This is a genomic window from Ruegeria sp. CDSA021, assembly GCF_059612325.1.
The window spans coordinates 56,127-260,859 of record NZ_JBXWQJ010000007.1 but is presented as its reverse complement, the minus strand read 5'-3'; the positions used below and the strand labels follow the sequence as shown (position 1 = coordinate 260,859).

Genomic DNA, 204,733 nt, shown 5'->3' with positions numbered 1-204,733 from the left:
AATCACAACAACCAGTTGAGCCAGACCCTCTCTTAGATCAGGCGGCCATCTGTCCCAAAATCCCTGACGACGGACAGCAGCTATGGTTTTGCTGAGAGGCGCAAACTGCCCCTTCTTCTTGATGCTTTGAGAGAGCCCGCCGAAAGACATCTGTTCTCCAGGCAGGTTGACTTTTTCTGTGTCTCGGGCGATGAAGAAGTGCCGGACACACTATTCGACACTTCAGCAAAAGGCCTCCTAGGTTTGGCGATCAGGAGGTCTTTTCCTTTTTGAGAAAGGCTTACTACATGGTTTGCCCCTCCTCAGACGAATAACGATCAGGAAAGAGCTGTTGAGGAGTTGTGCCGAGGCGTTCAGCGATGGCTGTTTGAACTCGGTGCGATCGTCGACGCCCCTGGCAGACAACTGTTACCGTTGATTGCGAGATACCAAGACTTTTTGCGACTTCAGCCAGTGAACTGCCTACGGAGCGCAGTCTGAATTTCAAAAGCTCATGGTGCTGGAGATCGACATTCATAGCGCCTCGTCAAACTACTTTGATCGTGCTTTCATACGGAATGAATCAGCTGCGATTCTTTGCGTCAACGAACGAAGAGGATTTCGTCGAATTGTTTTCGTTTTACCCCCCGTTTTGGCGATTGAAATGATACTCCCGGTCGGATTCTCGTTTGTTTGTCGGAATGGAAAGGTACTCGCGCACGGAGTCAGGACACATTCTCAAATTGTGGTGCGTCGCGTTCCAGCTAAAGAAATTCGGTCGACGTATCTGATCGATCCCCGTCTTGGGAGTTTTGCTGCTCGGTACTGTTTGAGTCTGAAGTCTGCGAGAAATGTCCTTGAAGCCCACGGCGTGGGTTTTCTGGCCCAGTTGAGAAGAGAATTTTCTGACGATGCCAGCTTGAATCAACTGGCGACCAGGCATGGGCCAAAACCGGAGACGCTATCAAATTGGATTGCAGATGCGGGCGAACCGATAAAGCGAGGCAACCATCGGCGCGGGATTGATATTGAGAATCTTGTGCGAGTGTTCCGGGAAACATCATCAGTAAATAGAGCGGCAGAAGAGGCTGGAGTTCACTGGAGTACGGCAGCAGATAGGCTGAAATCCGTTGGTGTAATGTAAGTTGAAAAGCTCCCTTCACCCTTGCAGACAAAGCCGGCTTTCCTCCAAGTAACCGTCCGTGGGGCAGATCGTGGCGAGTGCCCGAAATGAGTCCCACTTTGACCAATGCTGCGTGATGCCCCAATGACAGCAACGCGGACAAAGCCGCCATTGTACTCAATCGATTCAACGTCCGCACTAGAAACTCCAGATTGCTTCAATAGCCGTGGACTTAGGCATGAAGTTGAGCGTAAAACCGCGCTGATCGGCGTGTTTTCAATACAGTTGGCTCAGATTTTGGCTTTCGAAATCCTCAGTGAGGCCCACGCTCATGGGCGGTGTTGTTGTCCTGCTGTGGGCTTAGCTACCTAGCGAGTTTCGGTATACCAGCGCCTGAGAAATGCTGTTGTTAGCGGCCCATCCAACCGCCATCCACAACAAGAATTTCACCATTTACGTAGTCGGACGCTGGAGAACTCAGGAACACGGCCGGACCTGCAAAGTCGTCCGGTTTACCCCACCGACCCAATGGTATCCGTTCAAGAATAGCCTGCGAACGGGTCGGGTCGTCGCGCAAGGCCTTCGTATTGTCGGTCGCGACGTAGCCGGGCGCAATCGCATTGACGCTTATGCCTTTGCCCCCCCATTCATTGGCCAGCGCTTTTGTCAGTTGGCCGATCCCGCCTTTGGAGGCCGCATATCCTGGCACTGTGATCCCCCCCTGGAAAGTCAGAAGTGAAGCCGTGAAAACGATCTTTCCGCTGCCGCGCTTCAACATCGCGGCACCTATCTCACGCGCCAGAATGAACTGAGCGGAAAGGTTCACGTCGATGACTTCGTCCCAGTACTCATCCGAGTGCTCAGCGGCGGGGGCACGTTTGATCGTTCCAGCGTTGTTGACGAGAACATCTGGGACAATGCCGTCCTGAGACAACTGGGCCGCGAATTGAAGTACGGCTTCCCTGTCTCGGAAATCGCACTGATACGCTTTGAATGCGCGCCCAAATGCACGGACCGTCTTTTCCACCTCGCTGTTTTCCAGCTCCAGAGTTGCGCTGACGCCTACAATGTCGGCACCCGCCTCTGCCAAAGCTTCTGCCATGCTCCGACCGATCCCGCGCTTGCAGCCGGTGACGAGCGCTGTTTTTCCGCTCAAGTCAAACATCGGTAAACCTCTCATTGTCCGCCTCCGACCTTGATCAGGCTTTTCATCGCAACCGGGCTGCTGTCGAGCGCCTCGAATGCAGATTGGATATCCGTCAGCGGGCTGACATCGGTTATGATTGTCTCCGCATCCACCTCGCCATTCCTGATAAGTTCTATGGCTTTCTCGTAATCCTGGGGCTCGTAAACTCGGGCTCCAATCAACTTGAGTTCGCGCCAGAAAAACTGAAACATGTCCACCTTGGGAGGTGCCGCATGGATTGCCACCATCACGATACGCCCGCGGGTCGCGGCGACGGTCGTCATGGCATCTACGCCGGGCTGAGACCCGGATACTTCAAACACGACCTCCGCCCCTTTGCCACCCGTCTTTTCGTTGATCGCTGCGACCAGATCGCTTTTCAAAGGATTGACGGTATCGAAACCAAGCTGGTCCGCGATTCTCAGGCGGTTTTCGTTGACCTCTGAGATTGTGACGTTGCCTCCTGCTTCTCTGGCGACCATAGCGACCAGTACACCAATGGGTCCGCCACCGATGACTACAGCGTTTTCGCCGGGTGTTAACTGCGATAACCGCACGTCGTGACAGGCGACCGCCACCGGCTCGATCAGCGCGGCATGGTCCAGGCGTATATCTTCTGGTAGAACATGCAGGGTCTCGGCCGGAACGGACCAGTATTCCTGCATGGCCCCATCCGTGTCCAAGCCCAGAAATTGCAGGTTGTGACAAATGTGCGAATATCCTTCCGCGCAGGCCGGACAATTGCCGCAGGCTGCCAGGGGACGCACGACGACTTTCTGGCCCATGTCAAACTCGGACACACCTTCGCCAACCTCCGCCACAGTAGCCGACATTTCATGACCGACGATGCGGTTCAGCCCGACGCGTGCGTCCATATTTCCGTGGTAGACATGCATGTCGGTGCCGCAAATGCCGCAGTAGGCGATCTTTAAAAGAACTTCACCCGGTTTTGGTTGTGGCACTTCGGTTGTCTCGACGATGAATGTCTTGTCACCACGGTAGTAGGCCGCGGTTATCTTGTCTGGAGTCATGAGTGCATTTCCTCGTGCGCTTGGCGAAGCTTGTTCCAATCGAAGGTGACGCCGATCCCAGGATCGTCAGGAGCAACGGCCAAATGGTTTTCGACGTGAAGCGGGCGGGTGGTGTATTGGTCAATCGGGAAGGAATGTACTTCGATCCAGCCGGCGTTTTCCTGCGCGCTGACAAGGCTGACATGCAATTCCTGCATTCCATGCGAACAAATCGGCAGATTGTGGTCCCGGCTGAGTTTCGCGACTTGCAGCCAACCCGTTACACCGCCGCAATTGGACGCGTCCGGCTGTAGGTAACCCAGCGACGCATCTGCCACTGCGTATTCAAATTCGTGGATCGTGTGTAGGTTTTCACCCATGGCCAATGGAATGTTCGAGTTGGTCGCGATGCGCCCAAAGCCCTTGTAGTCGTCGGGGATAGTCGGCTCCTCGAACCAGGTCAGATTGTAAGGCTCAAAAGCACGCGCGGCGGTAATTGCCTGTTCCACACTCATGGAATAGTTGGCGTCAACCATGAACGTGATGTCCGGTCCAATCAGGTTCCGTACCGCTTCGACCCGAGCGACATCTTCCTCCAGTGTGGGCTGCCCGATTTTGATTTTTACGCCGTTGAAGCCTTGGTCCAAGTATTCCTGAATGGAGGCGAGCAATTTCGGAAGCGGGAAATTCAGGTCAATACCACCCGCATAGGCTCGGCATCTGTTGCTGTGACCGCCTGCAATCTGCCAGAGAGGTTTGCCCAGAGATTTGCACCGTAAATCCCACAACGCGATATCGACGGCGGAAATTGCAAAGGATGCTATGCCGCCTCGGGCAACGTAGTGAACATGCCACTGCATCGCATCGTACAACGATTCTACATTGTCGGCCTCTTCCCCGGTCAGGAAGGATGCCAGATCATGTTCGATCATTGCGGCGATGGATCGCCCGCCCTTGCCACCGGTATAGGTATAGCCGGTGCCTTCGCTGCCATCTTCAAGCCGGACTGTCGCAGTGACCAATTCGAAATGCGTATGATCTCCGTGTTTCGCATCCGTCAGTACCTCCGCAAGGGGGACATCAAACAGGTTCACGGAAACGCTTGCGATTTTTCCCATGTCAAACCGTTCCTTCCTTGGATGATGACGCCACGCGGCTTTGGAAGACAATCACGACAAACAGGAAGGCGCCGCGGATCACCATCTGCCAGTATGCGCTCAGGCTGATGACACCTCGGCCGTTCTCGAAGTTCAGGATGTTGAAAACCAGACCCAGCAACAGTGCACCTGCGACGGTTGCCGGGACAGATCCCAGGCCACCGGTCAGCAATGTGCCGCCAACAACAACAGATGCGATCGCAGACAATTCCCACCCGACACCTTCTAGAGGCTGACCTGCGCCAAATCCGGAGGCCAGAAAGACACCAGCCAGACCCGCGCAACCGCCGCTCAGCGTGTAGACAAAGATCTTCGCTTTTGTGACGCTCAAGCCCATCATGATGCTGGCATCCTCACCGCCACCGACGGCAAGAACTGTGCGCCCCAGTGACGTCTTCTCCAGAACAATCCACAGCGCGACGACCAGTACAAAGGTGATCACAATGGTCCAGGGCAGAACACCGAACGCCTTTTCGAGGCCCATTTTGGTAAAGTTCGATTCCCAGTCGATCGAAATCGTCTGTGCACCCGAGATCACCAAAGCGCCGCCTTTGGCACCCAGCATCGTGGCGAGCGTGGCGATAAAAGGTGGAATGCGCATTGCGACAACGAAAAACGCGTTCAGCCCCCCAATTGCCAGACCAGCGGCCACCGCGCCGGGCAAAGCGATCTGGATTCCGTAGGGTGATAAATAAGCTGCAACAACCGAGGTGAACGCCGCAACAGAGCCTACCGACAGATCGATGCCACCCGTCAGGATCACAAAGCACATCCCGACAGAGATCACGATGAACATCGCATTATAGTTTAAGAAGGAGGAGATATTGTAGGCTCCACCAAAGTTTTCGTAGCGCAGCAATCCGAACAGGATCAGGATGACAAGCGCGATCCAAACGCCGATGCTGTGTGTACTGCCTTGCAGATAGCGGCGCAGGTCAAATGCAGATGTATCAAGCATCGGTTTACTCCTTGCGCGCTTGCTGAAGGTATACTGCTGTCACGATGATCCCGGCTTTGGCGATCAACGCGACTTCATCCGCGACCCCGTTGGCCAATAGCGTGTATTTGACGAGCTGTATGATCACGGCACCCAGTATGGCGCCGAATATGGGCGCTTTACCGCCCTGCAACAAAGCACCACCCACAACGGCTGCTGCGATTGCGTCCAGTTCCATCAGGTTGCCAATCCGTGCCGCGTCCGAAGCGGAGTTTATTGCGACAACGATCAGGCCTGCCATGCCGGAAAGTCCGGCGCAGATCACGTAGGCCCCGATCTTGACCCGTTTGACAGGAACGCCGGACAATCGCGCGGCCTTCTCGTTTCCGCCCACTGCCAAGAGCTGACGGCCAAATACCGTCTGGTTCACGACCCACCACACCACGACTGCGATCAAAAGGACCAGATAACCCTGAAACGGAAACCCAAGGATCTTGCCTGTACCCAGATAACTGAATTCCGGGTTAGTGAATGTCTGGAGATTTCCGTTGGTAAGAACCAATGCGATTCCACGACCGGAGATAAAGAAAATCAACGTCGCGACAATGGGTTGTACATTGAGGTAACTCACCATGAACCCGTTGAATGCACCACAAAGCAATGCCACCAACACAGGCACAACAATAGACAGAACCAGCCCTATTTGGGGGTTCGCTTCGGCAAACGGTGACGTGAAGATCAGGGGTGCCATCGCCCCTGCCAACGCCATGACCGCACCAACGCTCAGGTCAATGCCGCCAGTGGCAATCACCAGTGTCATCCCGACAGCCACAATCGCAATTGTTGCTACCTGACTGATATTCACGAACAGGGTTTGAGGGTTCAGGAAGTTTGGTGTCACTATAACGTTGAAAGCCAGGATCACGATCAGTGCGATCACTCCCCCGTTGTTGCTGACCCAGCTCCAGTCGAACTGAAGTCGCGTTCCTGAGGTTCCGCTGGTGTTCAAGGTTTGTTTGTTCTCTGGGGTCATGCTGCACCCCTTTCATAATGGTGGGCGATGGCAGCGATCAGCCTTTCCTCGGTTACCCCGGGGTTTTCCAGTTCCGTGACGGAATGGCCGTCCTGCAGCACGACGATCCGGTCCGCCCCTTCCACCAGTTCCTCGAATTCTGAGCTGATCAGAAGAACGCCAAGACCTTTTTCAACATAGTCTCGGATGATCGACTGGATTTCGAATTTGGCGCCGACATCGACCCCGCGGGTCGGTTCATCGAGAATCAGCAGTCTTGGATCGAGCGCCAGCCATCGCGCAAGCAAGACCTTTTGCTGATTGCCGCCCGACAATTCACGGATCGGCTGTTCCATGCTTGCGGTTTTGATACCCAGGGAACATATGAAAGACCCCACCAGCTCCTGCTCTCGCTTGCGATCCACCCCGCCGAATTTCCGAAGCCGGGGCAGCAGGGCGAGAGTCATGTTTTCGCGCACAGACATATGCGGAATGATCCCTTCGCGTTTGCGATCCTCGGTTAAAAAGCCGATACCGGCTTCGATCGCATGTGCCGGATTGCTGATGCGATCCGGGCCGTCGCGATGGGTGATTTTACCTTTTCTTAAGGCATCCAGCCCGAACAGTGCCCGTGCAACTTCAGTTCGGCCAGCTCCAAGCAGGCCGCCCAAACCGACGATCTCGCCTTTGCGCACCGATACCGTGACGTCTTTCAATCCGTGGCCGGTGGATATCTCGTCAGCCTCCAGCAAAACCTCACCAGGCTGATTTCGCTTTTCACCGCCCAGACCGGTCATACCTGCCGCTTCGATTTCTTCCGGGTCGCGACCCAGCATTTCCGAAATCAACCCTAATTTGGTTGTCTCGGAGACCACATGCTGACCAACTGTCTGACCGTCCCGCATGATCGTCACCCGATCACAGATCTGGTAGAGCTCATCCAGAAAATGCGAGATGTACAGGATTGCAACGCCTTGCTTTTTCAGTTCACGCACGACCCCGAAAAGGATATCTATTTCCTGATCGTCCAGGGACGATGTGGCTTCGTCCATGATCACAACCTGCGCTTTCATCGAAGCGGCACGGGCAATCGCAACAAGCTGCTGTATCGCGGTGGAATAGGTTCCAAGTTGCGCGCGAACATCGATGTCCACGCCGAACCGTTTCAAAGTCTTTTCGGCCTGCAGGTGCGCGCGTTGCCAATCGATTAGCCCGAGTTTCGTGCGTGGCTCGTACCCCATCATCACGTTTTCCGTCACGCTGCGCAGGGGTACGAGGCTCAGCTCCTGATAAATCGTTGCAATCCCTGCATCCTGTGCTTCACGGGGAGTGCTGATTCCGGTTTCAGAGCCGTTGATTTTAACACTTCCGGAATCCTTGCGGTAAACACCTGTGAGTATCTTGATAAGGGTGGATTTTCCGGCGCCGTTCTGGCCAATAACCGCATGAACTTCACCGGGCTTCAAATGAAGCTGGGCATCCTGCAAGGCTACCACACCGGCGAACGCCTTACAGATACCGCTCATTTCGATCAAATCGGTCATTTGCGTGATCTCTTGCGATGAGAGGCATCAAAGGGGACGGCATACCGCCCCCTCCGACACAGGGAGTGGTTAATAGGCTTCGTCGATATGATCGGCGGCGTTGTCCTTGGTGAAGATCCGATCTTCGACCTTGATCCAGCCGGGAATTTCTTCCCCGGCCGCGTACCGTTTCATAACGTCACAAGCGAGCGGACCGAAGAAAGGTGAGCTTTCAACAGTGACACCCATCTTGCCGTCAATAATGGCCTGCAGGGCATCGCGTGTGCCGTCGATCGACACGATGATTACATCTTCCCCCGGTTTACGACCCGCAAGCTCCAGTGCTTGAATAGCGCCAATCGCCATTTCATCGTTATGGGCGTAGACAACATTCACGTCCGGATGCGCCTGTAGCAGTGTTTCCATCACCTGACGCCCCAGATCGCGGGCAAAGTCGCCGGTTTGGGAAGCGACGATTTCAAACCGGTCATCCGTCGCGATCTGATCGTCAAAACCTTTTTTCCGGTCATTTGCCGGTGAAGATCCGGTCGTCCCTTCAAGCTCGACAATAACGCCTTTTTCACCGCTAAAATTTGCTATCAGCCAGTCTGCGGCGCGTTGGCCCTGCTCAATAAAATCAGACCCAAGGAATGATACGTAGTGGTCGCCCGCCTGCGCAACGCTTGGATCAACCGAGCGGTCTACCAGAAAGGTCGGAATTCCGGCGGCTTTTGCCTTCATGACGGCAGGGATGAGTGGTTTTTCTTCGCGTGGGGGAAGGAACAAAACGTCGATACCCTGCGCGATCATTGAATCCACATCCGCAACCTGTTTGGCGGCAGACCCGGCGGCGTCGGTCGCTATCAAATCCCAGCCGCAGGTTTCGGCTGTATCGTGGAAGGATTTGGTTTGCGCGATGCGCCATGGATTGTTGGACTCCATTTGTGGGAAGCCCACACGATACGTGTCTTTGGCCTCCAGCGGCGGTGTCTCGGCGATGGCCAGTCCGGCCCCCAGGCCGACGCTGAGAGCAATTGCTGATCCAAGCATGTTACGACGTTTCATTACATCTCCTCCAAGTTTAACGCGGCCGCATCCTCCAAGCCGCTGAATTACCGGGATCACCCCCAGTTTAGATAAAGGCTCTGCTTTCGCAGGTACCCGTCGAAACCGTATTTCCCATCTTCTCCGCCCAAGCCGGACTGACCCCAACCGTTGTGGAACGCGTGCACCTGTTCACCATTGGCCCGATTGACGTAAATCTCGCCAAACTTCAGCGCTTTAGGGGTTTGCATGATGCGGCGATGATTTGCTGTGAAGACATAGGCGGACAATCCGAATGCGGTGTCATTTGCCATCGCCAATGCCTGATCAAAACCGTCCACTCGAATGGCAGGCACCACTGGCCCGAATACTTCGTTTTTAACCACGGCTGTGTTGTTGTCTTTGACTTCCAAAACCGTTGGGGCCATCCAATGACCTTTCGAGTGGGGGCCTTGGTTCAGTGGGCCGCCTTCCAGAAGCACTTCGGCACCAGCCTCGATCGACGCCCGGACCAGTGAAGCCACCTTGTCGACCTCTGGTCCACTGACCTTTGGGCCCATGTCCGGGTTGTCCATAGGGTCGCCGATCGTCATGGCTGCGGCTTTTGAAACAAATTTCTCGAGGAACTCATCGGCGATTGAACGATGCAGGTACATCCGCTCATTGCAAGTACAGATCTGACCGCAATTCGTGAATCGCGAAACCATCGCCGCTTCAACGGCCCGGTCTATGTCGGCGTCTTCCAGTACGATGAAGGGCGCTTTTCCCCCGAGCTCCAGGCGCAAGACTTTCATCCCGTCGGCGCCGGCCCGAAATATCTCGCGTCCAGCCCGGTTGCTGCCGGTCATAGTCACCATAGACGTGAGTGGGTGCTGCACAAGGGCTTGACCCGCCACAGGGCCTCGGCCCGTAATCACATTGAACAGTCCGGTCGGCACCCCCGCTTGCTGCGCAAGTGCAGCGATAAACAAACCGGAAAGCGGTGTGATCTCGTGCGAAAGCAGAACAAAACCGTTCCCGGCGACCAGGGCGGGGCCAAGCTTGCGGGTGACAAGAGCAGACGGGTAATTCCAGGCGGTCAACCCGACGACCACGCCGTAGGGGTGGCGTCGAATGAAAATCTCTTCATCGGGGTTGTCCGAGACAAGAATATCCCCCTCGATGCGCCGCGCATTATCGGCAGCGTTAAACAAGAACTCAGCCGAGGCGGTGACTTCACCCAGCGCCTGATTGAAGGGTTTGCCCTGTTCCATCGTGATGATCCGAGCCAGATCATCGGTCCGTTTCAAAACGAGTTCGCCAAGCCGCCGAACAATTCGCCCGCGCTGCACAGCCGGGACCATTTCCCAGTCAGATTGCGCTTTATGCGCCGCTTCCAACGCTCGCGCCACATCATCTTCCGATCCAAGCGGTACCGTGGCGAAAACTTGCTCGTTCGCTGGATTTTCCACTTCGACCCGATCACCGGCCGCGTCGTCGACCCACGCGCCATCGATGAGCATATGCGCTTTGAGGATCTTTCCGGACTGGATATCAAAATCTAACACGATTCACCTTTGGTCGTACCAAACATATTTCTAACTCACCTAGATTCGCGCTTAGGTCAAGAGAAAACGTGAAAAATGTGCCATATTTGATATTTTGGGCTCTCCCTTGAAAGTTTTGGTACGATCATATATGCCTGAGGTGCCGCTGCTCCGAAAGCCTTCCAACGAGAATGGTTTTTAGGCTGCCGGAGGCGCATGTCCTGCATGCATCACTAAACAGGCGTTGTTCTATGGGAGGAGCAGTATGGCCGTCGAATACGACTATATCGTTGCGGGAGGAGGGGCCGCCGGCTGCGTGGTCGCCGCTCGGTTGGCCAAGGACGGGAAAAACCGGGTTCTTCTTCTTGAGGCGGGGCATTCCAACAAACACCCGCTTTTGGACATGCCGCCGGGTATTTTCAAAATGATTAACGGCACGAAATTCATGCGCTATCACAAGACTGTAGAACAGGAGCATCTGGGAGGGCGCGTCCACGACATCCCCCAAGGGCATGTGCTTGGTGGAGGTTCGTCTGTGAATGCGCAGGTTTACATGCGCGGGCGCCCATCAGATTACGACGCGTGGCAGGACATTTTGCACGGCAGCAATGACGGCGTCGACTGGAGTTGGAATGCGGTTCTACCGCATTTTCGCGGCATGGAAGACAACAATCGTCTGTACAATGATCTCCACGGCACAGGTGGACCGCTGTTGGTGTCCGACCCGGGTCATATCGATGATCTGTCCCGGCTGTTCGTGCAGGCCGTTCAGGGCCTGGGCGAACCGATTTCACCGGATTTCAACGGGGAGCGGCAGCGCGGTGTGGGATTCTATCAATTCATGAACCGAAACGGTCGACGGTCATCATCAGCGTATGCATTTATTGAGCCTCTGAAGAATGACCCAAACCTGACCGTGCGTTTGCAGTCCGAAGTTCTGAGCGTCGTTATTGAGAACGGCAAAGCCGTCGGTGTTCGGTTTGCTGATCGGAGGGGCAATGTTTACACGGCAAGGTGCAGCGGAGAAGTGATACTTTCTGCAGGCTCCCTGGTAACGCCGAAAATCCTGATGCTGTCGGGGATAGGCCCGGCCGAACATCTTCGGGAATTCGATGTCCCATGCGCGGTGGATTTGCCCGGTGTCGGTGAAAATCTGGTGGATCACCCTGAAGTTCCCATCACTGCACGCGTCAAGGGGAAAGGCGGGTACTACCGACAGGGTGAAGGCTGGCGCATGATCCGGAATGGCCTTCAGTTCAAGCTCTTTGGAAGTGGTCCGATCACAAGCGCTGGTGTTGAAGCAGGTGCTTTCGTCAATCCTCAGGACCCGGAGGCAGAGCCAACGATTCAGGCCTTTTGCGTTCCGATCGTCTATGTCGACCGCGATACCCGTCATTTGGTCGAGGATGGCTATGGGCTGACGGTCACAACAGTTGTAATCAAACCCAGGTCCCGAGGGACCGTCAAGCTGTCGTCGTCCGATCCCAAGGCCATGCCCAGCGTGTCGCCGAACCTTTTGAAGGACGAGGAGGATATGGACCAGATGGTTAAGGGCCAACGGTTCTTTCTCGAGGCATTCAACGCGCCACCTCTTGCCGACCGGATCGACAAAGTCATGTTGCCACAGCCTGAGGTGCGCTCAGACCAAGACCTGCGCGCGTATTGCCGACGTTTTGTCAAAACAAACTACCATCCGGCAGGTACCGCGAAAATGGGTGCTGACAACGACCCACTGGCGGTTCTTGATCCGCGAATGCGCGTGAGAGGCGTTGAAAATCTTCGGGTTTGCGACCTGTCTGCGATGCCGGATATCAATGCCGGAAACACTCAGGCGCCTGCCATGATGATGGGGGATCGTTGTGCTGACCTGATCCTTGGGCGCTTGTAATACTTAATCTGCATGAGGCAACGGTCTGTGTGGTCCCTGCTACCGAAAGGAAATCTTTGTGCGAAACCAAGCTGAAAATGGAAGGGCCGCGGACAATGTCGTCGCAATCCTTGCTCAGAGAATCCAGACCGGTGAGCTTGGAGATGGCCAGCCACTACCACCCGAGCGCGACATGATGGAGGAATTCGGGATCAGTCGAACAGTCGTTCGCGAAGCAGTTGTCGCATTGTCGAACAAAGGATTGATTGAAGCGCGCCCGAGGCACCGCCCGCTGGTTCGAAAACCGGGATACGACAGTGCTTTCAGCGCGATCGAAAGCATCGTCACGCATCTGTTGCACCAGCCCGGAGGCGTTAGAAATCTGTTTGACACACGCATCTTGCTTGAGGCAGCGCTGGTTCGGGAAGCCGCCAAAACAGCGGACAAACATGATATATCCGCATTGAAACAGGCGCTGGAAGCAAACGAGGCGTCTATAGATAACAGCGAAATGTTTTACGAAACCGATATTGGGTTTCACCGGATCCTGTATGAAATTCCTCGGAATCCGGTGCTGCCAGCGGTCAACCGGGCCTACACAACGTGGCTAGCGCCCCATTGGATGCAAATGCCACGACTCCCGGACCGAAACCAAAAGAACTTTAAGGCCCATAAGGAAATATTTGACGCAGTTCTTATGCGCGACCCAGACGCAGCTGAGGATGCGCTCAAGCGCCACCTCGAAAATGCCTGGGATCAGGTGCGACAAACATTCGGAGAGATTTAGGTGGCAAGAAATAAGCGCCCGATTCAGAAGATCTGCTGCATCGGCGAAGTGATGATCGAGATTGTGTCGGATGATGGTGTCAACGCAAAGCTGGGCGTTGCCGGTGACACATTCAATACCGCCGTTTACCTGAGCCGGATTTTAGCCGACACCGATGTGTCTGTTGCGTACTGTACGGCGTTGGGTTCGGATCCCTATTCGCAGATCATTATGAAATCGATTTCCGCACACGGAATTGGCACATCCAGCATTGAAATTCGCGACGACAAAAATCCAGGTCTCTATGCCATAGATACGGACGAAAACGGCGAGCGCAGCTTTACTTACTGGCGTTCCGACTCCGCTGCTCGCACGCTTTTTCAAGCCCCGTGCTCAGTTCCATTGGAAGAATTGACCGGCTACGATTTACTGTATTTGTCCGGTATTTCATTAGCAATTCTCACGCCTGAGGTGAGAAGAAACCTGCTTCATTTTGTAAGCGGCTTCTGCAAAGGAGGGGGTACTGTTGCCTTCGATAGTAATTACCGGCCACGTCTGTGGGAGAGCACAAAAGCGGCTAGGGAATTAAATCGTGAAATGTGGCGGCTGACCGATATCGCGCTGCCTTCACTGGACGATGAGATTGAGCTTTTTGGCGATCGAAACGAAACAGATGTTTTGCGCCGTTTAGGCAGTCTTGGTGTGGAATTTGGCGCACTGAAACGGGGAGCTCTTGGTCCAATCAATCTCACTACTTGTCAGAAAGCCCAAGGTTTGCCCACCGTAGCAGAAGTCGTTGATAGCACAGCCGCAGGGGACAGTTTCAATGCTGGTTTCCTCGCAGCACATGTCAAGAGTAAGGACGTTCGCGAATGTCTGAAAGCTGGTCACAACCTGGCAGCAGAAGTGATCAAATGGAATGGGGCAATCACTCCAATACAGTGCATTTGAAAAAATGTAGGCGCCTTCTGGCGCAAACCAAAGCCCCCGAGAAACTAGGAACTGGAGTGCTGTTCGAGGCTTCGGATGCTGACCTGAGGCTGGTACTAGATCGGCAAATAGCGTGCCAAAGTGGTTTGCATAGCGAATCGTGGTCAGTAGGATCGAACAGCACGTCTGCGTGGACATAACTGGGAACTTACTGTGCCGCCGCAGATCGGAAGTTTTTTCAGAATAATCCTACGGACGAACAAAACGGACCTTGGAGCGTTGCGCAGCATTAGTCATTTTGGGCTCATTTCGGAGCTCGGTGCTGTTGCAGCAGAAGCCCTTGCCCCGCTGCCAGCTGATCACGCAGACGGCCCATAAGAGACATTCGGTACTCTGCTTGCATTCTGCGGTCGCAGCCCGCATTCCGGTCATTCGCTGCGCGTGCAAGATTTGGCGCTGAACGAATTCACCATTCGCGGACAAAACTGCCATTAGCTTTATTTACCTGAATGACCCCTTAAAGCCCCGCCGCAGACATTCATATTTCTGTAGATCGTGCGGAAAGTGAATCCTCAGGCTGTTTTGGCGGCTTTAACGCTAGCCGCGCGCACTAACAGCGTCGCGCTTGCCACGTTGATGGCCAGCGCAGTGTTATACAGCGTGGCCAGTCGTAGCAGCGACTTCACATCGACATCGTGAGGCAGCGCGGAAAGCGGGTCGATGAAAAAGATCAGCGCATCAAGGCGCCCTTCAGCGATCATCGCGCCGATTTGCGCATCACCTCCGAGAGGGCCACTTTTCAGACAGGTGATCTGTAACCCGACTTCAGTGGCGATACGCCCCCCGGTCGTGCCGGTGCCGAACAATTCCATCTCTGCCAGTTCGGACTTATGCGCATTCGCCCATTCGATCATCTGATCTTTCATCTTGTCATGCGCAACCAGCGCCATCGAGTGGATCATGGGCGCAGATCTAACGTCTTGCGGCATCGCTCAATCGGCCTCCGTCGGATTGTCCGCAGCCCAGCTCCAAGCCAGCGGTGATTTGCGTTTCAGGGCACCGCTTAAATGTTGGCGCATCCGGTAAGAGGCATCTGCAACGTTGCCGCGCTCTAAAAGAGACAAGATCTCGAGATGTTCAGAGCATTGCTCGATAAGGCGTTCGCGGTTGACTTCAGCCCGGTACTCCATCAAGCGGCGCATCCGGTTGGCTCTCTGTAGTGACATCAGGAAAAATGGGTTGCCCGAGAGTTTGATCAGTTCTTCATGAAACAGCGAACCGTTCTTGAGCAAGGACTCGTCCGGAGCTGATTTCACGTCCATGTTCAACATGCCTTCCTGAATACGCCGCTGTTCATCCAAGACTTTGTGATCAAGCTCGAAAGTGGGTTCGAGCATGGCGGCGGGTTCGATCGCCATTCGAAATCTATAGATCTGATCGAAAGCCTCTGGGGTCTTGGCAACCGGCAAAAAACGCCAACCGTATCCCTCTTTGCGTTCTGCCCATCCTTCTCGGGATGCCCTGGCCAATAGGTCGTGAGCCTTGGTTTTAGTCCAGCCATATCGCTGACGCAAAAACTGTTCAGTAACGTCCTCGGGGATCTGGTTGGTCAGCCAGTCGTTGGCGAGGGTTTGATAGTCCTCATTTCCCTCGGGCATCGCTTTTGCCAGGGTAGAATTTATCTTTGATGGGATTTTGTCTGCAACAAAATATCCGCGGTTTGGTTGCCGGACGAGTACCTTCTGGTTTTCAAGGCTAACCAAAGCTTCGCGTACCGGAGTACGCGAAACGCCGTATCTGTCGGCAACCTGCTGGGCGCTGACATGCTCTCCGGCACTTAGGGAGCCGGACACTATGTCATGTAGTAGCCGGTTGGAGATCTTCCTCGAAAGCTCGCTTGTTCTTCCCGACATCCTAATCACCGATGGGTTGATTTGGGGGCATCCCAGATTGCATTTGCCTTTCCAGAACGCCCCAGTTTTCTGGCTTTATGAGTTATAAAAACCAAAAAATTGGATTTAGGTCTACACCTTTCTGCAACTGTCACGTGCCCATGATTGGTTTTTTGCCAGTCCGGTAGAACAAAAGCCAAGCTCCGGTGACGCCGGGTAGAAAAATAAGTTGTTATTAATCAATGCTTTTGCAGCGATGCGGCAACAGTACGGCTAATATGCAGCAATGTGACTTTGGATTTTTGACCGCGTAAAAGCAAATTTAAATTGGCTTTTTGCAATCAAATATGCAATTCCTGTTACTGGCGCGAGATTCGCGCTACCGAACATCAAAAAATGGGAGGACCACCTCGTGTTCATGAAACTTACTCGTGCAAGCGCCTTCGCTACCGTTGCCCTGCTGGCCGGTGTGGGTACTGCATCCGCTGAATTCAAAGCTGAAAGCCCGCAGTGCATCGCCCCGTCCAACCCGGGTGGTGGCTGGGACTTCATCTGCCGTACAACCGCCAAACACCTTTTTGATCTGGGTGTCATCGAAGATTCGATGCAAGTCACCAACATGTCGGGCGGCGGCGGCGGTGTTGCCTTTGCCCACGTCACCAAAGAGCGTAACGAAGACAACAACCTGATCGTTGCAGCGTCTATGTCGACCAGCGCGCGTATAGCGCAGGGCATCTATGAGGACGCGACGCAGGATGACGTACACTTCCTGGCGACCTTCGGTGCGGAATATGGCGCCATCGCTGTTCGCGCAGACTCGCCCTTCCAGACGCTAAAAGACATGATGGACGCGATCTTGGAAGATCCGCGTTCGGTCGGTATCGCTGGTGGCTCGTCGGTTGGCAGCTTCGACCACATCAAGCCCATGCTGGTGGCACGCGAAGCAGGAATGGAAGACGTCACGCAGCTGAAATACGTCTCGTTTGACGGTGGCGGCGAAGCGATGACAGGTCTGCTTTCGGGTGCGACCGAAGCGCTGTCAGGTGACTTCTCGGAAATGCTGGGTTTCTTGGAGTCGGGTGACATCCGCATCATCGGCATCATGGCGCCCGAGCGTCTGGCCAACTACCCGGACATCCCCACCGCAAAAGAGCTGGGCTATGACGTGGTTGGTGCGAACTGGCGCGGTCTTTACATGCCCGCTGGTGCCTCGGACGAAGCGAAAGAGTTTTGGTCGAACGCCATTAAGACCATGGTTGCCGACCCGGGCTTCCAGGCAACCCTTGAAGAAGCTGCAATCGCACCCTTCAACAACTTCGGCGACGATATGCACAACTTCGTGGCGGGCAGCATCTCTGATGTGACCAAGCTGTCGAAAGAGATTGGCATTATCCAATAACGCGACTTCGGGCTGGCCGCATGAACCGGCCAGCCCACTGCACATCAAATGAAAGGGAGGAGAAAATGAGTGACCGCATCTTTGGCGGCTTTGGGTTGGCGCTCGCCATCTTCTATATTTGGGCCGCGTCAACGATCAAAGACAGCTTCATGGTCGATGTGGTTGGTCCACGTGCATTCCCCTACATCGTAGGCTCCATCGTCGCGCTTTGTTCGCTCTACTTCATCTTGCGCCCCGACGACGAACCGGAATGGCCGCATATGCGCGAATTTGCCGAAATCGTCTTCGCGGCAGCTGTCATGTTTGCATACAGCTGGGCGCTTCCCGAAATCGGCTTCCTGATTTCGACTGTATTCGCAACGGCCTACTTGACGTGGCGCCTGGGGACACAACCCCTTTGGTCCCTCGTAACGGGGGTCTGTACCTCGGTTGGTATCTACGTCGTTTTCCACCTGATCCTCGGCCTTGCTTTGGCCAAAGGTCCACTTGGTTTCTGAGGAGCGATACCTATGGAAATTCTGTCTCTTCTTGCAGATGGCTTTGCCATCGCACTCACCCCGCAGAACCTGTTGCTGGCGGTCATCGGCTGCTTTCTGGGAACGTTGATGGGTGCACTTCCGGGTCTTGGCCCAGCCAATGGTGTAGCGATCCTGATCCCCATTGCCTTCTCGTTGGGTCTGGGCCCGACCGCATCTCTGATCCTGCTGGTCAGTGTCTATTACGGTGCCATGTATGGGGGACGGATCAGCTCGATCCTACTGAATATTCCCGGCGACGAACCGGCGATGATGACTTGTCTGGACGGCTATCCGATGGCCCAGCAGGGCAAGGCAGGCGAGGCCCTGTCGCTGTCTGGGGTTGCCTCGTTCGTAGGTGCCTTCGTGGCCACCTGTGGTCTGGTCGTTCTGGCCCCGCAGTTGGTGAAAATAGCCCTTCTATTTGGACCGGCCGAGTATTTCGTACTGTTCACGGTGGCCTTTGCAACCCTTGGCGGCATCTCGTCCACTAACCAGGCAAAATCGGCATTTGCGGCAGCGCTGGGACTGGGCATTGCCATGATTGGCAGCGACAGCCAGACGGGCTCGCAGCGTTTCACCTTCGACCACGTACACCTTTATGACGGCATCGACTTCCTGATTGCGATCGTCGGCTTGTTCGCACTGAGCGAGGTGTTCATCTTCCTCGAGCATCACCGCGGTGGCGCAGTCGGCTCAGCCGGGGCAACCAAAATTGGCCGGATCATGCCCGACTTCAAGATGATCAAGCGCTGCCTTCCCTCGATGGCGCGCGGCACGGGTCTTGGCTTCTTCTCGGGCGTTCTGCCCGGTGCGGGCGCGTCGCTGGGCTCGTTCCTGGCTTACTCGCTGGAAAAGCAAGCGGTTGACCGTGATGGCAAGACCTTCGGCAAAGGTGACCCGCGCGGCGTCGCGGCACCGGAAGCGGGCAACAACGCGGCCTCGGGTGGCGCACTGGTGCCGATGCTGGCGCTGGGTGTTCCCGGTTCGGGGACAACGGCGGTTCTGTTGGCAGTGCTGCTGCAGCTGAACATCACGCCTGGTCCGCTGCTGTTTTCGAAAAGCCCGGACATCGTGTGGGGCCTGATCGCCTCGCTGTTCCTTGCGAACTTCATCCTACTGGCCATGAACATCCCGCTGGTAGGCATCTTCACCCGTGTGCTTATGGTCCCGACCCGGATCCTGATGCCGATCGTCGCGATGATTTCCTTCGTAGGCATCTATTCGATCACCGGCTCGACCTTTGACGTGATGCTGATGGTGGGCTTTGGGATTGCTGGCTGGGTTCTGCGCAAACTCGACGTGTCTCTGGTGCCCGTGATCCTTGGCATTCTCCTAGGCAACCAGATGGAAGTGAACCTGCGCCGCGCCATGACGATCTCGGATGGCGACTGGTTCATCCTCGTCGGCAGTCCCCTGGCCATCATCCTGTGGCTTGTCGCAATCGCCGGCTTCGTGCTGCCCATGCTGATGGGGCGTCGCATGAAGAAGCGGATGGAAGCCGCACGCGATCAAGAAGAATTCGTCGGCGACTGAGCCGACACCCTCAACGAACTTGGCCAAATGGCCGATCATAGGAGACTAGTATGCGTATCATGACACTGCCCTGCGATGGTATCGGGCCGGAAATCATGGCGGCGACCCTGGAAGTTGTCGAAGCTGCGAACAAACGCTTTGATCTGGGACTGACCTTCCATGAAGAAGAGAGCGGTTTCACCAGCTTAAAGAACCACGGCATCACCCTGCGGGAAGAGGTTCTGGATCGCGCCCGCACCGAATTTGACGGTGTGATCCTAGGCACTCAGTCACACATGGATTATCCCCCGGTTGTCGAAGGTGGACGCAACGTGTCGGCTGGCTTCCGCATCGGGCTGGACCTCTATGCAAACGTACGTCCCGCACGTACCCGCAGCTTCATCCCGAACAAAGCGCCAGGCATGGATTTGGTGATCATGCGTGAAGCCACCGAGGGCTTCTACCCTGACAGAAACATGTACAAGGGCGTGGGCGAGATGATGCCCGACCCCGACATGGCGCTGTCGGTACGCAAGATCACCCGCCACGGCTCGATGCGGATTTGTCGCGAAGCCTTCAAGTTGGCAATGCAACGCAACAAGAAGGTTGCGGCGATCCACAAGGCAAACTCGTTCCTGATGACCGACGGACTGTTCCTGGAATGCTTCCGCGAAGTGGCCAAGGACTTCCCCGAAGTTGAAACCGAAGAGCTGATCGTCGATGCTTTCGCCGCACTTCTTGTGCGCAAACCCGAAGCTTACGACGTGGTGGTAGCTACCAACTTTTACGGGGACATCCTGTCGGATCTAGCGTCGGAATTGTCTGGGTCATTGGGTCTGGCAGGGTCGATCAACGCCAACGCTGAAACCGGTCTGTGCTGCGCTCAGGCGCAACATGGATCGGCGCCGGATATTCAGGGGCAGAACGTCGCCAACCCGACCTCGTTGATCCTATCAGCGGCCATGATGCTGACCTGGCTGGGCGAACAGCGTGGCATCCAGAAGTTGATGGATGCCGGTCAAGCCATTGCCGACGCCGTGGACGCAGTGATCGACGTCTCGGAAAACCGCACCCGTGACTTGGGTGGATCCGTGAACTGTGACGCCTTTGGCTCCCTCGTCGCAGAAGCCGTAGCGCGCGAAAGCGTTGCAGCTTGAGGATACTCCTTGCGGGCAACTCTTGCCCGCAGCTTTTCGGCGGCACTGCCTCTCTCCCTGTGGTGTCGCCGAATATTTCAGGACGCAAAAAAGATGAAAGACCGACCGCGCATAGCGCTTATTCATGCAACCAAAGTGGCGATTGATCCGATCGAGGATGCTGCAGAGAAGCTTTGGCCGGAAGCCGAGATGATCTCGATATTGGAAGAGGGTCTTTCGGTGGATCGTGCGAAATCGGCGGAACTTTCCGCTGACCTTCTGCGCCGGATAATCGACCTTTCCCGCTATGCCGAGGCTGCAGAGGCCGATGGGGTTTTATTCACCTGTTCCGCCTTCGGGGCGGCCATCGAACGTGCCAATTTCGAGGCGGGCATTCCAGTAATGAAGCCTAACGAAGCTATGTTCGAAGCGGCATTCTCCCACGGAGACCGAGTTGTCATGCTGTACACTTTCCAACCTGCCGCCGGTGGGATGGAGGATGAGTTCCTTGAGGCTGCTCGCGAGAAAGGCAGCATCGCGCAAATCACCTCGGTCTTTTGCGAGGGCGCGCTGGACGCCAAAAAGGCTGGCGACGACGAAACTCACGACCGATTGATTGCCAATACCGCCGCCATGATCACTGATGCGGATGTCATCCTGCTGGCGCAGTTTTCCATGGCCAGCGCTGCGAATGCGGTGCGCGAATGCACTGACGTTCCTGTTCTGACCAGCCCTGAGGCCGCGATTGAAGAAATCCGCCGCCGGATCGAACACAATAACGAGGTTCAGCAATGCTAATTGGCGTTATCGCAGATGATTTCACTGGCGGCAGCGATGTCGCCAACACTCTGGCCAAAGGCATTGACGGCGAAGGAGGTCTGAGAACCGCCCAGTATCCCGGCGTGCCTACTGGCCCTGCCGAACCGGACATCGACGCCGGCGTTGTTAGTCTGAAGTCGCGTTCGAACCCGGTTGAAGATGCGGTGCGCGAAAGCCTCGAGGCGCTGAAATGGCTTCTGGATCAGGGCTGCAAGCAGATCGTATTCAAGTATTGCTCGACCTTTGATTCAACGCCTGAAGGCAATATCGGCCCGGTGGCCGATGCTCTGGCCGCCAAGCTGGGCGCGCGCGGCGTGGTGGTCTGTCCGGCCTTTCCGACGACCGGGCGCACGGTCTACCAGGGCCATCTGTTCGTGCATGACATGCTGCTAAGCGAAAGTGGGATGCAGAACCATCCGTTGACGCCGATGACGGATCCCGACCTGCGCCGCTTCCTGCGCTTGCAGACCGAGCATGCGGTGGGTCATTTGCCGCTGTCGACCGTGTTGGCCGGGTCCGAACAGGTGCGGGCTGCGCTGCAAGGTGCGGAAGAACACTATGCTGTGACCGATGCCGTATCTGACGAAGACTTGCTGACGCTGGGCGAGGCACTTGAAGGCGCTGCGCTGGTTACGGGCGGTTCGGGCATAACGCTGGGCTTGCCGCGCAACTTCATTCGCAGCGGTCAGGCCAAGGCCAATTTGCCCTCTGCAGAAGGCATTCAAGGCCCCGAGGCCATTCTGGCGGGGTCGTGCTCTGGTGCGACGCGCGGTCAGCTGGCCGAGCATCAAAAATCGCATCCGACCTATGCCATCGACGTACCCGGCGTCATGAATGGGAGGGTCACAATGGATGACCTGCTGGAATTCATCGCTGAGAACACCGGCAATGCGCCCCTGGTCCATTCTTCTGGCACCCCCGACGAGGTGAAAGCGATTCAAGGCAAGTTCGGTCGCGAGGCCGTGGCCGAGAAGCTGGACGCTCTGTTTGCCGACACCGCCCGCGCACTGGTGCAACGCGGCTATCGCCGGATCGTTGTGGCGGGCGGCGAAACTTCGGGCGCGGTGGCGCAGGCAGTGGCGGGCGAACTTGGCTCGCCTGCGATGCGTATCGGCGCGGAAATCGACCCTGGCGTTCCAGTCCTGACACTGGGCGAGGATCAACCGATCTCGCTTGCGCTGAAATCAGGAAATTTCGGCGCGCCGGACTTCTTTACTAAAGCTCTGCGCATCATGGAGGGGAGGACATGAGCACCGAAGCAGATCTGCGCCAAGAGATGTCGAACCTCTGTGCGTCCCTGTTCAACCGGGGCTTTTCGGTCGGGACGGCGGGCAATGTCTCAGCCCGACTGCCCGATGGCATCCTCATGACACCGACCAATTCTACTTTGGGCGCGATTGATCCCGACCGGATTAGCAAAATCGATCTGGATGGCAATCACGTGGCGGGCGACCGTCCGACCAAGGAAGTGTTCCTGCATCAGGCCTTCTATGAAACCCGTCCGCAGGCGGGGGCCGTGGTGCACCTGCATTCGACCTGGGCGACCGCTCTTTCCTGTCTACAAGACACCAACCCCGATGACTGCATTCCACCACTGACACCCTATGTGGTGATGCGCGTGGGCACGGTGAAACTGGTGCCTTACGTCAAACCGGGCGACCCGAAATCGGGCGAACTGATCCGTGACCTGAAGGGCGCGTACAGCGCAGTTCTGCTGGCCAATCACGGCCCCGTGGTGTCGGGCAAGGATCTGTTCTCGGCCGTGTGCGCGGCAGAAGAGCTGGAAGAAACTGCCAAACTTCTTGTAGCACTGCGCGGGCAAAAGACGCGCCTCCTGAGCGAGGCCGACGTGGCCGACCTGAAAGCAACCTACGCAAATATGTGAGACCGAAATGAAAACTGCTGACCTAATTGATGACCACGCCGACAAACTGTCGCTTGTTCACTTGCCGTTTCGTCGCTTCGGCACGGCACCGCATTTCGCCGCCCCAGTGCAGACCGTGAAGTGTTTCGAAGACAACATGGTCATGCGCGCGCAGTTGGAAAGGCCCGGCGAGGGCCGCGTGTTGGTCGTAGATGGCGGCGGTTCCACCCGCATTGCCATTCTAGGGGATATGATCGCGAAAATGGCGATCAATAACGGATGGGTGGGGCTGGTTCTCAACGCCTCCATTCGCGACAGCGCTGAGATCGAGCAGATGGCGACGCAGGTCTTCGCACTGGCAACCTCGCCGGTGAAAAGCGCGAAAATGGGCTGGGGCAAAGCTGGCTGCGATATTCACATCGGCGGTGTGACCATTGCGCCGGGCGACTGGATCTATGGCGACGCCGATGGAGTATTGCATAGCAAGGTTAAACTCGTGTGACTGCGGCCACTATCCATTTGGACTCCAGCGAGGATAAGGTGATCCCCGATCTGGAAATTGATGCAGGGACGCGCCGTTTAAGGGCCACGGACCTTCCACGTGTTTTGGGCGACCGACTGGATCGGTTGCCTTTTATCCTGCGTCTTCTAGCCGAAAACCACCTACGCGCCACCGGCCAGTCGGACGCGCTTGTAGCGGCGCTGGATGCCTGGCTTGAGGGGCGAAACGATGGGTTTGAGCTCACCTTCATGCCCAACCGCATCCTAATGCACGACACCACCTGCACGCCCGCACTGGCGGACATTGCCGGGATGCGCGACGCGGTGGCCGAGGCTGATGGCGACCCGGGCGTTCTCTCCCCGAACCTGCCGGTCAACGTCTCAGTTGATCACTCATTGGCGGTGGATCGCTATGCCACGCTGGCGGCGTTCTCAGCCAATGCTCGCAACGAAATCGCCCGCAACGGCGAGCGGTATAGCTTCATGAAATGGGCATCACAGAATATGGATGGGGTTACGGTGCATCCGCCGGGCACCGGGATCATGCACACGATCAACCTTGAACAACTGGCAACAGTGCTTGAGATCGGCTCCGATGGACGGGCCCACCCTGACATGCTGTTGGGCACTGACAGCCACACGCCGATGATCAATGGCATTGGCGTGCTGGGCTGGGGGATTGGCGGGCTCGAGGCGGAGAGCGTCATGTTCGGCCAAGCCACGACCCTGAGCATGCCCGAAGTGGTGGGCGTGCGCCTGACTGGTCAGCTGCCCGAGGGCACCATGCCGACCGATCTGGCGCTTGAAGTGACGCACCGGTTGCGGGTGCTTGATGTCTCCAGCAGTTTTGTCGAGTTCTGCGGCCCCGGCCTGTCTACGCTCAGCGCCGATGCCCGCGCGGTGATTGCCAATATGGCGCCGGAATACGGTGCCTCGACAGGGTTTTTCCCGGTGGATGGCGAAACCGTTGCCTATCTGAAACGCACCGCACGGCCCTGCAGTTTGACGGGCAGTATCGAACCTGTTTTTCGTGCCACGGGTCTGTGGTTCGATCCCGCGACCACTCCGCGCTTTGATCGGGCGGTCGAGATTGATCTGACCTCGATCACCCCGACTATTTCTGGCCCGCGCCGCCCACAGGACACCTGCACCCCGGCACAGGCCGCAGCGCGGGTCGAGACGGCGCTGGACCGTCTGCTGTCCCGTGCGCCGCGCATCGAAGGCGTGGTGCCCGATGGCGCGGTGGGGATTGCCGCGATCACTAGCTGCACCAATACCTCGGATCCCTACATGATGATCGCGGCCGGGTTGTTGGCGCGCAAGGCGCGGGCGCTAGGGCTGACGACGCCGTTCTGGGTTAAAACCTCGATGGCGCCGGGCTCGCCGTCGGCGCGGGATTATCTGCAGCGCGCGGGCCTTATCCCCGATTTATCGGCACTGGGGTTTGATCTGGTTGGCCATGGCTGCACCACCTGCATCGGCAATTCCGGCCCCTTGCCCGAGGTGATCGAGACCGCGCTGGAGGACGGCAAGGCGATCAGCGCCGTGCTGTCGGGCAATCGCAACTTTCCGGGGAGGGTGCATCCGAAGCTGGATCTGGGCTATCTGGCCTCGCCACCCTTGGTCGTGGCCTATGCGTTGAAGGGCGATATTTTTGGCGATATCTTGAATGACCCGATCGGCAAGGGCGCAGAGGGTCAGCCGATCTATCTGCGCGACATCTGGCCCGATATCTCTGAAATAAAGGCACTTCTAAAGGCGGGCTATCGTCAGGCGGACGTTCCCGCCGCCTTTGCTGCGGCCACCCATAATGCCGCGTGGAACCAGATTAAGGTCCATGACAGCACGCGCTTCCCGTGGGAGCCAACCTCGCGCTATCTGCGGCGGCCGAAATTCACCGCCGAGCCTCAGCAATCGCGGTTAGGCGACTATACCGCCACGCCTCTGATGGTGCTTGGGGATGATATGACGACCGACCATATTTCGCCGGCGGGGTGGGTGGATCCAACCAGTTTGGCGGGCAAATGGCTGTGCGCTCGCGGCGGTGATCCCAAGGACATGAATGTCTATGCCGCCTATCGCGGCAATTGGGAGGTCATGCTACGTGGCCTCTTCACAAACAGGCTGGCGGTGAACTTCCTGCAAGAGGGGCTGGCCCCTGCTGAGACAACGCTCGAGGATGGGCGCATCCTGCCCTTGCACGAAGCAGCCCAAATCCTGGCGGATCAAGGGCAGCCCACTATCATTCTGGCCGGTGACCGCTATGGCATGGGCTCTAGCCGCGACTGGGCGGCCAAAGGCGTGGCACTACTGAGCATCCGCGCAGTGCTCGCCAAAAGTTTCGAGCGCATCCACCGCACCAACCTGATCGGTATGGGCGTGGTACCGGTGCAGATAATTGACGGGTTCGATCCCAAGACGGCGGGCATTCGCGCCGGGGATCGCTTCGCTGTGAACCTGCCACCCGAGACGCTGATGCCTGGTCTGGAAACTACTTTGCAGTGGCAGCGCGGCACCGAATTGCTGGGCGATATCCGTTGCAAAGTGGCGGTGGAAACATTCCAAGAGGTCGACTTGCTGCGACACGGCGGCGTCCTGTCAAAGATCATGGGTCTCAGCCTTGAAGGCCGCGAATAGAACGACCTGCTTTGAACGAATAGGGCAGAGCTGGCTGATGCGGTTGTAACTGGAAATGCTAGGCAAATGCACTGTTTGCATTGCTTTCAATCACACCAACGTCCAGTTTTGCAAATTCGAAGTCATTGGCAGATTTTGCAGCATTTTGTACTTTTGGGCTCGCTTTGGACCTTAGCCGCAAGGTGCTCCGACGGTCCGATGGGCGGGCCAAAACTATCTGGCAGGGATCGTTTTTTTAGTGCAAATGACTAAAATGACGACAACGCAATTGCGTCTAGGATATGATAGTAGGTTCCGAAGTGGAGGTTCCAATGACGAATTTGACTGTCAAAAACTTATTGGTCGAAGTTTATGGACGTCTGCGAATTATCGCAGCGGAACGAGGTGTAAGCATCGAGGAAGCCGCGCGGCAAATTCTCGACGAAGTGTCACGACCGTCAGAGAAAGTTGGTGATGTAATTGTGGAATACGTACAGAGCCTGAACGCGTTTCTTCCTGAAATCAAGCGGAGCGACGAAGCCCCAGAACCGACAGACTTCAGCTGACTTTTTAAGGTGCGATCATCTTTGTTTCAGTAAATGGTCGCAGATCAAAGCCTGGTTTCCATCCGCCGAGTGGTAAAGCGAACAGAAATCCCCACAACCCAAGCCCTCTACTTCAGCTTCTTTTCGCGATAGGACTTCCGTTTCGATGTGGGTCATAGAAGGTGCCGTGCACTGCAGCTACTCAACCAAGGATCGCTTCACATAAAACCCCTACTGCGTCGTTCGTGGTTTGTTACCGAGGCGTCAAACATCCATGGGTTGCGAAATTTCGGACGCTGTGACAGACCGGCAGCGCCCGGGCTGGCGTCAAATTTCTAACCGTCGTCATCCTCACTCTCGGCGAGTGACCTGTTCAAAGCCTCGAAAAGGAGACGCTCCTCGCGGAGTGGCATTTCGTAAATACTCCAGGCCCGTCGCGGGTCTGGCCAAAGCTCGTCGAACAGTTCCTCGGTCATGACGACGTGGGTCACCCGCCCTGCGTGGCGCAGGAAGGTCGGACCCTCATCCGCCTGTTTCATCAGGCTGATGGTATTGTATTGAAGCGTTTCGATGTCGAAGCGTTTGCCTTGAATCGGGGGGAGATCTGGAAGTTTCATGTGTTTTCCTTTCATACGCGCATTTCAATGGTCACGGAAACGTCCGTGTTGAATGCGGATGGATGGAAAACGTTCAGATCATGGCGTCAGCTAACACATCGACATGTCGCTGTCACCATCGTTGCGGAAATCTGGAAACATGCCGTTCGATGCCGGTTGATGAGATCATCGCTAAGCAGGAGAAAATTAGCTTTCGCAGCGCTCGCACCAATGACCGTTTTATTTGGTATTCATGGCCTAGTTTCTTTGCAAAACCCACGTCCAAAATGGTCTATTTTGCTGGCACAAAAAGATGTGTATCTGGTCGAGTTAGTACCGAATTCAAGGTGCAAATAGAGAGCTAAGCTGAAGCTAGCAAAATATTTAAAACTCATCAAATTCCGGGACGTTGCCAAGCCTAATGAGGAAACTTGGCGACCCGACTTCGCCACTGTTCGGATCTTCACTGACCATGTAGGCATCGGCGCCAGCGCAATCGTCGGATTGCGCTTCTCTTTCTGCTCTGTTTTGTGCTTCCGCTGCCGTAGAGTACTCAAATTGCTTGCCTATTTTCAGGCTTCCTTGCCCTCCGCGTCCTGGCTTCTGTTCGACATATGTCTGGCAGATATAGTGAACTTTTTCTGATCTCTCATCTGAGTTTGTCATGGCAATATCCTTGAAACGAGTACGGGCGCTACTGATGCATGAGATATACAGTGCTCGCTAGACACTTTGTTTGTGTTTCGCTCAATCAAGTCGCGCGGAGAGGAGGGCCAACGATCCTGTCACCGCTTTTTTACGGGCTTCGGCGGACTGGCTTCAGATGGTGTCTTCGCATCCCTTTCGAGCCGAGTTTTGCGAAGCCGAGCGTTCTTGATCTGTCTTTGCTCTGCTTCTTCGTTGACCATTTCCCTAACGACCCGCGTTGTTTTTTCCATCGGCGTTTCCGCCTTGGGAACGTGTGCATTGAAGACAGTTGTTTTTGTCAGCTTTGCCAATGGTTATTCTCCTATCCGTTTCCAACGGCGCAATTATCAGGTGAGTATTTCAAATTGATGCCAGGTGATTGCCTGGTCCTTGAGAGACACGCGCGTGTCGTGAAGGACTGCCACGGAGCAGCTTTGTCTGAACGTCAGGAGCGGACATAGCTTTCATCAACGCACTATAATTCATTTGGAACCTCATTTCCGATCCTACGCTCAGTGTCGAATGGGATGTGCCGATGACAAGGTGATCGCTTGTTGCACCGATGAGTCTGTTTCCAGGAGGCATCGAAAGCCCGAAAACGTCCGTATCTTGCTGACCAATGGCGAGAACTAGTTGTGTGCTCTGTCCACTTTTGGGGACAAGATAAAGTCTTTTGAATACCGGGTCGCAGATGCTCTGAGGGTGAGTTGCAGGTTTGGACCCTGTTTCTATGACCTCGGCGACAAGCGTAAAGGCATCCGTATACATCCCGCCTATCTGATCTCCGGAAACCGGATCAACGCCCAGAAGTATTGCTTCCCCCAGCCTTAAATCGTTGATGCGCCCAACTGGGTGTCCACCGAATGCCCAAGGAAGGTTGGCCGAGTTACCGCCAGATATCGTCTGAAGGAAGGGACCAAACTGTCCCTCTGTGTCATTCGCCAGGACAGACAAGGCGTCCATGTCTGCGGCATTCGGGGCAATTCCACTCAGACATGCGAAGTTCGCTCCGATGCCCTTCAGCGCGACACCGGGCATGTCCACCACTTGTTTTGCAATTGAGCCGAGGTCTTTTGGCATGATCCCTTCGCGCAGATCGCCCATCTCAACCATCAGGATAATGCCGTGAATGCAGTCCTTCCGGATCGCGGCGGCGGCCAGAGCGGTAATCACGAGGATCTCTGTGTTGTAGCTTGCCTCACAGTACTGGACGACCTGATCGACCTGGCTCAGCGTTGGTGTACGGATCAAGGTGATCGGGCATGTCATGCCCGCATTGCGTAACTTCCGCACGTTGCTAAGACGCGCTTCTGCAAGTCCCACAGCGCCACCGTCCAGCATGGCCCGAGCGATGGCTGGATGCCCGCACACTGCTTTGGTCACACCTGTGACGCTGATGCCGCGAGTCCTGAGGCGTCCAATCACAGTCTTTGCATTGTGGCGTATCTTGCTCAGATGCACCTCAATGCGTGGTGTACTCATATCGCAGCCACAGGCGTGGATTGGTGCAACCCAGGATAGGCGGCGACAACCATTGCAAGCAGATGCGAAGCTGGGCGGCTGAGTACATCCGTTACGGGTAACCCAAGTTTTTGTGACAGGGCGGAGATAATGTCGGTAATTTCGGCCTCAGACATCCCCTCGTGATTGAGAGTGACACCGATGACTTTTGTGTCTGCAAACGCTTCGATAAGGGCAATCTCACTTGCAGGTTTGGGCATTGGCATATTGGGAAAATCACAGCGATGTGCACGCTTTGGAGCGTGCTGAAGGATCACGGCGTCCGGCTGGCTGCCCCGCAGGATAAAGGCGGATGTGCAGAACGCCGGATGACTCAACGCTCCTTGACCTTCGATCAATATGACATCGGGTTGTTCAGCCTCGGAAGCGTCAACAATCGCACCTTCAAGCTCGCCGCAACAGAACTGCGGCGGTACGGCGTCCATTGCCACTCCATATTTTGCGCCCTGCATCAAACCTGTCTGGCCCGTACCAACAAGAACAGTCTTGATGCCCCTTGCGTTCAAGGCGCGGGCCAATACGGTCGCTGTTGTCCGTTTTCCAATGGCGCAATCGGTTCCAAGAACCGCTATGCGCAGTGCCTTTACACCTGCAATACTTCCATCGAACAGGCGCATATCCTTGCTGGGTTTAGGTTTTCGAATGTCTCGGATGGTGACTTTGCGTTCGGCCGCAAAAGACGCAATTTCCGGATCATCGCTCAGATATTCATGCAATCCACTGACGATGTTCATACCTAGTGATATCGCGTCGAGAACAACGTCGCGATCTGTCGATGAGAGTCTCCCCGTAGATGGTGCCATCCCGTAAATGAGGGTATCTGGGATGATGGCTTCATGGGCGACAGCAGCGTCCAAACTTCTGAAGACCGGAATGTGGTTTACTGCATCGTCAAGAACCTGCCCGCTGTCTTCGCCGTCGTGGTTGCTATCGATGACAGACAGGATCCTGTAGGCCTCTGAATGACGAACAAGGCCATTTGCAGTTTTTCCATCGATGTTGGCGAAGTTACCTTGGCAATAGACAATCGCAGTTGGCGGCAAGACGATCTGAGTGGCAGAGGTTGATCTTGTGTGTCCTTCGCTGGTCAATGGCGGCGCTTGTGCACCACTGACGGGACGACGGATGGTGTTTGCCACGTTAAAGTCGGTTTTCATGTTGTTTCCCTTGTGAGGTCGACACCGAAGGCAACGCTATCGTCACCATCTGATATTGAAGTCGAAATAGTCGTGCCGCACGCTCAGTTATCGAGAACGCACAGGCCTTTAGATAACTTGAAATTCTTGTTGCAGTCCCAACGGTTTCCGGACCTGTCGAGATGGGCATTCGCAGGAAGGTCTATTACTTCACAGCTCTCACCTGAGGCAGCGTATCCCCGCTCGCACTTCCATCCCGTGCCGTAGGTTGCATCGTCAAAGTAGGCATGTTCAGGGATCACAACGACCGCGCACGAGCCATCCTGCTCATAGAATCCACGTTCGCATGTCCAGGGCCGGCCGTATCCTGATGAATTCAGATAAGCGTTGGTCGGGACCACAATGGCAACGCAAAGGTCGTCCAATACTTCAAACCCACGTTTGCATTCCCACGCGGGTCCATAAGTCGTAGCTACTAGATAAGCGTTTGCGGGCACGACAATTTCTAGGCACGCGTCGTCAACTTTGTGAAAACCCCGCGAGCAATGCCAGCGCTCACCTGATGGATCAAGAAACCCGCCATCAGGTACAATCACCGCAACACAGGCCTTATCATCGTTCTTGCGAAAACCATGAAGACATTCCCAACCAGAACCATAGGTGCGGTTGGTCGGATACGCATTTGCTGGCACTATGACAACGGTGCAGACATCGCCACTCAGCCTGTACCCAGCGTTACATTTCCAGCCGTCACCGTAGCTCTTTGCAGTGGCATTTTCAGGCACAGGTTGCGATGTGGATTGAGCATATGCAGGCGTTGAAGACAGAAGCAGAGCACAGATTGGGAGCACAATCAGCGCCGCAATGATCTGAATGCCTGGTGACAGATGCGCTCTCCAGATCGCCCGACAGAGTTGCGGCATTGCCTTTGAGTTATGATCCATCCAGCTCAAGCCCCGCGATACAGGCATCTGCAAGGTCGCGGCTTGGCGTTTCCGACCCCGGCAGCGTGGCCCAACCCGTATCCATCATAGCCTTACGGCGACTGAAGCCAGAGGCATCTTGGAGGGTTAAGATTATTTCTTCGCGCCTCGGGTCAGCGGCTGACCTGTTCAGGCAAACCGGCACCATCGCGAGCGTCACTTCTTCGCTTGCATGATCCTTAGCCAATTCTTGAGCGCTGCCGCTGGTCGTCCAACCGCCCCAGGTAAAGCCAAGGATTGAGACCGCAATCGCACCACACAAAGCACCGTAGATGCCTGGTTTCGTCCATTCTGGAAATGTCATTTTAGATCCTCTGGCGGAGAAAGCGCCGCCACGCTGTTTTGTGTCTTTTTGCGCATTCTAATTCTCGCGCTAGGGCCATTCCCAAGCCGCGATGACCGATAGGCGCAGTTCGGGCCTACCGGAAGCTCGTTTGATCAATGATTGCGTTGTGGTTCTTTGGCAAACCAACGGTGCGTCTGATCACCAAAACGGATCAACAAACGTCACACGCGATGTGGTTGTGCGCGAAAACATCGGCAACCTTCCCAAACATCAGATCCAAGTAGAGGACGTGACAGCTGAATTTTCATGATGGAAGAACTTAGTTTACTCTAGCTGGCGATACGCCTAGGCCGCAGAAAACAAGAACTTTAGTGGACTTAACATAACCACTTGGCGACGGTATTACAACGTTCATGAGCCTAACGCTATTACCAAGGCCCCGATACTGAAGAAAGAATTGGTTTCAACCTGGCATTCGCCGTATGTGTTAGCAAAGCCGTTACTACTTATGTAGCCTCTTTAGCATGCCACTCTGAAGCCGACATCCGCTGCATCACAAAGAACAGGTAATGAGGGCTCTGACCGATCTCCACCGTCTAAAGGCCGTTCGAGCACTTAATGAGGATACAATCGAAGCATACCTCGTGCGCGCCAGAGTACATTGAAAGTTATGCAGTTTTGGCGTGCGATAACGCCTCAGAAAATGTCAGCAGGCGTTGACGGCTTTCGTCCCAAAGGTGCAGCCGCGCACAGTGCAGGCTTTCATAGAGCGTAATGCGCTGACAATCGGCGAGTTCACCGTGATCGCGCAGCACTTCATCAAGTCTGTAAAAAGGTATCCGGCTGGCCATGTGATGAACATGGTGCACACCTATATTCGCAGTGAACCAGCGTAGAGGACCAGGTAGGGCATAGTGAGAGCTGCCATAGAATGCTGCATGCTGTAGTTTCCACTGCTCTTCGTGTTCCCAGGTTGTGTGCTCGAATTGATGCTGGATGTAGAAAAGCCAGACACCGATTGAAGCAGCTAAAATCATAGTCGGGAGAAACACAAACAACAGTGCATCCACACCTCCGACCCAATAGACTCCACCCAAAACAGTAGCTATCACAACGTTTGTCGCCATTGCGCTTAGCCAATACTGCCAGCCAGCATGCATTAATCCGACGGGCAGCCGATATAGGATAAAAAACGTATAGATTGGGACGACGCCAAACATGAACAATGGGTGTCGAACCAAGCGATACAAGGCGCGTCCGATCCACTTACGGTTCACATATTCGTCGACAGTCAAGGTCGGTAAGTCTCCGATACCGCGCCGATCCAGATTACCGGTTGAAGAATGGTGAATTGCATGGGTTTGGCGCCAGACATCATATGGTGTGAGCGCCAGAACACCCAGAAACCGGCCTGTCCAATTGCAAAGTACACGGCTTTTGAAAAACGCCCCATGACCGCAATCGTGCATGATTATGAACAAGCGGACCAGGAAGGCGGCATTCAATATTGCCAGCGAAGTGGAGATCCAGACGCTAATGGACAATGCATGCCAGGCAGCGACCCATAACACAACAAAAGGTATAACAGTGATTGTCAATTCGAAGACACTGCGTCCGGTGTTCGATGCGCGGTATTGCGCGAGAACTCTAGTCCAATCCTGAGGTTGCAACCTGGTGGCCCTCCGATCTCTCATCGGACTTAAATGTCCAAACGGGCACCCATAAGGGTGCCCAAAAACGTTTAGGCCAGCGCCAAGTTAGCGGCGTTATCGCGCCCGTCACGACCAGATTCCAATTCAAAAGTGACCTTCTGGCCATCTTGAAGTTCACTGATGCCGGACCGCTCAAGCGCCGAAATATGTACGAATACGTCGTTCTTGCCATTTTCCGGTTCAATGAAGCCGAAACCTTTGGTTGAGTTGAACCATTTCACGGTGCCATTTGCCATGGTGTAAGTCTCCTAATAACAGCCGCCCGCACTATTGCGACGGCTCGGCGTGGTCGGTCTGAATCGAAAGACTGAACGCCGATTTTGGGAGACAGCAGGTCGAAAAAGAAAAACGTTAGCCCAGTATAGATGGGCTGCTGGGGAGCATCAAACAAGCCTTGATCCCCCGATGAGTTGCACGATCTTGAAAAGATTAAGCTAACCGATGGGCTGGTACGGAAAATCAGGGTGAAGAAGTCTTATACACCAATAATATCGCATGAAATATGATCAAGCTTGGGCGGTTGCACTGTTGTCAGAAATTAACGACGCCGAGCTAACCCAGGTCTAACCGACACACCGTTTCGCCACGCGTTCAGTCCTTTGCAGCGCCGACAAATCCGCTCCCCAAACCCTTCGCTCCAAAATGGAGTTCTGCAACGAAGACACGGTCGTTCTTGCGGCACGTCATTTAGGGCGCGTTCCAAGATCGCTTCTGTATCGTTGTCGGGTTCTTTCATCAGTTTATAACCTTGGTTTCAGTTTGGGTCACTCAGTTACCCCTTAAGAAAGAGTTGAGAAAAAGCTCTCCCGTTGCTTGGAGATTGTGCCGGAAATGCCAGGTTCAAACGAACGAGAGGGGCCGCCTGCAATTCGAGGAGCGATTAGCGGTAAGGACAGGCTTTTCTTCATTCTCAGCTATTTGGATTGCGAGGGCGTCTTGGAAGTCGCCTCCGCATTTTGAGCGTTTGGCTCCTTAATCCGGTGATCCGCCGGGCGACTCTGAAATATCCGATCTCGAGTAAAGGTGTCGAAGTCGAGTCTCGGACACACCATCAGCTTCCATGATCAGTTGCACCATCGGATCGGCCAGAAGTTGATCAAGTAAAAACTTCGACAACTCTTTCTTGGTTAATTTGTCCTGTACACGTGCACTGTCGAGATCAGCCAGAGAAACGGTCAAGGTTCGCGCCAACCCGGGATGGGTTTCACGGGGGTGCAGGTAAACCAATACCGAGGCTTTCCAGGCTTCTGGATCCAAATAGTCGGGCGGTGCAGAAAGCTCAGTTTCTATTTCGTACTCACCAGCCGGGAGCATTTCGTCAAAGCCCGGGAATGTGAACGGTCGGGAGAAGATTGCGGTGGTCTTACTGGTAATCTGGTCCATTTGCGTACGTCTCCTTAGCTGATACCGCTCGTTCGGAGACGTATTCAAGGACAAGTCACCCACTCCCGGCAGGGTCTTATGAACTTTGACGCTTGGGCTTTGGTTCTTCGGGGCCGACGTCAGGTTCCTCGGGAGCCAGTTCTTTTTTCGGCTTGTCCGCATGATTGGCATTCAGCGCGGCATCCGCTCTGGTCGTCAGGTCTTTGAAAGACATGCTTTCGATCCATTGATTGTCCGCAACACTTTCATGCCCAGGATGAGCGCGAAAACCAATTGCAGCTAAAACTAATATAGTGATTGGGGGCTCAAATTACTACGTAGTGCCGCAGATTAAGACCTTTACTGAGGCCCGGACCAATTACGTTATAGCCCGACAGCGTACATTCATTTCGGGGATGGGCGATCATTGTTTGCAGCGATGTATTCCGGCAGAGCTTTCTCCCTACGCACTACCTTTGCAACATCGGGCGCAGCCATACTGCGCGCGAATGCGCTGTACCTCAGTCGAGACGCGGATTCACTTGCGGCGCTGCGGCGCATCTTCCCCGACTATCATGCCTCAGAACCCCGTCGCAAAATTCGCGATAAGCCCAAGAGAACGACGCCCAGAAGCCAGAGCGCCAGAACATCGGCACCGAACACGGTCCAAAGCGCCCATACCCACAGGCCTTGCCAAATTGTTTTGGCTTGGTTCAACCCGGTCTGACCGAGACGAGAATTCAAAATGAAAAACATATTAATCAGCCCAATGGCAGCGCCGATTGCAGTTCCAATCCAAAAGAAATCGCCCATAGTAGCCCCCAAGGCGGTATAAGGATATCACGAAACCACAGTTTTAGATAGCAAAGCGGCCGTCAGCGCTTTGAAAATCACTGACGGCATCGAGGTTGTTGCGGCCGTCATACCCCTGAGCACTTATCCAAGTTCTTAGCTTGCCCACTCGAACCAAGATTGTCGCTACCGACTGTTTCAACGAGTTATTGGAGGAAGTCGCCAAACATTGCAAAGTCTGCTTCCAGCGCATTGCTGTCATCGGAGCGAAACGCAGCGTCCGGTAGAATGGGCTCTTTCGACACCTTCGTCGCAAGTTCGATGAAGGGCCGTTTTTCGTATTGGGTCAGAAATGCTTGACGTTTGGGTCAGAATTGAAAGACGCGATTCACTGATTTATTGAGGTTTTGGCTGTCGATTGAGTCAAAGGTCAGTGACGTTCCACAGCACTGGCCTGGGAGTGGACCAAGCTGATGGACGTGCCCGAGTTTACCGATGAACTGGTTGATCTGATTGCCGGTCAATCCGATGCTCAATCCGGGCATATGTCGATCCGTGAACTGGAAAAACTGCGTGACGACAACCTTGTCGGTATGATGCGCGCACTCAAGAAATCCGGCAGTGGTGCGGGTGGCACGATCAATGACCATGAGGCCACGTTGCCAGATCCTGAACCCGTGGACCTGCCCATAACTGTCAGCCGTCAAGTACCGCAAAGCTGGACTGATTATAACGGTCACATGAACGAGGCAAACTATCTGGAAGCCTCAGCTCAGGCAACCGATCGTTTCATGGAGATGATTGGCTGCGACGCGGCCTACATCGCCGCAGGTGGCAGCTATTTCACCGTGGAAAACCACGTGCGGTTCCTTGATGAAGTGCATGAGGGGGATGTTCTGACCATCACCACTCAGGTTTTGAAGGGCGAAGGCAAAAAGATGCACCTGTTCCACCGGCTTTGGGGGGCTGGACGAAACTGGCAGCTACTGTCGAAACCCTGCTTTTGCATATGGACCTGAATGCGCGCGGCACATCGCTGCCTTCGGATGAGGTGGCAGCGAAGCTGGCGGGCTACGCCGGAACACATGCGGCGCTTTCTATGCCCGAAGGAGCTGGTCGTCATGTCGGCCAAAAATAATTAGACGGGATCGGGGTTGCAGGTGCATCTCTTTACCTTCCTATCCCTGGGGAGGCGTTATTCGGAAGAAGAGTTTTTCGAATAACAGGTCGGCAACTTCGGGTGGGTCGGGTTTGGTTTGAGCCCGGCCTACCTTGTTGTCACCCCTTGGTACCTGAAACTTGGGTGATGGGCTTGTTGATTTCTGATTTGAACCAACCCACCAAACGTGTGAGTGCAACCCTTTCTTCCTGGATTTCCCGATGTTGAAGATAATATGACGTCTCGCGGTTCGACACACTTGGCCCCGCGCGAACGATCTTGCCACTTTCCAGCAGGCTGTCCACTAAACCACGCCAACCTAAGGCGATGCCTTCGCTATTCAGTACAGCACGCATCAAAAACGGATAGGCGTCATAGTGGGTGGGTTGACCGAACTCCGGAATTTTCAGACCCGCCATGGTAAACCAGCTATGCCAGGTCTGAAAACCGGAACTACCGACGGCAAAGTGCAGAAAATCATCCGGGACTAAATGCATAAAATCGACCTCCAGCGCAGTGTTTGCCTCACCTCTCCCAAACTTTTCGCGGTACCGCGCTAAAAACTGTGGGCTGCACACCGGAAAAGTTTCGTCTTTGATGAGCGGAATAGATGGCCTGTCCGGGGTTTGGCCCAGATCCCAGACAACAGCGGCATCCACGCGCCCAAAATCAATATCTTCCAGCCTGTCAGACGTCACAACGCGAACCTGCGCGCCGCCCATGACGGACCTCAGATCTGAAAACCGCGGCATCAGCCACTGATCGGCAAAGCCATAGCTACAGGCAAGGACGACATCTCGGCCATCTGTCTGCGCCGTGATTTCATGCCAGACAGACGCAACATGGCTGAACCCCAGAGCAACGGAATCTGCCAGTTTCTGACCGGCCTCGGTTGGGGTGATTTTGTTGTGATCGCGTATGAACAGCGCCTGTCCCAAACGTCCTTCCAGAGTGGCAATGTGGCGCGACACCGCGGGCTGGCTCAGGTTTAGCTCTTTGGCAGCCATGGAAAAGCCCCTTTGACGCACCGCTGCTTCTAAAACCAGCAGTGCATTTAGCGACCCTGAGAGAATTTCTTTCTGCTTCCCCATATCAAAATGTGATCCAGTGGATAGATTCATGGCCAGTGTGACACAATCAATTCAATTGGTACACATAACTTTAAATGTAGCCGAATTACATAAAATTATGTCTCGATAGAAAAGGTACACACATGAACCGACCTCTTTCTCACATTCGCGTTCTGGACTTTGGACAGTACCTTGCCGGACCGCTTGTTGGCATGATGCTCGCGGATATGGGGGCTGAAGTGATCCGTATCGAGCACCCTGATGGACCGGCTTTTGACGATCCTGCCTTTGATATGCTTTCGCGCGGCAAAAGTGTGCTGAAGCTCGATCTGAAATCCGAAGAGGATCGCAACACAGCGATCGAACTGGCAAAACGTTCCGATGTCGTGATTGAAAACTTCCGACCAGGCGTGATGGATCGCCTTGGGCTTGGCCCGGATACACTGCGTGCCGTCAACAACCGGCTGGTTTATCTTTCCCTGCCAGGTTTTGCATCAACTGATCCGGAGCTCGCTGGTCTGCCCGCCTGGGAAGCTGTGATCGCCGCATACACTGGCCAATTCACCGATATGGGACTGAACCGTCGCCTGATGGGGATCAACCCTTCCTTTACACCGCTCACGCTTGCTTCGGCCTATGGATCCAGCTTTGGGGCAATGGCTGTTCTCTTTGCCCTTAATGCACGAGATCAAAATGGCGGTGACTATATCGAGGTCCCCCTTGCTTCGGCGCTGTTGGAGGGGTTGGTTTATAACTGCGAACAGATCCAGGACTATCCCGAGCGCTACAAATCCCCGCGCGAAGTTGAACTGGACCGACGCGCCGCCGACGGTTTGCCGATGGACCTGAAGTTCAGCGAACTGTCCGAATTCCTGGACCCTTTTTATCGCACCTATACCTGCGCCGATGGGCGTGGGTTCTACGTGGTCAGTGGATCGGTTGCCACCCATCCGCGCCGGGTGCTGGAAACACTTGGGCTAAAAGACCTGGCAGACGCGCTGCCGGATTTCTCGGCATACCTGGACACCAAAGACTGGCCGGCAGAATGGTCGATGCGCAACTACCCGGTGGGCGCATCTGACCGCGCACGCGTTTCTTCGGCAATGAAGACAGCCTTTCTGACCAAGCCATCCCATGAATGGGAAGAGCTGTTTGGTGCGGCCAAAGCCCCCGCTACGGCGCAGCGTTTCACCAAAGAATGGCTTGCCGATCCTCATGCATTGGCCTCGGGACTTGTGCTGCAAGTCGAAGATGCGCGCCATGGCACCATGCGTCAGATGGGCAACGTGGCCTGGCTGTCGGATGACGCAGGTGCCGCCAATAAAGCCGGATCAACGGCGGCGGACATTTCGAATATTCTGGCCGAACCCACACGCAGTGGGGGCGTTGATGCAAGCGGTGCCGCGACGGGGTGGTTGGATGGCCTTAAGGTTTTGGATCTGACCAATGTGATTGCCGGGCCGATGATTGGTTCAACCCTGGCGCGTTACGGCGCAGATATTACGCTGGTCCAGCCGGTCGAGCCTTCGGTAGATCCTTGGAATACGGTTGTGTTTGGCATCCACGCACAGCGCGGCAAAGACAGCATCCTGTTAAACCTGCGCACATCGGAAGGTCAGGAAGCCCTGTCGAAACTGATCGCCGAGGCCGACGTGGTCACTGTGAACGGGACTGATCAGCAACGGGACAGGCTGGGGCTCTCTCCGGAACGGCTGGAGGCGATCAACCCACGGCTTATTTTGGTGCAGCTGGATGCGTTCGGAGGGCCATTGCGCGGCCCTAAATCCGATCATCTGGGCTATGATGACCTCGCGCAAGCGGCTACAGGGGTGATGGTGCGGTTCGGTGGCGGGATGGAAACCCCCGAAGAGCACGCACATTTCGGAACCATCGACGTGCTGACCGGGTTTTGCGCCTGTGTCGCATTGGGGGGCGCTTTGCTGCGTCTGAAAGAGACCGGAAAAGGTGGCATTGCACGCGCCTCGCTGGCGGCGGCGGGCAATCTCATTCAGGCTCAGTTCATGCATGATTTTGAGGGGCGGGTGCCCTTTGATGAACCTTCGGGCCGCGAGGTCCTTGGGTGGGGACCTTATTATCACTGCTATGAAGCCTTGGATCACTGGCTGTTCTTCGCGGCCCCGACTGAACGTGACGCAGCACTCGCGCGGGTTGGCGAACTCGCCGATCTGGCGAACCTGCCGGATGATGAGCTGCACAGCGCTCTGGCGGAACGATTCAGGAAGCGGCCACTGGAGCATTGGCGCAATGTCTTTTCTCAAGGTGCCAGCACGATTGTCCCGCTTGCGTCCCTGCACGAAACCCGCGACACATCACTTCAGCTGGAGAGCGAGGGGGCAATTGACATCTGCCAATCCACGTTCCGCGTTATTCGCCACGACCAACACCCAATGGGGCGATGGTGTGACCTGGTCGCCCCCAACGCTGTACGCACACAAACCGGAAAAATTACGATTCCGGGTCCGATGCCAAAATACGGGCAGCACACCCGCGCGATTCTGATGCGCTTGGGATATTCCACCGCTCAAATCAGCACAATGATCGCAAGTGGCGCTACCGGAGAAAGTTGGTCTGACAAATACCTGCCCGAATAGACGGCATTAACCGGCGCACTCTGATTCGCGCCTCAACAATTATCGTAAGAGGGAGGATCCTTATGACTGATAGTAACCCCAACGCCCATCTGGTGGCAAAATCCGGTTTTTTTACCGGTCTGCATCCGGGGATGGCAATTGCCTCAAAGTTGATGATCGCATCGATTGTTATCTTCACGGTGCTAAATGTCGAACTTGCGGGCGGAGTATACAAATCGCTCCGCAGTTGGATCGAAAGCGGACTGAGCTGGTACTATATTTCGGTACTTTCCGGCACCATGTTATTCTGTTTCTTCCTGATGTTCTCAAAATTTGGCGGTCTGCGACTGGGCGACAATGACTCCCGCCCCGAATTCAGTAACTTCAGCTGGTTTGCAATGCTGTTTTCGGCAGGTATCGGGATTGGAATTCTGTTCTTCGGTGTCGCCGAGCCGATCTTTTATTTCGATAACTCAGGCGCTTTCGGCTATCCGAACAACCCACACGCAGAGCTGTCAGGTCATGCTGACATGAACATGCAACGTGCCATTGATGCGATGCGCGTGACTTATTTCCATTGGGGTTTCCATGGTTGGGCGCTCTACGTCATCGTCGGATTGAGCTTGGCGTATTTCGGGTTCCGCAAGAAGCTGCCTTTGACTATGCGCTCAGCGCTCTATCCGTTGATCGGGGACAAGATCTATGGCCCTTGGGGACATTGTGTTGATCTGCTGGCTGTCTTTGGTGCTGTGTTTGGTATCGCAACATCGCTTGGCCTTGGGTCTAGCCAGATCGCCACAGGTCTGAACGTCTTGTTTGGTATCGAAGCCACGCTGACAACCAAAATCGTCCTGATCATTATCGTCACAATTATTGCGACGGCCTCAACCGTTTCAGGTGTGGGTAAAGGCATCCGGATCATTTCTGAATGGAATATCTGGTTGTCAATGCTGCTGCTTGCTGCATTCGTGATTATTGGCCCGATAAAGTGGTTGTTTGGCTTTTATGTCACCACAATCGGTGACTACATCTGGAACTTCATCCCTATGGGCTTCTGGACCGCAAGTACTGACGAAAACGTCGCCTGGCAGGGTGGCTGGACCATCTTCTACTGGGGTTGGTGGATCGCTTGGGCACCTCTTGTTGGTATGTTCATCGCACGCATCTCGCGTGGCAGGACCATTCGTGAGTTCATGGTTGGCGTTCTGTTTGTGCCGACGGCAATCGCCTTCTTCTGGCTGTGCATGTTTGGCGGGAACGCCATTTGGCAGGAGCTGAACATGGCGGGTGGCCCAGGTGTCGAAGGCGGCGCAGGTGTCATCAATCTGGTGCGCAACTGGGATCTTCCCGCGGCCCTGTACGGGACAATCGGCAATCTGGGCGCGACATCCTGGATCGGCGATCTAAGCTGGACTGCCTGGCCATTGTCGGCGCTGGCAACCTTGCTGCTGTTCTCCTGGTTCGTGACATCGGCGGATTCGGGTACTCTGGTCATCACCACAATGCTGTCTATGGGTGACGATCATCCTCCGAAGAAGTTCCGTATCATCTGGGGTGCAGGCATCGGAGCGACAGCGATCGCATTGTTGATGGCTGGTGGATTGGGGGCCTTGCAAACCGCGTCTATCGCCGCCGCCTTCCCGATCTCGTTTGTGATTATCCTGATAACATGGGGCTTGTATAAATCCCTGAAGGACGATCCATCAGCTGGGCCAATCAGTCGAATCGAAACGGCTCCAGATGGGACGCGTTTGTCACAGGATCTGCACGCCTGACAAATTGTGTAAGCATCAACCCTTCCAAACATTTCAGCACCCCGCAAAAGATCGCGGGGTGCTTTTTTATCTGTCTGTATCGGATTAGCTGCGCCGGACATGAAGGAAAACACTTCCCGCTGCATTGCGAGGAACGAAGAACGGTGTGAATGCCAATCGGGAACTGTCCACATTGATTGATCGCAGAAAATAGTAGCGCCGCAAAGCGCCGACTGCGGTCATTTGTGCGGCTGCAACGAATTCACATTTTGTCCCGCAGCCCTGCCATCTGTGAAGCGCCTGGGAACGTCCGGAATGCGCGGATTGCGACGTGCTGCACAGGCGAAAGGCGAAAGCTTGGCCGACGGCAGCAATGGGCTCTGAGTTCCGCTTCGGCCCCAAAGGAAAATCCTGCTGCCAAAAAGGAAGAACTATGCGTGGCGGATCAATTGTTAAGTTTTGGTGGAGCCTAGGGGAGTCGAACCCCTGACCTCTTGCATGCCATGCAAGCGCTCTCCCAACTGAGCTAAGGCCCCATCAAGGTACCGTCGATACGATGAGCGGACGTTTAGGAGACAGTGGCGTCGAGTGCAAGTCCAAAAATGGAGTTGAACGTGAATTTTCGTCCGACCTGCAGGTCAAATGAAAAAGGCGACCCTAAGGGCCGCCTTTTGCTTGATCAGTTGTCGTCTTCCGAAGGCATTTCGGTAATGTCGTCCAGAGACACTTCATCACTGCTGTCGTCATCGTCGTCCAGCAGATCGTCATCCAGTTCGACTTCGACATTGTCGTCATCGTCCAGAACCAGTTCTTCTTCCGAGGCTTTTTCACGCGCCTTGACCGAAGCTGCATCCTCTGCATCCGCTGCGATCATGCGGCTTTTGGATGTTTCAAGCTCCACGATCTCGCCAGTGTAGGGGCTGATGATCGGGTCCTTGTTCAGGTCGTAAAACCGCTTACCGGTTGTCGGGCAAACGCGCTTTAAGCCCCATTCTTCCTTGGGCATGTCAATTCCCCTTGATATCAGGTGAGTCGTCTAAATGATTCAGTCCACGTGCCACAGCTGGCGGGTACTGTCAAAGTCTTTGCGCAGGAGATGTCGCGATATGGGAGAGCACGCATTGCCAGGGACGCCGCCGGTGCCACTGAGGTTGCGCAAATCGGCCCGGGCGCGGCGTATCAGTTTACGAATTTCCCAGCTGGATGGCCGGGTTACGTTGACTTACCCGATTGGAGTGCCGGAAACCGAAGCCCTGAACTTTGCGCGCACCAAAGAAGAGTGGATCCGGCAGCATCTGCAGGATCGGCCGGACATGGCCCAAGTGCAGTTCGACCAACTGATCCCGATTGAAGGCGTTGCCCGGCGAATCGTGCCTGCAAACGGTCGGCGGGTCTTGCTTCAGGCAGATGAAATTGCGGTTCCCGAAGGGGCAGAAGCGCGGCGGTTGGCCCGGTTCCTCAAGGAACTGGCACGGGACCGGTTGACTGGTGCGTGTGACGACTATGCGGCTATGCTGGGGCGGTCATATTCGACGCTCAGTCTGCGCGATACGCGGTCCCGCTGGGGCTCGTGCAGTTCGCACGGAGGGTTGATGTTTTCATGGCGCCTCATTCTGGCGCCGCCCGAGGTGTTGCACTATGTGGCGGCGCATGAGGTGGCGCATCTTGCCGAGATGAATCACTCGCCCGCGTTCTGGGCCCAGGTCGAGAAGATCTTTGGCCCGTATCAGCAACCCCGCCGCTGGTTGCGCGACAACGGGGCAGAGCTGCATCGCTACAGGTTTGACGCAGAGCCGAGTTGACCTTGCGCGATTTTGTGACCACAAAAACGTATGATGAACGCGCGCCCCTCTGAAACCCAAACTGCCACGCATGACCGGGTGTACCGGGCTCTGCGATCTCGAATCATGCATGGAGAGATGGCGCCGGGTCAGGCGCTAACCCTGCGCGGCATCGGTAAGGAATTCGGTGTCTCGATGACACCGGCGCGTGAGGCGGTGCGCCGTCTGGCTGCTGAAGGGGCGTTGTTCCTGTCAAGCTCGGGGCGGGTCTCGACCCCTGAGCTGACCAATGACCGGATCGAGGAGTTGGCGGCGCTGCGTGCGTTGCTGGAGGTTGAGCTGGCAAGCCGGGCTTTGCCACGCGCGCATATTGCTCTGATCGACCGTCTACAGAGCATCAATATGACCGTTGCCGAGATGGTGACCAAACGAGACGCGGTTGGCTATATTCGGTCGAATCTGGAGTTTCACCGCACCTTGTATCTGCGTGCTCAGGCGCCTGCGATGCTGGCCATCGCCGAAACTGTTTGGTTGCAGTTGGGGCCAACGATGCGAGCGCTTTATGGACGTTTGCGGCGCACCGAGCCGCCACATTATCACAAGCTGATCATTGCTGCGCTCAAAGCCGGGGACGAGCCCGGCTTGCGTTTGGCGGTACGCTCGGATGTCACGCAAGGGTTGCGTTTGCTGGTGAGCTGAGCGGCTTCCCGCCGACATCGCATTGATGCTTTTCCCGGGCGTCACTCTACTGGCCTGCAAGGTTCTGCTGGGGTACGCTTTAGCCAAATCACAAACAAGAGCAGACCCCAACCATGATTACACGCCGTGCCTTTTCTTTTTGCCTTGGATCAACGTTATTGGCCGCCTGTACAGGCGGCAGTGCTCCGTCAAGCGCCCCTGCATCCCGAATGCGGGCAGTTCCTAACTCGGGCTGGGATAACTGGGTTGCCGGGTTCAAGACCCGCGCCGCATCGCAAGGGATTTCCCAGACCACCCTTGATCAGGCCTTTCGCGGGGCAGGGTACTTGCCCGATGTGATTGAACGCGACCGCAACCAGGTCGAGTTCAAGCGCTCGCTCGAGGATTATCTTGCCATCGCCGCCTCGGACGAGCGGATTGAAACCGGTCAGAAGATGCTACGGCAATATAACGGCACCCTGTCGCAGATCGAGGCACAGTACGGCGTGGACAAGGAAATTGTCGTGGCCATCTGGGGGCTGGAAAGCCGCTATGGCGCGCGGCGCGGGGATGTACCCGTGGTCTCAGCCACATCGACGCTAGCATATGACGGGCGGCGCGGCGCGTTTTTCGAAAAGCAATTGGTTGCGGCCCTGCGTATCTTGCAAGAAGGCGACACTACACCTGCCAACATGACCGGCAGCTGGGCCGGGGCGATGGGGCATACGCAGTTCATCCCGACCTCGTACCTCGCCTATGCTGTGGATTTCACCGGCGACGGGCGGCGCGATATCTGGTCCGAGGATCCGACGGACTCGCTGGCCTCTACGGCGTCGTATCTCGCACGTGCGGGATGGGTGCGGGGCCAGCCATGGGGCGGAGAGGCTGGAACCGTCTCGGGCTCACCGGTCGCCGTTTTGCAGCCTCAGACACCAGGGCCGCGTATTGCCGTATTCCGAAACTTTCAGGTGATCAAGCGCTACAACAACTCGGACAGCTACGCGATTGGCGTGGGTCACCTGGCCGACAGGATTGCGGGTGGCGCACCGTTTCAGGCGTCGTTCGGGCCGGACGCAAATGGTCTGACGCTGGAGGATCGGAAAGAGTTGCAGCGCCGTCTGACGTCAGCGGGTTATGACACCAAAGGCGCGGATGGGGTGATCGGTAAGAACACCACCTCTGCCATCAGCGCTTATCAAAGCGCCAACGGCCTGTCTGTTACCGGTGAGCCTTCGGTTGGTTTGCTGCGCCGATTGGGTGGCTGACGGTTACGCCGCCAGCCCTTTCGAGCCTATATCCAGGAATTTCTGGCGGCGGTCCTGAATCAGGGCCGCTGCATCCTTACCGTCCAGCTCTTTCAGCATGTCCGTAATGGCCGCACGCACGGCTTCCACGGCCGCAGGTCTGTCGCGATGTGCGCCGCCCTTGGGCTCGGAGATGATCCGGTCGCACACACCCAGCTTGTGCAGGTCTTGAGCGGTCAGGCGCAGCGCCTCGGCCGCCTCACGCATCTTTTCGGCATCTTTCCAAAGGATCGACGCGCAGCCTTCCGGCGAGATCACCGAATAGACCGAATGTTCCAGCATCGCGACACGGTTTGCAGTGGCAAACGCCACAGCGCCACCGGACCCACCTTCACCGATTATGACCGAGACCAAAGGCACGCCGATCTTCAGGCACATCTCGGTCGACCGCGCGATGGCTTCCGACTGGCCACGTTCCTCGGCCCCTTTGCCGGGGTAGGCCCCAGCTGTATCGATCAGGGTGATGACGGGCAGACCGAAACGCCCGGCCATCTCCATCAGGCGGACGGCCTTGCGATATCCTTCGGGGCGGGCCATGCCAAAGTTGCGCTCGATCCGCGATTTCGTATCGGAGCCTTTTTCGTGCCCAATCACCATTACCGGCTGATCGTTGAATCGCGCAAGTCCACCGATTACGGCCAGATCGTCGGCAAAGTTCCGATCACCGGCCAGCGGCGTGAACTCGGTGAACAGAGCATCCACGTAATTGTTGCAATGCGGACGTTCCGGATGACGCGCCACCTGGCATTTCCGCCAGGGAGTCAGATCGGCATAAAGCTCTTCCAGCAGCTTGGAGGCTTTGGCATCCAACGCGGCGGCTTCTTCGGCCACATCCATCTCTTCGTTGGTGCGGGCCAGCGCACGCAGCTCTTCAGCTTTGCCTTCAATCTCGGCCAGCGGTTTTTCGAAATCCAGATACTGGGTCATGACGCCTCTCAACGCGGAAGTTCCCTGCTATATGGCCTGAGGTTGCCCGGGATGCAACTCAGCAAGATTTGTGTGCTGTGGATGTGCGACCACGATTGAGCAAAGAGAAGGAAGGACACCAATGGCCACCAGCTACGAAGACCGCGTGCTGCGCGTTTTGGCATACATCCACGACAACCCGGCCAGGGACCTGTCACTGGATGCTTTGGCTGACGTGGCCGCCATGTCCCGGTTTCACTGGCACCGGGTGTTTCGCGCCCTGACCGGTGAAACCTGTGCCCAGGCGGTTCGGCGCATACGTCTGCACCAGGCGGCCACATGGCTGGTACGGTCAGACAAGGCGATCTCTGATATCGCCCTGTCTGTCGGTTATCCCAATCCAAGTTCTTTTGCGCGCGCCTTTTCCGAGGCTTATGGCAGCACCCCCGCTGCCTTTTGCAAGGCGGGTCAATTTCGACCCGCTCATCCAGATTTCAAAACCGGAGGATACCCAATGCATCCCGTTACAATCCGTAAAGAACCCGCCCGCCGCGTTGCCGCGCTACCCCACAAGGGGGCGTATTCCGAGATTGGCAAAAGCTTTGAAGCGTTTGGTGCCCTGTGCGAATCCCGCCGGCTTTGGCCGCAGGTTGGGCCTGTTCTGGCGTTGTACCTCGACAGCCCTGATGACGTGCCCGAGGATCAACTGCGCAGCTATGCCGGGGCAGAGTTTCGAGGCGATACGACCCCTGAAGACATGGACGAACTGTCGATCCCGGGCGGGAAAACGGCTGTGTTGACGTATAAGGGGTCGTATTCCGGGATCGCGGCTGCCTATCACAGCCTGTTCGGCAACTGGCTTCCTGAGTCGGATGAAGAGCCCGCAGATGAGCCTTGTTACGAAATTTACCTCAATGACCCGCGCGAAACAGCGCCCGAGGATCTGCTGACCGAGATTTGCTTGCCTTTGAAGTGATCCCAAACCAACCGGGCAGGGCGCGTCCGGGTCCTGCCCCTAGCTCTCGTGAGCACCTTCGGACCAATCGATCTGAAACAGCGCACCTTGTTGCGAGGGCAGGCAGCGTATCTGGGCTTGGGCCTGTTCCAGCACGGCGGCAACGATGGCTAGACCCATTCCGGTGCCGCCGGCATCGCGCCGTGTTGTAAAGAACGGCTGTGTAATTCTTTCACTGTTTCGGCTGGATACACCGCTGCCATCGTCCTGGATGCGCAGTGCGATGGGGTTTTCCTCGAACGTGATATCCACTCGCGTGGCCCCATGCTGCTGCGCATTTTGCAGCAGATGATGCAGCATGATCAGCCCCTGATCTTGTGACAAGGGCAGGTCGATGTCTTCAGGTGCTTTCAGGTCGACGTTCAGCCTCGGAAACTCGTGTGCGGCCTCAGTTATCAGGTCGACCAGCGAAGTATGTGATCCATCTGCCTGAATCGAGGCGCGGGCCAAATCCCGCAGGCGGTCTAGCAAAGTGGTCATACGCAGGCTTTCCGCCTGAATGTTTGACACCAATTTGCGTTGCCGATCAGCGGGAGCGTTGGGCGGGGTGTCCGCCAAAAGCTCTGCCGCGCCGAGGATCGCCGTGACCGGAGACTTCAGCTCATGCGTGACGTGGTTTGTATAGGTTTCGATCGCAGTGGATCGGTCCGAGAGAGTCGAGGCCATCGAAACGACGCTGTTGCCCAACTCGGCAAGCTCGCGCACACCATAATGCGGAACCGGGTCGGGCACGGGCTTGAGGCCACTTGCAACATCCCGACTTTGCGTACTGAGGTCGCGGATTGGTTTGGAAATCAACCGCCACATCAGGCCACCGACCAGCGCGGCGGACAGCACCATGAACGCCGTCACATAGCCTAGCGTATAACGCTCCTGAAACAGGAACTTGCCCAAGTCCATCGGGGTTCTGGACAGGTAAACCGCTCCGATCACCCGATCCGCAACCACCACCGGATGCGCCACAAACACCCGATATGAGGTGTCGCGGCTGATCGAGTTCAGCAGATGCCGGTTCGACTGATCCGCACGATAGCGCAGCAGGGTAACCGTTTCCCCCTGCAAGGCACGCGCAACTTCGGGCACATGGGCCAGCGAGCCAGCACCTTCGCCGCTGCTGGCTACGATCAGTCCTGCGTGATCCAGCAACAGATAGCCGGTCAACGTGGTCTTCTTGGTCAAAGTTGCCAGGTCGGACAAAGACTGCGCGATCTTTTCGTAGGGCGCGCCGATGCCCGTATCTACGACAACCGGATCGGGTCTGGGATCCGAGACCTGGCCACGAAACAAGTCCAGCCGGGGTGGAATGGGGTGATAGACCTGACTGCGATGCGCGATCTGTTCGTCGGACAGGGGGTAGCCCAGGGTGGGCTCGGTCTGCTGCTCGGCAAAAGCTGCGGCGTACACTTCAGCCAATAGGGCTGCCTGCGCCAACAGGCTACGTTCCGTATCCCGAACAAACTGGTTGCTCGACAATCGCGCGCCCAATACGCCGACGATCGGCAGGGTCACAAGCGCCAGGCAAACAAGACCAATGACCAGCGCCAAAGAGGGCCGCCATTTCTGCCGGACCTTCAGCACCGGCATTTGCCGAGTTTCACACCGACCCCATGCACTGTCTGGATAAGGTCGGGGTATCCTAACGCGCGCGCCTTTTGGCGGATATTGCGAATATGACTGTCGACCGTGCGCCCGGACAGATAGGTGTTTTGCCCATAGACCAGCTTGATCAAGTGCGACCGCGAATAGACCCGATCGGGTGATTTCACCAAGACGGACAGCACGGAAAACTCGATCCCGGTCAGTTGCACTTCAACCTCTGCCAATGTGCAGCGATGGGCGTTTTCGTCCAACGCGACATCTTGAAACCGGATCGATGTCGGGGCCTGCACTGATGCGGCAGATCGGGCGAGGATCGCCTTGATGCGCAGAACCAGCTCTCGCGGGCTGAAAGGCTTGGTGACATAATCATCCCCGCCAAGCTGAAATCCGAGGATACGGTCAATCTCGTCATCGCGGGCGGTCAGAAAAAGAACCGGGACATCCGATGTGCGTCGCAGTTCCTTGCAGGTCTCCAACCCGTCCATATCCGGCATCCCGATATCCAGAACCACCAGATCGGCCTTGCTGCCCTGCAACCGGTTCAGCGCTTCCAGCCCGGTCGCGGCTTCGGCGGTTGTAAAGCCTGAATCCTCCAGCGCAAACCGCACCACGTCGCGGATACGGGCGTCGTCATCTGCAATCAGGATATGATGGGTCATGGTGGTTTGTCGCGGGCTTTGCAAAGGGTTCCAGTTCACAGATCACACTGTCCTCGGGATGGTCAAGTAAGGCGTTGGTTCGGTTGCAGCCCTGCGGCCTGTACCATCTGATTTCATCGTCCAGCCACCAGCAATCCGTCCTCAGCTTATAGGGTAGAGCGCTCAAATCGACACCTTCCGACTGCGCGACAGGCGCAGCACGCCCAGAGCCAGCAGGATCACCATTCCGAACAGGGTTTGCGGTTCTGGGGTTGAAGATCCGCTGAAGCTCGTTTGCGGATAAGCGTGCGCGGTTACACCCGCCACCTGCGGCAGGGCAACAGAGATCGGCCTGGCCTGCATCCCGCTATCATTTACAATGGTCTTGGAGACGGCCACAAACGAAGTGTACCGGGTTTGCAGGCTGAACCTCAGGCCCAGATCCGTGATCCGCTCTTCCATGTCTGTTGAATCTCCGTCCTGTACGGCCATCGCTCTGTCCAGATCGGCAATTTTGGTGCGGGCCCAGGTCAGCGGAATCGCGGCGCTGCCGTTGCCCGTTGTGTCGTTTTCACTCGGCAGCGTAACAGCCAATGGCATACTGGCTTTGCACCCCTGTACCCGCCCGTCAACCAAGACTTCCGCAGGCCCGCCGCCGGTATACCGCGCCATCACCCGAACCGAACCACCGTCAAACAGGTCGGGAATGCGCTGAGGCACAACATCCGAAACTTCCAGATCACCCCAATCGACCGAAATATCGGTCAGCACCGGAGATTTCAGATCCCGCGCCAGTGTCTCTGCGACATCTGATGCTTCTTCGGTCGGATCAACATAGCGCGCATAGCCGCGCCCTTCCTCGGCCATGGCATCCAGCAGATATCGGTTCACCGCCGTGCCGACGCCAAAGGCATAGATGCGCGCCTCTCCGATCTGGCTGCGAATCCTATGCAGCACGCGTGCTTCATTGCCGATGTAGCCATCGCTCAGAAATACCACGATGCGCAGGGTATTGTTCGGTTGGCTCGCGGCGAAGGCGTGACGTATTGCGTTGTCGATTTCGGTGCCGCCCCCTGCCTTCAGATTGCGAACGTAGCGCTGCCCAGCCGCAATATTGCGCTGCGTTGCGGGCACGGCATCCGCAGCGAAGTCAGACGGGGCCGAGGCAAACCGAATGACCCTGAAATAGTCCTGCGGGCGCAAACCCTTTAGCGCGGCCTTCATGAACCGTTTGCTCGCGTTCAGCGGTTCACCACTCATCGACCCCGACGTGTCGAGCACAAAGATCAACTCGCGGGCTGCAATCTGGTCCGGTTCGGGCATAGACGGGGGTTCGATCAGCAGCGAGACAAACCCGCCCCTTGCATCGTGATGCGACAGCACACCGGCGGTCGTGTCCGCGCCGCCCAGAACATAGCGCAGAACCACATCGCGATTGTCGATCACACGCCCTTTGGCAAACCGTGCCGTCCAAGTTGCGCTATTCTGCGCGATGGTCAGATCATGTGTTGCGCTTTGCAGGTCCGAGACAGGCACAGCGGCCTTCAACGTCAGATCCAGAGAGACGCGCGCCGGGTCGATGGTATCCGGGATTGTCAGGCCAAACACCGGCGGATAATCGGGCAACTCTGCGACGGTCCAACCATCAACCTGTGTGGTGGTCCGGGTGCTGGGCATCTCAGGCTCCGCGTCCGCCATGGCGGCATTCAGCATAGCCTCATCTCCTTGAGGTACTCCTTGATAGCGAGGGCCGACAATCAGAGGCAGCACCAGTTCATACGCTCCGTCGATCTTGGGCACAGGTTGTACATAGCTCAGCGTCACCGTGATGGGCTGGCCAGGCATCAGATTGGCGATGTTCTGGGTGAACATGTTGGGGCGGTGCTGGGTCAGCAGGGCTGCGGCCTTGCCTTCCTGCTTGGCTGCTTCGAAGGTAGCCTCGGCATCGTCCTTCTGTTTGATCTGCGCCTCGACCACTTCCTCACCCACTTGCATCTGCATGGCGTAAACAGCGGCGTTCTGGTTGAGCGGGAACAGGTATTCAGCCGACATGGGCAAATCCGTAGGGTTGGCAAAGACCTGCCGGACATGAACCGTTGCCACGTCGCCCTGAATGTCGACATCCATGTCCGATTTCAGCAACGGCAGATCAACCTCACCGGACTCGGTTGCACCGATAACGCGTCCTGCGAAGTCCTCAGGCGTCTGTGCATAAAGTGCGGTTCCCCAAAGGCCGGGCAGGATCAATAGTACCGTACAGAATGTCAGTCGTTTCATATGTCTGTTCCCTCATTTTTTTGAATGTCCATGGCGACCAGCGCCGCTGCGTTCAGTTCGGCGGTAAGGCCGGGATCCAGCGTCCAGGGGGTAATGCGTTGCACGCTGCTCCAGGTGCCGCCTGTTCCGATCAGCCAGCGCCAGATGGCCTCGCCAACGCTGGGCGTGACTTGCCCGGATTGCGAAACATAGCTGACAGCCACTCGCCATATGTCCCCGTCCGGCCCGATCGCTTGGTAATAAGCGCTGGGCGTGCCCTCATGCCGGGTGCCCAGAAATCGCACTTTGTATCCCAGCCCCCGCAGGCAGATTTCAGGCGCGTGAAGGTGGCGCAGTGGTGCCCGTGTGCTGACCACGTTGACCCCCAGTGGACCGAACCGGGCTTTTTTTGCTGCGCCGCCATAGGTTTCGAAATAAGCGACCTCCAGCGGTTCCAACGGTACTTCGCGGGCCAGAAACCCGTGAATCTGAGAAGGCAGAGCCGGGCTTTCGACCGTTCCTGACACATCAACGGGATCAGGGCTGAGCGAAACAATGGCAAGGCTCGCACCCAGGCAGGCGAAGCCGACCGGCCAACTGGCATGTTTGGGCACTATGCCACTATTGATTGGCGCCCTTTGCACATTCCGGCTGCGCGGGCGGTAGAAAAGGGCAAAGGGCAGGATCGTGAGGCACAGGGTCGTCAGGCCGATCAGCGAATGCAGGGGCTCGGCCATCACATTCAGATCATTGACCAGACCTATAGCCAGCAATGAGATGCGCAGGCTGTTTCCCAGCGCTGCAAATCCGGCCACGGCCAGCAGGGCCAGACAAGCCGTCTGCCATCGTGGGCGCATGATCGCGTTCTGCGTCACCACAAAGGCCAGTGCCAGCAACAACCCTGACGCACCGGAACAGGGCAAATCCACCAGAATGTCTCGTTGATCCAGAGTGATGTGAACGCCTTCGCACAGCACGTCCGGGAACACACCCTTCAGCATCATGCAGGACAGGCTCGCCGAGATCATCTGCAGTGGAAATCCCAAGGTGCGTTGCAGAACCACCTCAGTGGGCAGGGCAAATAGAAACAGCGCGGCCATCCAGACCGGCGACAGGGCAAAAGGTCTGAGGTTCAGTCGCAACAATAAAGTCAGGGCAAACACGTCAACGGCCAGAGCAAGGGCGCTGAGAATATTGACGGCCATCATCTGACCCAGAAGTCGGATCAATGCCGCAAGAAACAACAAGGCTAGAACCGGGGTTCTGCCAGTCCCCACCGTCGGTCTACCACTGCGCAAGCTGGTCCAGGCAAGGCCCATGATCAACAGGACATAGAGATAACCATACGACCTGTAGGCTGGGCTGATCCAGCTTTGAACCAGCCACATCACAGGATGCGCTGCGAGAATGACCGAGGACCCAGCCAGTGCGAGCCACGATAGTGGGATGGAAGAAATCTTGTTCATGCCGCCAGACTGACGCGCCTATGCGCAGTTCACCTGTCGCATTTGTGCAGAATTTGATGAGACACCTGATCAGCGCGTAAAGTCATCTCACCGGGAAGGTCGGCCCGAAACAGGCTGGTGTCGCGGGGGGCAACCCAAGCGTAGATCACTTGGAAAATTGTGATGACTCACATCAGGGCAGTCTGCACTGACCGCGGTGCCAATGAGTGCCAGTTGTATTTTTGATGGATTTTTGAGTTCCAAAAGCAAAGGACGCGATTGGACCGAAGTCTCTGGTGTTTCCGGGAAACTTCAGGATTCATTCACGGGTTTGTGATTCAGATGTGCAACATTCTCGTGAATGCTTCATTTCCGTCTCTTTTCCGTCGAAATTTGTGCTGATAAGCGTGGGATAAAGTGTTGGGGTGGTAAATAGTGCGAGTGGGCAGATGAGAGCCGGAGCAAACGGTCATATAGCCATTACATGGTGTCAAACGGAGATTGACGGGCTTGAGGATGCACCTTTGGCCTGTTTGGCTGTTGGGGCCGCATGGTCATGGCGCGGTCAGGCTATTGTCCTGAATGCAGCAGTCGAACAAAGTGTTGGGCAGATGGGCGGCGGTCGCAGTGTCGTTAGCCGGGTCGATAGTCATTTCCCGGTGGTGCGTGAAATATCAGGTCCTGTGACCGGTGCTATGACCCTGACCAACGGAGCGCAAACGTTTTCCGCCAGTTTGATCCTCGACGGGGACGATAGAACGCCCACCCTTGTGTTCGAGTCGACATGCCCGCCGCGAGATGAAGATTTCTGGATCGTCGAAGTGACCGATCTGGTCTCTACCCTTAATCCGGTTGTTGAAAACAGCGCTACTGTTATCTCTTTCCCGGTTTGAGCCTGGCGTTTTGCCCGAACTGGCAATTTCCCGATCAAAACTGAAAGCCCTGTGGAATGCTGTGTTGACTCTGCCAGTTCTGCGGATATAAGCGCGGCTTCATTGGTGTTGGTGGCCCTCGCAAGGGGATGCCTGTCATGGGGGAAACCTCAAGAGGACAACGCCCTTCATAGTGGCCCTTTAGGCCTCGACCTAAACGAAGGAGATCAGCCGTGACCAAACGCACGTCTGCCAAGCACAAAATCGACCGCCGTATGGGCGAAAACATCTGGGGTCGTCCGAAATCCCCGGTCAACCGCCGCGAATATGGCCCCGGCCAGCATGGCCAGCGCCGCAAGGGCAAACTGTCCGATTTCGGTATCCAGTTGCGCGCCAAGCAGAAGCTGAAAGGCTACTATGGCGACCTGACCGAAAAGCAGTTTCGCCGCATCTATTCCGAAGCCGAACGTGTCTCTGGTGACACTGGTGAAAACCTGGTTGGTCTGCTGGAGCGCCGTCTGGACGCTGTTGTTTACCGCGCCAAGTTCGTTGCAACCGTATTTGCCGCGCGTCAGTTCGTTAACCACGGCCACGTCAAAGTGAACGGCAAGCGGGTTAACATCCCCAGCTACCGCGTCAAAGAAGGCGACGTGATCGAAGTACGCGACAAGTCCAAGCAACTGGCCGTTGTTCTGGAAGCCGCTGCTCTGGCCGAGCGCGATGTTCCTGACTACATCGACGCCGACCACTCGAAAATGACCGCCACTTTCGTGCGCGCCCCGGGCCTGAGCGATGTGCCTTACCCGGTCGTCATGGAACCGAACCTGGTCGTCGAATTCTACGCGAAGAACTAATCTTCGCCGACATACAGATTTACGAGGCCGCGCAATTTGCGCGGCCTTTTCTTGTTCAGGCTACACTTTTTGTTCCGATATCCTGTCGCGGAGATACGCCAAATTTGCGTGAATACTCGCGGCTGAACTGGGTCGGGCTTTCATATCCCACGTCAAAGGCCGCTTGCGACACACTGAGCGAGCCGTGAGACAGCAGTCGGCGCGCCTCCAGCAATCTGAGTTCTTTTTGATATTGTAGTGGTGACTTGGCGGTCACCTCTTTGAAATGCGTGTGAAAGGCGGAAAGGCTCATGCCCGCAGTTTGCGCAAGCTTGGATACGGGCAACGAGGTTCTAAAACCCGTCTGGATAACGTCAATGACCCGTGCGATCCGGCTGGCTGCACTGTCGCGCCATAACATTTGCCGCAGCATCCCGCCGTGATCGGCCTGTAGCAATCTATAATGGATCTCGCGGCTGATCATCGGGGCCAAGACCTTTGCGTCGGTCGGGTTCTGGCAGACGCGAAACAGGCGGGTCATAGCATCGATCAGATCGGGTGAGGCTTGGGATGCGGCCAGGCTATGCGCCGTTTCGATTTGGCCAGAGGCGGATTCAACCTCATCATAAAGGCTGCGCAACGTGGGCAAATTGAGTGAAAGGACGAGACTGACATAGGGTTTTTGACGGCTCGCTTCGGTGACGGCTGCCATAACGGGGACTGAATGGCTGACGATCAGCGAGTCTCCGGCCCCGAAATGGACCAGCCGGTTGCCGATACGTGTTTCTTTCTTTCCTTGTAGAACCAGGCAGACAATAGGTTCATAAACCTGTGCATCTATGGACTTGGTTTTGACATCATGCAGAAGCGCAAAACCTTCGAGCGCAGTCGGATAAAATGGTGCTTCTTCCGCTTTCCCTTCCACAAGTCCGCAGATATCCGTGATTAGCTCGGATTGGTTCAGGTTGGTCGCTCTCATGTGTTTAGCATATTGAACGGAATACTTGGCGAATAGCGGAATCCCTGATGTTCGGAGAATTAGGCAAGATTTGAGGAGAAATCGGCAGGCGTGGAATAGAAGGACAACTTATCTCACGGGCAGGCTAATCATTTCGGAGAAAGACCATGGCACAGACCATCCTCATCACCGGCGCGTCGTCCGGCATCGGAAAAGTCACGGCTCAGCTGTTTCAGAAGCAGGGCTGGAATGTCATTGCTACCATGCGCAGCCCCGAGAAAGAAGCAGAGCTTGCACCGTTAAAAAATGTCCTGGTGACCCGTCTGGACGTCACCGACGAAGAGTCCATCGGCTCAGCCGTAGCGGAAGGGATCGCGCGATTCGGCCAGATCGATGTCCTGCTGAACAATGCAGGCTACGGGGCCTATGGACCTTTGGAAGCCTTCCCTATGGAGCGCATTCGCCGTCAATTCGACACCAATGTCGTCGGCTTGCTGGCGGTAACCAAAGCCGTTCTGCCACATATGCGAGCCAATGGCTCGGGGTGCATCGTCAACATTTCATCCATCGGCGGGCAGATCACCTTCCCGCTTGGGGCGCTGTATCACGGCACAAAATTCGCGGTCGAAGGTCTGTCAGAGTCGCTGCACTACGAACTCGCTGCGGCTGGCATCAAGGTCAAGATTGTCGAGCCTGGAATGATCGCCACAGACTTCGGTGGCCGCTCGTTCGATTTCGTTAATGACGAAAACATGACCGAATATCAGCCTGTGGTTCAGGCCCTGTTCGGCGCCTGGGGCTCTGAAGAAATGGCGTCGCGCGCTTCGCCGCCCAGCGTTGTAGCCGAGGTGATCTGGGGGGCAGTGACGGATGGCACCGACACATTGCGGTATCGTGCGGGCGCGGATGCGGTTGAGTATCTCGACAACCGCAAAGCCTTGGACGACGCCACCTTTATCGGCGGTATGAAATCGATGCTCGGGCTGGACTAAGGTCTAAATCGGCAGCGGTCGCCCTTCGGCGATCGCTTCCATCGCGAAATACGAGGTCACGCTGTCCAGTTCGACCTTTTCGATCAGGCGTTGGTAGACTTTGTCATAGGAGGCCATGTCCTCGGTGACGACTTTCAACTGATAATCGTAATCACCGCCGATCCGGTGAAAATCCACGACTTCGGGGATTGTCAGAACATGGCTTCGGAACGCCTGAAGCCATTCGGCCGAATGATGCCGCGTGCGCAACATGACAAAGACCACAAGGCTCAACCCCAGTTTTTCACGTGCGATACGGGCAGTGGATCCAATCAGGACGCCATTTTCGTTCAAGGCCTTCAAGCGCCGCCAGCAGGCATTTTGTGACAGGCCAACACGATCCGCCAATTCACGCTGAGACAAGGTGGCATCCTTTTGAAGCTCTTTTAGAATGCTTGTGTCAATTTGATCTAGTTTTGATGTCATATCTGATCATATGACACAAAAATTTTGAAATCCAAGCAAAGATAGAGGAAGTTTCCGCATGGCTAATAAATCACATTGATAGGGCAGTTAGGAGCCAATGACATGACCCTGTCCAATTTTCGTGCGGAACTCCGTTCCACCACTCTCAATTCAAACCTGCGCGATGGGCTGATCGGAGAGAATGTTCTGATCCCGGGTCTGCATGGGGACGTACCGCTTGTTTATGCGGATTACGTCGCCTCGGGCCGTGCGCTGCGGCAGGTCGAAGACTTTGTCGCGCAACAGGTGTTGCCGTTTTACGCCAACAGCCACACCGAGGCCTCCTATTGCGGATCTTACATGACACGTCTGCGCCGTGAAGCGCGCGAAGAGATAACCCGCCTTGTTGGCGCGAGGGGAGAAGACGCGGTGATCTTCACCGGGTCCGGTGCCACGGCGGGGCTCAACCGGTTGGTCAGTCTGCTAGGGGTGGCAGAGGCTGACCAGCCGGTTGTTTTGATCGGTCCGTACGAGCATCATTCAAACATTCTGCCATGGCGTGAGAGCAAGGCGCAGGTGATCGAAATCCCCGAAGCCGAGGGTGGAGGTGTCGATCTGCAAGCGCTGAAAGGCGCGTTGGAAACGCATGCAGATGCTGATCTGCTGATCGGGTCCTTTTCAGCGGCATCCAACGTGACTGGCATTATCACCGATCCTGATCCGGTGACACGAATGCTCAAGGCGTATGGTGCGCTGGCCGTTTGGGATTATGCCGGGGGCGGGCCGTACCTGCCGATGGATATGGGGACTGCGGATGCGCGCAAGGATGCCATCGTGGTTTCCCCACATAAATTCCCCGGTGGTCCGGGCGCGTCGGGCGTTTTGATAGTGAACCAGTCTGCCGTACAGCGGGACTGCCCCAGCTGGCCTGGTGGCGGCACCGTCAGTTTCGTATCGCCCTGGCGCCACGACTACAGCGCCGATCTGTCAACTCGGGAAGAGGCGGGAACGCCCAACGTGATCGGAGACATTCGCGCGGCGCTGGCTTTCATCGTGAAGGATGTCGTCGGAACGGAGGAAATTGCCCGGCGCGAGGCGCAATTCAATCAGATGGCTCTGGAGGGGTGGAAAGACAACCCGAACCTGACCTTGCTTGGGGTCGATAACCCGCATCGATTGCCGATCTTCTCTTTCCTTGTCCGCGACAATTCCGGCCAACCCGTGCATCAGCAACTGTTCACTCGGATGCTCAGCGACATCTACGGCATTCAGGCGCGGGGTGGTTGCGCCTGCGCGGGGCCCTACGCGCATCGCTTGCTGGGCATTGATCGGGCGACGTCAGAAGAACTGCACGCGGCCTTGTCTACCGGGGAAGAGATGAAAAAGCCCGGCTGGGTGCGGCTGAACTTCTCGTATCTGATGAGCGAGGAAACGGTTCAGTTCATCATCGACAGCGTTAATGACTTGTCCCGCAGAACCGAAGAGTTCGTGCCCTATTACTATGCCGACCCGGCGACTGCGCGCTTCAAAGCCGCATGATGGAATTGCTGCTTTTCTCAACCCGTTGAGACAGGTATGAGAGGCCCATTCAACGGAGCCTCTCATGACCAAGATCACCCCACAACCCGGCATTATGGACATCGCGCTCTATCAGGGCGGGCAGTCGCATGTGGCCGGTGTGGAGCATGTGATCAAGCTGAGTTCGAACGAAAACCCGTTCGGGCCAAGCCCTAAGGCAATTGAGGCGGTGCGCAACAGCGCGGCCACTTTGCATCGTTATCCCAGCACGGATCACGCAAGCCTGCGCGTGGCCATCGGCGCACGTCACGGGCTGGACCCAGCGCGGATTATCTGTGGTGTCGGCAGTGATGAAGTGCTGCAATTCATCGCGCAGGCCTATGCGGGGCCGGGGGATGAGGTGATCTATACCGAGCATGGGTTTTCGATGTACCCGATCATTGCCCGCATGGCTGGCGCGACGCCGGTCATGGTGTCCGAGCGTGACCGCAAGGTGGATGTGGATGCCATTCTGGCCGCTGTAACGGGGCAGACGCGGATCGTGTTTGTCACAAATCCCGGCAATCCGACCTCGACCATGATCTCGAATGATGAGCTGGAGCGTCTAGCGCAGGTCCTGCCCGAAACCTGCCTGATGGTTCTGGATGGCGCTTATGCCGAATTTGTTGACGGGTTCGATGGTGGGGCATCGCTGGTTGACGCCCATGAGAATGTAATCATGACGCGCACCTTCTCGAAAGTGTATGGGCTGGGCGGCATGCGGGTTGGCTGGGGCTATGCGCATCAACCGATCATTGACGTTCTGAACCGGGTGCGCCAACCCTTCAACCTGTCACTGACCGCTCTGGCCGCGGCGGAGGCTGCGGTGAACGATGTGGAGTTTCTGTCTTTTTGCCAATCTGAAAACGCACGGCTGCGTGTGTGGCTGTCGGACGAATTGGCCAAGATCGGTGTGCCCTCGGACCCGTCCTGCACCAACTTCATCCTCGCACGTTTCGCAGACAGGGCCGAGGCCGAAGCCTGCGATGACTACCTCAAATCACAGGGTTTGATTGTACGCCGGGTTGCAGGCTACAACCTGCCCAACGCCTTGCGGATCACCGTGGGTGACGAAGAAGCCTGCCGCCGTGTGGTTGCGGCGATCACTGCATTTAAGAAGGGCGCAGCATGAGCCAGATTTACGACCGTGTTGCGCTGATCGGGCTGGGCCTGATTGCTTCGTCCATGTTCTGGGCGATCAAACGAGCAGGTCTGGCCGGGGAAGTGACAGGCTATGCCCGGTCTGAGGCCACTCGGGACACCGCGCGTAGGATTGGGCTGTGCGACCGCGTTTGCGATACCGCGCAAGAGGCCGTTGAAGGGGCCGATCTGGTTGTCCTCTGTGTCCCCGTCGGGGCCATGGGTGCCGTGGCAAAAGACATTGCGCCCGTTTTGAAACCCGGTGCGACCGTGTCGGATGTTGGCTCGGTCAAACGTCATGTCATTCAGGCGGTTCAGCCGCATATCCCAGCCGGCGTGCACTTTATTCCCGCGCACCCACTGGCAGGGACCGAGCATTCCGGCCCGGAATCGGGTTTCGCCGAGCTGTTCGACAACCGCTGGTGCCTGCTGGTCCCGGTCGAGAACTCGGACCCAGAGGCGATTGCCCGCCTACGCGCTTTGTGGGAAGGCATGGGGTCAAATGTCGATGAGATGGACGCAGATCACCATGATTTGGTGCTGGCGGTGACCTCTCATGCACCGCACCTGATTGCCTACACGATGGTTGGCGTGGCAGATGACCTGCGACGCGTAACCGACAGTGAGGTCATAAAATATTCGGCGGCCGGTTTTCGGGATTTCACCCGCATCGCAGCATCCGACCCGACCATGTGGCGTGATGTGTTCCTGTCCAACAAAGACGCGACGCTGGAAATTTTGGGCCGCTTCACCGAAGAGCTGTTCGCTTTGCAACGGGCTATCCGGACCGGCGACGGAGAGCATTTGTTTGACTACTTCACCCGGACCCGTGCTATTCGTCGCGGCATCATTGATGCGGGGCAGGATACGGATGCTCCGGATTTCGGACGCGGGAAGGCAGGTTCATGAAGCTGCGCTGGGGGCATGTTCTGATCGGGGTTTTGGCCATTGGAGCCATGACGTCACAGGCCGCGCCTCTGGACCGGTCCTTGCTGCCCCTGACGCGTCCGGCGCTGGATCAGGTCACCAAACCTGCCGCTGCTCTACCCCCGTTGCGCCCCGTAACACGCCCAGTTTTGCCGCAGGTCACAGCTGCGGCGGTGCGCCCGTCAGCTGTGCCGCTCAGACCTTTGATGCGGCCTGAATGGCTGGAGCAAGAGGTGCTGTTCAAGAAACGTAAGCTGCGCAAAAGCTCGGTCTGCGGTGACATCGCCATTCAAGGTAAACCAGTGGGCCGGGTCGGCAGCAAGAATTCAGCCTGCGGTGTCAAGGAAGCGGTGCAGGTCACCTCGGTCTCGGGTGTAGCGCTCAGCCGTCCGTCGACTATGGATTGCGGCACGGCGATCGCGTTGAACAATTGGGTCGACAAGACGGTCAAACCCACCTTCAAACGCCGCGGCCCCGTGGTTGAGTTGAACGTGGCGGCCCATTACGCCTGTCGGACCCGCAACAACCGCAAGGGAGCGCGGATATCCGAGCACGGCAAAGGGCGGGCAATTGATATCTCGGGCTTCAAGATGGCCGATGGTGAGATGGTGACGGTACTGAAAGGCTGGCGTAAGAACCCTTCGCAAAAGCAACTCAAGAAGATCTGGCGTGGGGCGTGCGGGCCTTTTGGCACTGTATTGGGGCCGAATTCAGACCGCTATCACAAGGATCATTTCCATCTGGACACGGCCCGCTATCGCAGCGGCGCTTACTGCCGCTAGCGCAAGATCAAGCGCGGGGCAGGGCCTAATGGCAAAGGTCCAAGGGCCACAAATCCATCCCGGAAGTTCAGCTGCAGGTCCAGCGCGTTGGGGTTTCCACCCAGTCCTGCCAGAAAATTCAGTGCTCGGGTCACAGGATCTACCGCCTGATCGGGCAGGGCGCCTGCCGCGTTGGCCATGGCGATCATGTCCCGCCAGTTTTCCGCTTTGACCGCGATTTCACCCGTTGGAATACCCTGCGCATCCACATCCAAACTGCCGGTCGCGAATAACCTGAGCTCTCCCCACTTGGCCTCGGCAAGGACAAGGTCGATCCTGACTGGCTGAGGTCGACCCTGTTCCAGCGCGGACCGGTCCCAGGGTTTATCGAAGGTCGCGACCATGTCCAGTTCCAGCGTGTCAAACGCCTGCGGCAGTGAGGTGGCGGATTTCATCAGGTTTCGCAGGTCATCGCCGGGGGTAAAACCATCCACACGAACAGCCATGTTATAAGCTTCGGGTGTGGCGGTTTGTTCCATCAACAGCTCTAACGTTCCGCCCGCGGCCAGTGCCTGCGAGTTCTCGGTGATGGACCAGGGGCCTGCGGTCAGCGCCATTTTTTCCAGAACCAGCGCCACGCCCGGCCGCAATTGCAAGTGCGCCTGCAATGCGTCTGCTTCGATCGTTGCAGTCTGGTCGAAATAAGACAGGCGCTGCGGTGTATCGGCAAAGCGCAAGATCTGACGCCCCGGCCAGATCGCGGGGCTTTCGAATTCGATCCAGTCCGCGCTCCAGGCTGTTCCGGTTGCCGGGTCTGCAAGGGCCGGATTGATCAACCGCGTCATGTGGTGGGTCGGATAGCCTGCCGTGGCAACGTCCGAGAAGTCCGCTTGCCAGCCCAGGTCTTGCTGCTGGTCGAACCAGCCGGTGATGGCATTGCGCAGTCCATATCCGGCAATGAACCAATAGGCGCTCCACAGAGCGGTGATAACGATGAACACTCGTAATAGACGGCGCATGAGCTTTGGCCCTTTTTCCTGCCTCGGAATTGATGTTTATAGGCCGAAACAGGCAAGGACCAGTGCAATGACGATGTGGGTATTCGGATATGGATCGCTGTTGTGGAATCCGGGCTTTCCGGTGGCGCGCAGCGAACGCGCAACGTTGCACGGGTTTGCCCGATCCTTCTGCATGAGCTCGATCCACCACCGCGGAACCGAGGAAAAACCGGGCCTGGTGCTGGCGCTGGATAAACAACTGAACGCGCATTGCACCGGTCTGGCGCTGGCGGTCGAGACAGGTCATGAAGACCGCACCCTGCACGAGCTGCGCGAACGCGAGTTGATTTCCTCGGCGTATGTCGAACGCATGCTGGATGTGCATCTGGAAAACGGCGACATCGTAAATGCCGTGACTTATGTGATCGACGTAGACCACGTCCAGTATTGCGGTGGGATGCCGTTGGAGGACCAGGCCCAGATCATCGCCCTCGCGGTCGGCGGGCGCGGTCCGAATGACGAATACCTTTATAACACCGCCGAACATCTGGCCGAGATCGGCCTGCGCGACCCCGATCTTGAGTGGTTGGCGCAACGGGTCCGCAGTATCACCGCATAAACTCTTGGCGTCACGAGCAGAATTTCGCTAGTTTCGACGCAGAGCAGGCAAATACCGGGAACCACGCGCATGGCGCAGGCACATCAGGGCGCGAGACCCCATTTCTCGCATCCAACTCGACAGATATTGTTGATGTTGATGGCGATCGGCCTGTCCGGGCTGGGGGTGTTTCTGGCGCTGCCATACGTCATGCCAGTTTTCTTCGCTAATCCGTACTTGAACGGGTTCATCCTGATGGTGTTCGTGATCGGCGTCTTGGCCTGTTTCTATCAGGTGACGCAACTGATCGGTTCTGTACGCTGGATCGAAGCTTTTGTCGGCGGCGTTGTTCGCGAAGATGCCCGTACACCTCAATTGTTGGCGCCTTTGGCTTCACTGCTGCGCGAACGGGGCGCTCGGTCGCAAATCAGTTCCTCGTCTACCCGTTCCATTCTGGATTCCGTAGCCGAGCGGGTCGAGGAAGAGCGGGAAATCACCCGCTATATCACCAATGTGCTGATCTATCTGGGTCTTTTGGGCACATTCTTCGGTCTGGCGACAACCGTTCCGGCCATTGTCGACACTATCCGTAGTCTGAACCCGCAGGAAGGTGAAGAAGGTCTGGCCGTCTTCAACCGGTTGATGACCGGGCTTGAGGCGCAGTTGCAGGGGATGGGCGTTGCATTCGGATCATCTCTGCTGGGTTTGGCCGGATCGCTTATTGTTGGTCTGCTGGAAGTATTTGCGGGTCACGGGCAAAACCGCTTCTATCGCGAGCTCGAAGAATGGCTGTCCTCAATCACGCGCGTGGGATTTGCCGGTGGCGAAGAGGGGGGCGCTGAAATCGCAGTGCTTACTCCTGTTCTGGACGCCATGTCCGAACAGATGGATGCCCTGCAGAATCTGTTTTCAGCTCAGGAAAGCGAGCGGGCAGAGGTTTCGGCCAAACTTGGGCAACTGGTCGATGTGATTGGTGAGATGAACAATCGCCAGGCCAATTCCGAAAGTGTCACCTCGGCGTTGGAACGCGTGGCTCTTGGGCAGGACGCGCTGTTGGATCACATGCGCGAACACGGCGCGGGAGAGGGTATCGACGCCGAAAGTCGGATGCGCCTGCGTTCTATGGACGTGCAACTGCTGCGCATTCTCGAAGAGATTTCGGCGGGTCGACAAGAAAGCATGAACGAATTCCGCAAGGATATCGAACTGCTGGTCAAGGCCCTGACCCTACCGCGCGACGCAGTGCGCACCACGCCGGAAGGAGAGTAACCCATGGCGCTGTCCCGCCGCACCGGTCAACGGTTCCAGGGCTCGGTCTGGCCCGGATTCGTGGATGCGATGACGGGGCTTTTGATGGTGCTGACCTTTGTCCTGACCATCTTCATGGTGATCCAGTTTGTGCTGCGTGAAACCATCTCGGGGCAGGAAGACGAACTGACCACATTGGCGGACGAAGTTGCAGCGCTTGCTGGTGCGCTGGGATTGGAAGAGCGTGAAAACAGCCGGTTGCAGGCCCGCCTTGGGGCATTGAACACGACCCTGTCGCAGGCCGAAGACGATCTGGCTCAGGCGCAATCGTTGATCGCTTCGCTGTCCACCGAGCGCGACCGTCAGGCCGCCGCGCTGGATCAGGCGCAGACGCAGATCACAAACTTCGAGGCGCAGGTTGCCGCCTTGTTGGCCGAACAGGAACGGGCGCTGGGCGATATCGCGGCGTTGGAGACGCAGCGCGAACAACTGCTGACCGAGCAAGAAGCGCTAAATCTCGCTCTGGCCCAAAGCCGTGACGAAATCGATGCGCAGACCGAAGCTGCCCGACTGGCTGCCGCGCGCCGTGAAGCTCTGGAAGCACTGGTCGCAGATCTGGAGCAAAGTGGTGAGGACCGGGCTGCGGAAATCACGGCCCTTAAACAGCAATTAAGCGATGAGGAAGCCGCCCGTCTGGCCGAAGCTGCTGCTGCTGAGGCATTGCGAAACCGCCTTCAGGATGCAGATGCCGAGCTGACGGCCATGACATTGGCATTGGAAGCGCAACGCAAAGAGGCCGAAGACACGCTGACCCTTCTGGCCGCCGCACAAGCCGCGCAGGCCGAGCTGGAACGCCGGTTCGGTGACGTGAATCCGGGTGAATTGAAGACTCAGCTAGAAGCCGCATTGCAGGCACAGACGCAAGCGCAGGCGGATGCTGCGGAACAGCGTACTTTGGCTGATCAGCGCCAGGCCCTTCTGGCCCTGGCTGAGTCGACGCTGTCGAATGAGAAAGAAATTTCGGCCGAGGCGCAGCGTGAGGCGGCCTTGTTGAACCAACAAATCGCCGCCCTGCGCGGGCAGTTGGGGTCGTTGCAGGCATTGCTTGATGATTTTGAAGAACGCAACGCTGTCGCCGAAGTGCAGATCCAAACATTGGGGCAGGATCTGAACGCGGCGCTGGCCCGTGCCGCATCTGAAGAGCGCAGGCGCCGCTTGCTGGAAGAAGCTGAACGTCTGCGCCTTGAGGCCGAGGCTGAAGAGTTGGCCGGTCAGAATGAGGAACTGGCGGCGCAGGCGGAAGACCTGCAACGTTATCGCTCGGAGTTCTTTGGTCGTTTGCGGGATGTTCTTGGCGATCAGGAAGGCGTGCGGATTGAAGGCGACCGGTTCGTGTTTTCGTCCGAAGTTCTGTTCCCAACGGGGTCAGCGGTGTTATCTGCAGAAGGACGCCAGGAAGTTGCCAAGGTTGCCAACATCCTGCGTAGCGTTGCGGCTGAGATACCGACCGGCCTCAATTGGGTGATCCGGGTCGACGGTCACACCGACAACGTTCCGCTGGCAGGAAATGGCCGGTATCGCGACAACTGGGAACTCAGCCAGGGCCGAGCGCTGTCGGTTGTGCGCTATATGGTTGATGCGCTGGATATCCCGCCCAACCGTCTGGCGGCCAACGGGTTTGGTGAGTTCCAGCCGGTCAATCCGGCTGACACGCCCGAGGCCCGTGCGCAAAACCGACGGATCGAGTTGAAACTGACCGAACGGTGATCCCGCCGACCCGTGACCTAAACTGTTTATTTTAAAAGATTTTAATTTTGGGCCAGATGAATTGCGGCAGCCGCACCCTATATCATAACCATAGGTTGATTGGGGCTGTGCGTGAAAGACAGGACAACAGATTTACACATAGCAGTCGATATCGCTCTGCAAGGCCCCCACCAGCGTGTGACATTGTGCCAGGCCAGGCGAGGGGTCAGGTTTTGGCTTAAACGGGTCGAACGCTTCGCACCTCATCTCTGGCTGGTTAAGGGAAAGCCTGAACAAGCATTCGAACGTGACCGATCATCCCACCAATTCTTGTGGAAATACGGCGCACCGGTTCCCAGAATTTTAGCTGAAGGCAAAGGGTATATTGCCATCGAACACGCCGGAGCCAGCCTGACCAGATTGTCCAAAGACAAGTCCGTCACCATGGCGGGAAAACTCATGGCGTGTCGCGCTGCTGGCCAGGCTTAGTTACGGCTTCATGGGATGGGTCTGGCTCATGGACGCCCGGCGTTTCGGGATATGTGCTGGGATGGGCGTCAGATAAGGTTCATCGACTTTGAGTATTTTGTGGCCACAAAGGCCGGGCGGCTTCGTAAAGCCCGCGATCTGAGCATTGCGATCCTGTCCGCCCTGTCTCAGGGCAGCACCGGACCTCGCTTTGCCTATAATGTTCTGTCCGCCTACTATGCGGCGTGGGACAGGAATCCAAAGGCCCTGCCGGTGCCATGCCCGGTGCAGGTGCGGAATGGCCAACCTCGTTTCTAACACCAAAAAAGAACTCGTTACGCACCCCCGGCAATCGCGTCCATTGTCCAATCAGCTTAGCGCCTGCCAAATCGAAAACTCTGGTCCGAAGTACCCGTGAAACATCGGGGCACCACGGGGTAATCTTCGGTCAGGAAATAGGCATAAGTCCCGTTGGGGTACTCTGTTGAAACGGTGAATGCGCCGTTGCATTGGTCTAGATTGCCGTGCCCCTGAACATAGACATAATCCTCATTAAATGTGCCATCATACCGCCCGTTCGGCGCGTTGCCACCCGGGCGTGTCCCGGATTTCAGACGATAAGAGGGCGTCATCTCAATGACTTTGCCGTCTACTACACCTGTCCTCGCGTAAATCGGAAAGCCATCTGCGGCGTACCCGATCAACGGTGAATGCGCAGCAGGGGACCATCCCAGAAGCTCGATCAACCCTGTAGGAACACCGTGATAGTGGTATTTTCCGTTCGGCTGCACATGGGCATAATTCGCATCCAACCCCAGAGCAATCGCTCCGCCCAACGCATTGTAGGACCAGCCGGATCTTGGGTTGCCATGCCAGAACTCGGCCGCAAGCGGGTCAAAAACAACCCCGTTGAGAGAAACCCCAAAGTTCCAGCCCATGCGCAGCGGTGTGAATGTGCCCTTGGTTTCGGGGGCTGTTGGCACCTTAAGGTTGACTTTCTGCCGTTCGATTTGGTGTGGATTGCCCCGGTTTGGAAACTGGCCAACCAGATGATCAGGAATCCCGTTGCCCTTCACTCTGATTGTGGTGTCATTTTCTTTCACTGAGGCCCTGTTTTTCCCGGGATCTATGGTGGCGGGCACCAATCTGAGAGGTTCTTTCGTCGTTTCGTCGTTTCGTCGTTTCGTCGTGATAGCGAAACCTGTGCTGTGCCGTTGCAACAGCTGCGATGGCCGAAAGGGCAAAAGCTGCGCCCCAAGTGATAGAAGTCTTGCTCACGTTCCAGTCCCTGTCCTGCGTAAATCATTGAAGATTACACGCGGCAGAGACCGGGTTCCGTCGCAATTACCCGTATTGGAACTAAGAAAAAAACCCGACGACAGGGATCGCCGGGCTTCTAAAAAGTGGTCTGTTTCCAATCAGTCCGCTGTTAACAGCGGAGGCTTGTCGCCTGGAATGCGCCGCTGATCCGGACCCATTATTTCAAGATCCAGCTCGCCCTTCTTGATCGAGACACGAACCACACCGCCTTTGGCTAGCTTGCCGAACAGCAGCTCCTCGGCCAGAGGTTTCTTAATGTGTTCCTGAATCACACGACCCAGAGGACGCGCACCCATTTTGTCATCATACCCTTTGTCGGCCAGCCACTCAGCAGCTTTGGGTGTCAGATCGATGGTTACACTGCGATCCAGCAGTTGCGCTTCAAGCTGCAAGACGAATTTCTCAACCACTTGCAGGATGACCTCTTTTGGTAGCGGTGCGAACGAAATCACAGCATCCAGACGGTTGCGGAATTCCGGCGTGAACATGCGCTCAATCGCAGCGGTGTCTTCGCCTTCGCGACGGTCGCGACCGAAGCCGATGGCTGCTTTGGCCTGTTCCTGCGCGCCCGCGTTTGAGGTCATGATCAGAACCACATTGCGGAAGTTCACGGTACGGCCGTTGTGATCCGTCAGCTCACCATGGTCCATCACCTGCAACAGGATGTTGAACACGTCCGGATGCGCTTTCTCGATTTCGTCCAACAACAGCACGCAATGCGGATGCTGGTCGACACCGTCGGTGAGCAAACCACCCTGATCAAACCCAACATAGCCCGGAGGTGCGCCGATCAGACGGCTGACCGCGTGTTTCTCCATGTATTCGGACATGTCAAAGCGCAGCAGCTCGACACCCAGCGTATCCGCCAGCTGTTTCGCCACCTCGGTCTTACCCACACCGGTTGGACCAGCGAACAGGTAGTTGCCGATGGGCTTTTCAGGCTCACGCAGACCAGCACGGGCCAGTTTGATCGCGCTGGATAGCGCCTCGATGGCCAGATCTTGACCAAACACCACGCGTTTCAGCGAAGCTTCGAGATCTTTCAGCACCTCGGCATCGTCCTTGGTGACGTTCTTGGGCGGGATGCGGGCGATCTTGGCGACGACTGCCTCAATCTCCTTTACCCCAATGGTCTTGCGACGCTTGCTTTCAGCGACCAGATGTTGCGCCGCGCCGGCCTCATCGATTACGTCGATGGCCTTGTCGGGCAGTTTGCGGTCGTTGATATAGCGGGCCGACAGCTCCACCGCAGTCTTGATCGCATCGGCGGTGTATTTGATGTCGTGATGCTCTTCAAAATAGGGTTTCAGACCGCGCAGGATTTTCACGCTGTCTTCGACCGAAGGTTCATTCACATCGATCTTCTGGAACCGGCGGCTCAGCGCACGGTCTTTTTCGAAATGCTGACGGAACTCTTTGTAAGTGGTCGAACCCATGGTACGCAGCTTGCCGCCCTGAAGCGCAGGCTTCAGCAGGTTCGAAGCATCCATCGCCCCGCCCGAGGTTGCACCGGCACCGATCACGGTATGGATTTCGTCAATGAACAGAACCGCGTCGGGGTGGTCTTCCAACTCTGTGACGACCGCCTTCAGACGTTCTTCAAAGTCACCGCGATAGCGGGTTCCGGCCAGCAGCGCGCCCATGTCCAAAGAATAGATCGTGGTGTTGGCCAGCACATCGGGGGCCTGTCCGCCGATGATCTTATGCGCCAGACCTTCGGCGATGGCGGTTTTACCCACGCCGGGATCCCCTACCAGCAGCGGATTGTTCTTGCGGCGACGGCACAGCACCTGGATGCAGCGTTCCACCTCGTCCGAGCGTCCGATCAACGGATCAACATCACCCGCCCGTGATTTCGCGTTCAGATCGACGCAGTATTTCCCCAGCGCGCTTTCTTTTTGTTCGGTTTCGCCAGATGTGGTCTGAGCGTCTTCTTCAACCTGATCCGCACCGGATACCGAGCGGCTTTCGCCATAAGCGGGATCTTTGGCCACGCCATGGGCGATGAAATTGACCGCGTCGTAACGGGTCATGTCCTGCTCTTGCAGGAAATAGGCGGCATTGCTTTCGCGCTCGGCGAAAACGGCAACCAGTACGTTGGCGCCGGTCACTTCGGTCCGGCCCGAGCTTTGTACGTGGATCGCGGCGCGCTGAATGACGCGCTGGAAGGCTGCCGTTGGAACGGCTTCGGACCCGTCGATATCCGTGACCAGATTCGACAGATCTTCGTCGATGAATTCCACCAGAGTGCTGCGCAGCTCGTCCAGATCGACGCTGCACGCCTTCATGACGCGCACCGCATCGGGTTCTTCCAGAAGCGCCAGCAGCAGATGCTCTAGCGTTGCAAATTCATGACGCCGTTCATTCGCGGCCGCCAAGGCCGCGTGGATGGCTTGTTCCAATGTGCTCGAGAATGAAGGCACGCGGGTGCTCCTCTGTATTGGGTCAGAAGGGGGCGAGCTTTCGGCCGGAACCCCATCCCAACCATGTCCTCATACTATTAGAGTTTGGTTGATCGTGCCCCGGCTTCAAGGGTTTTCTTGCTCTTGACAGTCACATTTGTTGTGACCGTGGCCGTGAAGAGGGGCAAATAGGCATCAAAATCGGTCTTTTCTACCCCGGATGTCCGCAAAAACGACCTCAGGGTTTGCGCCAACCATGCCCAAGTGTGCCTGAATCGCTGGGTCGGTGGCCCTCAGGAAAGGATTTGTGGCCTTTTCCATCGCCAGAATCGACGGAACGGTCGCCTTCCCGACGGCACGTGCTTGGTCAATCTCGGCGATGCGCGCCTTGAGGTCGGCGTTGTCTGGATCGATCGTAATGGCAAATTTGGCGTTGGACTGTGTGTATTCATGCCCCGAACAGACCAGAGTGCTGTCTGGTAGGGCGGCCAGTTTGCTAAGTGAGTCCCACATCTGTTCTGGTGTGCCCTCGAACAGACGTCCGCAGCCAAGCGCCATAAGGCTGTCGGCAGTGAACACGGCAGCACTTTGCGGCATATAAAAAGCGATATGCCCGACTGTGTGGCCGGATACATCAAGAACCTGAACCGGCTCACCTCCGATGTCAAAGCTATCGCCCTCGGCCACTTGCTGGTCCAGCGGTGGCAGGCGATGGGCATCCGCTGCAGCCCCGATGACCTGTGCCGGGTGTTTTTCCAGAATCCCAGCCAGCCCATCGACGTGATCCCAGTGGTGATGGGTCAGAAGCACGTGGGATAACGTCCATCCGCGTTCTTCCAGCACTTTCAGGATCGGTCCGGCCTCGGGCGCGTCGATCAACGCGGTCTGGCCATTGATGCCGTCATGGGCCAGATAGGCGTAGTTGTCGCTGAGGCATGGGATTGTAACGATTTCAAGAGGCATGGCCTTTTGCCCTTTCATTGCTAGACTGCGCCCAGCTAAGCCGATTGACCGGATGTCCGCAATGCATCTTGATGTGCAGGATCTGAGGAACTTCTACTACCGCAGTACGCTGGGGCGTGCGGCGCAAGCGGCCATTCGCGGACGCCTGAGCGAGCTTTGGCCCGAAGCAAAAGGCCAGACGGTGGCCGGATTTGGCTTTGCCGTGCCGTTGCTGCGCCCATACCTGGCGGATGCACGCCGGGTTATCGGTCTGATGCCCGGCCCGCAGGGTGTGATGCCCTGGCCTGCCGGGATGCCAAATGTTTCCGTTCTGACCGAAGAAACGCTCTGGCCGATTGAAACCGGTCACGTGGACAAGCTTGTCGTGATGCATGGGCTGGAAACGTCAGAGAGGCCGAACCAGCTGCTGGACGAATGTTGGCGTGTTCTGGGCCCCGGCGGTCGAGCTGTGTTCATTGTCCCGAACCGGGGGGGACTCTGGTCGCGGACAGACAAAACGCCGTTTGGCTACGGGCGCCCCTATACCGCCACTCAGCTGGAAAACCAGCTCAAGGCGCATCACTTCCTGCCCGAGGCGCATTGTTCGGCCCTGTACAGGCCTCCTTCCTTCCGCCGCTTCTGGTTGAAATCCGGCAGTTTGATCGAAAAAACCGGGCAACGGATTCCTACTGTCATGGCTGGGGGCGTGCTGATGGTCGAGGTCAGCAAGCACATTCGTCCGCCCAGCGGCAGCGTGACAAAAGACGCAGTCAAAAAACCGATCAAGGCGCTGGACGGTTTGTTGAAACCTGCGTGACAATCGCTGACATTCCGAAGCGACAAAATTGCGGGAAAAAAGTCACAGGAATCGCAAAAACCTGCATATTCGTAACATTTTTCAACTGGGCCAATGTGTTCAAACCGTCGCACTTGGCGTAAGTGCATGAAAATTAACAATTTGTGGATAATTCTGTTACCGCTATAGCGTATTGCTTGGTTGGAACACCTCTGCTACATCCCCGGTGATTTTGATCCCCGCCCTTTAAGGACGGGGTTTCTTCACGCCCCCGGGGTAGCTGCCGCACGCGAATTCGGGGCCCAAAGTATCGGAAGGGTGGACGTGTCCGAACCAGCTTCGATTTCCACTGGCATTGCCGAGCGCTATGCCACCGCGATCTTTGAGATCGCCAAAGAGAACAATGACCTTGCAGGTCTGGAATCCGGCATCAATGATCTGGCAGCAGCACTGGGCGACAGCGCCGAGTTGCGCGACCTGATCGCCTCGCCGCTGATTTCCCGCGTTGAACAGGAAGGCGCGATCACCGCAATCGCTGACAAGATGGCCCTGAACGCCATCCTGCGCAACACGCTGGGTCTGATGGCGCAGAAGCGCCGTCTGTTCGTCGTGCCGCAACTGGTGCAGGTTCTGCGCGACATGCTGGCGGACGAGCGTGGCGAAGTGACCGCGGATGTTGCCTCGGCCAAGGCGCTGACCAAGACGCAACTGGAAAAACTGTCCAAGACGCTGTCCGAGCGTGTGGGCAAGACCGTGACAATCAATGCGACCGTTGATGAAAGCCTCATCGGCGGTCTTGTCGTTAAAGTGGGCTCGAAGATGATCGATAGCTCGATCCGCTCGAAGCTCAACTCCCTACAGAATGCAATGAAAGAGGTCGGATAAATGGGAATCCAAGCTGCAGAGATTTCTGCAATCCTGAAGGACCAGATCAAGAATTTTGGTCAGGAAGCCGAAGTGGCCGAAATCGGTCGCGTGCTGAGCGTCGGTGACGGGATTGCCCGTGTATACGGCCTGGACAACGTGCAAGCCGGTGAGATGGTCGAATTCCCCGGCGGCATCATGGGCATGGCGCTGAACCTGGAAAGTGACAACGTTGGTGTTGTTATCTTCGGTTCCGACCGTGACATCAAAGAAGGTGACACTGTCAAGCGCACCAATTCGATCGTGGACGTTCCGATCGGTGACGAGCTGCTGGGCCGTGTTGTTGACGGTCTGGGCAACCCGCTGGACGGCAAAGGTCCGATCAACGCTTCCAAGCGTGGTGTTGCAGACGTAAAAGCGCCGGGCATCATCCCGCGTAAATCGGTTCACGAGCCGATGGCAACCGGCCTGAAATCGGTTGACGCGATGATCCCGATTGGCCGTGGCCAGCGGGAACTGATCATTGGTGACCGTCAGACCGGTAAAACTGCCGTTGCTCTGGACGCGATCCTGAACCAGAAAACTTACAACGAAGCAGCTGGCGACGACGAGTCGAAGAAGCTGTACTGCGTTTACGTCGCGATCGGCCAGAAGCGTTCGACCGTTGCACAGCTGGTGAAGAAGCTGGAAGAATCCGGCGCGATTGACTACTCGATCGTTGTGGCCGCCACCGCGTCCGACCCGGCGCCGATGCAGTTCCTGGCACCTTACGCCGCAACCGCGATGGCCGAATACTTCCGCGACAACGGCCGCCACGCGCTGATCATCTATGATGACCTGTCGAAACAGGCTGTGTCTTATCGTCAGATGTCGCTGCTGCTGCGTCGTCCGCCCGGCCGTGAAGCCTATCCTGGTGACGTTTTCTACCTCCACTCCCGCCTGCTGGAGCGTTCGGCGAAGCTGAACGAAGACTTCGGTGCGGGCTCGCTGACCGCACTGCCGGTTATTGAAACTCAGGGTGGTGACGTTTCGGCGTTTATTCCGACCAACGTGATTTCGATCACCGACGGCCAGATCTTCCTCGAAACCGAGCTGTTCTACCAGGGCATCCGTCCTGCTGTGAACACCGGTCTGTCGGTTTCGCGTGTGGGCTCTTCGGCTCAGACCAACTCGATGAAGTCGGTTGCCGGTCCGGTTAAGTTGGAACTGGCTCAGTACCGCGAAATGGCTGCGTTTGCGCAGTTCGGTTCCGACCTTGACGCCGCGACCCAGCAGCTGCTGAACCGTGGTGCCCGTCTGACCGAGCTGATGAAACAGCCTCAGTACTCACCGCTGACCAACGCTGAAATCGTCTGCGTCATCTTCGCTGGCACCAATGGCTACCTGGACAAGATCGATGTATCCGAAGTTGGCCGCTACGAAGCTGGCCTGCTGGCGCATCTGCGCGGCAAGCACGCCGACCTGCTTCAGTGGATCACCGACGAAGATCCCAAGATCAAGGGCGACGCTTCCGACAAGATCAAGGCTGCGATTGACGAATACGCCGCAACCTTCGCTTAAGGGAGAGGCGGGCACATGCCAAATCTTAAGGATCTTAAAAACAGGATCGAGTCGGTCAAATCGACCCGCAAGATCACCAAGGCCATGCAGATGGTCGCGGCTGCAAAACTTCGCCGCGCCCAGGAATCTGCCGAAGCCTCTCGCCCCTACACCGCACGGTTCAATGCCGTGATGGCGGGGCTGGCGGCATCGGTCGGGGGCAGCGACAGCGCCCCCAAACTGCTCCGTGGTACGGGCAGTGATGATGTCCATCTGCTGGTTGTCATGACAGCAGAACGTGGCCTGTGTGGCGGCTTCAACTCGAACATCGCCAAGCTGGCCCGTGCCAAAGCTTACGAACTGAAGGCCAAGGGCAAGACGGTTAAGATTTTGACCGTTGGCAAGAAAGGCCGCGATGCGATCAAGCGTGACTATGGCGATCTGTTCGTCGGTCATGTCGATCTGAGCGAGGTCAAGCGTCTGGGATATTCCAACGCGCAGGACATCGCCAAAGACGTCCTGTCCCGTTTCGACGCGGGTGAGTTCGACGTAGCCACGATCTTCTACTCGAAGTTCGTCAACGTCGTGAGCCAGATACCAACGGCGCAACAGATCATCCCTGCCTCGTTCGAGGATATCGAAGGGGACGACAGCGGCGCGGTCTTCGATTACGAGCCCAGCGAAGAGGCCATCTTGGCCGATCTGCTGCCTAAAGGGGTTGCGACTGCAATCTTCTCGGGTCTGCTTGAAAACGGGGCCTCGGAACAGGGTGCACGGATGTCTGCGATGGACAACGCGACACGCAACGCGGGTGAAATGATCGACAAACTGACGATCCAGTTCAACCGCTCGCGTCAGGCCGTGATCACCAACGAGCTGATTGAAATCATTTCCGGCGCCGAAGCGCTGTAGAGACAAACCGGAGACGAAACATGGCGAATGCAAAAGGCAAAGTCACTCAGATTATCGGGGCCGTCGTCGACGTGCACTTTGATGATGAGCTGCCTGAAATTCTGAACGCGCTGGATACCACCAACAACGGCAAGAAGCTGGTTTTGGAAGTAGCACAGCACCTGGGCGAAAACACTGTCCGCACCATTGCAATGGACGCAACCGAAGGTCTGGTTCGTGGCGAAGAAGTCACCGACACCGGCGCACCGATCGCGGTTCCGGTCGGCAACGCGACTTTGGGCCGTATCCTGAACGTTGTGGGTGAGCCCATCGACGAAAAGGGTCCCGTCGAAACAACTGAAACCCGCGCCATCCACCAGGAAGCACCGGATTTCGCGGATCAGGCAACTGAATCCGAAGTTCTGGTCACCGGCATCAAGGTTGTTGACCTGCTGGCCCCTTACGCCAAAGGCGGTAAGATCGGCCTGTTCGGCGGCGCCGGTGTTGGCAAAACCGTTCTGATCATGGAACTGATTAACAACATCGCCAAAGTGCACTCGGGCGTGTCCGTGTTCGCGGGTGTTGGTGAGCGGACCCGTGAAGGCAACGACCTGTATCACGAGATGATCGAATCCGGCGTTATCGTTCCTGACAAGCTGGAAGATTCGAAAATCGCCCTGGTCTATGGTCAGATGAACGAGCCTCCGGGTGCGCGTATGCGGATCGCTCTGTCGGGTCTGACCCTGGCGGAACAGTTCCGTGACGCAACCGGCGCCGACGTTCTGTTCTTTGTCGACAACATCTTCCGCTTCACGCAGGCGGGTTCCGAGGTTTCGGCTCTGCTGGGTCGTATTCCTTCCGCTGTGGGCTACCAGCCGACGCTGGCGACCGACATGGGCGCGATGCAGGAACGCATCACTTCGACCAAATCGGGCTCGATCACGTCCGTGCAGGCCGTTTATGTTCCTGCGGATGACTTGACCGACCCTGCGCCGGCCACGTCGTTTGCGCACTTGGACGCGACCACCGTTTTGAACCGTGCGATCTCGGAAAAGGGTATCTACCCGGCCGTTGACCCGCTCGACTCGACTTCGCGTCTGCTCGACCCGGCTATCGTTGGTGAAGAGCACTATACCGTTGCGACTGACGTTCAGCAGATCCTCCAACGCTACAAGTCGCTGCAGGACATCATTGCCATCCTTGGCATGGATGAACTGTCGGAAGAGGACAAACTGACCGTGGCCCGCGCCCGTAAGATCGAACGCTTCCTGTCACAGCCGTTCGATGTGGCCGAGGTTTTCACCGGTTCGCCCGGTGTTCAGGTTCCTCTGGATGTCACCATCGCGTCGTTCAAGGCCGTTGTGGCCGGCAAATACGATCACCTTCCCGAGGCGGCCTTCCTGATGGTTGGCGGCATCGACGAAGTGATCGCCAAAGCGGAGAAGATGGCCGCAGAAGCCGCCTAAGGAGCACACCTGATGGCAAACACGATGCAATTCGACCTCGTCAGCCCCGAGCGGAGCTTAGCTTCGCTCAGCGCGACCGCGGTCCAGATTCCCGGCGCGGACGGGGACATGACGGCGATGCCCGATCATGCGCCCACCATCACCACGCTGCGCCCCGGTCTGCTGAAGGTTGAGGCACCCGAAGGGTCCAGCGAATACCTGGTCACTGGCGGGTTTGCCCAGATCAACGGCGACAGCTTGTCGGTTCTGGCCGAAAAGGCCATTCCGATAGCGGAAGTGACCCGGGCGCATCTGGACGAGTTGATCGAAGACGCCCGCGCCTCGCACGAGGCCGCCAAGGGTGGCGATGATCAGACCATTGTCGACGACGCGGCAAAACTGCTGGCCGACATGGAAGCGCTTGGAACACATATGAGCCTTTAAAAGGCTTATCCGTAAAAAATTTGAGCGGCCTCGCAATTGCGGGGCCGTTTTTTTGTCGTGCTTTTGCCGAAGTGCCGGGGTAAGTTGCGGGAATTCAAGAATAATGATGACATAATGAAAAAGTTCCTAACCCATCCCATTGGAATTGATCAGGGTGAAGACGTCCTGTTTTCGGAATTTGCCGAAGGCGGCGAAATGTGGACGGGGCAGGGGCCTCGTGAACGCCGCACACCCATTCAGTTCAAAGAAGCCTTTCGCACTCCGCCCGTGGTACAGATCGGAATCTCGCTTTGGGATGTCGACACGTCCTCGGCTCTACGCGCCGAGGTTCAGGCCGAAAACATCACCACCCAGGGCTTTGACGCAGTATTTCGAACTTGGTCCGACACTCGGATTGCCCGCATCCGCGCGAGCTGGACTGCAATAGGCGAGGTCGCGCACCCGGATGACTGGAACATTTCCTGACCCGGGTTAGCCGTGTTTTCAAGCGTTCTAACTGCAGCTTGTAACTTAGTCTTCTTGCGTTTCGATCATATCCACTCGCGTTGCGTGGCGACCGCCTTCGAACTCGGCGCCTAGGAATGCGTCCACGATTTCCAGCGCTTGACCTTCGCCGACAACGCGCGCGCCGATCGACAGCATGTTGGCGTCGTTGTGCTGGCGGATCATACGGGCCGAGAATGCGTCTGAACACACACCGCAGCGAATGCCCGGTACTTTGTTTGCGGCCATCATGATGCCCTGACCGGTACCGCACAGGATGATGCCCAAACTGCAATCGCCCGATACGACAGCTTCAGCTGCCGCTTTGCCGTGCTTGGGGTAATGTGTGCTTTCGGGCGTCGTCGGGCCGATATCGACCACGTCCCAGCCTTGTTGGGCGATGTGTTTTGCCACGGCCTGACGCAGATCGATCGCGGCGTGGTCACTGGACAGGACAATGCGTTTGCTTGCGGTCATCGGAGGTTTTTCCCCTCTTTCGCGGATCCACGCACATGCCGGTGAGCAGCGGGCAGGGCGGATCAGATTTCGAAAAGCAAAAGGGCGGCTTGTCTGGCCGCCCCTCAGAACTCAATCCATCTGGTACATGGATTCGTAGATCGGCGTCAGCGTTTTGTCTTCGAACAGCGAAGACACGCTGGTGCCGTTCCAGATGTTCAGGATCGCCTGAGTAAAGATCGGCGCGGTAGGCACGATGCGGATGTTCTTGGCCTTGGCAATCTCTTTGGTCGGCTGGATCGTGTCAGTCAGAACCAGCGATTTCATCACCGAGTTGGTGACACGCTCGACCGCAGGGCCGCTCATGACGCCATGCGTGATGTAGGAGTGAACCTCTTTCGCGCCGTTATCCAGCAGAACTTGTGCCGCCTTGCACAGCGTTCCGGCGGTGTCACACATGTCGTCCACGATCAGGCAGATCTTGTCCTTCACGTCGCCGATCACTGTCATCTCTGCCACTTCGCCTGCTTTCTCGCGGCGTTTGTCCACGATCGACAGGGGCGCGTTAATCCGCTTGGCCAGCTCGCGCGCACGCGCCACGCCGCCGACGTCGGGTGAAACCACCATGATCTCATCCAGGCTGTCCTTGAACTGGTTCTTTACGTCCAAAGCAAAGATCGGCGAGGCATAGAGGTTGTCGACGGGCATATCGAAAAAGCCCTGAATCTGCGCTGCGTGCAGGTCCATGGTCAGAATCCGTTCGATCCCTGCACCGGTCAGCATGTTGGCCACCAGCTTAGCACTGATTGGCGTCCGGGCTTTGGTGCGGCGGTCCTGACGGGCGTAACCGAAATAGGGGATCACAGCCGTAATCCGCTGGGCTGATGACCGGCGCAGCGCATCGGCGATGATCAGCAGCTCCATCAGGTTGTCATTGGCCGGGTTCGAGGTCGGCTGGATAATGAACATATCTTCGCCGCGTACGTTCTCGAATACCTCGACGAAGATCTCGCCGTCATTGAAGCGTTCGACGCGCGCATCGACCAGACCCTGGTCAACGCCGCGATACAGGCTCATGCGGCGTGCGATGGTTTTAGCAAGAGGAAGGTTGGCGTTCCCAGCGATGAGCTTGGGTTCGTGAAGTGTCGGCATCGGCTGAAGGTCCCCGGGCAGCAATGGCAATGTGACAGATTCGTGATGTTGACACCGCTTAGCATGGCCTTAACGTCCCGCAAAGGTAACGCAGCGGAGAAAGTGAACATGACCCGGATTGACTACTATTTTGCGACAATTTCACCCTACACTTATCTGGCCGGAAACCGACTGGAAGAGATCACGGCGAAACATGGCGCGACCATCAATTACAAACCGCTGGACATCATGGCCCTGTTCTCGCGCACCGGAGGTACGCCACCGAAAGACCGTCATATCTCGCGCATCGAATACCGCGCACAGGACTTGTTGCGCCAAGCCAAACGTCTGGGTTTAGATTTCAACCTGAAACCCATGCATTGGCCGACCAATATGGCGCCGTCCTCATATGCGGTGATCGCTGCGACAAAGGACGGGTCTGGGGATGTGGGCAAGCTGTGCCAATTGATCCTGCGCGCTTGCTGGGCCGAAGAGAAAGACGTGGCACAGGACGACGTGATCCGCGATTGTTTGGCAAATTCCGGCTTTGATCCAGATCTGGCTAACAGCGGATTGCTGGTCGGTGCCGAAACCTATGCCGCCAATCTGGAAGAGGCCGTGGATCAAGGCGCGTTCGGTGCGCCATTCTATATCACGCCAGACGGTCAGCGGTTCTGGGGTCAGGACAGTCTGGATGATTTGGATCGGCATCTGACCGAGATGAAGGAATGACAGCCGCGGCCGCGGCGCGATCGGTATTTGTCCGAAGGCTGGGGAAGGGGGAGCGGAAACTGCTTGCCCTCCACTGCACGATTGCGCATTCCGGTGCGTGGTCGGGCTTGGCCAACATGCTGAGCGGTGACGCGACCTTGATTGCCCCGGACATGCTTTCGCATGGAAAAAGCCCGGATTGGGACGGACAGAGTGACTTCTTTGACCAAGTGACCAATCCGGCCGCGGCCCAGTTGTCCGAACGAATGGAATTGATCGGTCATTCCTTTGGGGCGATGATTGCGTTGAGGCTGGCGATAGAGTACCCGGAAAGGGTACGCAGCTTGATCCTGATCGAACCCGTGTTCTTTGCTGTCGCGAAGCAAGATGCGCCACTTCTGTTCGAGCAGCACGAAGAAGACTTCAAGCCCATAAGCGCGGCCTTCAAAGCAGGTGACAAGGTTCTGGCCGCGCGACTGTTCAACAGGATGTGGAGCACCCAGATCAGCCCCAAATGGCCTGATTTGCCCGAACGGACAAAGGCTAACATGGTGCGCGGGATAGGTGCCGTTCCAGCAGTGCACTCTGCGATCTATGACGATCAGGCGGGGTTGCTTTCGCCTGGAAAGCTCGATCGTTTGTCGATGCCGGTCCTGTTGCTGAGCGGGTCGGAAACGCATCCCGTGATGCAAGCGATATGCGAAAGCTTGCAGCAACGGCTGCCAGGCGCGCGTCATGAGGTGGTAAGAGGGGCGGGGCATATGCTGCCCATCTCACACCCAAATGAGACCAGCGCGCTGCTGCAGGAGTTCTGGCTATCTAACGCCTTATCTTCGGTTAAAGCAGATTAAGAAACTGATCGATCTCAGCCGACCCGATGGACCAGTCGCAGACCAATCGGCAGGCGAGACTTTCGTCGTCATTCTCGCCTTCCAGCTCATCCCCCCAGAGGTGATAGATCGCGCCCGCCTCATGCAGCTGTTTGTGTTTCGCGCGTGGGAAAGCGGCAAAGATCATGTTGGCCTGCGGCTCGTGCAAAAATTCAGCACCCTTAGCACGCAAACCATCGGCCAGCCGGGCACAGTTTGCATTGGCCTGACGCGCCGATTGCAGCCACAGGTCATCCTCAAGATAAGCCGCCATCTGAGCGGACAGATAGCGATGTTTGGAAAACAGATGCGCCCCGCGTTTGCGCCGCAGCTCAAACTCCCAGGCTTTGCTTTCGTCGAAGAACACCACCGCTTCAACACCCATCAAACCGTTCTTGGTGCCGCCAAAGCTGACCGCATCAACGCCCGCTTTCCACGTCATGTCAGCCGAGGAACAATTCAGGGCGACAAGCGCATTGGTGAACCGTGCACCATCCATATGGACGGGCAAGCCATATTCCTTTGCGATCCCACACAGCGCCTGCAGTTCTTCCAGCGAATAGACCGATCCACGCTCGGTCACCTGTGTGATCGACACAGGCCCGCGCTGCGGTCCGTGCACTCCGCGCGTTTCTTCGCCCAGGATCGACCCGCGCAACGCATCGGGGGTCATCTTGTCGCCGCCGGGGACAAGGGTCAGCTTGGCGCCAGTGTAAAACTCGGGGGCGTTGCATTCGTCTTCATGGATATGAGCGACCGGAGAGCAGAAGATCGTTTCCCAGGGATTGGACAGGGTCGCCAGAGCCAGCGAATTTGCCGCCGTTCCTGTCGCTACCAGATAAACGGCAGCGCCGGGGGCCTCAAAGATGCTGCGGATGCGATCGCGCACCTCATTCATCATCGTATCGGCGCCATAGGCCATCTGATAGCCCTGATTGGCCTCGGCCAGTTTGGCCATGACCTGAGGGTGAACCGGGCCGGAATTGTCAGACGCGAAATACATCAGTTTGGCTCCTCGATTATGTAATCTTCCCACTCTTCCATGGGGGTTTCAAACTCCGACACCGTGCGTCCCTGAACCGAGACACCTGCCGCGTGCACGCTGTCCTGTGTACCCGATACCAAAGGGTGCCAGTCGTAAAGCGGCTTGCCTTCCCACAACAGCCGATACGCGCAGGTTTGCGGCAACCAATAGGCGTGTTCGTCGATATTGTCGGGCGTCATGACGATGCATTCAGGCACGAATTGGTGCCGGATGTCGTATTGAGTGCAGCGGCAGCTTTCATCGTCCAGCAGACGGCAGGCAACGCAGGTCAGGGCAACTTCGCCCGAGTCCTCATCCTCCAGCTTGTTCAGGCAGCATTTACCGCAGCCGTCGCACAGGGCCTCCCACTCGCGCTGGTTCATCTTGCGCAGCGGTTTGCGTTCCCAAAACCGGGCAGGCAGGCCCGCGCGTTCAATCGGATCAGCGCTCATAGGGCGGCCAAAATGCCTTGGGCTTTTTCGCAATCGGCATTCATCTGCGCGATCAAGTCATCCAGCCCGTCAAAGGTCATTTCAGGGCGCAGAAAATCGATCAGGCCAACCGACAGCGTTGCTCCGTACAGATCACCGGAAAAGTCGAAAAGGAAAGTTTCGATATTGGGCACTTCGCCGTGAAACATCGGGCGCACCCCGACCGAGGCCGCACCGTGATAGCTGCCCTGATGCGGGCCATCCAGCACGTCGACCAATACGGCGTAGACTCCGAATTTGGGCGGGTGCAGCCCTTCGATGGACATGTTTGCGGTGGGAAAGCCCAGCTCCCGCCCGCGCTGCTCACCACCAATTACTTCGCCCTCGATCCTGTGCCAATGGCCCAACATCGCGGCAGCGTCCCTTGGGCGGCCCTCGCTCAGCGCGGTTCGGATGGCGGTTGACGAAACGACATTCTTGGACCGTTCCATCAAGGGGGCAATTGTCACGCCGAATCCCATCTCTTGCCCGAACCGCACCAGATCATCGGCGGTACCGCTGCGGCCTTTACCAAAGCAGAAATCGGACCCCACAACGACATGAGACAGGCCCAGCCCGTCACAGATCACATTGCGCGCAAACTCTTCCGGGGAAAGCCCTGCCAGTGCCGCGTTGAACGGCAATTCATACAGTTTCTGTACGCCCAGTTTTTTCAGCCGGTGCGCCCGCGCATTTCCCCTCATCAACCGGAACGGAGGAGAGGCAGGCGCAAAAAATTCACGCGGATGCGGCTCGAAAGTCATCACACCCAGTGGCGCGTCGGGGGCCGATTTACGGGCCAGTTCTATGACCGATTGGTGCCCCATATGGACGCCATCAAAATTCCCGATCGCCACGCTGGCACCGCGGTCTGTTGGCTCTACAAACTGAAAGTCTCGGATGATCTGCATGCGAAGTGGGTACTGTTCATACAACCTATGTTCAAGCACCTCATCCACGTGCTGAACAAATTCCTGTGTGAGTTGATGCACGTCTCTCTCTCATCAGGCATACACAATGGGGTCCTAGATCGATTTCAACCTTGATCGAACGTACTTTGCCGCGGATCGGAAATGGCTGGGCCCGGCAGCTTCGGCCCATCGACCTACTGTCCAGTTGTTGTGCGCGCCTTTCATTGGATCGCCGTAAAGCTCAGTATCGGAACAGGATTGAATTAAAGCGTTCAACTTCTCCTCCGCTTGGTCCAAAGCCGTCACCGCCTCGCCCCAGGACAAACGCGCCTGTTTCTGACGGAGTTCTGCATTGTAGCGCCGAAGCTCGTTCCATTTGTAACCTTCGGCCGGGAAGTGGACCTGTTTTCCGGCCAGACCGTCAGCATACCAACCCAGAAAGAGGTCAATCCAATGCGCACGGTGCCCGATCACATCTTTGATCGAAGTGTCTTCGTCATCTTTGCGCCGGGCATCTTTTACCGAAACGGCGGAAATCAGTGCTTTCAGTTTGGAATATTCTTTTTGGGTGATGCTCAGCAGTTCTGCTTTGCTTGTCGCGGCCATGGATCAACTCCAACGCAGACTCTCAATGAATGCGTTAGAGTCTATCGGTTTCCGACCATTTTCAAATGACGCAGATCAACTGTGCCCCGCAGTCCCATGACTTGGTGAAACTTTGAAAAACGTTGGTCAGTCGAACTTGCGCGACGGGGCAAGCACCATCGCTTCACCGATCAGAACCTTCTTACCCTCAACCGAGCAGTGGCAGTCCAGCTTGACGCGGCGCTTGGAAAAGTCGATGTCGACCACTTTCACCTCGGCATAAACCATGTCTCCCGGGCGCACAGGGGCCAGGAACTTCAAGGACTGACCCATGTAAACCGTGCCATGGCCGGGCAGTTGTTCACCGATCACGGCCGAGATCAGGCCTGCCGTCAGCATCCCGTGGGCAATACGGCCTTCAAAGATCGTATCGCGGGCATAGTCGTCATCCAGATGCACCGGGTTCCGGTCGGTGGAAACCTGAGCGAACATCTCGATGTCCTCATCCGTCACCACTTTGCGCAGGTGGCGGGACATGCCCATTTCGATGTCTTCGATACAGATCGTTCCGCGTGGAAGATTATCCAACATGTTGCCCTCACTCGAAATCGGCCGTGAAAGAAAAAACCATCATATGGCCGAGGTTGGCAACTTTATTACTTCGCAACTGCAGAAAATCAAGTCTTTTCTGACTAACGTAAGCGACCGATTGTATAGGTCGGATTAATCTTTTCCTTTTCAATATAAGCAGTTAGGGATTCATGGTGCGGATGATGCGACGTTTTTGTCTCGGCCGCGGCCAGTCCGCCTGAGATGAACAGAGAATCAATACCCTCTCCCATGCCGCCCAGAATGTCCGTATGGGGGCCGTCTCCGATCACAAGAATGTCGCCATCGGGAATATCGTTACCCAATTCCTGCAGCCTCCGGCGGGCCAGGTCATAGATCGGCGGATGCGGTTTTCCGAAATACAAGCTCTCGCCGCCCATTTCGGTATATAGTCTGGCCAAAGCACCAGCGCACCATTCCCGCACTTCGCCCCGGTCAACCACGATATCAGGATTGGCACAGAGCAGTTTCATGCCCATCTGCTTGGCGTACAGGAAATCGGGCCGGTTCACATCAGGGTCGGCCATCGTGTCGAATGGACCACAGCAGACAATGCCTTCGGCTTCTTTCAGCGGTACACGCTCAATGTGGATGGGGTGATGCAACAGCTTGAGCGGTTCGAAGAAGCCCGCATCGCGTTCCCATTCACCCATGAAATAAACCTTGTGTCCGACAGCGCCCCGGAACATCGCGGACCGCGCGGAATCCCCGCTTGTGGCGATGGTGTCATAGGCGTCCGCAGGGACGTTGAACTGCCCCAATTGCTCTGCCACGCCTGCGCGGGGTTTCGGAGAGTTTGTGACCAGCACAACAACCCCTCCCTTCGCGCGATAGGCCTGCAAAGCCGCAACAGCTTCGGGGTAGGCCGTGATGCCGTTGTGAACACAGCCCCAAAGGTCGACAAACAACGCCTTATAGCGGTCTGAGATCTCGGCAAGCGAGGAAACGATCTGGGTCATGGGGGCCTCTGGGTCTGATATCGCGGTCGCGACAGCTATGGCAAAGCTTGGGCCTGAACACCATCCCGCATTCCTTTTTGCACAAAGGAATTGATGAATCTGCTACTCTTCTTCAGTAACGTCTGTCACATCCGGCGCCTGTTGGACGTTGTCCGTTCCCAGGATAACTTGCGCAGCAATCCTGCTTTGATACCGCACAATAGCAAGGTAACCGGGCCCAAGCTCATCTTGCAGCACATTCACCAACGGTGTTTCCCGCAGTTGTTCTGGGATCTGCGAAGCAACTGACGAAACTTTGTATGCAGCTTCTGCGGGAAGATCGACAATCAACCAAACATCCACCTTCTTTCGCCGCGCATTGACGTCGATACGAATGATTTCGACCGAAACCGGGTCAGCCCACTCTCGAATGGCTTCGACCAGCTGGGCCTCGGTCCGTGTTTCCAGATAGCGATTATAAGTGGACTTTCCGAGTTGCAGAACGACAACCACCAGGAACGCAAGCGCAACAAAAACGCTGGCCGTAAAGTTGAGCTTGCGTTTGCCCTTGCTGAAAACGACCGACCGCGCGGCATAGATCAGGTAAACCGTACAGGCGGAAAGGATGATCGCGCCAAGGTTGGTGGCAAACAGCAACCCTGCCTCATAGGCTTCGGCGGGTTCGCCAAAATATAACAGAACGCCCGAAGCAGAGAGCGGTGGAACCAGGGAAACGCCAATTGCGGCTCCGGGCAAAAGGCTGAGTTCGGATTTGTTGATCTGAACATAGGCCCCGGCCACACCGGCGGCGAGCGCAACGATCAGGTCTTCGGTACCGGGATCGGTGCGTGCAAGCACCTGATCCGGGATTACAATGCCGCGAGGAACATCAGCGACATAAACCATAAACCACGCCATCAGCACACAGGCCACGGCGGCCAGACAAACCGTAAGGGCCAGAACCGCTGCACGTTGCAGCCAGCCCATAACCATGGCTGCCGCCACGCCAAGAATTGGGGTCATAAGTGGCGCCACCAGCATAGCTGCGATCACGACGGCTCCGGAGTTGCGCAGCATACCCATGGTGGCGATCACGACCGACAAAGTCAGCAACATCGCAAACCGACGCCAGTAAGCAAACTTGTCTGGTCCTTCGAAGCGAAGAATACCCTTGGTTATACTGAGACTACGAACGACCATTTTGCTTGTCTGACCCGGTTTAAGCTTTGCGTCCAATACCAACCTAACAATCGATGCCGTTCTGGCAAATGCCTTGCGCGAAAGAAAAAAGGCGCCCAAAACGGGCGCCTTTCGTACTGGATGATCAAACGATCAGACTTTCAGGTTCGGAATGATCTGCTTTTTGCGGCTCATGACGCCTGGCAGGACGACGGCATCACCATCAACGGTTGCGTCAAAGCTTTTCTCGGCGACGGTTTTGACAAGATCGTTGGGAACCAGCAGCGTGGCTTCTTCGTTCAGGATATCGACCACGAACAGCAGAACTTGATCGACACCGTCCTCTGACGCCACGTCCACCATCGATGCTGCCAGGCTGGCCTTGCGGTCCAGCACGACGTCAGGCGCGGTCGTTTCCAGAACCGAGACGCGGAATTTGGTGCCGTCGACTTGGTATTCCTTGCTATCCATGCGGATCAGCTCGGCGTCCGAAAAGGACGACACGTCAGATTTCGCCGCGAACATGTCGGCTGCATAGGCCGAGATATCCAGCTCAAGTTCAGCCGCCAGCCGTTCTGCCACCGCGCGGTCATGAGCGGTTGTTGTAGGCGAGCGGAATTCCAGCGTGTCCGACAGAATGCAGGTCAGAGCCGCGCCTTTGATGGCGTCGGGCATTTTGGCCGCATCTTCACCCATCAAGTCGACCATGATGGTTGCGGTGCAGGCCAGCGGGCGCACGGTGATGTCGATCGGACCTTTGGTTTCCAGACCGCCGACCAGTTTGTGGTGGTCGATGATAGCGCGAATATCCGCATTGTTGATGCTGGCGGGCAATTCAGCAGGGTTATTGGTGTCGACGATGATCACTGGGGTATCTGCGGCCAGATCTTCGATGATGCGCGGTTTGGGCAGGTCCCAGTTATCCAGCATAAAGGCTGCTTCGGTGTTGGGCTCGCCCAGCAGCACGGGCTCGGTCTGCTCATCCTTGATCTCGTTCAAATACCACGACCACAGGATCGGCGAGCCTGTAGAGTCGGTGTCAGGGGATTTGTGGCCAAATACTAGCGTTGTCATGTCAGCGTCCTGCGGATTGGAAATTTGCGCGCGTTATAGTGTGGGTAAACGCGGTTGTCACGTCGCGGCCACCGGTCTGCGACGCTTAGTCTGCTATATGCCCGCCAATTCAGAATGCAGCCCGTTTCAGCATGAATCCTTCCTGCTCTAACAGGTTCAGCAGGCCATGGTCACCGCTAAAGTGGCCAGCCCCCACCGCAATGACGGCTGTCTGATCCTTGATCCGCAATATATGTTCCATCCAGTTGGCATTTCGTTCAACCAGCAACTGCTGTTCAAACGCCGCCCACTCGGCTTCAAACTCGGCATCGCTCAAACCGGAAAGCTCTTGCCCCAGAATACGTCCAAGCACAAAGACCTCGGCGTGTTTTTCCTCGAAATACGAGTTCGCCATGGTTTCCATCTGATCTTCGACATTCTGGAAGGTCCCGGCCATCCGCGCGAGTGATTGCGCCTGTTCTTCTATCGAATAGGCGTCGAACATGGTCATCAGGTCCTCGACACTTTCCAATGAATATTGCGGGATGCTGTGTTCTTCGGCCAGCTGCGCCAGACGTGCGTCCAACCCATTGGTTTTGTCGGGGTCCTGTATGATGCAGGCCGGCAAAGCCAGCGTCATGCTCAAAAACCAAGGGCGCATCTTGGCCCCCATCCAGCTTGGAATGCCGCGATCAGCCAATGCCGCGGAAAGGGTGGCCCATTCTTTTTCGGGAATCAGGTCGATAAGTGTGGGGCCCGAGGTGATCAGGACCGGGCTCGGGTCCGCTGCCAGTTCCCGTTCCCAGGCTTTCATTTCATCCTGGCGAATTTCAAAGTAGAACGCATCGGCCCGTGTAAGTGTTGGCGTCAAGCGTTCGACGATGCCGTCCATCTGCGGGTAATTCAGGTGCATTGTGCCGACCAGATGCAACACAGTCGTGTCCTTGGTCGCAATCCAATGATTGCCCTCGGGATATAGAGTATCTGTCAGAGCGTCCTGCACTTCGGCTTGGACTTCGGGCGACAGATCCCCTCTCAGGTCGCGTCCCTCACAGTCAGCCTGTGCTACTGCGGGCAACAAAAGGCTTATGATGAATGGCAGCAGACGCATCGGTGAATTCCCTTTGAAACCAGAGTTGCGGGGACAGTGTACCGGCGGGCGGGTTGTTTCAAGTTCGATTGCACCGGCTGAGGTATGGGCTGGCATTCCACCACAGTTTGCGTAGCATAACGCCATGACCCGTGAACAGGACCTCTACCCCCCGATCAAAGCGCTGCTGGAGCGACAGGGGTATACGGTCAAGGGCGAAGTCGGGGCAGCTGATATTGTTGCGGTGCGCGCGGGTGAGGAACCCGTGATCGTCGAGCTGAAGTTGAAGTTTACGCTGTCGCTGTTCCACCAGGCCATCACACGACTGAAACTGACCGATCAGGTCTATATCGCTGTCATCAAGCCCACGGGCCGAACCGCCCGACGGGCACTGAAGGACAATCTGGCACTGTGTCGACGGTTGGGTCTGGGCCTGATCACCGTGCGCGCTGACGGTACGGTCGAAGTGCAATGTGATCCAGGCCCCTATGCGCCGCGCAAAAACAAAGCCAAGGTTGCGCGTCTGCTGCGCGAATTCGACCGGCTGGAAGGGGACCCGAACGCGGGGGGTGCCACACGGCATGGGATTGTAACAGCCTATCGACAGGACGCGCTGAAATGCGCGGCGTTTCTGGCGGAGAATGGTCCAACAAAGGGGGCCGAGGTTGCCAAATCGGTTGGTGTCCCTGCCGCCACCCGGCTTATGCGAGAAAACCACTATGGGTGGTTTGAGAAGGTTGAAAAGGGCATCTACGGACTTACGTCTTTCGGGGCCGAAGGATTAAAGCACTGGGCCTACAGCTGGGAACAGGCTGACTGATCTGACTTGCGAAAAAAATCCCTGACAACTTATTGACTCGGAGATTTAGACTCCCTAGCTATGCGTCGTTATCACTCACATACTCCGAGTGCTAACGCCTCGTCGGAAGGCGAGGGGAGGATAAACTAACTTTGAGCCCAAGGAGCTGCAAAGATGGCATTGAAACCGCTTCATGACCGCGTGCTGGTTCGCCGTACCGAAAGCGACGAAAAAACCGCTGGTGGTCTGATCATTCCCGATAGCGCAAAAGAAAAGCCCAGCGAAGGTGAGGTTGTATCGACCGGTGAAGGCGCGCGCAAGGACAGCGGCGAGCTGATCGCAATGGCTGTAAAAGCTGGCGACAAGATCCTGTTCGGCAAATGGTCGGGCACCGAGGTCAACGTCGAAGGCGAAGAGCTGCTGATGATGAAAGAAAGCGACATTATGGGGATCATCGAGTAAGCCCCGCGCTTTCTCTGATTTCTATACGCTTTATCTCAAACAAATCTCTCAAGGAGAAACGACATGGCTGCTAAGGACGTCAAGTTTGACACCGATGCCCGTAACCGCATGCTGGCAGGTGTGAACATCCTGGCCGATGCTGTCAAAGTGACCCTGGGCCCCAAAGGCCGCAACGTGGTTCTGGACAAATCCTTTGGCGCGCCGCGCATCACCAAAGACGGTGTTTCGGTTGCCAAGGAAATCGAACTGGAAGACAAGTTCGAAAACATGGGCGCGCAGATGGTGAAAGAAGTCGCCAGCCGCACCAATGACGAAGCCGGCGACGGCACCACCACCGCAACTGTTCTGGCTCAGGCGATCGTCAAAGAAGGTCTGAAGCAGGTTGCAGCGGGCCTGAACCCGATGGACCTGAAGCGCGGCATCGACCTGGCAACCGCCAAGGTTGTTGAAGGCATCAAAAACGCCTCGCGTGAAGTGAAAGACTCGGCAGAAGTTGCTCAGGTTGGCACCATCTCGGCCAACGGCGAAGCCGAAATCGGCCAGCAGATCGCTGATGCGATGCAGAAGGTTGGCAACGAAGGCGTTATCACCGTCGAAGAAAACAAAGGTCTGGAAACCGAGACCGATGTTGTCGAAGGTATGCAGTTCGACCGTGGCTACCTGTCGCCTTACTTCGTCACCAACGCAGACAAGATGATTGCAGAGCTTGATGACTGCATGATCCTGCTGCACGAAAAGAAACTGTCCTCGCTGCAGCCGATGGTTCCGCTGCTCGAGCAGGTGATCCAGTCGCAAAAGCCGCTACTGATCATTGCAGAAGATGTTGAAGGCGAAGCGCTGGCAACTCTGGTTGTCAACAAACTGCGCGGCGGCCTGAAAATTGCTGCTGTCAAAGCACCTGGCTTCGGCGATCGCCGCAAAGCCATGCTGCAGGACATCGCAATCCTGACCGGCGGTCAGGTCATCAGCGAAGATCTGGGCATGAAGCTCGAGTCCGTCACCATGGACATGCTGGGCACCGCCAAGAAAATCGAAATCACCAAAGACGAAACCACCATCGTCGACGGTGCTGGCGAAAAAGCCGAGATCGAAGCACGTGTTGCTCAGATCCGCACTCAGATCGAAGAAACCTCGTCGGACTACGACCGTGAGAAGCTGCAAGAGCGCGTTGCCAAACTGGCAGGCGGTGTTGCTGTTATCCGCGTCGGCGGCATGACCGAAGTTGAAGTGAAAGAGCGTAAGGACCGTGTTGACGATGCTCTGAACGCAACGCGTGCTGCTGTTCAGGAAGGCGTTGTTGTGGGCGGTGGTGTTTCGCTGGTTCAGGCCGGCAAAGCTCTGGACTCTCTGAAAGGCGCAAACGCTGATCAGGACGCAGGCATCAATATTGTTCGCAAGGCAATCGAAGCGCCGCTGCGCCAGATTGCTGAGAACGCAGGCGTCGACGGCGCGGTTGTTGCTGGCAAGGTTCGCGAATCTTCGGAAGCAGCCTTTGGCTTCAACGCACAGACCGAAGAATATGGCGACATGTTCTCGTTCGGCGTGATTGACCCGGCCAAAGTTGTCCGTACCGCTCTGGAAGACGCGGCATCGGTTGCTGGCCTGCTGGTCACCACCGAAGCAATGGTTGCCGACAAGCCTGCCAAAGAAGGCGCGGCACCTGGCGGTGGCATGCCCGACATGGGCGGCATGGGCGGCATGATGTAAGTACGTCGAATTTGCTTCGGCAAATTCTGACGGCCCGACAGGTGCTTGGCGGTAACGCCAGGCTGCCGACAGGGGAAGTCATAGTGCTAAAAGACGGGGTCGCCTTCGGGTGGCCCCGTTTCGTTGTTGATAGCCGCTTTGCGGCTATGCCTCCGGCGGGAGTATTTTGGAAAAGATGAAAAGCGGTAAGCATGTACATGGATTGTGAGTGTCCATATCGCTGGCAACCGGATATGCGGGTTCCATGCGACTGTTTTTTCTGACCGCCCTGACCATGTGCGCTTTTGCGGCGAATTCCATCCTTAACAGGATGGCAATCGACAGTGGCGCCAGTGATCCGGCCGGGTTTGCGATTGTGCGGGTACTCGCGGGCGCGCTGGTCTTGACTGCATTGGTGCTGGCGCGCCGCAGGCATGTACCCTTGCGCAACCGTCGGCGGGTCATTGGGGCGGGGTCGCTCTCTGTTTATATGATAGGGTTCTCCATCGCCTACATGACGCTGGATGCGGGGTTGGGGGCGCTGGTGCTGTTTGCCGTTGTGCAGATCACAATGTTCGGTATTACCGCTGTGTCAGGCACTCTGCCCACCCGACAGCAACTGGCAGGGGCGGCCATCGCTTTGGGAGGGCTGGCCTTTGTGCTGTGGCCCTCGGGCACGGTGCGGGTTGACCCGGTGGGTACCGCTTTGATGGTCGCTGCCGGTGTCGGTTGGGCCGTTTATTCTTTGGCCGGCCGATCCGAGCCTGACGCCCTGCAGGGCACGGCTGCGAATTTCATCATTGCTTTGCCTGTCACAGCTTTGGCCCTACTGGCCACTGGAGCAGAGTGGCACATGACCGGGTTTGGATATCTGCTGGCGGCTGTGTCGGGGGGCATCACTTCGGGATTGGGATATGCCCTGTGGTATCGCGTGCTGCCGAACCTTGCGCCAACAGTTGCGGCTGTGGTCCAACTCAGCGTGCCTGTCATCGCGATCCTGGGGGGTGTCGCGCTGCTGGGCGAAAGCGCGAGTGTCCGGCTGATCATCGGAGCGTCGCTGGTTCTGGGCGGTATCGCGCTGGCCGTGCTGCGACGTCAACAGAGCTAGGTCTTTCATCAGCGGCTCATAGGCTTTATCTGGCGGTTATGAGACTTCTGACCGCCTTGCTTTTGTGCCTTTTCCCGTTTGCCGCCAGCGCGAAATGCGTGGTGCTGCTGCATGGGCTTGCCCGGACCGAGGCTTCGTTTGCGGTGATGGAGGAGTTGTTCGAGGCACATGGCTACACCGTTGTGCGCCCCGGGTACCCCTCGACCGAAATTGGCATACCGGAATTGGCTGAACAGACCCTTCCGGACGCCTTTGCCGCGTGCGGAGAAGATAGGGTCAATGTTGTGGCACATTCCATGGGCGGCATCCTGCTGCGGTATTGGCTCAAGGATCATCACCCTTCCAACATGAGCCGCGCCGTCATGCTCGGCCCACCTAATCAAGGAAGTCAGCTGGTCGACGAACTCAGCGCGTGGGAGGTGTTCGGATATCTGAACGGTCCAGCAGGCCTGCAACTGAGTACAGGCCCAGAAGGTATCCCCAGAAGGCTACCTCCGGTGGATTTCGAACTGGGGGTCATTGCAGGGGACGAATCCCTGAACCTCGTGTTTTCCTCGCTGATCGACGGGCCTGATGATGGCAAGGTTTCGGTCGAAAGCACCAAGGTTAAGGGCATGGCCGATCATCTTGTCTTGCCCGTGACCCATACCTTCATGATGAACAACCCGCGCGTAATGGCTCAGGTGCTGCATTTCATTGAATTTGGCCAGTTCGATCCGCAGATCACCTGGCTGGACGGTGTGATGGAAATAATAGACGAGATTTGTATAGGGCAGGATTGCTCGGAGCCGGATTCGGAGCCCACAAGATGACCGCATTAGAGCTGACTGTGACCGGCGCAGATGTACTGTTGCCGGGCGAGGGCTTGTCCTGCGCTGATCTGACCATTGCCGACGGCGCAATACAGGCAGAGTCAGCGGGGCGCAGGATCGATCTGTCTGGATATCTTGTCCTGCCCGGCATCATCGACCTGCATGGGGATGGGTTCGAACGCCATATCGCACCGCGCCGGGGTGCGATGAAGCAGATGAATGAAGGTATTCTGTCGGTCGAAACCGAGCTTGCTGCAAACGGCATTACCACCGCGGTGCTCGCCCAATTCTACAGCTGGGAAGGCGGTGTGCGGGGTCCGGAATTTGCCGCGCAGGTGTTTCAGGCCATTGCTGCCGTTAAGGACAGCACGGTCACCGATCTGATCCCGCAATTGCGGTTCGAGACCAATATGCTCGAGGACTACGACGGTCTGGCCCGCCGCATCGCCGATTGGCAGGTGCCGTACGTGGTTTTCAATGATCACCTGCCACATGATCGTTTGGCACAGGGCAAAAAACCGCCGCGCCTGACCGGGCAGGCGTTGAAGGCCGGGCGCAATCCGGATGCGCATTTTGAGATGTTGCTCAACTTGCACGCCCGCAGGCACGAAGTGCCCGCAGCGGTCGAAGTGCTGTGTTCTGACCTTAAAGAGATGGATATACGTCTTGGCAGCCATGATGACGCAACCGTTGAAACAAGGGCCTGGTGGCGCGATCTTGGCGTCTACATTTCCGAGTTCCCGGAAACGCTTGAGGCTGCTGAGGCCGCGCGTTCCGCCGGGGATCACATCATCCTCGGTTCCCCCAATGTGGTGCGGGGTGGATCGCATAAAGGCAACGCAAGTGCAGTCGAGCTGATTGCCATGGGACTCTGCGATGCGTTGGCCTCGGATTACCATTATCCCAGCCCGCGCCGTGCGGCGCTGATGCTGACCAAAACCGGCTTGCTGGATCTGGCCAGTGCATGGGCGCTGATCTCATCCGGTCCCGCACGGGTGCTGGACTTGCAAGACCGGGGCACGCTGGCCGTGGGCAATCGCGCAGATCTGGTCATACTGGATGCGGAAACCCATCGGGTCGCGGCAACCATGTCCGGTGGGCGCGTCAGCTATATGTCAGGTGACATCGCCGCACGGTTTGTGGGCTAGGCACAAAAAGTCTTCATCTTTTCCCAAATACTCTCGCCGAAAGCGTCGCGCATTTGCGCGATACTCTCAGCGTTTGATACGGTTGAAATGCCCCATCTTGCGCCCGGCTTTGATCTCGGCCTTGCCGTAAAGATGCAGCGCCACGTCTCGCTCGCGGGCCAGTTCGGGCACGCGGTCCATGTCGTTGCCGATCAGGTTTTCCATCACTACATCCGAATGACGTTGTCCGTCCCCCAGGGGCCAGCCCGCAACCGCACGGATGTGCTGTTCGAATTGATCCACGGCACAGCCATTCTGCGTCCAGTGGCCCGAATTATGCACACGCGGTGCGATCTCGTTCACGATCAGACCGCCGGGTGTCACGAACAGTTCAACCCCCATGACACCGACATACTCCAATGCGTTCAGGATGTTGGCCGCCAGAAGGATTGCGTCGGTGCGCTGGGCAGGGGACAGGCGGGCGGGGATGGTGGTGGTGTGCAGGATACCGTCTCGGTGCACGTTCTCGCCCGGATCGAAACAGGCCACCTGACCATCCAGCCCGCGTGCTGCGATGATCGACACCTCGTGCGAGAAATCCACGAACCCTTCCAGAATTGCAGGCGCACCGGCCATGTCGGCCAGAGCAGCCCCTGCACCTTCAGGGTTACGCAGCCGGGCTTGGCCCTTACCGTCATAGCCAAAGCGGCGGGTCTTGAGGATGGCAGGCGTCCCGATTTGTTCGATCGCAACGTTTAGGCTGTTCAGGTCGGCAATATCGGCAAACGGAGCCGTTTTCAGACCCAGGTTTTGCAGAAAATTCTTCTCTGTCAAACGATCCTGGCTGACCCGCAGTGCCTCGCGCCCGGGGCGGATCGGGCGGTGGGCTTCCAGAATGTCCAGAGCTTCTGTCGGGATGTTTTCGAACTCATAGGTGATGACATCCACCGCATCGGCAAAGGCTTTCAAGGCGTTGACATCGTCATAAGACGCCGTTGTGACCCGATCCGCAACCTGCCCAGCGGGTGGGTTTGCGCCTGGCTCATATATATGGCTAACAAAGCCCAGTCTGGAGGCCGCCACCGAGAGCATCCGACCCAGCTGACCGCCCCCCAAGATCCCGATTACCGCGCCGGTTTGCAGTGCTTCAGTCATTGACAGGCTCCTCGGGGATCGAAGCCGATAGAGCCTCGCGCCAGGCATCCAACCGATTGGCCAATGCCGGATCCTGCAGCGCCAGAATTCCCGCCGCCATCAGACCGGCATTGGCACCCCCGGCGGACCCGATCGCCATGGTTGCCACAGGAAAACCCTTGGGCATCTGCACAATGGAATAAAGCGAGTCCACGCCCGACAGGGCGCGCGTCTGCACCGGCACACCAATAACCGGCACCCGCGTTTTCGATGCCATCATGCCCGGCAGATGCGCGGCGCCACCAGCGCCCGCGATTATCACGTGCAAACCGCGCGATACGGCGGTCTTGCCATAGTCCCACAGCCGATCTGGCGTGCGGTGGGCCGACACGATACGTTTTGCATAAGCGACGCCCAATTCATCCAGAATATCTGCCGCTTCTTTCATCGTGGGCCAGTCCGATTGGCTGCCCATGATGATCCCCACTTTCACATCGCTCATCCGCTTTTGTCCCTGCGCTCAGAAAGAGCGCGCACTATAGCCAAATCCGGTTCTCTGGCAATGCGCTGCAGGGTGTTCAGGCGATGATATCGGGGGTCAGGCGATCTTCGATGATGCGGATGATGTCTTTCAGGCGCAGTTTCTCTTTTTTCAGCCGCCGTAACGTCAGCTGATCAGCAGTGCCCCGGTCATGTAGCGCTTCAATCGCTTCATCCAGATCGCGGTGCTGGCGTCGGAAAACCTCCAGCTCGACCCGCAGAACTTCATCTGTTTTCATCGAAAGATCGGTGGGCGCGTTCATTGGTGACTCGGGTTTGTTGTGGTGCTTACCCAACAGGATAGTGTGTAAGACGTTATCGCGCCAGACCTTGTGGACATCCTGGTTTCTTCCCATATTCTATTATAGGCGGCTGCCAGAACGGGGCCGCACACCACGTCGCTTTGACAATAAAGGACGAAAATACGTGTCGAAACTTACCTTGGGCTCATACCCGCATCTTTTGGGGTTCGAGCAGTTGGAACGCCTTCTGGAACGGTCTGCAAAGGCTGGCAACGAAGGGTATCCGCCCTATAACATCGAACAGACTTCGGACTTTTCCTACCGCATCACCCTTGCGGTGGCGGGGTTCGCCGAAGAGGACATGTCGATCACCATCGAGGATCGCCAACTGGTGATCCGGGGCCGTCAACGCGACGACAGCGAGGGGCGCATATTCCTGCATCGCGGCATTGCGGCGCGCCAATTTCAGCGCATGTTCGTGCTGGCTGACGGTGTCGAAGTGGGCGAGGCGATCATGGAAAACGGTCTGCTGCATGTGGATCTGACCCGCGCCGTGCCGGAAACCGTTGTGCAGACCATCAACATACGGAAGGGGTAAGAGCAATGAACACACCGATTGAAATCAACACCGAAGGCGACCGTATTGTTTATGTAAAAACGGTCGAGGTTGCCGATCTGCCGCGTGATCTGCGCGATCAGGCGGGGGATCTGGATCAGCTTTATGCAGTACATGATTCCGATGGGCAGCAACTGGCGCTTGTGGCCGACCGCAAGCTGGCCTTTGTGCTGGCGCGTCAGCATGACCTGTCCCCGGTGGCCGTTCACTGAACGGCCCACTAGTGCCTTTTGGGGCGTGACATTCCCAGCGACACGCGCGACACATGGACATCGGCGAAATCTGCCGGGATGTTCAGTCAGGATTTTATAGCATGAGCTGGTTCGAATTCGATTGGGTAGACGCCTTTAGTGACCGCGCCTTTGGCGGCAACGGATGCGCCGTGGTTCATAACGGCGCGCATCTGTCCGAACAGGTCTGCATGGCCTATGTGCGCGAAACCTCCCTGGTCGAATGCACCTTTACCGGACCATCCGACATTGCTGATATCCGTGTGCGATATTTTCTGGCCAGCCGGGAAATTCCCTTTGCTGGGCATCCAACAATTGCCACCGTGGCTGCCATGCGGTCTCGCGGGTTGATTGAGGGCGAGAGCCTGACGCTGGAAACCGGTGCGGGGATAGTGTCGATTCGACTGAAAGGCGCGCAGATTGAAATGACCCAGGTTGCCCCGCAATTCGGCCCGCATGTGCCTGCCGATCTGGTGGCCGCAGCCGTAAACCTGCCGCCTGACGCCATTATCTTACAGCCGCAGCTTGTATCGACCGGATTACCGTTCTGCATCACCGTCCTGCGCGACCATGCCGCTTTGCGCGCGGCTCAACTGGTTGAAGGTCCTTTGAGAAAAGTGGCGGAGGCTGCGGGCTTTTCAGGTTCGGATATGGCCGAACCGTTTCTCGTGACGTTACAAGGGGCCACCGACGCAGGTGATACGTTCTCGCGCCTGCTTCTGGCCCCACCCAGCCCGCCCGAAGACCCGTTCACCGGATCCGCCACCGGGGCCATGGCAGCGTATCTCTGGAAATATGACCTGATGGCCAAAGACAATTTTATCGCGGAACAGGGGCACGACATGGGCCGCCCCGGACAAGCCACTGTTACCCGCGTTGGCCCGGCGGACGCCATGACCGGAATCAGGGTCGCTGGTGAGGGACATATCCTGATGCGCGGGCAAGTCGATCTACCAGAGGATGTGCGTTGAGGGACCGGGCATGGCGATCGTAGGCCGGGAATCGAAATAGTATCCTGCCCCTAGACCCGTGGAGCGGGCCGCATCCAATCCAGTGGTTTGATCGGAGCGGCTCGAGGGTCAATCCCGTGTCTGGTACAAAGCGTGTCCAAATAAGATCCCGGAACCGGTAAACCAGCCAGTTGGATAGCCAGCAGTTTTTTCTGGTGGCCATAGACATGGACCGAATGCGTAGCCTCTCCTTCGATCTCGTCCGGCGCCACGTTCGGATCATGCAGTTTCCAAAGCTCGGCTGGTGCCAACGGATAGAGGGTTTTGGCCGCCATCGCGTGACTGTCTTCACCAGTCTGGCGCAGGAAGTGTCCAAAGGCTTTGGGCCCCGAACTGCCCCAGGGCAGAGATTCGATGCCCCAGCTTTCGCCCTTTGCAATCCGCTCGCGATTGTGCCTCCTCACTTGCCGACCGCGCCAAGGCTGGGTTGGGTTAGCCGACATCACGAAATCCAACATCAGCGCAAGCGTCTGTGAGTTCTGAGGCAGGCGCAGAACACCTGTCGGGAAATCATTGGTTTTGGAGTGCGCAAACGCCCAGTCCGAAAATGAGCGAAAAGCCCGTACGCAATAGGCATCAAGATCGACCCAAATGGTATCGCTCTGACGCATCAGATGCAGTCGGAAAATATCAGAGAACACAGCCACACCCTGCCGGTCGCCCGGTTGTAGAGTATAGGGTGGGGGCCAGAAAATTTCGCTTGCCGGGCGTGTGTGAACACCCGCGGGGATGCCCTGAACCTCGTGAGAAAGATACAGATCGAACGCATGCCCCTGATCCAGAAAAGACTGAATACACAGCTGCTCCAGCCAGCTCAGATCGGATCCGAACCAGAAACTGGCAATGGTGGGCAATCTGTGTGTCACGGCAAAATTTCACCCTGTTTCTTGTCGCACAGCACCAATCCAGGCAGCGCTTGTCAATCAGGACAAACAAAAACGGCCCCCGGAAACCGGAGGCCGAAAAGTCTTGGTTCGCTGACGTCAGCTTGCAGCGATCAGGCCCATGCTTTCCAGTTTCAGCAGAACCTGGTGGGCGCAGTTGTCGACCTCGACATTCTCGGTCTCGACGCGCAGCTCCGGGTTTTGCGGCACGTCATATGGATCCGAGATGCCGGTGAACTCCTTGATCTTGCCCTCGCGTGCCAGCTTGTACAGGCCCTTGCGGTCGCGGCGTTCGCATTCCTCGATGGTGGTCGCGACGTGGATCTCGCAGAAGGCACCGAACTGTTCGATCTCTTCGCGAACCGCCCGGCGGGTGGTGGCGTAGGGCGCGATGGGCGCACAGATTGCAATGCCGCCGTTTTTGGTGATTTCCGAGGCCACATAGCCGATCCGACGGATGTTCAGATCGCGGTGCTCTTTCGAGAAGCCCAGTTCCGACGAGAGGTTCTTGCGCACGATATCGCCATCCAACAACGTCACGGGGCGGCCGCCCATCTCCATCAGCTTGACCATCAACGCGTTGGCAATGGTCGACTTGCCCGAACCCGAGAAACCAGTGAAGAACACGGTGAAGCCCTGCTGGCTGCGCGGTGGCTTGGTCTTGCGCAGTTCGGTCACAACCTCAGGGAAGCTGAACCATTCGGGGATTTCCAGACCTTCGGCCAGACGACGGCGCAGTTCGGTGCCCGAAATGTTCAGGATCGTGACATCATCCTTGTCGAGAATCTCGTCATTCGGCTCGTACTGCGCGCGTTCCTGCACATAGACCATGTGCTTGAAATCAACCATCTCGACGCCGATTTCATCCTGATACTGGCGGAACAACTCCTGCGCATCATAGGGGCCATAGAAGTCTTCACCCGCCGAGTTCTTGCCGGGGCCTGCATGGTCACGGCCAACGATAAAGTGCGTGCAACCGTGATTGGCGCGGATCAGTCCGTGCCAGACCGCCTCGCGCGGGCCAGCCATACGCATCGCCAGATTCAGTAGCGACATCGACGTGGTCGAGGCCGGATATTTGTCCAGCACCGCCTCATAACAACGCACACGGGTGAAGTGATCAACGTCGCCCGGCTTGGTCATGCCGACAACCGGGTGGATCAGCAGGTTGGCCTGCGCTTCCTTTGCGGCGCGGAAGGTCAGTTCCTGATGCGCGCGGTGCAAGGGGTTGCGGGTTTGGAACGCAACGATCCGACGCCAGCCCAGCTTGCGGAAGTAAGCGCGCAGCTCGTTTGGCGTATCGCGGCGGCCGCGGAAGTCATAGTGAATAGGCTGTTGGATTCCAACGACCGGACCACCCAGATAGACCTTACCTGCAACGTTGTGCAGGTAGTTTACGGCGGGGTGCGCATCGTCATCGGCGCCGAACACTTTGTCGGCTTCGCGCGCCTTGTCAGGAGTCCAACAGTCAGTGACGGTCATGGTGCCCAGGATCACGCCTTCCTGATCGCGCAGGGCTATGTCCTGACCCAGCTCGATGCCTTGGGCAAAATCTTCGCTGACATCCAGTGTGATCGGCATCGGCCACAGCGTTCCATCGGCCAAACGCATATTCTCGACCACGTTGTCGTAGTCGACTTCGCTCAGGAACCCTTTCAGCGGGTTGAATCCGCCATTCATCAGAAGTTCAAGGTCGCAGATTTGGCGCGGGCTCAGGTCCCAGCTGGTCAGATCTGTCGCTTCGACCTTGAGCTTTTGCGCCGAGTCATACGACACGAAGAGTTCAGGAATTGGGGCCAGATTGCTTAACATCGTCATTTGAATACTCTTATCGCAGTGTTGAATTGCCAGTGGATATTGGGCGTTGTCAGGGCATTTGCACCGACTGATGGACGAAGTCCACTGGCGTCAATGAAACAAAGGAGGATATGCGCTGATTTTTTCAGAATTGGAAGAAATTTCTATCGCGGCGACTCCACAGATGATCCGGTTCCTCGAAATGGAACGAATTTGGTCATGCAGAGTATGACTGTTCCTTTCTTTGACGCTGAATTCCAATCTGTGAGGCCCGGGCTATCGGAAGCGCGGGAATCGGCTGGGAAACTCCGCGCAGTTCGAATGGCCGGATCTCAGCGTGCGGTACATCCACACCCGCTGCGCGCAATAATTCTTCCGAAACCAAAAGTTCCACCCCCAGCGCCTTGGTTTCGCTCTCCAGTCGGCTGGCCACATTGACCGCGTCACCAATGATCGTCTTTGCGGCATGGCCCTGCGCGCCGATTTCACCCACGACCAGATCCCCCAGGTGCAGGCCCATGCCGATGCGAATGCCGGGGCTGCCTTCAGCTTCGAGCTGTTCGTTGAACATGTCCAACGCATGGCTGATATCCACCGCTGCGTTCAGTCCGGCGCGGGCTGATGCCGCAGCACCAGGTTTTTCAAACACCGCCAGCAGCCCGTCACCCATATACTTGTCCACGATGCCTCCTTCATCGGTAATGGCGGGCACCACCGCATCAAAGAACCGGTTCAGCAAAAAAACGATATCATAGGGCAGTTGTCCCGTGGTTCGTGCGGTAAAGCCGCGCATGTCCAGAAACAGAACAGCCAGTTGGCGCTCCTGTCCCTGGCTAGCGTGCCCGCGAAATCGCCCGCCATCCGGTCGGAAAACGCGAAATACGGTGGTCGGCTCGGACGGACGTATCTGGCAGGCCAGCCGCGTCTGAGGAGACGCGCCGACAGCAGCCAGACTGCGTGCCTCTACGTCGTTGGGCGGGGGCAGGGCATCGCCTCCGTTCTCGACAATGACGCGGCATGTGGTGCAGCGCCCTTTGCCGCCGCACAAAGCCGCATGAGGCACGCCGTTTGCTTGCGAGATCTCAAGTAAAGTCATGCCCTTTTCCGCGACCACATCGGGCCCTCTGGCATAGGTGACGCGCACGGAATGCCTGCGTCGCCAAAATTTGCGCCCGATGAACACCAGACCCGTTGCGCCCAGTGCCAACCAAAAGGCCGTCAGGGCGTTGTCCTTGACGCTGAACAGTGTCTGAAAGGCTTCGGGAGAGGGCCAGTTGTAATGGTCGATGTACTGTTCGCGCAAAAACTCGTCGGCAAAATCGGCCCAGATGCGGCGGCCTTCGGTCAACAGGCCAGCCAGTGCGAACAGAGGCACAAAGACAGCCATGCCGATCAGATAAGGTACGGCATTCGACCACCATTTGGTCAGCCGCAGCCACATGTGCAGACCGATGCAGCCATGCACCCAGACAATCAGCAGCAGTGCGCTTTGCATCCAGACTGCAATGCTCGGCCACATCAGGATAATGATGTATCCCATCTCGTCGTTGACGTCATAAACCTCATGCGCGACCCGCGTATGAACAATATGCGAGATCAGTTGCAAGGGGATCAGTAGCCCCAACACCACCTGAAGACCTGTGCTGAAAGGCATACGCAGGGTTCGGCGTTGCGCGATAGACACGAGGGCCAGACCGGCATGTACGAACAGCGCCGTGTAGAGAAGCACGCTCATCGCATTGTGGCGCGTCACCTCTTTGCGACCGTCCTGCATCCCGTGCAGGTAATCGGTGTGAAACAGGCCCAAGCCTATGTTAATGAAATGAAAAAATGCGAAGACAAACAGGACAAGACCACTGCCGATCCTTAGTCGGGTTGACCACCCGCCGCGCCAAAGAGCGTTGTTCAAATGCTCACCCATCTTTCGCTGTGCTCAGGATAATCCTGATACGCTGCCGCCTGAGGGTCAAGGGAATGGCAGTTGCTGCTGAATGTCCTTCATGATCGCATTGCAGTTAATTTAAGACAGCGCCCCCTGAAACCTCGGGGCGCTATCGTTGAGTTTCCGGGTTCGCTCTATTCGTTTTCTGCGAGGAACCGCTCGGCATCCAGTGCCGCCATGCAGCCCATTCCGGCGCTTGTGACAGCCTGACGATAAACGTGGTCCGTCAGATCACCAGCCGCAAATACGCCCGGAACGGAAGTTTCGGTTGTTCCCGGCTTGGTGATGACATAGCCGCCCATATGCGTTTCCAGCGTGTCCTTGACCAGCTCGTTCGCGGGGGCATGGCCGATGGCGACAAAGACGCCCTTGCACGGGATTTCAGTGATCTCGCCGGTTTTGACATGCTTGACTCGAACGCCCTCCACGCCCAAAGGCGCGTCGGTGCCGATCACTTCTTCCAACTGGTGGAACCACAGGGGTTCGATCTTTTCGTTCTTCATCAACCGATCCTGCAGGATCTTTTCTGCCCGCAACTCATCCCGGCGGTGGATCAGAGTCACCTTGCTGGCGAAGTTGGTCAGGAACAGGGCCTCTTCCACAGCGGTATTGCCGCCACCGATGACCACGATTTCCTGGCCGCGATAGAAGAACCCGTCGCAGGTGGCACAGGCAGAAACGCCAAAGCCTTTGAATTTCTCTTCCGACGGCAGGCCCAGCCATTTCGCGCGCGCGCCGGTCGCCAGAATGACCGCATCCGCTGTATAGGTGGTGCCGCTGTCGCCTTTGGCCGTAAAGGGCCGCTGACTGAGGTCCAGATCGCTGATGATGTCGCCGATCACTTCACAACCCATGGCTTTGGCATGATCCTGCATCCGCACCATCAGGTCCGGGCCCTGTACCTCGGTGTCGCCGGGCCAGTTCTCGACCTCGGTCGTTGTCGTCAGCTGGCCACCGGGCTCAATACCCTGCACCAGAATGGGCTCCAGCATGGCGCGGCTTGCGTAAACGCCCGCGGTGTATCCCGCGGGCCCTGACCCGATGATCAGAACCTTGGTATGTCGTGTGTCGGCCATGCTATCCCCGCTCGAATTGCCTGAAGTGGGCCTTTGGCCCGTCGCCCCGATATAGCGACCGACCGGCCCGGCTTAAACCCCCATCCTGATTGTGACCCCGGCACTGCATCGGAAGGAATTGAGCGATTTGAAAATAAAGAAAATTGCGCATGTGCGAAACATTATTGCGCGCGCCTAGGGGGCTGATATAAGAACCGCAAAAATCAGGAGCATTTTATGGTCACGACTCGGCTGGATGAAATTGATCGCAAGATTCTGGCGGAATTGCAGGCAGACGGTCGCATGACCAATGTTGAACTGGCCAAACGAGTGGGTATCTCAGCTCCGCCTTGCTTGCGCCGGGTGCGCACGCTTGAGGACTCCGGCTACATCACCGGCTACCACGCCGAGGTCAATTCGCGTGAGTTGGGCTTTGAAGTGCAGGTATTTGCCATGGTCGGGCTGGACAGTCAGGCCGAAACCGAACTGCGCGCGTTCGAGGACCGCTGCCGCGAATGGCCGCTGGTCCGGGAATGCCACATGCTGAATGGCGAGGTCGACTTTATCCTGAAATGCGTCGCACCCGATCTTAGCAGCTTTCAGCAGTTTTTGACCAGTGAACTGCTGACCACGCCCAACGTGGCCAGCGTCAAGACATCGCTTGTTATCCGCGGCGCAAAAGACGAGCCAGGCGTGCCGTTCGACGTTCTGGAAGAACGTATGAACCGGATGGCGTAACGCCTACACTTTTCGGCTGTGCGGTGTTTGGTGGCAGCATCGCAGCCACCGCAAGGGATAGAACCCAACTTAGTACCAGCTGCATGATGCCCCCCATAATGCAGTAAACATAATCACACTCAGGCTGACATCGCGTCGATCTCTCCATCTCCGGTACGCGGCATCAGCAACGGGCCAAAATCGTTGAGCGACTCGATATGCGCAAACAGGTTCAAATAGATCGACCGCAACGAATGGCTGATCATGCGAACCGCGTTCACACCTGGGTGATATGTTTCGAACTGTAAACCATCTACACGAATAACGGAATGCCGTTTCAGGCAAATGTGAAACAGTTCAACCGGCGTGGGCGGCATTGTTTCAATCACACCCATTCCATCCTGAAACTCAGAGACCCGTGTGAGAATCGGTTCCCCACCATGAAGGTGCCGTAAATGCGCCGGAGCGCCGACGATTCGCGCTGCAGGCCCGGCGATTACACCTGACATCGGTTTCTGCATTCCGAATGTATCCGGCATGATCCGCGTCAGTGGGCGTGTCCGCCCGCGAGAATCCTCGCGGCCCGGAATCAGAGTGACCGACCCCTTCCAAAGAACAGTTTGCGAGTTGCCGTCCTGCGTCAGAACCGTATCCCCTGGCATCAGGTCCTCGATTGCAACTGGCCCGTGTTCCGTTTCAACCAGCGACCCGCGTGAAAAAGCACAAAAGGCATCTTCGAACATCGGCAGAGCGGGCGCAATGTGACGGGTCTGAGACACGTCGCCGTTTGGCAGCAGGCTGCTGACTTCGTAACGGCGCAATTGCGCCTTGGGTTTTGTGACCGGCCGCGGTGCTTCCCGCAGCATGGCCGACGTTTCGATGGCATTTCTGGCCGCTCGGGCCAATGAATTAGGAATAGTCATAAATATTCCGTCCCCTCAAATGTCCGAACAGGCCTGGCGTACCCCCGTACAGGCCCACCTGACGAACAGGTTCTTTGTCTTGAAACAAATGGAAGACCCTTGGACGGTGGCTGCTATGCCCCGTATGGCGACGAAATCTCGCTTTCCAATGGTCAACACATTGACCCCCCAGACAAACTCGTACTTCACGGGCGAAAATTGCCCGCACACACAACTCCTGATCAGGTCACGAACCTCTCGCTCGCGCCCCATTACACATCAAGCCGGAGTATGCCTGATGCGTTATCGCCCTTTTTAGACCGGCAGCTTGGTCTCGGGGCGTTTCTGTCTCAGCGTCGAGCCGCGATACGGCTTGCGACCCTGACAGAATGGCTTGAAACCCGTTTCCATGGCATTTCCAGCTTCTGATCCCGCGTGGCGGCGACCATGGCTTTGAGAAAGCGAGATTTGGGTTTCATGTTTTTTGTCCTGCCTTGTTCGGGAAGGTCATTCCCGCATCCTGTTTGAACCTTTTGTGACGCCCATTTGCGGCGCGGATAAGGCTTATCCGGGATGAATTGCAGACAAAAAATAGAAGCTTCACACTCCTTTCACTCAACACGCCAGCGTTCGAAACACGAACGTCAGATACACATCTGATGACTGGCAAAACTCGTTACGATTCTTGATTCCGGTAAACACAACAAATGTGGCGGAAAAGTGGCGAGGGGTCTAAATCTGGGCCAAAATCACAATCTTATGACTGAGATCAGCCTGCCGTAATCGGCTTGTTTCGCGTGTGTTGAACGGCGATAGGAATAGAACCGATCCGGGTCGGAATAGGTGCAATGCCGGGTCCATTCCGCCTGTCCTACACCGGCCTGCCGCAGCCTGTGCAGGCCAAAAGAGGGCAAGTCGAATTGCAGCCGGTCATCCTGACCATTTGCAAAGAATTGGGTGTTGTCCGGTGTATCCGCCATGAAAGCGTCTAGAAACTCGGGTCCCACCTCATAAGCGCGTTGGGAAATGCTGGGACCGATCACGGCACTGATGTTGTTGCGATTGGCCCCTAACGCCTCCATGCAGTCCAACGTAGCCTCAAGTACGCCGTCCAGCGCCCCGCGCCAGCCCGCATGGGCCGCGCCGATCACCTGCGCGTCAGGATCGGCAAACAGGACTGGCTGACAATCCGCTGCCAGAATAGTCAGGGCCAGACCGGGGGTCGCGGTGACGATGGCATCCGCCTTGGGCCTTTTGCCTTCAACTGGGCCTTCAACGGTCAGAACTGTCGGCGAATGGACTTGGTGCACGCCGATCATCGCTTCGGGCGCAACGTCCATCGCATCGGCCACCCGCTTGCGGTTCAGCGCCACAACTTCGGTCTGATCGGAGGAGCCATAGCCACAATTCAGCCCATCAAATATTCCCGACGAGGCACCTCCGCGACGGGTGAAGAACCCATGGCGCAACGGCGACAGCAAGTCTGAGGTCAGAATTTCCAATGTCATGGCTCTAATCCTGGCGGTGGGGCGGCATAGGCCGGGAAAAGGCCCATCACTTTGAACAGATTTCCCATTTCGTCGGGATGCGTCAACCGGCGATGTGCGGCGATCAGCGAGTCCAGCTCGGATCCGCTCAACGCCTTTGCCAGTGTTTGCGCGCGTGCGGTAATACCTAACCGTTCCAGAAACACGCCCTGTGGGGTCAGGCGCGTGTGGCGGCATCCGCAGGCACGGGTTGCAACGGCTAAAGGTTCAAAGTCCACATGTGCGGTCAGATCGGCCTGACCGGGTGCGGCCAGAGGATCGGCGTGTTCATGGTTTTGCAGGGCCTGTAACGTGTCACCCAGCGAATGCCAGTCGCCATAGTCCACGATCAACGCCGCGCCGCCATGGCTGGCGATCCGGCTGGCCATCACGGTCAGAATGGGAATCGCTGCCGCACACAGTTCGACTAGATCTCCGTCCTTGGTATCCGTGAGCCTGTCATTTAGCGCCACCTGCGGCCCGTTTGGACCCCGCCCGAACAGAAGCGAGCCACCCCGTTCGCCCACCAAACGTTCGCACCAGCCGTCGCCTTCGCGCAGGAACTGACGAATGGGCAGGGCATCAAAGAATTCGTTCGCCACCAGCAGCAGCGGCTGGTCCGGCAGGGCTGCGACGCTGTCGATCCAGGTTGGCGCGTAATCCTTCAGCGTCTCGGCCTGCACCTGTTTCAATACAGGCGATGCCTCGATCAGCTCGACCTGAGCGGACTCGTAAAACCCCGGGACAGCCCGAGTTGCGCGCAGAATATCGGTCATCAGTGTACCGCGCCCCGGTCCCAGTTCGCACAGGGTGAAAGGCGCAGGCCGCCCCTGATCCATCCAGCTTTGCGCCAGAGACAGGCCGATCAGTTCCCCGAACATCTGACTGATTTCCGGCGCGGTGGTGAAATCCCCTTTGGTCCCGAGTGGATCGCGCGTAGTGTAATAGCCTTGCATGGGATGTAGTAGGCATTCGGCCATGTAATCTGCCACGCTCATTGGCCCATCCTGCCGGATGCGGGCGACCAGATGATCGGTCAGGCTCATGCCGCCCGCCGTGCGCGCAGGGCAAACCAAAGGCCAATCGCGATCATTGGCAATGACAGTATTTGCCCCATGGTCAGGCCATAGCCACCCACATGCCAAGCCAGCCCCAGCGGGTTGCCGGGTGACACAAACTGGGCATCCGGTTGGCGGAAAAACTCAACAATAAAGCGAGACGCGCCATACCCCGCCAGAAACAGGCCCATGATCAGGCCGGGCTTCTGAAAGGCCCCCCTGCGATATACCAGCCACAGCAGCAACGCGCCCAGCAACACACCTTCTAGCGCGGCTTCATACAGCTGCGACGGGTGTCTCGCACACATGCCCGCAACAACGCCGGGGCAGTCCTGCGCGGCAAAGCCGGGAAAAATGACGGCCCAGGGCAGCTCGCTTGGGCGGCCCCACAGTTCGGCATTCACGAAATTGGCCAACCGCCCCAGCAGCAGACCGGGCGGAACGGTGTAGGCGACCAGATCACCCAGCAACAGGGCAGGGATCTTATGGCGACGGGCAAATAGGTGGGACGCGAGGATTACACCAAGCAGACCGCCATGAAACGCCATGCCGCCTTGCCAGACCATCAGAATCTCCAACGGGTGCGAAAGGTAATAGGCAGGTTGATAAAACAGCACAAAGCCAAGTCGCCCGCCCAGTATCACACCAAGAATGATCCAGGTGACCAGATCCTCCAGCTGTTCTGGCTTCATCGGCGGGCCGCCTGTGGGCCACAGGACCGGGCGGCGCAGCGCCACAACAGCCAGCCGCCAGGCGATCAGGATGCCCGCGATATAGGCCAGCGCATACCATCTTAAAGCGAACTCCATCCCGAACAGCGAGATCGAGAACAATTCGGGCGACAGATCGGGGAAATTCAGAACAGCCTGCATGTGCGTCTCATTGCCCGTGGTTTGTAGGGCAAGTCAACCTTGAGCCTGCGCCATTCTTTCCCCATATAAGGAACAACCGCGATACCGGAGTAAAGATATGCAAACCCGCAACAAGATCCTGGACGACGTGTCCCAACTGATGACCAACGCCATGGGCGTGGCGCAGGGTGCGCGTGAAGAGGCCGAAAATGCAATGAAGTCGATGATCGACCGCTGGTTGGCCGACCGCGATTTCGTCACCCGCGAAGAATTTGATGCCGTCCGCGCCATGGCCCAGAAAGCGCGTGAAGAAAATGTGGCACTCGAAGCCCGCATCGCCGCGCTTGAGGCGAAGCTGGACAAATAACGCCCCGGGCGTTTTGTCATTTTCAAAGATTTGGACGAGCCCCGCAATCGCGCAATCCAACCCGGATTGTGCGGTGACGTGTATTCTGACGTGTCACAGAATTTAATCAAGACAAAGCTGACCCAAGCGCCAATATTTTGATCGCCGTTGCCTTCTGTCCACAACTTATTGCTGTTATCCCCAAGAATTAGGGTTGCCAGAACTCACGGTACATCGCACCATATTTAGTACAGGCCTACGGGGGAAGCCCGGCTTGTAGAGAAGGCAACTAGCGCTGGGGCGCTGCCAGTCCCGAAATGCTAGAGATTAGTGAGGTGGCATTATGGCCCTTTCCGAGCAGTATCTCGAAGAAGACATTCATCCGATCGACATTGTTGAAAACCTGGCCGAACATCACGATTGGGATTTTGACCGTATAGGCGACGATCAGATCGCCATGGCCGTCGAAGGACAATGGCGGACTTACTCGATCACTCTGGCCTGGTCCAACTATGACGAAACGCTGCGCATGGTGTGCTCGTTTGAGATGGAGCCGCCGGCCGAGCGCGAAATGCAGCTCTATGAGTTGCTCAACAAGATGAATGATCAATGCTGGGCGGGCGCCTTTACCTATTGGGCAAACCAGAAGCTGATGGTTTACCGCTATGGGCTGGTCCTTGCAGGGGGACAAACAGCCAGCGCGGATCAGATCAACACAATGATCACTGCCGCAGTCATGAGCGCCGAGCGGTACTACCCCGCGATCCAACTGGTGACCTGGGGCAATCGAGGCCCAGAAGAAGCCATGCAAGTGGCCATTGCAGAGGCCTACGGCCGGGCGTAAAGCTTTGCCCCAAACCGACATGTAACGCGGGAGGGGCAAATGGACATGACGCGTGTGGCCGAACAGGGGCTTGTGCTTCTGGGATGCGGTAAGATGGGGTCCGCAATGCTGGCGGGATGGCTGGAACACGGCCTCCCGCCAGCGTCCGTTTGGGTGATCGACCCATATCCGTCCGACTGGCTGAAGGCGCAGGGCGTCAACATCAACACTCCATTGCCCGAAGCGCCCGCCGTGGTGCTGGTTGCGGTCAAGCCGCAGATGATGGGTGAGGCTCTGCCCGCTATTCAGGCACTGGGCGGTGGTGACAGCCTGTTTGTCTCGGTCGCGGCGGGCACCTCGATCGCCTCGTTCGAAACCGTATTGAGCAGCGATACCCCAATCATTCGCGCCATGCCCAACACACCCGCGGCCATTCGTCAGGGCATCACGGCGCTGATTGGCAACAGCCATGCCTCGGACTATGATCTGACCTTGGCCGAAAGCTTGCTGTCGGCAGTGGGCGAGACCGTGCGTCTGGACAATGAGGCGCAGATGGACGCCGTAACCGGTCTCAGCGGATCCGGCCCGGCCTATGTCTTCCACCTGATTGAAACTCTGGCTGCCGCTGGCGAGGCACAGGGTTTGCCTGCGGAACTTGCCATGAAACTGGCGATATCCACAGTTGCAGGCGCTGGTGCGTTGGCCATGGCGGCCGAGGACGACCCGGCGCAGCTGCGCATCAATGTGACTTCTCCGAATGGCACCACGCAGGCCGCGCTTGAGGTGCTGATGCATGATGAACAGGGGTTCCGCGATCTACTGCACCGTGCCGTCAAAGCCGCAACCGACCGATCCAAGGAGCTGTCACGTGAGTGAGATTTCATTCGACGACTTTCTCAAAGTCGATATCCGGGTGGGCGAGGTGATCCGCGCCGAACCCTATCCCGAGGCCCGCAAACCTGCGATCAAGATGTGGATCGACTTCGGGGAAGAGATCGGTGAACGCAAGACCTCGGCCCAGATCACTGCGCATTACGATCCGTCGACTCTGGTTGGCAAACAGGTCATGGCTGTGGTCAATTTCCCTCCGCGCCAGATCGGCAGGTTCATGTCCGAGGTTCTGGTGCTGGGTCTGCCCGATGAAAATGGCGAGATCGTTCTGATCGGCCCCGATGGCAAAGTTCCAACCGGCGGACGGATGCACTGATGAAACTACTGATTGCACGACCAATGACCTCGGCGGTCGAGGCTCGCGCCCGTGCCGAGTTTGACGTGGAGATACGTGAGAACACCATGCCCATGTCACAGCAGGAGATGCTGTCCGCTTTGGCAGAATTCGATGTTGTTGTACCGACACTGGGCGACCAGTTTTCTGCTCAGGTTTTTGGGGATGCAGACAAGCCTCGTTGCAAGCTGTTGGCCAATTTCGGCGTTGGTTATAACCACATCGATGTGGATGCCGCACGCTCAGCAGGTGTGGAGGTGACCAACACGCCCGGTGCGGTCACCGATGCGACGGCGGATATCGCCATGACCTTGCTGCTGACAACAGCCCGACGCGCGGGCGAGGGCGAGCGGCTGGTCCGCTCGGGTCAATGGCAAGGCTGGCACCCAACGCAGATGCTGGGGCATCACGTCAGCGGCAAACGCGTCGGTATCGTTGGTATGGGCCGCATCGGGCAGGCTATCGCCCGTCGGTGCCATTTCGGCTTTGGAATGCAGGTGGCCTATCAATCCCGCAGTGCAAAGGATCTGGACTTCCCGGCAGAGTTCATGCCCCAATTGCAGAGCTTGGCCGCCTCGGTCGACTTCCTTGTGCTCGCGGTGCCCGGTGGCGCGGAAACCCGCCATCTGATTGATGCGCATATCCTTGAGGCGATGAGCCCTTCGGCAATTCTGATAAATATCGCTCGGGGCGAAGTCGTGGACGAAGTCGCCCTGATCTCGGCACTGCAATCCGGTCAGATTGCAGGGGCTGGGCTGGACGTCTACGAGTTCGAGCCCAGTGTACCACAGGTCCTCTGTGATATGGAAAATGTCACCCTGCTGCCCCATCTGGGCACGGCCACCGAAGAGGTGCGAAGCAGCATGGGCCATATGGCGCTGGACAACGTCGCGGCCTTTGTGGCGGGCAGGGCGTTGCCTAATCCGGTTTAGTCGCCCATCGCATCGCGCCAGTGCTTGCGGCAAAGCGAGGCATAGGTTTCGTTGCCGCCGATCTGCACCTGGGCACCTTCGGTTATGGCTTTGCCGTATTCGTCCTGACGAATCACCATCGTTGCCTTGCGGCCGCATTTGCAGATGGTGCGCACCTCGCGCATTTCGTCGGCAAGGGCCAGCAGGGCGGCTGATCCGGGGAACAGTTTGCCCTGAAAATCCACGCGCAACCCATAGGCCAACACCGGAACTTTCAGATCATCGACCGCACGCGCCAGCTGCCAGACCTGTACTTCAGACAGGAACTGGGCCTCGTCGATGAACACGCACGCCACCGCGCCTTCGTTCAGGCGTTTCTGAATCATGGCGAAGACATCGTCGTCAGGTGTGAATGTGTCGGCCTGTTCCGAGATACCGATACGCGATGCAATCCGCCCGGATCCTGCTCGTCCATCGATGGCGGCAGTCATCAGATAAGTCTGCATCCCACGCTCACGATAGTTGTGCGAGGCCTGCAGTAACACGGTCGATTTACCCGCGTTCATTGTCGAATAGTTGAAATACAGCTTTGCCATGGCGCGGGTCTAAATTGCCTGATGCAAAGGAACAAGATATCAATCGTTTTGACAGAGCGACGTCGCCGTTGTTTTTGCAGAGGCCGAGCTACGCTCTAGGGGATGGAACCCCGACATCCACAACAGCGACGCCGTCGGCCAACATGTGGCCAAAACGGAGCGAAGCCAAACAATACCGCCTCGCAATCACTCGTTACCGGCTTGAACTGCCGCCACTCACTCACAAAATCCCCCGCATATCTGAGGGATAGTCAATGTATGACATTTCAATTATGAATCGGTTATGGGAAATTTCCCGACGCTTTCCCCCAATTGGACATCGGGCAGGCGTTTGCAGGTAACAAAGGTAATAAAATGGCAGATATCGGGGCCTATCTGAAAAAGCATACAGAAGCATTGGTCAAAGACGTCGGAATCGAAGCCGCATGTGAAATTACCGGGAAATCCAAGGCCACTCTGGGCCGGTATTATTCCGACAACGCCGAACATGCGGACAGATTCATGCCTGTGGATGCGGTGGCCCGTCTTGAAAACGCGGCAACTTACCCGCATGTCACGTCGGCTTTGGCGGATCTGAAGAACATCACCTTGTCTTATACCGACCGCAATTCGACTGAGCCGCGTACAGGCGGCGTGAACTCGGATGTCATCGCGCTCAGCCAGCGGTTTGCAATGCTAATGACCGAGTATCAGGCAGCCATCGAAGACGGCATCATAACAGTGAACGAGGCCAAGCGGCTGTTGAGGGAAACCAGCCTGCTGCAACAGGTTCTGATCGAGATGAAGTTGCATCTGGAAGAAGAAAGCGTCAGCTAGTCCCGTTTTTCCTATGCGGGCGCCTGTATCCAGCTGAAATCCGGCCGTCGGATCGCAAGGATCAGAAGCCTAGAAATTGCGGTCAGAAAATGTCCAGGGCCATAACACGCGCCTCAATTCAGTCACGCCCGTGCAATAGGTATATAGTGCAGAAAACACCTTCAAGGGCACATGATCATGCAAACATCGCAGCAGATCTACAGCAGCCGTACGGATCCGGTGGTCTTGTTGGCCTTTGTCTGCGCCTTTGTAGTGCTTGTGGTCTTGATGACGCTGAGCGGCCACAGCGAAGGCTCCGACGATGTGATGCGCTGGGTCGGTGTGCGCGACCTGCTGGAAGGGCAAGGCTGGTTTGATGCCTATCAGCAGCGATTGGGTCCCAACGATGGAACCCTGATGCACTGGTCCCGCTTGGTCGATGCCCCGATTGCCGGGCTTTACTTTGCACTCCAGCCGGTTTTTGGCCCCGACATCGCCTTTCAGATCACGGCCTTTTTCTGGCCAGCGCTACTGGCAGCACTGACCTTATGGGCCTTTGCGATGACCGGAGGTGTTCTGGGCCGGCGTGAGGGCGCAATCTCGGCTCTCGTCATCGGCGTGCTTACTCTCGAACACTCGCGGAAGTTCGACTATTTCTCTTTCGATCATCACAATCTTCAAATCCTGCTCTTTGCAGCGGCGATTGCATTTTTTGTGCTGCGCAAGGACAGGCGCTATGCCGGTTGGATGCTGGGGCTTTGCCTGGCGCTGTCGGTGTCGGTGGGCACCGAAGCCATATTGCAGATCGCACTCATCGCGGTGTTTTGTGCCATCGACTGGATGATCAACGGCACACCTGCGCGCCACCGCACTGTGACCTTCGGCGTTGGACTGGCCCTGACCCTTGCGCTGACCAGTCTCGCGACGACTGGGCGGGATAGTTTCTTTTACCCAAGTTGTGATGCACTGACCATCAGCGTGGCATTGCCCGCAAGTGTGGCGGCGCTTGGTCTTGCTGCTGTGGCCTGGATCGGTTCCGGCTGGTCTCGTCCTGGCCGGATTGTTGCCTGCCTCGGTGCCGGGGCCGTGACACTGGCCTGCTCCTATGTCTTTGCGCCGTATTGCCTCAGCAATCCTATCGACGCGCTGCCGCAAGAGATGCGGGTATTCTGGCTTGGACAGATAGCCGAAGCGCAAGGTATCAGCGTTGTGCTTGAACGGCATTGGGGTGAGGTCATTGCCCTGAAGGCGATGTCCCTGCTGACGACGGGAGCGGCGCTGGCTTTCGCGCTCAGGTCCCGCGCTGGTTTGGATTACACCCTGTTTCTTGCGCTGATCGCTGTTGGCTTTGTCGTTTTCCTTTACCAGTCCCGGATGATGACCTTTTTCAGCGTCTCGTTGGTGGCGGTTCAGGCGCAGATCCTGCGTGTGCTGTACAACGCTTACGCGCGGGATCGCCATGTGGCCGCCGGGCTGGCGATGGTGGCGTTTGTCATTTGCGTTTCACCCAAGATCGGCATCAGTTTGGAAAAACAGTTTGGGGCTTTGTTCAACCCGTCTTTTGCCGCTTCATCGTCAGCCGCCGGGCAAGACCCTTCAGAGGCCGGTGCCTCTTGCCGCACGCCGCAGGCTTATGCGGCGCTGCGCGATCTACCCCGTGGTATGGTTCTGATTGACTTCGATTTTGCGGCAAACGTGTTGCGTTACACCGACCACGCGGTACTGGCTGGCAATTACCACCGCAATCAGGCCGGAATTCTGGCGCAGATCGACTTGTTTCGATCCGACGCCACACGTATCGCGCCGCGCTTGAGGGCGCTGAACATAGATTACGTGCTTCTCTGCACCTCGGCACCACGGGCCGATTTCTGGAGCTCGGCGTCAGGCGGGCGTGGTTTGCAGACGCGATTGGTGGAGGGCGAGGTGCCGGACTACCTCACCCGCATTCCAGGTTCGGGCGAAGACGCTTTCCAAATGTTTAGAGTCACTGCGGCGCAATAAGCGCTTTTAGGCGTGGCGCTTTACGATCACCGACCCAACCGAATACCCGGCCCCGAAAGAACAGATCAGCCCAAGATCACCGTCTTGCAGGTCGTTGGAATACTTCGAAAACGCGATGATCGACCCGGCGGATGACGTGTTTGCATAATCCTGAAGGATATTTGGCTGCTCGCCCGCTTCGGGCTCACGGCCCAGAACCTTTTTGCCGATGAAATCGTTCATGGTTTTGTTGGCCTGATGCAGCCAAAGGCGTTTGAGGTCGGTATTGCTGACCCCTTCGGCATCCATGTGGTCGCTGATATGCTTGCTGACCATCGGCAGCACTTCCTTGAACACTTTCCGCCCGTTCTGCATGAACTGCATGTCGCGCCGGTCGGTCATCCCATCCGGGCGCGAACGGCGCAAAAAGCCGTTGTTGTTGCGGATATTGTTGGAAAACGCGGTGGCGCAGCGGGTCGATAGGATTTCGAAATGCGGGCCTTGCGCGTCTTCGATCCGTTCGATCAGGGTTGCCGTCGCGACATCACCAAAGATGAAGTGACAATCGCGGTCGCACCATTCCAGATGGCCCGAGCATATTTCCGGGTTCACCACCAGCGCCGCGCGCACCGATCCTGACCGCACCATGTCCGCCGCCGCCTGTATGCCGAACGTGGCCGAGGAACAGGCGACGTTCATGTCAAAGCCGAACCCGTCGATACCCAGTTCCTGCTGTATTTCAATCGCAACCGCCGGATAGGCGCGTTCGTGGTTCGAGGCCGCACAGATTACCAGATCGACATCTGCCGCGTTGCGCCCCGCCTGAGCAAGCGCCTTCCTGCAGGCATCCACTGCCATCTCGGTCATGATCCCGGGCTCATCGTCGCTGCGCTGCCGCAGCGACGGGTGCATCACGTCCGGGTCCAGCACACCAGACTTGTCCATCACATAGCGGTTCTCGATTCCCGACGCCTTCACGATGAACTCTTCCGAGGAATGTTGCATTGGCTCCATCTGCCCTGCGGCAATAGCCTCGGCATTCTTCGCGTTCTGTTTGTCGGCATAAGCGTTGAACGCCTCAACAAGTTCTGCATTGGTGATGACGTTTTGAGGCGTGAAGACACCGGAACCGGTGATGGCGGGGGTATACATGGCGGGCCCTGAATGTTTCGGATTTGCTCAAAATGCAGTCATGGTGTGATTTGATCAAGGTATGTTGACCCAAGGGAATGTTTCCGGAGGCGCAATTTCATATCTTGAATAGTTCAGAAATCGAAGTATATCGCCCCCAACGCGCGCGGAGAACCTCAATGCCAAACGATATCGGCACCAGGCTTGGCCGCCTAAGCCCCGAGATTCAGGCGATCATGGGGGTGTATGCCCTGTACTGGAAGCTGGAAGAGACATTTGACTGTATCGAAACGGACCTGAGCCACCCCGAATGCCACATGCTGATCAAGCTAGATCAGCCAAAGCGCATGGGGGTGCTGGCTGCCGATATGCTAAGCGTGCCTTCAACAATCACGGCCACTGCCGATTCCCTTGAAAAAGCAGGCTACTTGACGCGCGAGCGTGACCCCGAAGACCGCCGTGCCTGGTTGCTGGTGCTGACCGGCCAAGGCGAGGAGGCCCGCAACATGCTGGTGGCCGAGGCCGGAGACCTGTTTCACAGGGCTTCGGGCCTGAACAAAGAAGAAACCGCCGAGTTCGCGCGACTTGCGTGCAAAATCCGTGACAACGTTTTGAAAACGGGAATTCCCGAGGGATTGAAGAAATGAAACTCCTGACCTCTATCGGCCTTGCTCTGGCCGTTCTGGCAAGCCCCATTGCCGCTCAAGGCACCCCCAAACCTGTAAAGCTCATGCAGGTGCGCGAGGCAGCACCTGGCTTCACCCGCCAATTCTTTGGCCGCGTCGCTGCGCGTCAGACTGTTGATCTGGCCTTTCAGGTGGCTGGTCAGATCGTCGAGATGCCCGTCAACGAAGGGTTCGTGATCCCCAAAGATGGCCTGATTGCACGTCTGGATCAGGAGCCGTTCGATCTGCGTCTGGATCGTGCGCGTCTTCAAAAGGATCAAGCGGACCGCACAGTTGCCCGCTTGTCCCGCCTGCGGGGCACAACGGCCAGTCAGGTGGCGGTCGATGACGCGGAGACCGAGGCGCAACTGGCCGCGATTGCCCTGCGCGACGCGGAATACGAGTTGGAACATGCAACCCTGACTGCGCCGTTCGATGCGCTTGTCTCCAGCCGCGCGGTCGAGGCCTTCACCACCGTATCGGCAGGCGCGCCCATTGTCCGCATCCACGACATGTCCGAACTGCGCATCGAGGTGGACGTGCCCGAGATCCTGTTCCAACGTTCAGGTCAAAACGATGAAAGAACGATCACCGCCAAATTCCCCGTCAGCGACGAGGTCTTCCCACTGGAAATCCGGGAATTCGACGCTGAAACCTCCAGCGTGGGCCAGACATTCCGTATCCAGTTTGGCCTGACTCCGCCCGAGGGATTGCAAATCCTTCCGGGATCTTCAGTCACAGTGAACGTTCAGGTCAGGGATGGACGCACAGGTATCGTCGTACCAGCGACGGCCATTGTCGCGGACGCCACCGGTGAACTCAGTGTCATGGTGTTCTCTCCGGTCGGAGCGGATGAAGGCACCGTCCGCCGGGTTCCGGTGACCATTGAACCCACGCAGACCGGCGATGTGCGGGTGCTGACGGGCTTGTCCGATGGTGACGAAGTTGTTGTTGCCGGTGGCGCGGTACTGACAGACGGTCAGCCCGTGCGTCGGTTCACCGGCTTCGCGAACTGAGGTGCTGACAGATGAACATCGCTCGTGCCTCGATTGATCGGCCGCTTTACACATGGCTGATCATCCTCATTGCCCTGTTTGGGGGCATCTGGGGGTTCATGTCGCTTGGCCGGTTGGAAGACCCGGCCTTCACGATCAAAAACGCGGTTATCGCCACGCAATACCCTGGTGCCACAGCGGAACAGGTGGCGCTGGAAGTATCTGAGCCGCTGGAATCCGCGATCCAGCAGATGGGTGAGGTGGACGTTATCACCTCGGTCAACCAGCCGGGGCAATCTCTGATCGAGGTCGAGATCAAGTCGACCTACGACGGCACCGAACTGCCTGCCATCTGGACCCGCCTGCGGGCCAAAGTGCGCGACGCAGCACGCGGCTTGCCGTCGGGCGTCAGCCAACCTTACGTGAATGACGGTTTTGGCGATGTGTTTGGTCTGTTCTATGCCGTAACCGCCGAAGGGTTCTCGGATGCCGAAAAGCACGAATTGGCCACCTTCCTGCGACGGGAGTTGCTGACCGTTGATGGTGTGGCGGATGTCGAGGCTCAGGGCCTGCCGAATGAAGCAATCTTTGTGGAGCCTGATCTGGCGATTTCGGTGAACCAGAATGTACCGCTGCAGGCGATCAACGAAGCCATCGCCAACGCGGATTCGGTGAATTCCTCGGGATCTTTGCGCTCGGAAAACGAACGCACCACCATCTTGACCGCCGAAGGGTCTGACAGTGTGTCGGCCATTGCGGGTCTGTCCGTTGGCTCGCAAGGGCAGGTGATCAACCTGTTCGACATGTCCAACGTCTATCGCGCCCGTCAGAACGATCCGGATATCATGATCCGCTACAACGGGACCGAGGCGTTCACCCTTGGCATCGCGGGCCTGGCCACGGAAAACATCGTCGAAGTCGGCAAACGGGCCGACGCCAAATTCGTGGAACTGGACGCGAATATCCCCTTCGGTGTGGAAATTCTGCCGATCTACCAGCAACATGTGGTGGTCGAGCAGGCCTCGAACGATTTCCTTGTGAACCTCGCTATGTCAGTGGCCATCGTGGTCGCCGTGTTGGGTATCTTCATGGGCTGGCGTGCGGCTATTGTTGTGGGTTCGACCTTGCTGTTGACCGTGGTCGGCACGCTCTTGTTCATGTCGCTGTTCTCGATCGAGATGGAGCGGATATCGCTGGGCGCCCTGATCATTGCCATGGGGATGCTTGTAGACAACGCTATCGTGGTGGCCGAAGGGATGCAGATCTCCATGTTGCGCGGCAAGTCCTCGCGCGATGCAGCTGAAGATGTGGCATCGAAAACCCAGATCCCGCTGTTGGGGGCCACTGTAATCGGAATCATGGCATTTGCCGGCATTGGCCTCAGCCCCGATGCGACGGGTGAGTTTCTGTTCTCACTGTTTGCGGTGATCGGTATCTCGCTGTTGCTCAGCTGGATACTGGCCATAACTGCTACGCCGCTGTTGGGGCACTACTTCTTCAAGCAGGGCAAAGAAGGTGAGATCGACGCTTACGGAGGCATCCTGTTCCGTATCTATGGTGCAATTCTGCATTTTGCGCTCCGCTTCCGCTGGTTGGTTGTTATCGGCCTCGTTGGTGTAACAGTGGTGTGTTACGCCGGGTTCGGGCTGATGAAACAGCAGTTCTTCCCGAACTCGAACACGCCGCTGTTCTTCGTGCATTACAAGCTGCCTCAGGGCACACCGATTGCGCGTACGGCGCAGGATATGGCGGTGTTCGAGAACTGGCTGGCCGACCGCGATGACGTGGTTTCGGTCACAACCTTCGTGGGGCAGGGCGCGACCCGATTCATGCTGACCTACTCGGCAGAAAAACCGAACCCGAGCTATGGGCATATGATCATCCGCACAGAAAGCCTGGATGACATTCCGGCCTTGCAGGCGGATCTGGAAGCGTTTGGATCTGTCCAGTTTCCGGAAGGTGAGTTTGGCACCAAGCGTCTGGTCTTTGGACCCGGTGGCGGTGACCCGATCCAGGCTCGGTTCTCGGGCAGTGATCCGGTGGTGCTGCGTCAGCTTGCCGACGAGGCCGTGCAGTGCATGGCTGCGGCATCGCCTAACGCGCTGCTCGTCCACCACGACTGGCGCGAGCAGGAGCTGGCGGTGCAGCCGGTCTATGCCACCGAACGGGCGCAGACCGCAGGTGTCACGCGCGAGGATATTGCCGCCACGCTGCAATTCTCGACCGACGGCATCACGGGGGGGGTGTTCCGGGAACGTGATCGTCTGATCCCGATCATCCTGCGCCGACCGGTGGACGGAGATTATTCAATCGTCGATCAGGTGGTGTATTCGGACCAGTCAGAGAAATTTGTACCAATCGAACAGATGGTCGACGGGTTCGAGTACAAGTCGCTCAATACGCTGGTGCACCGTCGTGACCGTGTTTTGACCATCACCGTCGGTGCGGACATTCCGCCTGACCTGACGGCAGCACAGGTTCATGCCGAAGTGCGGAACGCCATCGAGGCCATCGAGCTGCCCCCCGGGTACAAGATGGAGTGGGGCGGTGAGTTCGAAAACTCACGCGATGCGCAGGAAAGCCTGGGCAAGCAATTGCCGCTGAGCCTGCTGATCATGGTTCTGATCTCGGTCCTGCTGTTCAACGCAATCCGTCAGCCGATCATCATCTGGCTACTGGTGCCGATGTCGGTCAACGGCGTGGTCATTGGCTTGCTGGGAACTGGTCTGCCGTTCACCTTCACCGCGCTTCTGGGTCTGCTCAGCCTGTCCGGCATGTTGATCAAAAACGGCATCGTTCTGGTGGAGGAGATCGACCTTGTTCGCGCCACAGGAAAACCCCTGCGTGAGTCTATCGTCGAAGCCTCAGTCTCCCGTTTGCGCCCTGTGATGCTGGCGGCCATCACGACCATTCTGGGTATGGCACCGCTGTTGACGGACGCGTTCTTTGTCTCGATGGCGGTGACGATCATGGGCGGTCTGGCGTTTGCAACCGTCCTGACTATGGTCGCCGCGCCAGTGTTCTACCTGCTTTTCTTCAAGCGGGACGAAAGACGCGAGGCGCTGACCACCTGAAAACAAGCTTAGGCCGGGTCTGTTTGAAAGGCCGGACCCGGTTAGGTCAAATCAATGGAACAAACGGCACATCACATGCAGCTAGAACGGTGAAAATTGTGAGAACCAGAAATACCCGCATTGTTTCATTCTCCTTGTGCCTGAAAAAAATGCGCGCCCGTTGATGGTAGGTCAACGGGCGCGCATCTGTTTGTTCGTCAATGAGCCAATTGTGGCTCAGGCGGGTTACCCCTGCAGCGACTTCACCTCGACATCCTCTTCGGCCTGCGCCTTGATCGCCAGCGCAGCAGCGTGGCTTGCAGCGGCGGTGGTGTAGTACGGGATCTTGTCATAAAGCGCGATGGACCGGATGGCCTTGCTGTCCTCAACCGCCTGCGCGCCCTCGGTGGTGTTCATCAGCAGTTGGACCTGCCCGTCTTTCAGCATGTCGACCACGTCAGGGCGACCCTCATAGACCTTGTTGACCACGTCGCAGGGCACACCCTGTTCCGCCAGCCAGCTTTGCGTGCCGCGGGTGGCGACCAGCGTGAAGCCCTGCTCGACCAGAACTTGTGCAGCCTCAAGCATCGCTGCGCCTTTGTCGGCATCCTTGATCGAGATAAAGGCACGGCCCGAGGACGGCAGGACCATACCCGCGCCCATCTGTGCCTTGAGGAAGGCGCGCGGGAAGTCGCGGTCCCAACCCATGACCTCACCGGTCGAGCGCATTTCCGGGCCAAGGATCGTGTCAACGCCGGGGAAGCGCGCGAAGGGCAGAACGGCCTCTTTCACCGAGAACCACGGCATATCGGGATCGGCCAGCGTCATCTGATCAGCGATCTTGGTATCGTCCACGGTTTTGTAGGGGGGGCGTTGCGGGAAGTTCGCCAGCTTTTCGCCTGCCATGACGCGCGCGGCGATAGACGCAATCGCACTGTCGGTCGCCTTGGCCACGAATGGCACGGTGCGCGAGGCGCGCGGGTTCACTTCGATCAGATAAATCTCATCGTCCTTGATCGCGAACTGGACGTTCATCAAACCGACAACGTTCAATGCCTTTGCTAGTTTGAACGTCTGATCCTTGATCTGCGCGAGGATCTCTTTCGACAAGGAATAGGGTGGCAGCGAACACGCCGAGTCACCCGAGTGCACGCCGGCCTCTTCGATATGTTGCATGATGCCTGCGACATGAACGTCGGTGCCATCGCACAGCGCATCAACGTCCAGCTCAACCGCGCCAGCCAGATAGCTGTCCAGCAGAACAGGGCTGTCGCCCGAGACCACAACGGCCTCGTTGATGTAGCGTCTCAGCTGATCCATATCGCGAACGATTTCCATCGCGCGGCCACCCAGAACGTAAGAGGGGCGGATCACCAGCGGGAAGCCGATGTCTTCGGCGATTTCAAGTGCTTGCTCGTCGGTGGAGGCGATGCCGTTATTGGGCTGCTTCAAGCCCAAATCGTTGACCAGCGCCTGAAACCGCTCACGGTCTTCAGCCAGGTCGATGGCGTCCGGGGTGGTGCCCAGGATCGGGATACCTTCGGTTTCCAGCGCATTGGCCAGTTTCAGCGGGGTCTGGCCGCCGAACTGAACAATCACCCCGTGCAGCGTGCCGTTTTCCTGCTCTTTCGTCAGGATTTCCATCACGTGTTCGAAAGTCAAAGGCTCGAAATACAGACGATCCGAGGTGTCATAGTCGGTCGACACGGTCTCGGGGTTGCAGTTGATCATGATGGTCTCATAGCCCGCTTCGGTCAGTGCGAAACAGGCGTGACAACAGCAATAGTCGAACTCGATCCCCTGACCGATCCGGTTGGGACCACCGCCCAGAATGACGACCTTTTTCCGGTCGCTCGGACGTGCTTCGCATTCGACCTCGCCCATCATCGGGGCTTCGTAGGTCGAGTACATATAGGGCGTCTGCGCCTCAAATTCGGCGGCGCAAGTGTCGATGCGTTTGAAGACGGCGGTGACGCCCAGATTACGGCGGGCCCGGCGGACATTGTCCTCATCCCGGCCCGTCAGATTGCCCAGACGCGCATCGGTGAAGCCCAGCATTTTCAGCCTGCGGATACCGTGCTCGGTGACGGGCAGCCCGTCTTTGCGAACCTGACGCTCGGCTTCAATGATCTCGCGGATACGGGCCAGGAACCAGGGGTCGAATTTGGTGACGCCGAAGATTTCGTCATCGGTCAGACCATGACGCATAGCTTGCGCAATGGTCCGCAGACGGTCCGGCGTTTGCTGGCTGATCGCCTTGATGACGGCAGCTTTATCGTCGGCCTCATCCCAGAGACCCACGTTCAAGCCTGGGATTTCGATCTCATCAAAGCCGGTCAGGCCCGATTCCATCGAAGCCAGCGCCTTTTGCATCGATTCGTGGATCGTGCGGCCGATGGACATGGCTTCACCCACAGACTTCATCGCGGTGGTCAGGTAGGGTTCCGAGCCGGGGAATTTCTCGAATGCGAATTTCGGGATTTTGGTTACAACATAGTCGATGGTCGGTTCAAACGACGCAGGTGTGACTTTGGTGATGTCGTTGTCCAGCTCATCCAGCGTGTAGCCCACGGCCAGTTTTGCGGCGATCTTGGCAATCGGGAAACCTGTTGCCTTGGAGGCCAGCGCCGAAGAGCGTGACACGCGCGGGTTCATCTCGATCACGACCATGCGGCCATCGTCGGGGTTGATCGCCCATTGTACGTTCGAGCCACCGGTTTCAACGCCGATCTCGCGCAAAACAGCAATCGAACCGTTGCGCATGATCTGGTATTCCTTGTCGGTCAGCGTCAGGGCAGGGGCCACGGTGATCGAGTCACCCGTGTGAACGCCCATCGGATCGATGTTTTCAATCGAACAAACGATGATGGCGTTGTCCGCAGTGTCGCGCACCACCTCCATCTCGTATTCCTTCCAGCCCAGCAAGCTTTCATCGACGAGGATCTGGTTCACCGGCGATGCATCCATACCCGAACGGCAGAAGTGGATATAGTCTTCACGGTTATAAGCCACGCCGCCGCCGGTACCGCCAAGGGTAAAGGCAGGGCGGATGATGGCCGGCAAGCCGATCTCTTCCAGCTCATCCAAAGCGATCTGTACTCCCGCGTCCAAATCCGCGCTGCCGTTTGGTTTGCGCGGTGCAGTCACGATGGTGGCCTTGGGATTTTCCAGCCCCAGACGATCCATCGCCTCGCGGAACAGTTTGCGGTCTTCGGCCATCTCGATGGCGTCGCGCTTGGCACCGATCATCTCGACACCGAACTTGTCCAGCACACCCATTTCTTCCAGTGCGAGCGACGTGTTCAGGCCGGTCTGACCACCCATGGTGGGCAGTAGGGCGTCAGGGCGTTCTTTCTCGATGATCTTGGCGACGACTTCGGGCGTGATCGGCTCGATATAAGTGGCATCCGCCAGACCGGGATCGGTCATGATCGTCGCCGGATTCGAATTCACCAGAATGACCCGGTAGCCTTCCTCGCGCAGCGCCTTGCAGGCCTGAGCGCCGGAATAGTCGAATTCGCAGGCCTGACCGATAACAATGGGGCCCGCCCCGATGATCATGATCGACTGGATGTCGGTTCTTCTCGGCATGGCCTGGTTCCTTTGATTGTCAGCGAGTCAGGGCACCGCCCAAGCGCCCAAATTGTCCTGCGTTATAGGGACCGCGCGAAAAGGTGCAAGAGGGATCGGAAACAGGGGCGAAATTGCCGCTTTCCCCTCTTTCACTTGGTGGAGTATTCTCTATACGGCCCCTCACGGCAATTGAGGATGCAAGTGCGTATTCGTTTCGATCAGGGACCGGCCGGGCGTGGAACCCGGTTCCAGCGTCCGTCCCAGATTATCCGCGCGGATGTCGCGGAAGAGGTTCCCCAGGCTCTGGCGGCGCTGGATGAGGCGCGCGCGGATGGTGCCTGGCTGGCAGGGTACGCCAGTTACGAGCTTGGTTATGCGCTGGAGCCCCGGCTGCTGAACCTGTTGCCCAACGATCGTCGCCTGCCTTTGCTGTGCTTTGGTGCTTACGACGCGCCGGATCGTGTTACCCTGCCGACCGCCGCCGGTGAAGTTAGCGAATTTCAACCTCGTTGGGATGAAGAGTGCTATACACAGGCGTTTCAGGCTGTGCACGACGCCATCGGCGCGGGCGACATCTATCAGGCCAACTTAACCTTCCCGATTGACCTGACGGTTTCGGGCGACAGCGAAACACTCTATGCCGCGTTGGCTGCGGGGCAACCAGTGGGCCATGGTGCATTGGTGCAGCAAGATGGGATACCGGATCTGCTTAGCCGCTCACCCGAGCTGTTTTTCCGCACGGATGAGAGCGGAAAGATCGAAACACGCCCGATGAAGGGCACCCAGCCACGCAGCGACGACCCGGAAGAGGACGATTGGCGTCGGGCTTTCCTGTCCACGGACGAAAAGAACCGGGCAGAGAACCTGATGATCGTTGACCTGCTGCGCAATGATATCAGCCGCGTCGCGTTGCCTGGGTCGGTTCATGTTCCCGAGCTGTTTCGGGTCGAAACCTATGCCACTGTGCATCAGATGGTCTCGCTGGTCCGGGCGCAATTGCATAAATGCGTCGGGCTGGGTGAGATTCTGACGGCGCTGTTCCCCTGTGGGTCGATCACCGGTGCGCCTAAGATTCGTGCAATTGAGATTCTGGCCGAGCTGGAGCCGTGGGCGCGTGACATCTATTGCGGCACCATTGGCTGGGCTGCGCCTGACGGTCGGTCCGAATTCAATGTGGCCATCCGCACCTTGATGCTTGAAGACGATCACGCCACTCTGAACGTAGGCGGTGGAGTCGTCTGGGACAGCACCGCCCCGTCAGAATATGAGGAGGCGCTATGGAAAGCCCGCTTCGCCCGCCAGCTGAGCCTGATTTCCGTCTGATCGAAACGCTGGCTTTCCGGACTGAGCGGGGGTTCATTCGGCAGGACCGTCATCTGGCGCGTATGGCCCGCACGGCAGGGGTCGTTGATATTCCGTTTAACCCGGATCAAGCGACCGCTGTGCTGAATGAAGCTGTCGGCGATACCCCGTTACGTTGCCGCCTGACACTGGACGCATCTGGTGTGTTTGATCTGACGACTGGTGTTCTGGCTGCCAATCCATCAATCTGGCGCGTCGCTTTGTCCGATCAGCGTCTGGCTTCGAATGACCTGTGGTTGCGTCACAAGACAACCCAACGATCACTCTATGACTCTGCGCGCGCAGGGTTGCCCGAAGGTGTCGATGAGCTGTTGTTCCTGAATGAGCTTGGCGAATTGTGCGAAGGCACCATATCAAACGTGTTTTTGGAAATGTCCGATGGTCGAGTTCTGACACCCGCCCTGTCCAGCGGGCTGTTGCCGGGGATACTGCGTGAAGAACTGCTGGATAAAGAAACAGTTACAGAAGCCGTACTGACCTTGACCGATCTCAAAAACGCGCAAATTGTACATATGGGCAATTCATTGCGCGGGCTGATCCGGGTGGAGCTGATAGACACGTGACCAAAGACAGCACGATGATCGGACCGCTGGTTGCACTGCCACGGCTGAGGCTGGAATTTGGCCTTTTCTATGTTGGCCTGCCTTTGCTGATCGCCGTTCTTTTCCCACCCAACTGGATGTTCCCGGCGCTGTTTGCCTTGACTGGGCTGGGTATAGTGTTGTTGCACCGGACACCAGGCTTTCAGTGGGCTGAACTGCGTTATGACTGGGCCAACTGGTCGCTGCGTGAGGTGGCACTTTTTGCCGCCATCATGACCGTCTTCTGCGTGGGGTTGATACACGTTACGCGTCCGGATGCCGCGTTTTTCTTGGTAATACACCGCCCCGAGATGCTGGCGTTCATCTGGGTCGGCTATCCATTGCTGTCTGCCCTGCCGCAAGAGCTGCTGTTCCGCCCTCTGTTCTTCCGCCGCTATCACGCGATCCTTCCTAACGGACGCGCGGCCTATCTGTTAAATGCCGCAGTATTTTCGTTCGCCCACCTGATGTACTGGAGCTGGATCGTCGCACTGATGACCTTCGCGGGCGGGCTATTGTTCACGTGGGCGTATCGACAGCGCGGCTCGTTCTTCTATGCGGTGCTGTTGCACGCAATTGCGGGCAATATCATCTTTGCGGTGGGGCTGGGTGTCTATTTCTACTCAGGCAATGTGCAAAGGCCGTTTTGACGGCGCGACCTGCCTTGACTTTCCGGGCCTGACGGGGTGTATCGGCGCGACGAATTCTGCGCCCGAAGGGATATGATCCATGCACGCCTACCGCAGCCACACCTGCGCCGCTCTGACCGCCGCCAATGTTGGTGAAACCGTCCGCCTGTCCGGTTGGGTGCATCGGGTTCGCGATCACGGTGGCGTGCTGTTCATCGACCTGCGCGACCATTTTGGTGTGACGCAGGTTCTGTGCGACGGCGACAGCGCGGCTTTTGCCGAGTTGGAAAAAGTCCGGTCCGAATGGTGCATTCGCATCGACGGCACCGTCAAAGCGCGTGACCCGGAACTGGTGAACGCAAAGCTGCCCACCGGCGAGATCGAAGTTTACGTGCGTGAACTGGAAGTGCTGGGTGCTGCCGACGAACTGCCGCTGATGGTGTTCGGCGATCAGGAATACCCTGAAGAAACCCGCCTGCGCTATCGCTATCTGGACCTGCGCCGCGAAGCGATGCAGCAGAACATGACCCTGCGCTCGGACGTTGTGTCCTCGATGCGCAAACGTATGTGGGATCAGGACTTCCGCGAATATCAAACGCCGATCATCACTGCGTCCTCGCCCGAAGGTGCACGCGATTTCCTGGTGCCCTCGCGCCTGCATCCGGGCAAGTTCTACGCGCTGCCTCAGGCCCCTCAGCAGTTCAAACAGCTGATCATGGTGTCGGGCTTCGACAAGTATTTCCAGATTGCGCCATGCTTTCGTGACGAAGACCCGCGTGCCGACCGTTCGCCCACCGATTTCTACCAGCTTGATCTCGAGATGTCCTTTGTCGAGCAGCAGGACGTGTTCGACACGATCCAGCCTGTTCTGACCGGCGTGTTCGAAGAGTTCGGTGGAGGCCGCAAGGTTGATCAGGACTGGCCGCAAATTTCCTACAAGGACGCGGCCCTGTGGTATGGCAGCGACAAGCCCGACCTGCGGAACCCTATCAAAATGCAAGTGGTCTCTGACCACTTCCGCGGGTCTGGCTTTGCGATTTTCGCAAAGCTGCTTGAACAGGAAGGCACCGAAATCCGCGCCATTCCCGCGCCGACCGGTGGCAGCCGCAAGTTCTGTGACCGCATGAACGCCTTTGCCCAGAAAGAAGGTCTGCCTGGAATGGGCTATATCTTCTGGCGTGATCAGGGCGAAGGGATGGAGGCCGCTGGCCCGTTGGCCAAGAACATCGGTCCCGAGCGCACCGAAGCGATCCGTCAGCAACTGGGTCTGGGTGTCGGCGATGCGGCGTTCTTCCTGGGTGGTAAGCCGAAAGCCTTTGAAAAGGTTGCAGGTAAAGCGCGCGACGTAATCGGTGAAGAACTGAACCTGACCGAGAAAGACCGCTTTGCCTTTGCCTGGATCGTGGACTTCCCGATCTACGAGCAGGACGAAGAAACCGGCGCGATCGATTTTGAGCACAACCCGTTCTCGATGCCGCAGGGCGGTATGGAAGCGCTGCAAGGTAACCCGCTGGACGTGCGCGGATACCAGTACGATTTGGCCTGTAACGGGTACGAGTTGGTTTCTGGCGCGATCCGGAACCACAAGCCGGAAATCATGCTGAAAGCCTTTGAACTGGCAGGCTATGGCGAGGATGAAGTCAAATCCCGCTTTGGCGCTCTGTTCAACGCCTTCCACTATGGCGCTCCCCCGCACGGTGGGTGTGCGGCGGGCATTGACCGGATCGTGATGTTGCTGGCGGATGAGGCCAATATTCGCGAAGTGATGATGTTCCCGATGAACCAGCGCGCCGAAGATCTGATGATGGATGCACCCTCTGATCCGACCTCGGATCAGTTGATGGAGCTTGGTCTGCGCATCATTCCTCAGGACTAATGTAAAACCGCCCGTAAATGCGGGCGGTTCTCATATGGCGATAGGAAACGTTCCGCGTATCAGTCCAGTGGGTTTTCCAGTTGATCTCGATTGACCCGAATGCTGCGCGCTGTTTGTCGCGTCTGGCGATAAGCCCAAAGGCACAGAAGCGTTGAGGTAATGAAATAGGCCGTGACCATTTTCAGATAGCCTCCCGCTGTTCCAGACGAGTCTGAACCATCCCGGCGACTTGCGCCGCCTGCATCGTAAAGGGCGCACCGTTTGCACGGGACCAAGCGAGCTTGCGCGCAGCTTCCGCAAGGGAGTTATCTCCTGCCTCGCGTGCAACGCCCTGCAGGAACTGAGCGGCATAATCCAGTGTACGATGATCGTTGGGTCCGGTCAGAACGTCGGCTATATGGGCCATGTCGTCCTGATAGGCCATCGGATCAGGCTCGATGACCTCATCCCGGATCCCATATAGCCCGCTTGGTCGGCGATCTTCGGGCAGACGTTCCAGAATGGATTTCTGAAAATAGGACATTGATTTTAGCGGTTTGGCCAAAAATCCATCCGCTCCGGCAGCTAGTGCCTGACTTTCGTTGGCATCATCGCCTGACAGGCCCATGATGACGCTGACACGGGGCGTTGTTTCAGCCAGTTCGGCGACCAGGTCGGCCCCGGACCCATCCGGCAGGCCCATATCGATCAGTATGACAGAGGGGCGATAGATCTGCAGGTGCCGTCGGGCCGATTTAAGACAATCCGCGCGGCGAATACGTGCGCCGCTGTGCAGGCACATCAGGCGGATCGCGTCGCAAGCGTAACGGCTGTCTTCGACAACCAGAATGGTCTGACCCAACAAGGGCCGCGTCGCGGTGGGCGTGACGGTGGTGGTGGCAAGTAGACCCGAATCGTCCATGGCAGCTCTCCTATCCAGCAGATGCCTCACGCTAGGAACTTCTGGCTAACACGACGTTAACGCGCGATTTGGCGCACTTGTCCTTTGACGGATCAGCCCCCATAACCCATGCAACGCAGGACAGCAGGAGAGAGACATGATTGGACGTCTGAACCACGTCGCCATTGCCGTGCCGGATCTTGAAGCCGCCTCAGCGCAATATCGCAATGCGCTGGGCGCCAAGGTCGGCGCACCGCAGGATGAGCCGGATCACGGCGTCACGGTTGTGTTCATCGAATTGCCCAATACCAAGATCGAGCTTCTGTTTCCGCTGGGTGATGACAGCCCGATCAACGGATTCTTGGAAAAGAACCCCTCGGGCGGCATTCATCATGTGTGTTACGAGGTCGAGGACATCATCGCTGCTCGGGATCATCTGAAGGAAACCGGTGCCCGCGTTCTGGGCTCGGGCGAGCCCAAGATCGGGGCGCATGGAAAGCCGGTTTTGTTCCTGCATCCCAAAGACTTCAACGGCTGCCTGGTCGAGCTGGAGCAGGTGTAATTCCCCAACCCCGGAGGGGCTGAAATGACCATTACTGCCGCACTGGTATTGTTTGCCGTCATCTGGTTCATGACGCTGCTTGTGGTGCTGCCCATCCGCATCAAGACCCAGGGTGACCTGGGTGAGATCGTTCCGGGCACGCATGCGGGCGCGCCGGAAGTGCATCACATGAAAAAAAAGATGTGGATCACCACCGGCATTTCCGTGGTTCTGTGGGCGATCATTGCCGGGATCATTCTTTCGGGCGTGATCTCGGTGCGGGACTTCGACTGGCTGAACCAGTTGGAGCAAAGGTAAACCTTTTCAGGCGTTTTGATCTGACAGGGCGTGATAGATATGGGTGAACGTGGCGGCCCCGATGATTGGGATCACCAGGTTCACCAGCGGTACTGAAAGTGGAATGGCCATCAATGTGCCCGCCACCCAGATCGTTGTCGAATGTTTGGAGCGTAATTTACGAGCCCCGTCGCGCCCGATCCTACGCATCGCTGCAAGGGTGAAGTATTCCCGCCCCAGCAAGAATCCGTTCATCGCCCAGAAGATGAAAGGCGCAAGCGGGGTGAAAATCGCATAGAGGATCAGCGCCAGCAGGTTTGCGACAATCAGAACGCCAAGAAAGCTGAGGCCGTCCATTAGCGCCTCTGAGACCGGGATACGCCGTGCGGGCGGCAAAGCTGAAAAATGCTTGTCCTCAACCGCCTGTGCAACCTCGTCCAGAAAGATCGAGGTGATGGCCGATGCGACCGGCACCATCAGAAAAACGGGCAGGATCAGGACCAGTACGATCCCGGAATAGTTCAGAACGTCGTTCAGCCAGGGTACGGCACCGATGAAGGGCAGAGATATCTCACTGCCCGACAACCAGTTGATCAGCCAGATCGCCCCCGCACAGGCAACAATCAAAAGTAGGATCGTCAATCCCACACCGCGCAGCAAAACGGCGCGAAACTTAGGGTCTCCGGTCTGGCCAAGTGCGCTGAAAAAGGCGTTCAGGATGATCATTCCGTGACCCATTCCGTCAAGGCCGCCACGTCGGGTCGCGGGCGTTCCGGCGGGGCTGCTCCTTCGGTTGCGATGTGAATCAACCCAGCCACACGTTCGTTTTCTGCAAGTCCAAATGCGTCGACGCAAAAGTCGCGATCATGTGTTTGCCAGCCCGACAGCCAATTCGCGCCCCAGCCCGCTGCCAGCGCCGCGTTCAGGAGAGCCAGGCAGACCGCGCCTGCGGAATAGGTTTGTTCAATGGCAGGAATTTTTTCGGACGGTTTTTGCACTTCGATGACTGCAACCGCCAGATGCCCCAAATCGAATTGGCTTCGCGCTTTGGCGATGTCTTCCGGGCTTTTTCCCAGCTTGTGACCACATGCTTCGGTCAAAGTCGCCAAACGTGGCATGGAACCTTTTTCCAGAACGATAAAGCGCCAAGGCTCAAGTTTACCGTGATCGGGGCTGCGCGCGGCAGCGGTGAGCAAGGGCAGCAATTCGTCCCGTGTCGGGGCCGGTGCGATCAGTGTCTTGGCGGGCCGGGACCGGCGCGACTGCAAAAACTCCAGAGCGGCGGGGCTTTTCAGGGACATATGTTAACTTCCTTTACATCACGACTCTGTATCTTGGTCGGCAACTTGCCTGTTTCAAGGGTGTGCCGATGCATTGCGTGGATCATTTTCATTCCGACGCCTGTCATGCAAGACTTTGAAGAAAAAGGGGTGACAATGGTGAAATCCAAACTGCGCGACTTGCCCGACCTCAGCGCTCTGGCACAGGCCGGGGCTACACTGAACGTAAAGGTGACGCCCAAGGCGGCACGGGATCGGGTGAGCTTTGAAGAAGATCAGATCAGGGTGTTCGTGACCGCCCCGCCCGAGAACGGCAAGGCCAATCAGGCGGTTCTGGTGTTGCTCGCCAAGTGCCTTGGTATTGCCCCCTCGACGCTAACTCTGAAACAGGGGCAGACCGCGCGGAACAAGGTCTTTGTCTATGACCCCTGAGGCCCGGTTTCGCGTATCTGATAAACGCCCTCGGGCAGGTCCAGCGCGGCGGCCAGATCGCGCACCTGTTCCGGTGACAGGGTGATCTTCTGAACCTGTTCAGTGCGCGGGTCCAATTGCTCAAGGGTAACGCATTCAGCGAAATTGTTGATCACAACGTCTTCCTGCAAAGGCTTTTCGCCTTCGTCCACAAGTGTAATGACCGTCGAGTCGAATTCATGCTCAATCGAAAACATAGGGCCACAGTGCAAGCCACGGTGACGCAATGCAAGCCGTTCCTTGCCAGGTGTGATGTGGTCTCTCCGGATGGGGCGTACTATGTTGAAATGGCGGATCGATTGGCCCAAAGGATGCGACATGCGCAGATGCTTTATTTTACTGTTGTCCCTGTTGCTGGCGGCCTGTGCGCAGGATACGCTGCGGGTGCAAACATCCGAAGATTGGGTTAGGGATGAGCCAGGTTCTGGTCCTGAGATTCAGACCTTTCAGCAGGTTAGTCAGGCCATCGGAGCCGAGGCACGCAAGCAATGTCTGAAACAACCTGGACGCAAGAGTTGTGAGTTCAGGGTTCTTGTCGATCTGAATCCGCGCGCCCAGGCCAACGCGTTTCAAACACTGGATGAGAACGGGCAGCCGGTGATCATTTTCACGCGGTCGATGATCCGATCTGCTCAGAACGCCGATGAGCTTGCCTTTGTCATGGGGCATGAAGCGGCGCATCACGTTTTGGGGCATATCGCCCGGCAAAGCGAGAACGCCAGCGCCAGCGCAGCAGAGTTTGGTAGACGAGAGCAGTTGCGCGGCGGTGATGCGGCCGCCATAGAACAGGCGCAAAAGCTGGGGGCCAAGGTTGGTGTTCAAGCTTACCTGAAGGATTTTGAGCTGGAGGCAGACCAGTTGGGAACGATCATAACATACAATGCGGGATACAATCCTCTGGTTGGAGCGAAGTTCTTTGAACGGATCCCGGACCCCGGCGACAAGTTTCTGGGAACTCACCCGCCAAATGCGCAGCGCGTTCAGATAGTGATCAAAACGGCGGCACAGCTGGGCCTGACACAATGACCGGTCTAGTGCGTTTGGGGGTGATCCTGACGGATCGAGGCTCGAAATATGCGGTGTCCGGGGCCACCGTAGCGTCACGAACCGAGATTGATGCCGTGCTGGATGACCTGAAATCGGACAAAAGCTATGCCAAAGCGACCCACAACACCTGGGCCGCAAATTTGCCGACCGGCGCGTTGAAGGCCGATGACGGGGAAAGTGGGGCAGGCATGGTGATCCTGCGCATGATCGAAAGGGCGGGGTTGCAGAACCACGTGATCATTGTCACCCGCTGGTATGGCGGCAAAAAACTGGGTGGGGACCGGTTTCGCAGGGTTCAGGACGCCACCCGCGCTTATCTCGATCACATCGGTGTCGCATCTTGACCTGTGTCAATGTTTGAAGATGCAGATTCGCTACCCTTTTGACAAAGCGCGAAAGGAAAGGAACCGACATGCCGACTCGAGAGACCCTGCGGCTCCACGCCGGTTTGGTGGACGACATGGCCAGAAAGCTGGACATCGATCTTGAAGAAGCTGCCATTGGCGGCTCGGTTTCCGTGGACCAGATATCCGAGGCGGTTTTGCGATGCACGGATTGTCCGAACCCCGGGCATTGTCAGGCGCTGCTGAGTCAAACAAACGCCGTACAGGGGACGCCGGAATATTGCCGGAACCAGGAATTACTCCATAAACTTATGCCATGAATTGAAAGTATGCCATGCCACAACTGGGCAATATCATGACCCATCTGCGTCTGGTGCTGCGCATGGGTCAGGCCACCGGAACCGATTTGGCGGTGGCATATCGCAAGGGGCATCTGAACCACGAAGAATGGGCCGAGATCGTGCAGCAATGTCGCGGTTGTGCGTGGGCTCATGACTGTCCGGAATGGCTGGAACAGCGTGATCAGATCGAACAGGCACCAAGTACCTGCCCGAACACAGAGCGATTCGCTGCTCTCAAGGCCCAACAATTGGAGCAAGCGTGATGGCACGGATCGCATTGGGCGAGATTGAACAGCATTTCTGGCTGACACGCTCTGTCTCGCGTTGCATGGGTATTTCCCTGACCGAGGCGATGGCAGAGGGCCGCCTGTCACCGGAAGGTTACGCCGAATTGGTCACGCGTTGTCGCGCCTCGAACTGCGAAGGGCAGTGTGCCTTGTGGCTGGCAGATCAGAAGACGTTGGCCGACAAAGCCCCGGAATTCTGCGCAAATGCCGAGACCTTGAATGGGTTGAGAACCTGATCACAGCTTGTTGTGACTGCCGTCGCATAAAGGCTGCTTGGCGCTGTGTTTGCATCCACAAAAAAAGACCTTTTTGCTGGTGTCAGCGGTGTATTTCAACGGCTCAAACCCGCTGCCTTTGTGGGATCCGTCACAAAACGGTTGCCGCGAAGATTTTCCACATGAGCACCAAAAATAGGTTTTCCCTTCGATAACCTCGACCGGAATCGGTGATTTCTGGGCAATGTTTGGCGTGTCTGACATATGGCTTCTCCGTCTTTGGCTGATGTCGAGACAACAGTTTAGATCAAAGCCGCCAAAAGAGTAGCTTTGAGGCTGCAAAGGTCAGCCTTTCCTGCCCGAACTGGCATGGATTCGCCCTGAGTCACGAATACGTGACCGATTCAGTTGCCAGATCGAAGTTCAGCCCGTATTCTGGATATGGCCCCGAAAAGCTGGGCAATATCAGAAAAGTAATAGAGGATTGACGGACATGAAACTGAAACTCGCTGCCGTTGGCGCATTTGCTCTGATCCTGACTGCTTGCGCGCAGCAGGAAGAACCGACACCTGTTTATGTACAGCCCAGCTATGACAAAGCCGGCACACCCAGTTGCCCAGGCGGATATCAACTTGCCACAACCGAGGCTGGCCAGACGGTCTGTGACCCGATTACTCAATAAGCCTTTAGCAGGCGGTCCATGACCGGACCGCCTGCACATTGTTCGATGGACAGCCGCCTTTGAGGCGGCTTTCTGTTTGTACCAAATGCACATCGTTCGGCGGTTCAGTATTTTTTGAAGCCGTATTTGTGCTTGAACCTGAACGATTTGAACTTGTGCCGTTTGATCTGCCTATAAGGCACATGTCCGATCACGCGCCGTTTCGGTGCATGAAAGCGATGTGTTTTGGGATGCTTTTTGTGGTGCAACTGCCGGCGTTCGACATGTGCCTTGGATTTTGGCGCAAGATAATATCGCTTGATCTTGAGGTGGCCGGTACTCTGGAGGCTGAAATTTTTGCCGCTGACCGCGATCCAGCCGGTGGGGCCGCCCGGTGTAGTTTGCGCGGAAGAGGGCGTTGCAAGACATACCGCGGCGATCAGGAACACCACGCCGTTCAGGACAAGTTTGACGTATCGAGACATGAAACCCTCCGTAGGTGGCTTTCAGTCTAAGATCGGGTCTTTTTGTGTGTTCGACCAATAAACTTGCTTCACGCTTTGCCCATCTGCGGTGAAACGGGTGGGCGGAATAGCCTTAAGCGAGCTTGCCCCAAAGATCGTATTCTCCGGCTTCATCCACCTCAACCGTGACGATATCTCCGGGATTAAGGGCTTCGAAACCTTCATCAATGAACAGGTTGCCGTCAATCTCGGGCGCGTCTGCCTTGGTGCGGCAGGTGGCGGCCTCGTCATCGACCTCATCCACGATCACCTGCAGGGTCTGGCCGACCTTGGCCGCCAGTTTGGCCTCGGAAATCGCCTGCGCCTTTTCCATGAAACGTTCCCAGCGCTCTTGCTTGACCTCAGCCGGGACGTGATCGGGCAGGTCGTTCGACCGCGCGCCGTCCACATTTTCGTACTGAAAGCAGCCGACGCGATCGAGCCGTGCTTCGTCCATCCAGTCCAGCAAGGTCTGGAATTCAGCTTCGGTCTCGCCGGGATAGCCGACGATAAAGGTCGATCGCAGGGTGATGTCCGGGCAGATGTCGCGCCAGGCCTGGATTTCATCCAGCGTTTTGGCCGCAGCAGCCGGGCGGGCCATACGTTTCAGAACGTCCGGGTGGGCGTGTTGGAAGGGGATATCCAGGTAAGGCAGCACATTGCACCCGGCATCGGCCATCAGCGGGATCAACTCGCGCACATGCGGGTAAGGGTAGACGTAGTGTAGGCGTATCCAGGCCTCTAGCTGCCCCAGTTCTCGTGCCAGATCGGTGATATGGCTCCGCACGTCGCGGTCTTTCCACGGGTTCACATCATATTTCCGGTCCAGCCCATAGGCCGAGGTGTCCTGCGAGATCACCAGCAGTTCACGCACGCCGTTGTCGACCAGCTTTTCCGCCTCGCGCAGAACGGCGTGGGCCGGGCGGCTGGCTAGTTTACCACGCATATCGGGGATGATGCAGAACTTACATTTATGATTACAGCCTTCCGAGATCTTCAGATAGCTATAGTGGCGCGGGGTCAACTGCACGCTGCTGGCTGGCAGCAGATCGACAAACGGATCGGGCGCGGGGGGGACCGCGACATGCACCGCATCCAATACTTGCTCGTATTGATGCGGTCCGGTGACGGCCATGATGCGGGGATGATGTTCCCGGATGTAATCCGGTTCCGCTCCCAGGCATCCTGTGACGATGACCTTGCCATTTTCAACCAGCGCCTCTCCGATCGCGTCCAGCGATTCCGCCTTGGCGCTGTCGAGGAACCCGCAGGTGTTCACAATGACGGCATCAGCCCCGGCATAATCGGGTGAAATGCCGTATCCTTCGGCGCGAAGTCGGGTCAGGATGCGTTCGCTGTCAACCAACGCCTTTGGGCAACCCAGCGACACCATGCCGATGGTCGGCTGGTTGGAATGGGGCGTCTCGGTGATCCGGGCGGCAGGCGCCAGGTCGGGGCGGAGGTTTGGCGGGTTCGTCGTCATGCGCGGCATATAGTGGGGAACGCTTCCCCTTGCAAATGTGATGTGTGATTTGAATGATCATGGCAAAGATAAGCCAAAAGGCGGAGAGCAGATCATGAAGTGGGTGATGCGCATCCTGTTTGTTGTTGTGGCGGTGGTCGGGCTGGTCATCGGCACGCTGCTGCTGATGCCCGGGGACAAACTGGGCGCGATCCTGGCAGAGCAAGTAAAGGCGCAAACCGGGCGTGATCTGACGTTGAGCGGTGGCGTGCGCCTGTCCTTCTGGCCTGTGCTGGGTATGGAAACTGGTCCGGTGCGGTTCGGAAACGCCAGCTGGGCTGGACCCGAGCCGATGCTGAGCGCCGACAGCCTTGCCGTAGGCGTAGACGCCGCCGCGTTGTGGAACGGCGATCTGAGGATCAAACGCGTATTTGCAGACAACCCTGTCCTGCGGTTAGAGCAATCAGAGGGTCGCATTAATTGGGAACTTGGCGCACCGGCGACTACACCGGTTGCTGGCACGGCTGGGGGCGTTGCGCCTGCAGAGCCAGCAGGTGAGGTCACCCTGGACCAACTGGAGTTGACCGACGCGCGGCTGATTTACGTAGAGAACGGTGTGACACAGATGGATTTCTCTGGTGTGACAGTGTCTGCAAGTTGGCCCCAGGTCGCAGCCCCCATGATCATGCAGGCCACCATGGCGGTGCCCGGAGGGGCCGTCGAAGTGGATCTGAAAATTCCGAACCTTCCCGCCTTTTCCAATGGGGATGTGACCGCCTTGGAACTGGCTTTGACTGCGCCGGGGGGCGAGATTGGTTTTGACGGTCGAGTTAATCTGGCCGGTGAAATGGACGGAACCACCAAGGTTGTGGCGCGGAATAGTGAGAAGATGTTCGGCGCTCTTGGTCAGACCGGTGTGCACATCCCGCCGGGGCTGGGTGCTGAGGCCAATATCGCTGCGCATATGACCTATACCAAGGATGGCCAGATTTCCTTGCGGGATATGACCGCGCAACTAGATGACAATCGATTCGTGGGAGAGGCGGATATCACTATCTCGGATCCGCCACAGATCGTGGCGCGACTGGATGCGGGTGATCTGGACCTTTCGCGGATTTCTGAAACAGAGCCTACCCCGGGCGATGCGTCGCCGCCAAGTGCACCGGCAGCGGACGGGTGGTCGCAAGAACCAATTGATGCATCCGCTTTGGCACTGGCGAACGGCAAAATCCGTTTGACGGCAAACTCGATCGCCGTTCAGGGCATGACATTTGGCAAAAGTGATCTGACACTGTCGCTGGATCGATCACGCGCGGTGCTGGAAATGCACCCGGCCACGTTGTTTGCGGGTCAGCTGAGCGGGCAGGTGATTGCCAACAATCGCAACGGTCTGTCCGTGGGCGGCAACATCAAAGCTAATGGGATGGATCTGAAACAGGCGCTGACCACACTGGCCGGGGTTGAACGTCTGTCGGGCACGGCTGCGGGAAGTTTGGAGTTTCTGGGCGTTGGCCAGTCTGAGGATCAGATCATGCGCTCCCTCAGCGGCAAGGGAAATCTGGATGTCGGGACAGGTGTAATATCAGGTTTTGATCTGGACCGCCTGATGGGGCAGGGGGCCGGATCGGGCGGAACAACCGTTTTCAACAGCCTGACAGGAAGCTTCACCATGGATCAGGGTGTCTTGACAAACAACGATCTGCTCATGTCGCTGAAGAACTACCGCGCTGATGGGGCGGGCAAGGTTGGGCTGGGCGCACGGGATATTGACTACATTTTCACACCCGTGGCGCTTCGGGCCAATTCCGGACAGGGCATTTCGGTGCCGGTACGCATCGTTGGTCCGTGGAGCAACCCGTCGATCAAGCCAGACCTGACCAAGGTCATCGAGGCGGCGGCGGATGTGAAGGTCAAGGAGCTGGAAGACGACGCCAAGCAGAAGGTCTTTGAGAAGGTCGGGAATGAATTGGATACGACCATCACCGACAGCGATCAGATCGAAGATGCGCTGAAGAACAAGCTTGAAGAAGAGGCAAAGAAAGGTCTGCTCAAGCTGTTTGGCGGCGATTGAGCAAAGGATGGGCTTGGGGCGTGGAGATGCCCCAAGCCATTATCTTCAGATGGTCTGGTCGTAGTCGCCAACGCCGGGCTCGGTCCGGATGACGGCGTCGATATCGGCAAAGATCGCGCGCATCTCAGCCTCGCTTTCGCTGCTTTCACAGACAACCACCAGATTGGGGGTGTTGGACGAGGCCCGTACCAGCCCCCAACTGCCATTGTCCAGAATGACGCGTGCGCCGTTCACGGTGACAACCTCTTTGATCGAACGGCCTGCGAGGGACTCGCCCGCCTCACCTTTGGCAACCAGCTTGTCGACCAGACGCTTGAGGATATCGTATTTCTCGGTATCCGCGGCATAGGGTGACATGGTGGGGGTCGACCAGGTCTTGGGCAGCGCCTTGCGCAGGTCCGACATGCTCTGACCCGCGTTGCGGTCCATCAGTTTGCAGATCTCGACCGCCACGCGCATACCGCAGTCATATCCGCGCCCGACCGGCTCGGCCAAGAAATAGTGGCCTGACTTTTCGAACCCGGCCAGCGCGTCGATTTCCTTGACCCGCCGTTTCATGTGGCTGTGGCCAGTTTTCCAGTAATCCACCTTGACGCCCAAAGCCTGCAATTCTGGGTCGCTGGCAAACAAACCGGTGGATTTCACATCCGCGACAAAGGTCGATCCGGGGTACAGCTTGGCCAGATCGCGGGCCATGATCACGCCCACCTTGTCGGCGAAAATCTCTTCACCTTCGTCATCGACAACGCCGCAGCGGTCGCCGTCCCCGTCAAACCCCAGCGCCAAATCGGCGCCGCTGGATTTCACCGTGGCGGCCATGTCGTGCAACATCTCCAACGCTTCGGGGTTCGGGTTGTAATTGGGGAAGGTATAGTCCAGCCGATTGTGGCTGGGCACGACTTCGACCCCGATCCGCTCGAAAATCTCGGGCGCAAAGGCCGAGGCAGTACCATTGCCAGTGGCACAAACCACTTTCAGCGGGCGGGACATTTTGAAGTCGCCCACCAGGTCGTCGATATAGGCTTCCTTCACGCCTTCAACGAACTCATACGAGCCGCCCTCATGGGGCTGCCCTTCGCCGTTCAAAACGATGTCACGCAGTTCCGACATTTCGTCCGGGCCATGAGTCAAAGGACGGTCAAAGCCCATTTTTACACCGGTCCAGCCGTTGGGGTTGTGGCTGGCAGTGACCATGGCCACGGCGGGCACGTCCAGATGAAACTGCGCGAAATAGGCCATGGGGCTCAGCGCGGGGCCAATATCTTTCACGCGGATACCGGCCTGCATCAGACCAAGGATCAGCGCGTTTTTGATTGCCAGCGAGTAATCGCGATAGTCATTGCCAACGGCGATCACGGGCTCGATCCCTCGCCTGCGCATCTGGGTGCCCAGCCCCAGGCCCAGTGCGGTCATTCCGGGCAAGTTGATCTCTTCAGGGTACTTCCAGCGAGCGTCATATTCGCGAAACCCGGTGGGTTTGATCATCGCGTCGCGCAGAAAGCTCCAGGTGTTTGGGGTCACCTCGGGGAGGGGTTTGGTCATAACGGGTCTCAATCTTTAGATCTGAATAGGATTCGCTTTGGCCAGCGCATCAAAGCGCATCAATGTGTTAACGAGTTGGGGCATCTGGTCCAACGGGATCATGTTGGGACCGTCCGAAGGCGCGGTGTCAGGGTCCTGATGCGTTTCAATGAAAACAGCGCCAATACCCAGCGAAACGGCCGCTCGGGCCATAACAGGCGCAAACTCACGTTGTCCACCGGACGAGCCACCTTTGCCACCGGGTTGCTGTACCGAATGTGTTGCATCCATGACCACAGGATAGCCGGTCTTTGCCATCTGGGGCAGGCCACGCATGTCAGCCACCAAGGTGTTATACCCAAACGAGGTGCCGCGTTCGGTCAGCAGGATGTTCTGGTTTCCGGTGCTTTCGACCTTGTCGACAATATTCGTCATCTCCCAAGGAGCAAGAAACTGGCCTTTCTTGACGTTAACGGCCTTACCGCTTTCCCCCGCAGCCAGCAACATGTCGGTCTGACGGCACAGAAACGCTGGGATCTGCAGTACATCCACAGCCTCGGCCGCGATGGCGCATTGTGCCTCGGTGTGAACATCAGTGAGAACAGGGATGCCCATCGTCTTGCGGATATCATCCAGTACCTGCAACCCCGCGTCGATTCCCATGCCGCGCTTGCCAGACAGCGAGGTCCGGTTGGCCTTGTCATAAGACGCCTTGAACACATACTGCGCACCAGCCGCATCGCAGGCTTCTTTCATTTTTCCCGCAATCATTTGCGCATGGTCTGCCGTTTCCAGCTGACAAGGGCCGGCAATGATGGTCAGCGGAAGGTCGTTGCCGACTGTAAGGTCGGAGATTTTTACATGTTTCATGGTCTTATGAGGATACCTGTTCACGAAGGACCGACGCGGTAAGCGAGATCATGAGGTAGATACCAGCAAACAACAGGAATGCCAAAATCGTATTTTCGAACTTGCGCGGATAGCTGGGTTCCTGACTGGGAATAGGGTTCACCGAGACGGTCAGATATCGCACCTGCCGGTTCGCTTCAGATCGGGTGGCTTCCATTTGCTGCATTGCGGTTTGCAGCATCATGTCACGCGTCGTCAGATCAGCCTGAGCAATCTGTATTCGCACGCTCAAGCGGGCCAGCGAGTTTTCGCCGTCTGAGGCATCCTGCATTTCGGCATTCAGCTCCTCCAGCACTTTTTCCAGCCGGGCGATGTCGGCCTGAACACCATCAACTTTGGCTTTGTTCGGACGCAGATTGTCCAGCAGGGCCGCAAGCTCAAGCTCCTTGTCCTGAGCCAGCACCTCGATCTCGTTGATTCGGCTTCGCAAACTGGCGATCACGTTTTCCGGGTCCAGCACTGCGCCCTGAAGCTGAAGAGCAATCAGTTCTTCCTGCGCCTCTTTGCGTGCTTCCTGCGCGGCCTCAAAACTTTCCAATGCATCGCGCATCTGATCTTCGCGCTTCTTGCCGGACAGGGCATTCACCCGGTTCTCGGAGTAAGAGATCAAACGTTCCGAGAACTCGGTCGCGGTTTGCGCATCTGGGGCGGCGACCTCCATCCGGATGACCCCTTCTGTTGGATCATAGCCGATGGTGATCATACGTTTGAACAGCTTATAGGCGTCTTCCAGTGTTGCATCAGGTGCCAGTCTCTGGATCGGGTCGATCCAGTCCTGTTTGAAGACCTCTGAAAACCCGGCATCGCGGTCCAGCAGCAACAACGCTTCTTTCGATTCCAGGAAAGACTGAACCGAAATGGAATCCTGAGTGGTCGCAAATTGCGTCCCGGCCAGCAAGCCACCGACACTGCCCGGCCCGCCATCTGCCTGCAGGATCAAAAACTCAGAATCGCTGGCATACATCGGGGTGGCGATGCGGTAGAAATAGAACCCCACGACAAAGGTCGGCAGAAAGACAAAAACGGCCAGACGGGCAAACAAGGCAAACAGTTTGCGTTGGCGTCTGCGCGCAATGTCTTTCTGGATTTCCCCAATCTCTAGGTTGCGCCGTTCAGCGGGGCTGAGTTCGGGGCCCGGCAGATTGGTTTTCTTAGCACCCACGGCCTGCGGTAGTTTGATGCTGACCTTGTCGTTGGGGCCCTTGTCGTCGCTTTGAGGCGAGGGCTTGGCCGCAGCGATGTCCAGAAGATTTGTGCGCTGGAACGGGTCGATGCCTTTCTTGCGCAGCAGCCGTACGGCATCATAATCCGAGGTCGCAGCCAGCCCATGTTTCTGCGCCAGCCGTCGCGCGATGCGCAATTGCCGTCCTGTCAGGCCCTCGCGTTTGATGTCGTCCAGCTGCTTGCCGGGCTGCGCCTCATCCACGGGGGCTTGTCCCTGCGTTGCGTAGCGAATGCGCGAGATTGCATCGGCCCGCGCCTCGGCCGAACCCTCGGCCCGGTTGTTGCGGCGCCAGCTGTACTTTCTAACCTTGGGTTTCGTAGTCATATAGCTGCTTAGCCTCTTCCAAGGAGTCAAACATGTACAATTGCCCGTCCAGCAAAACGGCGGCTTGCTGAGCGAATTTCTCCAACACAGTCGGGCTGTGCGATACGATGACCAGCGTTGTGGTCCGCAATCTTTCTTTCAGGATTGATCCGGCCTTTTCGTTGAACTCGACATCCGTTGTCGCCGGCATCCCTTCGTCGATCAGATACATGTCGAAATCCAGCGCCAGCATCAAAGAAAATGTGAACCGCGATCGCATCCCCGAGGAATAGGTCGCAAGCGGCTGATCAAAATACTCGCCCAACCCGCAGAGCCATTTGCAATAGGCTTCGATATAATCCGGGTCCATTCCGTAGATCTTGGCGATGTAGCGCGCGTTCTCAAGCGCTGACAGTTTTCCCGACACGCCGCCGGTGAACCCCATCGGAAAAGACACACGACACTCGCGGCGGATCACGCCTTCGTCGGCTTTTTCCAGGCCGGCCATCATGTTGATAAGTGTGGTTTTTCCGGTGCCGTTGGGGGCCAGAACCCCCAGCGATGTACCCAGCTCGACCCGGAACGAGACCTGATCCAGAATCACCTTGCGGCGCGTTCCGGTCCAGAAGGACTTGCTGACATTGTCGAACTCTAACATTCGGGGCCTGCTGCTCGTGTTCCGTGGTGTTGCCGTTCTTTCAGACGGCCTGAAAGAGTTATTTTTACCGATCCATGTTGGCTACATTATGTCGAATTATGAAACAAATGATCAATGCGTTGCGGTAAAACCTGTGACAACCTGATTGGCGGTGTGACCGTTGGACCTTATGTTCCCCATTGTGACACTTGGGCCATAAGAGGTTTTGAAATCCGGTGAACAGTCTTGCCGACGAAATTCGCACCTGTCGCCTCTGTGCTGACAGGTTCGCGCAAACCGAAACGGCGCATGAACCACGCCCGGTCGTCTGGTTTCGTGCTGGCACGCCCATTTTGATCGCAGGGCAGGCTCCAGGCGCGCGGGTGCACGAGTCGGGGCGGCCCTTTACCGACCCGTCAGGCGACAGGCTTCGGCACTGGTTGGGGATTGATGACACGATCTTTTATGATCGCGACTGCGTGTCGATTGTACCCATGGCGTTCTGCTTTCCCGGATATGATGCCCGCAACGCTGACCATCCGCCGCCCGCCTTGTGCCGCAAGACCTGGCATGATCGCGTGATGCAGGATTTGGGTCAGGTGCCACTGACCGTGCTGGTCGGAGGTCACGCGCATAAATACCACCTTGGCGCGCGCGGTTCTGTAACGAACACCGTGCAAAGCTGGCAGGACCATGCGCCGCGGGTCTTTGCCTTGCCTCATCCGTCCTGGCGCAATACGGCATGGTTGAAGAAAAACCCGTGGTTCGAAGCTGAACTGCTGCCGGTTTTGCGTGCGCGGGTCCAAGAGGTGCTGAATGACTGAAACCACGGCGTTGGACACAGCGCATGCCGCGATGCAGGCGGATTCGCAGAGTGATGCTGCCCGGTTGCGTTTCTTCGAACGGCTTGCCGACAGCGAACTGTTTCTGATGCTGACCGAAGAAGCGCGGGGCGAGAATATCTCGCCCGAGCTGTTCGACGTGGCCGACGGGCGCTTTGTGCTGGTCTTCGACCGAGAGGAGCGACTGGCGCAGTTCGCAGGTCGGCCCGTGCCTTACGTCGCGCTTTCGGGGCGGGTTCTTTCAGGGATGCTGGCTGGGCAGGGGATCGGGCTGGGCCTGAACCTGGAAACGGCGCCATCTTCGATGCTGGTGCCAGCAGAGGCTTTGGGTTGGTTGGCCGAAACGCTGCAACACAGCCCGCAAGAGGTCGAGGAAAAGCTGGCTGAATTCATGCCACCCTCCGGCTTGCCCGATAGCTTGCTGACCGCTTTGGATGCCAAACTGGCAACTGCAGGCGGTTTGGCCCGCGCAGCCTATTTGGTTGCTACCAAGTCAGAGGCTGGCGCGCAGGGGCATTTGTTGGGATTTGTTGATGTGATTGACGGGGCCGAGGCCGCTCTGGCCAAGGCCGCGTCCGAGGCGCTTACCTTTTCCGGGATTGAAGCGGGCGCGATGGATGTTGGTTTCTTCACCGCCAATGAGACCGCCGCCGCGCTGCTGGCCAAGGTGGGTCTTCGGTTTGACCTGCCCAAGCCGCAAGCGGCTGAGCCGGTACGGGAAGTCCCCGGCAGCAACCCGGACAATCCGCCAATTCTGAAGTAACCGACAAAACGCAAACACGCGGCACAAGCTGCACCGCGTGTTGTTCGGCGAGGGCTGTGATTATTCTGCAGCCGCTTCCAATTTGTCCTGCGTGCGGGTTTCGAAATCGCTGGCGTCATGGCGCTCGTGAAGCTGCGTGTGCGGTTCGCCAAACGCGCGGTTGACCATACGACCACGCTGAACCGCTGGACGGGCGTCGATCTCCTTGGCCCAACGCATGACGTTCTTGTACGAATCAACGTCCAGGAACTCGGCAGCGCTGTAGAGGCGACCCAGAACCAACTGGCCATACCACGGCCAGATCGCCATATCGGCAATCGTATACTCGTCGCCTGCGATGAAGGTTTTATCCGCCAGTTCCTGATCCAGAACGTCCAGCTGTCTCTTGGCCTCCATCGCGAAGCGGTTGATCGGGTATTCCCATTTCTCGGGTGCATAGGCGTAGAAATGGCCGAACCCGCCGCCCAGGTAGGGCGCGCTGCCCATCTGCCAGAACACCCAGTTCATCACTTCGGTTCGCTCCGGACCGGATTCGGGCAGGAACGCGCCGAACTTTTCGGCCAGATGGAACAGGATCGAGGCGCTTTCAAAGACACGAACTGGTTCTTCACCCGACCGATCCAAAAGAGCGGGGATTTTTGAATTCGGGTTGGCACCAACAAAGCCCGAGCCAAACTGATCGCCCTCACCGATGTTGATCAGCCAGGCGTTGTATTCCGCTTCTTCATGGCCCAGCGCCAACAGCTCTTCCAGCATCACGGTGACTTTTACACCGTTGGGTGTTGCCAACGAATACAGCTGAAAGGGATGACGCCCGGTTGGCAGGTCCTTGTCATGGGTGGCCCCTGCAATTGGACGATTGATGTTGGCGAATTGTCCGCCACTTTCACTGTCCCAGGTCCAGACCGTTGGAGGGGTGTACGGGGATTGGTCGCTCATCTCTTGCCTTTCTTCCCTAATTTGCGGGGCCGTGCCCACGGCTGCCTTACAGCTAATGTTGCAGTCTGCAGAGTCCAACCCAGTCTATCCGGCTAATTTTGTAATAATCCACGAGCAATCTCTCACGTTTTCTCGTGCGGGGTCACAGCGCCGTTAGGTGGACTACGAACTGGGCGGGAATCGCATATTGTCGTCTCAGACCAGCCAATACGGCGTCACCGAGACAGTTGACACGAAAAGGATAGATCACATGAAACGCTTCGCAATGACCTTCGCCGCGGCCATGTTCTTGGCCATTCCGGCCTTTGCCGGCCCACAATATGTTGACGGCACTGGCTTTGCCGTCTCGGGCTATGACGTTGTCGCCTATCGCAATCTGGAACAGGTGCCTGTTGGCCAGTCGCAGCCGGAAGGCGTGCGGGGCAAAGCCGACATCACCGCGGAATACAACGGTTCAACCTGGGCTTTCGCGACCGAGGAAAACCGCGACAAATTCCTGGAAAACCCGGCCTATTACGCACCGCAATATGATGGGCACTGCGCTTATGGTGTGTCGCGCGGTGGTAAAGTTCCGGCAAACCCAAACCTGTGGCGGATTGTAGACGACAAGCTGTACCTGAACATCACCGATGTGGTTGTCGGTTTCTTCGAAGAAGACATCCCGGGCAACATCAATCTCGCTGAAGGCAACTGGCCGGGTATCGAGCCCACGGATGCCTCGACCAGCGTGATCCCGAAATTTACTTCGGATGGTCCGGTTTCCAACTGATCCGGTACTGAAAGATCTAAGCCCGGCTTGTTAAAGCCGGGCTTTTGCGGCTAGCCAGCAAGCCAGAACTGATCCCGAATATCCTGATCGGCGTCAAATCTGATCCGTACACTCTTGGCCCCGGGAAACTTGCGTTCACGGATGGTATCGGGAATAACCACTTCTCCGGCGCCGGTATCCTTGGACTTAAAGCTCAGAATCTCCGCCTCGGTATGCCGCGTACCGCTCAGGACCGTAGTGGGCAGGGCCACGCGATTTGCCCCGTGGTGGACCGGCGTGGTGACAAAATAGGTCAAATGCCGCCCGTAACAGCCCACTGCATCGGGAACATGATCCGAGACACGCTCTTCAGGTATGTCGCACGCATCTGCTGCGCTATGCATATGCGATAGTACCTGATCGGGACTTAGCATTGCCTTGCAGGCGGCGATATCTTCTTGCGGCAGCTCAATGATCCGCTTTTTCAAACGCGGGCGGCGTGGCTGGGGCGGACCAGCGTTGCAGCCGCCTTTTTTTACCGATCCCTCCTTGCGCAGGAAATCATAAGCGGCCTTTGCGCGGGAAAACCCTGAACTGTCACCATCCCTGTGATCGGGATGCGAATGAAAGGCAATCTGCCGCCAGGCCTCTCTGATTTCGCTGGAACTGGCAGACGGGGATAATCCCAAATCTGCAAGGGCATCGCTGCGTGCCCGCACTTTATCAACAGGTTCCATACTCAATACACTCGTTACAAACTACACGTCCTCAGTGTCGCCAAGGTCATAGTTTTGTCAAATTCCCCAGCCGGTTTGCGTGGGTGCTGACAACAATCGCAACGAGGAGATTCAATTGTCCCGTAAAGCTGTGAATTCGCGAATGCGAGTGTGAAACAGTTCACACAATATGGGGCGAAAATTGCCCCAGGTTGAACGTAACCTAAAAGAATCGTTTGGATTTTTTTGCGTCAGGCGACGTTTTCCAATTCAACACTCGGAGTGACGCCAAGCGCGAAACACACATCGCGTGTCAGTTCCGGGCGGTTCAAAGTGTAGAAATGCAGCTTGTCCACGCCGCCTTCGATCAGGTCTGAACACAGCTCCGTGCAGATCGCGGTTGCCAGCAGATCCTCGCGCTCGTCGCGCACTGCCTTTTCGAATGCCTGCTCGACCCACACAGGAATATGGGTACCGCAGCGCTTGGCGAAATTGCGAGCCCCCGCCCAGTTTTCGATCGGCAGGATGCCGGGCACAATTGGCTTGTCGATACCAGCCTTGGCACAGGCGTCACGGAAACGGAAGAAGGTGTCGGCTTCGAAGAAAAACTGCGTCAGAGCTTCATCCGCGCCCGCATCAAGCTTGGCTTTCAGCCAGTCGACATCAGCAGCCATATCTGCGGCTTCAGGATGCGTGTCGGGATAAGCGCCTACACGGATGCTGAACATCTCGGTTTCGGCCAAGGCTTCGATCAGCTCAACCGAATTGGCAAACCCGTCGGGGTGGGGCGCGAATGTGTCCTGACCCTTTGGCGGGTCACCGCGCAAGGCGACGATGTCCTGTACACCGGCGCGTGCGAATGTATCCGCTATCTCAAGCGTTTCCTGTCGCGAAGCATCGACACAAGTCAGATGTGCAGCCACGTTCAACCCCGACGACTTATGCAGGGTCGCAACTGCGTCGCGTGTCAGTTCGCGCGTTGTACCGCCAGCGCCATAGGTGACCGAGACAAAGCGAGGGTCCAGCGGGGCCAAGGTCTGAACCGTGTCCCAAAGACGGAATGAGGCTTCCAGGGTTTTGGGTGGAAAGAACTCGAATGAAATTTCAGGTTTGGACATTGCAGCCTCGCTGGATCATCTGAGCCACTTGTGCCATGTCAGGCAATGTGAGACAAACTCATATTATTCAACAACAACATGAATGGTGTTCCAAATGCACATTGAATTCCGGCATCTGCGCACCATCAAGGCGATCCATGAATGCGGTGGACTGGCGCGTGCTGCGGACCAGTTGAATATCACCCAGTCCGCATTAAGCCATCAGATCAAGGGTTTGGAGGATCAGGCCGGGGTCGAGCTGTTTCTGCGCCGTTCCAAACCCATGAAACTGTCAGCCGCAGGGTTTCGATTGCTTCGATTGGCGGAACAGATCCTGCCGCAGGTCGAGGCCGCTCAACACGAATTTTCATCGCTGCGGGACGGGCGCACGGGGCGGATGCATATTGCGATCGAATGCCACGCCTGTTTCGAATGGTTGTTTCCCGTGCTCGAGTCCTTCAGAAAATCCTGGGGTGACGTCGATGTGGATATCCGCCCCGGCCTGGCCTTCGACGCCCTACCGGCCTTGCAAAAGGAAGAGGTTGATCTGGTGGTCTCGTCCGACCCCGAAGACCTGCCGGGTGTCGAATTTGTTGAGCTGTTCGACTATAACGCTGTCTTTGTGGCGGCCTCGACCCATCCGCTGGCCAAGAATGACTTTATCGAGGCCGAGGATTTTCGGGGTCAAACCCTGATCACCTATCCGGTAGAGCGCACGCGTCTGGATGTGTTCAGCCAGTTGCTGATCCCCGCACGGGTTGAGCCTGCCACGATCCGGCAAGTGGAACTGACCGCAGTAATATTGCTGCTGGTGGCGTCAAACCGTGGTATCTCGGTCTTGCCGGATTGGGTCGTGCGCGAGGTCAAATACAACTCGGACTACGTCACCCGACCCCTGACGAAAGAGGGCATCACACGGCGCCTGTACGCTGCAGTCCGGTCTGAGGATCTGGAGAAACCCTATGTGCAGGAACTGGTGAAACTGGCTCGGGACGAAGCGCGCACACTGCAATCCCAGTAACGGCGTTTGCGGCGGGTCCGTTATGCGTATCATTCCTCTTGGCAAGGACGCATTGCGGCAGTATACGCGCGGTTTGACCGGACAGGAGCCCTTTGACAATGGTTGGCAGTGCAAATCTCAACATCATGATCAAGGCCGCGCGCAAAGCGGGGCGTTCATTGGTCAAGGATTTCCGTGAAGTCGAGAATTTGCAGGTGTCGATGAAAGGCGCGGGCGACTTTGTCTCGAAAGCCGATATCGCCGCCGAAGCCATTCTGAAGGAAGAACTGCTGGGCGCGCGCCCGACCTATGGCTGGCTGGCCGAAGAAGGCGGCACGATTGACGGCGAAGACCCGACCCGCCGCTGGATTGTCGACCCGCTGGATGGTACCACCAATTTTCTGCATGGCCTGCCGCACTGGGCAATCTCCATCGCGCTGGAACATAAGGGCAAGATCGTTGCCGGTGTGATCTATGACGCTGCCAAGGACGAGATGTTCTTTGCCGAAAAAGGCGAAGGCGCATGGATGAACGATATGCGTATTCGCGTGTCAGGCCGTCACCGTATGATTGAATCGATCTTTGCGACTGGTCTGCCTTTTGGTGGGCGTTCGGACCTGCCCGCAACTCTGCAGGATCTGGCGCGTTTGATGCCTGCCTGCGCCGGTGTGCGCCGTTGGGGTGCTGCAGCGCTGGACATGGCGTATGTCGCCGCAGGCCGTTACGAAGGCTTCTGGGAACGTCGCCTCAACGCATGGGATCTGGCGGCCGGTATTATCATCGTCAAAGAAGCAGGCGGATTCGTGCAGGCACTGAACCCTGAAGGCAGTGTGCTGGAGGACGGTGAAGTGATCTGTTCGAACGAACCGATCTTTGATCAGTTCGCCAGGGTGATCCGGGCCTGACCCCCTTTTAACTTATCGACGCGGAACACGCGGTATGCGTGACTGTGACAGCTTGTACTTTGCTTCGGGGTGGGGCGGATGCCCATGGTTGCGGTCCCAGAACTGCACCCCTCCGCGCCGCAGCCATAGCGGTATGCACAGGATCAAGCCCATGGCAAACCCTCCGGTATGGGCCCAATAGGCGATGCCGCCTTCGTCCGGGTTGCTGGTGACGCTGCCAAAGAACTGTATTGCCAGCCAGACCCCCAGCATGATGAAAGCCGGAATGGTGAAGACCCTGAAATAGACGATCAGGATCAGCAGAATATCCACCCGTGCTTTTGGGAACAGCAGCAGATAGCCGCCCATCACGCCCGCAATCGCGCCCGAGGCCCCAACGGTCGGGACCTGAGAGGCCGGCCCGGTGATGATGTGAATGAGGCCCGCACCGATCCCGGCTGCCAGATAGAACAGCAGGAAGGGCAGGTGGCCCATCTCGTCTTCCAGATTGTCGCCGAAGATCCATAGAAACAGCATATTCCCGGCCAGATGCATCCAGCCGCCGTGCAGGAACATGGACGTCACCAAGGTTTCCAGTCCAAACCCGTCGCTGACCCGCGCCGGGATGATGGCGTAGTCGAAAAACAGCCTGCTGATCCTTGGCCCATCGTCCATGATACCAACATAGCTGAGGAAGATCAGGATGTTGGCGGCCAGCAGCGCGTAGACAACATAAGGCGTGCGCCCCGAAGGGTTATGGTCTCGGATCGGAAACATGGTGTGACGCTGGGCTTTTGCGCGCCCGGCGTCAAGGCAAGCTTATGCCGCACCTCCCAACAATGCAGCGTTTCCGCCCGCAGCGGTCGTGTCGACACAGACATGACGTTCGCCCAGAACGCGGGCGCGGTCGGGTTTGCCCGGGATCAGGGGCAGAATCGGGCCGTCGCGGCGCGCCAGATGCTGCTCGATCTGCCGGGCAGTTTGGTCGTCTCCCCACCACAAAACGCCTGAGATACCGGTCAGGTTTTCCAACCGGTGCAGGTCAAGCATACCGGTCGCCTGAATGGCGATGCCACCCAGCGCCTGAACGGCTTCAGCCTGCGCCTGTGCTGCGATCTCTCCGGGCCCCATACACAGAAGTGGCGGGCGGGGGTATTCGCTCAAGCGGTTCGATTCTCCTGTCGGACCGGGCAATGACTGGGTTTTGACCGGCGCTGGTTGCCCTTGTGGTGCGGGCAGGTCAGCCACAGCGCCCCAAGTATCCGCCGTACTTTGACGGTCCGGCGCGCAGAACCGGGCCATGTAGTTCGGCCCACCCGCTTTGGGGCCGGTGCCCGACAACCCTTCACCACCAAAGGGTTGAGAGCCGACGATAGCGCCGATCTGGTTGCGGTTTACATAGATGTTGCCCGCATGGATCGCCTCGGTCACTTGCTGCACCCGATCGTCGATGCGTGTGTGCAGGCCGAAGGTCAGACCGTATCCAGTGGCGTTGATATCAGCGATGACCTTGTCGATCTCCTGCGCCTTGAACCGGGCCACGTGCAGTACGGGGCCGAAGATCTCGCGCTCCAGTGCGGCAATGCCAGAAACCTCGATCAGAGTGGGCGCTACAAAGATCCCTTCGGGCGGCAGCGGCAGCTCTTTCAGAACCCGTCCTTCGCCGCGCGCCTTGGCCACATGGTTTGCGATGCCTTGGCGGGCCTGCTCGTCGATCACCGGGCCGCAATCGGTTGAGATCAGCCAGGGGTCTCCGATGCTCAGCGCGTCCATCGCCCCTTTGAGCATGGTCAGAACATCGTCGGCGATATCCTCCTGCAGGTACAGGCACCGCAGGGCTGAGCATCGCTGGCCCGCCGATTGGAAGGCACTTTCAATGACCGACTGTACCGCCTGTTCAGGCAAGGCCGTGCTGTCGACGATCATGGCGTTCAGACCTCCGGTTTCTGCGATCAGAGGTGTTCCGGGACGCATAGACCCAGCCATCGCCGAACGGATCTTGAGCGCAGTGGCTGTCGACCCAGTAAAAGCCACACCCGAGACGCGCTCATCCGACGTCAGAGCTGCGCCCACGGCAGGCCCACCCGGCAGCAGTTGCAGCGCATCGCGCGGTACACCTGCCTCATGCATCAGCTGAATTGCGCGATGCGCAATCAAAGGCGTCTGAGGCGCAGGCTTGGCCAGAACCGCGTTTCCAGTGGCCAGTGCGGCCGAAATTTGCCCCGAGAAAATCGCCAGAGGGAAGTTCCAAGGGCTGATACAGGTGAAAATTCCGGCAGATTTGGCCGCAGGAATGTTGGCCGCGTAATAGCGCAGGAAATCTACTGCTTCGCGCAGTTCGGAAACCGCATCCGGCAGCGTTTTCCCGGCCTCGCGTGCCAGAAGGGCAAACAGCTCGCCATAATGCGCTTCATATAGATCGGCGGCGGCGTTCAGAACGCGCGCACGCTCAGCAGCGGGTGCGTCCCAGGGGTTGGCCGAGGCCAGGGCAAGCTCTGCATCTGCCGCGCTGGCCGACGCAACGGCACCGGGCCTGTCCTGCGGGTTGGCCGGATTTGCGACAGGTTCTTCGGCTTCGGGTTTGGCCTTGTCAGCCAATAGGGGTTGAGCAAACCAATGCTGCGCTCGGAACCCATCCCGCGCCGCCTCGATCTGATCCAGAGTGGGCGTGTGGTGCAGATCGAACCCTTTGGAATTGGTACGTTCGGGTTGAAATAGCTCGGGCCCTGTCGGCAGCCCGGGTGGAGGTGTTTGCACAGTGACAAACGGATCGGCTGCAACCTCTTCCGGGGGCACGTTTTCATCGACGATCTGGTTGACGAAGGACGAATTCGCCCCGTTTTCCAGAAGGCGTCGCACCAGATAGGCCAGTAGATCGCGATGCGCCCCAACCGGTGCGTAGATTCGGCAGCGGGTATTTTGTTTGTCCATCACGATCTGATGCAAGGTCTCGCCCATGCCATGCAGACGCTGGAACTCGTAGGGCTGATCCTCGGCCATATGCAGGATGGCACTGACCGTGTGGGCGTTATGGGTGGCAAATTGCGGATATATCCGGTCCGTCATGTTCAGCAACTTGCGTGCATTGGCGATGTACGAGACATCGGTCGCTGCTTTGTGGGTGAAGACCGGAAACCCATCCACCCCCTCGACTTGCGCGCGTTTGATCTCGGTGTCCCAATAGGCACCCTTGACCAGTCGCACCATCAGCTTGCGATCGTGACGTTCGGCCATGCCATACAGCGTATCCAGAACCAGCCCGGCGCGCGGGCCGTAAGCCTGAACCACGATACCGAATCCGTGCCATCCGGCGAGGGCCGGATCAGACATCACCGCCTCGATCACCTGTAGCGACAGCGACAGGCGATCTGCTTCTTCGGCGTCGACATTCAGGCCCATTCCGGCGGCCTTGGCCAGCAACGCCAACGCACGCAGCCGTGGAACCAATTCGTCCATGACCCGCTGTTCCTGGGCCAGTTCATAGCGAGGATGCAGGGCCGACAGTTTTACCGAGATACCGGGATTGGCGCGGATATCGTCATGGGTGCTGGCCTCGGCAATGGCCGAAATGGCGCGCGAATAGGACAGGTGGTAACGCGCGGCATCTGCGTCTGTCCGGGCCGCTTCGCCCAGCATGTCGTAGGAATAGGTATAGCCCTTTTCCTCCATCCCGCGGGCACGCTCCATAGCGGAGTGAATGGTTTCACCCAGAACGAATTGCCGCCCCATCTCTTTCATCGCGCGGGCTACGGCGGTGCGGATCACCGGCTCGCCCAGCCGTTTGATGGCCCCGCGCAACGCTCCGACCGGAGACGCCTTGCCCTCGTCCAGTACTTTACCGGTCAGCATCAGCGCCCAAGTGGACGCGTTCACAAGGGATGACGAAGATTGCCTCAAGTGCTTGCCCCAGTCTGAAGGTGCGATCTTATCTTCGATCAACGCGTCGATTGTGTCGGCATCCGGCACCCGCAGCAGCGCTTCGGCCAGACACATCAGGGCGATGCCTTCGTCGGTGGACAGGCCGTATTCGGCCAGAAACACCTCCATCAACCCTGGTGAGGTGCTGGAACGGATGTCGCGCACCAGCTGCGCTGCCGCAGAGCTGATGGCGCTGCGATCTGCATCCGTCAGGTTCGCCTGAGTGATCAGGGTGTCAAGGACAGCCGATTGATCGGCATAAGTTGGGGTATCGATGAGTGTGCGCAGGCTGTGTGACATGGGTCCTCCGGTCTTTGTGGTAATATAGGGGCGAAAAATCGGGACAACGGACCAAGTTTTGTATAATGGAAGGTCATTGTTCTCAAATTTCCGTATGGAGCGACGCAAATGAACTTTCCTGATCTGGATCGGTTCGATCGGTCGATTCTGAGGATTCTGGCCGAAGATGGCCGTATCTCGGTCGCAGATCTTGCCCGCGAGATTGGTTTGTCGAAATCTCCGACGCAAGCACGGCTGAAGCGTTTAGAGGCAAATGGTGTGATCAAAGGCTATCGGGCGATGCTGGACCCGATCCGTTTGGGTTTGGACCATGTGGCTTTTGTCGAGGTCCGTCTGACCGACACCCGTGAAAAAGCCTTGGCCGAGTTCAATGCCGCCGTGTGCAAGATCGCTGAGGTGGAACAGGCACATATGATCGCTTCGAACTTTGACTATCTTCTGAAGGTGCGCACCGCCACCATGTCGGAATATCGCCGCGTTCTGGCTGAAAAGGTCTCTGCGATGCCGCATGTGGCCAGCACGTCCACCTTTGTGGCGATGGAGGCGGTGAAAGAAACGGGGATGGTCGGGACCATAACTGAAGCCGGGTGAGGGGTTTGAACCTGACTTGAAGATGTCAGGGTGTGGCTGCCCAACTGGCAAAATTAGCGCGCAATTGATAACCGACCAGTAACGGCATTGGACGGTACAGTTCTGCCTTTTTGTCTTTTACCGAGACAAAATCCGACGCTTTTCGGCCATGGCTTCGCGGCGGCGTTGCTCGATCCCGAGTCTGAATGATTCCTCGACAAAATCGATATGGTCGGTGGCTGCTTTTTCGGCGCGCGCTTCGTCGCCGTCGATCACGGCGCGACCCAATTCAAGATGCTGTTGCAACAGCTTTTCCCCGGTACCGTCAATCGTGCGCAAAAAATCGCGATTGTAGAACACTCCCTTGCGGGTCAATTCGTAGATCGACGCCATCATATGTATCAGTGTTGCGTTCTGGCTGGCATCGACGATCGCAGAATGCAGCGCAAAGTCTGCCTCTTGCGAGGCCCTGGCGTCTTGCTCCTGCCACGCACGCTCGTTTTCGTCGAGGATTTCCGAGATTCTCTCTTTATCGGCCTTGGTGGCGCGATGCGCGGCAAGGCGGGCTGCAAACCCTTCCTGTTCGCGGCGATATTCCAGGTAATCGAAAAAAGCAGGCTCGTGGCGTTCATATAGCGCAAGAAGCGCTGGCATCATGGCCTGTCCGGTCAGGGCCGCGACGAATGTGCCTTCGCCATGTTGTGTTGTGACCAGACCGCGTTCTTCCAGAACCTGAAGGGCTTCACGCAGCTTTGGGCGCGATACGCGCAACATCTCGGCCAGGTCGCGTTCTGAGGGCAGTTTCCGACCCTGTTTCAGGATGCCTGAAGCGATCAGGTCTTCAACTTGCGCAACCACCGCTTCGGACAGCGATTCGTGTCCAACAGGTTCAAATATCGCCGTGGTGCTCATGATCTGATGCCCTGTGTGATGCTCGAAGCTCAATTTAACTGGTAAACAAACATAACCATTTTGGTCGTAAATTCAAGCTTCGGAACATGCGCTCGCAGAACTCCTCAGGTATCTGGTTGTGAACAAAAATTATGCGACACGCTGCCTAAATATCCGGATTTTGTCGATCGCAGTTCCTTCAAACAAGCTCCCTACTTTCATCCGTGGCTGTCTCCAGTGGTAAAGAAAGTTGTTGACTGGAAATTAATGGTAAAGTTAATTTACCACCGGAGCGGCGCTGGAAGATCCTGCGCCAATGATCGGGGCAAAGTCCCGACCTACCCTGGAGGAGATTTCATGAAGAAGACCCTGACGAGCTTGGCCGTGGCCGCCAGCTTTCTGGCTGCACCTGCGGTTGCCGCTGACAAACTGCTGCTGAAAACACCGATTGCCTTTTCGACCGAACTGCCGGGCCTGGGTTCGCCGATCCCACGCGTGGCTGATCAGTTGGAACTGATGTCGGGCGGTACACTCAAGATGAAAGTGTACGAGCCGGGCAAACTGGTTCCGCCGTTCGAGATATTGGACGCAGTGTCCACCGGCAAGATCAACTCAGGCTACACCACCGCAGGCTATTGGGCGGGTAAAATCCCGGCTGCACCTCTGTTTTCGGCCGTGCCCTTTGGCCCCGAGGCGGGTGAATACATGGCGTGGCTCTACTATGGCAACGGCATGACCCTGTATCAGGAAATGTATGATCAGGCCGGTTTCAACGTCAAAGTTCTGCCTTGCGCCATCATCGCACCGGAAACCTCGGGCTGGTTCGCGTCCGAGATCAACTCGCCCGAAGACCTGAACGGCCTGAAAATGCGCTTCTTCGGTCTGGGCGGTAAAGTGATGCAGAAACTGGGCGTGGCGACTTCTCTGCTGCCGGGTGGCGAGATTTTCCCTGCGCTGGAAAAAGGCGCGATCGACGCGACCGAATTCTCGATGCCCGCTATCGACGCGCGTCTGGGCTTCCACAAGCTGGTCAAGTTCAACTACTTCCCTGGCTGGCACCAGCAGGCGACCGTTTTCGAGCTGCTGATCAACAAGGATGTCTGGAACGAAACCAGCGATCAGCACAAAGCGATCATCGAAACTGCCTGTAAGGCATCGATGGCAGACAGCTTTGCCGAAGGTGAAGCGATTCAGCACGCGGCCTTGATCGACAATGTTGAAAACAACGGTGTCACCATCAAACAGTGGTCGCCCGAAATGCTGGATACTTTCCGCGCGACCTGGGACGAGGTCGCTGCTGAAGAAGCCGCAAACGATGCCTTCTTTGCGCAAGTTCTGGCAGATATGAACGAGTTCCGTGACGGTTACAGTCTCTGGAAGACCAACGCCTTCCTCCCTCGTCAGTAAGCTCTTTCTCACTGACGATACCGGGGCGGCCCAATCCGCCGCTCCGGTTCTTATTTCTGAACTTCGGACTTTCTAACCTTTCACTGCCCGCGCTCCGGGCTGCTGAGCGAGGAATGACCATGGCCACCCAAAACAACCTCAACGATCCGGTCGAAGCCTATGAGGGCATCCTGGAACACCCGGAAACCGACCGCCAGAAAATCGCCGTTGCAATCGACACCGGGGTCAAGACGGTAGGTCATGTGGTCATGTGGGCGAACATCCTGCTGATGGCTGCGATCTTCAGCCAGGTTTCGCTACGCTACCTGTTCAGCCAGAACTATCCCAAGCTGGACGAGATTCAGTGGCATTTCTACGGCATCGTCACGATGATCGGCATTTCCTATGCCTTGATCACTGACAGCCATGTCCGCGTGGACGTCCTGCATATGCAGTTGTCGCGCCGCGCGCAGCGGATCATCGAGGTGATCGGCATTCTGACCCTGCTGACCCCATTCATCTATCTGATGATCGATCAAGGCTACGACTATTTTTACGAAAGTTTCCGCGTCAACGAACGTTCTGATAGCCCCACCGGCCTGCCTGCGCGCTGGGCCTTCAAGGCGGTCATTCCGATCAGTTTCATTCTTCTGGCGCTGGCCGCGCTGGCGCGGTTGATCCACGACGGCCATGCTCTGCTCTACGGACCGGCCTCGGAACGTGAAGGCGCACCGCTGCGCCGTGTCCTGCTGGTGTTGGCCGTGTTTGCTGCGGTTTGTGTTGGCCTGACCTTCCTTGTCGAAACGACCGAGGAAAAGCTGGTCATCGCAATGTTCCTGACCTTCATCGCGCTGCTCTTCACCGGATACCCGGTGGCCTGGGTGCTGGCCGGTGTCGGTGTCGCGTATTGCGGTCTTGCCTATCTGTTCGACAATGATCTGATGCTTTGGACGGGGCTTGAAAGCACCTTTACCGGGCTTGATTACCTGACGCTGGGCGCGGTTGTGAACCGGGTCTATGCGACCATGTCGAACGCGGTTCTTGTGGCCTTGCCAATGTTCATCTTCATGGGGCTGATGCTGGACGAATCCGGTGTGGCCGAGCGTTTGATGTCCTCGATGCAGCGCCTGTTCGGTACGGTGCGCGGTGGTCTGGCGATCACGGTGACTCTGATCGGTATCATTCTGGCGGCCTCTACAGGCATCATCGGTGCATCCGTCGTGCTGTTGGGTGTGCTGTCACTGCCCACGATGATGCAGCAGAAGTATCAGCCGACGCTGGCTGCGGGTGTGGTTTCTGCCTCGGGGACGCTGGGCATCCTGATCCCGCCCTCAATCATGCTGGTGATCATGGCTGACCAGATGGCCCTGTCGGTGGGCGACCTGTTCATGGCCGCTGTCTTCCCCGGTGTCATCATCGGTGGCCTGTACCTGACCTATATCTTCATTCTCGCGCTAGTGAAACGTGACGCGGCCCCGGTTCCTGAAGGTGCGAAAGCTCCCGACTGGGCTGCAGTAAAGGACGTTTTGATTGCCGTTATTCCGACGCTGATGCTGATCCTTGCCGTGCTGGGGTCGATCTTCGCCGGTCTGACCACACCGACCGAAGCCTCAGGCATTGGTGCGCTGGGGGCGACGCTGCTGGCGCTAGGATACCGTAAGCTGACCTTTGCAAAGCTGTGGAACGTGCTGGTGTCGACCTTCAACACCACCGCCTACATCTTTGCGATCTTCCTTGGCGCAACCGTCTTTTCTTACGTCCTGCGCGAACTTGGCGGAGACGAACTGATCGAGCATGTGGTGCAATCCACCGGGTTCGGGGCCAACGGCACGATCCTGTTCATCCTGTTCATCGTCTTCCTGCTGGGCTTTGTGCTGGATTGGATCGAGATCACGCTGATCGTTCTGCCCCTGATGCGCCCGATCGTAAACGGGCTGGGCATCGACATCCCCGGATTTGGCGTTCTGGATGAGCCAGCACTGGTGTGGTTCGTGATCCTGGTTGCTGTGACGCTGCAAACCAGCTTCCTGACGCCGCCTGTGGGCTTTGCATTGTTCTATCTCAAAGGTGTCTGCCCGCCAGAGATTAAACTGACGCATATCTACAAGGGCATTATCCCCTTTGTCCTGCTGCAATTGACCGGCCTGGCGCTGGTTTTCCTGTGGCCGACCCTCGCCACCTGGCTTCCGTCGGTCGCCTACTAAGGAGTTCATCCGATGCGTCTGAGCCAATGTCATAACTTCCACGACTTCCGGCGGCTGGCCAAGCAGCGGCTGCCGGGGCCAATCTTTAACTACATCGACGGTGGCGCGGATGATGAGGTGACGTATCGGGAAAACACCATCGCATTTGACCGCTGTGACCTGCTTCCGTCAGTTCTGCGTGGGGTTTCGGACGTGGACATGTCCGTCACGGTCATGGGGCAAAAGCTGGATATGCCCGTCTATTGCTCACCCACCGCCTTGCAACGTCTGTTCCACCATCAGGGAGAGCGCGCGGTTGCGGCAGCGGCGGAGAAATACGGGACGATGTTCGGTGTCTCTTCTTTGGGCACTGTATCGCTGGAGGAGTTGCGGCAGAAACACAAGAACCCGCAAGTCTACCAGTTCTACTTCCACAAGGATCGCGGGTTGAACACCGCCATGATGCAGCGCGCCAAAGAGGCGGGGGTCGAAGTCATGATGCTGACTGTCGACAGTATTACCGGTGGTAACCGCGAGCGTGATCTGCGTACCGGGTTTTCGATCCCGTTTCGGCTGACGCTGGGCGGCATGATCCAGTTTGCAATCAAGCCGATGTGGGGGATCAATTATGTTACCCACGAAAAGTTCCGCCTGCCACAGCTGGAAGAACATGTGGATATGGGCGGTGGGGCAAGCTCGATTGGTGGGTATTTCACCGACATGCTTGATCCATCGATGAACTGGGATGATGTGGCGCAGATGGTACGCGACTGGGACGGTCAGTTTTGCCTGAAGGGGATAATGACCGTCGAAGATGCCAAACACGCCACCGAGATCGGTTGCACTGGTATCATCCTGTCGAACCACGGTGGCCGTCAGCTTGACGGGTCGCGCACACCGTTTGATCAACTGACCGAGATCGTAGATGCCGTTGGTGATAAGCTGGACGTGATGATGGACAGTGGCATCCAGCGCGGAACTCATGTGCTGAAGGCGCTGTCAGTTGGGGCCAAAGCCGTGGGCGTCGGGCGGCACTACCTGTATCCGCTGGCTGCGGCAGGGCAGGCGGGGGTCGAACGTTCCCTTGGTCTGATGCGCGCCGAGATCGAACGCGACATGAAATTGATGGGCGTCACCAGCGTCGGCCAACTGAGCCGGGACAATATCCGTTTTCGCAACGCCTGAACCCGAATTGGGGGCCGAGATGACCAATGACGAATTGATCAAGCACTTCCGCTCCATCGTCGGTTTGCACCACGTCCTGACCGGTGAGCGCGCGACCGAGCGGTTTCGGCGTGGGTTCCGTTCGGGCGAGGGCGAGGCGCTTTGTGTCATTCAGCCGGGTTCTCTGTTGGAGCAGTGGAAAGTGCTGCAAGCCTGCGTGGCCGCAGACAAGATCGTCATCATGCAAGCTGCCAATACCGGCCTGACCGAAGGGTCGACCCCGTCGGGCAGCTATGACCGCGATGTGGTACTGATCAATACTCGGCGGATGGACACACTGATCCCTCTGAACGATGGTGAGCAAATCGTCAGCTTTCCGGGTGCAACCTTGTTTGCGCTGGAAAAACTGCTGGCCCCAATGGGCCGCGAGCCGCATTCGGTGATCGGATCATCCTGCATCGGTGCGTCGATTGTGGGCGGGGTTTGCAATAACTCGGGCGGGTCGCTGGTGGAACGTGGCCCGGTCTATACTGAACTGTCCGTTCACGCCCGGATCTCTGAGCAGGGCGAGCTGGAACTGGTCAACCATCTGGGCATTGATCTGGGCGACACGCCCGAGGAAATCCTGGCAAGCCTCGACGCCGGGACCTTCGACCGCAACCCTGGGGCCACGAACAAACGCGCCTCGGCCAGCGATTACGCGCAGATCGTGCGCGAAGTGGATGCGGAAACACCGGCCCGCTTCAACGCGGACAAGGCCAAGCTGTTCGAATCTGCGGGTTCGGCGGGCAAGCTGGCGGTCTTTGCTGTGCGCCTTGATACCTTTCGAAAAAACGAGGCCGAAAGGGTGTTCTATATCGGGACAAACGACCCGGACGATCTGGCGGCTTTGCGCCGCCACATCCTGTCCAGGTTCAAATCACTGCCCGTCTCAGCTGAATACCTGCAGCGCGAAGTGTTCGACATCACCGCGAAATACGGCAAGGACACGGTTGTGATGATCGACAAACTCGGTACGGATCGTTTGCCGTTTTTCTTCGCGATGAAAGGCGCGGTTGATGCGCGGCTTCGACGCATCCCGTTTCTCGGCAATTTTACTGACCGGTTCATGCAGATGGCCGTGGCGCTTTGGCCGCGTGTTCTGCCCAGGCGGATGGTCGAGTTCCGCAACAAGTATGAACACCATCTGATCCTGAAAATGAAAGATGACGGTATAGCAGAGGCTGCCGCTTGGTTGCCTGACTTCCTGAAAGACCGTGACGCGGGTTTCTTTGAATGCGATGCCCGCGAGGCCAAGATTGCTGGCCTGCACCGATTCGCTGCCGCTGGGGCTGCCGTGCGTTACATGGCGCTGCATAACTCGGACGTAGAAGACATTATTGCGTTGGATGTCGCGCTGCGCCGTAATGATCACGACTGGTTGGAAAAGCTTCCGCCCGAGATCGAGAACCAGCTGGTGCACAAACTCTATTACGGCCACTTCATGTGCCACGTCATGCATCAGGACTATGTCGTCAAAAAGGGTGCTGATCCCAAGGCGTTGAAGGCGGCGATGCTGAAGCTGTTTGACGAACGGGGGGCGGAATACCCGGCTGAACATAATGTGGGTCATCTGTACAAGGCCAAGCCTGATCTGGCGGCGCATTACAAGTGCTGTGACCCGACCAATTCGTTCAACCCTGGCATTGGGAAAATGTCGAAGACGAAGTACTACCAGTGAGCGATCTTCACGCGGTACGCTGACGTTTGTGAAAAGCACCCAACAAGCTGTTCCCGTTGTCGAAAAACGCCCCTTCACCAACCAGATCGGTTACGCCGTATCGATCCAGCTCGGTCTTAACGTTTGGCTCTATAAGTGTGAAAACCAGACGAATGTCGTTTTCCTTCAAGAACCCGGCCATGCTGCGCAGGGCGTATCCGGCGGTAAAATCGATCTCATCGATGGCCGACGCATCAATGCAAAACCATTCAGGTTTGCTGTCCGAGCCTTGCACAACAGCCGTGACCTCATCCGTGAAACGCTGCACATTTGCGTAATACATGCCGTGTGAGAACCGATAGATCACAAGGCCGGGTTCAAATTGATTTGGCTCGGCCAAGTCTTTCGAATGCCAACCTCCGGTTTCGGTTTTAACTATCACTGCGTTCTTCGGGCGATACCCCCGGCGGGTGTGGTCGATCAAAGAGAAGACAACGGCAAAGATTATGCCCTGTTCAACGCCCACCAGAACAACCACGGCTGCTGTTGCGGTGGCCACCCAGAACTCGGACCGGGCTTGTTTGTAGATCGTGGCCAGACCACGCAGATCGATCAGTTTCAAGCCGATCAGGAAGACGATGGCCGAAAGGGCGGCTGTGGGCAGATAGGCAAGAGGTTTGGTAAGAAACAGGATCACCACGAGGACAATGGCCACCGTGGTCAGTTGTGCCACCTGACTGCGGCCACCGGCGCTGGCGACCATTTCGGTTTTGGTAGGGCTGCCATTGACCACAAATGTGCCGGTGAATGCCGCACCGAAATTGGCAAGGCCCAGCCCGATCAGGTCTGTGTTCTCGCTGAACTTCTCGTCATATCGGGCTGCGTAAGCCCGCGAGGTCGCGGCGCTCTGTGCCAGAATGACCACGAATATGGACAGCGCCGTGGGCAGGAGTTGCTTGAACAGGTTCCAACTCCAATTCACGTCCGGGAGCGAGAGTGCAGGCAGGCCACTGGGAACTGCCCCTAACAGGGCAATGCCGACCGTTTCGAAAGAAAAGGCCCAGCTGCACAGGATCACCCCTACAATTGCGAACAGGGGACCGGGGATTTTTCGCGACAGCATTGTGCAGGCGACAACAACGCCGAGCACGGCGGCGGAGACAAACACAGTCGGCCAGCTGATATGAGCCATGTTCAGATATACGTCGTTCAATCGCGCAAGCGTTCCGTGACCGCTGGACTCGATCCCCATCAAGCCGGGTATTTCGCCTGTGGCGACCTGTATGCCAACGCCGGTCAGGAATCCAACCAGTACAGTTCGCGACAGGAAGTCGGCCAGAAATCCAAGCCCGATGATCCGCGCACCGATCAAAAGCACGGCCGCCATCAGCGCCAGCAGGGACGCCAAAGCCAGATATTCCGACGAGCCCGAGACCGCCATGCCAGCCAGTGCCGAGGCCGTGATGGCCGCGGTTGCCGAATCGGCCCCGACCACCAGATGCCGGGACGAACCGAACAGGGCGAACAGGGCCATGGGAATCAGGATCGTATAGAGCCCCGTAATGACCGGCGTGCCCGCGATTTTGGTGTAGCCCATGACCTCGGGTATCGCGAGGCAGGCAAATGTCAGCCCGGCAAGCATCTCGGTTGGAAGACGCGACCGGTCAAAAGGCAGCACGCCCTGCAGCACCGGCAATGGCGATGATTGGGGATTTCTGCCCGGGTTTTCCATGGGTTATCTTTTGCCCGATTTGTTATGCGTTGCGGTCTTGCTTATCAAAAGAGCGTCGGGGCAAAAATTAAGCAAGGCATGACGGGCAAATCGCGAGGTTTTTGCGGTCGTTTTCGAAAGTTTTTCCGGGAAATTTACGCGACTACGGGAAACCCCCAATTTCGCGCGGGGCCTATCAGGGGTAAACATGACTTACCGTACTTACCACACAAACACACGGTAATTACTTTCCCCGATGAGGGGCTGGTCATACCCCCTCGACCGGCCCCTCTTAACTTTTTGGGTTGAGAGAATCTGCACATCGAAACCGCGCCAAAATGCGAAAAGGTCTTTCTGTTCGCCGTTAATCTTTGACCAATTCAGCCACAAGGGTCGGCAGATTTTGTGATGCGTCATAGGCCACGGTGTGTGGGATTTCTCCGATAGATGTCTTTCGGTACCCTTCCGTGAACAACAGAAACGGGATGTGTGCACGCTGGGCGGTTTCAGCGTCAACTTCGCTGTCACCGACAAACAGGCGTGGCCCAGAAAACGGGAGCGCATCGAAGCTTGCAAACAGATGCCTGGGGTCCGGCTTCCGGGTCGGCAGGCTGTCGCCTCCAAGCACCGCATCGAAATGCCGGGACAAGTTCAACGCCTCAAGCACGTGCCGCGCTGGCGCTTCGGGCTTGTTGGTACAGACGCCCAGAACACACCCCATTTGTCGTAGAGCATCCAGCGCTTCGGGGATGCCGGGGTAGGGAATGGTCGTTTCACTGGCGGCGGCATTGTAATGCTTCAGCGTCAACTGTGTCAGTTCCGAATGGCGATCCAGCGGTAGTTCGCAATGGTGGATCATGCGCTCGACCAGTTTGGGTAGGCCATTGCCAACGAATCCCTTAATGACGTCATGCGGCAGTGGATCGCGCCCAACGTCGTCCAGCGTGCGGTTGGCCGCTGCGGCGAGATCGCCCAAGCTGTCCACCAGCGTTCCGTCCAGATCAAAAACAACTGCTGCGGTCATATTTTGCACGCCTTTCAATGTTCAGCCCAAGACCTAACGTGCCTTGTTTTGGGGCGCAATCTCTTGTGTTGAAACGACACTTGACAAATCTTACTAAAATAATCAGATTAAGCGTCAGGAACAGAAAGCCAGCCCTTTCGGGGTCAGCCAGATCACATGAAACGCGATAGATATGGCGCCACGCCGAAACGCTCTGGAGATGTCCCGATGAACGTACAGAACCCGACTCCAACCCAAGGTTATGCTGTCTCGATGCTTCCCGCGCATAAGGCCGAGGAGCTGACCAAGGGTGGCAACCTGGCCCATATCGAACTGGGCGACCAGCTATATACCCTGCGCATCACTCGCGCAGGAAAACTGATCCTGACGAAATGAGCGCGCCTTCCATGCGGGGCGGCGCAGCGGTTGGCCGCCTTGCCGACCTCGACCCTATCGAAGCGGGCGCGGTGATGTACCTGCGGATGTGGAGCGAGGGTGAGGGCGGTCGGACCGATGCAGCCAGTGATTTCCAGATCGCTTTGGGTGCAGATAGCGGAGAGGCCGCGATGTTGACGCTGGACCGATTGTGTTCCCTATGCGCAGCCTATGGTCGTCGCCCCCTGATCCGCCATGGGCTGAAATGCGCGTGCCTGGGTGCGGATGAGAATTGCTTTGCCCAGATGATCGCCGCCGCGTCCGAAGGTGCGCGTGAAGACGCGATGATGATGGCATCTCTGATCGTACGCCCGGATTTTGCGCCTGCGCTTGCCTCATTATCAGAAGAGTTGGGCCTTGCTCTCAGGCGCATGACTGTTGCGTTCAGGATCCCGACAACCGGTCACCATACCCCCTCGGCCGTTCTCCACTGATCCCCGGTTCTGAACGGCTTAACCCCGGCATCGCGCCGGGGTTTATTTGTTTAGCAACATCCGCATCCTGCATGGTGATGATCATGATCGCAAACCGGGGCAGGGGTGTAGTCGCCCACCTCTGACAACACGTCCCGCAAGGCCCACAGGATCATGTCCACATCCTCGGCCTCGATGGTTAGCGGCGGGCGGATTTTCAGGATGTTGTCCTTCGGTCCTTCACTGCCGATCAGAATGCGATGATCGCGCATCCGGTTTTTGACATAGCTGCATATCTCGGTGCCTTCAGTCCCATCAGGGTTGATCAGTTCCACACCAAGGAACAGCCCCATACCCCGCACATCGCCGACGCAATCGAAATCGGCTTCGATCTGGCGCAGCCCGGTCATCAGGCGCTCACCCATTCGGGCGGCATTGTCCTGCAACCCTTCGTCGTCGACGATATCCAGCACCTCTTTGCCAATCCGGCAGGACAGGGTTGATCCGCCAAAGGTCGAAAAGAACTCGATCCCGTTGTTGAAGCTGTCGGCAATTTTCTTGGTTGTCACCAGCACGCCCAAGGGGTGCCCATTGCCGATGGGTTTACCCATGACCACGATATCAGGCAGCGCGCCCTGGTGTTCAAAGCCAAAATAGTTCTCGCCCAAACGCCCCAGACCTGTCTGCACCTCGTCGGCAATGCACACACCACCGGCAGCGCGGACCTTTTCGTAAACCGCAGGTAGATAGCCCTTTGGCGGAATGATCTGGCCACCGACCGACGGGAAAGTTTCCGCAATGAAACCCGCCACGCCGTGCCCCTTGTCCTGCAGGGCGGCGATAGCCGGGTCCACAAGATCGGCAAACTTCTGCGCCCGGTCCGCATCGTCGCGCTTGAACAACCCGCGGTAGTCATCCGCAACCTCGACCAGCTCAACCCAGTCGGCTTTGCCGATGCCACCGGGTTTGTTGAACTTGTAGGCCGAAATGGCCACCGCCGCGTTGGTATTGCCGTGATAACCATGATCCGGCGTCACGATCCCTTTTGCACCGGTATGGGCGCGGGCCAATCGCAGAGCCAGTTCATTGGCCTCAGTGCCTGAGTTGACAAAGAAGCAAACCTCGAAGTGATCCGGCAGTTTGGACAGGATCTTTTCGGCAAATTCCGTCTGAGCCGGGTGCAGATAACGGGTGTTCGAGTTCATCCGCCTCAGCTGATCCGCCGCCACGGCCTGAATGCGCGGATGCGCATGGCCGACATGGGGGACGTTGTTATAGGCGTCCAGATAGGGGCGGCCCCATTCGTCGAACAGATGATGCTTCCACCCACGTACCAGCATGACCGGATCGTCATAGGTCAGCGACAGGTTGCCGCCAAAGTGATCGCGGCGCCCCTGCAGGATCACCTGCTTGTCGGTGGGTTGATAGAACACCTTGCCATCCGGCAAGTTCAGCAATGCCGCCGGGTTCGGGCAGACCGCGTTCCACAGCTCCATTTCGTCGGGATCGCCGACACCGGGCCAGTCCGCCTCCATGCCATCGGTGGTCAAAGCCAGTTGGAAATGCACATGCGGCGCCCATCCGCCATTCTGGCTGGCATCGCCTAGCCGGGCAAACGCTGCCCCTTGCGCAACCGGGTCGCCGGGATTCAGCCGCTCACAGAATTCCGGGTCCAGATGGCCATAGAGTGTATAGAACGGATCGCCTTCGGGCGTTTCGTGGTGCAGGATGATCACACCACCGTAGTCGAGGTGGTTGTCCCGGTTCTCGACCACTTCAACCCGCCCGCTCATCGGCGCGTGCAGCACCGTTCCGGCGGGCGCAAACACATCCACCGCCAAATGCACCGTTCGCCGGTCCGAGGCTTTCCACGGCCCCTTGCGGAACCCCGGCTCGGCATAGATCAGGCGGGGCTCGTTATAGTAACCCAGCCACAGACCCTCGCCGTATTCCTCGCCCACCCGTGCAGCCTCGGCCAAAGGCATGTGGAACGGATTCTGAGGCCAGACGCAGTTTTCAACGGACAGCGATCCCATGGGCACATCGCTCAGATCCTGACTAAACATGTCGGCAAAATGGCCCCGGTGATCCTGCAGATAGGTGTGGATGCGTTCAGCCCCATCGACGACAGGCAAGCCACAGGCCGCCCGCAACCGCGCCGACATCAGCCCGCCATTGACCGAGGCGTTTTCAAGGAAACGCCACGCCGGAGCCTGAGAAATGGTCACGTAAGGATCATCCGGGTTCTCGGCCGCCATCAGGGTCGAGTTGACGACCGATACCGCAAGTCGCATCCTCAGCAACGGCCAGATCAGGTCAACTTCACTCGTGCTTAGCCGGTTGGCCGCGTGAAAGCCCTTTACCAGCGCGGCCAGCGCCAGTTCCGGTTTGGGATGGTCCAACACGATGTAAGCCCCGGCAATTGCCAGATCGCAGACGCGCGGCGCCGCGCACATGTCGCCCAAATCAATCAGGCCCGAGATCCGCCGACGCTCGCCCAATTCCCCTTCGACCAGAATGTTATAGTCATTGGCGTCGTTGTGGATGGCCTGTTTCGTCAGATCCCCCAGCATCCCCGAGATCGCTGAGAACCCTGCGAAAATCTCGTTCAACAAAGCCCGCCGGGTAGGGTCTGAAATGATATCCAGCTTGTCCGCAATCCAACCGGCCTGCGTCAGATCCCACTTGAAACCGTTTCGGTGCAATCCTTCGTGCTCGAACCCTTCCAAGGCCCGATCGGTTGCCCCGAGAACGCGACCCAGCTTCAGGATCAGCTCTTCGGACTTCGGCGCAGACTTCGCGTAACACTGCCCCGGCAAGCATTCCAACAGCCACACCAGTCGGGACTGCCCTTCAGAATCCGTAATATCCGGCAGCATAGTGCCGTTCAAATCGGGGAACACCTTGGGAAATGGCAAACCCGGCGCTTCTGACGCGACATGGGCAAGCGCCAGTATCTGCAAATCCACCAGATCCGCCTCGCAGCCCGCCCGCATGACTTTCAGCACATAGTCCTGACCATTGGTGGCCTGTACCAGAAAGTTCAGGTCATATTCACCATCCAGCCGCGTCAACCGTGCGTCCAGCCCCCAGTGCTGACGCAGCGCATCCGCCCAGAACTTCACCAATTCGCTCATGTCGTTCTCCGTCCCGCTACACCCGGGATTCTTTAGTCCAATGCGCGCAGCCGTTTGAACAGCGACGACGTATCCCACCGCCCACCGCCAAGTTTCTGCACATCTTTGTAAAACTGATCGACCAGCGCGGTCACGGGCAGTGAGGCACCATTGACGTTGGCCGCATCCATGCAAATACCCAGATCCTTGCGCATCCAATCCACGGCAAACCCATAGTCAAAATGATCGTCCAGCATCGTCTCGTGGCGGTTCACCATCTGCCAGCTTCCGGCCGCGCCCTGGCTGATCACCTCAACAACTGCACGTCCGTCCAATCCCGCTTTCTCGGCAAAATGCAATGCCTCGCTGAGGGCCTGAACCAAACCGGCTATGGCGATCTGGTTACACATCTTGGTCAACTGGCCCGCGCCGCTGTCACCAATGCGGCGACAAATCTTCGAATAGACCTCCATCAACGGCTCAGCCGCATCATAGGCGGCCTGATCTCCGCCGCACATTATGGACAGAACCCCGTTTTCAGCCCCAGCCTGACCGCCCGAGATCGGGGCGTCGACAAAGGCGATCCCCTGCGCGGCTCCGGCTTCGTAAAGCTCTCGCGTGACGTCTGCCGAGACTGTTGTGTGATCGACGAAGATGGCCCCGTCGGACATGCCCTGAAACGCACCGTCCTCGGCTGAGCAGATCATGCGCAGATCGTCGTCATTTCCCACGCAGGCCATTACGAATTCCGCGCCTTTGACCGCATCTTTCGGAGTCGCCCCCATGGCACCACCATGCTGCGCCACCCAGGCTTCGGCCTTGGCGGTTGTGCGGTTGTAGACGGTGACGTCATGACCTGCGGCCTGCAGATGTCCGGCCATGGGATAGCCCATGACACCAAGGCCAAGGAACGCGACTTTTGCCATTTTGTGATCCTCTCCGCTGTTCGGTCGGCACGTGTGACCGAATTGTCTGGCGAAGACAAAGCAAAGCTGAACGCAAAGGGCAACCCCGTGTCAGCTTTTCCCGCCCAGATCCTGCAGGATCGGGCAATCGGGCCGGTCGTCTCCGGCGCAGGCGTCGACCAGGTGGCTTAGCGTATCACGCATGGCTTTCAGGTCGGCGATCTTGGCCTCGATCTGCGCCAGATGATCCCGCGCCACCCGTTTCACATCAGCGCTGGCGCGGGTTTCATCCTCGTAAAGGGCCATTAGGGTCCGGCAGTCCTCGATGGTAAAGCCAAGCGCACGGGCACGGCCCAGAAAGTTCAGCTTGTGCACGTCCTGATCGCGAAACCGGCGATAGCCGTTGTCATCGCGCATCGGTTTGATCAGGTTAATGTCCTCATAATACCGGATCGTCTTGGCGGGCAGGCCGGTGCGGGCAGAGACATCTCCGATATTCATGCGTGCACCTCCTTGGTGGCTGTGGCTGCGGTTTCCGGCACGCTGGCGCGAACGCGACGCAAACGCAGCGCGTTCGAGACCACAAACACGCTGGACAACGCCATCGCGCCCGCCGCCAGCGCCGGGGACAGAAGATGACCGCCGAACGGGTAGAGGGCACCAGCAGCGACCGGGATCAAGAGAACGTTATAGCCAAAGGCCCATCCCAGGTTTTGCCGGATGTTCCGCATTGTCCGACGGCTGATTTCGGTTGCATTGGCAACGCCGCGCAGATCACCGGACATCAGCACAACGTCGGCCGTTTCGATAGCCACATCCGTACCCGTACCGATTGCGATGCCGATATCTGCAGATGCCAGCGCCGGAGCATCGTTGATACCGTCACCGACAAAAGCCAGTGTTCCGAATTGATCCCGCAAGGTCGTGATCGCATCTACCTTACCATCGGGCATTACTTCGGCGGTGACGTGATCTATCCCCAGCCGGTCGGCCAAAGCCTGCGCCGTGCGCGCGTTGTCTCCGGTGACCATGGCTACGGTCAGCCCCATCTGGTGAAGCCGTTCCAGCGCCTCTTCGGTGCCGGGCTTGATCGGATCTGACACAGATAACGCAGCTGCGGCCCGCCCATCGAGGGCGACGAACAACGGCGTTGCCCCTTCGGCGGCGCGGGCCTCTGCCTCTTCCACTAAGGATCCAAGTTCGATCCCCCGTTGCTGCATCAGCCGACGCGACCCGATCAACACATCCCGTCCTTCAACCTGTCCTTGCACGCCAAGGCCGGTAAGCGACCGCACATCCGAAGCCTCTGGCAGAGTCGCGAGACCGGCTCGGGTGATGGCCGATGCAATCGGGTGCTCCGATCGTGCCTCAAGCGCGGCGGCGAGTCGCACAACTTCATCCCGGTCAAAGCCATTCACTGTGGTTACGCTGTCCAGTTCGGGACGGCCGAGGGTCAGAGTTCCGGTTTTATCCATCGCGATGACACGCGCCTGCTGAAGCTGTTGCAGAGCATCGCCTTTGCGGAACAGAACCCCCAACTCCGCTGCGCGCCCGGTGCCCACCATGATCGACGTGGGCGTGGCCAGTCCCATCGCGCAGGGGCAAGCGATGATCAGCACCGAAACACCTGCGACCAGTGCCAGCGGTAGGGCAGGGCTTGGGCCGAAGATCAGCCAGATTGCGACAGTGATCACAGCAACGAGGATCACCGCAGGGACAAAGCGATAGGTGATCCGATCCGCCAGACCCTGAATAGGCAGCTTGGCCCCCTGTGCCTGCTGCACCATGCGGATAACCTGCGCCAGCACCGTGTCGCCACCCACGCGCGTGGCACGTACCCGCAAGGCACCAGTGCCGTTCACAGTGCCCCCAACAACAGGCGCACCCGGAGATTTTCCGACAGGCACCGGTTCACCCGTAATCATGCTCTCATCGACGTAAGAGGTTCCTTCGATCACGTCGGCATCCACCGGCACACGTTCGCCGGGACGGATGTGCAAGATATCTTCGACAGTGATTTCGGCAATCGGGCGGTCCTGTATCTGACCGTCCACTTCGACCCGTGCGGATTTGGGCTGCAAACCTACCAGCTTCCGGATCGCCGCCCCGGTTTTGCCTTTGGCGCGTGCCTCCATCAACCGGCCCAACAAGATCAGGACCACGATCACGGCAGCGGCCTCGAAATAAACATTGGCTGTACCCTGCGGCAACAAGCCGGGAGCGAATGTGGCCACTACGGAATAGAGGTAGGCCGCCCCGGTCCCAAGCGCGACCAGCGCGTTCATATCTGGCGTGCCTTGCAGCAGGGATGGGATACCCTTGCGGTAAAATACTCGGCCAGGCCCGATCAGCAGGGCTGAGGTCAGGACAAATTGTATAAGCTGGCTGGATTGCGCGCCGATGGTTGTGTGCACCCAGTGATGGAAGGCGGGGATCATATGCCCGCCCATCTCAAGAATGAAGACCGGCAGGGCGAGAACGGCCGCCAGTATCGTGGTACGGGTCAGTCTTTGAATTTCGTCCTCTTCACGGTTTTCAGGTTCTGAAACGTCTTGAATCCGCGCGGGATAACCAACTTCGGTTATCACCTGAGCCAGTGACTCTGGCGTTGTTGCACCCGTTGCATAGGTCACCGTGGCAGTCCGGGTTGCCAGATTGACCCGTGCGTCGATGACACCGGAACTGAAGGTCAGCGCACGTTCGATCTTGGCCACGCAGGACGCACAGGTCATACCGTCGATGCTCAGATCGGCCTGACTGGTCTCAGCCGGATAACCTGCGGCATCCAGCGCCTCGGCCACAGCTGACACTGGTCCGTCAAATACCACTTGCGCGGTTTTGGTTGCAAAATTGACTGAGGCATCTTCAACCCCCGGAACGTCCCGAAGGGCCGCTTCGACACGACCGACACAGGACGCGCAGCCCATGCCGGTAACTTTAAGTTCTGTCAGTGACTCTTGCGCCATGCGACTCATCCCGCAGGTTTCTTTGCCCTCCAAATGGGGGTTCCAGTGACGGGAAGGTCAAGGGTCTATGGCAATTTTCTATTTGTCGGACCCGCGCATGTTTCGCTCCATCATTCGCTGATAGAGGCGCGGCGACAAGCGATTCAGCCACCATGACATACGCGCCACACGGCCAACCGGTATCATGGGCTGCGATTTGTCCAACCCGCGCAGGATCGTTTCAGCGGCTGCATCAGGGCTCATCTCATCCAATCCGTCCTTTGCCGATCCGGGTCGCGCAGTGCCATCCGCCTGTTCTTGCGCGTTGCCGGGGTTGGTGGCCACAAAAGACGGCGCTGCAATCTGAACCTGAACGCCATGAGGTGCCTCTTCGGAGCGGAGCGACTTGAAAAACCCTTCGAGCGCGTGTTTCGAGGCAGCATATGCCGTCCGGTGATAAAGCGGTGCGAACCCGGCCACGGACGAGATCGCCAAGTGTATCCCTTTTGATGCGCGGACCGGTTGCAATAACGCGCGGGCCATTTCAACGGCTGCAAAATAGTTGATGTCGAACACCATTCGGTGACTGGCGGCGTCAGACTGATCAAACCCTCGAATTTGCGTAACCCCGGCGTTGTAGATGACCAGATCTATGCTGTCGCTGGATCTGACGGCCTTTTGCATTGCATTGGCAAACTGTTCGGGATCCGTCAGATCGCAGGCGATTGGCAGCTGGGTCGGCCCGGTGTCCAGGCCTGAAACATCAAGGTCCAGCAACACCACGCGCCAACCGCGAGCTTGCAGAGCGCGGCTCAGGGCTTGCCCCAAACCACCCGCCCCGCCTGATATGACAGCGGTTTTCATAGTCCGGCCTGCTTTTGCCAAAGCGCGAACACCTCGGCGCTGGTTTTTTCGGGTGTGTAGCCGAATTCTGATTTGAGGGCTGAGTTGTCCAGAACCGGCCGATATTGCAGGAACCGCACTTGTTCCGGCCCATAGCGTGACAGGCCCAGCGGACGCGCGGCGGCCAAAGCCGCTTTTAGTGCCCAGGCGGGCAGACGCAGAACCGGCTTCCCCATGGCGCGGGCCAGATCGGTGACACCCATCGCGCCGTCTCCGGCGACGTTGAAGATACCCGGTGGCCCGTCCGTGGCAGCGCGCCGCAGTATACGTGCCAAGTCGTGCGTCCAGACAAACACAAAAGGACTTTCGCTGCCGGTCACCGCCAGCAGTCGAGGTTTGTGAAACAGGGCGGTGATCTGGTTTTCGGTTCCAGCCCCCAGAACCGTTCCTACGCGCAGAACGACCTGTTCAAGATCAGGGGCAGCTCTACGGGCTTCGTCCAGCGTTTCCTCGACCTGTCGTTTGTGATCTGAATAGGGGAATTCGGGATTGCCCCGCAGCGGGTCACTCTCGCGCAGCGGAACACGGTTGTCCGCGTGATACCCATAAGCAGCGCCGGACGATGTGACCACCAACCGGCGCACCCCGTTGGCGATGGCTGCGTTCACCACCTTGCGGGTCCCTTCGACGTCAACAGCGTATGCTGCCGCGCGTCCCATCTTGGGCGGGGGCGTCACGATAGAAGCCAGATGCACGATGACATCCGGCTTCACCTTGGTAATCACGCGAGCAGGCGCGTCACTTGTAACGTCCATGGGTAGAAAGGCGATGTGTTCCGGCAGTGTCTCCGGGCGTTTGAGGTCTGTGGCAAAGACCTCATGTCCCTCAAGTTCGGGCAGCAGTGCTTGCCCGACCATACCGGCGGCGCCTGTGATCAGAATACGGGTCATCGCGCGGCCTCGGTTTGGGCCATGACCGACGCCAGGGCAATGCCCGAGATCGCGTGCCAGATGCCCCAGAACGCGGCAACAACGGCCATGCCGCCCAGCCCATGGAAGAAGGCGAAAATCAAGACCAACCCAAGCCCTGAGTTCTGAATGCCAGTCTCGATGGTGATCGCGCGACGGTCGAAGGGGGACAGCCGGGTCAGAGTGGCCACGACCCAACCGCCCCCCAGCGCCAAGGCGTTGTGAAGGACCACAAGCCCGGCAACAGCCCCGGCAAAACTGAGGAAGAACCCCCAGTTGGCGGCCAGGGCAAGCAGGATGAAGGCGGCAAAGATACCCATCGACAGGTATTGCAGCGGCCCGCGCAGGCGGGCGGTCAGGGCGGGTAGACGCTGATTCAGTGTGATGCCCAGAACCAGCGGCAGGATCAGCATCAGGCCAACGAGAATGGCGATTTGCACAGGATCGATCTGTATCTGCTGCAGGATCGCGCGGGTCGGCGGATACAGCCCACCCCAAAGCGCGATATTGAAGGGCGTCATGAAAATCGCTCCGATGGTGGCGAATGCGGTCATCGATACGGACAGCGCCGTATTGCCGCCGGCCCGATGCGTGATGAAATTCGAGATATTTCCGCCCGGACAAGCCGCCACGAGGATCAGCCCCAGCGCAATAGACGCACGCGGTTCCGTGACCCATACCAGCGCAAAGGTCAGCGCAGGCAGAACGATGAATTGAGACAGCAGCCCGACAATCACCGGTTTCGGCGCGCGTCTCAGACGATCAAAATCCCGTGGCGTCAAATCGATCGCGATTGAAAACATCACAATCGCCAGGATCGCGTTTAACAGGGTCAGCGACGCTGGGCTAAAATTCAGCGTGATCTCGTCGATACCACTCATGCGGCGGCTTTCCGCAGCCGTTCAATCCAGCCAGTGACAGCCTTTCTGTAGGTGGCCTTGTCGACGTAATAGGCCATGCGGGGCAGGTCGATATAGTTCATGCCTCCGGTGGCGCGCTTGTAGTCTTTTTGTTTTTCGGCTTTCAGATCGGCCGCCGCCGGGCAACCGTTTTGAAGACCCTTGATATAGCGCGCCACCATCTCGGCCTGTTCGTGCCTCCCTTGCCAGCCCAGACCCGTGGCCTCGACCATGCCCAACACAAACAGATCGTCTCGTTCGGGGTGTATGGTGTTCAGGTAAAGATGCGGGGCATCGCCCTGCCAGTTCAGGAGATCCTTGCCGATGAACGGATAGTGCAGCTTGTATCCGGTTGCGGCGAGGATCATGTCATAGTCTTCGCTGGTGCCGTCCTTGAAGTGAACGGTGTGACCCTCCAGCCGTTCGATATCGGGGCGAATGCGCAGATCACCATGGCCCGCGTGATACAGCACCAGTGAATTCACCACCGGATGGCTTTCGTAAAGCTGATAGTCCGGTTTGGGAAAGCCGTATTTCTGCGGGTCACCGACAAACCAGCTGAGGATCAGGCTGTCTACTTTGCGTTTTAACCACATGGGCAGGCGGATCTTGCCGCCCATCGTGTCAGCGGGTTTTCCAAAAACGTATTTCGGGACGAAATAGTATCCGCGGCGCATCGACAGGTCGCAGCGTTTTGCGTGATGGATGGCGTCTACCGCGATGTCGCAGCCGGAATTGCCCGCACCCACGACCAACACGCGTTTGCCGTCGAATTGGCTGGGGTACCGATACTGCGAGGCATGGATCAACTCGCCCTCGAACGATCCGGGAAAGCTGGGCATGTTCGGTTCCGACAGGGTGCCGTTTGCTATCATGACCCCTGCGAAGTCAGCCTGGTGGTCGCCGTCTGCATCGCGCCAGTTGATACGCCAGCCTTCTCCCGGATTGCCCAGTGGTGTGATCCGTGTGACTTCCGCGTTGAACCTGTAGTTCTTGCGCAATCCGAAATGATCCGCAAATGCACGAAAATAGTCGCGCATCGCCCTGTGAGAGGGGTACTCGGCCACCGCCTTATCCATCGGGAAATCATCGAACTCGGTCATACGCTTGGACGAGATCAGATGCGCCGTCTCATACATGGTTGATCTGGGGGCATCGATGTCCCACAGACCGCCCACGTCCGAATGCAGCTCGAACCCCTGAAATGCGATGCCCTGTTCCTTCAGCACCTTGGCCGCGGCCAATCCCATCGGTCCCGCCCCGATCAAGGCGAATGCGTCGCGCGTTTCTGTCATGAACCCTCCCAAAGCTCGCGAGGCTTAACTTGAACGATCGACCAAAATAAGGCAAGATGAAATTCATGAGTCTGAAAAACATCGAAAAACCAAGGCAAAGGGCGCCCTCCAAGCGGTCTTTGGTGACGCGCGCGCGGATCATGGATGCTGCGGAATTGGTCTTTGCTGAACGGGGATTCGAAGGTGCCTCGATCCGCGATATCGCCGCTTTGGCCGGGGTGCAGATCGGCCTTGTGCACCATCACGGCGGTGGAAAAGAGGAACTTTTCTATCGAACCGTCGCCCGCCGCGCGGATGAATTGGCGCAGCTACGAGTCGATGCGCTGAACAAAGCCAGGGCCGACGGACCGCTGACATTGCGCAGCATTCTGGACAGCTTCATCCGCCCTTATGTAGAACTGGCTGAATCTGGTGGACCGGGATGGATGGCCTATGGTCGACTAGTCGCCCATGTGTCCGTCGATCCACGGTGGAGCGACATTGCAGCAGAGTGTTTCGATCCGACGGCCCAGCGTTTCATTGCCGAGATTGCGACTCTTTATCCCGATGTCGATCCTGCCGTGTTGGCTAGCGGTCAGGTGTATTCTGTCTCGGCCATGCTGGCGCATCTCAACAGCGGCTGGCGGGTCGAGGCGCTGTCGCAGGGTGGCGATCAGCCTGACCTAGAGCCATTGGTCGCGTTCTGCGCCGCCGGAATCGCGGCGATGGTCCAAACCAGTCGGGGCTGACTGCGCTTCACTCCTGCTGCAAGTGATCAAACAGCATCGTACTGAACACGGAAGGAGACGTGCGCACAGCGCTGGGTGAGGCAAAAAATCCAAGCATCACGATCAGCAGTATCAAGGCTGCCGCCGCAATACAGGCTGCTGAGAGTTGAACGACTGAACGTACCATCGCGTAAATTCCTTTCCTTTTTGCCGAAATTCCGGCATCGCCAGCCGCGTCAGCCGAACTTGGCCAGCTCTTGCTTCAGCCGCTCATTCTCTGCCTGCAACTGAGCCAGCTGCTGTCCAAGCGTGTTCAGATGGGGGCGCAGCTCGGCTTCGGTGAAGCGCGGGGTGATGTGGCGCGGGCAGTTCCAATCCAGCGCCTCGACCCGGATTATGACAGCCCGTTCCGCCGGGGCCTCGGCCTCATCGGGATACAAACTGGCGGCGGCGGCTTCGCCTTCGGTAAACTCGACACGTCCCAGGATTTTCAGGCGGCGCTGGTTGGCGTAATCCATTAGGATCATCGCGATCCGATCATTGCCATCCAGATTCCCGCGCGAGATATACTGCTTGTTGCCTGAAAAATCCGCATAGCCGATGGTCTGCGGCCCCAGCACTTTCAAAAATCCTACGGGCCCACCGCGATACTGCACATAGGGCCAGCCGGTTTCGGATACTGTGGATTGGTAAAACCCGTCCCGTGCCTGAATGAACTCTTTCTCAGGTTCACCGATCAGATGGCCCTGCTGTGGCCCATCTTCGATGAACTTGGCATAGGTTTTTGCCGAGCCCATCCGCTCTTGATGGGCGCGGACGGCTGGGGTGAAGGCGCGTTCGGAAAATGCACGGGGCATGGTATGTCCTTTCAAAGACCCAAATCTGACAATCCGGGATGATCCTCGGGGCGTTCGCCCTGCGGCCAGTGAAACAGGCGGTCATCCTCGGTGATCGGCAGATCATTTAGTGAAGCGTGGCGGTGTGACATGCGCCCGTCTTCCGCAAATTCCCAGTTCTCGTTGCCATAGGAGCGGAACCATTGGCCGCTGTCGTCTCGCCATTCATAAGCATAGCGCACGGAAATGCGGTTTTCCGCAAAAGCCCAGAGTTCCTTGATCAGGCGATAGTCCAGTTCCTTCCGCCATTTGCGCGTCAAAAAGGCGTGGATGTCGGTGTGACCGGACAGAAACTCGACCCGGTTTCGCCATTGACTGTCATCGGTGTAGGCCGACGTCACCCGATCAGGGTCACGACTGTTCCAGGCGTTTTCAGCCATACGTACTTTCTGAGTGGCGGTTTCAAACGTGAAAGGGGGCAGAGGCGGACGAGGCATTGGGCAGAGATCTTTCAGGTGAGTGAGGCGGCCAGAAGGGCCATGGTCAGAAGGAACGGAACGTACTGAGGTGGGAAAATACTAGCGCGACGTTTCATCGGTCAGGTCCTTTGGTGTACAGATCGGTTAACTTCTGAGCTCAAAGTGTACCGATCTGTTAACTTTTGCAAGGGCAAGTTTAAAAAAATATCAGTGTGAGATTTTTGAATCTAATTAAGCTTAATAAAATCAAAGGCTTGATCTGTTGTTATTGTACTTCGTGTTTCGGGCTAATATGTACTGAACGGTACACTAAGGAGCCGAATCATGCGCCCAAACAAACGGGACGAACTGGTGAGCAAGGCCCTAAAGGTCTTTTACCGCGATGGGTTTCACGCGACTGGCATGGATAAGCTGGTGGTGGAAACGGGTGTGTCCAAAACGTCGATGTACAAGCATTTCCGCACCAAGGAGGAATTGATCCTCGCAGCACTGCGTCTGCGGGACGAAAACTTCCGTGAATGGTTCTTCAAACGTATCAATGAGATGGCGGAGACACCGGCCGAGCAAATCCTGGTCAGTTTTGATGCACTGAAAGAATGGTTCGAAGAAGATGAATTCCGGGGCTGCATGTTCATCAAAGCAGGCGCTGAATTCCAAGACCGGGATCACCCTATCCATGTGCAGGCAGCCGAGCATAAGCAACTGCTTCTGGACCATTTCACGGCAGTCGCAGAGCAGGCAGGTGCGCGTGATCCTCAGAAATTGGCCTGTCAGATCGTGCTTTTGCAGGAGGGGGCAATTGTCTCTGCCGTTCTGCTTCAAAACTGCGATCCGGCGCAAGACGCCAAGGATGCGGCGAAAAATCTGCTGGCCACGGCGTTGGGCTAAACCTGCTTAAGCAAACAGGTTCTTATTATATCCGCAGGTAAGGAACGTTGCGTTGTTTCATTGCAGGACGCGGCGTCACATGCATTGGCGTGAATCGGACGGAGCGCTAGGCTTTGCGTAAAGACTGACTGGAGAGCGTTCGATGCCACTTTTCACTTCCACCGCCGCGTGGGTCACCGACGAACACCGCATGTTTGCCGACATGGCGGGCCGGTTCATGGATGACGAACTGTCGCCCAATATCGAAACCTGGGTCGAAAACGGCGTCGTGGATCGCGACTTCTGGCGCAAAGCGGGTGAAACCGGTCTGATGGCAGGGGCAATCCCTGAAGAATACGGAGGTGTCGGTGGCGGTATGGGGTTCGATGCGATCACCGCCTATGAACAGGGCGCGCGCGGTGATGCTGGTTGGGGATATGGCATTCAGTCGATTGTGACGCATTACCTCACCGCCTATGGCAGCGAGGACCAAAAGCAGAAATGGCTGCCCAAACTTGCCTCGGGCGAGATGGTCGCTGCGCTGGCGATGACGGAACCCAGCACCGGATCAGACGTACAGGCTGTGCGGACGACGGCCGAGAAAGACGGCAATTCCTACCGGCTGAACGGTTCGAAAATCTTCATCACAAATGGACAGACCGCGGACCTGATCATCGTGGCGGCCAAGACCGACAAGTCCGAAGGCGCGCGTGGTGTGTCCTTGATCGTGGTTGAAACCGAAGGGGCCGACGGCTTCCGGCGGGGACGAAACCTCAAAAAACTGGGTATGAAGGGCAACGACACGGCCGAGCTGTTCTTTGAAGACGTCAAAGTGCCGATGACGAACCTGTTGGGGGCCGAAGAAGGGCAGGGCTTCTACCAGCTTATGAAGCAACTGCCGTGGGAACGGCTGAACATCGCGATCATGGCGCTGGGCGCGATTGATTTCGCCATCGCTGAAACAGTCAAATACGTGCAGGAACGCAAAGCTTTCGGACAGCGGGTGATGGACTTCCAGAACACCCGGTTCAAACTGGCGGAATGCAAGACCAAGGCCGAGGTTCTGCGCAGCTTCATCAACGATTGTATCGGCAGGCTGGAAGCAGGAGAGCTGGACGCGGCCACCGCCTCGATGGCGAAATACTGGGGATCAGAGGTGCAGAACGAGATCATGCATGAATGCCTGCAACTGTTCGGCGGTTATGGCTTCATGATGGAGTATCCGATTGCACGTCTTTATGCGGATGCGCGGGTGCAGATGATCTATGGCGGCACCAATGAGGTCATGAAAGAACTGATCGCACGCTCGCTCGACGTCTGAAGCTATCCGGGACCTCCCGCCTGTCGTCATCATTCCTGACGGAATGCCTTCTCCGGTTGGGCCCGGCAAGCCCGGGCAATGCCCGCGCCTGCGAGGTCTTTTTCGTCGCAGATGCGCCTTGATGTGCCCGCTTGCAAAGGGCGGGAAACGGCATGATGATCCGGGCAAAAGATTCAGAGGCCCGATGTGAACGATCCCGAAAATGCTCTGTGGCGCAGCACTTGCACCGAGACGGTCTCAGCACCGCCATTGACCGCTGATACTGCTGTTGATCTGGTGGTCATTGGCGGAGGATACACCGGCTGCTCCGCCGCTTTGACAGCCGCCCAGGCTGGTGCGTCGGTCTGTCTGCTGGAAGCGCAAGGGATCGGTTACGGCGGATCAGGCCGTAATGTCGGTTTGGCCAATGCGGGTCTTTGGTTGCCACCGGACGAAATCCGCGCGCATGTCGGACAGGCGGCTGGGGATCGACTGATCGACCTGCTGGCGCAGGCCCCGTCAGATGTGTTCGCATTGATTGAAAATCACGGCATCGATTGTGAACCTGTGCGCAACGGAACCCTGCATTGCGCGCATTCAGAAGCCGGATTGAAGAACCTGCAAACGCGCTATGCACAGCAGAGCACATCAGGCGCGCCGGTGGAACTGTTGTCGGCGGATCAGGCCCGCGAAAGAACCGGCAGCGATGCGTTCCATGGGGCGTTGTTCGACACCCGCGCAGGAACCATTCAGCCTTTGGCTTATGTGGTGGGATTGGCTCGAGCGGCTATGCAGGCCGGGGCGCAAATACACGAGCAAAGCCCGGTACAGTCCATGCGCAACGAAAACGACCAATGGGTGCTGACCACACCGGGAGGGGTGGTTCGAGCCAAGTCTGTCATTCAGGCGACCAACGCCTATCACCTGGGCTTGCCAGACACCGCGCCCGCCTACGTACCGGTCTATTACTTCCAGTACGCAACCACTCCGTTGTCGCACAATCTGCGGGCCAGCATTCTGCCGAAAGAAGAGGGGTGCTGGGATACCGGTTTGATCATGACGTCGTTCCGGTTGGATAAGGCGGGGCGGATGATTATTGGTGGTATGGGCGATCTGGGAAATGCGGGCCAAGGTGCCCATTCCGGCTGGGTTCGACGCAAGCTGGCCGAGCTCTATCCTCAACTGGCCGACCAGCCGTTTGAACAGGGGTGGCACGGGCGCATCGCGATGACTTCGGACCATATTCCGAAGATCACGCAGATCGGTCCCAACGCTTTGGCTGCGCACGGGTATTCAGGACGCGGCATCGGACCGGGCACGGTGTTCGGTCGCATGATGGCCGAAAGCCTTCTGGCGGATGACCTCTCTCTCTTGCCGGTTCCTGCCGTGTCCGAGCATCACGAAAGCTGGACACGCGTGCGCCGCGCCTTTTTCGAAACCGGCGCGGCACTGACACATCTGGTAAAGGCGCGGTTCTGAGGTCAGACAGACCGGGTGATACCTCCATCCACCCGGATGTTCTGCCCGGTGATGTAGCCGCCCCCTTCAGAGGCCAGCAGGGCCACGACCGAGGCGATCTCGTCATAGCTGCGCCCATAGCGCCCCATCGGGATGCGACTGCGGAACTCCTCTTTCTCGGGCAGGCTGTCGATGAAGCCAGGCAGGACGTTGTTCATGCGGACATTCTCGGCGGCATATTTGTCCGAGAACAGCTTGGTGAAGGCGGCCAGACCGGCCCGGAACACGCCCGAAGTTGGAAATACAGGATCAGGTTCGAACGCCGCAAAGGTTGATATATTGATGATCGACCCGCCACCCTGCGCCTGCATGATCGGGGTCACCAGCCGCGTCGGGCGGACCACGTTCAGGAAATAGACATCCATGCCGGTGTGCCAATCCTCATCGGTTAACTCAAGGATCGAGGCGCGGGGGCCGTGACCGGCGGAATTGACCAGTACGTCAATGCGTCCCCAATGGGCCATTGCTGCATCGACAAGCTTCTGCAAGTCCTCGGTGGACTGGTTCGAGCCGGTAACACCGACGCCACCCAGCTCGTGTGCCAAAGCTTCGCCTTTGCCCGAGGCGGACAGAATGCCAACCTTGTATCCGTCCGCCGCCAGCCTCCGAGCGGAATCTGCGCCCATGCCGCTGCCGCCTGCCGTAATAAGTGCTACTTTTTCCATCTGATCTCTCCGTTTTCATTTGTTCCCAAGATGGCGATCTGAACTCGGTTTGACCAATCAGTTCTGCTGGTTCTATGCTGTAGAAAATTTACAGGATAAAACTATGGCCGCCCTTCCACCTCTGAACGCCTTGCGGGCTTTCGAAGCGTCTGCGCGTCATTTGAACTTTCGGCTGGCCGCCGAAGAACTTGGCGTGACACAAGGCGCTGTCGCGCAGCAGGTGAGGGGGCTTGAGGCTAGGTTGGACGAAGCTCTATTCGACCGTCTACCGCGTGGTTTGCGGCTGACAGAAGCCGGGCGCAGGTTTCATGCGCCTTTGCGCAGGGCCTTTCGGTTGATCGAAAAAGCTGTAGAAGAGTTATCTCCGGATCGTCGGATCATTTTATCGGTCACGCCCAGTTTTGCCTCAAAATGGCTGGTACCGAGACTGTCGAATTTCATCGACTTACATCCGGATATCTCGGTTCAGGTGGACGCACGCGAACGCCTGGCCGATTTCAAATCGGATGGCGTGGATTTGGCAGTCAGGCAAGGCAGGGCGCCCTTTGGTTCTGAATTGGATGCGGTACCATTGTTCTCAGCCGAGTTCATTCCCGTGTGTTGCCCTGTCATCGCTGAACAAGTCAGCAATCCCTCTGACCTGCTAGGGCAAGTCCTATTGAATGACACCCACGGGCTGTGGCCCATGTTTCTGGAAAGGGTGGGCGTAAACGGAAAGCCTCGGATGATGAACTTCAGCCAGACCAGCCTGGCGATTGATGCCGCCCTTTCGGGTCAGGGGATTGCCTTGGCCGATGCGCCGCTGGTGGCGGGCGGGATTGCCACGGGCCACCTTGTTCAACCACTTGACGACGTCCTGATTGAAGACCTGGGGTTTTACGTGGTTGCGCCTCGCAAGCCGCGTCAGCCGCAACTGGTTGAAGTCATGCGCAACTGGCTGCTGTCTCAGGTCTGAAGGGTGGCCGCGATGGCCTCGATCCGGGCACGCAACCAGCGATGGGCAGGATCATTTGCAGATCGCTGATGCCAGACCATGTAGATGGAAACGGGCGCGCATTCGAAAGGCAGCGGTGCGCAATCCAACGCGGCCAGCGGACCTTGCTTCATCAGCGCCGTGTCGGTTGAGATCAGGTCACTGCCCTGCACGAAAGCCGGGATTGCGTTGAAATGCGGCAGGGTCACAACCGCTGGCCTGATCTGGCTTTGATCAACGCCACGCATGACAGCGCGGGCGTTGCGGCCATCGGCAAAGCGCACCTCGACATGCTCGCTGTTGCAATAGGCCTGCCAGCTGTCCGGCGGTTTACGTTGCGCGGCGTCGTAGAAAACCATCAAGGGGCTGATCATCAGGCGTTTCTGAAAGATATCCGGCCCGTCCGGAGGTAACGGGGTCAGCATCAGCTGACACCGGTCGCTGCGCAGCAGATCGGGGTCGGGCACGCCTGACGGGATGAATTCCAATTGCAGACGCGCGCCTTCGGCGCGAAATTCGCGCAGCAAACGTGGAAAGATCAACTCGCGCGGCATGTCATTGGTGGCGATGCGTATGTCGATCTGTTCGGATAAGGGGTTGAACGGTCGACCCTGGGTCAGTGCGCGCATCCCGTCCAATACGCTTTGCACCGGGTCTTTCAGGGACAAGGCGCGTTCGGTCGGGATCAGGCCCTGACCGGAACGGACAAACAGCGGGTCGCCCAGCACCTGCCGTAGCTTGGCCAACGTATGACTGATCGCCGATTGCGTGACACCCAGTCGGTCCGCGGCTTTCGAAACCGAGCTTTCCTCGAGTATGGTCAGAAATGTGCGCAGGACCTTGCCGTCGAGATCAGTGAAATCAATTTTTTTCATATCGTTTATGATTAAGCATGAATGGTTTTGCTGTCCATGGCGGGTTAGAGGTTGAGCAGCAGCAGGAGGCATAGGATGGGAATCCGCTTTTTCTCGGATAAAAACAGGCCCGTTCACATGGGCCGTTACCCGCTGGAGCGGCTGGCCAGGATGGGCGACATCCCGGACCTGTTGCTCGTGCCTTCGATGGCTGACCTGAGTTTTCGCCGACCAGAGCAACCCGACAGCATCGTTAACGCGATGGGAGAGTTTCAGGCGATGATGGACGCGATCCGCGATGGGTTGGTGAACCCGGTTGCGTCAGATATCCCATCAGACCCGCTTGAACGGGCCAACCATCTGAAAGCATTTGGGTATTTCAACGACGCGTCAATGATGGGTTGCGGACCGTTGCAGTCAGACGCATTGCTGGCGGAACCGCGCCGCAACCCGGATATCGACCGGCTCGCCCATGCGTTGCGCACCCGGCAGACCAAGACGCTGGCTTCGGGCATCGATGTCATCATGGCCGATCTGAAAGACAGTATGGAGGCTGCGCCCAAGCCGATCAACAGCCACCGTCACAGCATCGTGTTCCTCTACGAACACAACCGTGACCCAGACCCGTCTGAACCCGGAGCGGACTGGGTTGCAAACGCGCAGGATCATCGCGCCTGTCTGCTGGCGACGGAGAACGCGGTGGTCATCGCCAACTATATCCGCCTGCTGGGCTATGACGCGCGGGCGCACAGCATGATGTCCTCTGAGGTTGATCTGGGTAAGCTGGCAGTTGCCGCTGGTTTGGCCTCGGTCGAAAACGGCAAGATCGTCGTGCCTTGGCTGGGCACGCGATTTGGTTTGGCCGCTGTGACGACCGAGATGCCGATAGCCCATGATCGACCGCTTGAACCTATGGCGCAACAGCCGTGGTTTCGGACGCAAGGACCTGCCTGGTGGTTGGGAAAGGGTTTTGCCAAGAATGCGCTGAACCGTGATCCGTATTCAAAACGGCGCTACGTTGATGGCGCACACCCCTTCGAGAAACTCAAGCGGGTCGAGACCCCAACCACTTATATAGACGAAGAAAATGTCGCCCGTGTGCCCAAACGCGCCGACATGTTTGCCCGTGCGCAATTCGGGGATATGGGCAAATCGCTGCAGGATGCGGCAAAGGGCGGCTATTACGTCCGCAAGGCCGCGCCCAGCTTTGCTCAACGCCGTGCCTTAGGTGCGTTCGTGCTGTTGCAGGATGGCGAAAGCACGGATGTGCCCAAGCCAACTGATGCCCAGCGGAATGCAGCGAATATCAAGGCGGCGACCTATTTTCTGGGGGTCGATGCGGTGGGCCTTAGCCGTTGCCCGGACTGGGCCTGGTATTCCCACGATGCGACCGGCGAAGAAATCGTGCCGCCCCATAATCAGGCCATCAGTATGATCATCGATCAGGGCTATGAGACGATGGAGGGGGCCAGCGGTGACGACTGGATCAGCGTCGCCCAATCCATGCGCGCCTATCTGCGGTTTTCGCTTCTGGGCGGAGTGATTGCACAACAGATCCGCAACCTCGGCTACAAGGCCAAGGCGCATACGGTGATGGATGGTGAGGTTCTGCAACCTCCGCTGCTGTTGCTGTCTGGTCTGGGTGAGGTGAGCCGGATCGGAGAAGTCATACTGAATCCCTACCTCGGCCCACGCCTGAAATCCGGTGCGGTGACCACAGATATGCCGATGGACCACGACAAACCCATTGATTTCGGCCTGCAAACCTTCTGCGAAAGCTGCAACAAATGCGCACGCGAGTGCCCATCTGGCGCAATAACTGCCGGGCCGAAGCTGATGTTCAACGGCTATGAAATCTGGAAGTCCGACAGCCAGAAATGCGCCACATACCGGGTCACGACACCGGGTGGCGCGATGTGCGGGCGGTGCATGAAAACCTGCCCGTGGAACCTCGAAGGTATCTTCAAGGAACGCCCTTTTCGATGGGCTGCGATGAACATCCCCTCTGCGGCGCCTGCATTGGCCAAACTGGACGATGCGGTCGGCAATGGCGGCTTGAACGACATCAAGAAATGGTGGTGGGATATCGAGCTTCAACCCGACGGAGCGTATCGTCCCACAACCCATCCGCTGAACCTGCGCGATCTGCAAAAGGATCTGGACCTGAAGTACGAGGATCAGACCCTGGCCGTTTATCCGGCCTATCTGGCCCCGCACCCTTGGCCCTATCCGTTTGCCATGGATCGTGAGGCCGGAATTGCGGCCTACGAGGCCATGGTGACAGCCGATGAATACAAGGTCCGCAGGGCCAGCGGGGATATGTCGGTTATCCACCGCTATCAGGTTGCAGGTGATGCACCGGTGATGCGGGTTGCCGTGACCAAGGTCGATAGGATGACCTCAGACGTTACGAAGTATGAATTCTCACCTCTGGACGGTGCGCCCCTGCCGGGATGGACAGCGGGCGCACATCTGGACGTGCTCGTCGCGCCGGAATTCCTGCGGCAATATTCGATGTCCGGCGACCCATCGGATCAGGGAACCTATCAGATCGGCGTGCTGCGCGAGGATGAGGGGCGTGGCGGTTCGGCCCTGCTGCACCGCATCTTTTCCGAGGGGCGCAAGGTCTTCATCTCAAAACCGATCAATCATTTTGAACTGGATGAAACGGCAACCAAAACCTTCCTTATGGGCGGCGGCATCGGCATCACTCCGATGATTGCCTTTGCTCATCGCCTGCACGCTTTGGGTCGGGAGTTCGAGCTGCACTATTCAGCCAGCACGCGGGACGGGGCAGGGTATCTTGAGGATCTGGCCGCGATGCCTTGGGCAGATCGCGTGCATTATCATTTCTCAGATGAAGGTACTCGCGCCGATCTGGATGTAATCTTGTCCGGCTATCAGGACGGCTGGCATGTCTACACCTGCGGGCCGGATCGTTACATGGACGGGGTGATACAAGCGGCAGAGCGGCAGGGTTTCCCCGAAGAGTCCCGGCATCTGGAATACTTCTCGGTTCCCGAACAGCCCGAATATGAGAACCATCCGTTTGAACTCAAGCTGGCCCGTTCTGGGAAAACGCTGACCGTGCCTGCAGACAAGGATGTAGCACAGGTTCTGAACGAGGCAGGCTTTCACGTGGATGTGAAATGCGCCGACGGCATCTGCGGCGTGTGTAAGTGCGGCGTGATTACGGGTGAGATCGAACACCGGGATTTCGTTTTGTCCAAGAAACAGCGTGAAGGGGCAATGATCCTGTGCCAAAGCCGCGCGGCGGAACCGGATGGGGTGATCGAGCTTGATCTCTGACCCCGGCCTAAAAGCGACATCTAGAATTTGAATTTTGGTCGTTCGGCCCATGGACGCCGGACAAGGGGTGAATTAACGTCGCCGCGAACCCAGATAACCCTGACCAACAGGTATGAGGTAGCTTCATGGATTATCACAGCCCCGCCAGCTTTGCCGAAGCTTCGGCTTTGGCCGCAAATGCGACGGGCATCACACGTTTTCTGGCAGGCGGCACCGATGTATTGGTGCAGCTGCGCTCGGAACTGGTGAAGCCTGATACGCTGATCGACATCAAGAAAATCAACGGTGTACACGACATCACCCGCAATGCTGATGGCAGCTGGACGCTGGGCGTCGCCACAACCGGTGCAGAGATGAGCGAGCACCCCGAGTTGGGCCAAGACTGGCCCGGCGTGGTTGAGGCGATGGACCTGATCGGCTCAACCCAGGTGCAGGGACGCGCAACGCTGACCGGAAACTTGTGCAACGGCTCACCGGCGGCTGATTCCGTGCCTGCCATGGTTGCAGCTGGCGTGACTGTCACGGTCACCGGACCGGATGGCACGCGTGAGGTCGCGGTCGAAGATATCCCGTCCGGCCCCGGCAAGACTTCATTGACGAAGGGTGAGGTGGTCTCGGCCGTCAACATCCCCGCCCGTGGCGAGAATGCAGGCGATGCCTATTTGCGCTTCATCCCGCGCACCGAAATGGACATCGCTGTGGTTGGCGTAGGCGTAGACCTGCGACTGGACGGCGATACCATCATCGAGGCCCGCGTTTCGCTGGGCGCGGTCGCTCCGACCGTTCTACTGGTGGAAGACTGCGCCAAGGCCATCCTTGGCAGCACTTTGGACGATGCGGCCCTGGATGCACTGGCCGCCGCCGCGTCTGCTGCCTGCAACCCGATTGACGACAAGCGCGGCACCATCGCGTTCCGCACCGAGGTCGTTGGCGTTCTGGCCAAACGCGCCGCGAAAATCGCCTATGCCCGCGCGAAGGGAGAAAACGCATGAGCAAGCTCCACGTATCCACCACCGTGAACGGAGACGCGGTCGAATACCTCTGTGACCCGCGCGAAACCCTGCTGGACTGTCTGCGCGACAAACTGAACCTGACCGGCGCGAAAGAAGGCTGTGGTACCGGCGATTGCGGTGCCTGTTCTGTTACCGTTGATGGCCGTCTGGTCTGTTCCTGCCTGATGCTGGGGGTCGAGGCCGAGGGCAAGCAGATCGAAACCGTTGAAGGCATTGCAGACGGCGACGTTCTGCATCCGCTGCAACAGAAGATGATCGAATACGCGGCTTTGCAGTGTGGTATCTGCACCCCGGGCATTCTGGTGGCGGCCAAGTCGCTGCTGGAGAAAAACCCAAACCCGACCGAAGAGGAAACGCGGTATTGGCTGGCAGGCAACCTTTGCCGCTGCACCGGCTATGACAAGATCATTCGCGCCGTGATGGATACAGCGGCTGAACTGCGGGAGGCGTCGTAATGGCTCTGGACGATCGTAAATCAGACTTCACTTTTGTGGGCACCCGCCCCAACCGTCCTGACGGTCTGGACAAGGTGACAGGTCGCGCCAAGTTCGGTGCGGATATCTCCGCCCCCGGTATGCTGCATGGTGCTGTTCTGCGGTCCCCTCATGCTCATGCGCGGATCGTGAAGATCGACGCGTCAAAGGCCGAGGCGCACAAAGACGTCAAAGCCATTGTAACGCGTGCTGACTTTGCCGATGTACCCTTCAAGCCGGGGCTCGAGGGCGAGTTTTATAACGTTCTCGAAAACGTCATGGCTGGCGAAAAAGCGCTCTATGACGGTCACGCGGTGGCTGCGGTTGCGGCGACATCCGCTCTGGCCGCACGGGATGCGCTTAAGCTGATCGAGGTTGAATACGAGGTGCTGCCTCACGTCACCGATGTGGACAAGGCGATGGCCCCCGATGCACCGGTGATCCGGGAAGGGGCCGCAGATTATTCTGTGCCCGAAGGGATGCATCCAAATGTTGTTCGTTATCACGAAAGTGGCCACGGTGATGTCGAGGCTGGCTTTGCCGACGCTGATCTGGTCATTGAAGACAGCTTTGTGACCGAGGCGACCCACCAGGGTTATATTGAACCGCACGCCTGTCTGGGGATGCTGGGCAATGACGGCAAGGGTGAGCTGTGGTGCACCACCCAAGGTCACTGGATCGCACAAAAGACCTGTGCGGCCCTGCTGGGGATCGAAACCTCGCAACTGCGTGTCACCGCATCCGAGATCGGTGGCGGTTTCGGCGGTAAGACGACGGTGTTTATCGAACCTGTCGCGCTGGCGCTCAGCCGTAAGGCCAACCGTCCGGTCAAGGTCGTCATGACGCGGTCGGAAGTGTTCCGTGCCACTGGACCAACTTCTTCCGCATCAATGGATGTGAAGATCGGCATGAAGAAGGACGGCACGATTTCGGCAGCACAAGGAGTGTTCCGTTTGCAAGGCGGGGCCTTCCCGGGTGCTCCGGGCGATATGACCGCCATGTGTGCCTTTGCCCCTTACAACCTGAACAATGTCAAGCAGATCGGTTACGACGTGATGTCGAACCGTCCGAAACAGGCCGCCTACCGCGCGCCCGGCGCGCCTATGGGTGCCTTCGCCGTAGAGTCGGTCATTGATGAGCTGTGCAACAAGCTGGGCCTCGATCCGGTCGACGTGCGCCTGAAAAACGCCGCGCATGAGGGCACCAAGGCCAGCTATGGCCCGACCTACGAGCGTATCGGTCTGGTTGAAACACTCGAAGCTGCCAAGGCGCATCCGCACTATGCGGCCCCCCTGAAACCGGGGCAGGGGCGCGGGATTTCCTGTGGCTTCTGGTTCAACCATGGTGGTGAGACTTCGGTGTCTTTGGCGTTGTCCGAGGACGGCTCGGCACAGTTGATGGTCGGGACACCTGACATTGGCGGGTCGCGGGCATCCATGGCGCTGATGGCCGCCGAGGTTCTGGGCATCGCCTATGAGAACATCCGTGTGACCGTCGCCGATACAGCGACACTTGGTTACAACGACGTGAGCCACGGTTCGCGTGTGACCTACGCGTCAGGCCTGGCCACGATCAAGGCCGCAAAACACGCGGTCGAGAAACTGTGCGAACGCGCGGCGGCCAAATGGGGTATCCCGGTGGATGCGGTGAAATGGGAGAACGGCTGCGCCGTGCCCTCGGGTCCCAATGCGGGCGATTTCGATCCGATGCCACTGGCTGATATCACCGCTGATATGGGGTCTACCGGTGGTCCGATCTCAGGCCATTTCGAGGCGACCCCTGAAGGTGCTGGCGTGTCCTTTGGCACCCATATCGTCGATGCCGAGGTCGATCCAGAAACCGGTAAGACCAGCGTCACCCGCTATACGGTCATTCAGGATGCCGGTAAGGCGATCCACCCGACCTATGTCGAGGGTCAGTTCCAAGGCGGTGCGGCACAGGGTATAGGCTGGGCGCTGAACGAGGAATATGTCTATGGCGAGGATGGCCGGTTGCAGAACTCGATCTTCCTCGACTATCGCATCCCCGTTGCCAGCGACCTGCCGATGATCGACACTGTGATTGTCGAAGTGCCCAACCCCGGCCACCCGTTTGGTGTGCGCGGTGTTGGCGAGACAGGCATCGTGCCGCCTTTGGCCGCAATCGCCAACGCGGTGTCCAATGCGGCGGGTGTTCGGATGAAGCAACTGCCGATGTCCCCCCCGCGCATTCTGGCTGCGCTCAAGGACAATGGTTGAGGTCCATCTCTGGTCCGGCCTCCGGTCATTGACCGGGGGCCATCATGTGGTCGAGGTCGAGGCCAAAACCACCGGAGAGCTTCTGGTGGCGTTGGTCCAGGCGCATCCGCAATTACAGGCACCAATTGATGCGGGCGTCTCCATCGCAATCAACGGGCGCGTTATTGCCACCGGGCTGACGGAACCAATCCCCGAGGGCAGCGAAGTCTATCTGATGCAACGCCTCAGGGGCGGTTAAGCATCAGGCGACCATGGCTCGCGCCCGACCATCCGGTCGGCTTCGGCTGTGATGTCGTTCATGTGCTGCTCAAGGCTCAGGCGCAGGGCTTCAAGTTCTTGTTCGCTGGCCTTGCGAGGCACCGTATCGGTCCATTCACGGCACAAGAACACCCCTTCATTACGCCAGGGGCGTGGCATCAGTAGGCGATCCCATGTACCGGCCTCGCGCCCATGTTTCGCAGAAAAGGTGATGCCGAATACCCGTTTGCCCGAGGTGCGCGCCCAAACCAGGGGCACAGTCGACAGCACCCGTTCTGGTCCGCGTGGTCCATCGGCAGCAATACCGATGGAAATACCTTGCTTCATCTTTCCAAGCACTTCGCGCGACAGGGCCACGTGCCGCTTGTGGCTGGACATGGCGATTGTGTCCATGCCGAACTGCTCCTGCACCCGACCGACCATGCTGCCGGCGCGGGCAGCGGACGTGATCGAACAGATCCTGCCTTTGTCCAGTGGGAAGAAATACGGGGACTGCGCCAGTCGCTGGTGCCACAGCACAACGATAACCGGCTCACCCTGTTCGGCCAATTGGTCCAACTCTTCATACCCGATACGCTGCCAGCGCGTGTTTCGCTTAACCAATCGAATATAGCTGGCAATCCGACGTGCCACCCAGTTCAGCACAACTTCGCTGTCAGCGATCTTCTTGCGGAGGTTCACGCGGGCTTCCTTTTACTGGCCGGACCTTGTCTTATCGCACTGCACGTTTTGCGCAACTTGTTTGTCGGATCAGATAGTGGTGCGGAATCTAAAAAAGCCTCTTGAGTCCGCCGCGCGGCTGGCATATCTGGGGCTCACAACAGGGGTATAGCTCAGTTGGTAGAGCGACGGTCTCCAAAACCGTAGGTCGCGGGTTCGAACCCTGCTGCCCCTGCCATTTTCCTTTCTTTGTAGTGAGTGGTCGTTGATCTGAGGATTGCGTGTATCGAAACCTCCCAGAATTGATCCTGACATGGGTGTCTGGGTCTCAACCACGACAAACAGTATTAATAAAAGTACACCCGTAAGTCGTCGAGAGTTCGGTCTGCACCGCAGGAAAGCAATGCCTGACGATCAGCGTGAGAAATATACCAATCTTCTTCACGAAGCTGGCAAGGGATGGAAGTGCCGAGACCTCCTCACTTCGGAGATGGTCGGCGAGATCTGGCACTTTGATTCCAAAGCCGAATATTACACTGCCCATTTGTTTCCGGAGGCGGATTGCCGATGATCTCAGAAACGGCCAGACGGGATCTGGAGACGTTTGACCTTGGCAATACGGTTCTGCATCCGATCACGCTCATGAACTCGGAAGAAACCGAGCGCACCACATCTGAGCCCTATTACCTGCTGAATGTCGGCAACACGCGCGCGATGGGGAATTACGAAGCCTTGGGGACGGAAGGCGACAACAGGGCACCACTTGGCAATATCGGCGGCGGAGTACTTCACCGGCCTCGTAGTGGTCAGGAGTCAGAACTTGTTATTGTTTCCGACGCCTTGGGTGGACCTGATATCTGGCTTGCCCCAAAGGGTCCGGAAATACTGTTCCTGTCCGATGCGTTGGCACAAGGCCTCAAGTCTGCGGGGTCGATGATGGCTGGCGTTTGGTGCGCTGTGCGGTGGGTTACCTCTGATCCCCTTCAACTGGAATTCCGCGCATTGCGGTTCCTTCTTCCACACGAATGCCCTAGTGTCCGCTGCAAATGAACACACGCACGAGGGCCCATGTCGCGTTTTGATGGATATTTCCTGCGGCAATTGCTGATTCTGTTTGGCTTTTTCACCCTTGTGCTGGTCGGCGTGTTCTGGATCACCCGGTCTGTCAGCTTGTTTGACCGCGTGATCAGTGGCGGTCAATCGGCACTGGTGTTTCTTGAATTCACCGCCCTGACCCTGCCAACCCTGATCCGCACGGTCATGCCCATGGCGGTGTTCGCTGCGGCCGTCTACGCCACCAACCGCCTCAGCCGCGAAAGTGAGCTGACGGTGATGTTGGCCACAGGCTCAAGCCCCCGCAGGCTGGCCCGCGCCGTTGTTCTTTTTGGGGCGATTACCGGGCTGATGATGGCGTCCATCAGTGTTTTCCTGCGCCCTGCATCGGTCGAGCAGCTGGAAATCCGGCAAGCTGAGGTTGCAGGGGATGTGACCGCCCAACTGCTGAACGAAGGCGAGTTTCTGCACCCCGCAGAAGGTGTCACCGTATATATCGGCAGGATCGATCTGGATGGGACGCTGCATGAGGTGTTCGTCTCGGATCGGCGCGACCCTGAAAACGCCGTCAGCTATTCCAGCGCGACCGCATATCTGGTTAACAACGACACCGGCATTCACCTTGTCATGGTCGACGGCGTAGCGCTGCGCTTGACCAAAGAGGGCAGGCGGTTGTCCTCGACCCTGTTTCAGGATGCGTCGTACGACATTTCGGAGTTGACCAGCACAAGCCCTATGGCCCAACGCAGCCTGGAGGCCATCCCAACCATCGAGCTGGTCCAAAACCGGGATGAGATTTTTGCCACCGAAGGGTATAGTGAGGGCAAACTGGTCGAAGAACTGCACCAGCGGTTTTCTTGGGTCGCTATCTGTATCGCAGTTGCTCTGGCCGGGTATTCAACACTGATGCTGGGCAGCTTTTCCCGGTTTGGACTCTGGCCTCAAATCCTGGGGGCCTTCACCATTCTGGTGCTGCTCGAAGGTGTGCGCGGGTTTGTTTCCCCTGTTGTGATTGATGACCCTAAGCTTTGGATCCTGCTCTATTTGCCCGCCATCATGGGTGTGCTGATTTCGGGCGTCTTCCTGCTGATCGCGGGCCGCCCGATCCTGCGCAAACGGGCGCGACCGGACAAGGTGGCGCCCGCACCTGCCTAGATGCGCAGATCGACCAAACAGCTGCGAAGGTCATCGAATTCCGGCTGATCGCTGCGGGCGACCAGAAACATAGGCAAGGGCAGGGCGATGCTGTCTGCAACCCGTTCCAGATCACCTGAGATCAGATGGTCCGAAATGACGTAATCGGGAAAGTAGCCGCATCCGCCCCTATTTAGAACATAGCGCAATGCCATCATGCAGTTGCCCAGAAACAGGGTTTGACCGGACGCTCGCCGCGCAGCGGATCTGACATGGTCCTGATAGATTTCGCCCAACTCCAGATTGACGAAAACCAAGTCATCGTCAGTGATTTCCTCCTGTGGTGTCTGCACCAATGACAAAACTTCGGGGTCCAACTCGCACCATGTGACGCGTCGGTCCGTGGGCTTTTCATGGGTAATCGCTGCATCCAGAACATGGGTCGCCACTGCCTCGACCATGTTCAGATCGTGATCGTAGTTCAGCGTCAGCAGCAGCTTGTCAAAGCGTTGTTCAAAGCGCACGGCGAGATCCACCAACAATGGGTCCCATATGCTGAGTTGACCGCCCAGGCGCAGAGCCGGGCGGTTTTGGGTCTGCTCAGGCAAATCGCGCGAGGCAAATGTCCAGAGGGATAGCATCTGTTCGGCATAGGGTTTGAATTGCCGCCCGAAATCGGTCAGCGTCGTGCCCCCGGCGCCGCGTGTAAACAGGGGCCTGCCGGTTTCCTCTTCGATCAGGCGAATACGTGCGCTGACGGCTGTCTGGGTCACGTTCAGCTTTCGGGCCGCCGCGTGGAAACCACCCGTTTCGGCAACACACAGAAAGGTTTCAAGGGCTTTGGTTTGCATATCGACAGTATTTTTTGATCGATCTGATAAAATCAATTCATTTTTTTGAGCAACAGAGTTGCGGTATCCTACAGATCAGGAAACACGCCAAAGGATCAGTCATGCTAGACAAAAGCCACAAACCCACCTGGACCAGTTTTGAAGAGGCGACCAAGGCCGACTGGGACGCCGTTTTGGAGTATGAGGAAGCGTATAATGCTGCCCTGCCCGACCGTATCCTCGACGCTATTCGGTCATTGGATGAAGAGTGGACACCCTACCCGGTGAACCGCTACCAGCATAGCCTGCAGGCTGCGACCCGTGCTTATGAGGACGGTGCGGACGAAGAACTGGTTGTCGCTGCCCTGATCCATGACACTGGGGATATCCTGTCGCCTTACAACCACGGCGAGCTGTCAGCGGCAATGATGAAGCCCTATGTCAGCGAGAAAACCTATTGGATTCTCAAGCATCACTGCGTGTTTCAGGGGTACTACTACAACCACCACCTTGGCGGTGACCGCAACGCTCGCGACAAGTACCGCGACAGCCCTTATTGGGAGGACTGCCGCTATTTCTGCCACGAATACGATCAGAAAGCGTTCGACCCGGACTATCCGACCAAACCGCTGGAGTTCTTCGAGCCCATGCTGCGCCGTGTATTGAACAAAGGCGAGGGCCACATGGAACTGAACGAAACCTCTGACGCTTAACAGGCAGCCATCAGGCGATAGACGATCTGCGCGGCGGTGAAGTCCCAGGCGGCATTGCCGTCCGGGGCCAGCTCGACCACGTCGAAGCCCACACATTTGCGGCCTTTCAGGGCATGTTCGACCAGACGCAGGGCCTGATAGTAGCCCAGCCCGCCGGGGACGGGTGTACCGGTGGCAGGCATTAGTGACGGGTCCAGGCCGTCGACGTCAAAACTGACATAGACCAGCTCGGGGAAATCTTCGGGCAGGTCGACCGCGTGGGTATTGCCGGTGACGAGCTCCTCGGCATCCACGTGAAAGACATGGTTTTTCAAACGGCTTTTGGCTTCTTCCGTTGAAAAGGCTCTGACGCCGAACTGAGCCAGACGGATGCCTTCCTCGGACAGCAAGTGCATGACCGAGGCGTGAGAGTGTTTCTCGCCCTGATAGGCGTTGCGCAGGTCGGCATGGGCGTCGATCTGGACGATACCGATGGGTTGGTTCAGGGCCCGTGATACGCCCAATACCGCGCCATAGCTGAGCGAGTGCTCTCCGCCCAAGATCACGGGCACTTTGCCTTCACGGGCGGCAGCTTCGGTGCGTTGGGCGAGGCGTTCCATGATGTCAGACAGGGCGGCGTCGCAATCCAGGGCCTCTTCGGTGAAAATGCCTTCCACGCAGGGCTCCGCGTGGCCGGTGATGCGTTCCAGCTCATTGCTGGCCTCAATAATCGCCTCCGGGCCCTTTGCAGTGCCTGATCCGTATGAAACGGTGCGCTCCAGCGGGACGGGGATGACGCGGAACCGGGCATCCTCAGTGCGTTCGGATGCGGTCAGTTCACTGTCGAGGAAAATGCTCATGAGAGTCTGTCCTTAAAGTCGTCATAGCCGAACTGTTTGATGATCTTCAAATCGTCCGTTTCGCTGTTCCAAAGCGCGATTGTTGGCAGGGGAACACCGTTGAACGTGTTGGTTTTGACCATCGAATAATGCGCCTGATCGAGGAACGCAAAACGCTGGCCTATTCCCAGTGGTTTTTCCCATGTGTAATCGCCGATCACGTCACCGGCCAGACAGGACGGGCCGCCAAGACGGTAGGTGTGTCCGGCCACGGCCTCATCCACCAGGGCGGGGCGATAAGGGGCCTCGATCACGTCAGGCATGTGGCATGTGGCCGAAATGTCAGTAATTGCGAGGTTCATGCCATTGGTCGGCAGGTCGAGGATTTCTCCGACCAGAATGCCCGCATCCAGTGCGACGGCCTCACCGGGTTCGAGGTAGACGTCTATGTCATAGGTCTCGCGGATGTTTTTGATGAAAGTCACCAGCCCGTCGCGGTCATAGTCGTCGCGGGTGATGTGATGCCCGCCTCCGAAGTTCAGCCATTTGAGCTGGCCGAGGAATGGTTTGAGTTTCGGCTCTACGGCGTCCCAAGTGCGTTGCAAAGGCTCGAACCCCTGTTCGCAGAGCGTATGCATGTGCAGGCCGTCAACACCGACTAAGGCATCGTCGGTCAGATGGCTTACCGGCGTCCCGAGACGTGAACACGGTGCGCAGGGATCGTATTTTGGAATCTCGCCCTCGGAATGTTCCGGGTTGATGCGCAGTCCGACTTGCACGTCCTCATCCTGAGCCTTCGCAAGAAACCGGTCCTTTTGCACCGGAGAGTTGAAGATGATGTGGTCCGACAGGGACAGGATTTCATCGATATCAGCGTCTTTGTATCCGGCGCAAAAGGTTGCGACCTCGCCACCGTATTCCTCACGGCCCAGGCGTGCTTCGTAGATACCGGACGCGCAGGTGCCGCCTAGGTGCTGGCGCACCAGCGGGGCGAGTGAGAACATCGAGAACGCTTTCAGAGCACTCAGAACATTCGCACCCGAGCGCGTACCAACATCCGCGAGGATGCGCAGATTGCGTTCAACAGCTTTTTCGTCGACCACGAAGCAAGGGGTGGGAACGCGATTGAGGTCGAAGTTGCGGAAAGCTCCGGCGTCACCGGCCTGCGTGGTCATCATGTCGGACATACCGGCGTCTCCGTTTTTGGAGAGGCCGGAGGGCGTTGCCCCCCGGACCCCCGAGGTATTTTAAATCAGATGAAGCTAAATCGGATCAGAATTCGACAGGGCCGTCGAGTTCATGGACCTGCCAAGGAAGGCCGTGATTGTTCAGCATGTCCATGAAGTCGTCCGGGTCGAGCTGTTCCATGTTCCACACGCCGGGCTCGCGCCAGTTGCCCTTCAGCAGCTGTGCTGCACCGATCATGGCGGGGACGCCGGTGGTGTAGCTGACCGCCTGCGATCCGACCTCGGCATAGCATTCCTCGTGGTCGCAGATGTTATAGATGTAATAGGTCTTCTCGCCCGAACCGTCTTTGGCCTGGCCTGTGGCGATGTCACCGATGCAGGCTTTGCCCTTGGTCTCTGCGCCCAGATCGCCGGGATCGGGCAGCAGGGTTTTCAGGAACTGGATCGGGATGATCTCCTTGCCGTCATGCATCACCGGGTCGATGCGGGTCATACCCACATTCTCCAGCACCTTGGCATGGGTGATGTAGGCGTCGCCGAAGGTCATCCAGAAGCGAGCGCGCTCGATCTCGGGGAAATGGGTCGAAAGTGACTCCAGTTCCTCGTGATACATCAGGTACATGTTCTTGGGGCCGATGGCGGGGAAGTCGTATTCGACTTTATGGGTCATGGCGGGCGAGTGTTTCCATTCGCCGTTTTCCCAGTAACGCACTTCGGCCAGCACTTCGCGCAGGTTGATCTCAGGGTTGAAGTTGGTGGCAAACTCCTGATCGTTGGACCCGCCATTGGCGTCCAGAACGTCGATCTGACGGATGGTATCCAGCTTGTGTTTCTTCAACCACTTGGCAAAGACGCTGGTCACACCCGGATCGAAGCCCGAGCCGAGGATGGCGGTCAGGCCCGCCTCTTTGAACCGCTCCTGATAGGCCCATTGCCAGTGATACTCGAACTTGGCCTCATCCTCGGGCTCATAGTTCGCGGTGTCGAGATAGTGTATACCGGCCTCGAGGCAGGCGTCCATCAGCACCAGATCCTGATAGGGCAGGGCGAGGTTTACAAGGATTTCAGCACCGGTTTCCTTGATCAGCTTAACCGTGTCTTCGACCTTGTAGGCGTCCAGCTCTGCGGTCGCGATATCAACGCCTACACGCTCTTTCACCGCTTTGGCGATGGCGTCGCATTTCGACTTGGTACGGCTGGCCAGGGTGATCTCGGTAAAGATGTCCGAATTCATCGCCATCTTGTGCACAGCGGCGTGCGATACGCCACCTGCGCCGACAACCAGTGTTTTGCCCATGGGGTGATCTCCTCTCACAGGGGGTTATTCGTAATAGGTGTAGCCGTTGATCGAGTCGCGATAAGCGCTCATCAGGGTTTTGCGGTCCTTGGCTTTAAGAGTACCGGTCGAGATCGCCTCGTCCACCATTTTGCGGAACGCGGCGACGCAATCATGCGGATCGAACTCGACATAAGACAGGACCTGGCTGATCGTGTCGCCTTCCTGTTCGTGTAGCAGGTCGAACCCGCCGTCGGGGCGCAGGTCGATGGTGACCACGTTGGTATCGCCGAACAGGTTGTGCAGATCGCCCAATGTTTCCTGATAGGCGCCGACAAAGAAGACGCCCATATAGTATTCGTCGTGTTCGGGCAGCGAATGCACCGGCAGACTGGGCGAAACGCCATCAGCCAGAATGAACCGGTCGATCTTGCCGTCGCTGTCACAAGTGATGTCGGACAGGACTGCGCGGCGGTCGGGTGCCTGGTTCAATCCTTGTAGCGGAACGATTGGGTGCAGCTGGTCGATGGCCCAGACATCGGGCAAGGATTGGAACAATGAAAAGTTGCAGTGGTAGATATCGGCCACTTTCTCAAGCTGGTCGTCCACGTCTGTGTCCAGATCATCACTGGCAGCAAGGGCTTTGACCCTAGCCATAAGAGACAGATAGATCCGTTCCGCCCGCGCCATCTGGCGCAGATCGACATAGCCGCGACGGAACAGCGCGCGCAGTTCGTTGCGGTAAAAGTTTGCGTCGTTCCAGCATTCTTGCAAACGTTCGGTGCTGAGATACCCGTTGATCGCGGCAAGGTCCGAGACCAGATGGTGATCGTCCGCTTCGACCTCGGGGCCATTCGGCGCGTCATACAATGTGCTTTCCAGCACGTTGAACACCAGCATCGACGATGTCGCCACCACGGCGCGCCCGCTTTCCGTCACCAGCGTCGGGTGGTCCACCTCGGCCTCGTCCATCGCATAGGCCACGGTTTCGACCACGTTTGCGCAATATTCCTCGACCGTGTAGTTGATCGAGTTCTCAGCGGCCTTCTTTTCACCGGTATAATCCACGCCCATACCGCCGCCGAGATCCAGATGGGTCAGCGGCACACCTTCGCGGGTCAGTTCGGTGTAATACCGGCAGGCCTCACCCACAGCACGGCGCACGTCGTTGACGTCCTGTACCTGAGAGCCCAGATGCGAATGCTGCAGCTTAAGGCAATGCAGCAGACCGGCCACTTTCAACTTGTCCACCGTGGCCACCAATTGATCGGTGTTCATGCCAAAGGCGGATCGGTCCCCCGAGCTTTCTTCCCACTTGCCGCTAATCTGGTTGGTCAACTTCACGCGCACGCCGATCAAGGGCTCGATACCCAGTTCGTTATACACCTCGATCACCGTGTCCGCCTCTTTCGGGCTTTCCAGAACGATGACAGTGTTGAACCCGATCTTGCGACTGAGGATCGCCAGCTGGATGAACTCGGCATCTTTTACACCGTTGCACACGATCAGTGCCTCGGGGGCCAGACGATGGGCTAATGCCAACACCAGTTCGGGTTTTGATCCGGCCTCAAGCCCATAGTTGTATTTTTTCCCGAATTCGACGATTCGGTCGACCACCTGCGCCTGCTGGTTCACCTTGATCGGGAAGACACCGCGATATGGACCCTTGTACCCCACACGCGCGATAGCCTCGCGGAAGCTTTCGTTCAGATGCGCGATCTCGTGTTCCAGATAAGAGGCAACACGCAAAACCATGGGGGCCTTGATGCCCCGGTCATCCAGATCGCTGAGAATACCCGGCAGGCTGATCGCCGCCGCCTCGGGCGCCATAGGGTTGCGCAGACCGATCTCGCCCTGATCCGTCACCTCGATGAGGCCTTTGCCCCATTTTTCAACTCCGTAGATGGAATGCGGTGCGTCGGGCGTCTGTTTCAATCAAGTCGGTCCTTAACTTAGGGTGCCAGTTTTGCGCCCGCCAATACGGCAGCAGTTTGATTCTTCCAAGTGTAAACTATGTGACGACGAAAACCGAGTTTTACGCAGGGCGGCGGACCGGGATCAGATGGTTGTCCCACTGGC

General features: G+C 57.4%; 199 protein-coding genes, 2 tRNA genes and 2 pseudogenes (1 of these 203 running past the window's edge). 101 read left to right on the top strand and 102 right to left on the bottom strand.

The features are described 5' to 3' along the window. Positions 1-283: 283 nt before the first annotated feature. Entirely contained in the window at positions 284-517 is a 234-nt protein-coding gene (locus tag AC2FLD_RS12120; protein WP_496669321.1) for a helix-turn-helix domain-containing protein, read from the bottom strand. Between AC2FLD_RS12120 and AC2FLD_RS12115 the strand changes: the two genes are divergently transcribed. Beyond that, positions 497-1,123: a hypothetical protein gene (locus AC2FLD_RS12115; RefSeq protein ID WP_496669670.1), complete on the top strand. Its 627-nt coding sequence runs from the start codon at positions 497-499 to the stop codon at positions 1,121-1,123. The genes AC2FLD_RS12120 and AC2FLD_RS12115 overlap by 21 nt on opposite strands. Before the next feature lie 388 nt (positions 1,124-1,511). Here the strand turns inward: AC2FLD_RS12115 and AC2FLD_RS12110 are convergent, their stop codons facing one another. The 8 genes from AC2FLD_RS12110 to AC2FLD_RS12075 form a co-directional block, all read right to left on the bottom strand. Continuing rightward, positions 1,512-2,267: an SDR family oxidoreductase gene (locus tag AC2FLD_RS12110; RefSeq protein ID WP_234995213.1), complete on the bottom strand. Its 756-nt coding sequence runs from the start codon at positions 2,265-2,267 to the stop codon at positions 1,512-1,514. 11 nt (positions 2,268-2,278) lie between these two features. Next, positions 2,279-3,319, bottom strand: coding sequence for a zinc-dependent alcohol dehydrogenase (locus tag AC2FLD_RS12105; protein WP_496669323.1), 1,041 nt, complete (start codon positions 3,317-3,319; stop codon positions 2,279-2,281). Continuing rightward, positions 3,316-4,416 (bottom strand): mandelate racemase/muconate lactonizing enzyme family protein, encoded by a 1,101-nt coding sequence (locus tag AC2FLD_RS12100; RefSeq protein ID WP_085823076.1) that lies wholly within the window; start codon positions 4,414-4,416, stop codon positions 3,316-3,318. Before AC2FLD_RS12100 ends, AC2FLD_RS12105 begins: the two co-directional genes overlap by 4 nt. 1 nt (position 4,417) lies before the next feature. Beyond that, positions 4,418-5,413, bottom strand: coding sequence for an ABC transporter permease (locus AC2FLD_RS12095; RefSeq protein ID WP_085823075.1), 996 nt, complete (start codon positions 5,411-5,413; stop codon positions 4,418-4,420). 4 nt (positions 5,414-5,417) lie between these two features. Next, a complete protein-coding gene (locus AC2FLD_RS12090; protein ID WP_085823074.1) occupies positions 5,418-6,425 on the bottom strand; it encodes an ABC transporter permease in 1,008 nt (335 codons plus the stop codon). Further along, positions 6,422-7,948, bottom strand: a complete 1,527-nt coding sequence (locus AC2FLD_RS12085; RefSeq protein WP_496669325.1) for a sugar ABC transporter ATP-binding protein — start codon at positions 7,946-7,948, stop codon at positions 6,422-6,424. Before AC2FLD_RS12085 ends, AC2FLD_RS12090 begins: the two co-directional genes overlap by 4 nt. Positions 7,949-8,017: 69 nt before the next feature. After that, a complete protein-coding gene (locus AC2FLD_RS12080) occupies positions 8,018-8,992 on the bottom strand; it encodes an ABC transporter substrate-binding protein (RefSeq protein ID WP_085823073.1) in 975 nt (324 codons plus the stop codon). Positions 8,993-9,048: 56 nt separating this feature from the next. Further along, entirely contained in the window at positions 9,049-10,518 is a 1,470-nt protein-coding gene (locus AC2FLD_RS12075) for an aldehyde dehydrogenase family protein (protein ID WP_496669326.1), read from the bottom strand. Between the two features lie 244 nt (positions 10,519-10,762). Here AC2FLD_RS12075 and AC2FLD_RS12070 point away from each other — a divergent pair, with 244 nt between their 5' ends. The 3 genes from AC2FLD_RS12070 to AC2FLD_RS12060 are packed head-to-tail and all read left to right on the top strand — an operon-like array spanning position 10,763 to position 14,081. After that, entirely contained in the window at positions 10,763-12,385 is a 1,623-nt protein-coding gene (locus AC2FLD_RS12070; protein ID WP_496669328.1) for a GMC family oxidoreductase, read from the top strand. A gap of 58 nt (positions 12,386-12,443) precedes the next feature. Beyond that, positions 12,444-13,151 (top strand): FCD domain-containing protein, encoded by a 708-nt coding sequence (locus AC2FLD_RS12065; protein ID WP_200818573.1) that lies wholly within the window; start codon positions 12,444-12,446, stop codon positions 13,149-13,151. After that, on the top strand, positions 13,152-14,081 hold the full coding sequence (locus tag AC2FLD_RS12060) for a sugar kinase (protein ID WP_496669329.1): 930 nt from the start codon (positions 13,152-13,154) through the stop codon (positions 14,079-14,081). It begins immediately after the preceding gene. 551 nt (positions 14,082-14,632) lie between these two features. Here AC2FLD_RS12060 and AC2FLD_RS12055 read toward each other — a convergent pair. Beyond that, on the bottom strand, positions 14,633-15,049 hold the full coding sequence (locus tag AC2FLD_RS12055; RefSeq protein ID WP_496669331.1) for a methylglyoxal synthase: 417 nt from the start codon (positions 15,047-15,049) through the stop codon (positions 14,633-14,635). A 3-nt stretch (positions 15,050-15,052) separates the two neighbouring features. Next, positions 15,053-15,973, bottom strand: a complete 921-nt coding sequence (locus tag AC2FLD_RS12050; protein ID WP_282027315.1) for a GntR family transcriptional regulator — start codon at positions 15,971-15,973, stop codon at positions 15,053-15,055. 397 nt (positions 15,974-16,370) lie between these two features. Here AC2FLD_RS12050 and AC2FLD_RS12045 point away from each other — a divergent pair, with 397 nt between their 5' ends. From AC2FLD_RS12045 to AC2FLD_RS12000, 10 genes are all read left to right on the top strand, one after another. Further along, positions 16,371-17,351: a Bug family tripartite tricarboxylate transporter substrate binding protein gene (locus AC2FLD_RS12045; protein ID WP_282027314.1), complete on the top strand. Its 981-nt coding sequence runs from the start codon at positions 16,371-16,373 to the stop codon at positions 17,349-17,351. Positions 17,352-17,416: 65 nt separating this feature from the next. Next, positions 17,417-17,848, top strand: coding sequence for a tripartite tricarboxylate transporter TctB family protein (locus tag AC2FLD_RS12040; RefSeq protein ID WP_496669332.1), 432 nt, complete (start codon positions 17,417-17,419; stop codon positions 17,846-17,848). 12 nt (positions 17,849-17,860) lie between these two features. Beyond that, complete coding sequence (locus AC2FLD_RS12035) at positions 17,861-19,402, top strand: tripartite tricarboxylate transporter permease (RefSeq protein ID WP_299637589.1); 1,542 nt, start codon at positions 17,861-17,863, stop codon at positions 19,400-19,402. A gap of 50 nt (positions 19,403-19,452) precedes the next feature. After that, on the top strand, positions 19,453-20,538 hold the full coding sequence (locus AC2FLD_RS12030) for an isocitrate/isopropylmalate dehydrogenase family protein (RefSeq protein WP_282027311.1): 1,086 nt from the start codon (positions 19,453-19,455) through the stop codon (positions 20,536-20,538). A 93-nt stretch (positions 20,539-20,631) separates the two neighbouring features. Continuing rightward, positions 20,632-21,315 (top strand): aspartate/glutamate racemase family protein, encoded by a 684-nt coding sequence (locus AC2FLD_RS12025; RefSeq protein WP_480855722.1) that lies wholly within the window; start codon positions 20,632-20,634, stop codon positions 21,313-21,315. Next, positions 21,309-22,586 carry a 3-oxo-tetronate kinase gene (otnK, locus tag AC2FLD_RS12020; RefSeq protein WP_496669334.1) on the top strand — a complete coding sequence of 426 codons (1,278 nt, stop codon included), beginning with the start codon at positions 21,309-21,311 and terminating at the stop codon, positions 22,584-22,586. The genes AC2FLD_RS12025 and otnK overlap by 7 nt, the downstream gene beginning before the upstream one ends. Continuing rightward, on the top strand, positions 22,583-23,221 hold the full coding sequence (gene otnC / locus AC2FLD_RS12015) for a 3-oxo-tetronate 4-phosphate decarboxylase (protein ID WP_480738570.1): 639 nt from the start codon (positions 22,583-22,585) through the stop codon (positions 23,219-23,221). Before otnK ends, otnC begins: the two co-directional genes overlap by 4 nt. Positions 23,222-23,228: 7 nt before the next feature. Further along, the gene (gene rraA, locus AC2FLD_RS12010; RefSeq protein ID WP_480738572.1) at positions 23,229-23,702 is read left to right on the top strand and encodes a ribonuclease E activity regulator RraA; all 474 of its coding nucleotides are present in this window, start codon (positions 23,229-23,231) and stop codon (positions 23,700-23,702) included. After that, positions 23,699-26,338 carry an aconitate hydratase AcnA gene (gene acnA / locus AC2FLD_RS12005; RefSeq protein WP_496669335.1) on the top strand — a complete coding sequence of 880 codons (2,640 nt, stop codon included), beginning with the start codon at positions 23,699-23,701 and terminating at the stop codon, positions 26,336-26,338. The genes rraA and acnA overlap by 4 nt, the downstream gene beginning before the upstream one ends. 311 nt (positions 26,339-26,649) lie before the next feature. Next, a complete protein-coding gene (locus tag AC2FLD_RS12000) occupies positions 26,650-26,883 on the top strand; it encodes a FitA-like ribbon-helix-helix domain-containing protein (protein ID WP_496669337.1) in 234 nt (77 codons plus the stop codon). A gap of 314 nt (positions 26,884-27,197) precedes the next feature. On the opposite strand, the gene AC2FLD_RS11995 is transcribed toward AC2FLD_RS12000, so the two are convergent. From AC2FLD_RS11995 to AC2FLD_RS11940, 12 genes are all read right to left on the bottom strand, one after another. Further along, on the bottom strand, positions 27,198-27,479 hold the full coding sequence (locus tag AC2FLD_RS11995; protein ID WP_496669339.1) for a hypothetical protein: 282 nt from the start codon (positions 27,477-27,479) through the stop codon (positions 27,198-27,200). A gap of 363 nt (positions 27,480-27,842) precedes the next feature. After that, entirely contained in the window at positions 27,843-28,124 is a 282-nt protein-coding gene (locus AC2FLD_RS11990) for a hypothetical protein (protein ID WP_496669341.1), read from the bottom strand. A 119-nt stretch (positions 28,125-28,243) separates the two neighbouring features. Next, a complete protein-coding gene (locus AC2FLD_RS11985) occupies positions 28,244-28,456 on the bottom strand; it encodes a hypothetical protein (RefSeq protein ID WP_496669343.1) in 213 nt (70 codons plus the stop codon). Positions 28,457-28,505: 49 nt separating this feature from the next. Continuing rightward, positions 28,506-29,627: an alanine/ornithine racemase family PLP-dependent enzyme gene (locus AC2FLD_RS11980; protein WP_496669345.1), complete on the bottom strand. Its 1,122-nt coding sequence runs from the start codon at positions 29,625-29,627 to the stop codon at positions 28,506-28,508. Beyond that, complete coding sequence (locus AC2FLD_RS11975) at positions 29,624-30,823, bottom strand: N-acetyltransferase DgcN family protein (protein WP_496669347.1); 1,200 nt, start codon at positions 30,821-30,823, stop codon at positions 29,624-29,626. Before AC2FLD_RS11975 ends, AC2FLD_RS11980 begins: the two co-directional genes overlap by 4 nt. Before the next feature lie 83 nt (positions 30,824-30,906). Beyond that, on the bottom strand, positions 30,907-31,746 hold the full coding sequence (locus tag AC2FLD_RS11970) for a hypothetical protein (RefSeq protein WP_496669349.1): 840 nt from the start codon (positions 31,744-31,746) through the stop codon (positions 30,907-30,909). After that, positions 31,736-32,089: a hypothetical protein gene (locus tag AC2FLD_RS11965; RefSeq protein WP_496669350.1), complete on the bottom strand. Its 354-nt coding sequence runs from the start codon at positions 32,087-32,089 to the stop codon at positions 31,736-31,738. The genes AC2FLD_RS11970 and AC2FLD_RS11965 overlap by 11 nt, the downstream gene beginning before the upstream one ends. A 650-nt stretch (positions 32,090-32,739) precedes the next feature. After that, positions 32,740-33,669, bottom strand: coding sequence for a fatty acid desaturase (locus tag AC2FLD_RS11960; RefSeq protein ID WP_496777361.1), 930 nt, complete (start codon positions 33,667-33,669; stop codon positions 32,740-32,742). A 143-nt stretch (positions 33,670-33,812) separates the two neighbouring features. Beyond that, positions 33,813-34,019 carry a cold-shock protein gene (locus tag AC2FLD_RS11955; RefSeq protein WP_496669354.1) on the bottom strand — a complete coding sequence of 69 codons (207 nt, stop codon included), beginning with the start codon at positions 34,017-34,019 and terminating at the stop codon, positions 33,813-33,815. Between the two features lie 736 nt (positions 34,020-34,755). Then, positions 34,756-35,166 carry a hypothetical protein gene (locus AC2FLD_RS11950; RefSeq protein ID WP_496669356.1) on the bottom strand — a complete coding sequence of 137 codons (411 nt, stop codon included), beginning with the start codon at positions 35,164-35,166 and terminating at the stop codon, positions 34,756-34,758. 76 nt (positions 35,167-35,242) lie between these two features. Further along, complete coding sequence (locus AC2FLD_RS11945; RefSeq protein WP_496669357.1) at positions 35,243-35,380, bottom strand: hypothetical protein; 138 nt, start codon at positions 35,378-35,380, stop codon at positions 35,243-35,245. 338 nt (positions 35,381-35,718) lie between these two features. Beyond that, the gene (locus AC2FLD_RS11940; RefSeq protein ID WP_496669359.1) at positions 35,719-35,958 is read right to left on the bottom strand and encodes a hypothetical protein; all 240 of its coding nucleotides are present in this window, start codon (positions 35,956-35,958) and stop codon (positions 35,719-35,721) included. Between the two features lie 425 nt (positions 35,959-36,383). Here AC2FLD_RS11940 and AC2FLD_RS11935 point away from each other — a divergent pair. Further along, positions 36,384-37,075 (top strand): annotated as a pseudogene (locus AC2FLD_RS11935) (thioesterase family protein); the annotation flags it as partial. 140 nt (positions 37,076-37,215) lie between these two features. Here the strand turns inward: AC2FLD_RS11935 and AC2FLD_RS11930 are convergent. Next, entirely contained in the window at positions 37,216-38,187 is a 972-nt protein-coding gene (locus AC2FLD_RS11930; protein WP_496726490.1) for a LysR family transcriptional regulator, read from the bottom strand. A 122-nt stretch (positions 38,188-38,309) separates the two neighbouring features. Between AC2FLD_RS11930 and AC2FLD_RS11925 the strand changes: the two genes are divergently transcribed. Both AC2FLD_RS11925 and AC2FLD_RS11920 read left to right on the top strand, forming a co-directional pair. Continuing rightward, positions 38,310-40,778: a CoA transferase gene (locus AC2FLD_RS11925; RefSeq protein WP_496669362.1), complete on the top strand. Its 2,469-nt coding sequence runs from the start codon at positions 38,310-38,312 to the stop codon at positions 40,776-40,778. Positions 40,779-40,840: 62 nt separating this feature from the next. Then, positions 40,841-42,532, top strand: coding sequence for a BCCT family transporter (locus AC2FLD_RS11920; protein WP_496669363.1), 1,692 nt, complete (start codon positions 40,841-40,843; stop codon positions 42,530-42,532). Positions 42,533-42,971: 439 nt separating this feature from the next. Here AC2FLD_RS11920 and AC2FLD_RS11915 read toward each other — a convergent pair. Beyond that, positions 42,972-43,047: transfer RNA gene (locus AC2FLD_RS11915), tRNA-Ala, on the bottom strand. A 143-nt stretch (positions 43,048-43,190) separates the two neighbouring features. Further along, positions 43,191-43,517 carry a TIGR02300 family protein gene (locus tag AC2FLD_RS11910; RefSeq protein WP_050604858.1) on the bottom strand — a complete coding sequence of 109 codons (327 nt, stop codon included), beginning with the start codon at positions 43,515-43,517 and terminating at the stop codon, positions 43,191-43,193. A gap of 100 nt (positions 43,518-43,617) precedes the next feature. On the opposite strand from AC2FLD_RS11910, the gene AC2FLD_RS11905 reads away from it, so the two are divergent. The 3 genes from AC2FLD_RS11905 to AC2FLD_RS11895 all read left to right on the top strand — a co-directional run bounded on the left by AC2FLD_RS11905 (position 43,618) and on the right by AC2FLD_RS11895 (position 46,235). Further along, positions 43,618-44,313 (top strand): M48 family metallopeptidase, encoded by a 696-nt coding sequence (locus tag AC2FLD_RS11905; RefSeq protein WP_050604857.1) that lies wholly within the window; start codon positions 43,618-43,620, stop codon positions 44,311-44,313. A 30-nt stretch (positions 44,314-44,343) separates the two neighbouring features. After that, positions 44,344-44,991: a GntR family transcriptional regulator gene (locus AC2FLD_RS11900; protein WP_050604856.1), complete on the top strand. Its 648-nt coding sequence runs from the start codon at positions 44,344-44,346 to the stop codon at positions 44,989-44,991. Positions 44,992-45,104: 113 nt separating this feature from the next. Further along, positions 45,105-46,235, top strand: coding sequence for a lytic murein transglycosylase (locus AC2FLD_RS11895; RefSeq protein WP_496669364.1), 1,131 nt, complete (start codon positions 45,105-45,107; stop codon positions 46,233-46,235). 3 nt (positions 46,236-46,238) lie between these two features. Here the strand turns inward: AC2FLD_RS11895 and AC2FLD_RS11890 are convergent, their stop codons facing one another. Beyond that, positions 46,239-47,201 (bottom strand): acetyl-CoA carboxylase carboxyltransferase subunit alpha, encoded by a 963-nt coding sequence (locus AC2FLD_RS11890; RefSeq protein WP_050604854.1) that lies wholly within the window; start codon positions 47,199-47,201, stop codon positions 46,239-46,241. Between the two features lie 121 nt (positions 47,202-47,322). On the opposite strand from AC2FLD_RS11890, the gene AC2FLD_RS11885 reads away from it, so the two are divergent. After that, positions 47,323-48,156, top strand: coding sequence for an AraC family transcriptional regulator (locus tag AC2FLD_RS11885; RefSeq protein ID WP_496669366.1), 834 nt, complete (start codon positions 47,323-47,325; stop codon positions 48,154-48,156). Between the two features lie 39 nt (positions 48,157-48,195). Here the strand turns inward: AC2FLD_RS11885 and AC2FLD_RS11880 are convergent, their stop codons facing one another. The 4 genes from AC2FLD_RS11880 to xrtT all read right to left on the bottom strand — a co-directional run bounded on the left by AC2FLD_RS11880 (position 48,196) and on the right by xrtT (position 54,154). Beyond that, positions 48,196-49,779 carry an ATP-binding protein gene (locus tag AC2FLD_RS11880; RefSeq protein WP_496669367.1) on the bottom strand — a complete coding sequence of 528 codons (1,584 nt, stop codon included), beginning with the start codon at positions 49,777-49,779 and terminating at the stop codon, positions 48,196-48,198. Next, positions 49,767-50,492 (bottom strand): response regulator transcription factor, encoded by a 726-nt coding sequence (locus tag AC2FLD_RS11875; RefSeq protein WP_496669369.1) that lies wholly within the window; start codon positions 50,490-50,492, stop codon positions 49,767-49,769. Before AC2FLD_RS11875 ends, AC2FLD_RS11880 begins: the two co-directional genes overlap by 13 nt. Positions 50,493-50,615: 123 nt before the next feature. Next, positions 50,616-52,709 (bottom strand): VIT and vWA domain-containing protein, encoded by a 2,094-nt coding sequence (locus AC2FLD_RS11870; RefSeq protein WP_496669371.1) that lies wholly within the window; start codon positions 52,707-52,709, stop codon positions 50,616-50,618. Then, positions 52,706-54,154 (bottom strand): exosortase T, encoded by a 1,449-nt coding sequence (gene xrtT / locus AC2FLD_RS11865; protein ID WP_496669373.1) that lies wholly within the window; start codon positions 54,152-54,154, stop codon positions 52,706-52,708. Before xrtT ends, AC2FLD_RS11870 begins: the two co-directional genes overlap by 4 nt. 428 nt (positions 54,155-54,582) lie before the next feature. Between xrtT and AC2FLD_RS11860 the strand changes: the two genes are divergently transcribed. Both AC2FLD_RS11860 and rpsD read left to right on the top strand, forming a co-directional pair. Then, the gene (locus AC2FLD_RS11860) at positions 54,583-55,026 is read left to right on the top strand and encodes a hypothetical protein (protein WP_496669375.1); all 444 of its coding nucleotides are present in this window, start codon (positions 54,583-54,585) and stop codon (positions 55,024-55,026) included. 212 nt (positions 55,027-55,238) lie between these two features. Next, positions 55,239-55,859: a 30S ribosomal protein S4 gene (rpsD, locus tag AC2FLD_RS11855; protein WP_050604847.1), complete on the top strand. Its 621-nt coding sequence runs from the start codon at positions 55,239-55,241 to the stop codon at positions 55,857-55,859. Between the two features lie 55 nt (positions 55,860-55,914). On the opposite strand, the gene AC2FLD_RS11850 is transcribed toward rpsD, so the two are convergent. Further along, complete coding sequence (locus AC2FLD_RS11850; RefSeq protein ID WP_496669377.1) at positions 55,915-56,817, bottom strand: AraC family transcriptional regulator; 903 nt, start codon at positions 56,815-56,817, stop codon at positions 55,915-55,917. A 146-nt stretch (positions 56,818-56,963) separates the two neighbouring features. Between AC2FLD_RS11850 and AC2FLD_RS11845 the strand changes: the two genes are divergently transcribed. Beyond that, entirely contained in the window at positions 56,964-57,788 is an 825-nt protein-coding gene (locus AC2FLD_RS11845; protein ID WP_496669378.1) for an SDR family oxidoreductase, read from the top strand. 3 nt (positions 57,789-57,791) lie between these two features. Here AC2FLD_RS11845 and AC2FLD_RS11840 read toward each other — a convergent pair whose 3' ends face one another. After that, a complete protein-coding gene (locus AC2FLD_RS11840; RefSeq protein ID WP_050604844.1) occupies positions 57,792-58,253 on the bottom strand; it encodes an Lrp/AsnC family transcriptional regulator in 462 nt (153 codons plus the stop codon). Between the two features lie 102 nt (positions 58,254-58,355). Between AC2FLD_RS11840 and AC2FLD_RS11835 the strand changes: the two genes are divergently transcribed. The 4 genes from AC2FLD_RS11835 (at position 58,356) to AC2FLD_RS11820 (ending at position 62,638) form a co-directional block, all read left to right on the top strand. Continuing rightward, entirely contained in the window at positions 58,356-59,771 is a 1,416-nt protein-coding gene (locus AC2FLD_RS11835) for an aminotransferase class V-fold PLP-dependent enzyme (RefSeq protein ID WP_496669380.1), read from the top strand. A gap of 64 nt (positions 59,772-59,835) precedes the next feature. Next, positions 59,836-60,921 carry a histidinol-phosphate transaminase gene (hisC, locus tag AC2FLD_RS11830; RefSeq protein ID WP_496669382.1) on the top strand — a complete coding sequence of 362 codons (1,086 nt, stop codon included), beginning with the start codon at positions 59,836-59,838 and terminating at the stop codon, positions 60,919-60,921. Next, complete coding sequence (locus AC2FLD_RS11825; protein ID WP_496669384.1) at positions 60,918-61,838, top strand: prephenate/arogenate dehydrogenase family protein; 921 nt, start codon at positions 60,918-60,920, stop codon at positions 61,836-61,838. The genes hisC and AC2FLD_RS11825 overlap by 4 nt, the downstream gene beginning before the upstream one ends. Next, positions 61,835-62,638: an extensin-like domain-containing protein gene (locus tag AC2FLD_RS11820; protein WP_496669386.1), complete on the top strand. Its 804-nt coding sequence runs from the start codon at positions 61,835-61,837 to the stop codon at positions 62,636-62,638. Before AC2FLD_RS11825 ends, AC2FLD_RS11820 begins: the two co-directional genes overlap by 4 nt. Here AC2FLD_RS11820 and AC2FLD_RS11815 read toward each other — a convergent pair. Further along, positions 62,635-63,636 carry a DUF2125 domain-containing protein gene (locus tag AC2FLD_RS11815; RefSeq protein WP_496669388.1) on the bottom strand — a complete coding sequence of 334 codons (1,002 nt, stop codon included), beginning with the start codon at positions 63,634-63,636 and terminating at the stop codon, positions 62,635-62,637. The two genes, AC2FLD_RS11820 and AC2FLD_RS11815, sit on opposite strands and share 4 nt — an antisense overlap. Before the next feature lie 67 nt (positions 63,637-63,703). Between AC2FLD_RS11815 and AC2FLD_RS11810 the strand changes: the two genes are divergently transcribed. The 4 genes from AC2FLD_RS11810 (at position 63,704) to AC2FLD_RS11795 (ending at position 67,993) form a co-directional block, all read left to right on the top strand. Beyond that, positions 63,704-64,234 carry a gamma-glutamylcyclotransferase gene (locus tag AC2FLD_RS11810; RefSeq protein ID WP_496669390.1) on the top strand — a complete coding sequence of 177 codons (531 nt, stop codon included), beginning with the start codon at positions 63,704-63,706 and terminating at the stop codon, positions 64,232-64,234. Positions 64,235-64,303: 69 nt separating this feature from the next. Beyond that, positions 64,304-65,482: a biopolymer transporter ExbB gene (locus AC2FLD_RS11805; RefSeq protein ID WP_496669392.1), complete on the top strand. Its 1,179-nt coding sequence runs from the start codon at positions 64,304-64,306 to the stop codon at positions 65,480-65,482. Positions 65,483-65,485: 3 nt separating this feature from the next. Next, entirely contained in the window at positions 65,486-67,228 is a 1,743-nt protein-coding gene (locus AC2FLD_RS11800; protein ID WP_496669394.1) for a peptidoglycan -binding protein, read from the top strand. Between the two features lie 483 nt (positions 67,229-67,711). Continuing rightward, a complete protein-coding gene (locus AC2FLD_RS11795) occupies positions 67,712-67,993 on the top strand; it encodes a BUD32 family EKC/KEOPS complex subunit (RefSeq protein WP_496669395.1) in 282 nt (93 codons plus the stop codon). 56 nt (positions 67,994-68,049) lie between these two features. Here the strand turns inward: AC2FLD_RS11795 and AC2FLD_RS11790 are convergent, their stop codons facing one another. The 3 genes from AC2FLD_RS11790 to gloB all read right to left on the bottom strand — a co-directional run bounded on the left by AC2FLD_RS11790 (position 68,050) and on the right by gloB (position 72,360). Beyond that, positions 68,050-68,778: a YHYH protein gene (locus tag AC2FLD_RS11790; protein WP_496669396.1), complete on the bottom strand. Its 729-nt coding sequence runs from the start codon at positions 68,776-68,778 to the stop codon at positions 68,050-68,052. A gap of 315 nt (positions 68,779-69,093) precedes the next feature. Then, positions 69,094-71,418, bottom strand: a complete 2,325-nt coding sequence (gene clpA, locus AC2FLD_RS11785) for an ATP-dependent Clp protease ATP-binding subunit ClpA (protein WP_050604833.1) — start codon at positions 71,416-71,418, stop codon at positions 69,094-69,096. A 174-nt stretch (positions 71,419-71,592) separates the two neighbouring features. Next, the gene (gene gloB / locus AC2FLD_RS11780) at positions 71,593-72,360 is read right to left on the bottom strand and encodes a hydroxyacylglutathione hydrolase (RefSeq protein WP_496669397.1); all 768 of its coding nucleotides are present in this window, start codon (positions 72,358-72,360) and stop codon (positions 71,593-71,595) included. A 61-nt stretch (positions 72,361-72,421) separates the two neighbouring features. On the opposite strand from gloB, the gene AC2FLD_RS11775 reads away from it, so the two are divergent. The 7 genes from AC2FLD_RS11775 (at position 72,422) to AC2FLD_RS11745 (ending at position 78,783) form a co-directional block, all read left to right on the top strand. Beyond that, positions 72,422-73,156 (top strand): class I SAM-dependent methyltransferase, encoded by a 735-nt coding sequence (locus AC2FLD_RS11775; protein ID WP_050604884.1) that lies wholly within the window; start codon positions 72,422-72,424, stop codon positions 73,154-73,156. Between the two features lie 303 nt (positions 73,157-73,459). Then, entirely contained in the window at positions 73,460-74,020 is a 561-nt protein-coding gene (locus AC2FLD_RS11770; RefSeq protein WP_496669398.1) for a F0F1 ATP synthase subunit delta, read from the top strand. Continuing rightward, the gene (gene atpA / locus AC2FLD_RS11765) at positions 74,021-75,559 is read left to right on the top strand and encodes a F0F1 ATP synthase subunit alpha (protein ID WP_050604830.1); all 1,539 of its coding nucleotides are present in this window, start codon (positions 74,021-74,023) and stop codon (positions 75,557-75,559) included. It begins immediately after the preceding gene. Between the two features lie 15 nt (positions 75,560-75,574). Next, positions 75,575-76,450 (top strand): F0F1 ATP synthase subunit gamma, encoded by an 876-nt coding sequence (locus AC2FLD_RS11760; RefSeq protein WP_050604829.1) that lies wholly within the window; start codon positions 75,575-75,577, stop codon positions 76,448-76,450. Between the two features lie 20 nt (positions 76,451-76,470). After that, positions 76,471-77,895, top strand: coding sequence for a F0F1 ATP synthase subunit beta (gene atpD / locus AC2FLD_RS11755; RefSeq protein ID WP_496669400.1), 1,425 nt, complete (start codon positions 76,471-76,473; stop codon positions 77,893-77,895). A gap of 12 nt (positions 77,896-77,907) precedes the next feature. Further along, entirely contained in the window at positions 77,908-78,318 is a 411-nt protein-coding gene (locus AC2FLD_RS11750; RefSeq protein WP_496669402.1) for a F0F1 ATP synthase subunit epsilon, read from the top strand. A 114-nt stretch (positions 78,319-78,432) separates the two neighbouring features. Further along, on the top strand, positions 78,433-78,783 hold the full coding sequence (locus AC2FLD_RS11745; RefSeq protein ID WP_496669404.1) for an H-type lectin domain-containing protein: 351 nt from the start codon (positions 78,433-78,435) through the stop codon (positions 78,781-78,783). Positions 78,784-78,828: 45 nt separating this feature from the next. On the opposite strand, the gene rpiB is transcribed toward AC2FLD_RS11745, so the two are convergent. Both rpiB and AC2FLD_RS11735 read right to left on the bottom strand, forming a co-directional pair. Next, positions 78,829-79,278 carry a ribose 5-phosphate isomerase B gene (gene rpiB, locus AC2FLD_RS11740; protein WP_496669406.1) on the bottom strand — a complete coding sequence of 150 codons (450 nt, stop codon included), beginning with the start codon at positions 79,276-79,278 and terminating at the stop codon, positions 78,829-78,831. A gap of 111 nt (positions 79,279-79,389) precedes the next feature. Continuing rightward, positions 79,390-80,409, bottom strand: a complete 1,020-nt coding sequence (locus tag AC2FLD_RS11735) for a ribose-phosphate pyrophosphokinase (protein WP_298852541.1) — start codon at positions 80,407-80,409, stop codon at positions 79,390-79,392. Positions 80,410-80,517: 108 nt separating this feature from the next. Here AC2FLD_RS11735 and AC2FLD_RS11730 point away from each other — a divergent pair, with 108 nt between their 5' ends. After that, the gene (locus AC2FLD_RS11730) at positions 80,518-81,120 is read left to right on the top strand and encodes a 2-hydroxychromene-2-carboxylate isomerase (RefSeq protein WP_496669408.1); all 603 of its coding nucleotides are present in this window, start codon (positions 80,518-80,520) and stop codon (positions 81,118-81,120) included. Then, entirely contained in the window at positions 81,117-81,950 is an 834-nt protein-coding gene (locus tag AC2FLD_RS11725) for an alpha/beta fold hydrolase (RefSeq protein ID WP_496669410.1), read from the top strand. The genes AC2FLD_RS11730 and AC2FLD_RS11725 overlap by 4 nt, the downstream gene beginning before the upstream one ends. On the opposite strand, the gene AC2FLD_RS11720 is transcribed toward AC2FLD_RS11725, so the two are convergent. The 9 genes from AC2FLD_RS11720 to AC2FLD_RS11680 form a co-directional block, all read right to left on the bottom strand. Beyond that, positions 81,937-82,971, bottom strand: a complete 1,035-nt coding sequence (locus AC2FLD_RS11720) for a threonine aldolase family protein (protein WP_496669412.1) — start codon at positions 82,969-82,971, stop codon at positions 81,937-81,939. The genes AC2FLD_RS11725 and AC2FLD_RS11720 overlap by 14 nt on opposite strands. Beyond that, the gene (locus tag AC2FLD_RS11715) at positions 82,971-83,444 is read right to left on the bottom strand and encodes a YcgN family cysteine cluster protein (protein WP_496669414.1); all 474 of its coding nucleotides are present in this window, start codon (positions 83,442-83,444) and stop codon (positions 82,971-82,973) included. The genes AC2FLD_RS11720 and AC2FLD_RS11715 overlap by 1 nt, the downstream gene beginning before the upstream one ends. After that, on the bottom strand, positions 83,441-84,373 hold the full coding sequence (locus AC2FLD_RS11710) for a bifunctional riboflavin kinase/FAD synthetase (protein WP_496669663.1): 933 nt from the start codon (positions 84,371-84,373) through the stop codon (positions 83,441-83,443). Before AC2FLD_RS11710 ends, AC2FLD_RS11715 begins: the two co-directional genes overlap by 4 nt. A gap of 114 nt (positions 84,374-84,487) precedes the next feature. Continuing rightward, positions 84,488-84,979 (bottom strand): ClbS/DfsB family four-helix bundle protein, encoded by a 492-nt coding sequence (locus tag AC2FLD_RS11705; protein ID WP_496669416.1) that lies wholly within the window; start codon positions 84,977-84,979, stop codon positions 84,488-84,490. A 126-nt stretch (positions 84,980-85,105) separates the two neighbouring features. Further along, positions 85,106-85,549, bottom strand: coding sequence for a MaoC family dehydratase (locus AC2FLD_RS11700; protein ID WP_496669418.1), 444 nt, complete (start codon positions 85,547-85,549; stop codon positions 85,106-85,108). 101 nt (positions 85,550-85,650) lie between these two features. Next, positions 85,651-86,526 (bottom strand): TIGR01459 family HAD-type hydrolase, encoded by an 876-nt coding sequence (locus tag AC2FLD_RS11695; RefSeq protein WP_496669420.1) that lies wholly within the window; start codon positions 86,524-86,526, stop codon positions 85,651-85,653. A 102-nt stretch (positions 86,527-86,628) separates the two neighbouring features. Continuing rightward, positions 86,629-87,705 carry a DUF389 domain-containing protein gene (locus AC2FLD_RS11690; protein WP_496669422.1) on the bottom strand — a complete coding sequence of 359 codons (1,077 nt, stop codon included), beginning with the start codon at positions 87,703-87,705 and terminating at the stop codon, positions 86,629-86,631. Between the two features lie 132 nt (positions 87,706-87,837). Further along, positions 87,838-88,758, bottom strand: a complete 921-nt coding sequence (locus AC2FLD_RS11685; protein ID WP_496669424.1) for a manganese-dependent inorganic pyrophosphatase — start codon at positions 88,756-88,758, stop codon at positions 87,838-87,840. Between the two features lie 109 nt (positions 88,759-88,867). Further along, positions 88,868-89,848, bottom strand: a complete 981-nt coding sequence (locus AC2FLD_RS11680) for a TraB/GumN family protein (protein WP_050604882.1) — start codon at positions 89,846-89,848, stop codon at positions 88,868-88,870. Positions 89,849-89,972: 124 nt separating this feature from the next. Here AC2FLD_RS11680 and AC2FLD_RS11675 point away from each other — a divergent pair, with 124 nt between their 5' ends. The 6 genes from AC2FLD_RS11675 (at position 89,973) to AC2FLD_RS11650 (ending at position 95,842) form a co-directional block, all read left to right on the top strand. Further along, positions 89,973-90,647, top strand: coding sequence for a DUF2161 domain-containing phosphodiesterase (locus AC2FLD_RS11675; protein ID WP_496669426.1), 675 nt, complete (start codon positions 89,973-89,975; stop codon positions 90,645-90,647). A gap of 153 nt (positions 90,648-90,800) precedes the next feature. Continuing rightward, positions 90,801-91,088, top strand: a complete 288-nt coding sequence (locus AC2FLD_RS11670; RefSeq protein WP_050604813.1) for a co-chaperone GroES — start codon at positions 90,801-90,803, stop codon at positions 91,086-91,088. A 63-nt stretch (positions 91,089-91,151) separates the two neighbouring features. After that, a complete protein-coding gene (groL, locus tag AC2FLD_RS11665; protein ID WP_050604812.1) occupies positions 91,152-92,795 on the top strand; it encodes a chaperonin GroEL in 1,644 nt (547 codons plus the stop codon). Positions 92,796-93,039: 244 nt separating this feature from the next. After that, positions 93,040-93,882 (top strand): DMT family transporter, encoded by an 843-nt coding sequence (locus tag AC2FLD_RS11660; RefSeq protein WP_496669428.1) that lies wholly within the window; start codon positions 93,040-93,042, stop codon positions 93,880-93,882. A 38-nt stretch (positions 93,883-93,920) separates the two neighbouring features. Next, positions 93,921-94,694, top strand: coding sequence for an alpha/beta fold hydrolase (locus tag AC2FLD_RS11655; RefSeq protein ID WP_496669430.1), 774 nt, complete (start codon positions 93,921-93,923; stop codon positions 94,692-94,694). Beyond that, complete coding sequence (locus AC2FLD_RS11650; RefSeq protein WP_496669431.1) at positions 94,691-95,842, top strand: alpha-D-ribose 1-methylphosphonate 5-triphosphate diphosphatase; 1,152 nt, start codon at positions 94,691-94,693, stop codon at positions 95,840-95,842. Before AC2FLD_RS11655 ends, AC2FLD_RS11650 begins: the two co-directional genes overlap by 4 nt. 66 nt (positions 95,843-95,908) lie before the next feature. Here the strand turns inward: AC2FLD_RS11650 and AC2FLD_RS11645 are convergent, their stop codons facing one another. From AC2FLD_RS11645 to AC2FLD_RS11635, 3 genes are all read right to left on the bottom strand, one after another. After that, positions 95,909-96,976, bottom strand: coding sequence for a 5-(carboxyamino)imidazole ribonucleotide synthase (locus AC2FLD_RS11645; RefSeq protein ID WP_496669433.1), 1,068 nt, complete (start codon positions 96,974-96,976; stop codon positions 95,909-95,911). Further along, positions 96,969-97,457: a 5-(carboxyamino)imidazole ribonucleotide mutase gene (purE, locus tag AC2FLD_RS11640; RefSeq protein WP_496669435.1), complete on the bottom strand. Its 489-nt coding sequence runs from the start codon at positions 97,455-97,457 to the stop codon at positions 96,969-96,971. Before purE ends, AC2FLD_RS11645 begins: the two co-directional genes overlap by 8 nt. Positions 97,458-97,533: 76 nt before the next feature. Further along, positions 97,534-97,758: a YdcH family protein gene (locus AC2FLD_RS11635; RefSeq protein ID WP_050604880.1), complete on the bottom strand. Its 225-nt coding sequence runs from the start codon at positions 97,756-97,758 to the stop codon at positions 97,534-97,536. 163 nt (positions 97,759-97,921) lie between these two features. On the opposite strand from AC2FLD_RS11635, the gene AC2FLD_RS11630 reads away from it, so the two are divergent. The 3 genes from AC2FLD_RS11630 (at position 97,922) to AC2FLD_RS11620 (ending at position 99,554) form a co-directional block, all read left to right on the top strand. Beyond that, positions 97,922-98,335: an Hsp20 family protein gene (locus tag AC2FLD_RS11630; RefSeq protein WP_050604807.1), complete on the top strand. Its 414-nt coding sequence runs from the start codon at positions 97,922-97,924 to the stop codon at positions 98,333-98,335. Between the two features lie 5 nt (positions 98,336-98,340). Beyond that, on the top strand, positions 98,341-98,565 hold the full coding sequence (locus AC2FLD_RS11625) for a DUF1150 family protein (RefSeq protein WP_050604806.1): 225 nt from the start codon (positions 98,341-98,343) through the stop codon (positions 98,563-98,565). A 101-nt stretch (positions 98,566-98,666) separates the two neighbouring features. Continuing rightward, on the top strand, positions 98,667-99,554 hold the full coding sequence (locus AC2FLD_RS11620; protein ID WP_496669437.1) for a PhzF family phenazine biosynthesis protein: 888 nt from the start codon (positions 98,667-98,669) through the stop codon (positions 99,552-99,554). A gap of 50 nt (positions 99,555-99,604) precedes the next feature. Here AC2FLD_RS11620 and AC2FLD_RS11615 read toward each other — a convergent pair whose 3' ends face one another. From AC2FLD_RS11615 to trxB, 4 genes are all read right to left on the bottom strand, one after another. Beyond that, positions 99,605-100,459, bottom strand: a complete 855-nt coding sequence (locus AC2FLD_RS11615) for a hypothetical protein (RefSeq protein WP_496669439.1) — start codon at positions 100,457-100,459, stop codon at positions 99,605-99,607. A 117-nt stretch (positions 100,460-100,576) separates the two neighbouring features. After that, positions 100,577-102,295, bottom strand: coding sequence for a bifunctional sulfate adenylyltransferase/adenylylsulfate kinase (locus tag AC2FLD_RS11610; RefSeq protein ID WP_496669441.1), 1,719 nt, complete (start codon positions 102,293-102,295; stop codon positions 100,577-100,579). Between the two features lie 196 nt (positions 102,296-102,491). Continuing rightward, positions 102,492-104,195 carry an adenylate/guanylate cyclase domain-containing protein gene (locus tag AC2FLD_RS11605; protein ID WP_496669443.1) on the bottom strand — a complete coding sequence of 568 codons (1,704 nt, stop codon included), beginning with the start codon at positions 104,193-104,195 and terminating at the stop codon, positions 102,492-102,494. Between the two features lie 155 nt (positions 104,196-104,350). Further along, positions 104,351-105,292 carry a thioredoxin-disulfide reductase gene (gene trxB / locus AC2FLD_RS11600; protein ID WP_496669445.1) on the bottom strand — a complete coding sequence of 314 codons (942 nt, stop codon included), beginning with the start codon at positions 105,290-105,292 and terminating at the stop codon, positions 104,351-104,353. 216 nt (positions 105,293-105,508) lie between these two features. On the opposite strand from trxB, the gene AC2FLD_RS11595 reads away from it, so the two are divergent. After that, positions 105,509-106,009, top strand: coding sequence for an Lrp/AsnC family transcriptional regulator (locus tag AC2FLD_RS11595; protein WP_496669446.1), 501 nt, complete (start codon positions 105,509-105,511; stop codon positions 106,007-106,009). A 119-nt stretch (positions 106,010-106,128) separates the two neighbouring features. On the opposite strand, the gene AC2FLD_RS11590 is transcribed toward AC2FLD_RS11595, so the two are convergent. The 5 genes from AC2FLD_RS11590 to lgt form a co-directional block, all read right to left on the bottom strand. Continuing rightward, positions 106,129-106,911, bottom strand: a complete 783-nt coding sequence (locus tag AC2FLD_RS11590) for a Hint domain-containing protein (RefSeq protein WP_496669448.1) — start codon at positions 106,909-106,911, stop codon at positions 106,129-106,131. Between the two features lie 329 nt (positions 106,912-107,240). Further along, entirely contained in the window at positions 107,241-107,369 is a 129-nt protein-coding gene (locus AC2FLD_RS11585; RefSeq protein WP_256364025.1) for a hypothetical protein, read from the bottom strand. Between the two features lie 270 nt (positions 107,370-107,639). Beyond that, positions 107,640-108,398 (bottom strand): peptidoglycan editing factor PgeF, encoded by a 759-nt coding sequence (gene pgeF / locus AC2FLD_RS11580; RefSeq protein ID WP_496669450.1) that lies wholly within the window; start codon positions 108,396-108,398, stop codon positions 107,640-107,642. Beyond that, positions 108,395-109,462 (bottom strand): class I SAM-dependent methyltransferase, encoded by a 1,068-nt coding sequence (locus tag AC2FLD_RS11575; RefSeq protein WP_496669452.1) that lies wholly within the window; start codon positions 109,460-109,462, stop codon positions 108,395-108,397. The genes pgeF and AC2FLD_RS11575 overlap by 4 nt, the downstream gene beginning before the upstream one ends. Continuing rightward, positions 109,459-110,346, bottom strand: a complete 888-nt coding sequence (gene lgt / locus AC2FLD_RS11570) for a prolipoprotein diacylglyceryl transferase (protein WP_496669453.1) — start codon at positions 110,344-110,346, stop codon at positions 109,459-109,461. Before lgt ends, AC2FLD_RS11575 begins: the two co-directional genes overlap by 4 nt. A 97-nt stretch (positions 110,347-110,443) precedes the next feature. On the opposite strand from lgt, the gene AC2FLD_RS11565 reads away from it, so the two are divergent. The 5 genes from AC2FLD_RS11565 (at position 110,444) to AC2FLD_RS11545 (ending at position 113,651) form a co-directional block, all read left to right on the top strand. Then, positions 110,444-110,692, top strand: a complete 249-nt coding sequence (locus AC2FLD_RS11565; protein ID WP_480487580.1) for an accessory factor UbiK family protein — start codon at positions 110,444-110,446, stop codon at positions 110,690-110,692. A gap of 322 nt (positions 110,693-111,014) precedes the next feature. Further along, positions 111,015-111,515 carry a type III secretion system chaperone family protein gene (locus AC2FLD_RS11560; protein WP_050604794.1) on the top strand — a complete coding sequence of 167 codons (501 nt, stop codon included), beginning with the start codon at positions 111,015-111,017 and terminating at the stop codon, positions 111,513-111,515. 39 nt (positions 111,516-111,554) lie between these two features. After that, a complete protein-coding gene (gene proC, locus AC2FLD_RS11555) occupies positions 111,555-112,370 on the top strand; it encodes a pyrroline-5-carboxylate reductase (protein ID WP_496669455.1) in 816 nt (271 codons plus the stop codon). After that, complete coding sequence (locus tag AC2FLD_RS11550; RefSeq protein ID WP_496669457.1) at positions 112,363-112,701, top strand: tRNA-binding protein; 339 nt, start codon at positions 112,363-112,365, stop codon at positions 112,699-112,701. Before proC ends, AC2FLD_RS11550 begins: the two co-directional genes overlap by 8 nt. Continuing rightward, positions 112,701-113,651, top strand: a complete 951-nt coding sequence (locus AC2FLD_RS11545; protein WP_496669459.1) for a 2-hydroxyacid dehydrogenase — start codon at positions 112,701-112,703, stop codon at positions 113,649-113,651. Before AC2FLD_RS11550 ends, AC2FLD_RS11545 begins: the two co-directional genes overlap by 1 nt. Here AC2FLD_RS11545 and AC2FLD_RS11540 read toward each other — a convergent pair. Next, positions 113,648-114,226, bottom strand: coding sequence for a thymidine kinase (locus AC2FLD_RS11540; RefSeq protein WP_496669461.1), 579 nt, complete (start codon positions 114,224-114,226; stop codon positions 113,648-113,650). The two genes, AC2FLD_RS11545 and AC2FLD_RS11540, sit on opposite strands and share 4 nt — an antisense overlap. Positions 114,227-114,580: 354 nt before the next feature. Between AC2FLD_RS11540 and AC2FLD_RS11535 the strand changes: the two genes are divergently transcribed. Beyond that, positions 114,581-115,042 (top strand): hypothetical protein, encoded by a 462-nt coding sequence (locus AC2FLD_RS11535; RefSeq protein ID WP_050604878.1) that lies wholly within the window; start codon positions 114,581-114,583, stop codon positions 115,040-115,042. A gap of 177 nt (positions 115,043-115,219) precedes the next feature. Continuing rightward, positions 115,220-117,022 (top strand): hypothetical protein, encoded by a 1,803-nt coding sequence (locus AC2FLD_RS11530; RefSeq protein WP_496669463.1) that lies wholly within the window; start codon positions 115,220-115,222, stop codon positions 117,020-117,022. Positions 117,023-117,028: 6 nt separating this feature from the next. Here the strand turns inward: AC2FLD_RS11530 and AC2FLD_RS11525 are convergent, their stop codons facing one another. Then, positions 117,029-118,153 carry a beta-ketoacyl-ACP synthase III gene (locus AC2FLD_RS11525; protein ID WP_496669465.1) on the bottom strand — a complete coding sequence of 375 codons (1,125 nt, stop codon included), beginning with the start codon at positions 118,151-118,153 and terminating at the stop codon, positions 117,029-117,031. Positions 118,154-118,311: 158 nt separating this feature from the next. On the opposite strand from AC2FLD_RS11525, the gene AC2FLD_RS11520 reads away from it, so the two are divergent. From AC2FLD_RS11520 to AC2FLD_RS11510, 3 genes are read left to right on the top strand one after another with little or no spacing between them, the layout of a single operon-like run. Further along, positions 118,312-118,779, top strand: a complete 468-nt coding sequence (locus tag AC2FLD_RS11520) for a MarR family winged helix-turn-helix transcriptional regulator (protein ID WP_496669466.1) — start codon at positions 118,312-118,314, stop codon at positions 118,777-118,779. Next, complete coding sequence (locus tag AC2FLD_RS11515) at positions 118,776-119,813, top strand: efflux RND transporter periplasmic adaptor subunit (protein ID WP_496669467.1); 1,038 nt, start codon at positions 118,776-118,778, stop codon at positions 119,811-119,813. Before AC2FLD_RS11520 ends, AC2FLD_RS11515 begins: the two co-directional genes overlap by 4 nt. An 11-nt stretch (positions 119,814-119,824) precedes the next feature. Next, entirely contained in the window at positions 119,825-122,866 is a 3,042-nt protein-coding gene (locus AC2FLD_RS11510; protein WP_496669469.1) for an efflux RND transporter permease subunit, read from the top strand. A 225-nt stretch (positions 122,867-123,091) separates the two neighbouring features. Here AC2FLD_RS11510 and carB read toward each other — a convergent pair whose 3' ends face one another. After that, a complete protein-coding gene (gene carB / locus AC2FLD_RS11505; protein WP_496669470.1) occupies positions 123,092-126,436 on the bottom strand; it encodes a carbamoyl-phosphate synthase large subunit in 3,345 nt (1,114 codons plus the stop codon). A 177-nt stretch (positions 126,437-126,613) separates the two neighbouring features. On the opposite strand from carB, the gene AC2FLD_RS11500 reads away from it, so the two are divergent. The 4 genes from AC2FLD_RS11500 to aspS all read left to right on the top strand — a co-directional run bounded on the left by AC2FLD_RS11500 (position 126,614) and on the right by aspS (position 130,866). Beyond that, on the top strand, positions 126,614-127,741 hold the full coding sequence (locus AC2FLD_RS11500) for an aminodeoxychorismate synthase component I (protein ID WP_496669472.1): 1,128 nt from the start codon (positions 126,614-126,616) through the stop codon (positions 127,739-127,741). Further along, positions 127,696-128,343 carry an aminotransferase class IV family protein gene (locus tag AC2FLD_RS11495; RefSeq protein ID WP_496669474.1) on the top strand — a complete coding sequence of 216 codons (648 nt, stop codon included), beginning with the start codon at positions 127,696-127,698 and terminating at the stop codon, positions 128,341-128,343. Before AC2FLD_RS11500 ends, AC2FLD_RS11495 begins: the two co-directional genes overlap by 46 nt. A 14-nt stretch (positions 128,344-128,357) precedes the next feature. Next, the gene (locus AC2FLD_RS11490; RefSeq protein ID WP_496669665.1) at positions 128,358-129,011 is read left to right on the top strand and encodes a CPBP family intramembrane glutamic endopeptidase; all 654 of its coding nucleotides are present in this window, start codon (positions 128,358-128,360) and stop codon (positions 129,009-129,011) included. A 79-nt stretch (positions 129,012-129,090) separates the two neighbouring features. Then, a complete protein-coding gene (gene aspS / locus AC2FLD_RS11485) occupies positions 129,091-130,866 on the top strand; it encodes an aspartate--tRNA ligase (RefSeq protein WP_496669476.1) in 1,776 nt (591 codons plus the stop codon). A gap of 181 nt (positions 130,867-131,047) precedes the next feature. Here the strand turns inward: aspS and AC2FLD_RS11480 are convergent, their stop codons facing one another. Then, positions 131,048-131,767 carry a response regulator gene (locus tag AC2FLD_RS11480; protein ID WP_496669478.1) on the bottom strand — a complete coding sequence of 240 codons (720 nt, stop codon included), beginning with the start codon at positions 131,765-131,767 and terminating at the stop codon, positions 131,048-131,050. Positions 131,768-131,903: 136 nt separating this feature from the next. On the opposite strand from AC2FLD_RS11480, the gene mce reads away from it, so the two are divergent. Beyond that, positions 131,904-132,308: a methylmalonyl-CoA epimerase gene (gene mce, locus AC2FLD_RS11475; RefSeq protein WP_496669480.1), complete on the top strand. Its 405-nt coding sequence runs from the start codon at positions 131,904-131,906 to the stop codon at positions 132,306-132,308. A 24-nt stretch (positions 132,309-132,332) separates the two neighbouring features. Continuing rightward, positions 132,333-132,605, top strand: a complete 273-nt coding sequence (locus AC2FLD_RS11470; RefSeq protein ID WP_050604777.1) for a DUF1467 family protein — start codon at positions 132,333-132,335, stop codon at positions 132,603-132,605. Positions 132,606-132,611: 6 nt separating this feature from the next. Here the strand turns inward: AC2FLD_RS11470 and AC2FLD_RS11465 are convergent, their stop codons facing one another. Together AC2FLD_RS11465 and AC2FLD_RS11460 are read right to left on the bottom strand one after the other, a co-directional pair. Further along, a complete protein-coding gene (locus tag AC2FLD_RS11465; RefSeq protein ID WP_496669482.1) occupies positions 132,612-133,310 on the bottom strand; it encodes an EI24 domain-containing protein in 699 nt (232 codons plus the stop codon). Further along, positions 133,307-133,885 carry a nitroreductase family protein gene (locus AC2FLD_RS11460; protein WP_496669484.1) on the bottom strand — a complete coding sequence of 193 codons (579 nt, stop codon included), beginning with the start codon at positions 133,883-133,885 and terminating at the stop codon, positions 133,307-133,309. The genes AC2FLD_RS11465 and AC2FLD_RS11460 overlap by 4 nt, the downstream gene beginning before the upstream one ends. Before the next feature lie 135 nt (positions 133,886-134,020). Here AC2FLD_RS11460 and AC2FLD_RS11455 point away from each other — a divergent pair, with 135 nt between their 5' ends. Continuing rightward, a complete protein-coding gene (locus AC2FLD_RS11455) occupies positions 134,021-134,296 on the top strand; it encodes a DUF167 domain-containing protein (protein WP_496669486.1) in 276 nt (91 codons plus the stop codon). On the opposite strand, the gene AC2FLD_RS11450 is transcribed toward AC2FLD_RS11455, so the two are convergent. After that, positions 134,284-134,532 (bottom strand): DUF8831 family protein, encoded by a 249-nt coding sequence (locus tag AC2FLD_RS11450; RefSeq protein ID WP_050604775.1) that lies wholly within the window; start codon positions 134,530-134,532, stop codon positions 134,284-134,286. The two genes, AC2FLD_RS11455 and AC2FLD_RS11450, sit on opposite strands and share 13 nt — an antisense overlap. 121 nt (positions 134,533-134,653) lie before the next feature. On the opposite strand from AC2FLD_RS11450, the gene AC2FLD_RS11445 reads away from it, so the two are divergent. The 5 genes from AC2FLD_RS11445 (at position 134,654) to AC2FLD_RS11425 (ending at position 136,590) form a co-directional block, all read left to right on the top strand. Beyond that, positions 134,654-135,361: a M48 family metallopeptidase gene (locus tag AC2FLD_RS11445; protein WP_496669488.1), complete on the top strand. Its 708-nt coding sequence runs from the start codon at positions 134,654-134,656 to the stop codon at positions 135,359-135,361. After that, complete coding sequence (locus tag AC2FLD_RS11440) at positions 135,358-135,726, top strand: YigZ family protein (protein ID WP_050604774.1); 369 nt, start codon at positions 135,358-135,360, stop codon at positions 135,724-135,726. Before AC2FLD_RS11445 ends, AC2FLD_RS11440 begins: the two co-directional genes overlap by 4 nt. Positions 135,727-135,794: 68 nt before the next feature. After that, positions 135,795-136,046: a DUF6455 family protein gene (locus AC2FLD_RS11435; protein ID WP_496669490.1), complete on the top strand. Its 252-nt coding sequence runs from the start codon at positions 135,795-135,797 to the stop codon at positions 136,044-136,046. Positions 136,047-136,060: 14 nt separating this feature from the next. Further along, a complete protein-coding gene (locus tag AC2FLD_RS11430; protein WP_050604772.1) occupies positions 136,061-136,330 on the top strand; it encodes a DUF6455 family protein in 270 nt (89 codons plus the stop codon). Next, on the top strand, positions 136,330-136,590 hold the full coding sequence (locus tag AC2FLD_RS11425) for a DUF6455 family protein (protein WP_496669492.1): 261 nt from the start codon (positions 136,330-136,332) through the stop codon (positions 136,588-136,590). Before AC2FLD_RS11430 ends, AC2FLD_RS11425 begins: the two co-directional genes overlap by 1 nt. Here the strand turns inward: AC2FLD_RS11425 and AC2FLD_RS11420 are convergent, their stop codons facing one another. Then, positions 136,591-136,833, bottom strand: coding sequence for a CDGSH iron-sulfur domain-containing protein (locus AC2FLD_RS11420; protein ID WP_496669667.1), 243 nt, complete (start codon positions 136,831-136,833; stop codon positions 136,591-136,593). It lies immediately after the preceding gene. A gap of 229 nt (positions 136,834-137,062) precedes the next feature. Between AC2FLD_RS11420 and AC2FLD_RS11415 the strand changes: the two genes are divergently transcribed. Further along, positions 137,063-137,251, top strand: a complete 189-nt coding sequence (locus tag AC2FLD_RS11415; protein ID WP_050604769.1) for a hypothetical protein — start codon at positions 137,063-137,065, stop codon at positions 137,249-137,251. 104 nt (positions 137,252-137,355) lie between these two features. Here AC2FLD_RS11415 and AC2FLD_RS11410 read toward each other — a convergent pair whose 3' ends face one another. Continuing rightward, positions 137,356-137,679, bottom strand: a complete 324-nt coding sequence (locus tag AC2FLD_RS11410) for a hypothetical protein (protein ID WP_496669495.1) — start codon at positions 137,677-137,679, stop codon at positions 137,356-137,358. A gap of 148 nt (positions 137,680-137,827) precedes the next feature. Next, positions 137,828-139,216 (bottom strand): 30S ribosomal protein S12 methylthiotransferase RimO, encoded by a 1,389-nt coding sequence (gene rimO / locus AC2FLD_RS11405; RefSeq protein ID WP_050604874.1) that lies wholly within the window; start codon positions 139,214-139,216, stop codon positions 137,828-137,830. 94 nt (positions 139,217-139,310) lie between these two features. On the opposite strand from rimO, the gene AC2FLD_RS11400 reads away from it, so the two are divergent. Then, positions 139,311-141,266 (top strand): AsmA family protein, encoded by a 1,956-nt coding sequence (locus tag AC2FLD_RS11400; RefSeq protein ID WP_496669497.1) that lies wholly within the window; start codon positions 139,311-139,313, stop codon positions 141,264-141,266. Between the two features lie 45 nt (positions 141,267-141,311). Here AC2FLD_RS11400 and AC2FLD_RS11395 read toward each other — a convergent pair whose 3' ends face one another. The 4 genes from AC2FLD_RS11395 to AC2FLD_RS11380 are packed head-to-tail and all read right to left on the bottom strand — an operon-like array spanning position 141,312 to position 145,882. Beyond that, the gene (locus AC2FLD_RS11395) at positions 141,312-142,808 is read right to left on the bottom strand and encodes a phosphomannomutase/phosphoglucomutase (protein ID WP_496669499.1); all 1,497 of its coding nucleotides are present in this window, start codon (positions 142,806-142,808) and stop codon (positions 141,312-141,314) included. Positions 142,809-142,823: 15 nt separating this feature from the next. Then, on the bottom strand, positions 142,824-143,657 hold the full coding sequence (gene kdsA, locus AC2FLD_RS11390) for a 3-deoxy-8-phosphooctulonate synthase (protein WP_496669501.1): 834 nt from the start codon (positions 143,655-143,657) through the stop codon (positions 142,824-142,826). A gap of 4 nt (positions 143,658-143,661) precedes the next feature. Then, positions 143,662-145,245, bottom strand: coding sequence for a KpsE/RkpR family capsule polysaccharide export protein (locus AC2FLD_RS11385; RefSeq protein WP_496669503.1), 1,584 nt, complete (start codon positions 145,243-145,245; stop codon positions 143,662-143,664). Next, positions 145,223-145,882, bottom strand: coding sequence for an ABC transporter ATP-binding protein (locus AC2FLD_RS11380; protein ID WP_050604764.1), 660 nt, complete (start codon positions 145,880-145,882; stop codon positions 145,223-145,225). Before AC2FLD_RS11380 ends, AC2FLD_RS11385 begins: the two co-directional genes overlap by 23 nt. A gap of 215 nt (positions 145,883-146,097) precedes the next feature. Here AC2FLD_RS11380 and AC2FLD_RS11375 point away from each other — a divergent pair, with 215 nt between their 5' ends. After that, complete coding sequence (locus tag AC2FLD_RS11375) at positions 146,098-146,685, top strand: uracil-DNA glycosylase family protein (protein WP_496669505.1); 588 nt, start codon at positions 146,098-146,100, stop codon at positions 146,683-146,685. Next, positions 146,678-147,466 (top strand): SseB family protein, encoded by a 789-nt coding sequence (locus AC2FLD_RS11370; RefSeq protein ID WP_496669507.1) that lies wholly within the window; start codon positions 146,678-146,680, stop codon positions 147,464-147,466. The genes AC2FLD_RS11375 and AC2FLD_RS11370 overlap by 8 nt, the downstream gene beginning before the upstream one ends. Before the next feature lie 60 nt (positions 147,467-147,526). Here AC2FLD_RS11370 and yghU read toward each other — a convergent pair whose 3' ends face one another. Beyond that, positions 147,527-148,405 (bottom strand): glutathione-dependent disulfide-bond oxidoreductase, encoded by an 879-nt coding sequence (gene yghU, locus AC2FLD_RS11365; RefSeq protein WP_496669509.1) that lies wholly within the window; start codon positions 148,403-148,405, stop codon positions 147,527-147,529. Between the two features lie 250 nt (positions 148,406-148,655). Between yghU and AC2FLD_RS11360 the strand changes: the two genes are divergently transcribed. After that, positions 148,656-149,174: a YHS domain-containing (seleno)protein gene (locus AC2FLD_RS11360; protein WP_496669510.1), complete on the top strand. Its 519-nt coding sequence runs from the start codon at positions 148,656-148,658 to the stop codon at positions 149,172-149,174. 50 nt (positions 149,175-149,224) lie between these two features. Here the strand turns inward: AC2FLD_RS11360 and AC2FLD_RS11355 are convergent, their stop codons facing one another. Both AC2FLD_RS11355 and metF read right to left on the bottom strand, forming a co-directional pair. After that, complete coding sequence (locus AC2FLD_RS11355) at positions 149,225-149,890, bottom strand: J domain-containing protein (protein WP_496669512.1); 666 nt, start codon at positions 149,888-149,890, stop codon at positions 149,225-149,227. Positions 149,891-150,120: 230 nt separating this feature from the next. Continuing rightward, positions 150,121-150,987 carry a methylenetetrahydrofolate reductase [NAD(P)H] gene (gene metF / locus AC2FLD_RS11350; RefSeq protein WP_496669514.1) on the bottom strand — a complete coding sequence of 289 codons (867 nt, stop codon included), beginning with the start codon at positions 150,985-150,987 and terminating at the stop codon, positions 150,121-150,123. Between the two features lie 94 nt (positions 150,988-151,081). Here metF and AC2FLD_RS11345 point away from each other — a divergent pair, with 94 nt between their 5' ends. Both AC2FLD_RS11345 and AC2FLD_RS11340 read left to right on the top strand, forming a co-directional pair. Beyond that, on the top strand, positions 151,082-151,987 hold the full coding sequence (locus AC2FLD_RS11345; protein ID WP_496669515.1) for a LysR family transcriptional regulator: 906 nt from the start codon (positions 151,082-151,084) through the stop codon (positions 151,985-151,987). A 98-nt stretch (positions 151,988-152,085) separates the two neighbouring features. Next, positions 152,086-152,871 carry an inositol monophosphatase family protein gene (locus AC2FLD_RS11340; protein ID WP_496669516.1) on the top strand — a complete coding sequence of 262 codons (786 nt, stop codon included), beginning with the start codon at positions 152,086-152,088 and terminating at the stop codon, positions 152,869-152,871. Positions 152,872-152,883: 12 nt separating this feature from the next. On the opposite strand, the gene AC2FLD_RS11335 is transcribed toward AC2FLD_RS11340, so the two are convergent. Both AC2FLD_RS11335 and putA read right to left on the bottom strand, forming a co-directional pair. Further along, on the bottom strand, positions 152,884-153,627 hold the full coding sequence (locus AC2FLD_RS11335; RefSeq protein ID WP_496669517.1) for a rhomboid family intramembrane serine protease: 744 nt from the start codon (positions 153,625-153,627) through the stop codon (positions 152,884-152,886). A 42-nt stretch (positions 153,628-153,669) separates the two neighbouring features. Beyond that, positions 153,670-157,068 carry a bifunctional proline dehydrogenase/L-glutamate gamma-semialdehyde dehydrogenase PutA gene (gene putA, locus AC2FLD_RS11330; protein ID WP_496669519.1) on the bottom strand — a complete coding sequence of 1,133 codons (3,399 nt, stop codon included), beginning with the start codon at positions 157,066-157,068 and terminating at the stop codon, positions 153,670-153,672. 108 nt (positions 157,069-157,176) lie between these two features. Here putA and AC2FLD_RS11325 point away from each other — a divergent pair, with 108 nt between their 5' ends. Then, a complete protein-coding gene (locus AC2FLD_RS11325) occupies positions 157,177-157,659 on the top strand; it encodes an Lrp/AsnC family transcriptional regulator (protein ID WP_050604754.1) in 483 nt (160 codons plus the stop codon). Between the two features lie 117 nt (positions 157,660-157,776). On the opposite strand, the gene AC2FLD_RS11320 is transcribed toward AC2FLD_RS11325, so the two are convergent. Further along, entirely contained in the window at positions 157,777-158,550 is a 774-nt protein-coding gene (locus tag AC2FLD_RS11320) for a FadR/GntR family transcriptional regulator (protein ID WP_172677897.1), read from the bottom strand. 336 nt (positions 158,551-158,886) lie between these two features. Here AC2FLD_RS11320 and AC2FLD_RS11315 point away from each other — a divergent pair, with 336 nt between their 5' ends. The 4 genes from AC2FLD_RS11315 to dld all read left to right on the top strand — a co-directional run bounded on the left by AC2FLD_RS11315 (position 158,887) and on the right by dld (position 164,982). Then, positions 158,887-159,936 (top strand): TRAP transporter substrate-binding protein, encoded by a 1,050-nt coding sequence (locus AC2FLD_RS11315; protein ID WP_496669520.1) that lies wholly within the window; start codon positions 158,887-158,889, stop codon positions 159,934-159,936. Between the two features lie 119 nt (positions 159,937-160,055). After that, on the top strand, positions 160,056-162,119 hold the full coding sequence (locus AC2FLD_RS11310) for a TRAP transporter large permease subunit (RefSeq protein WP_496669521.1): 2,064 nt from the start codon (positions 160,056-160,058) through the stop codon (positions 162,117-162,119). Positions 162,120-162,131: 12 nt separating this feature from the next. Then, positions 162,132-163,283: an alpha-hydroxy acid oxidase gene (locus AC2FLD_RS11305; RefSeq protein ID WP_496669522.1), complete on the top strand. Its 1,152-nt coding sequence runs from the start codon at positions 162,132-162,134 to the stop codon at positions 163,281-163,283. Positions 163,284-163,302: 19 nt separating this feature from the next. Beyond that, the gene (gene dld, locus AC2FLD_RS11300) at positions 163,303-164,982 is read left to right on the top strand and encodes a D-lactate dehydrogenase (RefSeq protein WP_496669523.1); all 1,680 of its coding nucleotides are present in this window, start codon (positions 163,303-163,305) and stop codon (positions 164,980-164,982) included. Positions 164,983-164,989: 7 nt separating this feature from the next. Here the strand turns inward: dld and AC2FLD_RS11295 are convergent, their stop codons facing one another. After that, positions 164,990-166,693 carry a SulP family inorganic anion transporter gene (locus AC2FLD_RS11295; RefSeq protein WP_496669524.1) on the bottom strand — a complete coding sequence of 568 codons (1,704 nt, stop codon included), beginning with the start codon at positions 166,691-166,693 and terminating at the stop codon, positions 164,990-164,992. Between the two features lie 343 nt (positions 166,694-167,036). After that, a complete protein-coding gene (gene gph / locus AC2FLD_RS11290) occupies positions 167,037-167,696 on the bottom strand; it encodes a phosphoglycolate phosphatase (RefSeq protein ID WP_496669527.1) in 660 nt (219 codons plus the stop codon). A gap of 207 nt (positions 167,697-167,903) precedes the next feature. Between gph and hemP the strand changes: the two genes are divergently transcribed. Further along, positions 167,904-168,071, top strand: a complete 168-nt coding sequence (gene hemP, locus AC2FLD_RS11285) for a hemin uptake protein HemP (RefSeq protein ID WP_480628758.1) — start codon at positions 167,904-167,906, stop codon at positions 168,069-168,071. Next, positions 168,068-168,544: a hypothetical protein gene (locus tag AC2FLD_RS11280; protein WP_496669529.1), complete on the top strand. Its 477-nt coding sequence runs from the start codon at positions 168,068-168,070 to the stop codon at positions 168,542-168,544. The genes hemP and AC2FLD_RS11280 overlap by 4 nt, the downstream gene beginning before the upstream one ends. Before the next feature lie 50 nt (positions 168,545-168,594). Here the strand turns inward: AC2FLD_RS11280 and AC2FLD_RS11275 are convergent, their stop codons facing one another. The 8 genes and pseudogenes from AC2FLD_RS11275 to AC2FLD_RS11240 all read right to left on the bottom strand — a co-directional run bounded on the left by AC2FLD_RS11275 (position 168,595) and on the right by AC2FLD_RS11240 (position 179,494). Continuing rightward, positions 168,595-171,660, bottom strand: coding sequence for an aminotransferase class III-fold pyridoxal phosphate-dependent enzyme (locus AC2FLD_RS11275; RefSeq protein WP_496669531.1), 3,066 nt, complete (start codon positions 171,658-171,660; stop codon positions 168,595-168,597). Positions 171,661-171,692: 32 nt separating this feature from the next. Beyond that, positions 171,693-172,574: pseudogene (locus tag AC2FLD_RS11270) on the bottom strand (NAD(P)-dependent oxidoreductase); the annotation flags it as partial. A gap of 81 nt (positions 172,575-172,655) precedes the next feature. Beyond that, the gene (gene cueR / locus AC2FLD_RS11265; RefSeq protein WP_050604744.1) at positions 172,656-173,045 is read right to left on the bottom strand and encodes a Cu(I)-responsive transcriptional regulator; all 390 of its coding nucleotides are present in this window, start codon (positions 173,043-173,045) and stop codon (positions 172,656-172,658) included. Then, positions 173,042-175,510 carry a heavy metal translocating P-type ATPase gene (locus tag AC2FLD_RS11260; RefSeq protein WP_496669533.1) on the bottom strand — a complete coding sequence of 823 codons (2,469 nt, stop codon included), beginning with the start codon at positions 175,508-175,510 and terminating at the stop codon, positions 173,042-173,044. The genes cueR and AC2FLD_RS11260 overlap by 4 nt, the downstream gene beginning before the upstream one ends. 78 nt (positions 175,511-175,588) lie before the next feature. Then, entirely contained in the window at positions 175,589-176,353 is a 765-nt protein-coding gene (locus AC2FLD_RS11255) for an SDR family NAD(P)-dependent oxidoreductase (protein ID WP_496669535.1), read from the bottom strand. Further along, complete coding sequence (locus tag AC2FLD_RS11250) at positions 176,350-177,282, bottom strand: SDR family oxidoreductase (protein ID WP_496669536.1); 933 nt, start codon at positions 177,280-177,282, stop codon at positions 176,350-176,352. The genes AC2FLD_RS11255 and AC2FLD_RS11250 overlap by 4 nt, the downstream gene beginning before the upstream one ends. Further along, positions 177,279-178,181: a bile acid:sodium symporter family protein gene (locus AC2FLD_RS11245; protein ID WP_496669538.1), complete on the bottom strand. Its 903-nt coding sequence runs from the start codon at positions 178,179-178,181 to the stop codon at positions 177,279-177,281. Before AC2FLD_RS11245 ends, AC2FLD_RS11250 begins: the two co-directional genes overlap by 4 nt. Continuing rightward, positions 178,178-179,494 (bottom strand): flavin-containing monooxygenase, encoded by a 1,317-nt coding sequence (locus tag AC2FLD_RS11240; protein WP_496669540.1) that lies wholly within the window; start codon positions 179,492-179,494, stop codon positions 178,178-178,180. Before AC2FLD_RS11240 ends, AC2FLD_RS11245 begins: the two co-directional genes overlap by 4 nt. 65 nt (positions 179,495-179,559) lie before the next feature. Here AC2FLD_RS11240 and AC2FLD_RS11235 point away from each other — a divergent pair, with 65 nt between their 5' ends. Continuing rightward, complete coding sequence (locus tag AC2FLD_RS11235; protein ID WP_496669542.1) at positions 179,560-180,222, top strand: TetR/AcrR family transcriptional regulator; 663 nt, start codon at positions 179,560-179,562, stop codon at positions 180,220-180,222. A 7-nt stretch (positions 180,223-180,229) separates the two neighbouring features. Here the strand turns inward: AC2FLD_RS11235 and AC2FLD_RS11230 are convergent, their stop codons facing one another. From AC2FLD_RS11230 to AC2FLD_RS11220, 3 genes are read right to left on the bottom strand one after another with little or no spacing between them, the layout of a single operon-like run. Further along, complete coding sequence (locus AC2FLD_RS11230) at positions 180,230-180,388, bottom strand: hypothetical protein (protein ID WP_157054215.1); 159 nt, start codon at positions 180,386-180,388, stop codon at positions 180,230-180,232. Between the two features lie 49 nt (positions 180,389-180,437). Continuing rightward, on the bottom strand, positions 180,438-181,058 hold the full coding sequence (locus AC2FLD_RS11225; RefSeq protein ID WP_050604737.1) for a pyridoxamine 5'-phosphate oxidase family protein: 621 nt from the start codon (positions 181,056-181,058) through the stop codon (positions 180,438-180,440). An 11-nt stretch (positions 181,059-181,069) separates the two neighbouring features. Then, positions 181,070-181,534 carry a nuclear transport factor 2 family protein gene (locus AC2FLD_RS11220; protein WP_496669543.1) on the bottom strand — a complete coding sequence of 155 codons (465 nt, stop codon included), beginning with the start codon at positions 181,532-181,534 and terminating at the stop codon, positions 181,070-181,072. A 306-nt stretch (positions 181,535-181,840) separates the two neighbouring features. Here AC2FLD_RS11220 and AC2FLD_RS11215 point away from each other — a divergent pair, with 306 nt between their 5' ends. The 3 genes from AC2FLD_RS11215 to AC2FLD_RS11205 all read left to right on the top strand — a co-directional run bounded on the left by AC2FLD_RS11215 (position 181,841) and on the right by AC2FLD_RS11205 (position 185,162). Continuing rightward, positions 181,841-182,404 (top strand): TetR/AcrR family transcriptional regulator, encoded by a 564-nt coding sequence (locus tag AC2FLD_RS11215; RefSeq protein ID WP_050604735.1) that lies wholly within the window; start codon positions 181,841-181,843, stop codon positions 182,402-182,404. Positions 182,405-182,546: 142 nt separating this feature from the next. Then, a complete protein-coding gene (locus AC2FLD_RS11210) occupies positions 182,547-183,704 on the top strand; it encodes an acyl-CoA dehydrogenase family protein (protein WP_496669544.1) in 1,158 nt (385 codons plus the stop codon). Positions 183,705-183,890: 186 nt separating this feature from the next. Continuing rightward, the gene (locus AC2FLD_RS11205) at positions 183,891-185,162 is read left to right on the top strand and encodes an NAD(P)/FAD-dependent oxidoreductase (RefSeq protein WP_496669546.1); all 1,272 of its coding nucleotides are present in this window, start codon (positions 183,891-183,893) and stop codon (positions 185,160-185,162) included. A 2-nt stretch (positions 185,163-185,164) separates the two neighbouring features. On the opposite strand, the gene AC2FLD_RS11200 is transcribed toward AC2FLD_RS11205, so the two are convergent. Further along, positions 185,165-185,866: an SDR family oxidoreductase gene (locus AC2FLD_RS11200; protein WP_496669547.1), complete on the bottom strand. Its 702-nt coding sequence runs from the start codon at positions 185,864-185,866 to the stop codon at positions 185,165-185,167. A gap of 103 nt (positions 185,867-185,969) precedes the next feature. On the opposite strand from AC2FLD_RS11200, the gene AC2FLD_RS11195 reads away from it, so the two are divergent. Continuing rightward, on the top strand, positions 185,970-186,821 hold the full coding sequence (locus tag AC2FLD_RS11195) for a LysR substrate-binding domain-containing protein (RefSeq protein WP_496669549.1): 852 nt from the start codon (positions 185,970-185,972) through the stop codon (positions 186,819-186,821). On the opposite strand, the gene AC2FLD_RS11190 is transcribed toward AC2FLD_RS11195, so the two are convergent. After that, positions 186,812-187,714: a LysR family transcriptional regulator gene (locus AC2FLD_RS11190; RefSeq protein ID WP_496669550.1), complete on the bottom strand. Its 903-nt coding sequence runs from the start codon at positions 187,712-187,714 to the stop codon at positions 186,812-186,814. The genes AC2FLD_RS11195 and AC2FLD_RS11190 overlap by 10 nt on opposite strands. Positions 187,715-187,789: 75 nt before the next feature. On the opposite strand from AC2FLD_RS11190, the gene AC2FLD_RS11185 reads away from it, so the two are divergent. From AC2FLD_RS11185 to AC2FLD_RS11165, 5 genes are all read left to right on the top strand, one after another. Further along, entirely contained in the window at positions 187,790-191,002 is a 3,213-nt protein-coding gene (locus AC2FLD_RS11185; RefSeq protein ID WP_496669552.1) for a reductive dehalogenase, read from the top strand. Positions 191,003-191,127: 125 nt separating this feature from the next. Continuing rightward, on the top strand, positions 191,128-191,994 hold the full coding sequence (locus AC2FLD_RS11180; protein WP_496669554.1) for an FAD binding domain-containing protein: 867 nt from the start codon (positions 191,128-191,130) through the stop codon (positions 191,992-191,994). Further along, positions 191,991-192,470 carry a (2Fe-2S)-binding protein gene (locus AC2FLD_RS11175; protein WP_050604727.1) on the top strand — a complete coding sequence of 160 codons (480 nt, stop codon included), beginning with the start codon at positions 191,991-191,993 and terminating at the stop codon, positions 192,468-192,470. The genes AC2FLD_RS11180 and AC2FLD_RS11175 overlap by 4 nt, the downstream gene beginning before the upstream one ends. Next, positions 192,470-194,725 (top strand): xanthine dehydrogenase family protein molybdopterin-binding subunit, encoded by a 2,256-nt coding sequence (locus AC2FLD_RS11170; protein ID WP_496669556.1) that lies wholly within the window; start codon positions 192,470-192,472, stop codon positions 194,723-194,725. The genes AC2FLD_RS11175 and AC2FLD_RS11170 overlap by 1 nt, the downstream gene beginning before the upstream one ends. Further along, a complete protein-coding gene (locus AC2FLD_RS11165) occupies positions 194,718-194,963 on the top strand; it encodes a MoaD/ThiS family protein (protein ID WP_496669558.1) in 246 nt (81 codons plus the stop codon). Before AC2FLD_RS11170 ends, AC2FLD_RS11165 begins: the two co-directional genes overlap by 8 nt. Here the strand turns inward: AC2FLD_RS11165 and AC2FLD_RS11160 are convergent. Further along, entirely contained in the window at positions 194,960-195,664 is a 705-nt protein-coding gene (locus tag AC2FLD_RS11160; RefSeq protein ID WP_496669560.1) for a lysophospholipid acyltransferase family protein, read from the bottom strand. The two genes, AC2FLD_RS11165 and AC2FLD_RS11160, sit on opposite strands and share 4 nt — an antisense overlap. Positions 195,665-195,805: 141 nt before the next feature. Here AC2FLD_RS11160 and AC2FLD_RS11155 point away from each other — a divergent pair. The 3 genes from AC2FLD_RS11155 to lptF all read left to right on the top strand — a co-directional run bounded on the left by AC2FLD_RS11155 (position 195,806) and on the right by lptF (position 197,851). Then, positions 195,806-195,881: transfer RNA gene (locus AC2FLD_RS11155), tRNA-Trp, on the top strand. 329 nt (positions 195,882-196,210) lie between these two features. Beyond that, positions 196,211-196,693, top strand: a complete 483-nt coding sequence (locus tag AC2FLD_RS11150; protein ID WP_496669562.1) for a hypothetical protein — start codon at positions 196,211-196,213, stop codon at positions 196,691-196,693. Positions 196,694-196,711: 18 nt separating this feature from the next. Continuing rightward, positions 196,712-197,851 carry an LPS export ABC transporter permease LptF gene (gene lptF, locus AC2FLD_RS11145; protein WP_496669565.1) on the top strand — a complete coding sequence of 380 codons (1,140 nt, stop codon included), beginning with the start codon at positions 196,712-196,714 and terminating at the stop codon, positions 197,849-197,851. Here the strand turns inward: lptF and AC2FLD_RS11140 are convergent. Beyond that, positions 197,848-198,681 (bottom strand): LysR family transcriptional regulator, encoded by an 834-nt coding sequence (locus tag AC2FLD_RS11140; protein WP_496669567.1) that lies wholly within the window; start codon positions 198,679-198,681, stop codon positions 197,848-197,850. The genes lptF and AC2FLD_RS11140 overlap by 4 nt on opposite strands. A gap of 101 nt (positions 198,682-198,782) precedes the next feature. On the opposite strand from AC2FLD_RS11140, the gene AC2FLD_RS11135 reads away from it, so the two are divergent. After that, entirely contained in the window at positions 198,783-199,373 is a 591-nt protein-coding gene (locus AC2FLD_RS11135; RefSeq protein ID WP_050604869.1) for an HD domain-containing protein, read from the top strand. On the opposite strand, the gene speB is transcribed toward AC2FLD_RS11135, so the two are convergent. From speB to AC2FLD_RS11110, 5 genes are all read right to left on the bottom strand, one after another. Further along, positions 199,370-200,212 (bottom strand): agmatinase, encoded by an 843-nt coding sequence (speB, locus tag AC2FLD_RS11130; RefSeq protein ID WP_496669569.1) that lies wholly within the window; start codon positions 200,210-200,212, stop codon positions 199,370-199,372. The two genes, AC2FLD_RS11135 and speB, sit on opposite strands and share 4 nt — an antisense overlap. Then, complete coding sequence (nspC, locus tag AC2FLD_RS11125) at positions 200,209-201,378, bottom strand: carboxynorspermidine decarboxylase (RefSeq protein WP_496669572.1); 1,170 nt, start codon at positions 201,376-201,378, stop codon at positions 200,209-200,211. The genes speB and nspC overlap by 4 nt, the downstream gene beginning before the upstream one ends. Before the next feature lie 85 nt (positions 201,379-201,463). Further along, positions 201,464-202,675, bottom strand: coding sequence for a saccharopine dehydrogenase family protein (locus AC2FLD_RS11120; protein ID WP_496669574.1), 1,212 nt, complete (start codon positions 202,673-202,675; stop codon positions 201,464-201,466). 24 nt (positions 202,676-202,699) lie between these two features. Next, complete coding sequence (gene speA, locus AC2FLD_RS11115) at positions 202,700-204,589, bottom strand: biosynthetic arginine decarboxylase (protein WP_496669576.1); 1,890 nt, start codon at positions 204,587-204,589, stop codon at positions 202,700-202,702. Between the two features lie 100 nt (positions 204,590-204,689). Further along, positions 204,690-204,733 carry the final stretch of a DUF1513 domain-containing protein gene (locus tag AC2FLD_RS11110; protein WP_496669578.1) on the bottom strand. The gene runs 1,042 nt beyond the window's last position, so only the last 44 of its 1,086 coding nucleotides appear in the window; its start codon lies beyond the right edge, outside the window — the gene reads right to left on this strand; it ends in the stop codon at positions 204,690-204,692.

What these genes read in the sequence shown, in the direction of transcription:
- AC2FLD_RS12120 (WP_496669321.1), bottom strand. Translation starts at nt 517, where the DNA reads ATGAATGTCGATCTCCAGCACCATGAGCTTTTGAAATTCAGACTGCGC.
- AC2FLD_RS12110 (WP_234995213.1), bottom strand. Translation starts at nt 2,267, where the DNA reads ATGTTTGACTTGAGCGGAAAAACAGCGCTCGTCACCGGCTGCAAGCGC.
- AC2FLD_RS12105 (WP_496669323.1), bottom strand. Translation starts at nt 3,319, where the DNA reads ATGACTCCAGACAAGATAACCGCGGCCTACTACCGTGGTGACAAGACA.
- AC2FLD_RS12100 (WP_085823076.1), bottom strand. Translation starts at nt 4,416, where the DNA reads ATGGGAAAAATCGCAAGCGTTTCCGTGAACCTGTTTGATGTCCCCCTT.
- AC2FLD_RS12095 (WP_085823075.1), bottom strand. Translation starts at nt 5,413, where the DNA reads ATGCTTGATACATCTGCATTTGACCTGCGCCGCTATCTGCAAGGCAGT.
- AC2FLD_RS12090 (WP_085823074.1), bottom strand. Translation starts at nt 6,425, where the DNA reads ATGACCCCAGAGAACAAACAAACCTTGAACACCAGCGGAACCTCAGGA.
- AC2FLD_RS12085 (WP_496669325.1), bottom strand. Translation starts at nt 7,948, where the DNA reads ATGACCGATTTGATCGAAATGAGCGGTATCTGTAAGGCGTTCGCCGGT.
- AC2FLD_RS12080 (WP_085823073.1), bottom strand. Translation starts at nt 8,992, where the DNA reads ATGAAACGTCGTAACATGCTTGGATCAGCAATTGCTCTCAGCGTCGGC.
- AC2FLD_RS12070 (WP_496669328.1), top strand. Translation starts at nt 10,763, where the DNA reads ATGGCCGTCGAATACGACTATATCGTTGCGGGAGGAGGGGCCGCCGGC.
- AC2FLD_RS12055 (WP_496669331.1), bottom strand. Translation starts at nt 15,049, where the DNA reads ATGCCGCAAGACGTTAGATCTGCGCCCATGATCCACTCGATGGCGCTG.
- AC2FLD_RS12050 (WP_282027315.1), bottom strand. Translation starts at nt 15,973, where the DNA reads ATGTCGGGAAGAACAAGCGAGCTTTCGAGGAAGATCTCCAACCGGCTA.
- AC2FLD_RS12045 (WP_282027314.1), top strand. Translation starts at nt 16,371, where the DNA reads ATGAAACTTACTCGTGCAAGCGCCTTCGCTACCGTTGCCCTGCTGGCC.
- AC2FLD_RS12040 (WP_496669332.1), top strand. Translation starts at nt 17,417, where the DNA reads ATGAGTGACCGCATCTTTGGCGGCTTTGGGTTGGCGCTCGCCATCTTC.
- AC2FLD_RS12035 (WP_299637589.1), top strand. Translation starts at nt 17,861, where the DNA reads ATGGAAATTCTGTCTCTTCTTGCAGATGGCTTTGCCATCGCACTCACC.
- AC2FLD_RS12030 (WP_282027311.1), top strand. Translation starts at nt 19,453, where the DNA reads ATGCGTATCATGACACTGCCCTGCGATGGTATCGGGCCGGAAATCATG.
- AC2FLD_RS12025 (WP_480855722.1), top strand. Translation starts at nt 20,632, where the DNA reads ATGAAAGACCGACCGCGCATAGCGCTTATTCATGCAACCAAAGTGGCG.
- otnK (WP_496669334.1), top strand. Translation starts at nt 21,309, where the DNA reads ATGCTAATTGGCGTTATCGCAGATGATTTCACTGGCGGCAGCGATGTC.
- otnC (WP_480738570.1), top strand. Translation starts at nt 22,583, where the DNA reads ATGAGCACCGAAGCAGATCTGCGCCAAGAGATGTCGAACCTCTGTGCG.
- rraA (WP_480738572.1), top strand. Translation starts at nt 23,229, where the DNA reads ATGAAAACTGCTGACCTAATTGATGACCACGCCGACAAACTGTCGCTT.
- AC2FLD_RS12000 (WP_496669337.1), top strand. Translation starts at nt 26,650, where the DNA reads ATGACGAATTTGACTGTCAAAAACTTATTGGTCGAAGTTTATGGACGT.
- AC2FLD_RS11995 (WP_496669339.1), bottom strand. Translation starts at nt 27,479, where the DNA reads ATGAAACTTCCAGATCTCCCCCCGATTCAAGGCAAACGCTTCGACATC.
- AC2FLD_RS11990 (WP_496669341.1), bottom strand. Translation starts at nt 28,124, where the DNA reads ATGACAAACTCAGATGAGAGATCAGAAAAAGTTCACTATATCTGCCAG.
- AC2FLD_RS11980 (WP_496669345.1), bottom strand. Translation starts at nt 29,627, where the DNA reads ATGAGTACACCACGCATTGAGGTGCATCTGAGCAAGATACGCCACAAT.
- AC2FLD_RS11975 (WP_496669347.1), bottom strand. Translation starts at nt 30,823, where the DNA reads ATGAAAACCGACTTTAACGTGGCAAACACCATCCGTCGTCCCGTCAGT.
- AC2FLD_RS11970 (WP_496669349.1), bottom strand. Translation starts at nt 31,746, where the DNA reads ATGGATCATAACTCAAAGGCAATGCCGCAACTCTGTCGGGCGATCTGG.
- AC2FLD_RS11965 (WP_496669350.1), bottom strand. Translation starts at nt 32,089, where the DNA reads ATGACATTTCCAGAATGGACGAAACCAGGCATCTACGGTGCTTTGTGT.
- AC2FLD_RS11955 (WP_496669354.1), bottom strand. Translation starts at nt 34,019, where the DNA reads ATGGCAAATGGCACCGTGAAATGGTTCAACTCAACCAAAGGTTTCGGC.
- AC2FLD_RS11950 (WP_496669356.1), bottom strand. Translation starts at nt 35,166, where the DNA reads ATGGACCAGATTACCAGTAAGACCACCGCAATCTTCTCCCGACCGTTC.
- AC2FLD_RS11945 (WP_496669357.1), bottom strand. Translation starts at nt 35,380, where the DNA reads ATGTCTTTCAAAGACCTGACGACCAGAGCGGATGCCGCGCTGAATGCC.
- AC2FLD_RS11940 (WP_496669359.1), bottom strand. Translation starts at nt 35,958, where the DNA reads ATGGGCGATTTCTTTTGGATTGGAACTGCAATCGGCGCTGCCATTGGG.
- AC2FLD_RS11930 (WP_496726490.1), bottom strand. Translation starts at nt 38,187, where the DNA reads ATGGGGAAGCAGAAAGAAATTCTCTCAGGGTCGCTAAATGCACTGCTG.
- AC2FLD_RS11925 (WP_496669362.1), top strand. Translation starts at nt 38,310, where the DNA reads ATGAACCGACCTCTTTCTCACATTCGCGTTCTGGACTTTGGACAGTAC.
- AC2FLD_RS11920 (WP_496669363.1), top strand. Translation starts at nt 40,841, where the DNA reads ATGACTGATAGTAACCCCAACGCCCATCTGGTGGCAAAATCCGGTTTT.
- AC2FLD_RS11910 (WP_050604858.1), bottom strand. Translation starts at nt 43,517, where the DNA reads ATGCCCAAGGAAGAATGGGGCTTAAAGCGCGTTTGCCCGACAACCGGT.
- AC2FLD_RS11905 (WP_050604857.1), top strand. Translation starts at nt 43,618, where the DNA reads ATGGGAGAGCACGCATTGCCAGGGACGCCGCCGGTGCCACTGAGGTTG.
- AC2FLD_RS11900 (WP_050604856.1), top strand. Translation starts at nt 44,344, where the DNA reads ATGATGAACGCGCGCCCCTCTGAAACCCAAACTGCCACGCATGACCGG.
- AC2FLD_RS11895 (WP_496669364.1), top strand. Translation starts at nt 45,105, where the DNA reads ATGATTACACGCCGTGCCTTTTCTTTTTGCCTTGGATCAACGTTATTG.
- AC2FLD_RS11890 (WP_050604854.1), bottom strand. Translation starts at nt 47,201, where the DNA reads ATGACCCAGTATCTGGATTTCGAAAAACCGCTGGCCGAGATTGAAGGC.
- AC2FLD_RS11885 (WP_496669366.1), top strand. Translation starts at nt 47,323, where the DNA reads ATGGCCACCAGCTACGAAGACCGCGTGCTGCGCGTTTTGGCATACATC.
- AC2FLD_RS11880 (WP_496669367.1), bottom strand. Translation starts at nt 49,779, where the DNA reads ATGCCGGTGCTGAAGGTCCGGCAGAAATGGCGGCCCTCTTTGGCGCTG.
- AC2FLD_RS11870 (WP_496669371.1), bottom strand. Translation starts at nt 52,709, where the DNA reads ATGAAACGACTGACATTCTGTACGGTACTATTGATCCTGCCCGGCCTT.
- xrtT (WP_496669373.1), bottom strand. Translation starts at nt 54,154, where the DNA reads ATGAACAAGATTTCTTCCATCCCACTATCGTGGCTCGCACTGGCTGGG.
- AC2FLD_RS11860 (WP_496669375.1), top strand. Translation starts at nt 54,583, where the DNA reads ATGAGAGCCGGAGCAAACGGTCATATAGCCATTACATGGTGTCAAACG.
- AC2FLD_RS11850 (WP_496669377.1), bottom strand. Translation starts at nt 56,817, where the DNA reads ATGAGAGCGACCAACCTGAACCAATCCGAGCTAATCACGGATATCTGC.
- AC2FLD_RS11845 (WP_496669378.1), top strand. Translation starts at nt 56,964, where the DNA reads ATGGCACAGACCATCCTCATCACCGGCGCGTCGTCCGGCATCGGAAAA.
- AC2FLD_RS11840 (WP_050604844.1), bottom strand. Translation starts at nt 58,253, where the DNA reads ATGACATCAAAACTAGATCAAATTGACACAAGCATTCTAAAAGAGCTT.
- AC2FLD_RS11835 (WP_496669380.1), top strand. Translation starts at nt 58,356, where the DNA reads ATGACCCTGTCCAATTTTCGTGCGGAACTCCGTTCCACCACTCTCAAT.
- hisC (WP_496669382.1), top strand. Translation starts at nt 59,836, where the DNA reads ATGACCAAGATCACCCCACAACCCGGCATTATGGACATCGCGCTCTAT.
- AC2FLD_RS11825 (WP_496669384.1), top strand. Translation starts at nt 60,918, where the DNA reads ATGAGCCAGATTTACGACCGTGTTGCGCTGATCGGGCTGGGCCTGATT.
- AC2FLD_RS11820 (WP_496669386.1), top strand. Translation starts at nt 61,835, where the DNA reads ATGAAGCTGCGCTGGGGGCATGTTCTGATCGGGGTTTTGGCCATTGGA.
- AC2FLD_RS11815 (WP_496669388.1), bottom strand. Translation starts at nt 63,636, where the DNA reads ATGCGCCGTCTATTACGAGTGTTCATCGTTATCACCGCTCTGTGGAGC.
- AC2FLD_RS11810 (WP_496669390.1), top strand. Translation starts at nt 63,704, where the DNA reads ATGACGATGTGGGTATTCGGATATGGATCGCTGTTGTGGAATCCGGGC.
- AC2FLD_RS11805 (WP_496669392.1), top strand. Translation starts at nt 64,304, where the DNA reads ATGGCGCAGGCACATCAGGGCGCGAGACCCCATTTCTCGCATCCAACT.
- AC2FLD_RS11800 (WP_496669394.1), top strand. Translation starts at nt 65,486, where the DNA reads ATGGCGCTGTCCCGCCGCACCGGTCAACGGTTCCAGGGCTCGGTCTGG.
- AC2FLD_RS11795 (WP_496669395.1), top strand. Translation starts at nt 67,712, where the DNA reads ATGGGTCTGGCTCATGGACGCCCGGCGTTTCGGGATATGTGCTGGGAT.
- gloB (WP_496669397.1), bottom strand. Translation starts at nt 72,360, where the DNA reads ATGCCTCTTGAAATCGTTACAATCCCATGCCTCAGCGACAACTACGCC.
- AC2FLD_RS11775 (WP_050604884.1), top strand. Translation starts at nt 72,422, where the DNA reads ATGCATCTTGATGTGCAGGATCTGAGGAACTTCTACTACCGCAGTACG.
- atpA (WP_050604830.1), top strand. Translation starts at nt 74,021, where the DNA reads ATGGGAATCCAAGCTGCAGAGATTTCTGCAATCCTGAAGGACCAGATC.
- AC2FLD_RS11760 (WP_050604829.1), top strand. Translation starts at nt 75,575, where the DNA reads ATGCCAAATCTTAAGGATCTTAAAAACAGGATCGAGTCGGTCAAATCG.
- atpD (WP_496669400.1), top strand. Translation starts at nt 76,471, where the DNA reads ATGGCGAATGCAAAAGGCAAAGTCACTCAGATTATCGGGGCCGTCGTC.
- AC2FLD_RS11750 (WP_496669402.1), top strand. Translation starts at nt 77,908, where the DNA reads ATGGCAAACACGATGCAATTCGACCTCGTCAGCCCCGAGCGGAGCTTA.
- AC2FLD_RS11745 (WP_496669404.1), top strand. Translation starts at nt 78,433, where the DNA reads ATGAAAAAGTTCCTAACCCATCCCATTGGAATTGATCAGGGTGAAGAC.
- rpiB (WP_496669406.1), bottom strand. Translation starts at nt 79,278, where the DNA reads ATGACCGCAAGCAAACGCATTGTCCTGTCCAGTGACCACGCCGCGATC.
- AC2FLD_RS11735 (WP_298852541.1), bottom strand. Translation starts at nt 80,409, where the DNA reads ATGCCGACACTTCACGAACCCAAGCTCATCGCTGGGAACGCCAACCTT.
- AC2FLD_RS11730 (WP_496669408.1), top strand. Translation starts at nt 80,518, where the DNA reads ATGACCCGGATTGACTACTATTTTGCGACAATTTCACCCTACACTTAT.
- AC2FLD_RS11725 (WP_496669410.1), top strand. Translation starts at nt 81,117, where the DNA reads ATGACAGCCGCGGCCGCGGCGCGATCGGTATTTGTCCGAAGGCTGGGG.
- AC2FLD_RS11720 (WP_496669412.1), bottom strand. Translation starts at nt 82,971, where the DNA reads ATGTATTTCGCGTCTGACAATTCCGGCCCGGTTCACCCTCAGGTCATG.
- AC2FLD_RS11715 (WP_496669414.1), bottom strand. Translation starts at nt 83,444, where the DNA reads ATGAGCGCTGATCCGATTGAACGCGCGGGCCTGCCTGCCCGGTTTTGG.
- AC2FLD_RS11710 (WP_496669663.1), bottom strand. Translation starts at nt 84,373, where the DNA reads ATGCAGATCATCCGAGACTTTCAGTTTGTAGAGCCAACAGACCGCGGT.
- AC2FLD_RS11705 (WP_496669416.1), bottom strand. Translation starts at nt 84,979, where the DNA reads ATGGCCGCGACAAGCAAAGCAGAACTGCTGAGCATCACCCAAAAAGAA.
- AC2FLD_RS11700 (WP_496669418.1), bottom strand. Translation starts at nt 85,549, where the DNA reads ATGTTGGATAATCTTCCACGCGGAACGATCTGTATCGAAGACATCGAA.
- AC2FLD_RS11695 (WP_496669420.1), bottom strand. Translation starts at nt 86,526, where the DNA reads ATGACCCAGATCGTTTCCTCGCTTGCCGAGATCTCAGACCGCTATAAG.
- AC2FLD_RS11690 (WP_496669422.1), bottom strand. Translation starts at nt 87,705, where the DNA reads ATGGTCGTTCGTAGTCTCAGTATAACCAAGGGTATTCTTCGCTTCGAA.
- AC2FLD_RS11685 (WP_496669424.1), bottom strand. Translation starts at nt 88,758, where the DNA reads ATGACAACGCTAGTATTTGGCCACAAATCCCCTGACACCGACTCTACA.
- AC2FLD_RS11680 (WP_050604882.1), bottom strand. Translation starts at nt 89,848, where the DNA reads ATGCGTCTGCTGCCATTCATCATAAGCCTTTTGTTGCCCGCAGTAGCA.
- AC2FLD_RS11675 (WP_496669426.1), top strand. Translation starts at nt 89,973, where the DNA reads ATGACCCGTGAACAGGACCTCTACCCCCCGATCAAAGCGCTGCTGGAG.
- AC2FLD_RS11670 (WP_050604813.1), top strand. Translation starts at nt 90,801, where the DNA reads ATGGCATTGAAACCGCTTCATGACCGCGTGCTGGTTCGCCGTACCGAA.
- groL (WP_050604812.1), top strand. Translation starts at nt 91,152, where the DNA reads ATGGCTGCTAAGGACGTCAAGTTTGACACCGATGCCCGTAACCGCATG.
- AC2FLD_RS11660 (WP_496669428.1), top strand. Translation starts at nt 93,040, where the DNA reads ATGCGACTGTTTTTTCTGACCGCCCTGACCATGTGCGCTTTTGCGGCG.
- AC2FLD_RS11655 (WP_496669430.1), top strand. Translation starts at nt 93,921, where the DNA reads ATGAGACTTCTGACCGCCTTGCTTTTGTGCCTTTTCCCGTTTGCCGCC.
- AC2FLD_RS11650 (WP_496669431.1), top strand. Translation starts at nt 94,691, where the DNA reads ATGACCGCATTAGAGCTGACTGTGACCGGCGCAGATGTACTGTTGCCG.
- AC2FLD_RS11645 (WP_496669433.1), bottom strand. Translation starts at nt 96,976, where the DNA reads ATGACTGAAGCACTGCAAACCGGCGCGGTAATCGGGATCTTGGGGGGC.
- purE (WP_496669435.1), bottom strand. Translation starts at nt 97,457, where the DNA reads ATGAGCGATGTGAAAGTGGGGATCATCATGGGCAGCCAATCGGACTGG.
- AC2FLD_RS11635 (WP_050604880.1), bottom strand. Translation starts at nt 97,758, where the DNA reads ATGAACGCGCCCACCGATCTTTCGATGAAAACAGATGAAGTTCTGCGG.
- AC2FLD_RS11625 (WP_050604806.1), top strand. Translation starts at nt 98,341, where the DNA reads ATGAACACACCGATTGAAATCAACACCGAAGGCGACCGTATTGTTTAT.
- AC2FLD_RS11620 (WP_496669437.1), top strand. Translation starts at nt 98,667, where the DNA reads ATGAGCTGGTTCGAATTCGATTGGGTAGACGCCTTTAGTGACCGCGCC.
- AC2FLD_RS11610 (WP_496669441.1), bottom strand. Translation starts at nt 102,295, where the DNA reads ATGACGATGTTAAGCAATCTGGCCCCAATTCCTGAACTCTTCGTGTCG.
- AC2FLD_RS11605 (WP_496669443.1), bottom strand. Translation starts at nt 104,195, where the DNA reads ATGGGTGAGCATTTGAACAACGCTCTTTGGCGCGGCGGGTGGTCAACC.
- trxB (WP_496669445.1), bottom strand. Translation starts at nt 105,292, where the DNA reads ATGGCCGACACACGACATACCAAGGTTCTGATCATCGGGTCAGGGCCC.
- AC2FLD_RS11595 (WP_496669446.1), top strand. Translation starts at nt 105,509, where the DNA reads ATGGTCACGACTCGGCTGGATGAAATTGATCGCAAGATTCTGGCGGAA.
- AC2FLD_RS11590 (WP_496669448.1), bottom strand. Translation starts at nt 106,911, where the DNA reads ATGACTATTCCTAATTCATTGGCCCGAGCGGCCAGAAATGCCATCGAA.
- AC2FLD_RS11585 (WP_256364025.1), bottom strand. Translation starts at nt 107,369, where the DNA reads ATGAAACCCAAATCTCGCTTTCTCAAAGCCATGGTCGCCGCCACGCGG.
- pgeF (WP_496669450.1), bottom strand. Translation starts at nt 108,398, where the DNA reads ATGACATTGGAAATTCTGACCTCAGACTTGCTGTCGCCGTTGCGCCAT.
- AC2FLD_RS11575 (WP_496669452.1), bottom strand. Translation starts at nt 109,462, where the DNA reads ATGAGCCTGACCGATCATCTGGTCGCCCGCATCCGGCAGGATGGGCCA.
- lgt (WP_496669453.1), bottom strand. Translation starts at nt 110,346, where the DNA reads ATGCAGGCTGTTCTGAATTTCCCCGATCTGTCGCCCGAATTGTTCTCG.
- AC2FLD_RS11565 (WP_480487580.1), top strand. Translation starts at nt 110,444, where the DNA reads ATGCAAACCCGCAACAAGATCCTGGACGACGTGTCCCAACTGATGACC.
- AC2FLD_RS11560 (WP_050604794.1), top strand. Translation starts at nt 111,015, where the DNA reads ATGGCCCTTTCCGAGCAGTATCTCGAAGAAGACATTCATCCGATCGAC.
- proC (WP_496669455.1), top strand. Translation starts at nt 111,555, where the DNA reads ATGGACATGACGCGTGTGGCCGAACAGGGGCTTGTGCTTCTGGGATGC.
- AC2FLD_RS11545 (WP_496669459.1), top strand. Translation starts at nt 112,701, where the DNA reads ATGAAACTACTGATTGCACGACCAATGACCTCGGCGGTCGAGGCTCGC.
- AC2FLD_RS11540 (WP_496669461.1), bottom strand. Translation starts at nt 114,226, where the DNA reads ATGGCAAAGCTGTATTTCAACTATTCGACAATGAACGCGGGTAAATCG.
- AC2FLD_RS11535 (WP_050604878.1), top strand. Translation starts at nt 114,581, where the DNA reads ATGGCAGATATCGGGGCCTATCTGAAAAAGCATACAGAAGCATTGGTC.
- AC2FLD_RS11530 (WP_496669463.1), top strand. Translation starts at nt 115,220, where the DNA reads ATGCAAACATCGCAGCAGATCTACAGCAGCCGTACGGATCCGGTGGTC.
- AC2FLD_RS11525 (WP_496669465.1), bottom strand. Translation starts at nt 118,153, where the DNA reads ATGTATACCCCCGCCATCACCGGTTCCGGTGTCTTCACGCCTCAAAAC.
- AC2FLD_RS11520 (WP_496669466.1), top strand. Translation starts at nt 118,312, where the DNA reads ATGCCAAACGATATCGGCACCAGGCTTGGCCGCCTAAGCCCCGAGATT.
- AC2FLD_RS11515 (WP_496669467.1), top strand. Translation starts at nt 118,776, where the DNA reads ATGAAACTCCTGACCTCTATCGGCCTTGCTCTGGCCGTTCTGGCAAGC.
- AC2FLD_RS11510 (WP_496669469.1), top strand. Translation starts at nt 119,825, where the DNA reads ATGAACATCGCTCGTGCCTCGATTGATCGGCCGCTTTACACATGGCTG.
- carB (WP_496669470.1), bottom strand. Translation starts at nt 126,436, where the DNA reads ATGCCGAGAAGAACCGACATCCAGTCGATCATGATCATCGGGGCGGGC.
- AC2FLD_RS11500 (WP_496669472.1), top strand. Translation starts at nt 126,614, where the DNA reads ATGCAAGTGCGTATTCGTTTCGATCAGGGACCGGCCGGGCGTGGAACC.
- AC2FLD_RS11495 (WP_496669474.1), top strand. Translation starts at nt 127,696, where the DNA reads ATGGAAAGCCCGCTTCGCCCGCCAGCTGAGCCTGATTTCCGTCTGATC.
- AC2FLD_RS11490 (WP_496669665.1), top strand. Translation starts at nt 128,358, where the DNA reads ATGATCGGACCGCTGGTTGCACTGCCACGGCTGAGGCTGGAATTTGGC.
- aspS (WP_496669476.1), top strand. Translation starts at nt 129,091, where the DNA reads ATGCACGCCTACCGCAGCCACACCTGCGCCGCTCTGACCGCCGCCAAT.
- AC2FLD_RS11480 (WP_496669478.1), bottom strand. Translation starts at nt 131,767, where the DNA reads ATGGACGATTCGGGTCTACTTGCCACCACCACCGTCACGCCCACCGCG.
- mce (WP_496669480.1), top strand. Translation starts at nt 131,904, where the DNA reads ATGATTGGACGTCTGAACCACGTCGCCATTGCCGTGCCGGATCTTGAA.
- AC2FLD_RS11470 (WP_050604777.1), top strand. Translation starts at nt 132,333, where the DNA reads ATGACCATTACTGCCGCACTGGTATTGTTTGCCGTCATCTGGTTCATG.
- AC2FLD_RS11465 (WP_496669482.1), bottom strand. Translation starts at nt 133,310, where the DNA reads ATGATCATCCTGAACGCCTTTTTCAGCGCACTTGGCCAGACCGGAGAC.
- AC2FLD_RS11460 (WP_496669484.1), bottom strand. Translation starts at nt 133,885, where the DNA reads ATGTCCCTGAAAAGCCCCGCCGCTCTGGAGTTTTTGCAGTCGCGCCGG.
- AC2FLD_RS11455 (WP_496669486.1), top strand. Translation starts at nt 134,021, where the DNA reads ATGGTGAAATCCAAACTGCGCGACTTGCCCGACCTCAGCGCTCTGGCA.
- AC2FLD_RS11450 (WP_050604775.1), bottom strand. Translation starts at nt 134,532, where the DNA reads ATGTTTTCGATTGAGCATGAATTCGACTCGACGGTCATTACACTTGTG.
- AC2FLD_RS11445 (WP_496669488.1), top strand. Translation starts at nt 134,654, where the DNA reads ATGCGCAGATGCTTTATTTTACTGTTGTCCCTGTTGCTGGCGGCCTGT.
- AC2FLD_RS11440 (WP_050604774.1), top strand. Translation starts at nt 135,358, where the DNA reads ATGACCGGTCTAGTGCGTTTGGGGGTGATCCTGACGGATCGAGGCTCG.
- AC2FLD_RS11435 (WP_496669490.1), top strand. Translation starts at nt 135,795, where the DNA reads ATGCCGACTCGAGAGACCCTGCGGCTCCACGCCGGTTTGGTGGACGAC.
- AC2FLD_RS11430 (WP_050604772.1), top strand. Translation starts at nt 136,061, where the DNA reads ATGCCACAACTGGGCAATATCATGACCCATCTGCGTCTGGTGCTGCGC.
- AC2FLD_RS11425 (WP_496669492.1), top strand. Translation starts at nt 136,330, where the DNA reads ATGGCACGGATCGCATTGGGCGAGATTGAACAGCATTTCTGGCTGACA.
- AC2FLD_RS11420 (WP_496669667.1), bottom strand. Translation starts at nt 136,833, where the DNA reads ATGTCAGACACGCCAAACATTGCCCAGAAATCACCGATTCCGGTCGAG.
- AC2FLD_RS11415 (WP_050604769.1), top strand. Translation starts at nt 137,063, where the DNA reads ATGAAACTGAAACTCGCTGCCGTTGGCGCATTTGCTCTGATCCTGACT.
- rimO (WP_050604874.1), bottom strand. Translation starts at nt 139,216, where the DNA reads ATGACGACGAACCCGCCAAACCTCCGCCCCGACCTGGCGCCTGCCGCC.
- AC2FLD_RS11400 (WP_496669497.1), top strand. Translation starts at nt 139,311, where the DNA reads ATGAAGTGGGTGATGCGCATCCTGTTTGTTGTTGTGGCGGTGGTCGGG.
- AC2FLD_RS11395 (WP_496669499.1), bottom strand. Translation starts at nt 142,808, where the DNA reads ATGACCAAACCCCTCCCCGAGGTGACCCCAAACACCTGGAGCTTTCTG.
- kdsA (WP_496669501.1), bottom strand. Translation starts at nt 143,657, where the DNA reads ATGAAACATGTAAAAATCTCCGACCTTACAGTCGGCAACGACCTTCCG.
- AC2FLD_RS11385 (WP_496669503.1), bottom strand. Translation starts at nt 145,245, where the DNA reads ATGACTACGAAACCCAAGGTTAGAAAGTACAGCTGGCGCCGCAACAAC.
- AC2FLD_RS11380 (WP_050604764.1), bottom strand. Translation starts at nt 145,882, where the DNA reads ATGTTAGAGTTCGACAATGTCAGCAAGTCCTTCTGGACCGGAACGCGC.
- AC2FLD_RS11370 (WP_496669507.1), top strand. Translation starts at nt 146,678, where the DNA reads ATGACTGAAACCACGGCGTTGGACACAGCGCATGCCGCGATGCAGGCG.
- yghU (WP_496669509.1), bottom strand. Translation starts at nt 148,405, where the DNA reads ATGAGCGACCAATCCCCGTACACCCCTCCAACGGTCTGGACCTGGGAC.
- AC2FLD_RS11360 (WP_496669510.1), top strand. Translation starts at nt 148,656, where the DNA reads ATGAAACGCTTCGCAATGACCTTCGCCGCGGCCATGTTCTTGGCCATT.
- AC2FLD_RS11355 (WP_496669512.1), bottom strand. Translation starts at nt 149,890, where the DNA reads ATGGAACCTGTTGATAAAGTGCGGGCACGCAGCGATGCCCTTGCAGAT.
- metF (WP_496669514.1), bottom strand. Translation starts at nt 150,987, where the DNA reads ATGTCCAAACCTGAAATTTCATTCGAGTTCTTTCCACCCAAAACCCTG.
- AC2FLD_RS11345 (WP_496669515.1), top strand. Translation starts at nt 151,082, where the DNA reads ATGCACATTGAATTCCGGCATCTGCGCACCATCAAGGCGATCCATGAA.
- AC2FLD_RS11340 (WP_496669516.1), top strand. Translation starts at nt 152,086, where the DNA reads ATGGTTGGCAGTGCAAATCTCAACATCATGATCAAGGCCGCGCGCAAA.
- AC2FLD_RS11335 (WP_496669517.1), bottom strand. Translation starts at nt 153,627, where the DNA reads ATGTTTCCGATCCGAGACCATAACCCTTCGGGGCGCACGCCTTATGTT.
- putA (WP_496669519.1), bottom strand. Translation starts at nt 157,068, where the DNA reads ATGTCACACAGCCTGCGCACACTCATCGATACCCCAACTTATGCCGAT.
- AC2FLD_RS11325 (WP_050604754.1), top strand. Translation starts at nt 157,177, where the DNA reads ATGAACTTTCCTGATCTGGATCGGTTCGATCGGTCGATTCTGAGGATT.
- AC2FLD_RS11320 (WP_172677897.1), bottom strand. Translation starts at nt 158,550, where the DNA reads ATGAGCACCACGGCGATATTTGAACCTGTTGGACACGAATCGCTGTCC.
- AC2FLD_RS11315 (WP_496669520.1), top strand. Translation starts at nt 158,887, where the DNA reads ATGAAGAAGACCCTGACGAGCTTGGCCGTGGCCGCCAGCTTTCTGGCT.
- AC2FLD_RS11310 (WP_496669521.1), top strand. Translation starts at nt 160,056, where the DNA reads ATGGCCACCCAAAACAACCTCAACGATCCGGTCGAAGCCTATGAGGGC.
- AC2FLD_RS11305 (WP_496669522.1), top strand. Translation starts at nt 162,132, where the DNA reads ATGCGTCTGAGCCAATGTCATAACTTCCACGACTTCCGGCGGCTGGCC.
- dld (WP_496669523.1), top strand. Translation starts at nt 163,303, where the DNA reads ATGACCAATGACGAATTGATCAAGCACTTCCGCTCCATCGTCGGTTTG.
- AC2FLD_RS11295 (WP_496669524.1), bottom strand. Translation starts at nt 166,693, where the DNA reads ATGGAAAACCCGGGCAGAAATCCCCAATCATCGCCATTGCCGGTGCTG.
- gph (WP_496669527.1), bottom strand. Translation starts at nt 167,696, where the DNA reads ATGACCGCAGCAGTTGTTTTTGATCTGGACGGAACGCTGGTGGACAGC.
- hemP (WP_480628758.1), top strand. Translation starts at nt 167,904, where the DNA reads ATGAACGTACAGAACCCGACTCCAACCCAAGGTTATGCTGTCTCGATG.
- AC2FLD_RS11280 (WP_496669529.1), top strand. Translation starts at nt 168,068, where the DNA reads ATGAGCGCGCCTTCCATGCGGGGCGGCGCAGCGGTTGGCCGCCTTGCC.
- AC2FLD_RS11275 (WP_496669531.1), bottom strand. Translation starts at nt 171,660, where the DNA reads ATGAGCGAATTGGTGAAGTTCTGGGCGGATGCGCTGCGTCAGCACTGG.
- cueR (WP_050604744.1), bottom strand. Translation starts at nt 173,045, where the DNA reads ATGAATATCGGAGATGTCTCTGCCCGCACCGGCCTGCCCGCCAAGACG.
- AC2FLD_RS11260 (WP_496669533.1), bottom strand. Translation starts at nt 175,510, where the DNA reads ATGGCGCAAGAGTCACTGACAGAACTTAAAGTTACCGGCATGGGCTGC.
- AC2FLD_RS11255 (WP_496669535.1), bottom strand. Translation starts at nt 176,353, where the DNA reads ATGAAAACCGCTGTCATATCAGGCGGGGCGGGTGGTTTGGGGCAAGCC.
- AC2FLD_RS11250 (WP_496669536.1), bottom strand. Translation starts at nt 177,282, where the DNA reads ATGACCCGTATTCTGATCACAGGCGCCGCCGGTATGGTCGGGCAAGCA.
- AC2FLD_RS11245 (WP_496669538.1), bottom strand. Translation starts at nt 178,181, where the DNA reads ATGAGTGGTATCGACGAGATCACGCTGAATTTTAGCCCAGCGTCGCTG.
- AC2FLD_RS11240 (WP_496669540.1), bottom strand. Translation starts at nt 179,494, where the DNA reads ATGACAGAAACGCGCGACGCATTCGCCTTGATCGGGGCGGGACCGATG.
- AC2FLD_RS11235 (WP_496669542.1), top strand. Translation starts at nt 179,560, where the DNA reads ATGAGTCTGAAAAACATCGAAAAACCAAGGCAAAGGGCGCCCTCCAAG.
- AC2FLD_RS11230 (WP_157054215.1), bottom strand. Translation starts at nt 180,388, where the DNA reads ATGGTACGTTCAGTCGTTCAACTCTCAGCAGCCTGTATTGCGGCGGCA.
- AC2FLD_RS11225 (WP_050604737.1), bottom strand. Translation starts at nt 181,058, where the DNA reads ATGCCCCGTGCATTTTCCGAACGCGCCTTCACCCCAGCCGTCCGCGCC.
- AC2FLD_RS11220 (WP_496669543.1), bottom strand. Translation starts at nt 181,534, where the DNA reads ATGCCTCGTCCGCCTCTGCCCCCTTTCACGTTTGAAACCGCCACTCAG.
- AC2FLD_RS11215 (WP_050604735.1), top strand. Translation starts at nt 181,841, where the DNA reads ATGCGCCCAAACAAACGGGACGAACTGGTGAGCAAGGCCCTAAAGGTC.
- AC2FLD_RS11210 (WP_496669544.1), top strand. Translation starts at nt 182,547, where the DNA reads ATGCCACTTTTCACTTCCACCGCCGCGTGGGTCACCGACGAACACCGC.
- AC2FLD_RS11200 (WP_496669547.1), bottom strand. Translation starts at nt 185,866, where the DNA reads ATGGAAAAAGTAGCACTTATTACGGCAGGCGGCAGCGGCATGGGCGCA.
- AC2FLD_RS11195 (WP_496669549.1), top strand. Translation starts at nt 185,970, where the DNA reads ATGGCCGCCCTTCCACCTCTGAACGCCTTGCGGGCTTTCGAAGCGTCT.
- AC2FLD_RS11190 (WP_496669550.1), bottom strand. Translation starts at nt 187,714, where the DNA reads ATGAAAAAAATTGATTTCACTGATCTCGACGGCAAGGTCCTGCGCACA.
- AC2FLD_RS11185 (WP_496669552.1), top strand. Translation starts at nt 187,790, where the DNA reads ATGGGAATCCGCTTTTTCTCGGATAAAAACAGGCCCGTTCACATGGGC.
- AC2FLD_RS11180 (WP_496669554.1), top strand. Translation starts at nt 191,128, where the DNA reads ATGGATTATCACAGCCCCGCCAGCTTTGCCGAAGCTTCGGCTTTGGCC.
- AC2FLD_RS11175 (WP_050604727.1), top strand. Translation starts at nt 191,991, where the DNA reads ATGAGCAAGCTCCACGTATCCACCACCGTGAACGGAGACGCGGTCGAA.
- AC2FLD_RS11170 (WP_496669556.1), top strand. Translation starts at nt 192,470, where the DNA reads ATGGCTCTGGACGATCGTAAATCAGACTTCACTTTTGTGGGCACCCGC.
- AC2FLD_RS11165 (WP_496669558.1), top strand. Translation starts at nt 194,718, where the DNA reads ATGGTTGAGGTCCATCTCTGGTCCGGCCTCCGGTCATTGACCGGGGGC.
- AC2FLD_RS11150 (WP_496669562.1), top strand. Translation starts at nt 196,211, where the DNA reads ATGATCTCAGAAACGGCCAGACGGGATCTGGAGACGTTTGACCTTGGC.
- lptF (WP_496669565.1), top strand. Translation starts at nt 196,712, where the DNA reads ATGTCGCGTTTTGATGGATATTTCCTGCGGCAATTGCTGATTCTGTTT.
- AC2FLD_RS11140 (WP_496669567.1), bottom strand. Translation starts at nt 198,681, where the DNA reads ATGCAAACCAAAGCCCTTGAAACCTTTCTGTGTGTTGCCGAAACGGGT.
- AC2FLD_RS11135 (WP_050604869.1), top strand. Translation starts at nt 198,783, where the DNA reads ATGCTAGACAAAAGCCACAAACCCACCTGGACCAGTTTTGAAGAGGCG.
- speB (WP_496669569.1), bottom strand. Translation starts at nt 200,212, where the DNA reads ATGAGCATTTTCCTCGACAGTGAACTGACCGCATCCGAACGCACTGAG.
- nspC (WP_496669572.1), bottom strand. Translation starts at nt 201,378, where the DNA reads ATGTCCGACATGATGACCACGCAGGCCGGTGACGCCGGAGCTTTCCGC.
- AC2FLD_RS11120 (WP_496669574.1), bottom strand. Translation starts at nt 202,675, where the DNA reads ATGGGCAAAACACTGGTTGTCGGCGCAGGTGGCGTATCGCACGCCGCT.